Annotated in this window: 162 protein-coding genes; 61 read left to right on the top strand and 101 right to left on the bottom strand. The window is 52.2% G+C overall.

Annotated features, from left to right (window positions below; translation table 11 throughout):
• The first annotated feature begins 144 nt into the window (after positions 1 to 144).
• Positions 145 to 732 carry a helix-turn-helix domain-containing protein gene (locus ACQ4MZ_RS19890; RefSeq protein ID WP_430847706.1) on the top strand — a complete coding sequence of 196 codons (588 nt, stop codon included), beginning with the start codon at positions 145 to 147 and terminating at the stop codon, positions 730 to 732.
• Here the strand turns inward: ACQ4MZ_RS19890 and ACQ4MZ_RS19885 are convergent.
• The 4 genes from ACQ4MZ_RS19885 to ACQ4MZ_RS19870 all read right to left on the bottom strand — a co-directional run bounded on the left by ACQ4MZ_RS19885 (position 674) and on the right by ACQ4MZ_RS19870 (position 3,075).
• Positions 674 to 1,822 carry a monodechloroaminopyrrolnitrin synthase PrnB family protein gene (locus ACQ4MZ_RS19885; RefSeq protein ID WP_430847704.1) on the bottom strand — a complete coding sequence of 383 codons (1,149 nt, stop codon included), beginning with the start codon at positions 1,820 to 1,822 and terminating at the stop codon, positions 674 to 676. The two genes, ACQ4MZ_RS19890 and ACQ4MZ_RS19885, sit on opposite strands and share 59 nt — an antisense overlap.
• A gap of 306 nt (positions 1,823 to 2,128) precedes the next feature.
• Positions 2,129 to 2,491: a DUF1304 domain-containing protein gene (locus tag ACQ4MZ_RS19880; RefSeq protein ID WP_430847702.1), complete on the bottom strand. Its 363-nt coding sequence runs from the start codon at positions 2,489 to 2,491 to the stop codon at positions 2,129 to 2,131.
• 40 nt (positions 2,492 to 2,531) lie between these two features.
• Positions 2,532 to 2,852, bottom strand: a complete 321-nt coding sequence (locus ACQ4MZ_RS19875) for a type II toxin-antitoxin system PemK/MazF family toxin (RefSeq protein ID WP_430847700.1) — start codon at positions 2,850 to 2,852, stop codon at positions 2,532 to 2,534.
• Complete coding sequence (locus ACQ4MZ_RS19870) at positions 2,845 to 3,075, bottom strand: hypothetical protein (RefSeq protein ID WP_430847698.1); 231 nt, start codon at positions 3,073 to 3,075, stop codon at positions 2,845 to 2,847. The genes ACQ4MZ_RS19875 and ACQ4MZ_RS19870 overlap by 8 nt, the downstream gene beginning before the upstream one ends.
• Before the next feature lie 87 nt (positions 3,076 to 3,162).
• Here ACQ4MZ_RS19870 and bla point away from each other — a divergent pair, with 87 nt between their 5' ends.
• A complete protein-coding gene (bla, locus tag ACQ4MZ_RS19865) occupies positions 3,163 to 3,897 on the top strand; it encodes a subclass B1 metallo-beta-lactamase (protein ID WP_430847696.1) in 735 nt (244 codons plus the stop codon).
• Between the two features lie 221 nt (positions 3,898 to 4,118).
• On the opposite strand, the gene ACQ4MZ_RS19860 is transcribed toward bla, so the two are convergent.
• The 6 genes from ACQ4MZ_RS19860 to ACQ4MZ_RS19835 form a co-directional block, all read right to left on the bottom strand.
• On the bottom strand, positions 4,119 to 4,862 hold the full coding sequence (locus ACQ4MZ_RS19860; RefSeq protein WP_430847694.1) for a ThuA domain-containing protein: 744 nt from the start codon (positions 4,860 to 4,862) through the stop codon (positions 4,119 to 4,121).
• A gap of 271 nt (positions 4,863 to 5,133) precedes the next feature.
• Positions 5,134 to 8,583 (bottom strand): PVC-type heme-binding CxxCH protein, encoded by a 3,450-nt coding sequence (locus ACQ4MZ_RS19855; protein ID WP_430847692.1) that lies wholly within the window; start codon positions 8,581 to 8,583, stop codon positions 5,134 to 5,136.
• A 127-nt stretch (positions 8,584 to 8,710) separates the two neighbouring features.
• Positions 8,711 to 9,937: a GDSL-type esterase/lipase family protein gene (locus ACQ4MZ_RS19850; RefSeq protein ID WP_430847690.1), complete on the bottom strand. Its 1,227-nt coding sequence runs from the start codon at positions 9,935 to 9,937 to the stop codon at positions 8,711 to 8,713.
• Between the two features lie 93 nt (positions 9,938 to 10,030).
• Positions 10,031 to 11,302 carry an MFS transporter gene (locus tag ACQ4MZ_RS19845; RefSeq protein WP_430847688.1) on the bottom strand — a complete coding sequence of 424 codons (1,272 nt, stop codon included), beginning with the start codon at positions 11,300 to 11,302 and terminating at the stop codon, positions 10,031 to 10,033.
• 279 nt (positions 11,303 to 11,581) lie between these two features.
• Positions 11,582 to 13,447, bottom strand: a complete 1,866-nt coding sequence (locus ACQ4MZ_RS19840; RefSeq protein WP_430847686.1) for an ATP-binding protein — start codon at positions 13,445 to 13,447, stop codon at positions 11,582 to 11,584.
• Between the two features lie 19 nt (positions 13,448 to 13,466).
• Complete coding sequence (locus ACQ4MZ_RS19835; RefSeq protein ID WP_430847684.1) at positions 13,467 to 14,162, bottom strand: LytR/AlgR family response regulator transcription factor; 696 nt, start codon at positions 14,160 to 14,162, stop codon at positions 13,467 to 13,469.
• A 185-nt stretch (positions 14,163 to 14,347) separates the two neighbouring features.
• Between ACQ4MZ_RS19835 and ACQ4MZ_RS19830 the strand changes: the two genes are divergently transcribed.
• Complete coding sequence (locus ACQ4MZ_RS19830) at positions 14,348 to 14,884, top strand: hypothetical protein (RefSeq protein WP_430847682.1); 537 nt, start codon at positions 14,348 to 14,350, stop codon at positions 14,882 to 14,884.
• A 131-nt stretch (positions 14,885 to 15,015) separates the two neighbouring features.
• Here the strand turns inward: ACQ4MZ_RS19830 and ACQ4MZ_RS19825 are convergent, their stop codons facing one another.
• From ACQ4MZ_RS19825 to ACQ4MZ_RS19785, 9 genes are all read right to left on the bottom strand, one after another.
• Positions 15,016 to 16,710 (bottom strand): hypothetical protein, encoded by a 1,695-nt coding sequence (locus ACQ4MZ_RS19825; protein ID WP_430847680.1) that lies wholly within the window; start codon positions 16,708 to 16,710, stop codon positions 15,016 to 15,018.
• Positions 16,711 to 16,840: 130 nt separating this feature from the next.
• On the bottom strand, positions 16,841 to 18,202 hold the full coding sequence (locus ACQ4MZ_RS19820) for an enolase C-terminal domain-like protein (protein ID WP_430847678.1): 1,362 nt from the start codon (positions 18,200 to 18,202) through the stop codon (positions 16,841 to 16,843).
• Between the two features lie 129 nt (positions 18,203 to 18,331).
• On the bottom strand, positions 18,332 to 20,572 hold the full coding sequence (locus ACQ4MZ_RS19815; protein WP_430847676.1) for a PQQ-binding-like beta-propeller repeat protein: 2,241 nt from the start codon (positions 20,570 to 20,572) through the stop codon (positions 18,332 to 18,334).
• 417 nt (positions 20,573 to 20,989) lie between these two features.
• The gene (locus ACQ4MZ_RS19810; protein ID WP_430847674.1) at positions 20,990 to 22,714 is read right to left on the bottom strand and encodes a RagB/SusD family nutrient uptake outer membrane protein; all 1,725 of its coding nucleotides are present in this window, start codon (positions 22,712 to 22,714) and stop codon (positions 20,990 to 20,992) included.
• A 25-nt stretch (positions 22,715 to 22,739) separates the two neighbouring features.
• Positions 22,740 to 26,318 carry a TonB-dependent receptor gene (locus tag ACQ4MZ_RS19805; protein ID WP_430847672.1) on the bottom strand — a complete coding sequence of 1,193 codons (3,579 nt, stop codon included), beginning with the start codon at positions 26,316 to 26,318 and terminating at the stop codon, positions 22,740 to 22,742.
• Between the two features lie 175 nt (positions 26,319 to 26,493).
• Positions 26,494 to 27,780: a FecR family protein gene (locus ACQ4MZ_RS19800; protein ID WP_430847670.1), complete on the bottom strand. Its 1,287-nt coding sequence runs from the start codon at positions 27,778 to 27,780 to the stop codon at positions 26,494 to 26,496.
• A 98-nt stretch (positions 27,781 to 27,878) separates the two neighbouring features.
• Complete coding sequence (locus ACQ4MZ_RS19795; protein ID WP_430847668.1) at positions 27,879 to 28,472, bottom strand: RNA polymerase sigma factor; 594 nt, start codon at positions 28,470 to 28,472, stop codon at positions 27,879 to 27,881.
• A gap of 213 nt (positions 28,473 to 28,685) precedes the next feature.
• Positions 28,686 to 30,515: an alkaline phosphatase gene (locus ACQ4MZ_RS19790; protein WP_430847666.1), complete on the bottom strand. Its 1,830-nt coding sequence runs from the start codon at positions 30,513 to 30,515 to the stop codon at positions 28,686 to 28,688.
• A gap of 129 nt (positions 30,516 to 30,644) precedes the next feature.
• Entirely contained in the window at positions 30,645 to 31,550 is a 906-nt protein-coding gene (locus tag ACQ4MZ_RS19785) for a DUF6528 family protein (protein ID WP_430847664.1), read from the bottom strand.
• A 168-nt stretch (positions 31,551 to 31,718) separates the two neighbouring features.
• Here ACQ4MZ_RS19785 and ACQ4MZ_RS19780 point away from each other — a divergent pair, with 168 nt between their 5' ends.
• From ACQ4MZ_RS19780 to ACQ4MZ_RS19745, 8 genes are all read left to right on the top strand, one after another.
• Positions 31,719 to 32,702 (top strand): endonuclease/exonuclease/phosphatase family protein, encoded by a 984-nt coding sequence (locus ACQ4MZ_RS19780; RefSeq protein WP_430847662.1) that lies wholly within the window; start codon positions 31,719 to 31,721, stop codon positions 32,700 to 32,702.
• Positions 32,703 to 32,976: 274 nt separating this feature from the next.
• Complete coding sequence (locus tag ACQ4MZ_RS19775; protein WP_430847660.1) at positions 32,977 to 34,401, top strand: hypothetical protein; 1,425 nt, start codon at positions 32,977 to 32,979, stop codon at positions 34,399 to 34,401.
• 427 nt (positions 34,402 to 34,828) lie between these two features.
• Positions 34,829 to 35,809: an alpha/beta hydrolase gene (locus tag ACQ4MZ_RS19770; RefSeq protein ID WP_430847658.1), complete on the top strand. Its 981-nt coding sequence runs from the start codon at positions 34,829 to 34,831 to the stop codon at positions 35,807 to 35,809.
• A 206-nt stretch (positions 35,810 to 36,015) separates the two neighbouring features.
• The gene (locus ACQ4MZ_RS19765; protein WP_430847656.1) at positions 36,016 to 37,266 is read left to right on the top strand and encodes a hypothetical protein; all 1,251 of its coding nucleotides are present in this window, start codon (positions 36,016 to 36,018) and stop codon (positions 37,264 to 37,266) included.
• Between the two features lie 128 nt (positions 37,267 to 37,394).
• Positions 37,395 to 37,958: a Crp/Fnr family transcriptional regulator gene (locus ACQ4MZ_RS19760; protein ID WP_430847654.1), complete on the top strand. Its 564-nt coding sequence runs from the start codon at positions 37,395 to 37,397 to the stop codon at positions 37,956 to 37,958.
• Positions 37,959 to 38,062: 104 nt separating this feature from the next.
• Positions 38,063 to 39,094 (top strand): efflux RND transporter periplasmic adaptor subunit, encoded by a 1,032-nt coding sequence (locus ACQ4MZ_RS19755; RefSeq protein WP_430847652.1) that lies wholly within the window; start codon positions 38,063 to 38,065, stop codon positions 39,092 to 39,094.
• 8 nt (positions 39,095 to 39,102) lie between these two features.
• Positions 39,103 to 42,207 carry an efflux RND transporter permease subunit gene (locus tag ACQ4MZ_RS19750; RefSeq protein ID WP_430847650.1) on the top strand — a complete coding sequence of 1,035 codons (3,105 nt, stop codon included), beginning with the start codon at positions 39,103 to 39,105 and terminating at the stop codon, positions 42,205 to 42,207.
• Positions 42,197 to 43,534: a TolC family protein gene (locus tag ACQ4MZ_RS19745; protein WP_430847648.1), complete on the top strand. Its 1,338-nt coding sequence runs from the start codon at positions 42,197 to 42,199 to the stop codon at positions 43,532 to 43,534. The genes ACQ4MZ_RS19750 and ACQ4MZ_RS19745 overlap by 11 nt, the downstream gene beginning before the upstream one ends.
• 153 nt (positions 43,535 to 43,687) lie before the next feature.
• Here the strand turns inward: ACQ4MZ_RS19745 and ACQ4MZ_RS19740 are convergent, their stop codons facing one another.
• From ACQ4MZ_RS19740 to ACQ4MZ_RS19680, 13 genes are all read right to left on the bottom strand, one after another.
• On the bottom strand, positions 43,688 to 45,439 hold the full coding sequence (locus ACQ4MZ_RS19740) for a RagB/SusD family nutrient uptake outer membrane protein (protein WP_430847646.1): 1,752 nt from the start codon (positions 45,437 to 45,439) through the stop codon (positions 43,688 to 43,690).
• 21 nt (positions 45,440 to 45,460) lie between these two features.
• Positions 45,461 to 48,574 (bottom strand): SusC/RagA family TonB-linked outer membrane protein, encoded by a 3,114-nt coding sequence (locus ACQ4MZ_RS19735; protein WP_430847644.1) that lies wholly within the window; start codon positions 48,572 to 48,574, stop codon positions 45,461 to 45,463.
• Positions 48,575 to 49,139: 565 nt separating this feature from the next.
• Positions 49,140 to 50,186 carry an FAD:protein FMN transferase gene (locus ACQ4MZ_RS19730; protein ID WP_430847642.1) on the bottom strand — a complete coding sequence of 349 codons (1,047 nt, stop codon included), beginning with the start codon at positions 50,184 to 50,186 and terminating at the stop codon, positions 49,140 to 49,142.
• Positions 50,186 to 51,406 carry a Gfo/Idh/MocA family protein gene (locus ACQ4MZ_RS19725; protein WP_430847640.1) on the bottom strand — a complete coding sequence of 407 codons (1,221 nt, stop codon included), beginning with the start codon at positions 51,404 to 51,406 and terminating at the stop codon, positions 50,186 to 50,188. Before ACQ4MZ_RS19725 ends, ACQ4MZ_RS19730 begins: the two co-directional genes overlap by 1 nt.
• A 345-nt stretch (positions 51,407 to 51,751) precedes the next feature.
• Positions 51,752 to 53,071, bottom strand: coding sequence for a hypothetical protein (locus ACQ4MZ_RS19720; protein ID WP_430847638.1), 1,320 nt, complete (start codon positions 53,069 to 53,071; stop codon positions 51,752 to 51,754).
• Positions 53,058 to 53,642: an RNA polymerase sigma factor gene (locus ACQ4MZ_RS19715; RefSeq protein ID WP_430847636.1), complete on the bottom strand. Its 585-nt coding sequence runs from the start codon at positions 53,640 to 53,642 to the stop codon at positions 53,058 to 53,060. The genes ACQ4MZ_RS19720 and ACQ4MZ_RS19715 overlap by 14 nt, the downstream gene beginning before the upstream one ends.
• A gap of 70 nt (positions 53,643 to 53,712) precedes the next feature.
• Positions 53,713 to 54,645, bottom strand: a complete 933-nt coding sequence (locus tag ACQ4MZ_RS19710; protein ID WP_430847634.1) for a hypothetical protein — start codon at positions 54,643 to 54,645, stop codon at positions 53,713 to 53,715.
• A gap of 22 nt (positions 54,646 to 54,667) precedes the next feature.
• On the bottom strand, positions 54,668 to 55,345 hold the full coding sequence (locus ACQ4MZ_RS19705; protein WP_430847632.1) for a hypothetical protein: 678 nt from the start codon (positions 55,343 to 55,345) through the stop codon (positions 54,668 to 54,670).
• Between the two features lie 13 nt (positions 55,346 to 55,358).
• On the bottom strand, positions 55,359 to 56,027 hold the full coding sequence (locus tag ACQ4MZ_RS19700; RefSeq protein ID WP_430847630.1) for a hypothetical protein: 669 nt from the start codon (positions 56,025 to 56,027) through the stop codon (positions 55,359 to 55,361).
• Positions 56,028 to 56,199: 172 nt separating this feature from the next.
• Positions 56,200 to 57,117: a glycosylase gene (locus tag ACQ4MZ_RS19695; RefSeq protein WP_430847628.1), complete on the bottom strand. Its 918-nt coding sequence runs from the start codon at positions 57,115 to 57,117 to the stop codon at positions 56,200 to 56,202.
• Positions 57,118 to 57,216: 99 nt separating this feature from the next.
• A complete protein-coding gene (locus tag ACQ4MZ_RS19690) occupies positions 57,217 to 58,524 on the bottom strand; it encodes a fibronectin type III domain-containing protein (protein WP_430847626.1) in 1,308 nt (435 codons plus the stop codon).
• Between the two features lie 25 nt (positions 58,525 to 58,549).
• Positions 58,550 to 60,226, bottom strand: a complete 1,677-nt coding sequence (locus ACQ4MZ_RS19685; RefSeq protein ID WP_430847624.1) for a SusD/RagB family nutrient-binding outer membrane lipoprotein — start codon at positions 60,224 to 60,226, stop codon at positions 58,550 to 58,552.
• A gap of 12 nt (positions 60,227 to 60,238) precedes the next feature.
• Complete coding sequence (locus tag ACQ4MZ_RS19680) at positions 60,239 to 63,865, bottom strand: SusC/RagA family TonB-linked outer membrane protein (RefSeq protein WP_430847622.1); 3,627 nt, start codon at positions 63,863 to 63,865, stop codon at positions 60,239 to 60,241.
• A 22-nt stretch (positions 63,866 to 63,887) separates the two neighbouring features.
• Here ACQ4MZ_RS19680 and ACQ4MZ_RS19675 point away from each other — a divergent pair, with 22 nt between their 5' ends.
• Positions 63,888 to 64,028 carry a hypothetical protein gene (locus ACQ4MZ_RS19675; protein WP_430847620.1) on the top strand — a complete coding sequence of 47 codons (141 nt, stop codon included), beginning with the start codon at positions 63,888 to 63,890 and terminating at the stop codon, positions 64,026 to 64,028.
• A gap of 21 nt (positions 64,029 to 64,049) precedes the next feature.
• On the opposite strand, the gene ACQ4MZ_RS19670 is transcribed toward ACQ4MZ_RS19675, so the two are convergent.
• From ACQ4MZ_RS19670 to ACQ4MZ_RS19660, 3 genes are all read right to left on the bottom strand, one after another.
• Positions 64,050 to 65,111 (bottom strand): FecR family protein, encoded by a 1,062-nt coding sequence (locus tag ACQ4MZ_RS19670; protein ID WP_430847618.1) that lies wholly within the window; start codon positions 65,109 to 65,111, stop codon positions 64,050 to 64,052.
• A 47-nt stretch (positions 65,112 to 65,158) separates the two neighbouring features.
• Complete coding sequence (locus ACQ4MZ_RS19665; RefSeq protein ID WP_430847616.1) at positions 65,159 to 65,761, bottom strand: RNA polymerase sigma factor; 603 nt, start codon at positions 65,759 to 65,761, stop codon at positions 65,159 to 65,161.
• A 138-nt stretch (positions 65,762 to 65,899) separates the two neighbouring features.
• Positions 65,900 to 69,040 carry a heparinase II/III domain-containing protein gene (locus tag ACQ4MZ_RS19660; RefSeq protein ID WP_430847614.1) on the bottom strand — a complete coding sequence of 1,047 codons (3,141 nt, stop codon included), beginning with the start codon at positions 69,038 to 69,040 and terminating at the stop codon, positions 65,900 to 65,902.
• Between the two features lie 267 nt (positions 69,041 to 69,307).
• Between ACQ4MZ_RS19660 and ACQ4MZ_RS19655 the strand changes: the two genes are divergently transcribed.
• The 4 genes from ACQ4MZ_RS19655 to ACQ4MZ_RS19640 are packed head-to-tail and all read left to right on the top strand — an operon-like array spanning position 69,308 to position 74,578.
• Entirely contained in the window at positions 69,308 to 71,440 is a 2,133-nt protein-coding gene (locus tag ACQ4MZ_RS19655; RefSeq protein WP_430847612.1) for a PVC-type heme-binding CxxCH protein, read from the top strand.
• 30 nt (positions 71,441 to 71,470) lie between these two features.
• A complete protein-coding gene (locus ACQ4MZ_RS19650; RefSeq protein ID WP_430847610.1) occupies positions 71,471 to 71,821 on the top strand; it encodes a high-potential iron-sulfur protein in 351 nt (116 codons plus the stop codon).
• Positions 71,822 to 71,832: 11 nt separating this feature from the next.
• The gene (locus ACQ4MZ_RS19645; RefSeq protein WP_430847608.1) at positions 71,833 to 73,614 is read left to right on the top strand and encodes an amidohydrolase family protein; all 1,782 of its coding nucleotides are present in this window, start codon (positions 71,833 to 71,835) and stop codon (positions 73,612 to 73,614) included.
• A 10-nt stretch (positions 73,615 to 73,624) separates the two neighbouring features.
• On the top strand, positions 73,625 to 74,578 hold the full coding sequence (locus ACQ4MZ_RS19640; RefSeq protein ID WP_430847606.1) for an amidohydrolase family protein: 954 nt from the start codon (positions 73,625 to 73,627) through the stop codon (positions 74,576 to 74,578).
• 50 nt (positions 74,579 to 74,628) lie between these two features.
• Here the strand turns inward: ACQ4MZ_RS19640 and ACQ4MZ_RS19635 are convergent, their stop codons facing one another.
• Positions 74,629 to 76,092 carry a Gfo/Idh/MocA family protein gene (locus ACQ4MZ_RS19635; protein ID WP_430847604.1) on the bottom strand — a complete coding sequence of 488 codons (1,464 nt, stop codon included), beginning with the start codon at positions 76,090 to 76,092 and terminating at the stop codon, positions 74,629 to 74,631.
• Between the two features lie 204 nt (positions 76,093 to 76,296).
• On the opposite strand from ACQ4MZ_RS19635, the gene ACQ4MZ_RS19630 reads away from it, so the two are divergent.
• Positions 76,297 to 76,815: a hypothetical protein gene (locus ACQ4MZ_RS19630; protein WP_430847602.1), complete on the top strand. Its 519-nt coding sequence runs from the start codon at positions 76,297 to 76,299 to the stop codon at positions 76,813 to 76,815.
• Positions 76,816 to 76,824: 9 nt separating this feature from the next.
• Here ACQ4MZ_RS19630 and ACQ4MZ_RS19625 read toward each other — a convergent pair whose 3' ends face one another.
• The 3 genes from ACQ4MZ_RS19625 to ACQ4MZ_RS19615 form a co-directional block, all read right to left on the bottom strand.
• Complete coding sequence (locus tag ACQ4MZ_RS19625; RefSeq protein ID WP_430847600.1) at positions 76,825 to 77,196, bottom strand: hypothetical protein; 372 nt, start codon at positions 77,194 to 77,196, stop codon at positions 76,825 to 76,827.
• Positions 77,196 to 77,414 carry a hypothetical protein gene (locus tag ACQ4MZ_RS19620; protein WP_430847598.1) on the bottom strand — a complete coding sequence of 73 codons (219 nt, stop codon included), beginning with the start codon at positions 77,412 to 77,414 and terminating at the stop codon, positions 77,196 to 77,198. Before ACQ4MZ_RS19620 ends, ACQ4MZ_RS19625 begins: the two co-directional genes overlap by 1 nt.
• 88 nt (positions 77,415 to 77,502) lie before the next feature.
• Positions 77,503 to 78,369 carry a helix-turn-helix domain-containing protein gene (locus tag ACQ4MZ_RS19615; protein WP_430847596.1) on the bottom strand — a complete coding sequence of 289 codons (867 nt, stop codon included), beginning with the start codon at positions 78,367 to 78,369 and terminating at the stop codon, positions 77,503 to 77,505.
• A gap of 159 nt (positions 78,370 to 78,528) precedes the next feature.
• Here ACQ4MZ_RS19615 and ACQ4MZ_RS19610 point away from each other — a divergent pair, with 159 nt between their 5' ends.
• Positions 78,529 to 79,410, top strand: a complete 882-nt coding sequence (locus tag ACQ4MZ_RS19610) for a phytanoyl-CoA dioxygenase family protein (protein ID WP_430847594.1) — start codon at positions 78,529 to 78,531, stop codon at positions 79,408 to 79,410.
• 81 nt (positions 79,411 to 79,491) lie between these two features.
• Here ACQ4MZ_RS19610 and ACQ4MZ_RS19605 read toward each other — a convergent pair whose 3' ends face one another.
• Positions 79,492 to 81,060, bottom strand: a complete 1,569-nt coding sequence (locus ACQ4MZ_RS19605; protein ID WP_430847592.1) for a hypothetical protein — start codon at positions 81,058 to 81,060, stop codon at positions 79,492 to 79,494.
• A gap of 552 nt (positions 81,061 to 81,612) precedes the next feature.
• Here ACQ4MZ_RS19605 and ACQ4MZ_RS19600 point away from each other — a divergent pair.
• From ACQ4MZ_RS19600 to ACQ4MZ_RS19570, 7 genes are all read left to right on the top strand, one after another.
• On the top strand, positions 81,613 to 82,113 hold the full coding sequence (locus ACQ4MZ_RS19600; protein WP_430847590.1) for a hypothetical protein: 501 nt from the start codon (positions 81,613 to 81,615) through the stop codon (positions 82,111 to 82,113).
• Positions 82,076 to 82,630, top strand: a complete 555-nt coding sequence (locus ACQ4MZ_RS19595; protein ID WP_430847588.1) for a hypothetical protein — start codon at positions 82,076 to 82,078, stop codon at positions 82,628 to 82,630. Before ACQ4MZ_RS19600 ends, ACQ4MZ_RS19595 begins: the two co-directional genes overlap by 38 nt.
• Before the next feature lie 19 nt (positions 82,631 to 82,649).
• Positions 82,650 to 84,206 carry a carboxylesterase/lipase family protein gene (locus ACQ4MZ_RS19590; protein WP_430847586.1) on the top strand — a complete coding sequence of 519 codons (1,557 nt, stop codon included), beginning with the start codon at positions 82,650 to 82,652 and terminating at the stop codon, positions 84,204 to 84,206.
• Positions 84,207 to 84,263: 57 nt separating this feature from the next.
• On the top strand, positions 84,264 to 85,142 hold the full coding sequence (locus ACQ4MZ_RS19585) for a sugar phosphate isomerase/epimerase family protein (RefSeq protein ID WP_430847584.1): 879 nt from the start codon (positions 84,264 to 84,266) through the stop codon (positions 85,140 to 85,142).
• 252 nt (positions 85,143 to 85,394) lie between these two features.
• Positions 85,395 to 85,751, top strand: a complete 357-nt coding sequence (locus ACQ4MZ_RS19580; protein WP_430847582.1) for a winged helix-turn-helix transcriptional regulator — start codon at positions 85,395 to 85,397, stop codon at positions 85,749 to 85,751.
• Between the two features lie 159 nt (positions 85,752 to 85,910).
• Positions 85,911 to 86,435, top strand: a complete 525-nt coding sequence (locus tag ACQ4MZ_RS19575) for a hypothetical protein (protein ID WP_430847580.1) — start codon at positions 85,911 to 85,913, stop codon at positions 86,433 to 86,435.
• 4 nt (positions 86,436 to 86,439) lie between these two features.
• Complete coding sequence (locus tag ACQ4MZ_RS19570; RefSeq protein WP_430847578.1) at positions 86,440 to 86,586, top strand: hypothetical protein; 147 nt, start codon at positions 86,440 to 86,442, stop codon at positions 86,584 to 86,586.
• Here the strand turns inward: ACQ4MZ_RS19570 and ACQ4MZ_RS19565 are convergent.
• From ACQ4MZ_RS19565 to ACQ4MZ_RS19545, 5 genes are all read right to left on the bottom strand, one after another.
• Complete coding sequence (locus ACQ4MZ_RS19565; RefSeq protein WP_430847576.1) at positions 86,583 to 87,317, bottom strand: tRNA threonylcarbamoyladenosine dehydratase; 735 nt, start codon at positions 87,315 to 87,317, stop codon at positions 86,583 to 86,585. The genes ACQ4MZ_RS19570 and ACQ4MZ_RS19565 overlap by 4 nt on opposite strands.
• The gene (locus tag ACQ4MZ_RS19560) at positions 87,314 to 87,958 is read right to left on the bottom strand and encodes a TatD family hydrolase (protein ID WP_430847574.1); all 645 of its coding nucleotides are present in this window, start codon (positions 87,956 to 87,958) and stop codon (positions 87,314 to 87,316) included. The genes ACQ4MZ_RS19565 and ACQ4MZ_RS19560 overlap by 4 nt, the downstream gene beginning before the upstream one ends.
• 12 nt (positions 87,959 to 87,970) lie before the next feature.
• A complete protein-coding gene (locus ACQ4MZ_RS19555) occupies positions 87,971 to 88,375 on the bottom strand; it encodes a hypothetical protein (RefSeq protein WP_430847572.1) in 405 nt (134 codons plus the stop codon).
• A gap of 72 nt (positions 88,376 to 88,447) precedes the next feature.
• Complete coding sequence (locus tag ACQ4MZ_RS19550) at positions 88,448 to 89,152, bottom strand: LytR/AlgR family response regulator transcription factor (protein ID WP_430847570.1); 705 nt, start codon at positions 89,150 to 89,152, stop codon at positions 88,448 to 88,450.
• Complete coding sequence (locus ACQ4MZ_RS19545; protein WP_430847568.1) at positions 89,149 to 90,783, bottom strand: sensor histidine kinase; 1,635 nt, start codon at positions 90,781 to 90,783, stop codon at positions 89,149 to 89,151. Before ACQ4MZ_RS19545 ends, ACQ4MZ_RS19550 begins: the two co-directional genes overlap by 4 nt.
• Positions 90,784 to 90,839: 56 nt before the next feature.
• Here ACQ4MZ_RS19545 and ACQ4MZ_RS19540 point away from each other — a divergent pair, with 56 nt between their 5' ends.
• Both ACQ4MZ_RS19540 and ACQ4MZ_RS19535 read left to right on the top strand, forming a co-directional pair.
• On the top strand, positions 90,840 to 91,736 hold the full coding sequence (locus ACQ4MZ_RS19540; RefSeq protein ID WP_430847566.1) for an ABC transporter ATP-binding protein: 897 nt from the start codon (positions 90,840 to 90,842) through the stop codon (positions 91,734 to 91,736).
• 5 nt (positions 91,737 to 91,741) lie between these two features.
• Positions 91,742 to 95,254, top strand: a complete 3,513-nt coding sequence (locus ACQ4MZ_RS19535; RefSeq protein ID WP_430847564.1) for a M1 family aminopeptidase — start codon at positions 91,742 to 91,744, stop codon at positions 95,252 to 95,254.
• Positions 95,255 to 95,302: 48 nt separating this feature from the next.
• Here the strand turns inward: ACQ4MZ_RS19535 and ACQ4MZ_RS19530 are convergent, their stop codons facing one another.
• The 5 genes from ACQ4MZ_RS19530 to ACQ4MZ_RS19510 all read right to left on the bottom strand — a co-directional run bounded on the left by ACQ4MZ_RS19530 (position 95,303) and on the right by ACQ4MZ_RS19510 (position 104,370).
• Positions 95,303 to 96,376 carry an NAD(P)H-dependent flavin oxidoreductase gene (locus tag ACQ4MZ_RS19530; RefSeq protein WP_430847562.1) on the bottom strand — a complete coding sequence of 358 codons (1,074 nt, stop codon included), beginning with the start codon at positions 96,374 to 96,376 and terminating at the stop codon, positions 95,303 to 95,305.
• 91 nt (positions 96,377 to 96,467) lie between these two features.
• Positions 96,468 to 97,046: a Crp/Fnr family transcriptional regulator gene (locus ACQ4MZ_RS19525; RefSeq protein WP_430847560.1), complete on the bottom strand. Its 579-nt coding sequence runs from the start codon at positions 97,044 to 97,046 to the stop codon at positions 96,468 to 96,470.
• Between the two features lie 50 nt (positions 97,047 to 97,096).
• Entirely contained in the window at positions 97,097 to 99,574 is a 2,478-nt protein-coding gene (locus ACQ4MZ_RS19520; RefSeq protein ID WP_430847558.1) for a hypothetical protein, read from the bottom strand.
• A 42-nt stretch (positions 99,575 to 99,616) separates the two neighbouring features.
• A complete protein-coding gene (locus ACQ4MZ_RS19515) occupies positions 99,617 to 101,287 on the bottom strand; it encodes a RagB/SusD family nutrient uptake outer membrane protein (RefSeq protein WP_430847556.1) in 1,671 nt (556 codons plus the stop codon).
• A 23-nt stretch (positions 101,288 to 101,310) separates the two neighbouring features.
• Entirely contained in the window at positions 101,311 to 104,370 is a 3,060-nt protein-coding gene (locus ACQ4MZ_RS19510) for a SusC/RagA family TonB-linked outer membrane protein (RefSeq protein WP_430847554.1), read from the bottom strand.
• A 185-nt stretch (positions 104,371 to 104,555) separates the two neighbouring features.
• On the opposite strand from ACQ4MZ_RS19510, the gene ACQ4MZ_RS19505 reads away from it, so the two are divergent.
• Positions 104,556 to 105,890, top strand: a complete 1,335-nt coding sequence (locus ACQ4MZ_RS19505; protein ID WP_430847552.1) for a hypothetical protein — start codon at positions 104,556 to 104,558, stop codon at positions 105,888 to 105,890.
• An 8-nt stretch (positions 105,891 to 105,898) separates the two neighbouring features.
• Here the strand turns inward: ACQ4MZ_RS19505 and ACQ4MZ_RS19500 are convergent, their stop codons facing one another.
• Entirely contained in the window at positions 105,899 to 106,774 is an 876-nt protein-coding gene (locus tag ACQ4MZ_RS19500) for a DUF4349 domain-containing protein (RefSeq protein WP_430847550.1), read from the bottom strand.
• Between the two features lie 78 nt (positions 106,775 to 106,852).
• On the opposite strand from ACQ4MZ_RS19500, the gene ACQ4MZ_RS19495 reads away from it, so the two are divergent.
• The gene (locus ACQ4MZ_RS19495; RefSeq protein WP_430847548.1) at positions 106,853 to 106,990 is read left to right on the top strand and encodes a hypothetical protein; all 138 of its coding nucleotides are present in this window, start codon (positions 106,853 to 106,855) and stop codon (positions 106,988 to 106,990) included.
• Positions 106,991 to 107,327: 337 nt separating this feature from the next.
• Positions 107,328 to 108,392: a ribosome small subunit-dependent GTPase A gene (gene rsgA, locus ACQ4MZ_RS19490; RefSeq protein ID WP_430847546.1), complete on the top strand. Its 1,065-nt coding sequence runs from the start codon at positions 107,328 to 107,330 to the stop codon at positions 108,390 to 108,392.
• A gap of 135 nt (positions 108,393 to 108,527) precedes the next feature.
• Here the strand turns inward: rsgA and ACQ4MZ_RS19485 are convergent, their stop codons facing one another.
• The 5 genes from ACQ4MZ_RS19485 to ACQ4MZ_RS19465 form a co-directional block, all read right to left on the bottom strand.
• The gene (locus ACQ4MZ_RS19485; RefSeq protein ID WP_430847544.1) at positions 108,528 to 108,929 is read right to left on the bottom strand and encodes a DUF3995 domain-containing protein; all 402 of its coding nucleotides are present in this window, start codon (positions 108,927 to 108,929) and stop codon (positions 108,528 to 108,530) included.
• 142 nt (positions 108,930 to 109,071) lie between these two features.
• Entirely contained in the window at positions 109,072 to 110,856 is a 1,785-nt protein-coding gene (locus ACQ4MZ_RS19480) for a RagB/SusD family nutrient uptake outer membrane protein (protein ID WP_430847542.1), read from the bottom strand.
• Positions 110,857 to 110,875: 19 nt separating this feature from the next.
• Positions 110,876 to 114,358: a TonB-dependent receptor gene (locus ACQ4MZ_RS19475; protein ID WP_430847540.1), complete on the bottom strand. Its 3,483-nt coding sequence runs from the start codon at positions 114,356 to 114,358 to the stop codon at positions 110,876 to 110,878.
• Between the two features lie 454 nt (positions 114,359 to 114,812).
• Complete coding sequence (locus tag ACQ4MZ_RS19470; RefSeq protein ID WP_430847538.1) at positions 114,813 to 115,799, bottom strand: FecR family protein; 987 nt, start codon at positions 115,797 to 115,799, stop codon at positions 114,813 to 114,815.
• 103 nt (positions 115,800 to 115,902) lie between these two features.
• Positions 115,903 to 116,544 (bottom strand): RNA polymerase sigma factor, encoded by a 642-nt coding sequence (locus ACQ4MZ_RS19465; protein WP_430847536.1) that lies wholly within the window; start codon positions 116,542 to 116,544, stop codon positions 115,903 to 115,905.
• Between the two features lie 173 nt (positions 116,545 to 116,717).
• Between ACQ4MZ_RS19465 and ACQ4MZ_RS19460 the strand changes: the two genes are divergently transcribed.
• A complete protein-coding gene (locus ACQ4MZ_RS19460) occupies positions 116,718 to 117,239 on the top strand; it encodes a DinB family protein (RefSeq protein WP_430847534.1) in 522 nt (173 codons plus the stop codon).
• A 113-nt stretch (positions 117,240 to 117,352) separates the two neighbouring features.
• Here ACQ4MZ_RS19460 and ACQ4MZ_RS19455 read toward each other — a convergent pair whose 3' ends face one another.
• The 5 genes from ACQ4MZ_RS19455 to ACQ4MZ_RS19435 all read right to left on the bottom strand — a co-directional run bounded on the left by ACQ4MZ_RS19455 (position 117,353) and on the right by ACQ4MZ_RS19435 (position 124,530).
• Positions 117,353 to 118,219 (bottom strand): helix-turn-helix domain-containing protein, encoded by an 867-nt coding sequence (locus ACQ4MZ_RS19455; RefSeq protein WP_430847532.1) that lies wholly within the window; start codon positions 118,217 to 118,219, stop codon positions 117,353 to 117,355.
• A gap of 126 nt (positions 118,220 to 118,345) precedes the next feature.
• Positions 118,346 to 119,578 (bottom strand): DUF4374 domain-containing protein, encoded by a 1,233-nt coding sequence (locus tag ACQ4MZ_RS19450; protein WP_430847530.1) that lies wholly within the window; start codon positions 119,576 to 119,578, stop codon positions 118,346 to 118,348.
• A gap of 36 nt (positions 119,579 to 119,614) precedes the next feature.
• A complete protein-coding gene (locus ACQ4MZ_RS19445) occupies positions 119,615 to 121,990 on the bottom strand; it encodes a TonB-dependent receptor (RefSeq protein WP_430847528.1) in 2,376 nt (791 codons plus the stop codon).
• A 448-nt stretch (positions 121,991 to 122,438) separates the two neighbouring features.
• Positions 122,439 to 123,317 (bottom strand): sugar phosphate isomerase/epimerase family protein, encoded by an 879-nt coding sequence (locus ACQ4MZ_RS19440; RefSeq protein WP_430847526.1) that lies wholly within the window; start codon positions 123,315 to 123,317, stop codon positions 122,439 to 122,441.
• A 364-nt stretch (positions 123,318 to 123,681) separates the two neighbouring features.
• Positions 123,682 to 124,530 (bottom strand): sialate O-acetylesterase, encoded by an 849-nt coding sequence (locus tag ACQ4MZ_RS19435; RefSeq protein WP_430847524.1) that lies wholly within the window; start codon positions 124,528 to 124,530, stop codon positions 123,682 to 123,684.
• 41 nt (positions 124,531 to 124,571) lie between these two features.
• On the opposite strand from ACQ4MZ_RS19435, the gene ACQ4MZ_RS19430 reads away from it, so the two are divergent.
• The gene (locus ACQ4MZ_RS19430) at positions 124,572 to 124,712 is read left to right on the top strand and encodes a hypothetical protein (protein WP_430847522.1); all 141 of its coding nucleotides are present in this window, start codon (positions 124,572 to 124,574) and stop codon (positions 124,710 to 124,712) included.
• Positions 124,713 to 124,721: 9 nt separating this feature from the next.
• Here the strand turns inward: ACQ4MZ_RS19430 and ACQ4MZ_RS19425 are convergent, their stop codons facing one another.
• The 4 genes from ACQ4MZ_RS19425 to ACQ4MZ_RS19410 are packed head-to-tail and all read right to left on the bottom strand — an operon-like array spanning position 124,722 to position 131,577.
• Positions 124,722 to 126,221: a SusD/RagB family nutrient-binding outer membrane lipoprotein gene (locus ACQ4MZ_RS19425; RefSeq protein WP_430847520.1), complete on the bottom strand. Its 1,500-nt coding sequence runs from the start codon at positions 126,219 to 126,221 to the stop codon at positions 124,722 to 124,724.
• A 26-nt stretch (positions 126,222 to 126,247) separates the two neighbouring features.
• On the bottom strand, positions 126,248 to 129,883 hold the full coding sequence (locus ACQ4MZ_RS19420) for a SusC/RagA family TonB-linked outer membrane protein (protein WP_430847518.1): 3,636 nt from the start codon (positions 129,881 to 129,883) through the stop codon (positions 126,248 to 126,250).
• A gap of 26 nt (positions 129,884 to 129,909) precedes the next feature.
• Positions 129,910 to 130,923 carry a FecR family protein gene (locus ACQ4MZ_RS19415; RefSeq protein ID WP_430847516.1) on the bottom strand — a complete coding sequence of 338 codons (1,014 nt, stop codon included), beginning with the start codon at positions 130,921 to 130,923 and terminating at the stop codon, positions 129,910 to 129,912.
• A gap of 12 nt (positions 130,924 to 130,935) precedes the next feature.
• A complete protein-coding gene (locus tag ACQ4MZ_RS19410; RefSeq protein ID WP_430847514.1) occupies positions 130,936 to 131,577 on the bottom strand; it encodes an RNA polymerase sigma-70 factor in 642 nt (213 codons plus the stop codon).
• 113 nt (positions 131,578 to 131,690) lie between these two features.
• On the opposite strand from ACQ4MZ_RS19410, the gene ACQ4MZ_RS19405 reads away from it, so the two are divergent.
• Positions 131,691 to 132,143, top strand: a complete 453-nt coding sequence (locus ACQ4MZ_RS19405) for a hypothetical protein (protein WP_430847512.1) — start codon at positions 131,691 to 131,693, stop codon at positions 132,141 to 132,143.
• 86 nt (positions 132,144 to 132,229) lie between these two features.
• The gene (locus tag ACQ4MZ_RS19400) at positions 132,230 to 134,020 is read left to right on the top strand and encodes a hypothetical protein (RefSeq protein ID WP_430847510.1); all 1,791 of its coding nucleotides are present in this window, start codon (positions 132,230 to 132,232) and stop codon (positions 134,018 to 134,020) included.
• 6 nt (positions 134,021 to 134,026) lie between these two features.
• On the opposite strand, the gene ACQ4MZ_RS19395 is transcribed toward ACQ4MZ_RS19400, so the two are convergent.
• From ACQ4MZ_RS19395 to ACQ4MZ_RS19360, 8 genes are all read right to left on the bottom strand, one after another.
• Complete coding sequence (locus ACQ4MZ_RS19395) at positions 134,027 to 136,264, bottom strand: xanthine dehydrogenase family protein molybdopterin-binding subunit (RefSeq protein ID WP_430847508.1); 2,238 nt, start codon at positions 136,262 to 136,264, stop codon at positions 134,027 to 134,029.
• Positions 136,265 to 136,271: 7 nt separating this feature from the next.
• Complete coding sequence (locus ACQ4MZ_RS19390) at positions 136,272 to 137,279, bottom strand: FAD binding domain-containing protein (protein ID WP_430847506.1); 1,008 nt, start codon at positions 137,277 to 137,279, stop codon at positions 136,272 to 136,274.
• Positions 137,276 to 137,905 (bottom strand): (2Fe-2S)-binding protein, encoded by a 630-nt coding sequence (locus ACQ4MZ_RS19385; protein WP_430847504.1) that lies wholly within the window; start codon positions 137,903 to 137,905, stop codon positions 137,276 to 137,278. Before ACQ4MZ_RS19385 ends, ACQ4MZ_RS19390 begins: the two co-directional genes overlap by 4 nt.
• 358 nt (positions 137,906 to 138,263) lie before the next feature.
• Positions 138,264 to 140,630 (bottom strand): glycoside hydrolase family 95 protein, encoded by a 2,367-nt coding sequence (locus ACQ4MZ_RS19380; RefSeq protein ID WP_430847502.1) that lies wholly within the window; start codon positions 140,628 to 140,630, stop codon positions 138,264 to 138,266.
• Between the two features lie 80 nt (positions 140,631 to 140,710).
• A complete protein-coding gene (locus ACQ4MZ_RS19375) occupies positions 140,711 to 142,528 on the bottom strand; it encodes an alpha-1,3-galactosidase-related protein (protein WP_430847500.1) in 1,818 nt (605 codons plus the stop codon).
• Positions 142,529 to 142,998: 470 nt separating this feature from the next.
• On the bottom strand, positions 142,999 to 143,892 hold the full coding sequence (locus ACQ4MZ_RS19370; protein ID WP_430847498.1) for a metallophosphoesterase family protein: 894 nt from the start codon (positions 143,890 to 143,892) through the stop codon (positions 142,999 to 143,001).
• Positions 143,893 to 143,907: 15 nt separating this feature from the next.
• Positions 143,908 to 145,701 (bottom strand): RagB/SusD family nutrient uptake outer membrane protein, encoded by a 1,794-nt coding sequence (locus tag ACQ4MZ_RS19365; RefSeq protein ID WP_430847496.1) that lies wholly within the window; start codon positions 145,699 to 145,701, stop codon positions 143,908 to 143,910.
• 20 nt (positions 145,702 to 145,721) lie between these two features.
• A complete protein-coding gene (locus ACQ4MZ_RS19360; RefSeq protein ID WP_430847494.1) occupies positions 145,722 to 149,000 on the bottom strand; it encodes a SusC/RagA family TonB-linked outer membrane protein in 3,279 nt (1,092 codons plus the stop codon).
• A gap of 202 nt (positions 149,001 to 149,202) precedes the next feature.
• Between ACQ4MZ_RS19360 and ACQ4MZ_RS19355 the strand changes: the two genes are divergently transcribed.
• A complete protein-coding gene (locus tag ACQ4MZ_RS19355; protein WP_430847492.1) occupies positions 149,203 to 149,820 on the top strand; it encodes a TetR family transcriptional regulator in 618 nt (205 codons plus the stop codon).
• Here the strand turns inward: ACQ4MZ_RS19355 and ACQ4MZ_RS19350 are convergent.
• A complete protein-coding gene (locus ACQ4MZ_RS19350) occupies positions 149,803 to 150,066 on the bottom strand; it encodes a CBU_0592 family membrane protein (RefSeq protein WP_430847490.1) in 264 nt (87 codons plus the stop codon). The two genes, ACQ4MZ_RS19355 and ACQ4MZ_RS19350, sit on opposite strands and share 18 nt — an antisense overlap.
• Before the next feature lie 333 nt (positions 150,067 to 150,399).
• On the opposite strand from ACQ4MZ_RS19350, the gene ACQ4MZ_RS19345 reads away from it, so the two are divergent.
• The 6 genes from ACQ4MZ_RS19345 to ACQ4MZ_RS19320 all read left to right on the top strand — a co-directional run bounded on the left by ACQ4MZ_RS19345 (position 150,400) and on the right by ACQ4MZ_RS19320 (position 163,157).
• On the top strand, positions 150,400 to 152,730 hold the full coding sequence (locus ACQ4MZ_RS19345; RefSeq protein ID WP_430847488.1) for a DPP IV N-terminal domain-containing protein: 2,331 nt from the start codon (positions 150,400 to 150,402) through the stop codon (positions 152,728 to 152,730).
• Positions 152,731 to 152,938: 208 nt separating this feature from the next.
• Positions 152,939 to 156,484, top strand: coding sequence for a PVC-type heme-binding CxxCH protein (locus ACQ4MZ_RS19340; protein WP_430847486.1), 3,546 nt, complete (start codon positions 152,939 to 152,941; stop codon positions 156,482 to 156,484).
• A 38-nt stretch (positions 156,485 to 156,522) separates the two neighbouring features.
• Complete coding sequence (locus ACQ4MZ_RS19335) at positions 156,523 to 159,522, top strand: SusC/RagA family TonB-linked outer membrane protein (protein ID WP_430847484.1); 3,000 nt, start codon at positions 156,523 to 156,525, stop codon at positions 159,520 to 159,522.
• 20 nt (positions 159,523 to 159,542) lie between these two features.
• The gene (locus tag ACQ4MZ_RS19330; RefSeq protein ID WP_430847482.1) at positions 159,543 to 161,126 is read left to right on the top strand and encodes a RagB/SusD family nutrient uptake outer membrane protein; all 1,584 of its coding nucleotides are present in this window, start codon (positions 159,543 to 159,545) and stop codon (positions 161,124 to 161,126) included.
• Positions 161,127 to 161,293: 167 nt separating this feature from the next.
• Positions 161,294 to 162,616, top strand: coding sequence for an aminopeptidase P family protein (locus ACQ4MZ_RS19325; protein WP_430847480.1), 1,323 nt, complete (start codon positions 161,294 to 161,296; stop codon positions 162,614 to 162,616).
• A 52-nt stretch (positions 162,617 to 162,668) separates the two neighbouring features.
• Positions 162,669 to 163,157, top strand: coding sequence for a DUF6934 family protein (locus ACQ4MZ_RS19320; protein ID WP_430847478.1), 489 nt, complete (start codon positions 162,669 to 162,671; stop codon positions 163,155 to 163,157).
• Between the two features lie 246 nt (positions 163,158 to 163,403).
• On the opposite strand, the gene ACQ4MZ_RS19315 is transcribed toward ACQ4MZ_RS19320, so the two are convergent.
• From ACQ4MZ_RS19315 to ACQ4MZ_RS19280, 8 genes are all read right to left on the bottom strand, one after another.
• Complete coding sequence (locus tag ACQ4MZ_RS19315) at positions 163,404 to 165,197, bottom strand: DUF885 family protein (RefSeq protein ID WP_430847476.1); 1,794 nt, start codon at positions 165,195 to 165,197, stop codon at positions 163,404 to 163,406.
• Between the two features lie 265 nt (positions 165,198 to 165,462).
• Positions 165,463 to 166,203: an AraC family transcriptional regulator gene (locus ACQ4MZ_RS19310; RefSeq protein WP_430847474.1), complete on the bottom strand. Its 741-nt coding sequence runs from the start codon at positions 166,201 to 166,203 to the stop codon at positions 165,463 to 165,465.
• A gap of 233 nt (positions 166,204 to 166,436) precedes the next feature.
• Complete coding sequence (locus tag ACQ4MZ_RS19305; protein ID WP_430847472.1) at positions 166,437 to 167,210, bottom strand: LytR/AlgR family response regulator transcription factor; 774 nt, start codon at positions 167,208 to 167,210, stop codon at positions 166,437 to 166,439.
• A complete protein-coding gene (locus tag ACQ4MZ_RS19300; RefSeq protein WP_430847470.1) occupies positions 167,207 to 168,307 on the bottom strand; it encodes a sensor histidine kinase in 1,101 nt (366 codons plus the stop codon). The genes ACQ4MZ_RS19305 and ACQ4MZ_RS19300 overlap by 4 nt, the downstream gene beginning before the upstream one ends.
• A 143-nt stretch (positions 168,308 to 168,450) precedes the next feature.
• Entirely contained in the window at positions 168,451 to 168,870 is a 420-nt protein-coding gene (locus tag ACQ4MZ_RS19295) for an SRPBCC family protein (protein ID WP_430847468.1), read from the bottom strand.
• A 115-nt stretch (positions 168,871 to 168,985) separates the two neighbouring features.
• A complete protein-coding gene (locus ACQ4MZ_RS19290) occupies positions 168,986 to 170,026 on the bottom strand; it encodes an LLM class flavin-dependent oxidoreductase (RefSeq protein ID WP_430847466.1) in 1,041 nt (346 codons plus the stop codon).
• A 250-nt stretch (positions 170,027 to 170,276) separates the two neighbouring features.
• Entirely contained in the window at positions 170,277 to 172,970 is a 2,694-nt protein-coding gene (locus tag ACQ4MZ_RS19285) for an ABC transporter permease (protein WP_430847464.1), read from the bottom strand.
• Position 172,971: 1 nt separating this feature from the next.
• Positions 172,972 to 173,310, bottom strand: a complete 339-nt coding sequence (locus ACQ4MZ_RS19280) for a helix-turn-helix transcriptional regulator (RefSeq protein ID WP_430847462.1) — start codon at positions 173,308 to 173,310, stop codon at positions 172,972 to 172,974.
• Between the two features lie 214 nt (positions 173,311 to 173,524).
• On the opposite strand from ACQ4MZ_RS19280, the gene ACQ4MZ_RS19275 reads away from it, so the two are divergent.
• The 3 genes from ACQ4MZ_RS19275 (at position 173,525) to ACQ4MZ_RS19265 (ending at position 177,705) form a co-directional block, all read left to right on the top strand.
• Positions 173,525 to 174,595, top strand: coding sequence for a helix-turn-helix domain-containing protein (locus tag ACQ4MZ_RS19275; protein WP_430847460.1), 1,071 nt, complete (start codon positions 173,525 to 173,527; stop codon positions 174,593 to 174,595).
• A gap of 103 nt (positions 174,596 to 174,698) precedes the next feature.
• A complete protein-coding gene (locus ACQ4MZ_RS19270) occupies positions 174,699 to 177,086 on the top strand; it encodes a TonB-dependent receptor domain-containing protein (RefSeq protein ID WP_430847458.1) in 2,388 nt (795 codons plus the stop codon).
• Positions 177,087 to 177,342: 256 nt separating this feature from the next.
• Entirely contained in the window at positions 177,343 to 177,705 is a 363-nt protein-coding gene (locus ACQ4MZ_RS19265) for a YciI family protein (protein ID WP_430847456.1), read from the top strand.
• A gap of 12 nt (positions 177,706 to 177,717) precedes the next feature.
• Here the strand turns inward: ACQ4MZ_RS19265 and ACQ4MZ_RS19260 are convergent, their stop codons facing one another.
• The 5 genes from ACQ4MZ_RS19260 to ACQ4MZ_RS19240 form a co-directional block, all read right to left on the bottom strand.
• Positions 177,718 to 178,620 (bottom strand): sugar phosphate isomerase/epimerase family protein, encoded by a 903-nt coding sequence (locus ACQ4MZ_RS19260; protein WP_430847454.1) that lies wholly within the window; start codon positions 178,618 to 178,620, stop codon positions 177,718 to 177,720.
• 58 nt (positions 178,621 to 178,678) lie between these two features.
• Positions 178,679 to 181,207, bottom strand: coding sequence for a phosphocholine-specific phospholipase C (locus ACQ4MZ_RS19255; protein WP_430847452.1), 2,529 nt, complete (start codon positions 181,205 to 181,207; stop codon positions 178,679 to 178,681).
• A 156-nt stretch (positions 181,208 to 181,363) separates the two neighbouring features.
• Positions 181,364 to 183,829 carry a TonB-dependent receptor domain-containing protein gene (locus ACQ4MZ_RS19250; protein ID WP_430847450.1) on the bottom strand — a complete coding sequence of 822 codons (2,466 nt, stop codon included), beginning with the start codon at positions 183,827 to 183,829 and terminating at the stop codon, positions 181,364 to 181,366.
• Positions 183,830 to 183,921: 92 nt separating this feature from the next.
• Positions 183,922 to 184,737 carry a helix-turn-helix domain-containing protein gene (locus tag ACQ4MZ_RS19245; RefSeq protein ID WP_430847448.1) on the bottom strand — a complete coding sequence of 272 codons (816 nt, stop codon included), beginning with the start codon at positions 184,735 to 184,737 and terminating at the stop codon, positions 183,922 to 183,924.
• A gap of 130 nt (positions 184,738 to 184,867) precedes the next feature.
• The gene (locus ACQ4MZ_RS19240; RefSeq protein ID WP_430847446.1) at positions 184,868 to 185,401 is read right to left on the bottom strand and encodes a YceI family protein; all 534 of its coding nucleotides are present in this window, start codon (positions 185,399 to 185,401) and stop codon (positions 184,868 to 184,870) included.
• A gap of 606 nt (positions 185,402 to 186,007) precedes the next feature.
• Between ACQ4MZ_RS19240 and ACQ4MZ_RS19235 the strand changes: the two genes are divergently transcribed.
• Positions 186,008 to 190,174, top strand: coding sequence for a DUF6923 family protein (locus ACQ4MZ_RS19235; RefSeq protein ID WP_430847444.1), 4,167 nt, complete (start codon positions 186,008 to 186,010; stop codon positions 190,172 to 190,174).
• A gap of 53 nt (positions 190,175 to 190,227) precedes the next feature.
• On the opposite strand, the gene ACQ4MZ_RS19230 is transcribed toward ACQ4MZ_RS19235, so the two are convergent.
• The 6 genes from ACQ4MZ_RS19230 to ACQ4MZ_RS19205 all read right to left on the bottom strand — a co-directional run bounded on the left by ACQ4MZ_RS19230 (position 190,228) and on the right by ACQ4MZ_RS19205 (position 199,933).
• A complete protein-coding gene (locus ACQ4MZ_RS19230; protein WP_430847442.1) occupies positions 190,228 to 191,835 on the bottom strand; it encodes an FG-GAP repeat domain-containing protein in 1,608 nt (535 codons plus the stop codon).
• A gap of 91 nt (positions 191,836 to 191,926) precedes the next feature.
• Positions 191,927 to 193,705, bottom strand: coding sequence for a RagB/SusD family nutrient uptake outer membrane protein (locus tag ACQ4MZ_RS19225; RefSeq protein WP_430847440.1), 1,779 nt, complete (start codon positions 193,703 to 193,705; stop codon positions 191,927 to 191,929).
• Positions 193,706 to 193,731: 26 nt separating this feature from the next.
• Entirely contained in the window at positions 193,732 to 197,301 is a 3,570-nt protein-coding gene (locus tag ACQ4MZ_RS19220; RefSeq protein WP_430847438.1) for a TonB-dependent receptor, read from the bottom strand.
• A gap of 210 nt (positions 197,302 to 197,511) precedes the next feature.
• On the bottom strand, positions 197,512 to 198,612 hold the full coding sequence (locus ACQ4MZ_RS19215; RefSeq protein WP_430847436.1) for a FecR family protein: 1,101 nt from the start codon (positions 198,610 to 198,612) through the stop codon (positions 197,512 to 197,514).
• A gap of 85 nt (positions 198,613 to 198,697) precedes the next feature.
• Positions 198,698 to 199,291 (bottom strand): RNA polymerase sigma factor, encoded by a 594-nt coding sequence (locus ACQ4MZ_RS19210; RefSeq protein WP_430847434.1) that lies wholly within the window; start codon positions 199,289 to 199,291, stop codon positions 198,698 to 198,700.
• Positions 199,292 to 199,480: 189 nt separating this feature from the next.
• On the bottom strand, positions 199,481 to 199,933 hold the full coding sequence (locus ACQ4MZ_RS19205) for a response regulator (protein WP_430847432.1): 453 nt from the start codon (positions 199,931 to 199,933) through the stop codon (positions 199,481 to 199,483).
• Positions 199,934 to 200,206: 273 nt separating this feature from the next.
• Here ACQ4MZ_RS19205 and ACQ4MZ_RS19200 point away from each other — a divergent pair, with 273 nt between their 5' ends.
• The 5 genes from ACQ4MZ_RS19200 to ACQ4MZ_RS19180 all read left to right on the top strand — a co-directional run bounded on the left by ACQ4MZ_RS19200 (position 200,207) and on the right by ACQ4MZ_RS19180 (position 204,618).
• Entirely contained in the window at positions 200,207 to 200,794 is a 588-nt protein-coding gene (locus ACQ4MZ_RS19200; protein WP_430847430.1) for a hypothetical protein, read from the top strand.
• Positions 200,795 to 200,889: 95 nt separating this feature from the next.
• Positions 200,890 to 201,114 carry a hypothetical protein gene (locus ACQ4MZ_RS19195; RefSeq protein WP_430847428.1) on the top strand — a complete coding sequence of 75 codons (225 nt, stop codon included), beginning with the start codon at positions 200,890 to 200,892 and terminating at the stop codon, positions 201,112 to 201,114.
• 167 nt (positions 201,115 to 201,281) lie between these two features.
• Positions 201,282 to 203,687, top strand: a complete 2,406-nt coding sequence (locus ACQ4MZ_RS19190; protein WP_430847426.1) for a TonB-dependent receptor domain-containing protein — start codon at positions 201,282 to 201,284, stop codon at positions 203,685 to 203,687.
• Positions 203,688 to 203,833: 146 nt separating this feature from the next.
• Positions 203,834 to 204,166: an ArsR/SmtB family transcription factor gene (locus ACQ4MZ_RS19185; protein ID WP_430847424.1), complete on the top strand. Its 333-nt coding sequence runs from the start codon at positions 203,834 to 203,836 to the stop codon at positions 204,164 to 204,166.
• 20 nt (positions 204,167 to 204,186) lie between these two features.
• Entirely contained in the window at positions 204,187 to 204,618 is a 432-nt protein-coding gene (locus ACQ4MZ_RS19180; protein ID WP_430847422.1) for an SRPBCC family protein, read from the top strand.
• On the opposite strand, the gene ACQ4MZ_RS19175 is transcribed toward ACQ4MZ_RS19180, so the two are convergent.
• From ACQ4MZ_RS19175 to ACQ4MZ_RS19165, 3 genes are read right to left on the bottom strand one after another with little or no spacing between them, the layout of a single operon-like run.
• Positions 204,615 to 205,661: an SDR family oxidoreductase gene (locus tag ACQ4MZ_RS19175; RefSeq protein ID WP_430847420.1), complete on the bottom strand. Its 1,047-nt coding sequence runs from the start codon at positions 205,659 to 205,661 to the stop codon at positions 204,615 to 204,617. The two genes, ACQ4MZ_RS19180 and ACQ4MZ_RS19175, sit on opposite strands and share 4 nt — an antisense overlap.
• Before the next feature lie 4 nt (positions 205,662 to 205,665).
• Positions 205,666 to 205,959, bottom strand: a complete 294-nt coding sequence (locus tag ACQ4MZ_RS19170; RefSeq protein WP_430847418.1) for a putative quinol monooxygenase — start codon at positions 205,957 to 205,959, stop codon at positions 205,666 to 205,668.
• 3 nt (positions 205,960 to 205,962) lie between these two features.
• Entirely contained in the window at positions 205,963 to 206,586 is a 624-nt protein-coding gene (locus ACQ4MZ_RS19165; protein ID WP_430847415.1) for an NAD(P)H-dependent oxidoreductase, read from the bottom strand.
• A gap of 100 nt (positions 206,587 to 206,686) precedes the next feature.
• Between ACQ4MZ_RS19165 and ACQ4MZ_RS19160 the strand changes: the two genes are divergently transcribed.
• On the top strand, positions 206,687 to 207,613 hold the full coding sequence (locus tag ACQ4MZ_RS19160) for a LysR family transcriptional regulator (RefSeq protein ID WP_430847413.1): 927 nt from the start codon (positions 206,687 to 206,689) through the stop codon (positions 207,611 to 207,613).
• A gap of 68 nt (positions 207,614 to 207,681) precedes the next feature.
• Here the strand turns inward: ACQ4MZ_RS19160 and ACQ4MZ_RS19155 are convergent, their stop codons facing one another.
• Positions 207,682 to 208,134, bottom strand: a complete 453-nt coding sequence (locus tag ACQ4MZ_RS19155; RefSeq protein ID WP_430847411.1) for an organic hydroperoxide resistance protein — start codon at positions 208,132 to 208,134, stop codon at positions 207,682 to 207,684.
• A gap of 551 nt (positions 208,135 to 208,685) precedes the next feature.
• Here ACQ4MZ_RS19155 and ACQ4MZ_RS19150 point away from each other — a divergent pair.
• The 5 genes from ACQ4MZ_RS19150 to ACQ4MZ_RS19130 are packed head-to-tail and all read left to right on the top strand — an operon-like array spanning position 208,686 to position 212,700.
• Positions 208,686 to 209,630 (top strand): heme-binding domain-containing protein, encoded by a 945-nt coding sequence (locus ACQ4MZ_RS19150; protein WP_430847409.1) that lies wholly within the window; start codon positions 208,686 to 208,688, stop codon positions 209,628 to 209,630.
• A 31-nt stretch (positions 209,631 to 209,661) separates the two neighbouring features.
• Positions 209,662 to 210,432, top strand: coding sequence for a DUF1223 domain-containing protein (locus ACQ4MZ_RS19145; RefSeq protein WP_430847407.1), 771 nt, complete (start codon positions 209,662 to 209,664; stop codon positions 210,430 to 210,432).
• Between the two features lie 8 nt (positions 210,433 to 210,440).
• Entirely contained in the window at positions 210,441 to 210,914 is a 474-nt protein-coding gene (locus ACQ4MZ_RS19140; protein ID WP_430847405.1) for a hypothetical protein, read from the top strand.
• 18 nt (positions 210,915 to 210,932) lie between these two features.
• On the top strand, positions 210,933 to 211,952 hold the full coding sequence (locus ACQ4MZ_RS19135) for a sensor histidine kinase (RefSeq protein ID WP_430847403.1): 1,020 nt from the start codon (positions 210,933 to 210,935) through the stop codon (positions 211,950 to 211,952).
• The gene (locus ACQ4MZ_RS19130) at positions 211,933 to 212,700 is read left to right on the top strand and encodes a LytR/AlgR family response regulator transcription factor (protein WP_430847401.1); all 768 of its coding nucleotides are present in this window, start codon (positions 211,933 to 211,935) and stop codon (positions 212,698 to 212,700) included. Before ACQ4MZ_RS19135 ends, ACQ4MZ_RS19130 begins: the two co-directional genes overlap by 20 nt.
• A gap of 165 nt (positions 212,701 to 212,865) precedes the next feature.
• Here the strand turns inward: ACQ4MZ_RS19130 and ACQ4MZ_RS19125 are convergent, their stop codons facing one another.
• A complete protein-coding gene (locus ACQ4MZ_RS19125; protein ID WP_430847399.1) occupies positions 212,866 to 213,546 on the bottom strand; it encodes a metal-dependent hydrolase in 681 nt (226 codons plus the stop codon).
• Positions 213,547 to 213,805: 259 nt separating this feature from the next.
• On the opposite strand from ACQ4MZ_RS19125, the gene ACQ4MZ_RS19120 reads away from it, so the two are divergent.
• The 5 genes from ACQ4MZ_RS19120 to ACQ4MZ_RS19100 are packed head-to-tail and all read left to right on the top strand — an operon-like array spanning position 213,806 to position 218,903.
• Complete coding sequence (locus ACQ4MZ_RS19120; protein ID WP_430847397.1) at positions 213,806 to 214,372, top strand: hypothetical protein; 567 nt, start codon at positions 213,806 to 213,808, stop codon at positions 214,370 to 214,372.
• Positions 214,373 to 214,380: 8 nt separating this feature from the next.
• A complete protein-coding gene (locus ACQ4MZ_RS19115; RefSeq protein WP_430847395.1) occupies positions 214,381 to 215,163 on the top strand; it encodes a hypothetical protein in 783 nt (260 codons plus the stop codon).
• Positions 215,156 to 217,885, top strand: a complete 2,730-nt coding sequence (locus ACQ4MZ_RS19110) for a hypothetical protein (protein ID WP_430847393.1) — start codon at positions 215,156 to 215,158, stop codon at positions 217,883 to 217,885. The genes ACQ4MZ_RS19115 and ACQ4MZ_RS19110 overlap by 8 nt, the downstream gene beginning before the upstream one ends.
• A complete protein-coding gene (locus ACQ4MZ_RS19105) occupies positions 217,882 to 218,427 on the top strand; it encodes a hypothetical protein (RefSeq protein WP_430847391.1) in 546 nt (181 codons plus the stop codon). Before ACQ4MZ_RS19110 ends, ACQ4MZ_RS19105 begins: the two co-directional genes overlap by 4 nt.
• Entirely contained in the window at positions 218,427 to 218,903 is a 477-nt protein-coding gene (locus ACQ4MZ_RS19100; protein ID WP_430847389.1) for a hypothetical protein, read from the top strand. Before ACQ4MZ_RS19105 ends, ACQ4MZ_RS19100 begins: the two co-directional genes overlap by 1 nt.
• 24 nt (positions 218,904 to 218,927) lie before the next feature.
• Here the strand turns inward: ACQ4MZ_RS19100 and ACQ4MZ_RS19095 are convergent, their stop codons facing one another.
• The 3 genes from ACQ4MZ_RS19095 to ACQ4MZ_RS19085 form a co-directional block, all read right to left on the bottom strand.
• Positions 218,928 to 219,770, bottom strand: a complete 843-nt coding sequence (locus tag ACQ4MZ_RS19095) for an alpha/beta fold hydrolase (RefSeq protein WP_430847387.1) — start codon at positions 219,768 to 219,770, stop codon at positions 218,928 to 218,930.
• Positions 219,771 to 219,776: 6 nt separating this feature from the next.
• On the bottom strand, positions 219,777 to 220,310 hold the full coding sequence (locus ACQ4MZ_RS19090) for a DinB family protein (protein ID WP_430847385.1): 534 nt from the start codon (positions 220,308 to 220,310) through the stop codon (positions 219,777 to 219,779).
• A 62-nt stretch (positions 220,311 to 220,372) separates the two neighbouring features.
• A complete protein-coding gene (locus tag ACQ4MZ_RS19085) occupies positions 220,373 to 221,494 on the bottom strand; it encodes an alkene reductase (RefSeq protein ID WP_430847383.1) in 1,122 nt (373 codons plus the stop codon).
• Between the last annotated feature and the right edge of the window lie 7 nt (positions 221,495 to 221,501).

Genomic DNA, 221,501 nt, shown 5'->3' with positions numbered 1-221,501 from the left:
CGCGGTCAAGACAAAAAGAAGAAGAACTGGATAGCACTAGCAATGCGTTACTTTACAATTCTATCTGAGAATATATAAATGCCGTAAAAACGCCGCTATCAAATGCGTGGCCGCAACGTTAATTTTACCGGAAACAACTTCGAAATGAACAAACAAACTACATCCGGACAAATACGCACATTGCGAAAAAGCAAAGGTCTTTCACAGGAATCGCTGGCTGAAATGGCGGGCATTAATCTGCGCACGTTGCAACGGATCGAGGCCGGCGACACCATTCCGCGCGGCGAGACGTTGCGCCTCCTCGCGCAGGCGCTTGGGGTAGATGTCGAAATGTTCTCTGCTAATGCCCTTGCCGCTTCCGTCGGCATCCCGCCGGCACCGGTGGTTGATGATCCGGGCGTTTTGAAACTGCTGAATCTTTCGGCGCTGTCGCTTTGGGTAATGCCGTTTGGTAACGTGCTCCTGCCGCTTGCTTTTTGGATCTACAAACGAAACACCGTCGCCGGCGTCGCGGAATTCGGGAAGCGGGTTCTTCAATTCCAGATTACATGGACAGTACTTACTTACGGAATCGCATTTACCGCCATGTTCTCGGCATTTTTCGGCCACCTTGGCATGCCGCAGTTTGCCTTGTACTCCACGAGTGCGTTGTTGGTGGTTAATACCATTGTAATCATCCGGACGCATTTCCAGATAGGACGCAGGAAAGGCCGGATTTTAGGTTTGGCCTGACATATTCGCCCAGCCTCTCCATTTTCTGGTTAGATAATTTCAAAATATGTGAAAGAATACCCGGAGAATATCCACCGCTCCCATTATTTCTCAATTCATGAAAATCTGATATCAAAGGGCAACCTGGCTTGCTTTTCCCTGCAATAACATGGCTGTAAGCTTCCTCCGCAACCGTTTTATGAGGCATTCTGAAACTTTTCAGTTGCTGCATAATGGAATAAAGCCCCTTCATTGATTCGTAAACAACAGGATCGGAAGCAATTCCCCGGGTTATAATGGTATCGATGCTTTTGTCGATCAAATTGGGCTTATTTTCAAGTCGGTGATAGATCTCCCGCATCTCCCAATGGATATACGGCACGTAGGTTTTCTTGAATGTATTGTATTCTTCATCCATGCAATTACTACTCCAAAGCAAATGATCAAATACAAACATCGGCATCTCGACGGCACCCGGTCCCAGATATTCACGGTCGCCAATCATAATCGGATCGAAATACAAACGGAGCTCTTTTGAAAAATAAGACAGCGATACATGGCGGCGCGCGAACACAATTCCTTCAATCACTTTTTGAAAGTGAATAGTGATCCGGTCGCAAACAGCCTTAAAAGCCGCCGATTGAATGGGAATGCGGTGCAGCTCGACTAATAAATAAATGGCCTTCACCAACGGGTTCATCGCCATTGCGACGCTCTCTATCAAACATTGCTCGTCAAGCGTGCCTGTATAGGTCCGCCTTCTTGTTCCGCACGGGTTCCAAACCGTGTAATGCAGCAAAGTATCGCGCGGCGGCAGAAATGTTTTTTCAGAAAGCATTGTCAGGGTTATTTGCAGATTTGGAATAACAGAACACGGCTCGACACGGTGTCTTTTAAGCGAACCCAGCAGGAAGCCGACGTCACGCACTGCGGCATTTGCCTCGTAATAATCCCAACTCCGCACATCCGCTTCCGAAGGCATGATTTGGTTCGCCAGTTCAATCAATGCATTAGCATTATGATTTTTATTGAGTTGAGGAATAACAGGAAGTAGATCATCTGCATTCAGCGGATCAAGGCTGGCAATAAATTCATTTTCATCGATTTGCAAATTAATTTTCGCCGCAGCACAGTCAGATGGTCTCATGGATACAGTAGTTTGATTAAAAAACAGAACCAATTCCCAGGATATGCACCCTGTTGTTTGGCCACGTTAAAATCAAATCTGTACCATTTCAGAAAGTCTGCCTACCGGGAAAGAACCATCGGTTAACAGTAAATTAGCCAATGGCAAATGCGTGTCGGATTATCAAACCGGCGTCTGAAATTTCCCGGAAAACTTTGGGTACTTATTCTACATCATCCCTCCCGGAACGACACTGTATCGCTCCTTCCAGTCAGCTCCCGGCATTCCTATTTACAAATGCAGCACCACCAAGGCCACAATCGCCGGCAGCGCCTGCACGAAAAAAATCTTTTTACTGGCCGTCACCGCCCCGTAGATCCCGGCAACAATCACACAGGTCAGAAAGAAAACACCCACATATAAACGCCAGTGGTGGTCCTCAATCAGCAGCGACCAAATCAGCCCCGCAGCCAGGAAGCCGTTATAAAGGCCCTGGTTAGCAGCCAGCGTTTTGGTAGGTTTGAAAAGCTCGGGTGCGAGTGACCCCTTAAAGGTTTCCTTGCCTTTGGTTTCCCAGGCGAACATTTCGATGTAGAGAATGTAAAGGTGTTCCAGCGCGATTAAGGCGACCAGGATGGTAGCGAGTGTTTGCATGGCAGCTAATTTGGAAAAATGATCATTATTAGATTTTGCTTTAAGGAATTTGGAGCAAAATTTTCAGCTTGGAATTCATATCATTAAGCTCGTGAGCTGATAACCTACCCAAAAGCCCTTTTGCCAACCTTCGATCCAGGGTGGCTATTTTACCCGTCCTGACAAGCGATGCTGATTTTAAACCATTGGTGGGATTTGGAGCAAGCAAGACGTCGCTGGGCTCCGGCCAGCCGATTTGACTGGTTATAAAACAAGTAGTGATATCGATCCTGTCTGCCGCGAGAATAACCGCGGGCCGCAGTTTACTTCCTGACAAATCGGTAAATGGGAACGGAATGAGTACAATATCTCCCTTAACCATTGTACACTTCTTTCAAATCAGCAATAGTATAGAGATCCTCTTCGTCCCTCAGAAACTCGAATGCAGTACCTTTTTCAACCAATAACTGAATCCCTGCGGCGAGCTGTTGTTCTTCATGACGCTTACGGACAAACTCAGCGAAGTCCGATATTTCCTCTGCCTTGTCGACAGGAAGCTGGTTAATTGCCTCCAAAGTACGTTCGATGATCGCTTGTTTCGTCATGGTTTTACAGGTTATGTATCCAAATATAGCAATTTCCTTTATCTTGCCAGCCACTTTTCCCATTCACTTCTACTCACTGACCAAAGCATGAAAAAACACATTCTCGCTTGCCTGCTCCTATGCCTGTACACACTCGCGCATGCGCAAACACCCGACAAAAGCTTCAAAACCGACGACCTCATTATCCAGAAGGTCAGTGACCACGCATATACCCACCTCACCTACCTGCAAACGCAAACTTTCGGCAAAGTCCCCTGCAACGGCCTGATCGTATTCGATGCGGGCGAGGCCGTGATTTTCGATACGCCGGCGGACGATGCGACGTCGGAAAAGGTAATCCGCTGGGTCCAGGATAGTTTGAAATGCAAAGTAAAGGCCGTGATCGCGACCCATTTCCACGAGGATTGCGTGGGCGGGTTGAAGGCTTTTCACGAGCACGGAATCCCGTCCTATGCGACCAACAAGACGATTGCATTTGACAAAGAACACAATTTCCCTGTCCCTCAGAAAGGTTTCGACGACAAACTGAACCTGAAAGTGGGCAAAAAACCGGTCGTAGCCGCATTCTACGGTGAAGGACATACGCGCGACAATATCATCGGCTATTTCCCGAGCGAAAAGGTAATGTTCGGCGGTTGCCTGATCAAGGAAGTCGATGCGACGAAAGGTAACCTGGCAGACGCCAATGTTGATGCCTGGTCCGCGACGGTGACGAAAATCAAAGCGCAATATCCGGATGTGAAGGTCGTGATCCCTGGCCACGGCAAAATCGGCGATACCGCTCTGCTCGATTACACCATCAAACTATTTGCTCAAAAATAAACCGCAGCGCGGTTCCCTGTTTGTAGCAACCAAGTCGGTTCAACATAGTTTCAGCTCCGTAGGAGTTTCCTTGATCAATGCGGATCAGAAAGCTCCTACGGAGCTGAAATCGTTATTTGGAACTTCGATGCTATAAACAGGGGGCCGCTCTGCGGCCCAGGCGGTCGGTGATCGATGGTCGGCGGTCAAAACCGCCCCACGTCACCCTACCGCAAAACGCCCTATTTCACCCCTTTTCCCGTCGCAGCCCAGTAAATACCGCCGTAAAGGTGGTCGAGGAACGACTGATCGGAGTAAACCAGGCCGATGTGGCCCAGGCCGGTGTAGAATGCACGGCCGCCGTCGAAATTGTGGTACCATGCAATCGGGTGGTCGCCCATGCCGTTGCCCTGGCTGGTTTTAGGGTCGTAAGTTTTCTCGTCGAGCGTGATGAGCACTTTCAGGTCGTCGGCGTTGAGCGGCTTTTTGTATTCATACCACTCGTCGGTCCAGAGCATACGCTTAGGGAAGCGCTCCAGGCCTGGGAAATTGCTGTCTTTCACATCCAGGAAAGCGGTTTGCTGTGCCGGATGGGTTTTAAAATAGGCTCCTACCAGCTTGCCATACCAGGGCCAGTCGTATTCCGTATCCGCCGCCGCGTGGATGCCCACCCAACCTTTTCCGCTTTTGATGTACTTTTCGAGCGCCGCTTGCTGCGTATCGTTGAGGATATCGCCCGTTGTGTTCAGGAAGATCACTACCGAATAGTTAGCCAGGCTTTTGTCATTGAAAACATCGGCATTCTCCTGCCAGTCGACCGAAAAATTATGCCTTGATGCCAGGTTCCTGATCCCGGTCACCCCTTCGTGAATGGAAACATGGTGAAAACCCGCAGTTTTGGTAAAAAGCAACGCTTTAAACTGCTGCGCATGTGCTGTAACCGCGCTTCCGATCAGAAGAGACAGGGCCAGTATTTTTTTGAACATGATTGTAATTTGGGTAAAGATGGAAATAGTATTTAAAACAAAAGGGGCTTGAAATTTACTGATGCGGTCATGGCAGAGCTAGTCAATTCTGTAAAGACGCCTCTGATTTAATGCCAAAATCGGAGCTAACATTAAAATGAGTGCCTTTTTAATGTGAGCTCCAACCGCTCGTTATAAAAAAACCGAAGGATTACCGTGGTACTAAAGGTTGAGAAACGACGCAGCCGACCCCACAATGGAGCCGGCTGCATCTCAATTACATCCAAACAAACTACCGCCCCATTTTCAGCCGCGTCTGCGCGCCGCCGCTGACATCTTTCAGCTCCACTTTCAGGCCGCCTTTCACCACATTTCGGTCGAGCACGAGTGTGATGGGTTGAATGCCTTGCGAAAGATCGGCGGTGATGGTGCCGTCGGAAACTTTCAATGCCTTATTACCGTTGTAGGCGGTCACGCCGGGGCTGTTTACAGCAAATGTTACAGGTCCCTTGGTCAATGCTTCGATTTCGAAACGGACAATGCTGAACTGTTTGCCGGCGCTGTTTCGCATTTCGGCCAGCTCGTCGGTTGGGAGCTCGCCGGAGACTTTGCTATACGCGGGCGAAGTGATCACTTTTGCGCCTTTGCCAGCGATAACCGGGCCTCCGTCCATCGAGAATTTACTGGCCAAATCCTTGCTCAGCTCGATCGTCTCCCACCTGCGTACGTAGCGCGTCGCGGGCACCCGGAAGTCGCCTGGTTCGCCTAGTTTCGTCAGGAATGCCACGAGGTTTACGAACTGGTCGCGGTCGAGGCTGGCGGTGAGGCCGGGAGGCATGAGTGAGCCGGGGACTTTTTCCATCACCTGAACCTGACTTTTGGCAATGGAAACCTCCTTGCCCGTCACGTCACGGATCACAATATCGTTGGCGCCGTCGGAGGCCAGGTAGCCCATCAGCTCAGAGCCGTCTTTTTTCACGACGCGTTTCAAATCATAACCTTCTTTAATGGAAGCACTTGGATACAGGATCGATCGGATAATGGTTTCCGCCGGCGAACTGGTACCAAGGCTGCTCAAATCCGGGCCTATCAAGCCGCCTGCCCCACCAATCGCATGGCATGTGGTGCAGCTCGACTCTGCCTTGCGGAAAATCAGTTCTCCTTTGGCGGCGTCGCCTTTTTCACGGGCCAGCTTAGCGAGTCCCTCTATCGTTTTGTCGTCAAGGTCCTGCGGCATTTTAGGCGCCGGCAACGATCCACCCGATGCTTCCAGGGCCTTTTTCAATGCAGCAATTTCATCAATGCTCTGGCGCGTCCAGCCGGCGCGCTGTTGCACGAGCACCCGTCCCCGCTTGGCGAATGCCTCCGGAATTTTCTTCGCCGCAATGGCCTCGGCCAATGCAGCCGCACCGGAGTTCGAAGGAATGAATGCCAGGAAAAGCTCCGACACGTCGGCATCCGCAGGCAGCGAGCGCATGAGCTCCGCACTCACGCGTGCGCCCTCTTTTTCATCCAGTCCGGCCAGCTGTGCGGCTGCGATAATACGTACTTCCGGCGTATTTTTCGCGCCTGTCAGCTCGGTTACGAGCTGTAATGCTTTGGGTTTGTCAATGGCCCCCAATGCACCCAGCGCTGCTTTTTTGGTAGCCGGGTTACCACTCTGGATCAGTCCGGTCAGCCGGTCGTTCAACGAGGCTATTTTCCAGAGGCCGATCAGACGGATAGCGCTCAGGCTTACCGCTTCATCCTCATTCCCAATTAATGAACCAATGCGCTCTGTGTTTTTGTTCGGGATCACTTTGCGCTGGTTGCCCGCCTCTTCCAATGCAGCAAGTTGCGCGGCCGCATTCTTATTGTTGTTCTGCACAGCCAGGTCGAGCAAAATATTGAGGTCGGCGGGCTGGCCGAGACGCGCGATGGACGCAAGCACATCCTTCTGATAGTCGTCAGGGACCTGACCTTTTTGGTACAACGCAGTCAGCAAAGTCGCGGCATCGGCACTGGTAGCCGACTTCAATGCATAAGCCGTCTTTTTCGCGTCGCCCAGCAGGTTGGCATCCGTTTTTAATTTAGGCAGCCATACTGGTTCCAGTTCGCGCACGGTTTGCCACAATGCGAAATCCAGGAATTCGTCCATCTGCGCGTCGAGCACGGTTAATGCGGTTTTCGCGGCTTGCGGTGTTTTGGTTTTGCGCAATGCAATTACGGCTTCCAGGCGCACCTGCGGATGCTCATCTCCAACAGCTTTGGTCAGCAATGCCGGAGTATTCGAAACTTTGGGATACCAGAGCGCCAGCGCACGCAAAGCAGCAGCGCGCACATTGTGACTTTTGGCATTCAGCAAATTGAGCAGCACCGGCTCATTCACGGTTTCCAATGTTTGGTATAACCATAATGCTTCCAGCAAATTATCCTCATATTTTGCGTCATTTTTGTCCAAACCAGCTACCCATTTTTCCAAAGCAGGAAGCACTTCCTTTGCACCGCGGGCTTTCAGCACTTGTTTTGCTTGTAGGCGTGTCCAATCTTCTGGTAACTTCAATGATTCGAGCAATTCCGTTACGCTCGCTTTCCCGAGCTGAGGCTTTTTCACCAACGGGCGGTTCTTGGCTACAATGCGCCAGATACGGCCGTGCTGCTGATCGCGGCGGGGATCGTGGAAATCCACTTCACCGTGCTGAATAATGGGGTTATACCAGTCGGCGACATAAATAGCGCCATCCGGACCTACACTGATATCCACCGGACGGAAGGCCACATTGTCGGACCACATCAAGTCGTCGGTCTGTTTCGACACATAACCGCTCCCCTGCTCTTCCAGTTTGAAGCTGTTAATGCGGTTGGCACGGAAGTCGTTCGTGATCATGCGGCCTTGCCATGCGTCCGGCAAATGCCCGCCGGAAACCACATCCAGGCCGCTATGCTTCGGCTGGCCGGGGTTAAGACCGCGCAGAATGCGTGCAGCACCGGGTGCAGTTACAAAGGTCGCCCCCGGGAATGCATAGTTAATACCCTCACCACCAGCACCATCCGTCAGGAACGACTGCCCCCAGCGGTCGAACTGCAGGCCCCAGGGGTTCACGAGCCCGCGTGCGTATACGTCCATATCCAGGTTGCGCGTGTTAAGCTGCCAGACACCGCCGCCTTCGAGGCGTTTGATACCAAATGGAGTTTCCACGTGGCTGTAAATGTAGATCGACTGGTTGAAATACATTCTACCCTCCGGGCCCCAGCGGAAAGTGTGGATCAAATGGTGCGTATCGCCGGTTCCGAAACCGTTCAGGATACGGCGCTTCTTGTCGGCCTTGCCATCGCCGTCCGTATCCGCGAAATGCAGGATCTCCGTCGAGTTGGCCACGTAACAGCCCCCGTCACCGGGCAGGATACCGGTAGGCTGGATCAATCCTTCGGCAAAAATGGTCGATTTATCGGCCTTGCCGTCGCCGTCCGTGTCTTCCAGGACGAATATCTTATCGTTAGCCGATTCACCCGTTTTCAAATGCGGGTATACCGTGCTGCTCACCACCCAGAGGCGGCCTTCAGTATCCCAGTTCATCTGGATCGGCTTCGCGACCATCGGATCGGCAGCAAATAGCATTACCTCGAAGCCCTCGGCTACTTTAAAGGATTTCAGTTCCTTTTCAACGTCGGGATCCAGGTTAAAGGGGTGCAGCTCAGGCTCGGTTGAGGAGGTTAGCAGCATCATGGGAAGGAGCAATGCCCCGTAGAGTAATCTTTTCATATTTGGGCTGTCGGCCGTCGGCTATCAGCTTTCGGCTTGTTACAAATCTTGCGGTGCTCTGCACCTTGTTTGAATGTTCTTTTATTTGTGAGGTCCCGACTGCCGATAGCCGACAGCCGAAGTTCTCCTATTCCAGCTTCCGCAGCTCATACACCACTTCCTTCGGCTCGGCGTTGAGGATAATCTGCCCTTCGAGCCATTTGATGAGGATATTCTGCTCTTCGAGCCCTTTCACGTGCCGGCCCTGCTCATATTTGCGAAAACCGATGATATAGGTCTGATTCAATGGCCGGTACTGGAAAAAATGCAATTCATTTTTACGGATAATCATCTCGCGGATGCGCGCCGACTGTTCGAATTGCGGCCCCTGCCTGATCTCCACGCCCTTCTCCCATTCCTTCGCAGATGCGGTAACAACCTGCTCATTCCCGGCACTCAGGGTGTAATATCCCCTTTTCAACCCGACGATCCGCACCACATTGGCATCGTTACCTACCCAGCTGCTGGCTTGCGGAAACGGTAATGGCAAATATTTGTCGGCGAATACAAACCGCACGATCACATTGTTGTCCTTGCTGTCGGTCGAAATTTTGACATTCGAAGAATACGGGGCAGGCTTAGCGACCGTAATCGTCGAAGTCACCCGGTCATTAGGCACACCCAGTGCTTTTCCCAGCACATCAGCGAGGTAGTAGTAGCCGGTTTCGTTCAAATGGACGGTATTTTCGATGATATCGGCCTTCTTGCTCGTATTCAGGACCGGGTTGTAAATATCGATAAACTGCTTGCCGCGCTGGGAAGCCACATCTGCAATCGCTTTGGAATACAATTCGAGATCCGCATTCCGGGCATCAATATGCTGCGAAGTGTCCGCAGAGACGACCGGGATCGTCGAAAGCAGCACCGTCCGGGCGCCCAGCGACTCTATCTTGTCAATCAGTTTATTCAAACCATCCTTGAAATGCGCCACCCCTGCCTGGCCCTCCTGCGCCTCCACGCCCCCGTACGCGAGGAACACGATGCTTGGCGCGGCCTGGGTAATATCCTGCATTAAATGCTCGTATGGTGTCGGCGGGTTGGTGTAAGTGCTACGCGCCTCGCCCCAAACGTTATCGCCCGTCCAGCCCAGGTTGCGGAATGTAATGCCCTTGTCGGCAAAACGGGTGGTGAGGGCCAGTTCCAGGTAACCGTACTGAAATTCATTCTCAAAAATGGAGTTTCCCAGGAAAACGACGCGGTCGCCGTCTTTCAGCACATTCGGGCTTTTGTTCTGGGCGTGGGTGGGTCCGTAGATGAGGGTTAGTAAAAACAGAAAAACACAAACCGGAAGCCCCGGCAGTCTAAAATTGTTCATTTACCTTGGGTTAAGTGTTTGGCAGAGTACTTTAATAGCATACAAAGACCCAAAGCCATCGAACTTAACCGCCCGTTACACAAAATTCGAGCATCAGACCTCCTCCGGCACCGGCTGCATCGCCTTGGGAGCGGGAATCACAGCGATGGTAATAATGGTAGCCAACACCAGCGCAACCGCCATCAACGTATAGGAAGCATTGAAATTCCCCGTTTCGCTATTGAAATACCCTACCAGGTACGACCCTGCAAACGAACCCAATGCACCCAGGCTGTTGATCAACCCAATGGCTCCGCCGATCACATTCTTCGGCAATATCTCGGCGATGGCCGCAAAGAACGGTCCGTAAGGCGTGTACAAAGCCCCTCCGGCAACTACCAGCAGTGCATAGGCGATCCAGAAATGCCCGGTACCGATCCATACCGCCGCGTAAAGGCATACCGCGGCAACCAGCAGGAACGGCCAAACGAACACCTTACGGTTGCCTGTCCTATCCGAAAAATAGGACGCGGCGAGCATGCCTACCACGGCAAATACATAAGGTACCGCCGACAGCCAGCCCGTGGTCACCATATTCATATTCGGAGCCGCCTTGATAATTGAGGGTAGCCACATGACAAAACCGTAAACCCCGACGCTCCATAACAGGTATTGCAGGCACAGGAGGATCACTTTCCTGGATTTGAATGCCTCCGCATAGTTTTTGACCGGTTTGATACCCGCCTGCTCGGCTTTCAGTTTCTCCTCCACGGCCAATTTCTCTTCTTGCGTAAGCCAGTCCGCTTCCATGGGACGCTCGTCGATGAGTTTCCACCAGATAAACGCCCAGAGAATACCCGGCGCGCCCTGGATAATGAACATCCATCGCCATCCCAGCGAATCGATCAGGTAGCCCGAGAGCACCGACATCCACAATACCGTCACCGGGTTTCCCAATATCAGGAATGTATTGGCCCGGGAACGCTCTTCTTTGGTGAACCATTGACTCAAAAGGATCAGCATAGCGGGCATTACCGCACTCTCCACCACCCCGAGCATGAACCGGATCACGATCAGCGCCGTCGCGTTGTTGACCATTCCCGTAGCCGCGGCCAGTCCGCCCCAGAGGATCAGCGAAATGAATATAAGCTTCTTGGCCGTCCGCGTAGCCGCATAATGCGCGCCTGGGATCTGGAAGAAAAAATAGCCCAGAAAGAACAGCGAGCTCAGCAATGTCGAGGTATTCGGGTCGATATGGAGGTCGTCGGCCATACCGCCCGCCACGGCGAACCCAAAATTGGCGCGGTCGAGGTATGCGAGGCTGTATGTGACAAAAACGACAGGGATAATCCGGTACCAGCGTACCTGTGCGAGTTGCGGCTTCATGCAGGAGTTCAGGAATTGATATGCATTAAAACGCAGATCCCCGGTGGTTCTACCATCGGGGATCTGAAATGTTGGAGTTCGTTTGCCGAGGCATTGTTCGTCTGCTATTCGGCTGTTGTCACATGCCTGACGGCATTTGGCCAAAATCGCTCATTTCATTCTGCTACCCACATCACATGCCTCCGGCATTCTTTGTAAGTCTTTCAAGGATTAAATCGCATAGCGATGTAACATTGGTAGCTGATTGGGATATCCAACGTCCGGGATGCCGATGACCTCTCAATCCCTCTGAAACTGCCGGTAAAAGATGCCCGCCTCTTCCAACGCTTCTTTGCAAATGCTCAGTATTTGCTCCGCCGGCCCGGCGATATCCTCCTTCCCGGCGGGCCCGTTTTCCAGGAGATCAAGCGGCTCGTCGAGCAGCGCATTCAGACCCATAATTGAAATGGTCGTTTTGATTCCGTGGGCAATACGACGGATTTCTCCGCGGTCGCGCTTCCCTACTGCCGCTGATAACGCTTCCAGTTCCCGCGGCATCAGATGCAGGAACTGTTCGGTTACCAGCTTTTCGTAGGTAGCATCCCCATTGCTGATCTCCCGCATATAGTCAAGATCGATCACTTTGAATGCATTAGCGGGTATGCCTTTTCCCGAAAGGGGTAGCGTGTAAGCGGCCAACACCCTGTCCAGTTCACTCTCTCTGACCGGTTTGGCAATGTGGTCGTCCATCCCGAGGCGGATGCATTTTTCTTTTTCCCCTTCCATCGCATGGGCGGTCATAGCGATTACCGGGATAGCCAGTTTCAATTCCTCGCGTATGGCGCGCGTAGCCGCGTACCCATCCATGCCAGGCATTTGAATATCCATAAAAACAAGGTCGAAAGGCTCGCTACGAAGCATTTCGATCGCCTCCAGGCCATTGGCAGCGACACGCCCTGCGATCCCCCGTTCCTCCATGAAACGCATCATAAGTCCCTGGTTAATCATATGGTCTTCGGCGATCAGTACCCGCAAGCCCGGCCGTTGCGGATGGACGGCTTCCACAGGAGTGCCGGCAGGGAACACTTCGCGCTCCACGGCTACCTGATACGGAATGGTTACCTTTACGGACGTACCTACGCCCGGCTTGCTCGACAGCGCTATTTCCCCGTCCTGTAAATGCACGAGGTCACGCACGATAGACAAACCCAGGCCGGTGCCCCCGAACTGCCGCGTAGTGGAATCTTCCGCTTGCCGGAACCGTTCGAAAATCGTTTCGAGCCGTGCTTCTTCAATGCCGATTCCGGTATCCGTCACCTCGAACATGAGATTCACATGGTCATCATTGCCGCCGTTCATGGTAACGCGGAGGTTTATTTCACCTGTTTCCGTGAATTTGAATGCGTTGCTTACCAGGTTGACCAGAATCTGCGTCAGCCGGGTCGGGTCGCCCGTGATCGTTTCCGGGATAGCCGGATCGAACGACACAATGAGCGGCACGTGCTTTTCGGCCGAGCGGTGGTGGAACATCGTCCCCACCGAATGCACCAATGCCCCGGGATCAAACGGCGCGTGTTCGATCCGCATCATCCCCGACTCTATTTTGGACAAGTCGAGAATGTCGTTCACGATGGCCAGCAACGTTTCCCCGGATTGCTGCACGGTAGTGATATGCAAGCGTGTATCGGCGTCGAGTTTTTTCTTCTGGAGAAGATTGGTGTATCCCAAAATCGCATTCAGCGGCGTCCTGATCTCGTGGCTCATATTGGCCAGGAAGTTCTCTTTCACGAGCACGGCCTCTTTCAGCTTCTTTTCACTGGTATTGAGCTGGCGGATCAGCTCCGCCTGCTTCTTCATACGGCCGATAATGATGGCAAAAACCGCCGTAAGCAACGCCAGCACGCCGATCGTCAGGTACAAATTCCAGCGCAAGACCCGCTGCCCGCTCTGGTCGACCACGTTGATCTTCGCCGCCAACGCAGCACGACTGGTGCTATCCGCCTGATGCGACAGCCCGCTGCTCATCCGGTACTCATCGAGCAGGCTCTCATTTGCGCTGATCAGCTCTTCCAGATTACGCCGCGTCATATACTGCACCGCCACCAATGCCAGCACGGCGGCCACGAAACCTATGGTAATGTATAAGACGAGCGTGCGGACTCTCATGGGCTCAGCTTTTCAAAAATCACAAAACATTCAACCTGCGGTTCAGTGCCGCGCGGTAGGTGTCGGCTACGGGCACCATTTTCTTGTTGATAATAAGCGTGCCGCCTTCGATCGTGTCGATTTTGCCTACCTGGATGATGAACGACCGATGTACGCGCAGGAATTTCGAGTCGGGAAGTTTCGCTTCGACCTCTTTCAAAGAGGTATGCACGGAGTAAAATTTTTCGAGGGTGTATAGTTTGACATAATCTCCCATGGCCTCCGCGTACAATATATCGGCGATTTTCAGGCGACGGACGATGTTCGAATCCCTGATGAACAGGAAACTGTCGTCCTCTATCTTCATCTCCTGTTTTTTGCTCCTGAAAATCTCCTTGGCTTTTTCAATGGCCTGCAAGAAGCGGGCAGGCGTTACCGGTTTGGTGATATAATCGGCCACGTTGAGCTCGAATGCCTCGGCGGCATACTCTTTTTTAGAGGTCGTAAATATGATCACGGGATTTTTGCTACCCAGGCTCTTCACCAGTTCGATACCCGTCATCCCTTCCATTTCAATGTCGAGCAGCAAAAGGTCCACCTGTTCGTCCATGATCCTGCGATAGGCATCCATAGCATTGTCGCATTCTCCGATGAGCATCAGCTCTTTGTCGTGCTTCACAAGCTGCTTCAATGTGGTGCGGGCAATGATGTTGTCGTCGATCACCAGGCAATTCATAATTCACGATCCGGTTTGATGGGGAGAATGCGAAAACCAATGTAGCGAAAAGAAATCATAAAGACACTTCTGCCCCTTTCACCGACAGTTTCTGCCCTTCTAGCCACACACTATTTCCCGGGTAACCCGCACCAGGTAGTTTTGGATCATTCAAACGATCAGTCACCAAAAAACATAGCATCGCAATGAAAACTTTCATCACATCCGCTATCATCGCCGCACTGGCGATCACAGGAGCCCAAGCACAAACCCTTGCCAAAGACATCCGAAAAGAACATCGTGCAGAAAAACACGCCGAAGCACGCCAGGAAGTAAGTTCCCGCTCCAAAGACAGCTTTTACGCAGATTTCGGCCAGGTACCCGACGCCAAATGGGTAAGAGGCCCGCAATTTGATGAAGTTACTTTCACGAAAGACGGCCAGCGCCAAACCGCTTACTATGACAACCATTTTATGCTGGTGGGTACCACCACCGACAAAAAATTCTCCGACGTCCCTGCCAAAGCACAAAAAGAGATCCAGAAACAATTTAAAGGCTACGCAATCGGTGCAGTGGTAGAGTACAAAGACAACGAAAACAACGACACTAACATGCTCCTCTACGGCACCCAGTTCGACGACGCCGACCACTATTTTGTGACCGTTTCCAAGGGCAAAGAAGCCGATGTACTGATGGTCAAAACCGACGGGGAAATTTCGTTCTTCAGCACCCTTCGTAAATGATGGCGTGAAGCTCCGGCTTCACGCCCGCTATTCGCAGGCCTCCGGCCGGTCCGTATTGCAATATGATTGCAGTATTGACGGGCCGGAGGCCTGCGAATGGTGTGTGCAAAGCCAGAGCTTTGCACCAGCGGCTAGCGCCGCTTTTTTGCTTCAACCTGCTGCTGCACAAACGAAAGCAGCTCATTCAGATTAAACCGCGAAGTATTATTGGCTGCCGCATAACGCACATAAGGCAATGCCTCCTCCGGCCGGTCCATTCTCAGAAGTATGACAAAAAGCATCCGCGCGCGTTCGAAGCTGTTCTCCATCCTGAATGCTTTTGAAAGATAATTAACGGCCTGGCGATGCAGTCCCATTGCGATACTGAGCTTCCCCGCATTATCGAAATACACCGAATTCAACGGATCGTCGAGCACCAGCGCTTCCGCCACACGAAGCATCCCGGCGGTATCTTTGGCCGCCGCATAGTGCCGTTGCAGCCGGGCCATGGCATCGCGCCAGGATATTTGTTTGACCACCAATGCCCCCGCCAGCTTTTCTTCTTCCGTTTTTTCCCGCTTTTCTTCCGCAGACATCGGGATATTGAATGGCCAGCCTTCTTTCAGGATCATCATTTCGTATTCCCCTTTCAGATAATCCACAGGCGTAATCGGCATTTGTTTTTTCAATACCTCGAAGGGCATTTCTGCGGATGATGCGGGCAATAGTCCCGTTTGGCGAAGCGCTTGATAAAATGCTTCCGAAAGCAGCGCATATCCCTGCAAATTGGGATGTACATGTTCCAGCAAAGTTTCCTTGCCCAGGATCCCCGCCGCAGAGTGCTTTTCAAACAGGCCTCGCGTGTGTACGAGCGTCACGCCCTTGTGTGTGTGTGCGATGTCTTTGATGATGGTATTCAATGCCTCCGGCGCCCGGAAACGCAATGCGTCAAGCTCTTTCGCTATGATAAACTCCTTTTTAGCACTTGCATGCCTTCCTTGTTTATATAAATCACTGCCCGACTGATAATGAGCATCGGCCGAATTTCCCTGCTTGTCGGGAATGCTGATAAACGGTTTCAGATCTTTTTCATTGCTAACCAGATTACTGATCAGCAACGGTATGCCCCTCGCGCTGAATGCGTCCGCCAGCTCATTCATGTTGCCCCTAAACTGGTCGAGCCCGGCCTGATAATCCTCCGAACCCAATGCAATCTGCTGGTCGGCAGCCATTCGTTTCATCAGGTTTTCCCGCAAATCGAGTTCCTTGCCGGAAACCAATGCAATAGCCCCGTCGGTTAAGGAAGCCAGGAGTTGCGTAAGCCTCAAACCGCGCAGGTTCATCAGCAGGCGTGCCAGCGTACGGTTTTGCCCGATACCTTTGGTGGCAGCTACGCCCATGGCTCCGTAATATTCGTTATGGCCCGTGTAAACGAGCACAGCGTCCGGTTCATATTCGAGCACGGCTTTGCCGAAGTCAAGGACGGTGTACGAATTTACAGCGGTCAACGAGAGGTTAATGACCTCGAAATCACGTTCGGGATAAGTATGTAAAAGCCTGTATTGCAGCCAGCGGTGGAACGAGCCGTTGTTCATGTAGGGATAACCAATGGTGGTCGATTCGCCCAATACGAAAATGCGAAATACGCCCGGCGCTTTTTTCGCAGTGAAAGGCTCGGTGTTGCCGTAGGTGGCGTTTTGCTGGTTGGCAAAATAGCGTTTCGAAGCGTGCGGATTGAGTACCAGGTAGCCTTTCCGGGCCTGATCTTCCGTAAAAACCGCCAGATCGTGCCCGTAGCCAAACAACCGTAATGCCCCTTCCAGCACCAGCAGTACCAGAAAGGGCATTAACAACATGATCAATTTAAATAGAGACTCGCGTTTCATTCGCTGTTACATGCCTACGGCATTGGAATTCCCAATATCAACCGGATACTACCAGTATTACATGCCTGACGGCATTTGCGACCAACAACTGTTACGGCCGGATGCTCGTACCGTCAAATTTACGAACCTGCCAGTTGGATTTACTGGTAATCGGATACTTAGCGGCTTCTTTTTCGTCGATATCCACGCCCAGTCCCGGCGCCTCGTTCACCGACATGTATCCGTCCTTCATCGTCGGGCAGCCCTTGAACACTGCCTGCATCTTTTCGTTGAAGCTTACAGCCTCCTGAATGCCGAAGTTCCAGACGGCGAGATCGATATGTGCGTGCGCCGCGTGTCCCACAGGCGAAACGTCGCCCGGACCGTGCCACGCCGTTTTAACATTGAACCACTCCCCCAGCCGTGCTACTTTCATAGCCGGCGTAATGCCGCCGATCTGCGACACATGGCAACGGATATAATCGAACCATTGATTGGCCATGGGATCGCGGAACTCGTTTACGTTGTTGAATAGCTCACCCATGGCTATCGGTACCGTGGTACTTTGCCGCAACTGACGAAACCAGCCCATGTTTTCGGGCGAGAACGGGTCTTCGATAAAGAATGGCCGGTACGCTTCCAATGCCTTGATCATATTAATGGCATCCATCGGCTGCACACGCTCGTGGATGTCGTGCAGGAGCTCTATATCCTCGCCGCAGTGCTTGCGCACCGCTTCAAAAAGCTTCGGCACCGATTTCAAATAGGCCCTTTCATTCATGAAATTATCCGTAGCGCCGCCAAAACCCGCCGCTCTGAAATCCGGCTTTTGTTCGGTTGCGCCCACGGCACCATAACCGCCCTGCTGGATGCGGATATACTTGAAACCACGATCCATAATACGCTGGACATCATCGGCAACCGCTTCGGGTGTGTTGCCATTGGCGTGCGTGTAGCAAGGGATCGCGAACCGCACCTTACCACCCAGCAGCTGGTACACCGGCATGCCGGCGCGCTTGCCTTTAATATCCCAGAGAGCCTCGTCCAGCCCGCTCAAAGCATTGTTCAGCACCGGGCCGTTGCGCCAGTAGGAACTCACGTAGGTCGAATGCCACATGTCCTCGATATTGTCGACGTCCTTCCCGACACAGAATTCATTGAGGTAGGTGTCGATCGCCGTTACTACCGCAAAGGCGCGCTGGGTGAATGTTGCGCAGCCCAGCCCATATAGGCCGGGTTCGGTTGTTTCGACTTTCACGACGATAAGGTTGGAGCCCTGGGGGGCTGTCACAATCGCTTTCACACTCTTGATTTTCACCGGCGCCATGCCTTTCGCGTAGGCGGATTGCGTGTAATGCGCATGAGCGCGGTCGGCCGAACCGAGCAGTCCGAGCAGTCCGGCTGCCGACCCGGCTCCCAGCATTTTTAAAGCGTCGCGACGGTTCTGTTGAGTCTCAGAGATATGGTTGTGCATAAAGGTTGGGATTAGGAATGATTGAACTGTGATTCACTTGGTTAAGGGGTTAGGAATAGTCAGTGGGTCAGGAATAGTCAGGGGTAGTCGGTGAGTTGGAAATTGTCTGTATTACAGGAAATCGGCGGCTCATGGCAATGCAAATGCGATGTATTTGCCGCCGGGCTTGTGGCCGTTTTTGGCTCCGCCGGCGGCGATCACTACATATTGCCTGCCGTTCACCATGTAGGTGGCGGGGGTCGCAAAGCCGCCTGCGGGTAGTTGGTATTCCCAAACGGTTTTGCCGGTTTTACGATCGAATGCGCGGATCTTCTCGTCTTTGGTGCCTGCAATGAACACCAGCCCTCCCGCCGTCACGATCGGCCCGCCGTAGTTTTCGGTGCCGGTAATAGGAACGCCCTTTTTGGTGAGCTCAGGGAACTCACCCAGCGGTACTCGCCAGAGATATTCGCCGGTATTCAGGTCAATGGCGTTGAGCGTGCCCCAGGGTGGTTTGATGGCAGGGTAACCGTCCGGATCGAAGAAGCGCGTCCAGCCATTATTAATGTAAGGCGGGATGTAGGGGAATGCCGTTTTGGCCTCCTCAGGCGCTTCACTCGCGCTGTGGTTTTCGGATACGGGTGCCGTTTGTTCCGGATTGGTCAGGAATGCGACCAGCTCCTGCCGTTCCTTCTCGGATATATGCTGGAATGAAGGCATTCGGCCGCGTCCGCTTTTGATAATATTGCCAATTTCCTCTTTCGACATTCTGTTGCCAACCTGCACGAGGCTCGGATACTCCTGCCCGCTGCCCTGGCGGTCGGCACGGTGGCAGGCGGCGCAATTCCGCATGTACACCGCCTGACCGGGCGATGCCGCAGCTTGCCGGGCCGCATTACCACCCCGTCCATTGTAATCCATCATTTTCAGGTCCCATACCATTTCGTTAGCGTTTTGGTACAAAATACCCTCGGGATCGGCCGCATTACCGCCCCATTCAGCCCCGCCGCCGATGCCCAGGTACAGGCTTCCCTCCCTACTGGGCGGCATATACTTGTTGCCGGAGCGGGTGCTGTTGAATTTTTCCTTGACAAATGCGTGGGCTTCCGGCGTACGGTCGGTGATTTCGCTTTCTGTAAAATTCTGCCGGGAAAACGGTGCCGGTTTGGTCGGGAACGGCTGTGTGGGCCATGGATGCTCGCCGGGAAGATGGTAATCCGCCAACGCGGAACGTTCCTCCACCGGAAACAGCGGCTTGCCGGTGTCGCGGTCGAGCAGGAAAAGCAGACCGTCTTTGGTCGCCTGTGCCACGGCGTCGATCTTCCGGAGTTTGCCGTCCGGACTTTTGTGTTTGACGGTCAAAAGATTGGGCTGGCACGAAATATCCCGGTCCCAAAGGTCATGATGGACGGTCTGGTAGTACCAGTTCATTTTCCCGGTTTCTGCATTCAGCGAGATCACGCAGTTCGCATACAAGTTCTTCCCTTCGCGATCGGCACCATAAAAATCGACCGAAGGCGAGCCGGTACCAAAGTACACGGCGCCTCGTTTCTCGTCAAGCACCATGCCGGCCCAATTGTTGGCGCCGCCTATACGTTTCCAGGCATCTTTGGGCCAGGTGTCATGGCCGGGCTCTCCCGGTTCGGGTACAGTGTGGAAGGTCCATTTGAGCTTTCCCGTGCGCACGTCGAATGCGCGTATGTGCCCGGGCGCGGCGTCTCCGTATTCGGACACACGCGAGCCTATCACCAATATATCCTTGTAAATCACGCCCGGCGACGTCGCATCCACCGATAATTTATCGTTTTCACGTCCCGGCCGGCCGGTAACGCCCTGGCTCAGGTCGACTTTTCCACCATCGCCGAAGCTCTGCACGAGTTTTCCAGTGGCGGCATCGACGGCACAAAGATGGTTCCCAGCTGTGTAAAGGATTCTTTTATCCGCACCGTCTTCCCAAAACATAACACCCCTGCTAACGTGGAAACGTGGGGTGCCTCCTGTAAACGGGTCGAAACGCCAGAGTTCCTCGCCGGTGTCGGCCTTCAATGCAAACAGGCTCAGCTGCGGCGTGGTGCCGTACAAGATGCCGCGCACGATGATGGGCTGGCATTGGATTTCCATGGGCCTTCTCGGGGCTGCCGTACCGGTTGGCAATTTCGAGGCGTCGTATTCCCAGGCCACTTTCAGCTGGCTTACGTTTCCGAGATTAATTTGCGTCAAGGGGGAATAACGGTTCCCGGCCTTGTTGCCGCCATAGGCGATCCAGTCGGCATTTCGGTCGTCGGGTTGCAGGCTAACGAATGCGGCCAATGCTGTTAACGTTGCCAAAATCGGCAACATCCGCAAAAATCGCCCCGTCGGACTGACGCTTTTATGTTGGTTCGAATGCATGAAATGGAATATTGAATCTACAAATATTGCGGTGCTCTGCACCTTTGCGTATCTGGTACAGAGTGACGATGAACATTGAATCTACAAATATTGCGGTGCGCTGCACCTTTGCCTGTTTGCGTAGCGCGACGATAAATATTGAATCTACAAATATTGCGGTGCGCTGCACCTTTGCGTATCTGGTACAGAGCGACGATGAACATTCAATCTACAAATATTGCGGTGCGCTGAACCTTTGCGTGTTTGCGTAGCGCGACGATGGAACATTCAATCTACAAATATTGCGGTGCGCTGCACCTTTGCGTGTCTGGTACAGAGCGACGATGAACATTGAATCTACAAATATTGCGGTGCGCTGCACCGGTCTCGCAGAGGTGCAGCGCACCGTAAACTTGTAGATTGTTAATCAAAATAGCATCAATACCCCGGGTTTTGCCGCATGTTCACGTTTGCAGTGATTTCATTGATCGGGATCGGCTGGGCGTAATCCGTGGGATCCCACTGGATGGCGCCACCGCGAATGCGCTGGTAGTAGGCCGCTTCCTTGTCGCCGATCTGCCAGCGGCGGACGTCGAGCCACCAGTGGCCTTCCGCGAATAGCTCGGCCCAGCGTTCGTATTTGAGCGGGTCGTTTTTCAGGACGGCATCCGTCGCTTTCGTCTGGTCGGTGAGACTTTTGTAGTCCACAGCCGAAGGCGTATTCACCGGCAGGCCGTATGCCCTCCTTTTGACCTTATTGATGTATTCCAATGCGCCTGCATTATCTCCTGAATGTGAAAGCGTCTCCGCATACAGCAGGTACACATCGGCCAGCCGGAGCCACGGGAAGTTGGCGCCATTCGACATGTTGATCTCCGCTTCTGTACCACTCGGGTTCGTGAATTTACGGAAGCTCCATGCCTCCATATCCAGTTCGGTAATGTCGAGGTAATGCGAAATAGGGCGCTTTTTACCGTTCACGACCATCGAATCGACATAAGGCTGGTAACAAGCCACCCAAAGGCGCGGGTCCACGGTCTGCTTTTTCTTCGCTTCGAGCGAACGGGTAATGTAGGCGGGATCCACATTGGCGATATTCGCGCTCGTGGTGCCGGGTTTGAAATAATGCCCCTCATTAAATCCGAAACGGGCGATGTTTTTGGCATGCGGGAACACGTTCGACCACGCCGAAGCAGCCTGCCCGCCATTGTCGCTCACGTATGTAGGCGCGATCACCATCCCGATACTCGAACCCATCGACTGGTCGTCGCCACCGCGGGCGGTCATGTCCACATTCAGGTTCAGCTCAAAAAGGGATTCGGACGTAAATTCATTTTTTCCATTGAACATATCCTTGTACACGTCGAACGTCACAAGTGATTTGCCGCTGTTGGTCACCACATCGCCGAGGTAGGTTTTGGCATTGGCCCAGTCGGCCTGGTAGGCGTATACTTTGCCCAAAAAGCCTTTCACAGCCCAGCCCGACACCTTGTGTTTATCAGTAGCGCCAGTCCAGCTGGTACTTTTCAGCAGGGCTTCCGCCGCTTTGAGATCGTTGATAATGAAATCCCAGCCTTCCTTCACGGTTTTGCGCGGCACCTGGGTCGCTTCGAGGCCCGACGCTACCTCGGTAATGATGGGAACACCCATTTTCCCACCGTCGGTAGCCGCATTGAAGCCCTCTCCCCAGAACGACACCAGGTGAAAATAGTACCAGGCGCGCAGGAACAATGCCTGCCCTTTGATCAGGTCAATGGCGGCAGCGTCGTTAGGGGCCTTCTGGCGATAGGTTTCAATGGAAGTGAGCAATGTGTTGCTCCGCTGGACGCCGCGCCAGAGCTCGCGCCAGGTATCGTACAGGAAGCTGTCGTTGGGCTGCGAATTATTCTGGCCCATCTGGATCCACGTCGGAGTACCCTGCCAGCTCAGGTCGAGGGTGTGGTCCCATAGCCAGAGGTTTTTGCCCAGCATGGTGTGTCCGTAAAGACCGGTGGCGTGCTGGGTGGCGTATACGCCCGTCAGCAACTGTTCCAGATCGGTCACCGAATTGGGATATTTCGAAGGTGACAATGCGCCCGGGTTTTCGACATTAACGAAGTCGTCGCTGCACGAAAGCAGGCCCGTAAGCACGAAAAACAGGAGAAATTGGTGTAGTATTTTCATAGCCTTGCCAGCTGTTTAAATTCTGTTAGAAATTCAGATCGATACCCATGGAAACCAGCCTCGTACGCGGGTACGAGTAAATCGTGTCGAGCCCGCGGGCGGTGGTACCGTTGCGGCCGAGCACTTCCGGGTCGAGGCCCGAGTAGCCGGTAAACGTGAGCAGGTTCTGTGCCTGGAAATAAACCCGCAAACCACTCATTTTCCATTGCTTCACCAATGCAGAAGGCAATGTATAGCCCACTTGCAGGTTACGCAATTTCAGGAACGAGCCGTTTTCCACCACGAACGAGGAAATACGGGTATAGTTCGAGTTCGGGTCGCGCACATAGTTGCCAGAAGCGTCTTTTGTACCTACGCGGGGCTGGTCGGTGAGGCCATTGCCATTGAAAAACGAGGTTTTGAAAATGTCGTTGGTCGTATTGTAATCACCGACAAAGAATTGGGTGTAATACTTGTTTCCATTGAAAACATCTACCCCCTGAACTCCCTGGAACATGGCTTGCAAGTCGATGCCTTTCCAGCCGAGGTTCAGCGAGAAGCCGTAAGTGATCTTCGGCCAGGGGTTGCCGATGTAGGTTTTATCATCGATGGTAATGCGGCCGTCGCCATTCACGTCGCGGAATTTGAGATCGCCCGCGCCGGTACCTGCATTCTGGAAGAACACGCCGGTAGTGGGCTTACCCGCCGCGGCAGCTGCTTCCTGTGCGCTCTGATTCAATGCGGCTACTTCCGAATCGGTCTGGAACAGGCCTTCCACGATGTAACCGTAAAACTGGCTCAGTGGCTTGCCTGCCTGCGTGCGTGTAACGGTACTTTCGAGGTAATCGCCGGCCGCACCGTCGTTGATCGGATTGTTGTTGGTACCGCTCAGCTGTTTCACCAGGTTTTTGTTAAATGCCGCATTCGCGCTCACGGAATAGGTAAAATCTCTCACCTTGCCCCGGTAATCCACCGCCAGTTCAAGCCCTTTGTTGCTCATCTGGCCGATATTGGTGTACACACTCGATCCATAGAAACCCGCCGAAACCGGTACGGGCACCTGGTAGATCATGTCCTGGGTCTGGCGGCTGTACCAGTCGGCAGTGATATTCAATGCATTCTTGAACAAACCGAGGTCGATACCGATGTCGGTCTGGTTCACCTGCTCCCATTTGATATTCTGGTTAGGCAACTGGGCCGTTAAAGCATAACCTTTCGAGCGGTCTCCGTTGGGCAAACCGAGGATATTGGTCCCGCCGCTACCCCCGAACGATGCCTGATAGGTATATTGCTGAATGCTGCTCGTACTGCCCAGTTTGCCATAGCTCGCACGGACTTTCAGGTTCGAAACCTGTGCAAAATTATCTCGCACGAAAGCCTCTTCGCTCACTTTCCAACCCACCGAGAAGGATGGGAACACGCCCCATTTGTTGGCCGGACCGAAACGGTCGGAACCATCGCGGCGTACGTTGGCGGTGAAAAGGTATTTGTCGGCAAATGTATAATTGATCCGCCCGAACTGCGAAAGCAGCCGTGTTTGCGGGAACTCGCCGCCACTCGTCTTGTAAGTACTTGGGTTAGTGGTCATACCCAGGTTATAGGTAATCACCTGAAAACCCTGTGCTTCACCGTGCAGGTTGCTCAGATTGGACTGATAAGCCTCGTAACCCGCCATCGCCTTGATCTCGTGGCGCCCGAAGGCCTTCGCGTACGTGAGCACGAAATTGCCGGTAAAGTTCCGGGTATTGCTCTGGTCGCGGCTCAGGAATGCATTCACGTTTTTAAGCGTACCAAAATCGTAGGCTTCTGTAAACTTATAATTGTTCACCGCGTAAATCGACGCCCCGAATGTCGAACGGAAGTTCAAACCTTTGATGATTTCCCAATCGAGGTAAACATTTCCTTCCAATGCATACTGGTTGTTCTTTGCGTGGTTGATCAGCTCGTTCGCCACCAGGTTGGGTCCGGTGAAAAAAGTACCGGTTTTCGCCCAGCCGCCCACGGGGTTGGTCGGATCGTATACGGGGATCACAGGTGCCGAGCGGAATGGGAATGTGCTGGTTTGCACCGGGTTGTTGCGTGTGCTCCAGCCGTATAGCGTCTCTCCCACTTTCAACCGGTTGTTGATCTTGAAATCTGCATTCGAACGGATACCGTAGCGCTCAAACCAGTTGTCGATGATGGTACCGCCTTCGCGTTGGTAGTTGGCCGAAAGGTAATAGTTGGTCTTGGGCGTTGCGCCCGAGAGCGAGAGCGAATAGCTCTGGTCGCTGCCGTTCTGGTAAATCTGGTCGATCCAGTTGTTATCCGGCAGTGTATTAGGGTCGCCCCAGCCACTGGTATTCACACCGGAAGCGGCCTTGGCCTTGATATAATCCGGCGTATTCAGCATGGAATACAGGTTCACCGGCTTCCGCACACCATAATAGGCATTGAAGTTAATATTCATTTTATCGGACCCCGCCACACCGCGCTTCGTAGTGACGAGCACCACACCACCCGCCGCCTGTGCGCCGTAAATAGCAGCCGCACTCGCATCTTTCAGGATTTCAATGGATTCGACGTCCTGCAAATTGAAGTTGTTGCCGGCCGACATCCGGATCCCATCCACAATGTAAAGCGGTGCCATACCGCCGATGGAACCCACGCCGCGGATCACAATATCGGAACCGCCGCCCGGCGAACCATCCGGGCGCGTCACCTGCACACCAGCCGCGCGGCCCTGCAATGCCTCATTCACACTGCGTACCGGCAGGTTTTTGATCTCTTCCGACTTCACCGACGATACAGAGCCTGTCAGGTCCGAACGTTTTTGCGTACCATAACCTACCACGACCACCTCTTCCAACGCCTTGTTGTCAATTTTCAGGGTCACATCGACCTGGCTTCTACGGCCGACGATCACTTCCTGCGACATAAATCCCACAAAAGAGAACGTCAGTACCGCATCTGCATCGGTAATATCAATGCTAAACATGCCTTGCTCATTGGTTGAAGTACCCCGCTGGGTACCTTTCTGAATCACGTTCACGCCTGCGAGCGGCTCGCCTTTTTCGTCGGAGACTTTACCCGTGACGGTAATGTCGAAGATCGTTTGCAGGTTGACCTTCTTCCGCATCAGTTCCGTCATTTTTTCCTTTAAAACCGGATCCGAGGTGAAGGAAAACGGCTCTTTCAGGCCCGCCTGTTCTTTCGGTTTCCGCGCCGGCTCACGTTTTTTCTTTACGATGATTGTCTTGTCGACGATATTATAGGTTAATGGCTGCCCGGCAAAGCAGGCGTCCAGCACTTCTTTCAAAGGTGCGTTCGTCACATTGATATCGACCTTTTCGGCCTGATCCAGCATTTCAAGGTCACAAATGAAAAGAAAGCCCGTTTGTTTCCTGACGGTCCTGAGCACCTCCAGTAAAGTTGCGTCCTTCTTTTTGATTGATACCTGCTGGGCGAAAGTGTCTTCGGCCAGCACCTGCAACGTACCAATCAGGAATATTAACACGGTTAATTTCATCGTCAGGAGGACTTTGCCAAAGTCGGTTCGGCGTTTTGTGGCGTACAGCTCCCATCTAGAACGGATAAGTATATACGCTTCCCTTAGGACAGTTTTGCCCTTGTATACAAATTTCATAGTTTTGTATGCCTGGTTAAAGTGAATGTATCGTTGTCCAATGATAGCAGGACTGATCAGGTCGGTCCGGGTGCGGTCGCAACGCATCCGGTCTTTTTCCTCATCATCCTTTTCGATAAGCAGCTCAGGAAGAATTCAGGAGGCTCATGTCAGGGGAATTTTAAGTTGAAGGTATTCAATCTGTATTTTTCACGGTAATTTTTCTGTCGTCGATCCGGAATTGGATGCCGCCAGTCATTTCGAGCATTTTCAGCACTTCCGACACGTTATTTTTGCGCGAGATCGTTCCGGCAAATGACTTTCGCTCCACGTCTCCCTCGTATTTCACGTCCAGATCATACCAGCGCGAAATCTGCCGCATAATCTCCCGGATATTGCCATTGAACTCAAACCGTCCCTCCTTCCACGCCACAACGCTCTCGGTATCAACCGTTTTAACGGCAATATCACGCACCGGTTCATCCGTCGCTACCCGCGCCTGCTGGCCCGGCGTAAGTACTTTGGTCACTTTGTCTTTTTTCACACGCACGGAGCCTTCGAGCAAGGTAGTCTGCATGTCAGGCTCGTCGCCATAAGAACTGATATTGAAATGCGTACCTAAGACAGTGATTTCCATATCCTTACCACTCCGGTCTTTATCTGCGACACGCACGAGGAACGGCCTCGCCTTGTCGGGTTCTATTTCAAAATATACTTCGCCCGTCATTTCCACCTCCCGCCAGTTGCCTTTAAAAGCCGTAGGATATTTCAGGCTCGACCCGGCATTGAGCCAGGCCCGGGAGCCATCCGGCAGCACGATCTTATACTGCCCTCCAAGCGGCGTTTTTAGCACATTATAGGCCACAGCCCCGTCATTTACGCTGTTTTTACCATATATCACTTCCCCTTTCAATTTGTCGATGGTGGTTCCCGGCTGCACCAGCAGGTTTCGCTCGGTAATCGTATTCAGGTCGTAAGTCCGGCCGTCGGCCAGGGTAAGGCTCGCCCTGTTACCTCCTGCAGCCGCATCCTCCCCGTAAACGCTATGCATAACTGCCACCTGAGGCGCGGGTTTGGATTTATTGAACCAACGGTAGCTTCCGTACACGAGAAATAGCACCACCGAAGCCGCCGCGAGCCTGAATAGCCACATTGGGCGGCTCCGCATTTCATCGCTGCTACCGGGCTCATTCGCGTCGCGTTCCTGCTCGCCTCCGCCAAGCTCCGACTCGTTGACGCCAAGCTCCTGCTTGGTGCCCCGCATCCCGGTGGCCGAAAATATCGAACTCAGAATATCGTCCGCGGTTTCGTCAGATAATGCATGGTGTGCGCCATCGTTCCGGATAAACTGGTCGATTAGCCCGTTGATCTGCTCACGGTTATCGTCCGAAAGCAGCATGGCCATCAGTTCTTCCCGCTCGTCGTCGGTGATTTTTTTCTCACAATACCGCAAAAACAAGTCGTCCAGTCGTCGGTTTTGCATAGATAGTCAGGATTACGGGCGGCTTTTGCCGACCTTCACCCGTAAAGACTCCCGCCGGGCAGTTTCGGGGGACAATGCGACAAAAAAAAGTTAAAAAATTAATTTACCAGGAAAAACAGCAGCCAGGAAATAGAGATTTCGAGCTTCAATTTGCTGTACGCACGGATGTGGCGCAACGCGCGGGCGAGGTGGGTTTTGACGGTTTCGGAAGAAATACGAAGCTTTTTCGCGATTTCGTCGCGCTTCAATTCCTGCTCCTTGCTCATAAGGTAAACCTGCTTTTGCTGTGCAGGCAAAAGCTCCACCGCCTGGTGTACAATTTCCTCGATTTCGAGGTCGAGCAATCGATTGTAGGTGGTGTTTTCCCCCACAGGCAGTTCGAGTTGAAGATCGTCGACGAGCTGCTGCTGCCGTGCCATTCTTTTGAGGGCCGAGAAGACGTGGTTGCGGGTCATGATGAAGAGATAGTCCTCGAAACCCGCGATTTCGAGCAATGCTTCCCTTTTTACCCACAATTTCAAAAACACGTCCTGAACAACCTCTTCGGCCAGAAAGCTGGAATGGGTAAGCCGGAATGCGGCGGAATAGACCTTGTCGCGGTACCAGTGAAACAGCGTGGAAAATGCCTTTTCGTTGCCGGCTGCAATATCAGTCAGCAACTCCGTTTCATTATGTAACGCGTATATCTTCAATGGAATACATGGCAGATTTGCACAAATGTAAACACGAAAACGGATCAAATAGGAAAATATGGTTAATAAATGTTTTTAAAAAGGGAATCGCGCAAAGGTCAGCCTTCGTGCATACCATTCGCAGGCCTCCGGCCGGCCGGTACTGCAAGAGCGATATTTGCGTGCTGACCGGCCGGAGGCCTGCGAATAGCCGTGCAAAGCAGGAGCTTTGCACTAGCGCGTCAAAACCTTCTTCATCTTCTGATAAATCTCCGTGTTCTCATACACCCCTCTGAAATCCAGCGAATGCGGACCGTAGGCGAAAACGGGTACCATGATGCCGGTGTGGTCGCTGGTGCTGAACTGCCCGTCGACGTAACCGGTTTTCAGGTTCCCGTCCAGGAGTGTGAGGCCGCCGGTTTCGTGGTCGGCAGTGACGATCACGAGTGTTTCGCCATTGGAATCGGCAAAGCGGAGCGCCTCTCCTACCAGCTTGTCGAAATCCAGCATTTCGGTCACCACATAGGGTACGATGTTCGCGTGGCCGCCGTAATCGACCTGTGCACCTTCGGCCATCATGAAGAAGCCTTTCGGGTTCGATTGGAGCGATTGGAGTGCTTTTTGAAATGAATCTTTGAGAAAATCGCCACGCCCTTTCTGCATCGATACCACATGTTTGTCGTCCAGCAGCACAAAAGGCGTTTTCATACCGGCCAGGTCATTCCAGTTGTTGGATACCTGAAAACCGCGTGCTTTCAGCGAATCGGCCGTTTTCGTTTTCTCAAAATGGCTGTAACCACCGCCGATCAGGACATCCACAGGTTCTTTCAGATAGTCGGTCGCGATTTCGTCCATCTGGCTCCGCTCGGGGCGGTGCGCATAAAAGCAAGCCGGCGTGGCATCGGTAATGTCGCCCGCGGAGATCAACGCCGCCTTCCGGCCAGTGGCTTTCACCTGGCGAATAATGGACGGCACCGCTACAAGGTTCGAATCGACGCCGATAGCGCGGTTGCGGGTTTTATGGCCCGTCGCAAAAGCGGTAGCACCCGCAGCGGAATCGGTAATGTAATTATCCGAAGAAGCCGTTTTGGAAAAACCGATATTCAGGAACCGGCCGAGGTTGAGGTCCCCGCGGTTGGCAGTGAGGCCTGAGTATATCTGCGCCAGGCCCATCCCATCGCCAATGAGCAGGATGATGTTCTTCACCTTGCCAAGCGCGTCATTGTTTTTGTAAGTGGGTTGATAGGGCTTGTAAAACTCCGTGGACTGGTACTCGGCGTTCTGGCGGCCACTCAGAAAGGTACCCAGCTCGGCAACATGGTCGGTATTGATGTAATCCGCGCCGAGGTTCATCAGCACTTTCCAGGCATTGATATTGTCGGGACTGGCCCAGAAACGGAACGGTTTGCTCATTGCATGCGCATGGGCAATCGCGTCCACCAGTGCTTTGCGGTCTTTTTCTACGGGAATGCCTTTTCCGTTCCACTGCGAATACTTATGAAAATCCTGACTGATCATTCCAAGCCGGGCAGCCTGTGCGGCAGTATAGGTTACGCCCGGGCGGCCATCGAAGAAAATGTAAGCCGGATACTGCTCAAATTGCTCCGGCGCAGGCGTATTACCGCTCACGACCACTTTCACGGAGCCTTTCGGGGCCAGCAATGCCTCATGCGGCGCCAATGCTTTCACCAACGCCTGTAAAGTGGGCTGCGAAGAAGTTTTGAGGTCGACCAGCAGGGTCATTAACCGGCTTTTATCTTTATAAATGCTCCCTTGATTTTGAGTGATTCGTTTGACAATCTGCTGCAAATACAGTTTTTCAAAAGTGCGGTCGGCACTGATGTCCTTCGAATCGTGCGCGACGAAGAGAGTATCGTTGCGCAAATGCACGTCGGCTTCTACCGAGCCGAACTGATGCTGGTAGGCCAGTGAGAACGGCGCAACCTGCATGTAATCGTTGTGCGAATGCGCACGCGACAGCGGGTTATCATTGCTGTTTTGAGCAGAAACTGCCCAGGGCAACAGGGCAAAAAGGGGAATTGATAGTTGGGAAAAAGCTTTCATGAAATGGCGTCCCGGCGGTTTTGGATAGCTGAATGGTGCCGGGATTTAACCGCAAATATCCGCTGAAATGGCATTCGCCAAGCCGGGAATGCCATTTTCATAACAATTATTTAAAACCGGCCGGCCGCCTTACAGCCCGCTATCAAACCATCGCGCCTTATATACATGCATGTCCGGGAACGCAAAGCTGCGTGCGGGCTCGTGGAATTTCACATGGAATGTCCACCAGCTTTCTTCGGGAATGGTGTAAATATATTGCCCGGAGGCGTCGCGGCCCAGGCTTTTGACATTCTCCGCATCCGGGAACCCTTTGATTTTGGCAAACTTTTGCGTCGCCAGGCTGAACAGCCAGGTACCGTGGTGCTCGGTCACAAACAAATCGCCCGACGCATTCGCGGGCTGCAACTCGTGGCCGCCAATGCCGGGGATCGTCCATTTAGCCACCATTTTAAGGCTATTCCCGGAAACGATCTTGTACTCGCGCAACACGTCGTAGCCCAATGCAAAAAGGCTTTGCCGCTTTTCATTCCACACGACGCCGTGCGCCGAATAGAGGCTGTCGGTGTACAGTGGTTTGTCAGGTTGTTTCAGTGAAAAAAGCATGAGTTTGTTCCCTGCGGGTTGTACCGAAGCGGCAGCGGCAATAAGGTCGCCGGGTAGCAGTTCGATCGAATGCGCGTTGGGAACGCTGGCGTGGAAAAGTACCTTTTTGTCCTTCATATCCAGCAACGCAATGGCCCCGCTGGACGACGATACGAGCAACTGCTTCCCTCCGCGAACAGCCTTGCAGTCGTCCATCGTGTTAAATAGCTTCGTCCGGAAATGCTCCGGCAAATCCATTGCCTGGTGCGCGTCCCACGACCAAATAATTTCGGGAATGCTGTCTTTGGATCGGGTATAATCCACCAGCAGCACTTTACTATCGCCGCAAACGAGGAAGGACTTCCTGGGAAAAGACTGCGAAAAAGCAGGGCCGGCGATGGTGACCAAAAGACATGCAGCGCCAATAAGGATTCTGTTCAGCAAACGGGTCATGGAATAGATTATCACTGTTAAAAAATTGAACTACCGCGAAGTTAGCGTCGCAGCCAGCGAATTACCTTCAAAAAGCGCTATCCGCCTGAAAAATAATGTATTCTTAACAATTTGGAATTATCCTGACCACACGCTCCCCGTAGTTTTGGGCGTACCAACCGGCGCTATATGTGGGCTCATTTATTTTTTGACAAAAACAGGTTCCTGAAATCCGTCTCCTGGCTTTTTATTCTCTTCTTCCTGACAGAAGCCACTCCCGCCACCCGCGAAATGCCCGAACAGCCTGGTAGCTATCCGGCCCAATGGGCGTCGGATTCGGCCAACGCGGGCAGTTTCTCCGTCATTACCTACAACATCGCCGGGCTTCCCCAGCTCATTTGCAGCGCCGCCACGCCCCGAAAAGAAAGCATTTCCGCCATAGGCCGCCTGCTCAACCGTTTCGACATCGCGCATGTCCAGGAGGATTTCAATTACAATCAATATTTATACAATGGCGGCAATACCCATCGCTTCCGTACACCTACCAAAGGGGCGGTCATGACGGGTGATGGCCTCAATACCCTCTCCAACTTTCCGGTAAAACAACTCCGCCGCATTGCATGGACGGACTGCACCGGCGCAGATTGCCTTACGCCCAAAGGTTTCACCTATACACGCATTGAAATTGCCCCTAACCGCTTTATCGATTTCTACAACGTACACGCAAACGCGTACAACCATCCGCGTGCCGCGCTGGCGCGCCGCCGCAATATGGAACAACTATCGGCTTACATTCGCCAGCATTCGGCCAGCAACGCCGTGATCGTCATGGGTGACTTGAACGGCCGGTACAGTTTCGGACAGGATAATGTGGATTGGTTGTTGAAGGAGAATGCGCTTTCCGATCCATGGATCAGCCTGCATGGCAAAAATCAGCTGCCCGCCCGCAGTAATACCATCCCTTCGAACGACATCCTTAGTCTGACAGACTCCTCGGAAACAATCGACAAGATACTGTTTAGGAGCAGCGCATTCATTCAACTCAAACCATCAGCCTATGCGTTGGAGAAGGCGATGTTCACCAATGCAAAAGGTCTTCCCCTGTCGGACCATCACCCTGTTTCGGCCCGGTTTGAATGGAAAATCATGAATGACGTAATCGCCTACGACTGAACCAGCCATACGCGGCGCTGTCGAATGCAGGCCCCGCGAGTACGTTGGACATCGCCTCGGGCAAAGGCTCACGCTGTCGTGGATCGTAAAAAAGGTTGGGCGATTAATCGTTTGATAATTCATCGGACGCCGCTTGCTGGTTCTTCGCGCGGAAAAGTAGTTTAGCACTTTGAACCTATCTATGTTTAGCGCCATATCGATTTAAATCGACATGGCCGGGCGTGCTGTTCTCGTCAGGTTCGGTAACATTCTGATACTGCTAAACTTGGTTATCATGAAAACGCACATTACTATTTTGTCTGCGGTACTTTCTGCATTTACGTTTCTCGCTTGTTTCAATGTGGCAAGACAAGACATCCAGCCCCAGGAGCCGGAGTTTATGGCCAAACCGCTCGACTCCCTGAATCCGCTGATCGTAGCAGAAATAACAAGGCCGGTTAAAGCCGACCCATCTTTCAGTTGGGCACCCGAACCGGGTTCCGTCGACCTTGGAAGCCTTAAAACCACCTCCGGCAAAGAACCCGTACTGATGGTGATCGGCGAAGCCCGCGCTGCCGGTTACCGGGATGGCGGCTTGTATCGGCAAGGGCAGCTTACATCCTATCCCAACCTGCTTGCCCGGCAAATGGGCCTTGCTAACTTCGATCCAGGGCTTTTTGAGAAAGAAGAAGGCAATGGATCTGGATATTTCGTGCAGGATCCCGCCTCGACATTGCCTAACTGGTCGAAGGTTACCAACAATCTTGCATTTAGCGATCAAAAGACTATGCGAATGAAGCCATATGCTGGCGGAGTGGTGCATAATGTTTCCGTTCCGGGGAATGGTATTACTAAATATGTATTAAACCTGCATACACTTTATAATGAAGTTATTGATTTCCAAAAAAACAGCCCCACACCCATTTCCGCGCTTACTGCCAATTATTTGTGGACAACCGGAATGGTGCCCCTTGCACTGATTAACCGAATCGTTCCCGAGGAAAAACCGAATGTCTGGGCGCATTTAAATCAAATGGATCCGGACATCGGCATGATCGACCTTAACGCCGACCTTTTCACGATGGCATATATCGGCGGGGGACAGTCAGGGATTATGGGTTCCAGAGAAGTTTTACCCGAGCGGCAGGCTATCGAATATTTTCGAAAGAAGAATGCCCGGTACGTTCACATGACCGTCCCGGATGTGCTTGACTTTCCCTATTTCAAATGGTTTACACTAAAGCGACTCACTGAGCGGACAAAAAATCCGATCTATTCCAATTGGGGTTCCGGGAGCGTATTAGCGGATAACAGAACGGTATTTCTGCCGACTTTTAACGTCATCAATGTCCTCAACGGCAACCCTTTTGAAACGCTGGAAGAATATGACGTGATTCTACCGGCTGAAATCTCGAAGCCCGAATGGCACAACGACTCCGAAATTGCCGCCTATGCCCGCGAATTCGGCCACCCATTAGTCGATTTTTACAGCATTTACAAACAAATCGTCAACGGCACTTACATCACTGACGACGGTTTTCGCATCGATCCATCCTACCCCAACGGCAATTTCTTTTCGGCCGATGGCATTCACCCCACCGCAATCGGTCAGGCCGTGCTGGCGAATGAGGTGATTAAAGTACTGAATAAGAACTTCCAGGCTAAGATTCCGCTGATTAATATAGGGGTGTTTGCGTCGGAGATTGAAAAAGTTAAATGAGTGCTTTCACCATTAACACATTTGCAGAATGGAAAAACTTACACATCCGTGCCGGACTTTAACGGTAGCAGCTATACTTATTTTATCATTGGCATGTGAACAAGTGCATGCATACACATTACCGTGTTAGATCAGTCGGGGAATTCCGTTCAAAACGTCATGGATGGACTTCACAAGGTCGGCAAATTCGAATACAGAATAAAAACCGACCTGCGCCCAGGCACCTACTTTTGTCAATTGCAGGCAGAGATGATCGGCATCACGCACCGTTTCTTTGTTGCAGAGTAAAAAACTTTTCCCCAAAGTCCCACTTTTCTTAACCTAGGTTAATGTTTCCGGTTTCCCGCTGGTCTAGTTTTGTCATATCAAATCAAGCACAACAAGACAAAACGAAATAAGTACTCAATCTCAAAAACCTTTTAAGATCATGGAAACTCTGAATATCATCGACCCAGCCAACGACCCTGCCATTTTTGAAGATGTAAGAACTTTTCTCAATGCCCTGAACTCGGGAGGCGGCACCCCGCTGGAACAGCTCTCGCCCGCAGATGCACGAAATGTGCTCACAGGCGCTCAAAATTCCGTTGAAGTGGATTTGTCGGGCATCGAAACCAGTGAAAAAACCATTACACAAGACGGTCTTACCGTTAAATTGGATATCGTAAAACCTGCCGGTACAACCGAAAAACTGCCGGTATTCATCTTCATTCACGGCGGTGGTTGGGTATTGGGCGACTTCCCTACCCACAAACGCATTGTCCGCGACCTCGTGGTTTACTCCGGTGCTGCGGCCGTATTTGTGAACTATACCCCATCGCCCGAAGCGAAATATCCGGTGGCGATCAACGAAATATACGCGGCAACCAAATGGGTAGCCGAACATGGCGACGAAATCAACGTCGACGGCAGCAGGCTGGTAGTGGCCGGTAACAGCGTAGGCGGCGACATGGCTGCCGTTACCGCCCTGAAAGCCAAAGACAATAATGGCCCCGAAATCAAATTGCAGGTGCTCCTCTGGCCGGTAACCGACGCCAACTTCGAGACCGTTTCCTACAACCAGTTTGCCGAAGGCCGCTTCCTGACCAAAAACATGATGAAATGGTTCTGGGATAACTACACTACTGACCCCGAAGATAGAAAACACCGCTACGCTTCCCCATTGCAAGCTACTACCGAACAGTTGCAGGGCCTGCCTCCTGCCCTCGTGCAGACCGCCGAAAACGATGTCCTCCGCGACGAAGGCGAAGCATATGCCCGCAAATTGGAGGCGGCCGGTGTCAAAACCACGTTGGCAAGATATCAGGGCCTGATCCACGATTACGGTTTGCTGAACCCGCTGGCCAATGTACCAGCCGTTCAGGGAGCGCTCCTTCAAGCCGGTGCCGCTATCCGCGAGGCATTGAAGTAATTTAGAACATACTACTACGCGAAAACGGGTTATGCGAGAGTGTAACCCGTTTTTTATATTTTATCATTTTTAGTAATCAGATTATCAATTAATTATAAATATCTTATAAAAAATAAAACAATAGAATGAAATATATCGGTCATTTCCGGTGTCTAGATTTTGAGTAAGCGGCTAAATTGCCGCACTTAAATCCTTTCAGTGATTCTATGACGCAAAGACAAATTGGGGCAATTGCCGTATTTTCAGGTTATCTGCTCCTCGCCATTACAGTATACCGATGGCAATTATTCACACACTTCGTTTGGACCATCCTGCTGTTCAAAACACTGGTTCCCATTGCATTTGTGCTCTTCTGCTGGTCGGTTACCCGCTTGATGAAACTACCGTTCTGGACGGCACTGCTGATTCCCGCGCTTGTGGAAACAGCCTCCTGGTTTTATATCCAACACACGATTGAAGTCAATCAGCATACCGACCGGCATGAGGTGGGTGTGCTCGAAAAATGGATCAATTACCGCGACGTGATCCAGTTCAACCGACATTTTGCCAGCTACTCGCCCGATCTCGGCTATGTGCTCCGGCCCAACAGCGAAGGCGTACATTCGAGCCTGGAATACAGCAATACCTTCAAAATCAACAGCTTCGGCCTACGTGATGACGAAAAGTCGCTCGATAACCCGGAGCTGGTGTTCCTGGGCGATTCCTTTACTATGGGATGGGGCGTGGACGAAAACCACACCTACGCCGATCTTACGGGCCGGAAACTAGGCGTGAAAACCCTCAATGCCGGGATTTCGTCGTACGGTACCTACCGCGAAATGCTGCTTTTCTCTAAAATCAAGCGGGATTCCGTCAGGCTGGTCGTGCTGCAATACTGCGATAACGACTTTGAAGAAAATGAAGCCCGCAACGAGCCCCGCAATGAACCGCAGCAGCTCACTGCCCGGTCGTTTGCCAACACTGCGACTTTCAACCGCATCAATGAAACCTATTACCCGATGCGCTATACCTACTTTTTTGTCAGGGAAAAGGATTTGCTCAAACGGATCTGGACGAGCCCGGTGCAAGTGTTCCGCGAGATCGGGGGTGCATTGTCCTCGTGGGTAAAAGGCAGACAGCTCGACGTCGTAACGCCGCCGGATATCAAAACACCTGCCGAAACGAAGCCCCAGGCGGAGTATTTTTTCAAGTCGCTCGTCAAAATCCGGAAGTTTTACAAGGGCAATATCGTGGTCATGCATCTCGACGGTCGCTACACCCGCCCCGAAATGATCCGCGCGTTTGAAGCGCAGGCACGGCAAACCGGTGACGGGCATTTGTTCTTCCTGCATACGGACGAGCTCCTCAAAGCACAGGATTATTACCCCGTGGACGGGCATATTAAAGCATCCGGGCATGCAAAGATTTCGGAAGCATTGGTCAAAATGATCGGTGAAAAAGGATTACTCATGCCCTGATATCTCCGCCCACAGTCCGAAAATGCCGGTAACTTCTGTTGTTTTGCAAAGGCGTACTGCGGGTATTTCGCCGGAAATAGCTATGTTAGAACCATCGCTTGAAGTACCCCGGTCATTGCATTCCCATTATGGAGCTGATTCGCTATCTGAAACAACACATCCTATTATCCCCCGAAATGGAAGCCCAGGTACAGGAGGCTTTCAGGCAGGAAGAATTAACTAAAGGCCACCGGCTGTTATCGCCGGACAACTTTTCGCAAAAGGTATTCTATATTGAGAAAGGTGTGGTGCGGACCTATTATGTTAAAGATGGCAAGGATATTACCCATTCATTTATTCTCGAAGGCGCTTTCTTTGTGTCCATTGAAAGTGCCTTTTTCAATAGCCCCTCACCTTATGGCGCCGAAGTTTTAGAGCAGGCCACCATCCGGACCATTCCCTACCCCGATCTCGAGAAGGTGATCGACGGTCACCAGGCATTGCAGAAACTGAGCCGTTTGGTCATGATCAATGCCGTGAAAACGTTTTCGGACAAGCTGTATTCGATCCAGTTCCAATCGGCACAGGAGCGGTACAATTCCATGCTCGAAAAATTCCCCGATATCATGCTCCGCGTACCGCTGGGGCATATCGCCTCTTACCTGGGCATCACACAGGAGACACTAAGCCGGATCAGAGCTGGAAAAGTCTGACATTTTTTCAATATTAGGTTACTTTTTGATTTAGATCAAAAGCATTGCCATCAATCGGGGCCAATTTTGCACCAGGATATTAAACCTAACGGTCGTCCATTCTTATGAAAAGCAATCCTATCTATCTCATTCTCTCGATGGCTGCGCTCGCGGGCTGCAACAAACCCGCCGATCAGGCGAAATCCATTGAAAAACCGCTGCCGGTTATAACCCGGCAGGCGCAGAACATCTCAGCCAACAATCAGATCTCCGTCAGCGGCAACATCGAGGGTAACAAAACGGTACGCCTCGGTTTTATGGTAGGCGGTAAGATCAACTACATCGCCGCCGCAGAAGGCCAGCTCGTGAAGCAAGGCCAGCTGCTATCGAGCCTCGACCCCGGTAATTACAGCATTGCCAAGGAGATAGCCGACGTGCAAGTAGCTCAGATACAGGACGAATACGACCGCCTGAAAGTGATGCACGACCGCCGCAGCCTCAGCGAAAGCGATTTTGCCAAAGTCGGCTTCGGCTTGCAGCAGGCCCGCGCGCAGGAGAAGCTCCACGCGAAAAATTTATCGGATACGAAGCTCTTTGCCCCGATCGGCGGCGTCATGCTGAAAAAAATGGCGGAAGTGGGTGAGATCGTCGGTGTAGGTACCCCGCTTTTTGTCGTATCGGACATCCGCACGGTGAAGGTGAATGCGTATATTCCAGAAAGTGAATTGCACAATATCAAACTCGGACAGGAGGCAAAAGTGCTGGTCTCGTCGCTTAGCGAGACATTTACAGGTAAAGTAATCGAGGTAGGTTCCGCCGCCGACGCGGCCTCCCGGGCCTTTACCATCAAAATAGCCCTGCAAAATCCCAAACTATTAATCCGCCCCGGCATGATCGCCGAGGTGACGTTGGCCTCCAACCAATCCAAAAAAGCGCTGGTATTGCCTACCGAGGCTGTTTTGCGCGACCTCGACAACCAGAGCTACGTTTTCGTGGCCGACCCCGACCGCAAAATCGCTTTGAAAAGAAAAGTGAGCCTCGGGCAACTTACCGACAACCAGATCGAGATTACGTCCGGCATCACCGAAACCGACCGCGTGGTAACCGGCGGGCAGCACAAGCTCACCGACGGCACCGCCATTTCCATCACCCAATAAGCTGCGTTATGAACTTTGTCAAATCATCCCTGAAATATCCGCAGGTGACACTGTCGGTATTGCTGCTGGTGTTTGCGGTAGGCGTTTATTCGCTGCTGAACATGCCCCGGCGTGAAGATCCGAAGATCACCGTACGGCAAGGCCTGGTGCTTGCCTATTTCCCCGGCGCCAACTCCGCGCAAGTGGAAGACCAGGTTACCAAGAAACTCGAACAATACCTTTTCCAATTCGAAGAAATCCGCAAGGATAAAACCTACTCGACGTCACAGGACGGCATGGTGGTGGTGAATGTGGAATTGGGGGAAAATGTCAAAAATCCGGATGTCTTTTGGAGCAAGCTTCGCCACCAGTTGCTGGTGGCCAAGCAGGTAGATTTCCCCAAAGGCGTGCGCGGCCCGATCGTGAACTCCGATTTCGGCGACACCGAAGCATTGGTGATCGGCATCGAAAGCGACAAGGCCACTTATGCGCAGTTGAAAGAATATACCCAGAAACTGGAAGATGTTCTCCGGACGGTCAAATCGGTGTCCAAAATCAAGCGCATCGGCGAACAGAAGGAACAGATCACGGTCACTTCCAGCTCCGAGAAACTTTCTCAATATAATGTCAAACTGTCGTCCGTGGTGCAGGTTTTGCAATCGCAGAACGTGATTAGTCCGACAGGAGATATCAAAACCGCCACGAGCCAGACGCCACTGTACACATCGGGGTATTACAATACCGAAAATGAGATCGCCAACCAGATCGTAGGCGCCTCGAAAACCGGGGAACTGATCCGTCTAGGAGATATCGCGCAGGTGAACCGCGAATACGCGGAGCCCACCAGCAAGACCACCGTGAACGGCCGCAATGCAATGATGCTTGCCATCCAGATGCAGGAAGGGAACAACATTGTGAAGTTTGGGGAAGAAGTGAATGCCAAACTGGCTGACGTGGAGAAGCTGCTGCCGTCGGACGTGACCTTGACGACGATCGTAAACCAGCCGAAGCTCGTAGATGAAAACATTACGCACTTCATCCGCGAATTTTTCCTGGCCATTTTCTCGGTCGTGATTGTCGTGATCCTGCTCCTGCCGATCCGCATTGCCGCGGTTGCCGCGATGGCCATTCCGATGACGATCGCCGTCACATTTGCATTGCTGAATGCATTCGGCATCGAACTGCACCAGGTATCGCTCGCAGCGCTGATCGTCGTGCTTGGGATGGTGGTGGATGACGCCATTGTCATCGCCGACAACTATGTGGAACTTCTCGACGAAGGTATCGACCGCTGGACAGCCGCCTGGCGCAGCGCCACCGACCTGGTAATCCCAGTCCTGGCCGCCACGGTAACCATTATTGCCTCGTTCATGCCGATGGTTATCCTGACCGGCTCCGTAGGCGAGTTCATCCATGCATTGCCCATTACGGTGGCCATTGCATTGGCAGCCTCGTTCATTGTGGCCATGATCCTGACCCCCCTGCTTTGCTATACCTTCATCAAAAAAGGTCTCCACGACCACAGCGCGGAGGAATCCGACAAAAAGAAACGCATTACCCTGCTCGACCGCATGCAGAACGGCTACAACGCCGCCCTCGAATGGTGCGTGAGACATTCGGCGCTGACGATTGGTGTCAGTTTGCTCACTGTCGTACTGTCGCTTTTTGTATATCAAGGCATTAAGCAGAAATTTTTCCCGGCCGCTGAAAGGAACCAGTTTGTGATCGAACTGTGGATGCCGACCGGCACCAAACTCGACCAGACCAGCCAGGCGATCCTGAAAGCGGAAAAACTTGTCAAAGGCGACCCGCGCGTGACCTCCTACGCTACGTTCACGGGCACGAGCGCACCGAGATTTTACTACAACTTTTCCCCCGAAGTGCCGGTTACCAACTATGCGCAAATTCTGATCAACACCACCGACGAGAAGACGGCAGAGGCATTTGCCCACGAACTCGAAGGCAAAGTAGCCGCGTTGATCCCCGAAGGTTCTCCGCAGGTGAAGCTGATGCAGCAAGGCTCGCCTTATAAGTCGCCTGTGGAAGTGCGCATTGTGGGCGATGACGTTGCCCGTCTCAAAGCGATTGGTTTGCAGGTACAGGAAATTCTCAAAAATGCGAAAGGCAGCGCGATGGTCCGCCCCGATTTTCGCGAGGATTATTACGGGATCAGCATTCAGCTTAAAGATGAGGCCAACAAGCTCGGCTTTACCACCGGCAGCATTTCGCAAATGGTGTACACCGGTTTCAATGGCGCCCCCATTTCAACCATGTACGAAGGCAACAACCCGCTCGACATTGTTTTCCGCCTCGACGAGCGTAACCGCCAGTCGTCCGATAACCTGGAAAATATATACCTGGCCTCGCCCGTAACAGACGCCAACGTGCCGCTACGCCAGATCGCCGACTTGAAACCGCAATGGCAAACCGGCAAGATCATGCACCGCAACGGCGTGCGGACGCTCACCATCCTGAGCGAAACCGAAGACGACGTTCTGCCGGCCGAGCTCGTTAAAGAGGTGAAAGACAAAATCGCGGACATTCCACTGCCCGCAGGCTACCGGATCGAGTACGGCGGCGAGCAGTTCAACAAGAATGAGACATTCAGCCAGATGATCGTGGTGCTGGTAATCAGCCTGGTACTCATTTTCTTCATCCTGTTGTTCCAGTTCCGCAGCCTCAAAGAAGCCGCGCTGGTAATGCTCACGATCCCGCTCAGCTTGTTCGGAGCGCTGATGGGCCTCTATATCACGCATAACAACTTCGGATTCACGGCATTTGTGGGCCTGATCAGTCTCTCGGGAATTGTGGTACGGAACGCGATCATCCTGGTGGACCATACCAACGAGCTGCTCGGTCACGGCATGGACATCCGCACGGCAGCCATCGAATCGGGCAAGCGCCGTTTGCGTCCGATATTCCTCACAGCGATGGCCGCAGCGATCGGCGTGCTGCCGATGATCTTGTCAGGATCGCCGATGTGGAGCCCGCTCGCGAGCGTGATCGCCGTCGGGGTGATCTGGTCGATGGTCATGGCGCTGCTCACAGTGCCAGTGCTGTACATCGCGATGATCAAACCGCATGATAAAAAAGACCTGATGGTAACCCCTGTTGCTGAACACCATGAAAACTAAGCTGATATTCCCGATACTCACACTCTGCGCAGTTGCCCTGGACCCCGTGTACGCACAGCAGGCGCAGCCGCTCACGCTCGAACAGGCCGTAGAGATGGCATTGCAGAACAACCATTTACTGAATGTGCGCAAGTTGCAGGTAGCTGAAAAAGAGGCCAAAGTAGCCGAGGATGCGATTAAGCGCTATCCGGTCGCTTCGGTGAGTTCCTCCTACCAGTACAATGCCAATCTCGGCCAATTGGTGATCGAGCAGGGCTCCTTCGGCACGCTGCCCCTCGGCGGCACTACGGTTGCATTGCCGAATGAGGAAAAGACCTTTCCTTTGGGTAAACACCACAATTTCAATGCAGGCGTAACGCTCTATCAGCCGATCACCCAGCTTGGCAAGATCAAAACGGGCATTGAAGTGGCGAAAACCGATGCCGAACTGGCACGCCACGAGCAATCGAAGGCGTCGTTACAGATCAGGCAGGCGATCGAGAAGCTGTATTATGGTTTGCTGATCACCCAAAAGCAGCAGGAAGAGGCGAATGCGAAAATCAAGCTGGCGCAAATGCGGCTGTATGATGTGGAAAGCGCATTGCTTTCGGGCAAAACCATTGATGTGAACAAAGCCGGCCTACAAGCGAACATCGCCGACGAGGAACAGAATCTCCTGAAACTCCGCATTCAAACCGAAGATTACACAGCCGATTTGAAACAACTGACAGGCATTGATGCAGATAGTGTGACGCTCGCACCGGTAACCAACATGACCATTGCATCCGGTACCCTCGACACCTACCTGACGAACGCAGCCACGTCCAACAATGATATCAAAATCGCCAACCTGACGGAGATCAAAACCCAGAAGGCCATCCGCGCAGCCGAGCAGAGTAACCTGCCCGACATCGGCCTGGTAGCAGGCTACTCCTACCAGACCGGCAACCTGCTTTTCCCGAACAACAACCCGTTCGTAGGTGCGCAATTCAAATGGAATATCCAGGACCTGGTCGCTAACAAGCAGGTGATCCGCCAGCGGCATTTCCTGAGCCAGCAAGCGCGTGAAAACCTGCTCAATACCCAAAATCAGGTCAAAAACGATGTTTCGAAGACCCACCGGAAGCTCACACAAGCCACTGCGCTGATCGCCGTGGCCGAAAAAGCAGTAAAATACCGCACCGAAGAGCTCAAAGTGCAGACCGACAGGCAAGCATCCGGCTTGAACCTGGAAGCGGATATCCTCAACACGCGCTCCCTATTGGCCAAAGCGGAGGCCGATTTGCTGGCAGCACAGCTGAATTACCGGCTGGCGCACTCGGATTTGCAGCGATTGGCCGGGGAGTGATTGGGCTTAATAATTGAGACCGAGGTAGAATTAAGGGGGTAGAAGGTCACACTTCGTGTCACCCTGAGCGTAGTTGAAGGGCATTTGCGTGATGCAGATACCCCTTCGACCTGCGCTCAGGGTGACAGCTTAGTAACCATATACAACTTCGTTTTACTCAATTTTCGTCAGCGGCGGCACATTCCGGTTCGCACCGTCATAACCAACATTCTGGTTGATCACACCCTTTGTATTGGCCGTAATCACCAGTGACGGGATCGGCCATAGCACATGGAATGGCGCCATGTTCGCGGTATTACCCAGCAGCTGTATCTTTTTCTCATAGGTATTGTTGTACCGCATTACCCGGTCGAAATAGTAGTTCTTTTCGCTGAAATTGGTCAGGCTGTAACCATTGATCCCCGCTTTGGCCATGATGTACGATATGCGGACGAGCTCCGAATGGCGCGGTTCCTCTGCGAAAAGCTCCCTTGCGCGCTCATGCAGGATAAAGTCGATGGATACCTCGCCTGCTGTAATGGGCAGTGCTTTGGCACGTTCGCGCACCTTGTTAATGTCGTCGGCGGCCAGTGCGGGCTGGTTTTTCCAGAAATAGGCCTCGGCACGGAGCAGGTAGGTTTCGGCCAGGCGAAAAATATACCAGTCGCCGTTGCCGCCCATCGGCGTCGCTTTCGGGTCATCCTGGGGATTGTACATAATGTAATGCGGCATCGCGTACACGTGCTTGAACGTATCTACCTGCGCGGCGAGGAATTGGGTATTAACGGGTTTGCCGAAATCGACCGACGCCGGGTTATTGTATTTCAGTTCATGAATATCCACCCAATTGATATCCGCTCGCCGCAAATCGGGCGTGTTGCGCCAGGTACTGCCTTTGTATGCCCAGATATCATATTGGTAATAGCCCGTCAGCCTGATGTTGGCATTGCCGCGGCCCAGTGAATCGTACATAGGCCCGCTGGCTACCATGCCCGGCTTCCCCTGGCTGTCGAGTACCTGCGGCTGGAACCACTGACAATTGTAGAGCCGCATGGTATAAAGGCCCACGGAGCGCGCGGCCGGCGGCGCCTCGTAACGGTCGATGGACGCCAGAATGGTCTCTGTATTCTGGGCAATGCTGAAATTCTTGGCACGGTGCAGGTCCCAGATGAGGTTGCGATAACCCTTCGTAGCATCGATCCCGAAACGCTGTGTCATCAAGGCGTATGGACCGTTAATCACCTTGTTAGCTGCTTCAATAGCCTTGTCGTATTCCAGATTGGCGAGGTAGATCTTCGTCAGCAAATGATTTGCAGCCCCTTTGGTGATCACGCCCGGTTTAGCGGTGACCGGCAGCCATTCGGCGGCAAACTCAACGTCCGTCTTGATCTTTTCCAGGATCGTCCAGCGGCTATGGGTCTGAAAATCGAGCTTCGCCTCCGCTATTTCAGCCCCCAGAAACGGCACATCGCCGTAGGAATTTACGAGCCGGTAATACCAGTAAGCCCTGTGCCAAAGCGCCTCCGCCAAAATGGCATTTCGCTCCTGATCCGACTGCCATTTAATGTCGTCGATCCTGCTGATGAGTACGTTACAGTTTTTAATAGAAGAATAAATGACCGTAAACATCGTCAGGAAGCGATAGTACTGGTCGGTATTGGGTGTAAGATTGTAAAAATCAAGCTGCGACCACGGCGATGCCAGATCGGAAGCGGCAAATTCCATCGTCAGGTTCGGCATGGCGCCGGTAGTTTCGTTTTTGAGGTCCTTGCGCATGGTAATCAGCAATGCCTCCATCCCGGCCTTATCGACGAACACTTTCTCCGGGCTGAAAAACGACAGCGGCTCCGGTTTCAGCCAGTCCTTGTCGCAAGCCGACTGGCTTAGCAGCAAAACAAATAATATGAGGTATCGAAAGACTTTCATAATGCTCAGGTTAATGGCTGTTTACAATGAGAGATTAAGCCCGACGGTGAAATTTTTGGGCATCGGGACGTTGGTACCGTCACTGTCCCAGGCCTCTGGGTCCCAGCCCGGCCATTTCGTGAAAGTAAGCAGGTTACGCGCCGAAGCAAATACACGTACGCTATTCACTTTCAGTTTTTTAGAAAGATCGGTCGGCAACGAATAGCCTATATTGACATCCTGCAAGCGCAGGAACGACAACTTCTTATACACCTTGATTCCCCCGCCGAAAACGTTGGTATTGGTGTTCAGCCGCGCATATTCGTTCGTAGGGTTGTCGGGTGTCCAGTATGGGAAATCGTTGGTGTTCCTGCGATCATAGGTGTCAGAGCCGCCGGTCCGCAAACCTTCGGCAAACGGCGCGATATGGCCCAGCTCGCTCCGGAGAAATAGGCTGGCGGTGAAGTTTTTCCAGAATGTAAACTCATTTCGAAGACCGATCCGGAAGCGAGGCTGACGGTAGCCGATAAACCGCTTGTCCAGCAGCGCTTCATATTTACCATTGCCATCCACATCCTCCGCTTTGAAATCGCCGGGCTGTAATTTGTAGACCGCCGCCGCATCCTTTTCCGCCGTTTGCCAGATGCCCGTCACGTTATAGTTCCACACGCGGTCGATCGCCTGCCCGGGGAACCACTCATTGGAATAGTCGGGAAGCTCCCTGGTAACGGTTTTGCCATCCACGGTCTCCTCTTTGTAATCTCCGAATAACCGTTTGATTTTGTTTCGGTTAAATGAAAATACAAGCCCGCTGCGCCACGAGAAATTAGCCTGCTCGGTATTGATGGTATTGATAGTCATTTCAAAACCTTTATTGCCCAGCAGTCCCAGGTTGGTGGTAATGTCTTTGAAACCGGTGATTTCCGGTAGAAGGCGCTTCATCAACAGGTCGGTGGTGGTCATGTCGTAGTATTCCATGCTCAGGTCGATGCGGTTTTTGAGCAGGCTCAGGTCCATACCTATATTAATGGACTTCGTTTTCTCCCACACGAGGTTCGGGTTCGCGAGCGAGGTGTTGTAAACACCCACCTGCACATTGGTACCATCGTAATACATGGCCGAAAGCAGTTGCGCCAGCGCCGAATACGCCCCGATATCACGGTTACCGTTCACGCCCCACGACAAGCGGAGCTTCATCTGGCTCACGAAGTCAATGTGGAAGAACTTCTCCTCGGAGATCTTCCAGGCCACCGCGGCTGCCGGGAAAACCGCCCTCGGCTGCCTGGTACCGAATGCCGAGAAGCCATCCCGACGGACCGACGCCGTGATCAGGTATTTATCAAACAAAGTGTAGTTGAGCCGCGCCATAGCCGCGTCGCCGGTGATTTGGGTATCGTTGGTCTCCATAGCCGGGTTGGTACCATACTGCATCCCGTGAAAACCGAGGTTCTGATTGGGAACGAAGCCCTGGTTTGCCATTTTGGAATACCATCCCCGGTTGCGCTCAGCGCTGTAAAGCAACGTCACATCGAACTGGTGAACGCTGAACTGCTTGTTCCAATGCAGCAGGTTGTCGAGAATGTACTCGTATGTGGATGCGTCCGCGCGCGTGCTGTACCCGCCCGAACGCGTGGAGCCGCCGTCAAGCGTGTTGGACGACCAGAAATTATAGTCCTTCGAAGCTTCGTACCTGGGTTGAAAGGATATTTTGTAGTCAAATCCAAAAGGCAGCTTGATCTTGCCATAAAGCGAAGCAAATAGTGTGTTCACCTTTTTCATTCTGTCCTGACCGTAATAGTTGATCAGCGGATTGGCGACCGCGAAGCTGTTGGGATACCACATCGTGTTGCCGTTCTCGTCGAACATCGAGCCATAGGGGCTCATGATGAACATCTGCCCCAGGTTGGCGGGAACAGAGCTCTCGTCGCGGTCGGCAAACTGGCTGTTTACCCCCACATTGAGCCAGTCGGTTACCTTGAAATCCACATTGAGGCGCGAGCGGATCGTCGAAAATTTGTCGCCCCGCAATATCCCTTCGTTGTTCTGATAGCCCAGCGACCAGTAGTAGGTCACATTCTGAGAGCCGCCCCCGATGCTCACGTCATAGTTCTGCCGCAACCCGGTACGAATCACCTCTTTATACCAATCCACCGTTTTACCGGCCAGGTAATTTTCGGTTTCGATCGGGAAAAAGCGCAGGCGGCTAAGCCATTCTTGGGTGTTATCGGCTTGCGGATTGTTACTCGCATTACGCCATTGTTCGAGCGAAACGCCTGCCGGTAGCGTACCCGGATTGTCGTAATAAAATGACGGGCGGTCCGGATTGGTAGCACGCAGCAGGTCCCGGCGGAAGGTAAGGTAGCCGTCCTTATCGAAAGGCTTGAAATCGTTCGCCGTTTGCGCGGTACCCACATTGGCCGAGACATTGATCACCGGCTTGCCGGTGGCCCCCTTTCTGGTCGTGATCAGGATCACACCGCCCGCGGCCCGTGCACCGAAAACGGCTGCTGAGCTCGCATCTTTGAGGATATCCATGGTTTCGATGTCGGCCGGGTTAATGTCGGCAATGCTGCCGTTGAAGATCACGCCGTCCATCACCACCATCGGGCTCGAATTGGCCGTCAGCGACTTCGGCCCTCGGATCTGTAACGAGCTCCCTCCGGCCGCGGAAGTAGCCTGGTTGGCATTGAAACCCGCCACGGTGCCCGTCAGCATGTCGGTAAGCTGGGTCATCGGCTGGTTCTTGAATGTCTTCGAATCGATGCGGATCACCGCGCCGGTGAGGTCGCTTTTCTTCATCGTCCCATAGCCCACTACTACCAACTCGTCGAGCGCATTGGTACTCGGTTGCAGGGTAATTTCAATCGCCGACTGGTTCCCGACAGCCACTTCTTTCGTCTCATAACCTACATAGCTGAATGTCAGCACATCCGACGGAGCGGCTTGTACGGCGTAATGGCCCTCGGCATCAGTGGTGGTACCCCGCTGCGTGCCTTTCACCACGACGGTCACGCCAGGCAGGCCTTGTTTGCTCAAACTATCGGTAATCACGCCGGTAACATCCCTCAGACTTTGCCCGTGGAGCCATAACGGGCTGAGGCATGCAAAAAGAACAAGAATACGGGCCCATCGATGGGTGGGTAGTTTTACATGCATAAGATTATGGTTAGGAAATGAAAAATGAATTTTCAGAGGCGGCAAGCCAGGACCGGACATAGCAACGCTTACCTCGCAATGCGGCTGCAAAGTCTTTTATGATGCGTTTTACACATCCGGCAGTATTTAATTTTGGCTTATAACAATGTTACAAGGAATTTGGTAGGTATCCACGCGATCCGCCGGAAATAGTACCGATAACGTTCTCGAAAAGAGAGGAATGGGTGACCGCCGACGACCGACCGCCGTGGGCTATGGGGCTATGAGCCTGCGGTCGACCATAGACGATACAAGACCATTGTCCATGGTTGGGCCGCAGGCCCTCCCGCCGATCGCGTACCTGCACACGTCATACCCGGCTAGGCCTCGGAGGGGCACCCTGTTTATAGCCAGCCGATACAATACGGTGTGGGCTCCGGAGGAGCCTCCTGAATAAACCCGACGGCGCAAAACAGGATACCCCATCCGGGGTAAAACGTCTGGTGTAACATATTGCTATAAACAGGTTGCCCCTCCGGGGCGGCGTTGAGCAAGTAGCTGGCGGTCGGCGGCGGGCAACAATAGTCTATGGTCGGCCATCGTCGGCGGTGGTCAGCACCACATATCGCTCAAACCCCGCGGACGCCGTATCAGCAACAGTCCCGTCAGGCTTCCGGTAAATCAGATACGCCTCCATTTCCGGATGACGGCTTAGTATTTCAAACGCCCCGTCGATGCCTGCGGCGAGCAGTGCGTTGTCGAAGCCGTCGGCGATGACCGCTTCGGGCGCCACTACGGTTGCACTGATGATTTCACGCTGCACAGGGTAGCCCGTTTGGGGATCTATAATGTGTGAAAGCCGCACGCCCCCCGATTCCCTGAACTTGCGGTAATTGCCCGAGGTGGTTACGGCGCCATCGCCGATGCTGATTATTTCGCGGATCGCGGGCACGTCGAATGCATGGGCCGAAGGGGTTTCGATGCCGATCTTCATCGGCTCGTTACCAGGTAGTTTGCGGCCTTTAGTACGGATTTCCCCTCCTATTTCAACCACATAATTGCCTATTCCGCGCGCTTCCAGGAAGCTTGCCACAACATCCACCGAATACCCTTGTGCGATACCGTTCACGTCTATCCGGGTGCAGGAGTTTGTTTTTAAAAGCCTGCCGCCGTTGATCTTCAATTTATCCGAACCTACACACGGCAGCAGTTGCCGGATGGCAGCACTGTCGGGCATGGCATCGGCGGCTTTCGCGCCAAATCCCCACGCACGCACGAGCGGGTACACGGTGATATCGAAAATCCCGGCGGTTTCGCGGTAAATCTGCATTGATTTTTCGACTACCCGTGCCAAGTGGCCGTCCATTTCAACTCCCTCGGCCGACGCATTGAAACGGCTGATCAGCGAACCCGGCTCGTAAATGGAAAGCGACGCGTCGAGGCTTTTGAAGATGCTATCCACCTGCGTTTGACTTACCCGTTCCCGGTCGGTAAAATAGGTAATCGCATAGGTGGTGCCCTGCGCCTGCCCGGTGATCCGGTAGGTACGCGGAATCTTCGCGGGGCGTAATGCGCTCGTCGCAAAGCACATTACTACCGCCAACAGCCCTACCAATTGCCGCCGCGATTTCATCAGGCCGAATATTCAGGTTTCCAATATTGTACTTTTTCGGTATCCGCCGCTGCGTTGCCCATGTGGATCGCAATGGAGCCGTCGCGACCGGTCTCGACGTTGGAAATAGGTTCCTTTTTGTTTCTGACGCATGCGGCAAAGTCTTTCAATGCAAACACGGTAGGTTCCAGGTCCGCTTCACCCGGCTTGCCGAACTTCACTTCCACGCCTTTGCCCTGGGTGGTAACCGCGATGGTCGCACCGGTAACGCCATCCACAACGCCTCTGGCATTGTTGGTGATTTCAGGATAAATGAATGCCTTGTCGCGGAGGATCTCGACCGTGGCCTTGTCTCCCAGAATCCGGATGCTGTAACCATTATATGCGTTCGACAGCACCGAAGTCACGCTGGCTTTCACGCCGTTGGGATAGTCGTAAACCGTGCGTATGTTGTCATAAGTATCCCTGCCGTCTTTCCAGTAGTTAATGCCCCCCAGCCCGACCACCTTCATCGGGCGGCTGTCGGTGAGGTAATTCACAACGTCGATCTCATGCGCGCAAAGCTCCGAGAGCGGGCCACCGCAATATTCGCGGTACATACGCCAGTTGATCGCACGTTCCATTTTCGGGTCTTTCACCGGGAAGCGCCAGTTTGAGTTGCGGTTGTACTGGCATTCGAAATGCGTGATTTTCCCTAGCCAGTTTTCCTTTATGATCTCTTTGACCCGGTGGTAAAGACCATAGTACCGGTACTGGTAACCGATTTGGAACACAAGCCCCGAAGCTTTCACCTTTTTCACGAGGTCAATCGCCTGCGGGATGTCGTACGTCATCGATTTTTCGAGGTAAATGTGCTTTCCTGCCTGCAATGCGGCCACGGCCATCGGGTAATGCAGGTAAAGCGGCGTGGCGATCACCACGGCGTCGATGGATTTGTCGTCGAGCAGCTTTCGGTAATCGGTATAGCCTATGGCACTTTTAGCAGCGAGGCTCAGTCCTTTTTGCAGGTTTTCGGGGATGATATCGCAGCAGGCTGCCAGCTCATAATCGGGCATTTCTCGGATAAGCGTAGCCAAGCCGGCGCCGCGCGAACCGGTACCGATGATACCGAGGCGGATCTTGCCGGCCGGGCGCAGTGGATTTCCGAATGTCGGTGAAAATGCGGCAGAAAGCCCCGCCCCTGCCATAGCGGCAAGGCCGGTTGCAATGAAATCTCTTCTTGTTGTTCCTGGTTGGGTCATGGGTTGGGTCAGGTTTAGTCAGATGTGGTCAAGGGTGGTCAGGCATTGTCAGGTGTAGTCAGGTGTGGTTAGGCGTTGGCAGGTGTGGTTAGGCGTTGGCAGGTGTGGTCAAGTGTTGTCAGGTTTAGTCAGGTATTGGCAGGTGTGGTCAGCGGTGGTCTGGCGTTGTGTGTGGCTCAGGTGTGGGCGTGGCTAAGTTGATTTTTGTAATTACAAATACCGTTCGGGCACGTGCCCGTAAATGTAGGTATTTTTTAATCAGATGGGAATGAAATGGTTGTAGAAAATTTTTATACATAAAAAAATCCCGGTAGTGTGGTTACCGGGACTTAACCTGTGAGCAGATCAGGGCCGCACGAAGCGGAGCCCTGCCGATATCCCCACGCGGTACGGCTGATAGTAGAACGGGTTTTGAGTTCCTTTCACCTTCACCGGACTGAACTCGGCGTAAGGACCAATGCTGAATGCTGTATGGCGGCTGGCCGCAAATTGTTTCCCCAATCCCAGGCTGACCCATCCGAGGCTTTGGCTGCTTTTCAAATCATGCGAATATTCCGCTCCGAAAGCGGCGTAAAACCGGCTCACCGTCGAATGTCCCCAGCGCAGCTGCTTCGTAACGCCAATGCCGAGCATCGAGAATTTCCGGTTCTCCTCCACCCTGTCACCCTGGCGCACGGTTTGATACTGCCCTTTATCGTCGGGTTTGACGAGGTAGTTGTTGTTGGCGATTTCGTAGGAATACGTTTGCCGGAAACCGCTGTAATGGAGCTGCAACTGAATCCCGTTCCGTTCTACCCCACCACTTATTTTGTAGCCCATTGACCGCGCCGTGAATAATGTCGGGAAGCTGAAATTCTGAAAATCCTGTGCTGCCGACGATGGCACCGTTAATATCTGATAGGAATGCAACGCCGACGCATTGAAAAGCCATGCCATCCTCGTCGGGTTGGTGACGATCACCTTCGCAGGCTTGATTGCAGGCGCTACCACACCGCGCAAATGCAACGGAATTTGCATTTCCTTCAACGACATCGATGCCAATTCTTCCAGCGGTAATGCAGCTGTCGCCGAATCCACCGGTGCAGGCGCTTCTTCGGCTAGTGTCGCATTGATATGATCTGCCTCCTGCGCTGTCACAGCCACAGGGCCTGTTTTCACCGGCGGTAAACCTTCATTCCAGCTTACAGTGGCGCCCGAGGCGTCGCCTGCCTGCCCACGATGCACCTCCGATGCCGGTTGGTTACCAGGGTCTTTCACAAAAACACTTTTAACCAGTTTCTCCGACCGCGAAACAGGTATTTTCCAGATCGTTTTGCGGGAGAGCGATCGGGCCGAATGCACCGGCGCTTTCGAAACGGAAAGCGTTTCTTTGGTCGGTTCTGCATAGCCGGAAGTGGCTGGTTCGGCCTCGCTGCCGGCGTGTACAACCGCTCTTTCCGAAACCGACGTTTTGCTTTCGCCCGCGAACCGGCTAACGAGTATCCCGGACACGGAAAGCAGTACGAGCGCGCCGGTAAACCACCAATATCTTCCCCTGCGCGCGGGCTTCACGCGTGCACGTATACGTTCGAGCGCGTTGGCGTTGGGCTGTTCTTCATAGTCATCAAACTTGCGTTTGAGGACGTCGCGCAACGCTTCGTTCAGTTTGTCCTCAGAAGTTTTCATGATGCACTATTCCTTTTAGTTCCAATTTTTTCATTAGCAGGTTACGTCCTCTCATGAACTGCGACCGGGCCGTGGCATCCGACATGGATAACATTTCACCAATTTCGGTGTGTGTATAGCCGTCTATCAGGTGCAGGTTGATCACCGTCCTGTATTTATCGGGTAACTCGTTGATCATTTCTACCAGGTCGCGGACGTTCATCTGATCGATGATGCGCACGTAATCGTCCGATTCTACCTGCCATTCCACGCCGTCCAGCGAGCTTTGGAGCTCCTGCCGCCTGGTGGTGCGGTTGTAATAGTTGATTGCCGTTCGGATCACCGTTACTTTCACCCAGCCGTCCACGGCCTCGGGCTCCTTCAAATCGCCGATATTGTTAAAAATCTTTACAAATGCGTCCTGAAATATGTCGTCGGCCTCGGCTACGGTCCGCGCATAGCGGCGGCAAATACCAGTCATTTTGGCCTTGTATCGCTCGTAAAATACGGTCTGCGCCCTCGGGTCCTGCTGCTGGCAGGCTTTCACGAGGCTTGTTACGCTGTCGTACTTTTTAGAGAGAAAGAATTTCATCAGGGGAACGTTGGGTTCAGGAATAAAACTTAGACCTGTAAGTAACTTAAACTTAATTAATTCCTATTTTTTAATATAATAACACAGTGTATTTTTTATTGAGCACATTGAAATCCTTGTCAAAATAGAGTTCGCACTTGGAAACACTTCCGACAGTCACAACGATGTAGTAACTATCCAGTCCGTTGATGTAACTTTTCAGCTTCTTTTCATATTGATAACCCGCGAGTTCGGGAGCACTATCGAGGTATTGTTTAATTTCAGCCGGCACAATTTCCAGGTTCGAAAATGTCACGGGCACGCCTGGCTGCGTGAAAAGGTTGCTCATCCATCTCAATTTGCCTTTATCGTCGAAAAGAAGGGATAATTGGTCGTACATGCCGCCCTCGTTCAGTTTGCCGGACACATAGTAGCGTCTGGAACCATCGAGCCTCACCCAGGTGTAACCGACTACGAAAGTCGCTTTGGGAAATGTTTTGATGGTATCCCTCACGAATGCAGGCAGATCGGCGATCTCATAGGTGGCGATCCGGTACAACGACGGGTCGAACGTAGCCGAGCTGACGCCGTTAGGATATACGCCCCCCCATTCCAGCGAGTAATTTTCATTCTTATAGTTGTATAGCAGCTTGTTATTGCTGGTCGTGGCGAAATAGCCCTGGGTATATTCCGATAATGTCCCGTCCCCAAAAGCAGTTTTTTGCAGGGTTGTTTGCAGGACGGAAGGGACGCCATCCGGCATAACCTTAAACGTCTCCCACATTTTCCCGTAGTCAACGAGGGAGACAAACCGGTCAGCCTCCGATTTCAGCTTCACTTCCCAGATTTTATCTTCCAGGATCGGCTTGAAAACCAGATCCTCGCCTTTCGGGAATTTCGCCTTTACCACATTCACAACCTTCACCGGAATTTCCGTTGCGGGATCCACCGGGCGCAGGTCTTTCAGGTCATTGCAACCTGTGAGCGCGAGTGCCGCGATGAATATGAGTGCCAGGGATTTCATAATTTAATTACTATCAATCAATTCAAGGGTACACAAAATACTTCGCACTCGCCTGTTGGCCGGGTTCGCGATAGTATTGATACATTGGTTTCATCGTAATTTTATAAGTGACTTTGCCCAGCGTGGGATCGTCGTCTTCGTAAATGAACTTCATACTCGGCTTAACGACCGCCTTTTTCGCCTGCTCGGCCGACATTTTCACGTTAAAGCTCGCGGGATCGAGATATCCTTTTTTACCCGGGACGATCATCGGGAAATAGCTCGTTTTCGCACGCGTCTCCACGTTCAGCGTACCTGTCTCCTCGTTCCAGGTCAAGTTCATTTCGGTCGGAAGAAAAATACGGATATTCAAATTGAATGTCAGCGCATTGCCCGGAATCTCGGTATTTGGAAATTGACTCGCACCGCCATGAAACATAATGGATCCGACTCCTTTTGAGATGTAAAAGTTCAGGATCGCAGCCTTTGCATAGAGCGGCAGCAGCGTATCCACCTTGTACATATCTACCGAATCCTTCCCGGCAAACCGCCATGCATCGGTAATGTAAAAAGAGCGTCCGGCGAGCCAGGTCGAAACCGTATCACGATCCAGGCGAACAGGTTCCGGTTTGGGATCCGGCTGGTCCTTATCCTCCTTTCCGCATCCGGACATGCCCGCGCCGGCAATACACAAAAATGCAAATAACAGCAGCTTTTTCATAACAAGTCCCATTTCAGAACACGGCGAAGTTGGCATCCCATTGCTGGTTGGGCTCGCGGTAGTATTCGTACATGGGTTTGAGTGTGATCTTGTATTTCACTTTCCCCAGTTTCGGGTCGTCGTCTTCGTAAATAAAAATCGCCTGCGATTTGACCTGGGCCGCTTTGACCATTTCGATCGTCCGATGATTTACAAACGACGATGTTTCGAGGTACGCCTTTTTGCCGAGAACAATCATGGGAAAATAGTCGGTCATCCTGTCACTCTCGATTCTAAGAGTACCTTTCTCCTCTTCCCAATAGCAACGCAGGCCGGTGGGCCGGTCGACCCTTATTCCGAGGTTAAATGTCTTCACGTCACCCGGGATTTCAGTATTCGGGAACTGGCTGCCGCTCCAAAAATTAATATATCCTTCGTCAAAATGGAACGAGAAAAAAACGATGTTCCGGTATCTGGCATAATTGGTGTCCAGTTTCAACAGATCCACCGAGTCTTTCCCGATGAACCGGTAAGCCTCTGCGAGGTATTGCGGCCGACCCTGGAGTGCAAATTTCACAGCCTCGCGTTCCAGTTTGATGGGTTCGGGCTCTGGTTCAGGGGTAGGTTTGGGACTATCCTTGGAACACCCGAGGTGCCATACGGCAAGCATTACGAGGCAACTGGCGAAGAGAAATCTTTTCATGACGGTGTCTTATTGATGGGCGGGACTTTGTTTGCGCTTCCATGATCAGAGACACGGACGTGTGTTTCAAGCGTGGCGGTCTTCCGGGATTTTTTTCTGTTTCAAACAAAAAAGCATTGCAGCCGGGTACGAGACCGCGGGTCGCAATGCTTTAAAATCATGGAGAGACATTCTATTTTTCGGGGAAGTAAACCCGTACCTCAGGGTGCATGGTATAAAACCGCCATTGCTTGCCGTCGAAAACCGGGAAACCGCTGGAAGAATTGTTACCGGCAATGGGGTTTCCTTCGTATTTGCTCCAATGGACGAGGTCTTTCGAAACGGCCACGTTCATCGTCCACTCTCGCCAGTCTTTGAACGCCGACGCGTGATAGTAGGCATAGTATAGGCCTTTGTATTGAATGACTTTGTTGAACGCGACCGCAAACGCATCGTACTTTTCCGGCCCTGCATTCAGTACCGGCTCGTCCTGTACGTTCGTCCAGGTTTCAAGGTCTTTGCTTATGGCAAGCCACACAGCGGCGTCGTTGCGTTCGTAAAAGAGATACCAGGTGCCGTTTTCTTTCCAGACAGTCGGTGTCCCGTAAGGTCCTTTGCTGATGGGCGATCCGTTTTTGAGACGGATGTCGATTGCGCCCTGATCTTTCCAATGAATGCGATCGGTAGATGTCAGCAAATGGGCGATATCGTCCTTACTTTCAGCGAACATATAGTAGGTGTTCCCTTCCTTCAACACGCACATATCTTCCACCCACAGGGACGTATGAATCGGGTTTTTCGGGTGGCGGGTCCATTTCAAACCGTCGTCGGAAGTTGCCAGGCCGAGGTATTTCATATCGTTGCCGGTCGCTTTGGTATAGCCGGTATACCACATGTAGTATTTGTTACCCTCGCGCAAGATGTATCCACGCTCACGGATATTCTCGTCCCAGGTTTGTGAGTCACCGGTCCCTTTGAACAAAGGATTGCCCGCATATGCCTTGAATTTGACGATTTCGGCAGGAAATTCGTCGGAAACCGGCAGTCGTAACGCTGCTAGCAATGAGGTAGCCAGTAGAGCGGAGGAAACAAAAAGGGTGATGCGTTTCATGGGTGGTCAGGCATGGTTAGGGGACGGTCAGAAAATAGTCAAGTGTGGTCAGGAAATAGTCAGGGATGGTCAGAAGTGGTCAAGTGTGGTCAGGTATTGTCAGCGTCGTTCGGCCACGCCGGATGGTATGCGTTCTACAATGTGGTTAATCTTTCCCTTTTGTTTAATTAAATCAAATGCGTCGTACAGCTCGCCCGTTGCCGTGTAGGTATCGAATGATAGCTTGCCGCCTTCGACGTTCACAACATGGAAAAGCTGGGTATAAATGGCCGAGCGGTCCATCCAGGCAGCGCGGTCGACATTTGAATCCGTCATTTTCGGTCCGCTGACAGATACCACATACATCGTTCCCGACTGCGCCCCTTTTTCGGTCATCGGGATATGGGCCATTCCGCGTGCATAAGTGTGATCGTGGCCTTGCAGTACGAGGTCGACTTTGTATTTGTCGAACAACGGTTTGAAAGTCTCGCGCATACGCTTGTTATCGCGGGTGGTTTTAGGCGAAAAAATCGGGTGATGGAAGGTAATGACCGTCCATTTATTCGGATTGCTTTTGAGAATACCTTCCAGCCACTTTTTCTGCACCTCTGTCCATTTCTCCGAAACATCCACCTGATCCGAGTTTAACGAAATGAACCTTACTCCCTGAACGTCGGCATAGTAGCAGGTTTCTTCCAGGCCTTTCGGGCCGTTTTCGGGCAATGTAAACTGCGGCCGCCAGAATACCGAAGTGGTGTTAATGCCCTCGGGCGTATCGAAATGATCGTGGTTGCCGGGGGTGGGAAACGCCGGGATCATGGAATGGATGAAACCGCCGCCACGAAACCAGTCGCCCCATTCGACGTCACGGTTGGCTTTGTTGATCAGGTCGCCCGCGTAGATGGCCAGGCGCGCGTCGGGCGCTTTCGCGTAGGCCTCACGCGCCACGCGCGACCATAGCGAAGAAATATTCACCTGAACATCACCATAATAGACAAAGGAAAGCTTCTGCTCACGAGTGCCTGCGGTGGTGAAATGGATCCACTCGCTCCACCCCTGCTCCCCGCCAACCCGGTACGCATATTTGGTACCGGGTTGCAGGTTTTCGAAAACAATGGAATGGTAATGGGCCGTGGGTGTGTCCTCCCAGACCAGCTTTTCCGTCCGGGCTGTGAGCCTTTTCGCCTTCGACACAAACCGCGGGTCGGCTTCGGCAACGGCGATTTCGGCGAAACTTTCCGAAACGGCACCGGAGGTTCGCCAGTTGGCTGCCATCGAAGTCGATGGGTCGGCCGTCACATTGAGCACAATGCGGTCGGGTGACGCCGTGGGCAAATAGGTGTCTCCATTTTGCGCGGCCACTGCCAGCGCCCACAGGGCCAAAATGCCCGTTGCAACGATTTTTGAAATGCTGTTTTTTAAATACATACTAAAACCGGCCGGAGCCGAACGATTACCAGGGCGCCGAAGTACCTTTCAGCAGCCACATTTTTGAATATTGATGGTCTTTACTCTGACCCGTCGGCACGAAGCGGCTCGGTTCCAGCTTGTCCACCGCCGCATTATAATTCACCAGATATTTGACATCCGCGTTGGCGATCGGGTACACAAACCGCACCGGAATAGCCGCACCGAACTGTGCCGCCGGACCAGTTTTAAGCACCGGAAAGCCCGTTCTCCGCCAATTGAACCATGGCTCGACACTCAGCCAGCCGGCAATCCATTTCTGTTCCGAAATCCTTTCGAGCTTGTCGGAAGCCGACGCAAGGTTTACCGCATCCTGCGCATAATACCGATCGAAACTGAATCCGCTGGCTACCTGCGCATTGTATTTATCCAGCGATGCCTTGATCGCACTTTTATAATGGTCCTCTGCCGTGCCTGAAACACCCCAGTTGCCATCCAGCGCAGCTTCGGCCAGCATAAACTCGACCTCGGGATAGGTAATGAGGTTCATTTTCACGTAAGCTTCGTTGTTGGTGCGGTAGCGGTTGTGCAGGAACGAAATGTACGGGCTACGCTCCGGATTGTAGGCAGTACCGTCGTCCCCCTTGTTATAACCTGTCGCGTCCACGATCGCCAGGCCGACGGGCAATCCCACATAAAGTGAAGTATCCACATTAACGCCCGCTTTGGCCGGCATGTACTTCACCGTGAATGTTTCGCCAAATGCATTGGTTACGGTTTTATCGGTTGCGGTCGTGGTTTTGGCGTCCCATTTGTTCAGCACAGGCTGGAACCAGCGGTCGCGGCGGGGATCGCCGAGGGCTGTGAGCTTATCTACAAATGGTTTGGATGGTTTGATATAATACAATGGATTGCTCGCATTGAGCAAACCGCCCACGGCTGAGTTGTCTTTGGTAGTACCAATGAAAGCGATGGATGCATCGTCGGCATTGGCGGTAAATGTGGCGCTTGCCGCATCCTTAAATTCCGCTGTAATGTCGATACCGGCAGCGGCCGCTTCCGCTTTTTTGGCTGATAGACGCAGCGCATAACGCATCCGCAATGCATTGGCGAACTTTTTCCAGTTGGCCGCCTTCCCGCCATACAGCACGTCCGATCCGGCACTCACCACGTCGGCAGTACCCAGGCTTCCCAGCAAGGTAGAAGCGGTCTTGAGATCGGTGAGAATGCCTTTGTACACGTCGGGCTGGCTGTCGTATTTGGGGTAATATTGCTCGCTGGCGGCTTGCAGCGCTTCCGAATACGGAATGTCGCCAAAAAGGTCCGTCATTAAACCAAATACGAACGATTTCATGGTTAGGGCTATCGCCTGGAAGAAACGATTGTTGTCGCGCAACGCGGCCTGGTACATCAAATCGTTGTTTTTCAAAATATTATAGTACTCCGACCAGCTTGCTGCCGACCAGCCATACTGGTTGACCTTCATAGCGCCTTCATTGGTCCCCATCTGAATGTACTGCATTGCACCCGAAAGGTCCGAACCTTCCGCACCGAGTGCATAATAGGCCTTGGCCGAATGCGTCAGCACATAGCTCATAATGTAGTTCGCCGACACTTCTTCCGGGCTGTTGGGGTTCTGGTTGACTTCGCTCAAATCCTCGCAGCTCATCAGGAGAAGCCCTATTACCGCCGCCAGGCTATATATCACTTTGGAAATTTTCATGATCACAATCGTTTAGAAATCTACATTCAACTTCAAACCCACCGAGCCCGTCCACGGCATTACATTATAGTACTCGACACCCTGCATCCAGGCGGAACCGCTTTGGCGGAATGCACGCTCGGGGTCGATGCTCACGCCCGCGGCTGTCCATTCGAACAGGTTATTACCCACAATGGAGACCGATGCATTCTGCAATTTCAGTTTGTCGGTCAGGCCTTTGGGCAAATGGTAGGTAATAGCGACCTCCCGCAGCTTCACATAGGTGGCGCTGTACATATTTTCGCTCGGGAAAGGGCGCGTCGAATAGCGGTAAGCGTTGAAAGGGTCGAGCCAGACGGTGTTGGGGCCACCGAGGTTTTCAATATAGGTAGTGTTGCCTTCCGCGTCTTTGGCAGTTCGTACGCCCACGTTAAAGCTGGCATCCTGCACGCGGATGTCCTTCTTAGCACCCGTCCATGCATCAAAACCGCCGTATTCGGCATTGCGCCCTCCAACCCATTTACCCAGAAATGCTTGCGGGTTCGCTTTGATCTGCTGATCGATCGGCGTGTTCTTGTCGTAGGGAACGCCGGAAAGCGACTCTTCCAGCTGGCCATTGTTGCCGAGGAACATCATGGTATTGGAATAGAACGAGCCGCCCTGGCGCCAGTCGATGTTGGCGAAAAGGCTGAAATTCTTGTAGCGGAAGGTCTGCTGAACGCCCATCAGGAAGTCGTGGTTGTAGTTGCCGATCTTCTGGATATGGTTAATATCGGTGTCGGTCTGGTACAAACCGCCGCTGGTGAGGATCGGGTAACCGTAGTAGGGCGAGTTCCGGTCGGTCACTTTCAGCATGGGCTGCTGGTAAATATCGCCCACATCGCCACCTACGTACGTGCGCACCTCCGCGCCGCTGTATGAGTTGAACGAAAAGTAGGTAATCCCCTCAGCCAGACGCTTGATGCGCGTGCGGTTCCGTGTGAACGACACAGTCACATCCCAGGTGAAGTTGCGGCCTTCCACAGGCGTGGCATTGATACCCAGCTCAAATCCCCGGCTCTGTACGAGCCCGGCGTTGATCAGCTTGCTGCTCGAACCCGATTCGATAGGAATACCGATCGTGAGCACCTGATTTTTGTTATTCCGAACATAGTACGTACCCTCGACGCCCAGCCTGTTTTTGAGGAATTTCAAATCCAGGCCTATCTCGTTGGCGCTCGATATTTCCGGTTTCAGGTTGTTGTTTTTCAAAATATCGTTCTGGTACATGCGCTTGGTCGGGCCCCAGTCGGTATCGGCGAGGTATGTCTGGCGGAGGCTGTAAGGCGCCACATCGTTACCTACCTGTGCTGATCCCGCGCGGAACTTGGCGAGTGAAATCCAGGAGGGCAATGTGAAAACGTCCGACAAGATCACACTCAATGACGCGGAAGGATAGAAATACGACCGGTTATCCTTCGGCAGCGTACTCGACCAGTCATTTCGGGCCGTCAGATCCAGGAATGCGTAGTTTTTAAAACCAATGGAAGCCGACGAATACACGCCATAAAGCAGCTTGTGGGTCCACTGGCTATTATAAGTGATCGTCCCCGGAGCTCCGTTGGCGATGGTGTACAAGCCCGGCGAAACGAGTTCAGTAGTGGCATTATTGATAAAATTCGATCGCTGTTCAAGTCGGTTGGCGCCTGCCAGGATATTCAGGCTCCATGTTTCGTTGAAATTCTTCTTCCAGCTCGCGATGAAATCGAGGTTGGTCTCTTTGTGATCATTCATCTCGACCTCATACCCCCCTTTTACCGCCTCATAATTGCTGTAAGCTTTTTTGGCCTCCAATTTCTCCTCGTACGCATCGCGCGAGAAGCGTCCCATGAGGGAGAACTCGCTGGTGATGTCATAATCGAGTTGCAGCTTGCTGACGGTGCGGTTGCGTTTAAAACCCGTCGGGTTTTCGTAGGCAATGAAATACGGGTTGTTCTGTTTGGTTTTATACACCCGCTGCTGCATCCCCTCCTGCCCCGGCATCCAGTAATCCTTTAAATCGAGGATATTCACCTGAGCACCCATTTCATAAATGCTCCGTACCGGCGAATTGCGGCTGGCATCAATGAGCGGACGGTTGTCGGACCCTGATTCAGATACATTGAAATTAGCCTGGGCACGCAGTTTATCGGTGATATTGTAGGTGGTATTCAATGCCAGAGTGAGCCTCGAAAGATCGGTATTAGGCACGATGCCTTTGTTTTTCATATTACCTACCGACAGCCGGAAGTTGCCCTTGTCATAGTTGCCGTTTACCGACACATTATTCGTATTGGTAATACCTGTCTGGAAAAAATCCTTGAAACGGTTGGGATATGAAACCAGCGGCACCTTCTGCCCGTTGCTGTTCCATTGCACCCATTGCTCTCCGGCATCCAGGCGTGGCCCCCAGCTCTCATTCTCCTGCTCTTCCAGAATATGCGCGCCACTCTTGCCCGAGCCAAACTTGTTCTGCACCGGCACATAACGCAGCGGCACTTCGAGTACCATCGCCGTATTCAGCGACACACCCAGGCCCTTTTTCCCTCCCCGGCCCGATTTCGTCGTGATCAGGATCACCCCGTTACCCGCCCGCGAGCCGTACAATGCAGCCGCGCTAGGGCCTTTCAACACCGAAACATTAGCAATATCATTCGGGTTAATGTCCGAAATCGCGTTCCCCATGTCGGCACCGGCGAAGCTGTTGTCCAGCTTGTTGGCCACTGGCACACCGTCGATCACAAACAGCGGCTGGTTATCGTTGTTCAGCGAGTTGGCGCCTCGGATGATCACATTCACCGTCGAACCGGCAGTTCCGTCCATCTGCGAGATCTGCACACCGGCAACCTTGCCCGAAAGTGCATTCAGGACGTTGTTCTGAGGGGTTTGGGTCAGCGCCTCGGCCTGCACATTTCCTACCGAATAGCCGAGCGACCGCTTGTCGCGGGTAATGCCCATCGCAGTCACTACGGCCTCTTTCAGCGTTTCCACGCTTTCCTGCAAACTTACATTCAGCACCGACTGATTACCCACTTCCACGCTCTGGCTGTTGAAACCAATGTAGGAAAAGATCAGCACGGCCCCCTGACCGGTGACGTCGATGGAGAAGTTGCCGGCAACATCGGTCGAGGTACCTGTTTGCGTGCCCTTGACGAGGATATTCACCCCTGGAAGCGGCGCGCCGTCTTTCGAGGAAGTCACTTTCCCCGTGACCGTCCGCATGGGCGCAGCGCGAAGCTCCGGCAGCATTTCCCCGCTCATCGACGAATCTCCGCTGCTTTTTACGGGGGTCAGCACAATCTGCTTGCCCATTACCTTGTATTTCAGCCGCATCGGATCGAGAATTTCGCCCAAAACCTTGGCCAGTTTTTCCTCCTTCACCTCAAAGGAGTACTTGCGGCTTTCGGTAATCAGCTCGGGCCGGTAGGTAAATCGTACCTGGGCCTGTTTCTCGATGGCCGACAGGATCTGCACCACGCTCTGGTTCTGCACGCTGAGGCTGATACGGTGGCTCAGCAGGTCCTGCGCGCCGACCTTTCCCGCTATCGAAACGGTTGCAATACTCACGGCTATACAGAGCTGCATGAAGGAAAAGCGCATCAGTCGGTGGAGTATTTGATAGTTAAATAGCTTTTTTTTCATTACGTTTAAACCGGTTCTTGTTTTGAAAAGAGACAATAACACTCCTTGCATCCCGAGAGGGTCGGATGTTCACAGTACATTCGGTAAGGAGCCTGAGCCGGTAACGCTGGAACCGTTGCCGGCTTTTTTGTGGGTAATGGACGGCTATTTGGTCATAGAGTAATGGGGTTAGGATTTAGGATGGTCAATTACAATGCGGATCTGAAATGCGGATCTTCGCGCCGCTCACCTGGTAGTCGGCCTCGATGGCTTCGCAAATCACCCCTAGTATTTCAAAAAGCGATTCTTCCTGCACCGACGAGGTGAGCCTGCAAGCGGCCACGGCCTCTTTGTCATACACGATTTCTATTCCGTAGGCTTTGCTAAGTGCGTCGAAAATGGTGCTCACCGGCGCATTGTTAAATGTAAACCTCGCCAACTCGACCTGCGGGATCACGGGCTGCGGCGCTTTCACGAGCCCCATACTCAGCCGCTCTTCTTTTCGGAAAAAAGACACCTGTTGGTTCGGGGCGAGCACCACCGATTGCGTCTTGCGCGGCGCGTGTGCTGCCACAGACACGCTACCCGTGCGCACCTGTACGGAAGCGACGTTTTCCTTCTCGAATGACCGCACGGTGAAGCTCGTTCCCAGCACGCGGGTGGTCAACTCGCCTGCGTACACAAAAAATGGTTGGGAAGGATTTCTCTTTACATCAAAAAATGCCTCGCCCGAAAGGTATACTTCCCGCTTGCTGCCGCCCATGGTTTCGGGAAAACTAATGCGGCTGCCCTGTGCGAGTGTAACGTGGCTGCCGTCGGGCAATTGAACAACCCTTTCTTTCCCGGTTTCATTGATTTCCTCGTGTACATTTTCCAACTGTCGGGTACGTTGCGCGTACAGCGTTTCCGGTTCGCGGTACCAATGGCGGATTCCCCAGGTTGTCAGTAACACCACCATCGCAGCAGCGGCATAGCGCAGCCAACCCAGCCGGATTACCGGTGCCGAAACGGGTGCGTCTTCCATTTGCCCGCTTATTTGTGCCCAAATCAAGCCCGCCTCTTGCTCATCGTAGGCAGGGCGCGAAAGTTCGGCAAGGTTCAGGGCGATTTGCCTCGCTTGCGCGATGACTTCCTTCTGATGGGGATATAATACAGCTATCTGCTTCCAGAATGTATCTCCCGCCGCATCGGGCGATTTGGCCCATTGAATGAAGGCATCGTCCTGAATAAAATCGGCTGCCGTGTAGGACTGGTATTTCTCTGTCATGGTAAAAACCTTTCTAACCCCTAAATCGGGTGAATGCAGGTTTGTACTCAGCGACCAGGAAAATTTTGTAGAGTGGAAAGGAAAACAAGCAAACCGCCTGCTGTTTCGAAGAAAAGTCGTAGCTGGGTAATGGCCCGGTGAAGCAGGTTCCGAACCGATTGGTTGTTCATTTGCATCATTTCGGCAATTTCATCGAGTGAAAAACCATGCAGATATCGCAATTGAACCGCCTCACGCTGCCGTGGCGAAAGGCGGTTAACGGCCTCAGCCAATTTCTCATAACTGTCGGAAGGACCGTCATGCCCGAAAATAACCGCCTCGAATGCATTACTTTCCTCGGCTAAATCTACCATCCCAATGTCGGCATGCAGGCGTTCGGGATGCTTTTCGAGGTTGCGGATAATGCGGTTGCGGAGCGAGCGGAAGAGGTAGAACTTGATGGAATCGGTCATGGCCAGATTGCCGCGACGGACCCAAATGTGCAGAAATAGGTCCTGCACACTATCCCGGATCAGCTGCCGGTCAGAGGTGACGCGATAACCGTAGCTCAGAAGTTCATCGATGTATTTTTGGTAAATGGAGGCAAATGCGTCCCTGTCGCCATTTCGGAAGGCGCTCCACAAGAGCATATCGGCATTTGCTTCTTTCAATGGAGATCGGTGGTTTGGGAACACTACCTCGATATACTGATTTTTTTACTTGAAATACTACCAAAAAATCAACAATATCATGATATACTGCTCATAATACGGAATGATCCGTAACCCCGCTCCGTGCTTAACAAAATCTTAACGCTCCCAATCGAACCGGGCTTTGATCTGCAACCGGTCGCCCACGCCGACATTGGAAATCCAGATATCCGCGCCGTCTGCCGGAACCGGGCCCGTTTTACCCACCGGTTTCAATGCATTACCGGAAACTGTTCCGAGTATGCCGATGGGTTCGAACCGGTCGTTCAGCAGAGTCGCTCCCACGTACAGGGGCGCGAAGGGTAAATTGGTATTGGTCAGCAGCGAATCAGCCGAATTCCGTACGGTATGCACTTTCCCGATCAGCAAGTCGTCTGTCGTTTCGAGGGTCAGCGTGTCCCCCGCGATACTGGCCGTTTGAATGGGATGCTCGGTCTGGCGAAGCGCATTCGTAAAATGCGCTACCCTGCCGGGTTCAATATTTCCATGCGTACTGCCTTCCAATGCAATGGATATCCGGCGGTCCTTCACGTCCACAGCTGTTACAATGCCGGTAATCGCATGCGTGCGGAATGTCCTTCCTCCGACTTTCAGGTAACTGCCATCAGAGAAAAACACCCGTTCCGGTGCACCGCCCGGGTCAAAACGGACCACCGCTACATGCGCATCGGTTTCGATCCCCGCAATCGTTTTGATCTTGTTGGTCGTATCGCTGATCACCACGTCCGTCGCATTCTGCCGCTTCACTTCCACGGCCGCCCCATGCCTTACAGGTAGTTTACGCAATGCCTTAATCAGAGGCTGATTTCCTGCAAACGGCTCCATCACGCCAATGAAAGTACTTTTCAAAGGCTCATCACCAACCGACTTGCGCCTTGTAATGACGTATTTCAAGAGGTAGTTCTTCGCCCTCGGCTTATTCCAGGCATCGGCCACCCGGATTTCCTGGCCGGATTGCGGTAGAATATGGATTTTAAGCTTCGCATTTTTGTCCGAAATGTGGCTATATGTCAATGCCGTTCTATCTCCATTCAATTTTTGAACATTGAAAAGATATTGGTAACCAGACCCTTTATAATTCCAATAGCTGCCCTGATATCCCCTGGCCCCCATTTTGGCATCATCATAAACATCTCCGAATTCGACCTCCCCGCCTGCAAGCGTGCCCGGTTGTTTTTCGCCCCACTTCCCATCGGCCATGAGCGGGCCTGGCGGGCCGTGCAATGCATAATCGTGCTGTCGGCCACCCGCTACCCTGAAAAAATCCACCACATAGCTCTGTGCCGAATCCACATCGACCATGACCATATTCCGGCGGTAAGTCGTCGTCTGCGGATAGGTAGCAGAGGAAGCGTCCATCGACCGCGCAAACCTCCCATCCGCGAAATCGTGCAGCTTACCGGGCACGTTGCGGGACTGCCTTTGCGCGTCCACCACCACGGTGTTATGCGCCACCGTGTTGAACGACCAGGTGTATACTTCCTTCACATACTCATTCATCGCATCGGGATAGCCCAGGTCAGGCATCATTTTCTGCCCGTTTGCGAAGAGCTCGAAATTCAGGAAATCCCAATGGTAATGCGTGCCTTTGAAACCGTAATTGAACGTCAGCGCCACCGCATCGGCCCGGTTATTGAGCATTCCCATACCATAACCCGCCAGCAAATGAGACGGACGCGCAGGCAACGCTCGTCCAGCTGGCAACGACCGCACCTCCGGCAGCGCTTTGCGGAAAAGCGATTCGAAGGTCGAGAACGATTGCGGGCCGACTTTGCCGACGGCCGCCAGCCAGGTGAGGTAACGCGGGTCGCGGTAGGCACCGTAACCCACCTGGTAAACATCGGAGTCCTGCCCGACCAATGTCCCCAGTACCGAGCCGCTATCACCGATACCTGGGGTGATTTTGCCGGTTGCCGCCATTTCGAGCGGACTGTTGATCAGCGCCCGCAACCGCGGCTCGGCAAAAAGGTCGGTACCACCGGTGCGGAGCATATCCGCAAATCGGGTGATCTTCTGGACCGTCAGCAAGTTATAGTCCGGCGATTCGAGCGGTTGGCCGTCGCGGAATATCATATTATACAATGCATACCGCAGCCCCGATTGCACGCGGCTCTCGCCCGGCTCCTCCACCAGCATTCGCAGGTACTTTTCGGTACCCATATTTTGCCTTGCCAGCAGAATATACAGCAGGGCGATCTGGTGCATGCCGTAATTACCCTGGATTTTGCGCTGCATATAGGCATCCACGGCATCTTCCAGCACATTGGCCTCGATGAAAGCACGTATTTGGGCACCGGTTTTTCCCGTCGCCTTTTGCAATTCGGTGTCACCGTCGATGCTGTCCCAAACCGCGTCGTAAGCCTCTGCGGCATTCTGAATCAGGCTCGCTTCCCAGATCAGGTTCAGGATTTTCCCGTTATAAGTATGGCCTTTCATCTTTTCCATCAGCCCGTAGCGCGACTGGTTGGCATGGTCCATCGACGGGTACACTTCCCCGAGCCGGTACAGCATCACCGCTGCCTTATGTGCATAGCGCTTGTCGCCCGTGAGCAGGTACGCATGTGCGAGATCCGCAAACGCCGGCTCGATATGCCCTTTCCACATCCACTGGTTGGCATAGGCCACAAACCAGTACCGCTCGCCATCCGGCGCAATCCAGCCCCAGCCGTCGTCGGCGTAAGTACGGTCGAGGCCTGTTTTGTCCCTGAAACCGCTGCGGTAGTAAGCCAGGTAATCATTTGAAGGAAACACCTGTCCGTCGATCGGCGATTTCACCTGCAACGGATGGTCAGGATCGACGATCCAGGGGTAAAAGCCGCCCACCTTGAAAACCGTATCGCCGTGCACCGGGCTTCCTTTCGGGTTGAGATCGAACGCGCGCGGGACGCGGGCATCAGGCATAAGCGCGATAATGGCGGAATCGGCACGGGCCAGCCATGGATCGGCGGCTTTCAGTATCTTATCGCGCACCTGTTGCGCCTCTTTATAATGCAGCACATTCATGCGCGCCTTCATAATGTCCGCTTCCCGGTAAATCATCCGGGCGGTTTTGAGTGGAAAATGGGGCGTCCGTTCGGCAACGGATACAAACGGCGGGATTACCAGACCATCGCCGGGCGGGTTCACCGTGCCTTGCCCCAGCAGTTGCAAAGGCGCTACGAACATCGCGATGCCGATGCTCCTTCGCACCTTCCATCCAGCGACGATTCGCTTTGCTTTTTGTTGACAGAAAATCTTCACTGAAAGAAGGCTTATCTTTTGTTTAAATGAATTAGCAAGTATTTCAAATCATCGGTGACGAGGCAACGCCTATTCTGTCAATTCGGGTCAAAATTGTAATAATTTTTTTGTAAACTAAAATATTTAATTTTTGTAAACTTTTTTATTGCAAAATATTCTTTTCCTAAACTGTTATTTGATAGATTTGTTTGTCGCCGAATCACTTTCTATCTTGATGAACTTTCGGGCACGTACACGAACCCTGTTTTTCCTAACCTTTACCATGCAATGACGCAGCTGAAAACACTGGCAGTATCCGCGCTGACACTGCTTTCCTTTCATACCATAGCCCAGAAACGGTACGCCGACGCACTCTCGCCTGCCGAGTCGGCCAAAACATTCCAGCTCCGTGAGGAATTCGGCATTGAGCCCTTCGCTACGGAACCTGACGTGTTATCGCCGGTCGACCTCGTCTTCGACGCATCGGGCAATGCATTCGTGGTGGAAATGGGCGATTACCCCTATGATGCCCAGCCGGGGCGTTTCAAAGGGCGCATTCGCCTGCTGAAAGATACCAATGGCGACGGCAAAATCGATCAGTCCTACGTTTTTGCCGACGGCCTGCCCAGCGCTACCAGTGTTTTACCTTACAAAGACGGCCTGATCGTTTGCGCCGCACCTGATATTCTGCTCCTGCGCGATACCAACGGCGATTTCAAGGCCGATACCCGCGAGGTGCTGTTCACCGGATTTTTTGCTAAAAATTCGGAAGCGCAAATCACCAGCATGCGGTATGGCGTCGACAACTGGATCTACGCCAACAACAGCGGGCAAGCGGGAATGATCACCTCCCCACTCCGACCCGACATGCCGCCGCTGAACGTCGCGGGGGGCAATTTCAGGTTCAGGCTGGATAAAAAACTGTTCGAAGTCGAGTCAGGCAACGGGCAGTTTGGGCTGGCGATGGACGAATGGGGCCACCGCTTTTATACGCAAAATACATTACACATACAGCAATCGCCGATCGCGTGGCGCTACCTGCATCGGCACAATTACCTGCCGTCATTCCGCAGCGACGTCAATATATCAGACCATGAGCTGGAAATGTTCCAGAAATCGGCCACGCCCTACTGGCGCCAGCAGCGCTCGGACCGTCGACAAGCGAAATACGATTCCCTGAAAACCGGGTTTACCGAATATGCCCGCGACCATTTCACGGGCGCGTCCGGCGGTACATTCTATGGCGGGGATGGCTTTCCGAAAGCATTCCAGGGCTCTGTTTTTACGGGTGAAGTCGCGGGGAACCTCATTCATCGTGATATCATTATCCCTGTAAACGGCTCGCCTGCATTTACGGCCAGTCGCGATGCGCACGAAAAAGATCGCGAGTTCCTGGCCTCCACCGACCCATGGTTCCGCCCGGCGAATCTTACCTCCGGGCCTGACGGCTATCTTTACGTCGTCGATATGTACCGCCAGCACATCGAAACGCCTGTTTCGATTCCCGAAGACCTCAAAAAAGATATGGATTTCGCCAATGGTGAGCAGTACGGCCGCATTTGGCGCATTTTCCCGAAAGATGGGGAAAAGCGCCCGGTTGTCCTACCCGATTTGCGGACTAAAACGCCCGCGGAACTCGTGGCCCTGCTCGAACATCCTAACCAATGGTGGCGGCTGAATGCGCAACGGATTTTGGTTGAAAAACAGGACAAATCGGTTATCACTCCATTGGAACAGATGGCGGCCAGCCACGCCGATCCCAGAACCCGCCTCCACGCCATTTATACCCTGGAAGCGCTCGACGGGCTGAATGAAGGAATCGTTAAAAAGGCATTAAGCGATGCGCACGCGGGCGTGCGCGAGCATGCAGTAATCCTGGCCGAAAAGTACCCGTCATTTTTGCCCGAAGTGATCCGGCTGATAGAAGATCCTGCACCGCAGGTTGCGTACCAGGCCGCATTAAGCACAGGGCAATTCAGCGGTAAAGATGCGCTGGGCGCTTTGGCAGGAGTAGCGGAGAAACAGTCGGAGAATGCGTCGTGGCGGCTGGCCGTGCTCAGTTCCGACGGCGGCTCATCGCCGGAAATGGCCCAGCTACTGGCCAGTCGCGGTAATTTTTTCAATGCTGCCGCACCTGGAAGACTCAAACTAATCGAAGATTTCGGCTATATAACCGGCGCCCGAAACGGTAAGAACGATATGGCTTCGCTCCTGGAATTGCTGAATTCTCCCGCCGTTTCCTCCGACCCGCAATGGGCAGTGGCCGCGCTGACGGGACTTTCGAAGGGCGTTAAAAAGTCAACCAATAAAAACGAAGCAGAAAAGCAGGTTGCCAAACATTTACAAAAATTGGAAAACCATAGCTCAGATGCCGTACGCAAGCAAGCCTCTATACTCAAAAAAGCATTGAATATCAATTGAATAACACCTACCCCATTTCACCAGAACAATATGAACCCGCTTGCCAACCGCAGATTTTTCCTCCGCCAATGCCTTACCTGGGGCGCCACCGGCGGTACCGCATGGCTCCTGGCATGCGCCGGAGCGAAAAAACAGCCCGTCGCCAAAGCCACGACCACGGCAGCCGATCCATGCAGCGACCTCACCGGCGTAGATCCTACCGACGTGCAGAAGCGCAAATCTTTGGGCTACACGAACAAATCGCCTCTACCCGACAGCCAGTGCTACAATTGCAAATTATGGGTTCCGGCAAAAGAAGGTAAAGAATGCGGCGGCTGTCTGCTTTTTACAGGGCCGGTAAATCCCCAAGGACATTGTACTTACTGGGCCCCACAGGTTTAAACCGCTCTAATATGCCGCAACAGTCATTCACTCGCCGTGATTTTTTGAAAACCAATACCATTTTGGGAATTGGGGCAACGGCTTTGCCGGGGTTTGTTACCGGTGGTCAGGAGGTGGTCAAGGGTGGTCAGGAAATGATCAGGGGTAGTCATGAAGTTGTCAAGGATAGGCTGCTCTATTTTGACGGTTTTACCCGCATTGGGCCGCGGAAGTACAAACATCCTGCTGAAAAATGGAAGCTGGACGATCTGCTGGACGACATGGATCAATGCTCGATCTCGGCGGCGTTGGTGGCTTACACGCAATCGGTTAATTACGACCTGATGTATTCCAACCTGGAACTGAACCGGATGCTCAAACCCTACCCCCACCTGTTCCCGATCTGGAATGTAATGCCGCACCAGACAGGCGAGTTTCCGGAGCCTGGCCAGCTGGGCAAATTGATGGCGGAACATAACGTCAGGGCAGTAAGCATTCATCCCAAAACCAATGCGTGGGACTGGAAAGCGCGGCATTGCACGCCTTTGTTTGCGCATTTGAGTAAAACAAAAACACTGACCATTACTACTGCCAGCGAACTGGGCACCTGGGAGGACGTGGAGGAATTCCTGATCCGCCACCCCTATTTGCCGCTCCTGCTTACCGGCGCCGTCTGGAACGAGCAGCGGTATGTGCTTCCGCTCGTGCAGCAATACAAGAACCTGCATATCAGTTTCGACAATTTCCAAATCAACGAAGGCCTGGAATATCTGTACCGCACAGGCTGCGTCGACCAGCTGATTTTTGCCTCAAACAGCCCCACCATGTCGGCTGGCGCCCACCGGACTTATATCGACTACGCGGCCATTCCCGAGGCTGACCGGGCTAAAATAGCAGGGGGCAACCTTATGCGGCTATTAAAAATCAGTTCTAAACCTGCATTACGCGAAAACAAGAACGAGGATATCCTTATGCAGGCCGTACGTGCTGGCTCGCCCCTGCCCGTACCCGTGATAGACATGCACATGCATATGCTCCACGAGGGGTTAAATGGTGGCGGCTGGACCTACCGCATGGAAAACGGCGGACCGAAAGGCATTTTCGCCATGGCCAAACGGCTGGGTTACCAGGGCGGCGGCATTATGAGCTGGAATGGCGTGGTAAGCCAGAATGCGATTGCCGGGAACCCGTGTACTTCCGAAGCGCTGGACGTCGCACCGAAGGGTTACTGGGGCCTCGCGACCTTCGATCCAAGCCATTACAGCCAGGAAGAATTACGTAAAATGATTGCGCAGGTGTATGCCGACAAGCGGTTCATAGGCATGAAACCTTACCAGTTTTATGGCTTCGAATACCACAACCCGGTATACGATGTGTGGTGGGAATATGGTAATCAAAACAAGTTCTATGGCTTGATCCACAATTCCCGCTCTGACCTGCTGGAAGTAGAAACGCTCGCCAGGAAATACCCCGATGTCCGCTGGGTGATCGCTCACGCGGGCGGCAGCTACAAAATGGCCGACATGGCGATTGCAGTCATGAAAAAATACCCGAACGTATTCGCCGAAATCACCCTGACACCGGTTCCGCTAGGGGTAATAGAATACCTGGTAGCAGGAGCAGGGGAAAACCGCATTCTGTACGGCTCCGACCTGCCTATGCGTGACCCGCGCCAGCAGCTGGGGTGGCTGGTATTTTCGACATTATCGCTGGAAATCAAAAAGAAAATACTCGCTGAAAACGCCATGCAAGTCATTAAACCGTGCCTGGACAGGCTGCCGGAACATAACCGGCCTTCGCTGGCATCCAAATAGAACCTGAACCATGTGTAGCACGAACCATTTATCGAGAAGGGAGTTTCTGGCCGGTACCGGGGCATTACTACTTGGAAACGCCATGGGCGTACAAGCCGAAACCTCCGTTCAGGAACCGATCATCGACATTCACCAGCATGTCCATTACGCCGCGCGACCCGACGACGTGCTCATCGCGCACCAGCGTGCCATGGGCATTACGCATACGATCCTGCTGCCCGCGGGCACACCTGCGTTCGGGACTTCCACCCATCAGGGAAAAACCAATGGCTTGCAGGCACAGTGCGCAGGTAATGAAGCGTGTTACGGCATTGCTCAAAAGCACCCCGGTGAGTTTGTATTCGGCTCGAATGAAGTCCCCGATTTGCCCGATGCCGTACAGGAAATTGAAAAATACCTGAAACTGGGCGGACGTGTGATTGGCGAATTGAAATTCGGCGTGGATTGCGATTCGAAGGAAATGCAGCGCATTTACCAGCTTGCCGAAGCGTACCAGGTGCCGGTACTGATGCATTGGCAGTTCCAGATGTTCAACTACAATTTCGAGCGTTTCCCTAAAATGCTCGAAAAGTACCCGAAAGTGAATTTCATAGGCCACGCGCAAACCTGGTGGGCCAATATCGACAAAGGCCATACAGACCAAAGCATTTTGTATCCCCAAACCAAAGTCACACCCGGCGGCCTCACCGATCGGCTATTGAGCGACTTTCCCAACATGTACGGCGACATGTCCGCCGGCTCCGGGCTCCTTTCCATGACCCGCGATGAAGACCATGCCCGTGAATTCCTGACGCGTCATCAGGACAAACTGCTTTATGGCAGCGATTGCGACGATCATATCGGCTCCGGCGAAAAATGCCAGGGAGCGCAAACCATCGCCGAAATACGGAAACTGGCCGCATCGAAGACTATCGAGCGGAAAATCCTTTACGGCAATGCCAAAAAGCTGTTCAGAATAACATAAAAAAGCCCATCTGCGAAAACAGAAGGGCTTTTTTATCATTTTATATTACATTAAACACCCAGGCTCCATCCTTCGCGATAGGTCCGTTTCACCCACTGGTTCACCTCGTCAAAGTTAGTTACCTTCATGTTTTTATAATCCCAAAGCATTTTGAGGTTCGCTCCCGGATAGTCGTAACCGTTACCGGTTGCACGCGGTTTTGGCATATCCGCGCCGCGGATCGCGAGATTCGCCATCAGGATCGCCTCTGTCAACGGGCCCGCTTTTTCGAACGGCGAACTGAGTTCCATGTTGCCATAACCGGCGATACAGCCTTCTACCCATTGTGCATAGTGGCCTTCCGCCGACCCCGGTACCCGGGCAAATTTCTGTTTCACCTTCACTTCTTCCATACGTGAAAGCGGTAACAGGCGTGGATTGGCGGCATACTCGCTGGCCATCATCTTGCCTTTGGTACCTACGAACAGGATCCCGCTGTTACCGTCACCAAACAGTTCGTTCGGGCCAAGCTCCTCCGGACGTTCGGGCTTGATTCCGCCGTCCATCCAGTGCATAGTGACTTGCCCTTTCGTTTTAGGTGTTTTCGGGAAAGTCAGGGTTGCATGGCTAGACGGAGGGCAGCTGTCCGGGAAAATACCGCGTTTGCCAAATGCTGTAAACACGCTTCCTACACTCGCCTGCATATCCACCGCGTATTTCAGGTCGAGAATACGGAACGGCGCTTCCATGAGGTGGCAACCGAGGTCACCCAACGCGCCTGTGCCGTAGTCCCACCATCCGCGCCAGCTTCCCGGGATCAGGTTGTCGACGTAGTCCTTGTAAGGTGCGGTACCAAGCCACAGATTCCAGTCGAGCTCTTTCGGCACCGCCGGCTTGTCGGTGGGCCAGGGTATACCTTGCGGCCAGATCGGGCGGTTAGTCCAGATATAGACGGTATGCACATTGCCAATAATGCCGGCGTCGTGCCATTCGTGCAACTGGCGGACACCGTCGCCGGACGAGCCCTGGTTACCCATTTGCGTTACTACTTTATATTTGGCGGCTGCCTCGGTGAGCATACGCGCCTCGTAAATATCGTGGGTCATTGGTTTCTGTACATACACGTGCTTACCCAGCTGCATGGCCGCCATCGCTACGACCGCGTGCGTGTGGTCGGGCGTGGAAACGGAGACCGCATCGAAATTTTTGGATTCTTTTTCAAACATTTCCCGCCAGTCTTTATAATACTTGGCTTGTGGGAAATTTTTAACGGAGGTGGCTGCACGTCTGTCGTCCACATCGCACAGGTAGCCGATATTGGCCTTACCGCTTTTGAAGAAATTGGCAATGTCGGACGTACCTTTTCCGCCGACACCTACTCCTGCCACAGTCAGCTTGTCGCTGGGGGCCACGTATCCCTTGCCCAGCACGTGGCGTGGGACGATCATCAGACCTGCGGCGGTACCCGCGGCCGCTTTAATGAAATCCCTCCGCGAAGAAGAAGGCTGCTCTTGAACGGTATTCTTTTTTTCCATGTACGTGATTTTTTGATTTAGGAAATGGATATACAGATTACAGGTACTTCACCTCAATTTACTACTCGCCTAAGTACTTTTTTTCAAGTATTTACTCTGAATATTCTAATAACGGCTATTGATCCCCCACCCGCTGAATAGGAATGCAGCAAAAAAATCACCGTTTTTTCCTAACTTTTAACCAACTTCAGACACCTCCATCCTATGAAAACACATTTCCGCTTCCGCACCGCGCACCTCCATCTGCTGCTGGCAGGCTGCATATTGCTGGGGTTCGCTTTCAATACCCGCTCCGACGTCGGGAAAGGCAAATTGATTTACAAAACCGGCAATAAAGTTTTTGATATGAATATTAAATCGGCCTATTTCATTACCGGCCCCGACGGCTTCGACAGCGGCAAGAAAATTCGCCGTCTGATATTGACGACCAACACATTGGATGACAAAATCAAATCGTGCGGCGCCATGAATTGTGTGGATCAATACATTGAAGGCTTGCAGGTCGATCTCGATGCCTCGCCACGGCTGCTTTACTGGGTCAGCCTGAACAACCAACTGGTGCAATATTCGGGCACTGCCCAGAATGAGTTTCTCACATTAACCGCCGATACACCCGATCACCTGGCCGGCACATTGAAATTCGACCAATCAGCCTCCGGCGGCCCGGCAGTCGATGTTACGTTTGATGCGAAGCTGATGAAGACGTTTGTGAAAGCACGGTAGCCGCAGCGATCAATCGAGGCTTTCGAGTCTTTTCAGTGCAAGCGTATCACGATAGCGCTTCATGAGAAGTTGGATTTCTGCGAGTCTTTCAGAACTTGTCTGGGGGCTCTCGAATTCGATTTCCAGCTCCCTGAGAAATTTATTGACCTTCCACTCCGTAATTGTCAATGATATCCATTGTATGCCTGTGCGCAAAACCAGGCTTTTGATGATGATAAAACTGTGGTAAGCGAAATATGCCATTAGTCCAACAAGTACCAGCAGTATCTCTTTCGGTCGTCCATTGGGAAGTTCAGAAATAACTGCGCTGAGCGTCGTGGTAATCGCTGCAATAGCCTTGCTTTTCGGATAAGTTACCTGAGGCCTGACCCGCCTCGCCATTATTTAAGAACGTCAAGAATTTCCTGGGCAAGACCATCCCGGTGATGCTGCCCCAAGGTGACCGACTTCCCGGTTTTAGGATTGGTAAGAACAATATCGCCATAAAACAGATTATAGACGAAGCGGACCAATTTGTACAAAAAGCGGCACAATTGGAAGAATACCCAGGCTCCGGAGGCGGCAAGAATGAGGCTGGAAAGAAAATCTGCTATTTCCATAATTCAGTGTGAGTTTTAGTAATCAATAATCGAAAATAGGTCTTCTTTTCCGGTCAAAAAAATTTTTAATACATAATCGTATCACCGATTATCCTGCGGCTTCTGTAGTGCGGAATTGCTTACGGTAGGCAGCGGGAGTCATACCTCCGAACTTGCGGAACTGCCTGAAAAAGAAGGGCGGACTCTCGTAACCGCAGGCAAAACTGATCTCGGCCACCTGCATATCGGTTTCGATAAGCATTTTGGAAGCCATATTAATGCGGTATTCATTCAAAAAAGTAAATAGCGGCTTTTGCATGGTCCGGCTGAAAAACCGCGAAAACGATTCCTCGCTCATATGCACGAGCCCTGAAAGCGTGGCCAGTGTAATGCGTTCCGAATAATGTTCCCGGATATAATTGTAAACGGTATTAATGCGCTGATTGTCGTCGTAATTGAGCGGATAGGCGAAACCCTGTTCACAAAGTAAATGGATGTTTTTCACAGCTGCCAGCAGTTCGAGCACTTCCAGGAACTTCATCAGCCGGGAAAATGGCTGCATTTCCAGCATTTCCGCAAGCATAGGTTTCACCCTGGCCGACACTCCCTGGTCAAAACGGATACCTTGTCCGGCCAGTTGCAGCAGCCGCTTCACCGACTTGAATTCCTCCACATCCAGCCAGCCATTCCCCATAAAATCACCCGGCCACTGCACCACGATGGAGCTCGCTGTTCCCACGCTATCCGGCGTGTTTTGCCAGCAATGCGGCAAGTTCGGGCCCAGTAATACCAGGTCGCCTGCTTCGAAACTCTCCATGCTGTTGCCTACATAGCGTATTCCCTCACTTTTAAGAATGACCGTCAACTCGTATTCCGGGTGATAGTGCCACGGAGCGTCAAACTCTGCCACCTCATACCCGAATACCCGGAACGAGGAATCGGGCAGCGGCTGGAATGCTTCGAATTGCGCTTTCATCGCATGGAATAAGTTTTTATACCCTATTTAGCAATCATTACAAATCAACACGGCAATATTAATACAAAATAAGTTAGTTATTGATCAAAATCAGCAATGCACTTAAAAGATGACATCCGTCATATTTGTAACACTAAAACTAATACCGAACACGAAATCATGGAAGTAGCAACACGGGACCTTTCCACCTGTCATGAATTGATATCCGATCTGTTCAAGCAGCCCACCAGCCGGGAAGAATGGGAACAATACCGCCTGACCGACGAGCAAGTGGCATTTTTTCACGAAAACGGCTATCTCTCCAACATCAAGCTGCTGGAAGACTGGCAGGTGGATACGCTGAATGAAGAGCTGCTCGCCGCTACCGACCCATCCAACCCCAATCACCATTTATTTTACGAATTCCATTCCAACGAATCGGCTGATCCCAATGCGGTTCTTTTGCACGCCCTCGGCGCATGGCGTGTGACTGAAGGCTTTCATGACGTGCTCTGGAATCCGGCTTTCGTAATGGCTGCCAGCCAGTTACTGGGCGATAAGGCCGTTCGGTTCTGGCACGACCAGCTCTTTTGCAAACCGGCAAGGCACGGCGGCGTGGTGGCATGGCACCAGGACTATTCCTACTGGACGCGCTCGGTACCGATGCAGCACCTGACCTGCTGGACGGGCCTTGACGACTCGCTGATCGAGAACGGATGCCTTTATTATGTACCCAAAAGCCACCGCTGGGGCCTGCTCGACAAGCCCGAACTCGCTGGTGATATGGAGGGGCTGATGCAATACCTGACCGACGAGCAGAAAAAAGAGTTCAAGCCCATTCCCATCGAAATGAAGCGTGGCTACGGCACATTCCATCACCCTCTAACGGTTCATGGATCCTATGAAAACCACTCGGAACGCTCACGGCGGGCATTTGTACTCAATGTCTTTGCCGACGGCACAATGTCCGACACCAATTCCACGCTGCTCGAAGGCGTCCCCGTCATCCCGAAAGGAGAAAAATTAAAAGGGCAGTTTTTCCCCCTGCTTTTCGACGCATAACGCTACTATTCCTAAATCCGCATGCATTAACACACGCTCAAAAGGCCGCCCAATTTTGAAATGGGTGGCCTTTTTTAATGCTTATCGCTTCGCCAGATAACGAAAGAAAAAGCTTTCGGGATCGCCTAGCTGCTGCCAGACAATATAGTTGGCACCAAAGTCTCGGATTTCAGGTGGGGTTTCAAATGAAATACGATAGTTGCTAGCACTATAAATCAGTTCTTCCAGTGGCGTTAATGCGCAGCTTGTGAAAATAAAAACGGGAATTAATACACGCTTCCCTTTATTTTCGACCAGCCAGATAACCTGTTTTATTACGAATATGGACAATACGAATAGCGGCGGGATAGAAAGCTTGATACTCCAATCATTCCACCTCCCAAGAATGAAGACAGGAATGGTGAACAACAATACGAATGAGATGACAAAGATCTCATCTCTCCATATATTGATATTTGCAAAAACAAATATGGAAGACAATATCAAAAATTCGGCAGTCAGGAAAAGACAATATTGCAACCAATAGCCCTCCAAAACATGCGGGGCATAAATCATCCCAAAAGAAAAATCATTGGAAACAATAAATGTGGATAACAAAAAAAATAAAAAACAAGCCAACATATTTACGTAATTCCATCGCAGCCATTCTCCCCTATGATGTTTCAATATCACCAGAATAAATGGCCCGATACCTGTCAGGCAAAGTGGCGACCATAGCAACATCGATACACATGCAACGGGAAAAATGCGCATCAAAGCCGGGTTGATTTGTCGATGATTCAATATAATTCCGATTATCAGCCATGTAGGCAAGCAATGCTGCGGAGCCCAGAACAAATTGCGGGTGTGCGAAAAATAATGCAGCGGACTAAGCCACATTTCAGACCTGTCCGTTGTGAAGCCTAATAATCCGTTGAAAACATAATCCATTCCACCGAACAGGGAAATTCCGGTGAAGACGAAAAAGGTAACCGCGTACCCGCGCTGCCGCATATGCATACGCACGAGCATGAGTGCAAGCGACGCGCCCAGCCAAGAATAGGCGAAAAGAGCCAAATTAGCAGCTTTCCAACCCAGCAATTTACCTACAATCGCGGCGGGTAGGTAATAGGCAAAGTAGTATACATAGGCCTTTTCCGAGATTTCCCCGAACTCCTCGCCAAAATACCCCTTCTTGAAATACAATGGCCAGGAACCACTTACGAGATGCCATAGCATAGAACTTCGTATGCCCGAATCAAAATTACGGTAACCAATACCACCAATGCTGGAAAAAGACAGCCAGATGAATCCCAGCAAACAGATCAGTGCGAAATGTCCGCGCCAGGTACGCCATTCTGACGCCATTTGCCTCATCCATATTTTGAAGCGAATTAAAAAATTGACCTTACGCAATTCACTGTACATTCCGTACCCCACCAATCCAATGAGAACGGTCGATATTTCGAACCGAATAAATCCAGCTATAAATATCATTATCGGAAAAAGCAGGTAGCAAAATGAAGCCAAAACCAACAAATCAATTAAAAATGACCGCGGATATAAATAACCCGATTGACTTACGGGAGATGTCTCCTGCTTTAAATTTTCGAACTCGATGGCTTTAACGAAAGGCAGCCTCTCTGCATTGAACAATGAGAAGGTTTTCATATAACTTCGGAATCAAAAGACATAAAATTCCTATCCGGATCGCAACAGCAATCGAACCGGCAGGTTGATTCATTAATAAACACTAGCAATGGGTTATCCGAACGAGATAATCGGGTACTTGACAATAACGATCATTATTATACGAACAGCGCTTTTCGTATTGAGACAACTATTTTTTCAGCTCATAAAAAAGGACACCCAATTCGAGTGTCCGCGTTGCGAAAATCTATTTTTTATTTGCAAATAATATTTCAAATCTCCGTGGCCATAGCCGGATCGCTAATGCCATGCTTCCCCTTTCAATCCTGCCTGCAAGGCAGTACAACGATTATCCCCAAAGCCCATTTCCTGGAATTCTACAGTTCCAGGCGCAATGCATTTAACCAGCTGCTTTTTACCATGGTGTTCCATTTCACATTCCGTTAATCTGCAATAACCGACCGTTAAAGAATTGGTATCCCTGCCAGCGTTACCAAACGCACGGACCGCCGTCTAAATGAGGATCAAAAAGTGGTAAATGTTTACCAAATCCGTAAACTTTTTTGTATCTTCATGGGGTATTATTTAGAGGACACACTGACCGGCGAGCGGCTGCCGGCGACGATTAGCAGGCTTTCGACAAAAGAGATCGCGCTGCTCGACAGTAGTAGCAGATTCGATTTTGAATGGAAGCGGCAACTTCAATTTGAGATATACGGCCTTCGGCTGGAGCACCGGGAAGAAGTTATCGGGCTGGTTTCATTGGAATGCCAGCCGAAAAACCTTGCTATTGAAATCAAGCTGATCGCGAATGCGAGAGAGCACCTCGGGGCCGGGAAACGGTATGATAGGATAGCAGGCAGCTTAATTGCGTTTGCCTGCCAAAAGTCTTTCGAATTGAAGTTTGATGGCTTTGTTTATCTCAAACCTAAAACCTCAATCATACGCCATTACCGCCAAAAATATGGTTTTAGTGATTCGGGCAATAATCTTTTTTCAGATACCAACAATTCCAAACACATAATCAGGAAATATTATGATGCAGCTAACGAAGAAAGAACAGAAGACCATTAAGAGGCTGTTTGAGGAGTATACGGTACAAGAAATTGCAGATGCGTTCATGATTCCGCGAGCACCTCTTTCCCGCGAAGAGGAAGAAAAAGAGATGCAAGAATTCCGCGCGATGCGCCAACGGGAAATTGCCAACCGTACGTCCGAGCAATGGATAGAAGTCAGAACACTCACCATTAAATATCAGATGCTGGCGTATATTGAGGGGGACAGATTGGAAGCACATTGGAACTTCCAGTACTTCCTCAACGAATACATCCGAGCGCAAAACAAAAAAGACAAAGAATTCGCGGCAGATGTGGATGTAAAACCCTATGTGCTCAGCCAATACCTTAATGGCCATCGCACACCGCCGAAAGAATTTCTGATCCGGCTGGAACTGCATTCCAATGGGTTGATACCCGCATCGTGGTGGCTTAGGTCGCTTCAAAAATCAAAGGAAATAGAACTAATGCAGGACACCGCTATTCGTGAGCAGGAAAGTAAGCATGTCAAGAATAAAATCGAACTTGCCCTTTAAACGATCATCCTTACTTCGCATGAACTTACACGCATTTTCCATTCGCTTCCTCCTGCTGGTTGCGGTTTTCACATGCCTTCAATTCGCCTCGCTGGCTGCCGACACGCTCCGGGTCGAAGGTGGGAGAATTTCCGGTACCACGAGTTACGACGGCGGGATCAGTATTTATAAAGGTATTCCGTTTGCGGCACCGCCGGTGGGAAATCTGCGATGGAAAGCGCCGCAACCCGTAAAAAAGTGGAACGGCGTGCTCGCCTGCGACAAATTCGGGCCCAGCCCGATGCAGAGCCACCCGGTACCTTTCAGCATGTGGAGTGCGGAATTTCTGATTCCGAAAACGCCGATCAGCGAAGATTGTCTTTACCTCAACGTATGGACTGAAAAAAAGGGGAAAGTCGGCGCGAAGAAACCGGTAATCGTCTGGATTTACGGCGGCGGCTTTGTGAGCGGCGGCGCAGGATGCCCCATTTACGATGGTGAAGCGACAGCCCGAAAAGGCGTAGTTTTTGTCAGCATCAATTATCGTGTGGGCGCGTTTGGCTTTTTCGCGCATCCTGAACTGACGAAAGAATCCGGTAAGAACGCTTCTGGAAACTATGGCTTGATGGACCAGATTGCCGCTTTGAAATGGGTAAAAAAGAACATCGCGCAATTTGGCGGCGATCCCGACAACGTTACGATTGCGGGCCAATCGGCAGGATCCATGAGTGTTAACTGCCTCGTGGCGAGCCCACAGGCGAAAGGACTATTTAACAAGGCAATCGCCGAAAGCGGTGCCGCTTTCGGCAGAAATTACCCTTCACTAAAACAAGCAGAAGATGCGGGCGTGAAGGCAGGCGAGAAGCTGAATGCCCCTTCACTCACTGCATTGCGTAAAGTGCCCGCAGAAGAAATTTTGGAAAACATCACCGCCTACCGAGGCCCGATTACAGACGGCCTGGTGCTGCCGGAATCCGTTTCCGCTATTTACAAGGCGGGAAAACAAAACCCTGTCACGCTGCTTACCGGCTGGAACCAGAACGAGAATGCCGTCGCTAAACCCAAGAATGCCGCTGATTTTCAAACACAATACAACCAGCAGTACGGCCCGATGGCACAAACGTTCTTTCACTATTACCCCGCGCAAACCGATGCCGAAGCCGCGCACTCGCAGAACGAACTGGCCCGCGACATGAGTTACGGGATCCAAAACTACTCGTGGGCACAAGCACAGGCGCAGCAGAACAAAGGCGTTTATCTCTACCGGTTCACACGCAAGCTGCCCGCGACGGGTATTTACGCGCAGTATGGCGCATTCCACACGGGCGAGGTCGCGTATGCGTATGACAACCTCCGTTTCATCGACCGTACATTACGCCCGTTGGATGCCACGGACGATCAGATTGCCAACGTGATGTCAGCATATTGGGTGAATTTTATCAAGACGGGCAATCCCAACGGCACCGGATTGCCGCCATGGCCTGCATTTAATTCGAATGCACCACAAATGCTATTGCTTGGCGAGGAAATCAAGGCAGCGCCGCTAACCGAACAGCCGGCATTGGATTTCCTCATCGAGCAGGCCGCCAAACGGTAGAATTGACAGGAAGCCGGCTTAAAGCGATTGTAACCAGTCAACTCAAACCGGCTTTCCATGCTTATCGACAGAAAGACTTTCCTCCAAAACCTCTCTATGGCTGCCAGCGCAGCGTTTCTCTCCGATTTCACACAGGCCAGCCCGCTTTTTGGCAAGAAACCTGAAATGCGTCTCGGCTTTGTAACGTATCTCTGGGGAAAGGACTGGGATGTGCCTACGTTGATCAAAAACCTCTCGGATACGCACATTACTGGTGTGGAGCTGCGCGTAGACCACGCGCACAAGGTTATGCCTGATCTTGGCCCGGAGCAGCGGAAAGAAGTGAAAAAGCAATTCGCCGACAGCCCCGTCAAAATCGTCGGGCTCGGTACCAATCAGCAATATGATTACCCCGACCAGGATAAGCTGAAAGTCTCGATCGAACGTACCAAAGAATTCATCCACCTGAGCGCGGATGTGGGCGGCACGGGCGTGAAAGTGAAGCCGAATGCATTGCACAAGGAAGTCCCTACGGAAAAAACTTTGGAACAGATCGGCCTTGCATTACGCGGGTTGGCAGGCTACGCGGCCGATTTTGGCCAACAACTGCGGCTGGAAGTCCATGGCGAGGAAACACAGGAACTTCCGAACATCCGCAAGATCATGGATTATGCCGATCACCGCAACGCCAAAATTTGCTGGAACTGCAACAAACAGGACCTGAACGGGCAGGGCTTTCAGTCCAATTTCGATCTGGTCAAAAAGTATTTCGGCGATACCTGTCACGTTCGGGAGCTCGATCGTACCGACTATCCCTACCCCGAACTGATCGACAATCTTGCCAAAATGGATTACAAAGGCTGGGTACTGCTCGAATGCCACACCAACCCCGACGACAAAATCGCCGCGCTGAAACGGCAGCGCCAGGTTTTTGATGCCATGACGACCAAATATTAATTACCAGCGAACTACTTTAGGAATCCCAACTCTTTGCACACTTTCGCCATATTCTTCTGCCCGCACACGGGATTTTCGAGGGATTCGAGGATTGAATGAGTGAATGAGCCGCCGTGGAACGGGGAATGAGTGAATAGTCAAGTATTGGCAGATATATGGGCGACGCTGCAAATGCCCTTACTGCGTCATGTTGACAAGCGACTATTATCTGTGTAAATTGTGAGTAGCTCCTATATAAATGAGTCTAACACTATGAGAAAACTTACTTCGACGAATTACTACAATCAGACGTTCCTGGAAGAGAAATGCACATTGAACGAACTGATCAACCTGCTTAGCAAACGGTGGCTGACCGAAGTGATGTTCAGTATTGAGGAAGGCAACAACCGGTTTTCGACGCTGAAAGAAGACCTTAAACACATTAGCGACAACATCTTAGCCGATCGCCTGAAACTGCTTGAACAACACAAGCTGATCATCCGCAACGACAATTTCCGCGAAGTACCGAGCCGCGTCGAATATACGCTGTCCGAAACCGGTTCCAAGCTCAGCGAGCTCCTCGACGGCCTCTGCCACTTCTCCGAGACCGAAATGGAATTCCCCGATTAACACTACCCTAAAGGCCGTCTGCCCGGTCCTTAACAATTGTTAACAATCACTTCGGAAATTGTGAGTGACGGGATATAGCCTTCTCCCCGTTTGATCATCCATTGATGCTGGCTGTACATCGGATTCGATCTACGCTTACGTTGTTGGATAAATTCGGCAATGCATTCCAGCCAACAACACCGCATTGCCTGCAATTCGCTCCATTTTACCGGCTCCGTTAAGCATTCCCTCACCAACGAGGTGTTAGGGACATGTATTAATTGTGCTGAAAGTACTAAACGTTCGCAAATCAGGGCCGCTGACTGGCTTTTTGACTGGCATTCGGAACTATGTCGCAAGGACAGGCAAGTGCTCAAAATTGAGCTTTTGCAGGAACCTTTGACGATCCAGGGCCTTGTCAGCCTTGCCGATAAAGGAGACCATATTTATATGCATTTAGTTGAAAGTGTAAGTTGGAACAAAGGGAAAAACAAGCTATATTGTGGTGTAGCGGGCAACCTGTTTGCAACCGCCTGCAAGTTGTCTTTTGATCTTCGGTATGATGGAATTATCTCCTTCGTTCCCAAAACACAACTCATTGAGCATTATCAGAATACCTTGGGCGCTAAACTTTTCGGGCCTAACCGCATGTTTATTGACACAAGGGAGGCGTCAATTTTAATCCAGCAATTTTTAAGCCAATGATCTTATGATAGATTTAACAAAAATAGACGAAAAGGACCTTGTGGTGAGCGACAGAAAACTGACTGAACAGGAAGAAAAGGAATTCAGCGCCTTCCTGAAATCAAGGAAACCATCTTCCGAAAAAGACGCTGCCGTAAAAACCGCGCACTAATAGCTCGCACCAATCAAATCCCGCAGCACCACCGATGCGCAGGTCGCACCGAACGTCGCGGGCAAATAGGACATCGTGCCGTAAGCGGATTTTTTGTAGTTGCTGCCGTCGGTAAGGATGAGCGACTCACGGATTTGTTCTTCGGTCGAGAATACGGCTTTGATACCTTTGTAAATCCCTGCCTTTTTGAGGTTTTTCCTCACCTGCTGCGCGAAAGGGCAATTATATGTCTTCGAAATATCGACCACTTTCAGCTGCGTCGGGTCTATTTTCCCGCCCGCGCCCATGGAGCTGACGATGCGCATATTGCGCTTATACGCCTGCGTGAGGAACGTCAGTTTGGGAGTGACACTGTCGATGGCATCGACAATGTAGTCGTAACGCGTTACGTCGAGGATTTGCTCCACAGCATCTGGCGTTACGAAGCTTTTCACGACATTCAGGGTCAGCTCGGGATTGATCGCTTTGAGTCGCCCGGCCATGATATCGGCTTTGCTCTGGCCGTGATTCGTAGCCAATGCGGGTAACTGCCGGTTGCGGTTGGTCGGGTCTACCACATCGCCATCCACGATCGTCATCGTCCCTACCCCGCCGCGGCAAATGAACTCCGCCGCAAATGAGCCTACTCCGCCCAACCCGATCACCAGCACATGCGCCTGACTGAGCTTCACCAGGTTTTCCCTCCCAATCAGTAACTCCGTCCTGGAAAGCCAGGAAAAATCCTCCATCATTGTTTAAATACTTTGCCGAAATTCGTTTCGAGCTGCAAAGCAATCTCTTTTTCGGGAATATTCCGCAACCGTGAGGCGGTTTTGTAGATTTCGCGGATATCGCCGCCGGTGTCGTCGGTTTCGAGAAACAACTGATCCGTCGGGACTGCTCTGAATGCCTCCATAATAGCTGCATTGGGATGCAGCAGCGCCTTCCCGAATGACAGAAAGTAGCCTGCATCGATCACTGGCTGTATCACCGAAAGACGGTTGTTGACCCCATGAAAAACGACTGGCACTACGGCGTTCTTTAAAAATTGCAGGCACTCCCGGAACGCCTTCACGCAATGGACCACCAGCGGTTTCCGCAATTCTCCGGCCAGCGCGATCTGCCGTTCGAATGCGATGCACTGCATATCCCAGTCCGTGGCGGTGAGCTTGTCGAGGCCGCATTCCCCGATCGCAAGCACTTCCGGCCGTGCAGCATACCTGCGCAGCAGATTCAAATCATCGGATAGCGTTTCCAACCGAATGTACCAGGGATGGAGCCCGGCACTTATATACCGGCCGCCCACAGCACCCGCAAACCCATTATGCCGGTTTTCGATGGCCAGTATGCCCGGGTCGCCGGGCGAGTTGTGAGTATGGACATCCAGGAACATCGACAGGGCGCTTCATTCAAACGGATTCACTGCGTACATCAGGCTCCTGGCCGATATTTCATGGGAATCGATGTGTGACTTACCTTTATAGTTGCGTACCCGCAGGTTATCTTTTCCCTGATAAACGAAAGAAAGCGTCGCAACCGGCTGGCCGATATTGAACATTTTGGAGCCTTTTTCGGTATAAGCCTCAGCCAGCTCTTTTAATAAAGCGGCATCGGGAAATTCAAGACATTTCAGGGTAAAACCGTCAATATCGCCATCCCAATTCAGATACAGTAAATGGCGTTGTTCGGGGGCTATTTCAAAGTAAAAGTTGAACCGTCGCTGCCCGTCGAAAGCCTCCGAAAGTTGTAACTCCTTCGATTCGGGGTAATAGGTTTTGATTTCTTCGCGTAAGTAATCGAGTGAATTCATCTTGGTGCGTGGGTGGTGTCTTTCAATTCGTGTATAAACAAATATATCCAGCCAGCGGCAGAATTTCAAGGATCAGCCCGGAAACAGTTTGATCACGTGCTTAAACGTTTTACCAAGCGGCAATACCTTTCCGTTCAACAGCCGGATCATATTGCCCTCGATATAATGTACGAATTTTTTGTTCAATATGAAAGACTTGTGGATCCTGATGAACGCGTCGGCCGGCAGCTGTTTTTCGAAACTGCCCAGGGTCCGCTGCGTGAGCAGGAACTGGTCCCGGCCCCATATTTTCACGTAATTACCCAGGCTTTCAAGATAATATACGTCGTCGAGCTGCATTTGAACCAGCTTTTTGTCGGATTTGATATACAATGGCTCCGCTTCGTGCGGCGCAGGGGCGGTTACCGCCTGCTTTCGCAAGGTATACTGCTCCAATGCCCGGTTGGCGGCTCTCAGGAACCGGTCGAAGCGAAAAGGTTTGAGCAGATAATCGACCACCTCCAACTCGAAACTTTCCAGCGCGTGCTCCTCATAAGCAGAGGTGATGACGACCAGCGGACGCTGATTGAGCGTGCGCAGAAAGTCGAGACCGCTGAGCTTCGGCATACGGATATCAAGGAAAATAAGGTCGACCGCATGGTGATTGAGAAATGCAAATGCCTCGGTGCCCAGGTAGCATTGCCCCGCCTTTTCGAGGAAAGGGATATCTTCGATGTACCTCAGGATCACATCGTGGGCCAAGGGCTCATCGTCGACAATCAGGCAGCGTAATTTCATAACAGGTCGATTTCCAGGCTGGCGGAAAACACTCCTTTCTCTGCCCGGGTGGTTAACCGGTGCTTTCCGGGGTATAGTAATGCCAGCCTTTTCCGTAAATTAGTCAATCCAATGCCCGTTTGCGCGTCCGGTGCCGGTTCGTATGAATTTTCACAGACAAAACGTACAGTATGCTGGTCGGATTTGAGGCGAATATGCAGGAATGCAGGATTTTCTGCATTCTCGACGCCGTGCTTGAATGCATTCTCGACGAAAACAATCAATAGCAGCGGGGCGATCAAGGCCGTGCCATTCTCTATTTCTTGTTCAAATTGGAGATCCAGGCTTCTTTTTAACCGGATTTTTTGCAACTGAATATAATCGTTCAGGTATTTGACCTCCTCCTCCACACGCACAAACGGCTCCCTGGCTTTATAAATCACATAGCGCATCAGCTCCGAAAGCTGTAAAATGCTTTCGGGCGTCTGCTCGGAGCGTTGCAAGCTCAATGCATAAAGGTTATTAAGTGTATTGAAGAAAAAATGCGGGTTCAATTGCTGCTTCAAAAGGTCAAGCTCGGCCATGGATTTCTCGTGTTGCAGGGCTGTAATGAGGCTATTCTGCCTCGCCCACTGGATCGCCAGTAACACCGGTAAACTAATAACCAGTATCAGCATCGCGCCGAACGCATTTTCAGTCACAAAAGGATTGGCGGAAAACACGCCGCCCAGCACTTTACTGAAAGGCAAACTGGCCAGTAACTGCCCCCACAGCGGGTAAAACACGCCGATCAACGCAGCTGAACAAAGGATGTAATGCAAAATACCCCGTTCTTTCAGAACCACAGGCACAAGCCAGCAACTGTTGACATAAAAGAAAAAATAGCCCGCAAGATACATTACCAGTAGTTGCAGGGAATAACTGACAAACGTGGTAAAATAGGCCGCTATTTTCGGAAAGTGTATCTCAAAACCAATAAGCAGCTGCTTTCCGGAATCGTACAAGGGATTGTCAAGGCTCGATACCGCCATCGCACCAAGCAATAATGCAAGCCCCGTGATGCTGATCAGCACCGCCTTTTCCAAGCTTAGCCTGCGTACCCATTTCACCTCGCGTAACCGGCCGCTGTACTGGCTTTCCGCCACGAGCACGCATTCCAGCACTGCAATGCAAAGCCCGCCGGTAAACACTACCGGCCATAAAAGCTGCCCAGGGCTTAACTGTGCGCCCGAAATCCCCAGTAATATGGGTAAATACCCTAGAAAGCACCCCAGCCAAATCCGACGATTGCGCCCCGCAAAACGGCCCTCCCTACTCCCCTCACGCACCCACGTGGCCGTGAGCATAGGCGCCCACAGCGCCGTTAAAACCAGTAGCGATTGAAAATATGCCACCCAATAATCGTCCCGCCCGATCGTAAATCCGATCGAAACCCAGCAGAACAGTCCCACGTAAAGCCACGTATCTTTCCGACGGGCCAATGCGTCCGTTACATTTTGCATTACCACCATCCCGCAAATAAACCGCAAATCGCGGCGGCTTTCAAAAATTAATGACGACCGTCGCGATTTTGGTGATATTGGTAAAAAACGCTCAAAAACAGGCTCGCAGACGCCTTCGTCACCGTTGTATTTACCTTCCTCATTATTCATTGAATACCAGGCCAACTGCATCCCATCTTTGAAGCAGAAACTTCAAAACCCATGTCATGCAAAGATTGAAAATCCAGGGACTCTCCAAAACCTACCCCAACGGCATCCGTGCCCTCGACCAGGTGTCACTCCAAATACCGAACGGGATGTTCGGGTTACTCGGTCCTAATGGTGCCGGTAAGTCGACCTTTATGCGCATCCTCGCTACGCTTACCCAGCCCGACAGCGGGCTGATCACCTTCGACGGGCAGGATATCATCCGTGAAACCGATTGGCTAAGAAGCAGGCTTGGCTACCTGCCGCAGGATTTCGGTGTATATCCGGGCGTTTCTGCCGAAAGCCTCCTTGACCACCTGGCCGTATTGAAGGGCCTGATCCACAAACCGGAACGCCAGGAACAAGTGGCCGCACTATTGCAACGAACAAACCTCTACCAGCACCGCAAGCGGGCTGTAAGTACATTCTCCGGCGGAATGCGCCAGCGTTTCGGTATTGCACAGGCTTTATTGGGGAGTCCGCAGCTGGTGATCGTCGATGAGCCTACGGCGGGCCTGGATCCTTCGGAACGCAACCGGTTCCACGACCTGCTGAGTGAAATCGGGGAGCATATCGTGGTGATTCTCTCGACGCACATTGTCGCCGACGTGCACGATCTCTGTCCGCAAATGGCCGTACTGGCCTTCGGCCGTGTGGTCCTCGAAGGCAAACCCGAAGTCCTGACACATTCGCTGAAAGGCCGGCTCTGGCGCAAAATCGTCACAGCTGCGGAGCTCGCCGAAATGCAAGCCGTTATCGACATAATCTCCACGCGCAGAGTCGCCGGGCGCATTCAGGTACACGTGCTTGCGGACGCATGCCCCGGTACGGCGTTCGAGGCATTCGACCCAGGGCTCGAAGAGGTGTATTTTGCCACGCTCCCGGGCGTCGGCCGGAAGGAGGTGCAGCCATGCTAGCTGCCATGTTTCGCTTCGAAATGGGTTATCATTTCCGGCAGATCAGCTTTCGCATTGCCGCATTGCTATTCCTGATACTCGGCGTCCTGATGCCTTTCGGCAACTACGGAGGGGACGAAATACACCGGAATGCCCCGCATGTAATCAATTTCATCATGTGCCTGCTTTCCTTGTTCGCAATCTTCGTGAGCACACTCGCCGGCGCGGCTGTGGTGCTGCGCGATGCTCAATATCGCATGGAGCCGCTTATTTTCACGACGAGCATCGGTCGCATGTCCTATTTCTTTGTCCGGCTGCTTGGGTTGCTAGCCGCCGTATTCCTGGTTATGTGCCTCGCGGCACTGGGTATGGCAATGGTAACCTTCCTCGCCCCGCCCGGGCAGCTGGGGCCCTTCCATTTTTCCTATTACCTGGCGCCGCTACTGCTGTTCGGTCTTCCGGGCGTGGTATTTTGCAGCAGCATCATTTTTGCAACCGCCCTGCTTACGCGCGACGTCCGATGGGTGTACACAGCCGGGGTTTTAATATTTATCGTCTATTTCACGGCTTCTATTCTGGGCAATTCGCCGGTGATGGCCGGCTCCATACCGGCTCCGGGCGGTCCTGGCTGGCTATCGGTACTGATAGATCCTTTCGGCTTTACGGCATTTTTTGGAGAAACAATGAACTGGCCCGTTTCGCGGCGCAACCAGGAGCTGTTCCCGATCACCCCGAGTTTCACCGCCAACCGTTTACTCTGGACCACGATTTCCCTCGTCTTGCTGGCACTGTCTTATAACCAATTCAAATTCAGAATTTTATCGGAAAAGAACACGACCCCATCCAGTAAACAAGTCGCACAAACGGCACCTGCATTGGCCTACCGGACCATCCGTGCCCTTGCCAGCGGACAACACTACCACTGGCAGGCGTTTTGGCGGATACTCACGCTCGAAACAAAAACGCTATTCGGCAGCCCGGTCGTAACGACGCTTATCTTCGCATTATGGGTGTTTTTCAATGCGGTAGAGCTGTTCGAAAACCTCTCCAATGGGCCATACGGGGTACGAAGTTACGCCACCAGCGGTATCCTCGCCGAGCAGCTTGTGGCTGTACGACCGGCATTACTGCTGATCCTGTTTTATGCTTCTGAATTGATTCAAAGGGAAAAAACAACGGGAATCCAGCCGCTGATCTTCTCCACGCCGGTCTCCGTTATAGTTTTTGCCATCGCCAAATCTCTCGCGCTGGTCGGCTGGATTTTCGTGCTGATCACCGTTCATATCGGTATCGGTGTGGCTGTCCAATGGTTTTCAGGATTCGAATATTTTGAATGGGCCACCTATTTCCCGCTGTATTATTATGCCGGCCTTCCGCTGGTCCTTTACGCCATCCTGATCCTATTCATCCAAGCTCTCGTTCCTAACAAATACCTGGGAATGCTTATCAGTGGCCTCATTACCGGCATTTTCATCTTCGGCGGGAAACTCGGCCTCGAAAGCCACCTCGCACGTTTCGCCACAGCCCCACGCCTGCGCTATTCGGACTTTGACGGGTTCGGCCACAGTGGGTTGTCCTTTCACTGGTACATGCTCTACTGGGCGCTGGTCGCGCTGGCGCTCGCGGGCGTGGGTACGCGTACGTGGCCGGGGTATGCGCGCGGAAGCATACGTACGGAAATTACGTCGGTCCGGCCAGCCGTGATATTTGCGTCCGTCTGTGCATTGCTCGCTGTCGGAACGGGGATTTATATTCAATTTAAAACCGGCCTTTCGGCCAATAACCGCACGGGAACGGCTAATGCGGAATGGCAGGCACAATATGAACGAAAATACAAGCCGCTTGAAACCCTTCCTCAGCCGGTAGTTACGGATGTTAACCTGCAAACCGACCTTTTTCCAGCTGACCACTACTACACCGTAAAAGGTTCTATACGGGTTAAAAACAAATCAGGGCAACCGATTACTGAGCTGCATATCGGAATCGACCCGGAAATTGAACTGGTTGAACTGGTGCCCGAACACGCTTCGCAAGTATCGAAGGACGAGATCTTCGGGCAACATGGGTACCGTCCCGAAACCCCGCTCGCGCCCGGTGCGGAGATGACGATCCGCTTCTCGATCCGCGCCGACCGGTCGGCACTTAAAACCTTCAACAGCGAGCATTCGGTTGCGGCCAATGGCACTTACATTGAATTGGAAAAATACCTGCCGCATTTCGGTTACCGAACGGCTTACGAAATCGAAGATGCGGAAGAGCGGCGGCAAAATGGCCTGCCTGTCCGCAGAGACGTTCCGTCGTCCGATCATGAGTATCATTTCATTCATTTTCAAAACATTATTTCCACCGAAGCCGGGCAGCAAGCCGTCACAGCAGGCACATTGGTGAAAAACTGGGAGCGCGCTGGCCGGAGCTATTTTCAATACCAATCCAAAGAACCGATCCCTTACATGTTTGCATTGAGCTCTGCCTGCTATGCCATGAAAACGGAAAAGTACAAAGGCACGACCTTCCGGATCTACCACCATCCCGGGCACCCGCAGAATGTCACAGCCATGATGCTCGCCATGAAAGACGCTGTAGATTACGGTAATGCGAATTTCGGTACCTACCCGCGCCACGAGCTCACGCTCGCCGAAATCCCGCATTACCCCGGTTCGGCGACGGCCTACCCTGGCCTCATTTTCAGCCAGGAGCGGAACAATTTCAGGAGCAATCTGAGCGATACTACCGGTTTCAATTTCACCTATGCTACTACCGCGCACGAAACGGCGCATCAATGGTGGGCGGAGCGTGTGGCTGCTCCGGCGGGACCGGGTTATGCCTTGCTGACCGAGTCGTTGGCCAAGTACACAGAAGCCATGGTCACCGAAAAACGGTTCGGCAAAATGTACCTGAGGCCTTATCACGTAAAGGATTTTCAGCTCTATTTCGCCTACCGCAGCGCTATCGCCGGAAAGGAAATGCCGCTTTGGCAAACCACGGGTCAGCCTTTTGTACATTACCAGAAAGGCGGATTGGCGCTGTTTCGTCTCAAAGAAGTTTTAGGAGAAACACATTTGAACCGCGCATTGCGGGAGCTGGTGGCATATCATGGCTACCCGCTACGAAAACCGGATCCGGCCACCCTGGTCAATCTTTTGACGCGCGCGACACATGCCTCGCAGGCAAGGTTGATCGACGAGCTTTTCAAGAAGGTAATCGTGTATGACAATGACATTAAAATACTGTCAAACAAAGCATTACCTCACAACCAACAGCAGCTTACATTGGAAATCAATATCCGTAAAACCGACGAAACATCGGGCAAGCCAGTGCCGCTGAAACCTGACGATGCGATTGATATTGTCGTGTTCGATCAGCATATAATGCCAAATATCAAGCCGCCAAAGCCTATTTACGCACAGCAGCATTATTTTTCAAAAAAACGCTCGGTCATCCAAATTGTGGTACCGGGCCGGTCGGTAGCTGTCGTGCTCGACCCGTTGTCTTATATGCTCGACATTAGTGACCATAACAACGTAGCAACACTAAAATGAGGTCTGACTGAGTGTTGCGGACCTCACGGAATATGCCCCGGGCATTGATTATTTCAAATACCCGGGCACTTCTTCGACAATCGTTTCAAACAGCTTTTTCGCGCTGGTATGCTTCAATACCGGCGCTATCTGCCCTCCCCAGAACATAATCAGGTCATATTGCTGCTTTTCGGTAGCAGCCTTGCGGAGCGGCACGATAAACTGGTTTTGTAGCGGGAACGGCAGCAGTTCGTCGTTACGCCCCGCGATGGATTCGGTATAGCGGCTGCGGATACCGCGGCCCAAACGGCCTGTCGAGACCTTCGTCAGCGTGGTGTAACGCGCGGCGTCCGAATGCAGAAGATCCCGGTGATATTCGCTTGCACCGGACTCGTCCGTGGCAAGGAATGCAGTACCGATTTGCACGCCTTCCGCTCCGAGGGTAAATGCGGCTGCCACACCACGGGCATCGGCAATGCCGCCAGCGGCCACCACCGGCGTTTTCACTTTCTCACGGATCTGCTGCACGAGTACGAATGTGCCCGTGAGCGATGCCTCGGGAGATTCCAGGAACGACGGCCGGTGACCGCCCGCTTCGAAACCTGAGGCGATAATCACATCCACCCCGGCATTGTCCAATGCAATCGCTTCATCGAGCGTGGTGGCATTACCGATGAGTTTAATGCCCTTTTTACGAAATTCTTCCAGGATAGTCGGGGAAGGCAGGCCGAAAATAAAGCTGAAAACCGGAGGTTTGGCGGTCAGCAGTGCATCGACCTGGTTCTCGAAACGGGATGGGTAAGCTCGGGGTTTTGTCGGCAACGGGGCTCCCACTTCATCAAAAAAAGGCTTTACGAGCGCGGCGGCTTTTGCAAATTGTTCTTCCGAAACCTCCCCGGCAGGAAAGTCGCTGTCGGAAACCCAGAGATTGATGTTATAAGGTTTGTTGGTAGCTTGTTTCAGCTCCTTATCCAGCGTTATAATTTCGTCGGGTGTGAGCATATAAGCGCCATACCCGCCCATTCCGCCGAGATTGGAGACCGTCGAAACGAGTTTTACGGAAGATAGATTGCCCCCGAACGGGCCTTGTAGTATCGGATAGTCGATTCCCAGCACGCGGGAAACATTGGTTTGATTCCACATAATCCAGGTTGGCGGGCAGTAAGTGAAACCCGCTGCACAAATTAAGCAGAGAAAACGATCGGTCTGATGTGACTTACATCACAATTTTATGTTAACGCGCAGAATGGTAAAGCCGGCTCAAAGTCTCGCGCGACACGCCCAGGTAGGCGGCGATCAGGTGCTTCGGCACGAGCTGGAACAACGTGGGGTATTGCACCAGGAGGTCTTCATACCGCTTTCTGGTATCGTTGGTCATCAACGAAAGAAGCCTTCTTTGCGACGCTGCATAGCCGCGGTTGGTACGCCAGCGAAAAAAATGCCCGACCGCTTCTATTTCATGGCAAACCCTTTCGCGATCGTCTGCGGATATGGATAAAACCTCGGCATTGGCCACGCAATCCACGATCACGGCGGCCGGATGCCGGTTGTACAATGCGTCATAATCCGACGCCCACCAGGTAGGCATGGCGAATTGCAGGATGGTCATCCGCAGTTCGTCGTTCATGAAGTAGGTTTTAAGGCAGCCGCTCAATACGAAATATTCGCGCGTCACTGTGTCCCCCTCGTGAATCAGCGTTTGGCCTTTTTTGAATGATTCGTGTTTGAAGCAAGCGTAAAATCCGTCGAACTGCGCATCGGTCAGTTCGACGGATCTGGTAATATGTTCTTTCAGGATTTGCCGGGCGTCCATGGCGGGTTTGTTTCAATCCTGAAATATAAATGTTTGCCCGAAATTATGGCTTACTCATAATCCAACCAGGTCGTGGCCCTGCAAGCCTTATCCGTTGTGAACCGTACCCAGCGGGCAGAGAAGTTTTGCGGGAATGTAAATGAAACAGTCTGCCCGGGCTTCACTGTGAACGTTTTATAAGCCATCCACGGTCCGTTACCTACCGGATCGGCCTCGAGTGTAAAAGTCACAGCTTCCTCTGCATTATGGGATAGTTTCAGGCTTTTCTGATCATAAAAACCAATCAGATAAGGGTCGGAATGCTCGCCTGCCTGTACCTGCGTGTCTTTCCAGGGACCGCCGTGGCCCGTAGGTTTACCGAGTTTCCAAAGGTCGTCGATAGCCCCGGCCCATACGGCCGCCTTCTTGTCCCCTGAAACGATGATATGCTCGCTGTTCCGCATCGACTTCGGATCGACGCCCGTCATGACCAGCAAACCGCGGTAGGATGCATAGTCATGAATGCGAAGATTGTGCGAAGAAACGGGGCGGATTTTGGCATAGCCATCCGCATTCTCGGCGGGCAGCTCGTAGAATGTGCCATGGCAGTTGAAGAGATCCCGCTCGGTAGCTACTTCACGGCAAATGCGCAAGGAAGCTTCATTGGTGAGGCCAGCGAAAGCCTCATTACCCAGCGGCAATCGCCAGCGGCGGCCTTTATCGTCGACTACGAGCACCGACGAAACTTCCACGGTTACGACCTGTTTAGGAATAGCAAATTTGGTTTTGATAAATGAATGCATGGAGGCGTCCTCCCGTCGGCTGAGTTTCATATCGCGATCAAGTTCGTAATAACCGACCTCGTCCGGTTTTGCACCGCTGAAATCCATCGCAGCCATACCCAGTACCCGCCGGTTTTCCCCCAGGCCATACAGCAGCCCGCCATGACTGGCGACCGAATTGGCATTGCTAAGCCCTTTGAAAATCGCATCCGGCGTGCCTGCACGACGGTCAGCGGTTGTGTAGGTAAAATGAACCGTTGCCCGGGTAGCGTTGTCGGGCCGCACACGTACCCATTCCCCCGATTCGGCATTGCTAAAATCCGCATTGAGGGCCGCATTGGGGCCTAATTTGATTGTTTTCAATACCGACCATTCCCCATTTCCTTTTTTATCCACTTCAAATACAAACCCCGTTTCACGCTCGCCCTCGTTGCGTATCCATACCGCGCGGCGCTCCCATCCCGCAAACAGGAAGGGCTCCGAGGTTTGTCCGGCTCTCACTGGCTCGTTCAGCCAAACCGAACCTTCCGCCGAATTAGGGCCAAGCTGGTCGGGCAGGTTAAGGGGTGTAAACCAAAGATTGGAATTGGATTGTCCGGGACCTTCTATTCCCCCCTTGGCTTTGCGTTTGTTCAAAAACTCGCGCTGGGCCGAATCGTCGCAGCCAAAAACGAGACGCTCGTTCCAGCGGGTAAAATCGCCGATTACTTTCAGGTAAGCCGTGCGCGGACGGATGCCGGCGCTGTTCTGTGAATTGAATTGCCCCGGAAACTTCCAGAACATCCCATGCATAGTCATCAGGTAATCGGGCTGCTGCGCGGTGCCTACGTCGCGGATGCGCGGCCACTCGGTATTCCAGCCATGCGCGCCGTCGTAGGCGTGGCTGGCCTTGGGCAGGCGGTAGAAGCTCCATTTGCCGTGGTCGCGCACACCCACCAGCACCGATTTGTGGTCCCAGCCGGTAGCCCATATCGGGTCGGTGGCTGGGTTCTGATTGCCCCCGATGCCCCCTGGCCCCGTAACCTCCACAAACTGGTTGCGACGGACTACTTTCCAGTTCTTCCCGTCCCATTCCGACAGCGAGCCCGATTCGATATCGAATTGTATTTCGGCTTTTCGCCCCGGTTCACCGTTGTTGGAATACACCGCCACGCCCTGGCCTGAGTAAAAACCCTTCCCGTGCGTCCCCGGAAGCAGCCCTTTGATTTGGTAGGTTGCCTTATCGGTTTCCTTGTCACGGTCGATATTGCCGTCCTCATAGAGCATCTTAGGCGCCAGCGTTTTTACATCCACTTCATAAAAACCCTCCTCCATAGTTCCGTAAAGGATCTTCCCGGCCGGGTCGGTCAAGTGTCGCGCATTGCCGGTATGGCGGCCCGGCATCGCTTTATATGGAATCGTGCGCACTTCGCCTTGGCTGTTGATGGCATAAGGTCCGATAAAAAGCTGGTTGCTTTCCTTGTGGATCATGCGGTTGGCCGGCGTGCCGCCGATACTTTCGGGGCGCACCGTCTGTTTCAGGTCGGTGCTGATCTCGTACAGCTTATCGGACGAGCCGAAGGGCAGGTGCGGACCGTAGGTAATCGCCCACAGCTTCCCGGCCCAGGGTACAACGGCCCCTGTGCCGCATTCCCCCTCATTGTTGTACATGGCCAAATGCGGGTAAATACCGCTGTATGAAGGCTGCTTCGGCATTTGCGCCGCCACCGGTTGGGCGATACTCATCACAGAACCGGCCACAAGCGCGCACACACGATTTCTTTTCATCGAAAGACTCATAGATTTGATAATCAACTGGAAAATATAGAATTAATATCCGGCATTCTGTGTGATATTCGGGTTCACACGCCGCTCTACGGCCGGGATCGGCCAGAGGTACTGCCGCGATTTGTCGAAACTGCGCTGGGAAAGCATCTTCACATCCGTACCAAAGCCCGAATAATCGGCCAGGCCGTCGTCATCGAGCGGGGTAACGCCGGGGAAGGGCCATTTGGCGCGATTCTGCGCTGCCGGGTCGGGCAAGCCTACCACGGGCGTCGATAACGCCTTTTCGGCCAGCTTCCAGCGGATCAGGTCCATATAGCGCAATCCTTCCCGCGGAAACTCCACGCGGCGTTCACGGCGCAATACCTTACGCAATGCGGTGGCATTGGTAGTGGTAATCGCAGGATAGGCAGTGGTTTGTTCCACACCGACCCCGTAAGCCCTTGCCCTGATCAGGTTAACAGCGTTCAAAACGCTTTCATCGATCTCCCCGAGCTCGATTTTGGCCTCTGCGTACGTGAGGAGCATTTCGGCATAGCGGATTACGATGGCATCGTTGTCTTCTACGAGCCGGTCCGGCCAGGTCTGGTCGATGCCTTTTTTCCAAAGCAGGCCCGTAAAGCTCGCAAATGCGGCCACGGCACGGGTATCTTTGTTGGTCACCCGGCGGTTCTCTTTCGAACTGAACACCGTTAGGGAATCCGGATGCGGCATGTAATTATAGCCGAGCCACTGAGTGTTGAACTCCACAATGGTGGCCGTCAGCCGCGGATCACGGTTCTTGAAGGGCGCCTTCGGGTCGTACAAAACCGATTCGTCAATCGGCTTTCCGTCCGTGCATTCGTAGGCGTCCATCATGTCGCGCGTGGGCAGCTGTGCGCCGTACCCGCCCGCATTACGCGAGATATTGTCCTGCACATAACCGGCACCATTGAAAACCTGCTGCTTTTCATCACGAGGCACGCTGATAATCATTTCCTTACTGGTCTCCCCTGATTTCAAAAAGAGCTGCGAATAGCTGCCGTGCAATGCATAAACACCCAGGTCCATCACCGCTTTCGAGGCGTCGCGGGCGAGCTGCCAATTACCCGTATACAAAGCCGTACGTGCCTTGATCGCCAGCGCGGCGCCTTTCGTCAGTCTTTTTGTTTCGGATGCGCCATAGGACACAGGCAGATTCGCGATGGCGAAATCGAGCTCGTTGAAAACGAATTGCAGGATTTCCGCCTGGTTCTTGCGGGCAATTCTGTAGGAATCTTCCAACGCAACCGGCTCGGTCAGCAGCGGCACGTCGCCGAAATGGGTTACCAGCCGGGAATACTGGTAGGCGCGTATCAAACGCATTTCCGCTTCCAGACGCAGCATTACGGCGGCCGGTGTATTCGCGGCGGCCCGCTCTTTGTTGGCGATAAACGAATTGACGCGGGCAATGGCTTTGTAGGAGTTGAGCCAGAACGTCTGCACGCCGGCGTCGTCGGCATTCATTGTGCCGCCGATCACAGCATTGGTCAGTTGCCCGCGGTGCCATTCGTTGTCGCTGAACAGCTCATTATCATTGCCCCAGAATGCGAGGCGGTACAAGTCGTTGACTGCAAGTTCCAGCTCGGTCTGGTTTGAATAGAATGTGCCCGTGGAAGCTTCCGAAAGCGGATTGAGGTCCAGGGTATGGCAGTTCGTCGCCCCGGCGAGGAGCACCAGGAATAGGGTCTTTTTCATGTCTTATCAATCGAATAAGGTTACTAAAACCGGATGGTGGCGCCCGCCATGAAAGTAGCGACGATCGGGTACGAATAGCTGCCCGATTCCGGATCGAGGTATTTGGGAAATTTGCTGAGCGAGAATACGTCGTTAGCCGAAAGGTAAAGACGCAGCGATTGCACGCCGGTCTTTTTCAGCACGTTCTGTTTCAGGGTGTAGCCCATTGTGATGTTTTTCAGGCGGAAATAGGCGCCGCTCAGCAGCCAGTAGTCGGAAAGCGCATAGTTGGCCGCATTGGACGTCCTCGAAAGCCTTGGGTAAGTCGCTTTGAGGTTCTGATCCGGCGTATTGTTGTTGCTCCAAAACTTGCCTGCCATTTCGGCCGGTATATTGCCAAATGCCTCCGCGAATGGTTGTGTAACCTCTGAACTCAGCCGCGACAGCTTTTTGGCAACGCCCTGAAATGTAATCCCCATATCAAAACCTTCGTAATCGGCGCGCAGGTTACCGCCATACAGGTACCGCGGCAATGCGCCCCCGAGCAGCACTTTGTCATCGGTTGTGATCTTTCCGTCCTGGTTCACATCCACATACCGCACATCCCCCGGCTTGGTAGTCACATTCAGCACCGGCGCTCCTTTGATTTCGTCCACCGTTTGAAATAACCCATTTGAAATATAGCCAAACCATTCGTTGTACTGGCTCCCATTGCGGACGATCTGGTCGCCCCGGAACTCGGTACCTTTCAAATCCCCCACGGTCGATTTCGCGTCCGACAGGTTCGCCGAAAACGAGCAATTGAGCTTGTTAATGCGGTCGCGCCAGCCCAGTTCGAGCTCCCAGCCCCTCACGTTCAGCGTACCGGCATTCTGGTTGGGTTTGTCATAGCCCATGTACAGCGGGATATCGAGCGGCAAGAGGATATTGGTCGTCGTCTTTTTGTAATAATCGGCTGCCAATGTGAGGCGGTCGTTCAGGAACGAGGCATCCAGACCAATGTCCGCTGTCCGGCTGGTTTCCCAACTGATGTTTTGAACCGCATACACCTGCTGTGCACCACCCGTGAGCGGCACTACCCCGCCATTTTGGTAAAATAATGCCGTAGAAAAGTCGATCGTGGCCATGTAGGGGTAATATGCGGGGTTACCATCCTTGTCGAGCAGCCGCTCGTTACCGGCTTCTCCCCAAGAGCCGCGGAGTTTCAGGAACGACAGCCAGCGCGTGCTTTTGAGGAACTGCTCTTCCGAAACCGTCCAGCCAGCGGAAACCGAAGGATAAATGGCTTTCCGGTATTGGGATGCAAACCGCGACGAGAGGTCCGAGCGGAGATTTCCCTGGATGAAATATTTGCTTTTGAAATTGTACTGCAACCGGCCGAAGAACGAATGTAAGCCCGATTCGTTGGCGCTGCCGCTGTTATCGCGCAGCTCTGTCGAACCCGAGTTGAGGTAGGGAAAGCCTGTCAGTGCAAATCCGCTGCGCGACGCCCCCAGCGATTCGAGCGAACGATAGTTTTCCTCAAAACCCGCCAGAATATCAATCGAATGAGCATTATTAAACTCCCTCGCATAGTTCGCAAGCACCTGCCCGTTAATCGTCACGCCCTCCGACCGGCCTTCGTTCAGTACCGTTCGCGCCTGGTTCACCACCGTGCCCACGGTGCCATCCGGATTGGTAAAGCGGATCTGCCTCGAAAAGTACTTGGTTTTATCAAAATCGAACACAGGTGCTACCAGTGCTGTGAATGTGAGGCCATTCACGGGCTTGAAATTGAACTGCATCCGGCCGCCCAACTGGTTATACAATTGCCTCGTGAAACCGCCCTCACGGAGCTGGGCAAGCGGGTTGCGGCCGTCCTTACCAACGGCAAGTTTGCCGTTTTGATATACGTCGTCGTAAATGGGCGGCATAATGCGCGCTTCGTAAATCGGGTTGTAAGTGCTGCCGGGAAGCTCGTTGCCATTGCCCTTGTTGGTGGTCCTTTTGTAGAAAACATCCAGGTTCACGCTGATCTTGTCGTTCACCTGCATGTCGTTATTTACCCGGAACAGGTAGCGGTCATACGAACGGTTATCATAGAACGCACCCGAGCTTGCATATCCCAGCGATGCTTTTGTTTTGATTTTTCCGGTGCCCATGGTGAAAACGAGGTCGTGGCGCTGACGCGGCGCGCTCTTGCGCGTGAGGATAGCCTTTTGCCAGTCGGTATTCGGAAAGCGGTCGGGGTTTACGCGGTTGCTGTCGAGGTAGGATGCAATGTAGGCATCGGCAAATGGTCCGGCGGAAGCACCATCATTCACGGCCTGCTCATTGAAATACCGCATGTAATCCTGCACCCCCGCATATTCGGGTGTGGCCGTGGCACGCTGCACGCCATATTCGTAGGTGTATTCAAGGCTCCCCTGCCCGCTTTTGGCCCGTTTTGTTGTGACCAGAATCACCCCGGCCGCCCCGCGCGAGCCGTAGATCGCCGCCGACGCCGCGTCTTTCAGCACGGTAATGTTCTCGACATCGCCCGGATTCACGTTGTCAATGCTTGCCACGGGTACGCCATCGACGATGACCAGCGGGCTGTTCGTGCCGATGGTGGTGATCCCCCGAATGAGAATACTCGAACCGGAGCCCGGCGCACCGCTGCTGCGTGTGACCGAAACGCCCGCTACGCTACCTTGTAGGGCGTCCGACACCTGTATGGTCTGTCTTCCGCCCACGTCGCGCGCGCCGATCGAGGAAATGGCGCCGGTAAGGTCTTTCTTTTTCTGAGTGCCGTAGCCTACCACCACCACTTCCGACAATGCATTGTCACTTTGTTTGAGGGTCACATTCAATTTTGTCCGCGAGCCGGGCGTAATGTCCTGACTTTGGTAACCTACAAATGAAAATGTGAGGGTGACGGCCTCGCCATCGGGTAATGCAAGCGTATAGTCACCATTGGTATCTGTAACCGTTCCGCGCTGGGTACCTTTGATCACAATGCTCACGCCGGGCAGGTCTTTTGCACCTTCGTCCGTCACTTTGCCCGTAAGCTGCCGTACTTGCGCCAGCAGCGGTCCCATCGAGGCAAGCAACAAGGCGCAGCCGAGTAGAATTTTTTGTCGCATATTTTTTTTCAATATTTAGGGTTTCAAGCTGTCCCGGGGCCCTGGGATTGCACAGATCAAAAATTTGAGTGAGCAAATATAAAATTGGACAATACGAGGATTCTCAAATGCGCTTAGCCAGTTCGCTATCCAAAATTATGGACAACCTAAAAAACTGACATACAGAAGTTTATTGTATGAGTATTATGGAGAATGGACAAGACAAGGCGAGCTCTTTAGACCTCCTCGATCACTGTTGTCAACTCGTGGCGGATACCTATGGCAAGCCCGACAGTTCGGAGTGGACGAACAGCGATTTTATCAGGCTTTGCAGCATCCTTTATAAAAAAACGCACGTGCAGATCAGCCCGAATACCCTCAAAAGGATTTTCGGAAAAATAAAAACGGATGCCCGGTACTACCCGCAGAAAGCCACGCGTGATGCATTGGCGCAATATGTAGGCTTTGCCGATTGGGACCAGTTTACCCTCGCGCAGTCGCGGCAGCAGGTTGCACCGCTGCGCCGGCGGCCCGAGGCCGACCCTGTGAGTATCCGGCCGGCGGAGGTTCCAACACAGCAGCCAAAAGCCCGGAAATCGCCGGTCAGGAAGCTCTTCATGGCTACGTTTGGATTGATCGTCATCGGCATTGCAGCCTGGCGGGGATTTCTTTTATGGCAAAACGATAAGCCCGAGGTAACGCTGTTTTGTAAAAATCCGGAGGGGGACAATCCGCATTCGGCCGTTTTTGTAGTGCGAAATTTCAGGAACGTGGGCGAGCTCGCCGAAGATTATACCATCGAATTCGGAGACGGTGAAAAAGTACGCCTGAATGGCAAAGACAGCGTCTATTCAAACTATTATGAGGTGCCCGGACACTATCTGGCCATCTTGAAGCGGGCTGGTATCCCGCAGGACACCGTGGCTGTTTTCCTGCACACCAATGGCTGGACCGCCACCGCGAGTATGATGTACGATACCACGCGTGTCTACCCGATCGAAGCGCCGGGCCTTTTCGCCGATGGTTATAACAGCATCAGCGCCGCTCAAATAGCCCGGGCCGGTGTTGACACCAACCGGACGTTCTTTGTCAATTTCATCAATACCCACCTCACGGGCATCAATGGCGACAACTTCGAACTCCTGATCGACGTCAAAGCTTCTCCCCCGCGACCGGGTGTGCGCTGCTCACAGGTTCGCGTGACGGTGTTCGGGGATTCGTCCAATCACATGGTGGATGTCATGAAACCGGGCTGTGCGCATTGGAGTAAACTGCAATTTTCGGAACTGCACAAAGACGGTCGCACCGAGGGCCCCAACTTCCTCGGCGCCGACCTCACCACCGGCGGTACCATCTCCATGAAGGTCGTCAACCGCCGGGCGGCATTGCTGATCAACGGCAGGGAGGCTTACAAAAACACCTACAAAAAACCGTTGCGGCACATTTACGGGCTGGATATCATGTTTGCGGGTGTCGGGACCATACAGTCCGTGCAGTTGAAAGACCTGAAAACGGGCAAACAGTTCGCCGGGAATTTTTAGCAACGCTGTTACGAGGGCAATTCCGCTGCTTCCTTTTCGAGTAACGCTTTCCTTCTCTTTCTCCACCAGTTAAACCCTGCTATTACGCCGATAGCCAGCAGCGCAAACGGCCAGACCGCAACCAGTACCACGGCAAATGCACGGATGTTCCCGACGCCTTGCCTGAATGCATCAGCCAGCTCAGTGAGGAATGGATTGGATGTGTCAATCGGTTTGTAGAAAACAATATGCAATGTGGAATATTTGATATCGCCTTTCAGCTGCCGGAATTGCGCTTCCGTAGCTTCAATGTCCGTGCGGATTTCGCCGAGTTCTCTTTCGATTTCCAGTATTTCCTTCACAGTATTGGCTTTAACCAGCAATGCACGGTAACGGTTTTCGATATCTTTTTTCGTTTTAAGCCTCGATTCCGTATCCACATATTGAGCCGTTACATCCTCATTTGAAATGGATTTTTCCCGGAAATCGGTCACTCCCTTCGTCGCCGAAGCCAGAAATGTTTCGAAACTGGCCGCCGGCACGTGCACTACGATCGTATAGCTGACAGCTTTGCCGCTGCGATTTTCTTCATCCCGGCTCACATATGCCTTATTTGCCCGCACAGATTCCATAATCGTCTTATGCGTGGCATCCGCATCGTCCGTTTCAAATTCAATGCGGCCGGTCTTGATGAATTTCTTCTCCATAACAGTTCCGCTTGCGGCCCCCGACGTTTCCCGATCTTCCTCCACTGGCATTGCATCGACCAATTCAACCGTTTTGTTTTGATCCTGGGGTGGCGGCGAGGCCTCTACCATGTAAGCAACCGAATTGTCCTCTTCTTTTGGTCCGCTGCATCCTGCGAGCGTCAAAAGCATGATCGAAATTGAAAAAAGTCGTTTCATGGTTATTTTTATATTTAATTTTCTTCAATATAAATTTGTGAGTAGTAAAATGCAATAGCGCCTCTATAAATATTTTATATGAAAAAAGACTACGATCAAACCGATGAGCAGCCGGTGCGGAGCGATGAACGCCAGGTCATCATCACCAGCCTGATTCTCTTTATTGTGTCCACAATCCTTCGCTACCTCGGCCCCGACGGAACCTCCTGTTTATAGCAACCGCCTGGTTGATAGGCGTAAAGGCTCCGTAGCTGCCGCCTTGCATGGTGAGGTGGCACCTACGGAGCCTTCCGTTGTTTTGCAATCTTACGTGCTATAAAAGGGGGCCGCGTTGCGGCCGGGCGGACGTTACAAAATAATGCGCTACCTTTGTGCCCAATATGTCAAGGTCTGAAACTACATATCGCCCATCTGCTGACATTGCAGTCTGACGCCGGTCTTCTGAATTAACTTCTTTTCAGGACCTGCGATTCCCTACTGCTTTGATCTAAATTTTCTCCCTGCTATGCGCGCGGCCAGGCGATGTGCTGCCCATAGCTCAGACTTTACAATCATGACATCTCTAAATCAATACGGGTGGAATACCCATTTTGAACAACATTTTCATTCTTACCAGGCACAAGGACTCGAAGCGGGCCGCGTTGCGGCCATCGAAGGTTTCCGCCACAAGCTCATAACAGCCAATGGCACGGCAGAGGCTATGCTTTCGGGTACGCTCCTGAACGGCGCCGACAACTGGGATTTACCCAAAGTGGGCGACTGGGTCGCATTTAAATCCTATGACAATGAGGGAATTATCATTTCCGTGCTACCGCGCCTCAACGAACTGAGCCGAAAACTACCCGGCCGAACCAGCGAGAAGCAGGTGATCGCAACGAATATCGACACCGCATTCATCGTGCAGGGCCTCGACCGCGACTTCAACCCGATGCGTTTGCAGCGCTACATCGTGCAGATTATGCAATGCAACATCCGGCCGGTGGTGCTTCTGAACAAGCAGGATCTCGTCGCCGACCCGGAAAGTTACCGGCAGGAAGTGATCGCATTGGGCTATGATTGCCCGGTGCTGTTGCTCAGCGCAACCGGCCAGGAAGGGCTTCAACAATGGGCCGGCGAACATTTGCTGCCTGGCCGGACGTATGTGCTTATCGGCTCGTCCGGCGTGGGAAAAAGTACGCTGGTCAATGCATTACTGGGTTACCATTTGCAGGAAGAGAGCGCCGTGAGCAGCTTCAACCAAAAAGGCAGGCACACGACGGTTTCGAGAAACCTCGTGTTGTTGCCATCGGGTGCAATGCTGATCGACTCGCCGGGCATGCGGGAATTTGGCGTTACGCTGGAAGCCGACGACCAGGGGATGCATTATCATCCGCTGCTTGCCGCGTTTTCCGCTGAATGCCGGTTCCACGATTGCACGCATGAGCACGAGCCCGGGTGTGCGGTCGTTACGGCCGTGCGCGAGGGCGCGCTCCCGCGGGAGGTGTACGAGAGCTATCTGAAAATCAGTCGGGAGCAAGCGCATTATCAAACCGATTCGATTGAGCGCAAGCGCGTTGAACGGCAGTTTGGAAAGATAGCCAGGCAGGTGGCGCAATACCGTAAACAGCGGAAATATTGAGGTAAAGAAAAAGAGGAACTCGCCGCCCCTCTCTTTGCTCAAACTACAATGAAATCATATCCGGAGACCGGACCTTGTTAAAAGGCCCGGTTCTTCGGTTCTCTAATGCCTTTTCTGAAACCACCGAGTGAACGGTCATCCAATGAAGTACGTCAGCAGGCTCGTGAGTACCAGGTACAGGCAAAGAGGAATAAAGATGCGATTATCATTGCGGGCGAATGTTGTGTCCCGAACGCTTTTGGTAACGCCAATATACCTGAAATCGCCCACGACCCTGACGAGGAAGATCAACCCAACAGCCAGAAGGCCGTATCTGAATCCCGGCTGACTTCTGTCGTTATACAGATTAACTGCGTTCAATGCACTGAAAAACAGTAATCCGGCAGCTACAACCAGCGTCATACCCGCCCTGGGGACGAAGACTTTACTTCCGCCTGCCGTTTGCGGAAGTACCTGGGTAGCGGCCCATTTCCCGCCAGCGGCCCAATACACGTGCAGCAGGGAAAGTGAAAGGAAAATGATTGTATTTAAAGCCAACAGGAGATTAATAAAGCTGTTATGCATCGGAGCAATGAGATGTTCACATCAAAAGTAGGGTCAGATTTCAAGCATTTTAACTTTATAAAGCAAAAAAATGCCCTGACAGCGATTAAAATGCTATCAGGGCTGAACTATGGGTCTAATAACCAGGATTTTGAATAATCTTTTTATTCTGATCCACAACTGGTTGCGGCACCGGGTTCATGTACATTTTCCTGGTAAAAACGTGCGGGTGATTTAAACCCACAACTTCATACACCCATTTGCCTTTGTTATCATTTGGCGAGGTGTTGGTGATTTTCATGCCGTGGAAGTCCTTGTTCATAACGTCCTCGGCAATGACCCAGCGCACGATGTCGTAAAACCGCTTGGCTTCGAAGCATAACTCCACCCTGCGCTCCCGGCGAATGGCTTCACGCATGGTTTCTTTGGTAAGACCGGCCGGAAGTTCAGGCAAGTTGGAGCGTTTGCGGATCGCATTGATGGCCGAGTATACCGACGCATCCGGGCCAACAGCTTCGTTCTGAGCCTCTGCATAATTCAGCAATACCTCCGCGTAACGGTAATACACATAGTTCTGCCCGCTGGCGGCACCCCCGCGCGGCTTCAATGGATTGATCTTCTTTTTAAAATAATAACCCGTATTGCCTACGTCATCGGTACCGAAGTCGATCTGGTTTTTCGATGGCCTTACCTTGTCGATGCGGGTGTAAATGGTATCGACCTTGGCCATCCAGTCCTGCTTGTAAGGCGCGCCGTCGTAAACGATGAAATCGTAGAAGCGTTTTTCCCGGTTTACGTAAGGATTTTGCGGATCGTAACCGGAAGTCGGATCAGAGATCGGCTTGCCGTTGGCCATCGCAAATTGGTCGACGAGCTCCTGCGTCGGGCAGTAGTTGCCCCAGGTGTAGTACACACCATCGATCCACACGGGGCCGCCATATTGCTCGTAGTTGGAACCCATGATCACCGCTACTACCTGACGGTCCCAGATCACTTCGGAGTTATACTCATTTTTCTCCCACCAGAATGCATTGATATCCGGGAACAACGCATACGTGCCGCCGTATGTATCGATGAACTGTTTGTTCGTAGCCGCAGCCGTTGCCCAGCGTTTCGGGTCGAAATTACCGAAGCCTACGAGCTTGTTCGGGTCAGCGCCGGCGGCAGGCGTAACCGCATTGAATGCCGGGCTCGCCGCGTACAGTTCCAGCCAGCCTTTGAGCGCCAGCGCTGCGCCGAGGGTCGCGCGGCCGGCATCCGCATCGCCGTTGTTGTATTTAACGGGCAATGCTTTATTGGCCACAATTTCACCCAGCTCTTTGGTAATAAAATTGAATGTCTCCTCAAATGTAGCGCGCGAGCGGTAAAGCTCGGCCTCCCCCATCGTATTGCGATCGAGTACTTCCGTGATGATCGGCAGGCCGCCGAGGTGCATAAACATTTCGCTGTAATAATAGGCCCGCAAGAACCGCACTTCGTCGATGCGTTTTTTTCGGTAAGCCTCCGAGAAGTTGGCCGGGTTCTCAGTTACTTTCTGAATAAACAGGTTGCATTTGCGGATTTTCAGAAACCCGGCTGCCCATGAAGCATAGTCGGTGGCGTTGCCATTGGCATGGTCCATCGGCGTGCCGTTGTTCACTGCCGGGTCCACAATACCCTGCCGCCAGGAGTAGGATTTCCAGTAGAAGCCCGCGTCGTTGTCGTCGGTGAAGTTATCGAGGTTGTCAGGCGAATTCCATTTATTGGAAAGCGCGGCGTAAATGTCGTTCAGAAACAGGTCGGCATTGCCTTCCGAGGCCCATTGCATGTCGTCGGTCAGGCGGCTTTTGATTTCGTTTTCGAGAAAGTCCTCGTTACACGATGTGGTGAAAAAACTCACGCCGAGCATTGCAAATAATAGGGTATGTCTTATGCTTTTCATTGGTTCAAGGTTTTCGAGATCAGAATGTCACATTAAGCCCAAACACGTACACTTTCTGGTTCGGATAAGCCGTTTCGCGGTCGGTGTAGCCTACTTCCGGGTCCATAAATTTCAACTTGCTGAATGTTAACAGGTTTTGTCCCGATGCGTACACGCGCACATGCTGGATGCCGATAGCGCGCGTGAGGCTTTTGGGCAGCGTGTAGCCGATGATCGCGTTCTTGAGGCGCAAATGGGCCGTGCTCGTCATCCAGAAATCAGATAGCTGCGTATTGTTCGCGTATGGTGCTTGTGTCGCGCGTGGGTAGCGGGCGTCCTGCGTCTGCGGCGTCCAGCGGTTGTCGTAATACTCGTAGCTCGAATTGCTATTGTTGTTATTGAATGGAATGGTCTGGAACTGACGGATGTCGAGGCTTGCGAGCGACGAACCCTGGAAGAAGAGGTTCAGGTCGAAGCCTTTCCAGTCGGCAGTAGCATTCAATCCATAGGTAAGCAGCGGATACACGGGCTTCCCGATCACCACCTCGTCGTTGGAATCGATTTTGCCGTCCGGTACGCCCTGCGGGCCGCTCACATCGACATAGCGAATGTCGCCCGGCCGCAATGCGCCGAACTGCGTTACATTATAGCCGTCGGCCACATTGATCAGGCCATCGTCATTCTTATCATCGTCGGTGGTGAACAATCCGTCGGTTTTATAGCCGAACTGCGTTCCCAGCGCTCGCCCGGTGCGGCTGCGGTTGGGATTATTGCGTGTGGCAGCCGTTTCGAAGACTTTGATCATTTTGTTTTTGGCATAACTCACATTACCGTTGACGCCCAGGCGAAGGTCGTTTTGGAAGCGATAATTGGTACCGAGGCTCAACTCCACCCCGTTGTTTTCCATGATACCGCCGTTTTCATCGGCCAGTGCAAGGCCGTATTCCACCGGCACGCTCACGGCTGGCGGAAGTAGCATTCCGGTACGTTTTTCGTGAAAGTAATCGGCCTCGATCGTCAGCAAACCGCGCCATAGCGATGCTTCCAGACCAATATCGGTTTTGGTGGAAATCTCCCAGGTAATGTTCTTGTTGGCCTCGTTCGGCACTACCGCGCCCTGCACCATTGAGCCGGGGCCGAATGCATAGGCGTTGCCGTTCAGATTATAGCCGGTAAGGTATTGAAACGCCGTACCCGCCAGGTTTCCCGATTTACCCCACGACCCGCGTACTTTCAGGTTATCGATCCAGTTGAAGCCGTTTTTAAGAAAATTCTCCTCGGAAATCACCCAACCTGCCGAAAATGCCGGGAAATATCCCCATCGCTTGCCCGGCGCGAAGTAGTAGTGACCGTCGTACCGTCCCGACGCTTCGAGCAGGTACTTGCCCGCGTACGCATAGCCCACGCGGTACACGTAGCCGATCTGGCTGCCGGTCGAGGAAGTACCGCCGTTATCGAAATCATTTTTATTGGAACTACCCATATTCAGCTCGTCGACGTCCACGGCAAAGTTGTTCCGGCGTGCCGAAAACAGCTCGTAGGTATTGTTGCGGGCCTCCGCCACGACCAAACCGGTGAAATCGTGTTTCCCGAAAGTGTTGTGGTAATTGAGGTAACCCTGGTAAGTAAATGTCTGCGTTTTGATAAACTGCTGCGCCAGCCAGGAGAACGCCGCCGCCCCCCCTTCCGCGGTGGAAATCTCGCGTTTGTAGGTGTAAGGAGTTGTTGTCAGGTCCTGGGTGTAATAATAAAATGGCTTGTGGTAACCCTTCTTGGTGCGCTGAACCGGGTCATAGCTGAATGTACCTTTAACACTCAGCCCTTTGATGAACGGCAGCTTTTGCTCAATGGCGATGGTCGTCAGCAAAGTGTTATTGGAATTTTTAGTATAACCTGCATTCAAAACCCCTACCGGCGAGTTCCCTGCAAATTCTCCCCATAAACCATTACTGTAATAAAGAGCGCGTATCGGAATGTATTTGAATCCATTACGAAACAAATTCCCCGCCGAGACCGCCGTATCCACTGACGATACCCGCTCTACCGAACCGATCAGCGAAAGCGAAACCGTGGTGGTTTTTGTCGCTTCGGCGGTCAGGTTCATATTGTAGCTGTAACGCATGTACTTCACAGGATCGAACATCCCATTCTGTTTTAGAAAACCGAAACCCGTCTGGTACTTGATGCGCTCCGAGCCGCCGCTCAGCTGCAAGGTGTAATTCTGCATCGGCGCATTCATATTCACGAGGTCTTTCGTGTTGCTGATGGGGTATTTGTCGGGGTCTTCCCGGTTCAGGTTCACGTAATTTTCGACCAGATCCGTCGCGAAAGGCAGCTGCGTGCCGGTCGGGTTCTCGTTCAGATAGGCTTCGTTTTTGAGCCGCATATAATCCTGTGCACTGAGCAGTTTGGGATAATAGGTCGGCGTCTGCGAACCGTAGTAAGCGCCAAATGATAACGTTGGCGCGCCTGAGGCGCCTTTTTTAGTGGTGATAAGCAATACCCCGTTCGCACCGCCCAATCCATATGGCGCCACCGCCGCCGCGTCTTTCAGTACGGTCACCGTTTCAATGGAGCTGGGGTCGATCTGGTTGATATTGTCGCGAATAACGCCATCTACCACCACAAGCGGCTTGTTATTCCCGGTGGTACCAATGCCGCGAATGTGAATTTCAGGCGAATCGGAGCCCGGCTGCCCGCCATTCGGGCGCATACTTACCCCCGCCACGCGACCGGCAATCGAGCCGGAAACGTTCGGCACCGGGTTCTCCGCGATCTCGCTGCCCTTTACGGCGGCAATTGAACCGGTTAGCGTTGACTTTTTCTGGGTACCGTAGCCGACAACGACAATTTCATCCAATGCTTTGGTATCGAGCTGCAATGCAACGGCGAGGTCGGTACGGTTACCTACGATCACTTCCTGCGAAAGATAGCCCACGAACGAGAAGATCAGCGTCGCATTGTCGTCCGGCACTTCGAGCTGGAACTTGCCTGAAACATCGGTAGTGGTGCCGCGCTGGGTACCTTTCAGGATAATGCTCACACCAGGCAGCGGCTCATTGGTTTCGGGCGAAGTTACTGTGCCTTTGATTGTGCGATCGGCGGCAGCGACTAAATTTCCGGTTGAGCTAACCGCAGGTATTTCACTGGTTTTCTTCGGTGCACGTGAGAGCAAAATCTGGTTGTTGCGCACCCGGTAATTGATATCCAGCGGCAGCAACAGCCGATCGAGCACGGCGAAGAGCTTTTCCTGCCGGGCGTCAATACTCACGGTTTTTTGGAGGTTCACCAAACCGCTGCTATATGCGAACTTCACCTTCGTACCCCGTTCGAGCCGGGTGAGGGCCTCGTTGAGCGTGACATTTTTCAGGTCCAATGTCACATCACGGTTCAGCAGTTCCTGGGCCGGCGAATGGTTCGCCACAGCCACCACCGAGCAAATGCTGATCAATAGTAACTGATAAAAAGTCAGGCGCATGATATGGAGTAGCAATCTATGCCATGGATGAAAAGGTTTTTTCATAATTTTACGGTTGACCGGGTTAAAATTCAGACAATAGTTATCCTGACAAGCCTGCCTTCGGGCGAGCCTGTGAACCGCACGTTCCGGGATGTTTTAGCCGGGCATTTCCATCAGGGGTGTCGTAACCACTCCTGATTTTTTTGTGGCTAAAAGCTGCTGATGAGGGGTAGTTATGTTTTCATGTTGGTTGTTAGGGGTTGATTAATTGTTGGTCATCGTTACAAATCTTGCGGTGCGCTGCACCTACAAATCTTGCGGTGCGCTGCACCTACAAATCTTGCGGTGCTCTGCACCTACAAATGTTAGGGTGCTCTGCACCTCTACAAATGTTAGGGTGCTTTGCACCTGTCACGCCAAGGTGCAGAGCACCGGAATACTTGTGGATTCATGTTTTAATCATTTTTCAACGGTGCAGCGCACCGACATAATGGTCGATGCCTTACGACGAAAACATTTATTTACACCCTTGTCCTTTCAGGGTAATGTTATCGCCGTCGATCCGGTAGGTGCTGCCGAGGAGGGTGTCAATCATGTCGAGAATTTCGGGTAAACGTTGATCGGTAAAATCCACTTTCAGGCGGCAATCGGCCAGACCGTCGTCTTCGAAACCGATTTTTACGTGAAATGTCTGCATTAAGCGCTCGGCGACTTCCGCCATCGGCGTTTCATTAAATACCAGCGATGCCGATTGCCAGAGTTCCTTATCCGTCGTTTTTTCCTCCACTTTCTGTACCTCCAAATGCATTGATTTCTGCTCGAAAACCACCTGCTGCTCCGGTTTCAGCACCACGCGACCTTTCATTTGCACATCGCTCACCTCGACACGGCCCGTCGCTACCGATACCTTCACTGTGGCCTCGCCCGGAATCGCCCGCACGTTGAAGCTGGTACCAAGCACCTTCGTTTGTAGATCACCGGTATGGATCACGAATGGCCGCGACGGGTCGCGCTTCACCTCGAAAAAGCCTTCGCCCGAAAACAGCACGTCCCGCTTGTGAAATGAATGCAGTATCCGTAATTCAGCATTCGGATGCAGCCATACCACCGAACTATCGGGCAACTGATAGGGTACAATCTTGTGCTTCACGTTTTTGAATGTGACCCAGCCATTAGTGGCGCCCACACTTTGCTCAACTACGTGGTCAGGCTTTTGATATAAAAAATAAAGAATACCCAAGCCCACGACCAACACCGCCGCAATGCGCCCGATGTAATGCCACAGGCCATACACCGGCGTTGCAGGCTCGTCGCTTTTGCGCAATTCGGAGAGGTATGCTTTGATCCGATTGTACAGCCGATCCTGATCGGCGTCCGTAAAGGGCTCATCGGCCGGTTCGTCAAGCTGTTGGTACCATTCGTTCACCAGGTGGCGCTCTTCGTCCGAGCATTCGTTCGCCAGGTACTTCTTAAGGGTTTCAGGAGATAACGGGGGCCTTTTCATTAGGTGTAATTTTCACACTTATTAATCAACTAATAGTACAGTCATGGAAAAGCGGGAACAACCCTTACTCCAATAGGAATTTTTTTTCAAAAAATTGGATGCGTCAAATGATTGGCAGCATGAGCACTGCCAGCGCGATGTAGTCTTTCATTTCCACGCGCAGGATTTTCAGTGCCTTGCTGATGTGTGCCTCCACCGTTTTCTCCGAAATATCCATCTGGCCGGCTATTTCTTTGAGGCTGTACCCCTTGCGGCTGAGTGTGAACACCACGCGGCATTTCTCTGGCAGTTTGAGCAGCGACTGCTCGTAGAATTCGTTAAGGGTATTGAAATCGAGGTTTTCGGCCGTCACATTGTCTGGCACGAAATCGCCGTCTTCCAGCGCCAGCACCTGCTTGCGCTGCTCCTGATGGTAGTAATTGATAATGCAATGGCGCAGCGTGCCGTTCAGGTATGCCTGGATGTTTTTTTGTATATCAAACTTATGCCGTCCGAGCCAGAACTTCACGAAAGTTTCCTGCACCAGGTCCTCTGCGATCGCCTTCACGCCGGTCTTCCTGATAGCCGTATGCACCAGCAGCCGCACATGCCTGCGATACAACTCCCTGAATGCCAGCTCCTCATCCTGCTCGCACACGAGTGTCATCAAGGCCTGTTCGGAATAGCTGCTGTATGGATGGTTCACGGGCAACGCGGGAATAATCAGTAAAAAACTCAGGAAAATACTCGATAAAGCGGAAGGCATTTACAATTTAATGATATAAATCATAATAATTGTCCATTCGACAAGAAGGCGATGTTCTGCCTTTTTTGTCACCTGTTCTTTATTGCCTACTTTTATTCGTTTCCATCCATTCGGCCCCCTTTCGATTATCCACGGGCTGAATAAAATCCTCACCATCAACCACCAGCTTACCCATGAACACCATCGAGCTCCTCATTCACCAGAACGCCGACGCCTATGACTGGACCAACAAGCTTATCGAAAACATTCCCTTCGAAAAATGGGAGATCATCCCTGATACGATAGAATCAAGCATCGGCTGGCAGGTCGGACATTTGATTATCAGCCATTATTTCCACTCCATCATGGTCATTCGCGGGCATCAGATGGACGTCCTGCGGCAACTGCCCGTCAAAGATTACAGCGATTACTTCACCGTCGCCCAGGCGGAGCAGTCCGTCGGCAGATTCACGCCCGAAAAGTTGCTCGCCGATTTGAAAGTTATGCAGCAAAAATCCCTCGAAATCCTTGCAACTGTGACAATGGATGAGCTTGAAAACCCATTGGAACCAACTCCAACCCCGCACCCCATCGCCACTAACAAATTTGAAGCCATCGACTGGAATGTAAAGCACACCATGTACCACTGTGGGCAGATCGGGATTTTGCGGAGGATTGTGAGCGAGCGGTTTAATTTTGGGTTAAGGGTTGGGTGAGACGGTATTATGGTTTCTGATATAGACATTTCCCAAAAACATGCATAGAAAAGCGCCGCTTTCTATACATATCTCGAAAACATATACAGAAACCCACCACTTCCTAGACATATTCACTTTCCCCCATACAATGCCGCCATCTTCCTCCTGAAATCCTCCGGCGCGTACCCCGTTTGTTTCCCGAAAAACCTCGTAAAATAGGCGGGTTCGGAAAAACCGAGCTCATAGCTGATTTCTTTAATCGGTTTGCGTACATAACCGATTTCGCGCTTGGCTTCGAGGATGAGGCGTTCGTTGATCATCTGGCTGATGGTTTTACCGAAGGAGCTGCGGGTCAGCTCGTTGAGGCGCTTGGCGCTGAGCGATAACTCGTTGGCATAAAATTCGGCTTTGCGCTGTTTTCGGTAATTGGTTTCGATGGATTCCAGCAGCATTTGCAGGCGCGGGTCTCGCAACACGGGGTCGCCTGCTTCTTTTTGGAAATCAATACAATGCAGGAACCAGCTCCGGAGATAGGCTTCGAGGATAGCAGGGCGCCTCGCGTCGTCATATTCGGCGCGGATGAGGTCAAGTAAGGCGTTCAGAATGGGTAGACGGCACTCGGGGATGGTTACGGAAAAGTTGGTAGAATATTTGAATAGCTTAAAAATATCGTTGCCAATGAGCCGCTCGAAAAAATCTTTGGAAATAGCCATCAGAAAGCCGCATTTGCCGCGCCGATCCATGCTGTGGACCTGGTCGGGCAGCAGTAGGAAGAGCTGATTGCGGGCGATGGGATACCTGTTGAAATCAATGCAATGCACCTGCCCGGGTTCAAGGTTGGTGAACCACAGCAGTTCATAAAAGTCGTGGCGATGGACGCCGTTGAAGAAATGCGCGTCGCCATCTTCGATTGTAGCCATCGCAAAAAAGGCATCGCCGAGGTCGTGCACGGGAAATTCCGCGCACGACCCGATCGTCTGGCCAGCTATGTAATCCATATTATTTCCCACTTCTTGTTGCGCCTCCCGGTCTCCAATATCGGCAGCGGACGCAGATCCTGCAAAAACACAAATCCCCGCCGGCCATGTGGTGCAACGGGGTTTGTAGTAGTTCTAAAACCCAAACTATTTGACCTTAACAATGGCGGTAATAGCCCCGCCCTCGACTTTGAGGCCTTGCCTGGCGGTAGCAGTGGCGATATCCACAGCGTACACCCAGCTGCCGGCTTCGGTGTTGATCCCCACAAAGACGCTCTTTTTGTCGTCGCTGACGGTGTTGTTGTTGTAAGAGGCCGACGACGATGCGAAAGTCTCCGGGGCACCGTTTACCCAAGCAAATGTCTGATTGTAAGCATCCGCAATAGCGAGTTTCTTGTTTCCGGATGCCTTGCCCAAATCTCCATACATATAAAGCAGGAACTTGCCGCCGCCCAGGTAGGTCTGGTTAGCAATTTTATAACCACCCGATTTTTCCTGCACATTGAAGAAATAACTCTGGTCGAACTCGGTAGTGCCTTTTTTAATGCGGATAAATGCCGATGGCTTGGTGGAAGTAGCCACGCCGCTGTTGGTGGCCGACGCAGGGGAAAATGCATACACATCGCCGTTTTCGTCTACCGAAAGGCCGTTATTGAAATAAGAACCGATGAAACTGGTACGGTTATCCTTGATCACCTTGTCGAGCGTCATGGCCGGGTAAGAGAACACGGCAATCCAGCTGCTGTCGGGATTGGCCGTACCGAAAACATCCGGTGCGGCACCTTTAATGCTCATATAGGGCGCGAAAATCTTGTCGCCCACCTGCGTAGCCCACGTGAAGTGCGCACGCTCGCCATTACCCGCGAGCTTCACGATATTGACCTGGCCCTCACCCACGATTTTGGATTGATCTGCATTAATGCGGAACCACGACGCGCTTTCATTGCCGCTTCTCGGAACCTTGATCGTCAGGATATCGTCGCCTGCCGGGGCAAAAACCTGAACAGTTTCACTCTGAAAATCAGAAGTTTTCACCAAACCACCTTTTTCATCCAATGCATAGGTAGTAACGGCTCCCGGATTTCCCTGGCCATACAACAAACTGAAAAACTTGCCCTTATGCGTCAGGTAGTAGCGGTAAGACCCATCCTGCTCGATGCCCTGTCCTACCGTGCTGATAGTCCCCTGTGAAAGGTCGCCGGTGGTAAGCAGGTAATCGGCAACACCTTGTGAGCCGATCGGCGCCGATGCCACCACGTAGCGCGACTGTGTTCCGGCGCCTGGCCCGGGTGCAGGGTCGGTCGTCTCGTCATCGCTGCACGCACCCAGCGCCACGCCCATACCCACTGCGAAAAACCACTTCAAATATGACTTTTTCATTTTCTGATTTTAATTGGATTATTGAATTGTTAAAGATTATTTACTAATGAAATAGCGCAGCTTGGCATAAAAACCGCGACTTGGCTTCTGCAAGCTGAAATTGTCGTACAGCTTCGCATCGAGCAGGTTTTTGCATTCCAGCGAGATGTTATACCGGCCATCGGCCATGGCATACACCACGTTTACATCGTGGCTCAGCTGCTGTGGAATATCCAGCTTGTCGCTGCCGAGGCTCGGCCAGTAGAGGTAATAGGCATGCACATAGAGCAGGTTATAGCCGAGCGTAAGCGTGTTGCCTTTCTTACCGAGGTCTTTGAAGAAAACCGCAGCATCCGCGTTGCCGAACAGGAACGGCATGTTGGGGATGCGGTCGCGGTAGAGCGGACTCTCAGTCGTATAGCCCTCCTCGAAACGCGTATTGTTTCGCAGGTTTTGATAGGTGAGATTGGCTCCCGCCGTGAAAAGCTGGCCGTACGAATAACGCAGCTCTCCGTCGATGCCGAAGTTGGTCACATCGGCCAGGTTATCCATTACCTGCTTAGTCTGATTGGCATTCAGGCGCGGACGGATAAAGCCCTGGGCGTCGCGGTAAAGCACGTTGGCGTCCACACTGAACCGGTGCACGCGGTTGATCGCGCCGTTGTAGCTGAAACCGAGATTGTAGTTGTAGCTCGTCTCAGGGTCCAAATTGATATTGCCTTCCAGGTTCAGGAGGTCGCCGAAGAGCTCGTCAGTTTCGGGCAATCGGTAACTTTTTTCAAATGAACCTTTCAGCTGGAAATTTTGGAATAGGAAATAGGTGGAAGCGATGCCATAACCCAGCTTTTCAAAGCCGTTTTTCTGGACTAGAAAGGCCTCGTCGCCCCAGTTGCCGGTCGGGTTGTAGGAGACGGAGAATTTGTTGTTCTGCGAGAAATGTTTGAGAAACAAAGAAGTGTTCCAACGCTCGTTATAGTCGAATTTATAGCCCAAACCGAGCACATTCTTCCGGTTCACGCGCGGCTGTTCGTACTTGGCCGATTCAGGAAAGAGCTCGTCCTCCCCTTTCCGGTTGAATGTGTTGAATACATTATTAATCGTCACCGAATGGCGGGGATCGATCTGATAGGTCACATTCGCCGTGGCCAGGCCGTTATTGTTCCGGAATTTGTATAGCGACCGTTCCCGTTCGCTGCCATTTCCTTCGTATTGTTTGAACTGCTGAAACCAGTTGTAGCGGCGATACACCGTATCCACATTCTGTTCCTGGCCGAGATTGTAGTTGGCAGAGATATTGACATTCAACCCTTTGACAAACAAATCCTTCTTCTGGTATTTCAAACTTGGCATGACGATGTTGCCCTTGCGGTGCCACTGCCCGAAAACGCTCACCATCCGCGCACCCGTCTGGATTTCGGCTTTGTTTTTACCCAATGTAATCCCCAACAAAAGCCGGTCCGCGAACTTCTTGCCCACCACGCCCACATTCGCGATCATGGTTTCATTATGATAGGTATCGTGGAACCTGCGCAGGCGCTGATTGCGGAAGTACTCGCCGGTATTTACGTCGGCTACATCGACGGTGATCCAATAATTGTTGTCCGAATAATTCTGAAATGCATTCAGCTGTGCGGTAAAGCCATTTTTGGCCGTAAAACCCGCATTGACCGTCGTGCGATGCGTATTGAATGAGCCGTAGGAATAGGAAGCGTCGAGGTAACTGTTCTGACGGGTGTTCGTCACGATATTCACGGCGCCGCCGAGGGCATCCGAACCCAGCCAGATCGGCACCACGCCTTTGTAAACCTCCACGCGCTCTGCGAGGTTAATAGGGATGTTATTCAGTTGAAATGAGGAACCGAAATTATCCATCGGCACGCCGTCGAGGAAGAACTTTACCTGGCGGCCCGTGAAGCCATTCAGCGAGAAGTTCATGTTCGAGCCCACGCCCCCGCTCTCGCGTACACGAACGCCCGATACGCGATCGAGTGCATGGGAAAGGTCGAGGGTGGAATTTTGAAGCTTTTTGGCATCGATGGCCGTCACATTATAAGCCTGCCGGTTGATCTCTTTTGTCTCCGTCCGCCCGATCACCGAGACGGATTCCAGTTCGCGCGTTTCGGAAACCAGTTTGGCATTGTGTTTGAAACGCTCGCCGGCCGTAAGCGTAATGTCTTTCGCTTGCGTTTGATATCCCATAAACGACACCAGCAGCTTGTAGGAACCGGGACGGACGTGTTCGATGGTGTACTTCCCTTCGGCGGTAGTAAAAGTCCCATGCGAAGTCCCTTTCAAGCTCACTGAGGCCCCTGGGAGCGTTTCCCCATCTTCCGACCTGATCTGCCCGTGGAGGGTAACATCCGCTTGCTGGGCAAAGGCGACGAACGACAAGGCACAAAGCAGCCCTGTATGCAGAATTTTGCTAACTTGCATTGCTTTAAATGTTACAACGTTTTAAGTATTGCGCTCCGGCGCAGCCAAACGGGTGGGCACTATTTTATTAATAAATAGACTTATTCTAAATAACACCGCAAAAGTAGTTACCGGGCGACAGTTACGCTTATACAATCTGCCGGTTTAGCTGGACAATCTGAACATTTGCGGTTTTTGCATACAACGTCGCCTCGATCAAAAGCGTAGCGGCTTCCCGGAGTTCCTCCAAATTGAGCGACGCAAAACTGATTCAAATAGAATAAAAATGGGTTTCCGACGATCACCGAATCGCGCGGTTTCAATAGCCGCGGCGCGGCCAGGTAGGAAAAGAATCCCTTGTAGATTTCTGGTTGCCGTTCACGCAACCAAGTCGGCTGATGAATGCAAATTTATGGCAGCCGCACTAATTGTTTGGAAACGAGTGCGGCTGCCATTTGTAGTATTTCAGTCAGTATTTTAAACTTTTCAAATAAGCGATCGACTGCGGCACCTGCGTCGCATAGCTCGGGCTTTCGTCCTCAATATAGTAGTGCTTCAATCCTGCTTTCCGCGCCGCTCCGAGCACCGCGGGAATGTCGATTTGGCCGGTACCCAGTGCCACATCGTTCTCCACAGGCGTTCCGCCCGACATATTGCCTACTATGCCCTTTTTCAAATCCTTCATATGCATGAGTTTGAAGCGGTCGGGGTATTTGTTAATCAACGCCGCCGGATCCTGACCGGGGAAGAACGTCCAGAGCATATCGAGCTCGAAGCTGACGTATTTTGGATCCGTGTTCTGGATAATATAATCCATGAGCGTCCCCTCGCCGTGCTTCTCGAACTCGTAACCGTGATTGTGATAGCAGAATGTGAGGCCAAACTCTTCTTTCAGCTGTTTACCAATTTTATTGAAGTCAGCCACTGTCCTTTCGGCCATTTCAAGTGTAAAAGGCCCTTTGTGTGGCACCCAGGCCACACGCACATAACTCGCGCCCAAAGCTTTGGCATTATTACCTACTTCCTGCGTCTTATTCAGCGCATCGTCGTAGCTCACCCCAAACGACGAGCATTTGATCCCACGCTCATCGAGCAGCTTGCGGAGTTCCGGGGCAGTTTTACCGAAAAGACTCGAAAACTCCATGTCGGTAATTTTCAGCGCTTTGATCGTATCCAGCGTAGCCGCGGTATTCTTGGAAAGGCTCGTCCTGAACGTATACGAAACCATTCCAGGCTGATCAGGAAAGAGCGGCTTTCCTTTTTGGGCAGAAGCCGAGTATCCGCAGGCCAGTGCCGCGAGGAGCGCCCCGTGGAGCGCCCCGTGGAACGCAAAATGTTTGATTTTCATAAAAACGGTGGTCAGATTTATGAGGCTCTGAATTAATAAAAATTGCATATTTATAAATTCCCTACGGTGATATCTACAAATATTACGGTGCTCTGCACCTTTTCGTTAAGGCGCAGAGCGCCGTAATACTTGTAGAAAATAGCCGAAAATTGAACGTAACCAGAGGTGCAGCGCACCGCAAGAATTGTAGGTGCAGCGCACCGTAAGAATTGTAGGTGCAGCGCACCGCAAGATTTGTAGGTGCAGCGCACCGCAAGAATTGTAGGTGCAGCGCACCGTAAGAATTGTAGGTGCAGCGCACCGCAAGATTTGTAGGTGCAGCGCACCGCAAGATTTGTTTTTACGGACCGGTCCCGGGGTTCTGTCATTCATCTTTTTTCAAAAACGCTTCCGCATACCGCCGGCCCAGTTCCCGCGCGGATGCGGTATCGAAATGCGTGTCGTCGCCCTTGTGTACCAGGCCCGAAGCCGACACCAGGTAAACCAGCTTGTTGCCCTTTGTGTAATCGGCGATAATCTGATTGATAACCGCCGCATCCGGATTCCTGGCTACATAAAAATCTCCCAGCGTTCCTACTACAACCGGCACGTTTTCGGTATGGGTATCCCGGCGCAAACGTTCGAAAAAATCGGCCAGTTTAACAGCGTACACACCCTTTTTCTCCGGTGAGCTGTCCGATTCTCCCTGGTGCCAGATAATGCCTTTGACCGTCCCGCGCTTCTGTGCCTCCTTCACACGGGCGAGCATTTCGTCGTAGGCGTAAATGCCCGTCTGCTCGTGTTTGGCACCGGGCTGCCAGTCGTCGATACCGCTGCCGCCTACTGCGCAGGGAATGAGACCGATCGGGCGCTCGGGATATTTTTTAAGAATTTCCTGCGCGAAAGTCAGGCCGGGGCCTACGCCCGCTACTGCCGGTTTGTCCTCATGGAGTGGATCAGCCGCTATTTTCCATTCATTTTGACGGTTAATAGCCCATATTTTGGGAGAATTGGGCTGCGAGGCCGCATCTGTCAACCCTCTTCCCGCCATATTGGATTGCCCGATCAGCAGGTAAAGGTCCATTTGATCAGGAGCAGTTTGCGCGAATGCACTGGTGCCCCCCGCCAATAGGGCCAGCAATATTTTCAAGGTTTTAAAATTCACCACTACAATGTTTTCAGGAAATTCAATATTGGTAATACCCAAAAGCAAAATACCCGAGAGATTTAACATCCCGGGCATCCGGCATTGGGCCCTGGAGGGACCACCTGTTTATGGCAAATCATCGGAAGCACGGCCATTTCACCCCGGCGGGGATGTCCTGCACCATGGCAAAGGAGGCTCCTACGGAGCCGCAACCCCGCCGGAACAATACCTTCTACAAACAGAATGCCTCGCTGAGGCATTCGTTCTAATGAATCATTTTAACGTTTGTCCCACCATACTTTCGACACATACGAATCACCCTTTGATAACCGGCTCACGGCCTGCTCATAATTCGCTTTATTCAGGAGCGCCTCGCGGGATGAATAGATGGTCCTCCGTGGAATAGTACCGCCGGTAGAGCCCGGGAACGGGCCTGGTTTCAGCACCGGGTAACCCATTCTCCGCCACTCGATAAATGCTTCATAGGAACGACCGAACAGCTGTATCCATTTCTGGGTACCTATTTTTTCGAGTTTCTGCTCTTTGGAAAGGCCGGTCCAGGATAGTTCCTTTTCAAATGCGGCCGGCACTGCCGTTACATTATAGGGAGCCTGCGCCAATGCCGCTTTTACACCATCCTGATAGTATTTCTCTGCTTCCGCTGCCGTTCCACCCCAGCCTTCGAGCGCTGCCTCGGCTTTGTAGAACGACACGTCGGCAAACGACATCACCATGCACGGAATCGCCGGGCTATACTCCCGGTTGAAGAACGTGAGCGTTGAAACGGTGCTGTAATCGTCTTTGATGATGGTTTTCAGGATTTCATCTGTCAACGCTACGCCAATGCCCTTGTACGCAGGCGTGCCCGCCTTCACGGAGTTGACGCTCGGCTGTGCAATGCGCGGCAGGCGCGGATCGGCGCTGGCTACGAGCTGGGTAACAAACGCGTCGGCGAGGTATTTCAGGTCGGGGCTCCCGGCAAGGAACTGGTTCAATACCGGATGCACATTCGCATTGGTGGCATTGTTGTAGGTCGGGACGGTAGCGTCGTCAGCCGCACTTTCCAGCAGCGGCTGGCCCATGGCTTCGGTTACGGTTTTTTGTGCCAATGCGGGATCAGCATAGCGAATGCGCATTCCAAGCCGCAGTTTGAGCGAATTGGCATACTTCTTCCATTTATTAATATCTCCCTTGTAATAAAAATCAGCGCTACCATAGCTTGCATCGCCAGGCGTAAGCTGCCCGATGGCTGCATTCAGGTCATTGATCAGCGATTTGTAAATCGATTCCTGCGTATCAAACACAGGTTTGGTATTCACGTCGGCAGGGCCTAACGCAGTGCCGGAGTACGGAACATCACCAAAAAGGTCGGTAAGCCGTTGCCACACCGAAATCTCGACAATGCGGGCGATCGCCAGTTTGCTGCGGCCGCTTGGGTCGTTTTCCTTTCCTTTCAAAACTTCATTACGGACCTGGCTGATATTCCGGATCAACGTGTAATGCGCGTCCCAGGTATTATTGTCGCTTTGCTCGATATAACGCGAGCTCGATACCAGCACACCTCCCGCCCAATGCTGGATCCACGACCCATACTGGCTGTTGGGCACCTCATAGCCTTCCGCAAACGCGGCGTCCTTCTGCACTTTCGAAAGCAGCAGCCCCGGGTCGACCGTCGTTACGGATGTGGGCGGCGTATTGATTTCCTCAAAATCGCCGGTACAAGCCTGTGTCAGGCATATCGCACCAGTGAGCAGGATTGATGGGATTATATTTTTCATTTCTCAAAAATTTCCGGTTTGAACAATTACAACTCCACATTCAGGCTGAACCCGAAATAACGCAACAATGGCAGAGCGGTGGATTCAAGTCCCAACGACGAGTTATTGACATTGAAAGAAGAAGCCTCAGGCGCGAAACCTTCCGTTTTGCGTTGCAGGTAGAACAGGTTGCGGCCATAGATACCTGCCCGAATGCTTTTGAACGGCGTGCGGCTGATGAGCGTGTTGGGCAACTGGTAGTTCAATGTGAGCTCGCGGAACATAATGTAGCTCGCATCGTTGAGCATTTCTTCGGGGATCACATTGTCCTTATCCGGCGCTACCACGTTCCAATAATCCTGCGCCCGTACCTGCTTGGTATTTGCCTGGCCCGTGCCTACCCATGTTCCATTATCGGATTTGGAAGCCACCACACCGTCGGCTACATAAGTACCGTCACGGCCCGGCAAGGTCTTTTTGATCGTTCCGTAAACCAGCTCTTCGCGCAAGCTCTGCGAGTAGATCTTGCCGCCCTGGCTGATATCGAACAATCCCGACAGGCTTATACCCTTGTAGCGGAATGTGTTGTTGAAACCGCCGATCCAGTCCGGCAATGCATTGCCGAGCTCATAAAGGATTTTGGAGTTGGATTTCAGGGGCAAACCGGTCGTAGGGTCGATGAGGCGGTTGCCTTGCTCGTCGCGGAGCCACTGGAAACCGTTCCCGATGAGCGTACCGAATGGCTTGCCCGGCTCGGCCACCACGTTCACGCCGCGGTCGGTGCCGAGCACGTAGGTATCCACACCTTCGGCCAGCGCCACCACCTGGTTACGGTTTCTGGAAAAATTGAATGTCGCGTCCCAGCTGAACCCATCTGCCGTTTTAATAGGTGTTCCGTTCAAGGTCAGTTCCACGCCACGGTTACGGATTTCGCCGGCATTGATCCTCCTTGAAGCAAATGTACTGGACGGCGGCAGCGGCACGTCCAGGATCTGGTTTTTGGTAGATGCATTATAGTATGCGAATGCCAGTCCTGCACGATTTTTGAAAAAGCGCGCTTCCACACCGAACTCGATGGAAGTCGTGAGCTCATTTTTCAAATTGGGATCGGGAATGGTCGACGAGAACGAAGCCAGCGGCACACCGCCATGCGCAACCTGGTCGAGCGAATAGGTACCGGTCAGCTGGTACGGCGAGCCCGAGCTACCCGCCTGCGCCACGGAGGCGCGGAGTTTCAGGAAGCTCAATGTATTGCTCCGGATATTGAATGCATCGGTCACGACGAAACTCGCACTCACCGCCGGGTAAAAGAAGGAGTTGTTCGCAGGCGACAGCGTCGACGACCAGTCGTTACGTGCCGAGAAATCAAGGAAGAGGTATTCCTTATACCCTACTTGTCCCGACAAATAAACCGAGTTGATCGACGATTCCGTGAGTCCGAACACGTAAGAGTTGATCAGCGTGTTATTGATCGCATACAAGCCGGGTACAATGAACTCGGTACCGGTATTACCCGTCGTGCGGGAATAGAATTTCTGATGATTGGCACCGAGGTTCAGGCCGAGTGAAACGTCTTTTGTCAGTTGCGGGGTTAATGAGAGTAAAATGTCGCTGTTGTCCTCCCGCACGCGGGTAACCTGCTCCGAAATATCGCCATTGCGGTTGGCGCTTTGGTAAGTGCCTTTTTCGCGGTAACGCAGGCGCTGATCCGTGTAGAAATCGGTTCCGGTTTTGGCCGTCAGGCGGATCCAGTCGTTGAACTGGTAACTCAGGCGGATCAAACCGAGCAGCCGCTGGCGGTCATCGGAGTTACGGGTATGATCGACGGTCCAATATGGGTTTGCCGTTGATGAATTGGTCGCATAGGTCTTTTCCATTCCCACGAACGGCACCGTACCATAGCCAAGCTGCTTCGCCACGTCCTCAGCCGTCCAGGCCGAATGGGCCAGAATGCTCATCGGCATACTGCGCGGCTGGCTGATGAACAGATAGGCCGGGTTATCGCTCGCATCCGAAACCGTGGGACGGTTTGCCCCTTTCTGGCCGATGTAGTTCGCTTTCACATCCAGTTCCAACTTGGGCGTGATCTTCGCCACGGTCCGGAGGTTCACGTTATTGCGTTTCAATGTATTGCCCGGCGTGTACCCGTCGATGTCGGTGCGTCCGTAAGAAAGCCGGTAATTGATATTGTCGTTACCACCTTCGAGGCTAAGGTTATTGACCAGTTGCTTTTCCTTTCTGAAAAAGGTTTGAAAGGTGTTGGGCTGAGGAGTAAAACTGAGCACATTGCCCCACTGGTCTTCATATTGCTGGCCATCCATGCGCGCACCCCAGCTTGAACGTGTGAACCGGTCGCGGCCGCCGCTGGTTTTCGGCATCCCCTGGATATTGCCGGCCTGCGCCGCTGCCCAGGTGTATATTTTGCCATCGGTACCACGGAAATGCGTAAACGTGCCATCCAGCCCCTGGCCGTATTCATCCTGAAAATCGGGCAGTACCAATGCGTCACCTACCGAATAGTCGACGCCGTATTTAATGCCAATCCCCTTTCTCGACTTACCTGATTTGGTGGTAATCAGCACCACCCCATTACTTCCCCGCTGGCCGTACAATGCCGCGGCATTAGGCCCTTTCAGCACGGAAATCGACTCCACATCTTCCGGGTTAATATTTGAAATACCATCCCCATAATCGATCCCTCCTGTTGAAGAGGGCGAATTGGGATTGCTGTTGTCCATCGGAATACCGTCGATCACGTAAAGCGGCTGGCTATTGCCGACAAGCGAATTGGAGCCGCGGATCACCACCCGCGACGAGCCTCCCGCTCCATTAGCCGAGCGCGTCACCTGCACACCCGCCATTTTACCGGCCAATGTGGTAGCAAGATTGGCTTCCTTGGCGGTACTGACCGCCTCCCCGCCTATTTCCTGCACCGAATAACCCAGCGCACGCTTATCACGCTTGATACCCAATGCGGTAACCACTACTTCCGACAGGTTCTGCGTGTCTTCGGCCAGGGTAATGTTAATCTCGGACTGCGCGCCCACCACCACTTCCTTTCGTACATAACCCACAAAGGAGAATACCAGTACTGCCGAGGGCTCGTCCACCGCGATTTCATATTTCCCCGCAACGTCTGTCGCTGTACCTCGTGTAGTGCCTTTTACGAGCACGCTTACGCCGATCAGCGGTTCTCCTTTCGCGTCCACCACCGTACCGCGCACAGCGGATTCCACTGCCTTCGCCCGCGTCAAGGGCGAAAGGGATGCGAGTGGACTGTCCTGCGGCAATGCCGAACTTTCCCGATTAGGCGCAGCATTGTTCTCCTTTTTGCGGCGGTCTTTCGCAGCCAGCAGCACATACGTATTTTCCTTGATTTTCTTGTATTTCAAACCCGTGGAGGCCAGCAATGTATCCAGGTTCTGTTCCAGCGTTCGGGACGGGTTGACAGCAGCGGAGGAAACCTTCAAATCGTCGAGCAGTTTTTCTTCGAAGAGAATATCGGCGCCGTAGCTCTCTTTCAGTTTCAGCAATGCGTCACGCAGACGTACGGGCTGCGTTTGCCGCGTTTCGGTCTGCAAAGGGCGAGCCGATGCCAGCAACTGCCCGAATCCCGGCGGAGGGCACAAACTGAGCATGGCGTAAAGGCCAAATGCCTTTGCCAGGGGTACATGTGGGTTCATGGTAGCGTTTGGGTTAGTTAAAAGATCTAATTGGTGTCAGTTGAATCGGGAACAAGGCGCACCTGGTCATTACCGACCAGCACACGCATATCAAGCATTTCGGACAGCACCGACAGCAGTTCATCAGCCTGCCGGGCTTTGAACGTGCCGGTAACCTGTCGGGCGGCCAATGCAGGATCAGACACTACGATTTTCAGGCCGAATACTGCATTCAGCTCGCGGCTGGCATCAGCAAGGGTGGTATGATCAAAATGGAAATGATGTTCCTGCCAAACCGCCGGGTCTTTCAGTTCAGTGACGGTCAGCGGTTGAATGGCGATCTTGCCATCCGTAGCGACGGAGGCCTTTTCACCGGGCTTCATATCGAGCGGTACGGCCATTTCAGGAGAAGAAATCTGTACTTTACCCTTGCTCAAAACCACCTGCGTGCCTCTCTTACGGGTATATACGAAAAACTCGGTACCAAGCACGGTTACCTTTCCCTGGTCGGGCGTGTGAACGGTGAACGGCTGGTGATCGACCTGGTGCGTTACCACAAAACCGGCCTCGCCAGTGAGGTAAACATCCCTCCCGATACGCCCGAAGCCCCATCGAAGGAGTTTCAGATCGGAGTTGGCCAGAAGCGATACACGACTTCCGTCGCTCAGCTGAACGGTCCGGCTTTGGGCGTAGCCCGTGCGGTAATGCCTGTAAAGGATCGCATCGCGGTAATAATACCCGCTTGCTCCTGCCATCAATAGAATAGCGGCTGCTATACGTAACCAGTTCCGCCATGGCAAGGATGGTGAACCGGTGACCCCTGCATGTGGATTGCCTTCATTGGCGGACGGCTCTGTCAGCAAGGCCTGTACATTTTTAAAAGCCTCCCCTACATCCGGCAAAAATTGCGGGTGGCTGTTTTCCCATTCCTGTAACCATTCGAAATAGCGCTCGGTATTTCCCGGTTCGCCCAGCCATTCTTCGATAAGCTGCTTTTGCAGCACCGTGGCCTGGCCCGAGAAATAGGTGAAGAGCATTTCTTTGGACAATGGTGTGTTCATGCTTTTAGTTTGTCAGTTCTGTTTCAATGATCGGCGCAATACGCTGAGCGCCTTTGATATGTGCCATTCCACGCCTTTTACCGTTACTCCGAGCTTCTCCGCGATTTCCTGGTAAGATTTCCCTTCAAACCTGCTCAGGACGAACGCCTTCTGGCATTGAGGGGGTAAGGCCTGGATCGCCCGTTCGACTTGCATATACAGCTCGTCCATTTCCATGATGTGGTCCGGCGCGAGCATATCAGAGTGAAAATCGTCGTCGAGCTCCTCCCGCCTGATTTTGTTGAATTCCCAACGGAGATAGGTAAAGCACCTGTTGCGCACCGCCGTGAAGAGATAGGCCCGGAAGGTCGTCGCGATGCAGGTATGCAGCTCTTTTTTCCAGAAATTGAGAAAAATTTCCGTTACCAGGTCCTCGGCGATTTCCTTGTTGTACACAAACCTTGCGGCATGGCTGCAAAGCGGCTGATAATAGGTCCTGAATAGCAGTTCGTACCCTTTGGCCGCATCCAGTCCGAATGTTTTCCGGATAAAAAATTCCCTGTCAGGCAGCGCATTATCCGGCGCACCCGCCTCCGGCGTGCCCGGTCTCGGGTCAATCGGTCTTTCCGGGTTTTTCTCTTCGTCCGGTAAATGTTCGGAAGGTTGGGGTGTCACGGTTCGGGGCTGGGTTTAGGGCTACACCCACAGGACAAAATTTGGAAAGGCTACCCTAGTTCTTCAATAAAAAACTTTCATTTTTTAATTTGCACCCATAAAAATACGATACAATGCGCAATAGCTTCATCCAGACCAAACCCCACCTCGTACTCCTCCTTGCCTGCCCGATCATTGCCGTCATCGCCTGGATGCGGCGGAGTTATGCAGTCGACGTGCAATTGTACGACACCTTCTATGTGCTTCGGATCGACCTCATAGCGGAATTCCTGATCACGATTATCCTGATTACCAGCCTCCTGTATTGGCTCACGCAAAACCGCACCGGCCTCCCGCAACTGACGGCCGCGCATGTGCTCGCAACGATCGGCATTGCGCTTTACATCACGAGCACAACAGGTTACCCGCCCAACAACGCCATGGATACCTGGGCAACGTTTTCGCCCCAACAATACCAGGAATGGGAAGATATGCGGGTGCGCTTTATGGGCGCGGTAATTGCGTTCGGCGCTTTTCAGCTATTACTGGTAGCGAACCTGATCGTGAAGTGGATAAAAACCGCCTGATAATCCAGGCGCGCCCAAGGATGGTTTGTTGGCAATAGAGAGGCAAATGCAGATAGTTTGGCGGCTTGCATCAAAGCCACCAGTCCATGAACCTCTTCATTTTTCTTGCATTGTCGGCCTTCGTCGGCGGTGTTTCCCTGCTCGGCGCTTACCTGCAAGTCGCCGGGCGATCCAAATCACCGGGGTCGGTTCACTCCATTTCCGGGCCTTTCGCATTTGGCAAAATCCTCTTTTTCCTCGCGTGGGCAACGCCTGTTGTGTTATTCTTCGGGGTATGGGGCGTTACCACGGTCAATATTCCTTACCAGGACGATATCGACGCGATCCTGGAATCTACTTCTGCGATAGCGGAGGGAACTGGGTCGCTCCGGGAATTCTGGTCGGCATTATCCAAGCAGGACGATGAGCGTCGGATTGTAGTTGTCAGGCTAGTAGCCTGCGTGATGTACTGGGCAACCGGATCCATCGATTTTCGCTTTCTCGCATTCACTGGAATTTGTTCCTATCTTGTTTTTCTCAGATTGATCTTCACTTGGTTCCGTTATCAGCGAGGACTTTCGCTAGCCCTGTTCGTGCCGGTTCCATATGTGCTTTTTTCTAATTTCAACTACGAAGCATTGTATTGGTCAATCATACCGCTGCAACAAATCGCGGTATATGTTTGGGGATTTGCGAGCATTTGGTTGGTCAGCCAAAACACCCGGCGGAGCCTGGCCCTGGGGGCGGGCCTGGGAATTTTAGCCCTGTATTCCGATGTCTCAGGCATATTTGTCGGACCGGTTGCCGCGCTCATATTAGTGGCCCGTCGGGAATGGCTCGCCGCTACTTTCTGGATATTACTATTCGGTTTTATCACTACATTTTACTTTTGGGGACTGACAGTACCCGATTTTCGTCCAACCACCGCTCAAAATTTGTCGTCATGGCGTGAAATGTTACTGATGGCGGTGGCAATGCCGGGCATGATTGCCGACGTGATGGTAGACAAGAGTGACTCTACAAGGTTAGCTTTGTCCGCCGTTGCCGGAGTCGCCAGTCTTTCACTTGTAGGAGTCAGCGCATTTTTACTCTGCAAAAAACTGATGAGAACGCCACTTGCGATTACGCCAAGCCAATGGTGGCTGGCAGGCTGCATGCTCTTCTTGCTGGTAACCTTCTTTGCCCTGGCTTTCGGGCGCGCTGCCTTCGGTGCTCAAACTATTTTGCTAAGCAGATATAAACACATTTTCACGTTTTGGGCGACCTTCAACTATCTCCTACTGCTTCAACAACCCACTGTTCGACAAGCCCTTAGCCGACGCATGACAATTTTGCAAATCAGCGCCGTGATCTACTTTGGAGGTAGCTACTTTCTGACATGGGCCGATATGATGTATTTCCGGAAAACCATTCAGATAGACGCTTATGGTTGGACAAAAAACAGGGAATTCCCCTCGGCACCAATTTATATCACTGTTAAAAAGGCCGTCGATTCAATTTTTGAAAGCGCATTGAAAAACCGGATTTACAAATTCCCCGATCTCCCCTTTGAAGATTTGCGTCAGGCTGAAATACGGGGATCATCAGACATCGCCGTGCGAACCGCCGATTTCATTCAGGTAGGAACTGAGGTACCAGCATTACAATGTTCACCAGACGACGGCATTTACCTGATCATCCATTCCGGTGACGAGATACATATGTTACCTATGCGCCTGCGCAGGAACTCATTTCTCTGCTTCCTGCGCACCGGCCGCTATTATGCCGGTTACTGCGAGTCTATGGGGATGCTGATGCAATATTTGTCCAAAAATAAAAAGTATAAACTTACACTCGGGGTAATTAGCGGCTCGAACCGCTATTTGCTGACCACCGGAAAGGAGGTTAGTACCAGCTGAAATTCCTCAGATCAACTTGTCCGGCGTAATAGGCAGCTCCCGTATGCGCTTACCGGTGGCATGGAAAACCGCATTCGCAATAGCCCCGGCAACTCCCACAATAGCAATCTCTCCAAGGCCTTTCGAACCAATGGGATTGGCCTGCATATCCGGTTTGTCGATGTAATATACTTCGATAGGCGGCACATCGGCATGAACGGGGATATGGTAGCTCGCAAAATCGGTGGTCACATACCGGCCGAAGCGGTGGTCCATCTCCGAATGCTCCATCAGCGCCATACCGATGCCGCCTACAACGCCGCCGATCGACTGGCTCCGGGCGGTTTTGTAGTTGATGATCGCGCCCACGTCCGCGCACGTGACCACGCGCGTAACGCGCACCTCGCCCGTGAGCGGGTTCACCTCCACCTCTACAAAATGACATCCAAAGGAATACATCGAATACTGGTCGCGCTCCGCGCCCGATTTCGATTCCTCCATCACTTCCAGTTCGTTCAAATGATGGTGTTTTAATATATCGGCATAACTCACACCCTCTTTATCATCGGCAGAACCGAATATCCGACCATTCCTGACCACCAGCTGACCTCTTGACTTAAGCCCCCCTGGCATCTCCCCCGCCAAAGCGATCAATTTGCTTTTCAACGCCTCACAAGCGACATGCACCGCCGAGCCTACACTGGGAATCGTGGACGAGCCATTCTGCCCCGGAGCGTCAGGCAGGGCCGAATGACCCAGGTCGAAACGTACTTTATTAGCATTTACTCCTAAAACCTTCGCAGCGATGCGCGTCATAGCCGTGCCGGTACCCGGGCCGATATCCATCGTCGCGCTTTGCACGATCACCGAACCGTCGGCCTGCATCACGGCCCGGGCCTTGGCAGGATGGCGGTGAAAGCCATACAGGCTCGATGCCATACCGTAACCGAGCAGCATACCGTTGCGTTTCACCGACCTTGGCTCTGGTAGCCGGTTTTTCCAGCCTATTTTCTCTGCACCCAGCTCATAACATTCCCTGAGCGACTTCGCCGACCATGGCAGGTGTCGTTCAGGATCGGATTCGGCATAATTTTTAAGCCGGAATTCCAGCGGATCTGTTTTTAATGCATAAGCCAGCTCATCCATCGCCGATTCCAATGCAAACATCCCCGTGGCATCGCCGGGTCCGCGCATCCACGTGGGTGTATTCACGTCGAGCGGAAGCAGGCGGTAGCGCGTAGCCACATGCGGGCACGCATACAGCGCACGCGACGCGAGGACTGTGCGCTCCAAATGCTCTTCGTACATCGATGTCTGCCCCGTCCCCTCGTGTACAATACCTGCCAGACGGCCGTCTTTCCCGGCGCCGATACTGATTTTCTGTTTGGTATAAGGCCTGTAACCCACCGATGTAAACATCTGCTCCCGTCCCAATACCAGTTTTACAGGCCGTTTCAATTGTTTCGCGGCCATTACCGCCGCCATTGTGTGCGGCCACACCCGAATACCCGACCCGAAAGCCCCGCCAATGTAGGTAGCCACCACCTGTACATTCTCCCTCGGCAGCTTGAATGCCTGCGCGAGTTGCCCCTGTGCGGATTTCACGCCCTGGTTTTTGTCATAAACCGTGAGCTTGTCATCGGCCTCCCATACCGCGATAATCGCATGCGGTTCGAGCGGCTGGTGGTGCTGGGTAGGAATGGTGTATTCGGCTTCGAGCCGGATCTCGGCATTACGCAAATCCGCTGCATCGCCGCGCTCATAGTCCCCGAAAGGCGAGTTTTTGGATCGCTGCACATTCAGCGGGATCCCGGAGTGCGCGATATTCTTTTCAAAATGCGTTTGATGGACCTCCCGCTGGTACGTCATCCGCACAAGCGAAGCCGCGTGCATCGCCTGTTCGCGCGTACCCGCGACCACCATCGCCACGGGCTGCCCGTCGAAATAGATCAGGGAATCGTAAAACACGCGGAATGCTGTACCCGGCGGTACGCGCTCCGGCGATTGCTTTTTGGGGGGCCAGCCTGGTATTGTCATAGCATTGAGATGGCTGAGCACCATAAGCACACCCGGCACCGCTTCCGCCTCGCGTGAATCGATGGCCGTAATGCTGCCTTTGGCAATAGTACTCGTCACCAACACCGCATGTACAAGTTCCGGAATTGCATATTCTGCCGAATAAGTGGCTGTACCCGTCACTTTTGCTGCGCCGTCGACGCGGCTGAGCGAGGTATCCGACGGATTATCCAACGATTGTCTGTTCATAGCCCGATCAGGAAATGCCCGTTGCAGCCTTCAAAGCCGCTACGATCGCGTTGGAGGTTAGTTTAATTTTAAATGCATTCTGAGCGGTGGCTTTTGCACTTTGCATTTCATGCTCGGCAACTTCCCTGAAAAGCTTTTCCGAAGGCACCTGCCCTCGCAGCATAAGGTCGATAGCCCAGTACCGCCATGGCTTGTGCGCTACGCCGCCGAGGGCCATCCGGGCGTCCCAAATACGTCCGCCATCCATTTGCAAGGCAGCCGCCACCGACACCAATGCAAAAGCATAGGACGCGCGGTCGCATATTTTCAGGTAATGGCTATGTTGGGCAAATGCATTGTCCGCCACCTCGATGGCTGTCACCAGTTCACCGGGTTGCAGGGTGGTATCCAATTCCGGTTGCAGCGTGGAAAGCCGGTGAAAATCCTTTAACGGTACCCTTCGTTCGCCGCTTGCGCCGTCGATCACCACCTCGGTGTCCAGGGCAGCGAGTGCCACGCACATATCACTGGGATGCACGGCAATGCACAAAGATTTTTCATTTCCTCCAAACCCGTTTCCTGCAAAAAAGATAGCATGTGTGCGGTTAACGCCCGCTTCGGCGCCACAGCCCGAGCCTGGTTCACGCTTGTTGCAAGGCAATGCCAGATCGTAAAAATAGCTGCAACGCGTACGCTGCAATAAGTTACCGCCCACCGTCGCCATATTGCGCAGCTGTCCCGACGCTCCCGCGAGCAATGCCTGCGCGAGCAACGGCTGGCGGCTCAGTACACTTTTATGTTTTGCCACATCGCTATTCAGGGCCAATGCGCCAATGCGGAGGCGATCGTAGCGGTGTTCTATTTTCTTCAATGGAAGATGGTTGATATCGATCAGCTTCGACGGCGACGCAATGCCGCGTTTCATGAGCTCGACCAGATTGGTACCACCGGCGATGTACTGCGCTTCGGGGTAATCGGCCGCCATACTGATGGCTTCCGCAACGGTTTTGGGGCGGAGGTATTGGAATGGCTTCATACTTTCGCCCCCTCCTTTTTCACCTCGAGAATGGCGTCCACGATATTCGGGTAGGCCCCGCAGCGGCACAGGTTGCCGCTCATGTACTCCCGCACCTCCGTGGCCGAGCCTGCATGCCCCTCGCGTATACACGCTACGCCCGACATCACCTGCCCCGGCGTGCAATACCCGCATTGGAAGCCGTCATGTTTGATAAACGCCTCCTGCAACGGATGCAGTTTCTCCCCGTCCGAGAGCCCTTCAATAGTTGTGACTTTCGAGCCATGCTGCATTACCGCGAATGTCAGGCAGGATAATGTCCTCCGCCCGTCGACATGCACGGTACAAGCCCCGCATTGCCCGAAATCACAGCCTTTTTTGGTACCGGTGAGCCTCAGATTTTCGCGGAGCAAATCGAGCAATGTCATACGCGGATCGATGGTGATGCGCCTGCGTTTTCCGTTGACGGTGAGTGATACCTTCACCTTCACTGCATTACCCACCGGCCCGTCGTCGGGTGCCACTGCCGCGTACAGAAAGTCCGCCGGCGCCATGGAAAGGCCCGCGAACAACATGGATTGTTTCAGAAAAAAGCGGCGGTCTTCGTCAGGCACGTCGGGCGGAATAGCGTCGTGGTCGATGTCCATGGTTGTTCAGTTCGTGAATATGTATTGAAAAGGGAGGTTGGCGTGGGATTTACCGGTTCTGGCGGGGTGGGAATGTTCGACGTAGTCAGGTCTAGTCAGGAATGGTCAGGAAGAGTCAGGGATAGTCAGGAATGGTCGGGAGTGGGAAGTGTTGTCACGATCGTCCGTAAGTGAATGCCGTCAGGCAGGTAATATTGGTAGAAAATGGCCGCCCCCCGGATTGTAAAAATGCCGTGAGGCATGTAACAGCTGAGCATTGTTGTTACATGCCTCACGGCATTTCCTTTTGTCCTTTAATGCAGCGAGGCTACCGATATTGCATCGCTACGCGATTTTTGCCCGGCATTTGATTGCTACATTATTTAAAATCGCCTGCATTCCACGTCTTCACCTTTCCTGCGGCGAGCTCTGCATTGATCGTCTTATTCCCATATTTCAAAACACGTTTCTGCGCATTGGGCGAAAGCAGCGTTACGGATTTTAATTTACCATTCTCCCAAACTTCGTCGACTGTTACATTTCCGCGTGCTTTCAGACCTTTGACAGACCCCGTAGTCCATTCGTCGGGTAATGCGGGGAGGAGTTCGATCACGCCGGTTTGCGATTGGAGGAGCATTTCGGCTACGCCAGCGGTAGAACCCATGTTACCGTCGAGCTGGAATGGCGGGTGGGCGCAAAGCAGGTTGGCATAGGAACCGCCGCCGTCGGCCATATTGGTCCCCTGGTCGGCTACGGGCCGGAGTACGCTTTTGAACAGCTTGTGCGCACGGTTACCGTCTTGCAAGCGCGCCCAAAAGTTCACTTTCCAGGCCAGCGACCAGCCTGTCCCATCGTCGCCACGGGCATTGAGGCTCACCCGTGCGGCTTCCGCTTCGGCCGGCGTTTGGGTAATGGAGATCTGCTTGCCGGGGTGCAGGGCATAGAGGTGCGAAACGTGACGGTGGTGGCTGGTGGAGTCGTCGACATCCTCGCGCCATTCCTGCAACTGTTTCCAGCGGCCGATCTGCAAAGGCAATATCTTGTCGCGGGTAGCGCGGGCCTTTTGCGCGAAATCGGCGTCGATGCCCAGCAAGGCTGCCGCTTCGGCGGTGTTGTTCAGTACGTCCCAGGCCATTTCGTGGTCCATGGTAGCGCCGGTAGAAATTCCGCCATGTTCGGGCGAATACGATGGTGAGGACACAAGGTGGCCTTTACCGTCGCTGCTCAGATAATCCATCCAGAACTCCGAAGCCTCTTTCATGACCGGATAGGCCGTATTTTTCAGGAATACCTTGTCATTCGTAAATGCATAATGCTCCCACAAATGCTGGCAAAGCCATGCCGCGCCGCCGGGGAAGAAGCCCCACGGGAAATCCCAGCCCGGCGAAGTATAACCGTAGGCATTCAACATTGTATTGACGATCCATCCTTTGGCATTGAAAAACTCTTTTGCTGCCAGACGTCCCGGCTCGACGATCGACTGTGTGAAATCCATCAGCGGCAAATGGCATTCCGAAAGGTTGGTCGCCTCGGCGGGCCAGTAAAGCATTTGTACGTTGATATTCGTATGGTAATCATTCGCCCAGGGCGGGTTGGTACTGTCATTCCATTTGCCCTGTAAGCTCATGGGCATGGTACCCGGGCGGGTCGATGAAATCATCAGGTAGCGGCCGTATTGAAAGTACAGCTCTTCCAGGCCGGTATCGGGCTGGCCGGCCGAATAGGCCTTCTGGCGCTGGTCGGTAGGAAGTGCCGGTGCGGTGGCATTGCCCAGCGTCAATGATACGCGGTCGAACAGGCCGTGGTAATCCTTTTGCTGCTCGGCGAGTAATGCGGCGTAGTTTTTACCGGTTAGCTTCGCCATGGTTGCGGCATTGGCCTTCTTGTAGTCATTCCCCTTGTAATCAGGGAATTTCATCACATAATCCGTAGCCACGGTGTGGACCAGGACAATGGATTTGGCACCGGTAACCGTCAGCACGCCATTGCTGAAAGCCGTTTTGCCATCGGTATCGATACGGTAAACGGTTTCGAACTCCTGGTGGTTGTCTTTCAAATGCCCGCCGAAGGTATAGTGGTTTTTAACAAACTGCTCATAATCTTTGGCATGAGGTGTTTCAAAACGGATGGAATAGGTTTCAGGCGTTGAAGAGGTGAACTTGTACACTATCGCCTTCGAGGGATAGTTGCCGAAATAAGTCCTTTCAAAATGGGTACCGCCTGCGTCATAGCTCACCTTACCCAATGCATCGGAGATATTCAGCTCGCGGCGGTAATGCTGCACCGCGCCTTTGGCAGGTAACTTAATGAACAGGTTGCCTACCGTTTGCTGCGCACCAAAATCGGAAGACGGCGTATTCTCCTTTTTTTCATGAATAACGCCCGTCAGCTCCTTGTTGGCCAGTGCATGGGCCTCTTTCATTTTCCCTGCGGCGAGCAACTCGCGTACCTGCGGTAAATGTTTATAAGCCTCTTTTTTTAAACCAAAATTATACGCTGCATTGGCTCCCTTACCACCTGCCCACAAGCTGCCTTCTGAAAACTGGATGCGCTCCTCGTCCGTTCCTCCAAAAAACATGGCGCCCACGTAGCCATTACCGATCGGCAATGCCTGGGTCATCCATTCTTTGGCAGGCTGGTCGTACCAGAGCGACAATGGTGCGGGTTGGGGTTTGGGATCAGGTTGCGCTTGCAGCGGGCTGAATGCGGTAACAGAACAGATGAGTAGTCCGAGAAGTGTTTTCATCACTGGGGTTTTGGCAAATAATGGTAAAATTAGATGCCGTTTTTGAATTTAAAAATGGGCTTTCCGACAATCGCCGACCACTATTCAATCGTCAGCTTGGGCGAGCCGGCAACCTTTATGTTGCTTTTCGGCATGTTTTCCAGCTTGATATTCCTGCCCAGCACCTCTCCTTCCAGTTTTAAACCCGAGACCTCCACATCGGAACAACCATTGAACCAGAACATATTATGGTTATCAGACTGCGGATTGAGCTCCACCGTGCGGACGATCCGGTTGTTGCCGAAAACCAACCCGCGGGTACTTTTGGCGAACAGCACGGGATAATCAAATGTATGAAAAGTATTACCCTCAATCCGGATGTTGAAATGAACCGGCTTTTTGACGTCGGCAACTTTGTTGGAAGGGTTAATGGCAATTACCGCATTACCCGGCCCTCCCTGGTAGGCGCAGTCTATAAACTCATTGTTGCGAATGGTAACATCCCGCACCGGGCCCGATTCGTACCAGCCCTCCGCGTCCGCCTCGATCAGCACGGCGCTCATGCCGGTACGAAAAAAGGTATTGTTTTCGATCACAGCCTTGCGCGGCGTCGTAAGCAGCACGCCACGGGTGTTGGTGCGGGTAAAATAGTTGCCCCGAATGAGTACTTCCGGTGTCCAGGTCATATTTTCGACACAATCGTGGTCTTCCAGTGCCGCCGGAACAGGTTTTTCGAAGGTTAGCAGAATTTCGCGGTCGTTCAAACGGCTAACCGCTTTGACAATCCCATTTGCAAACCGCTCCATGGAAGCCGAATGCACGAAAGCCACCGTATCTGTGGGAAAGAACGCATTGAAACCGTAGCTCTGCCCATGCATAAACCTCACTTTGAGCGAATTTGCATCTGGCCGACCGATAATGCGCAGATTGGTCCCGTGCATGTTGATCGGGTCGTCATGCGCACCGGAGAAGCGGCAATCTTCGATAGTAACTTTACCGCGACACCCCGAAAAATGCATAAAATCGGCGGATGAAGCGACAATGCGGCCTGTTTCGGGCCGTGGCGCGCAGGTAACGCGGCGCATGGTCACGTTTTCGGAATACTGGCTCACAATGCCCAAGCCGTGCATGAAATGCATGCCCACATCTTCAAGTGTTACGTTTTTACACTCGCGGATGTGCATCCCCACCTGGTCGCGGATGATGTCGCGGACGGTGAGAATATTGCCCGGTTTGGGCGTTACAGTGGTTTTGAAATGGACCCGCCCCGGAGCGATTTCCGTAGCTTGTGCGTTGGCATAAGGCTTCCAATCGCTGTAACGCATGGTTTTCAGGGTAGTATCAAACTCCACGGCATGGAAATGCGTCGTTTTCCATCCTTCTCCAAACCATTCAAGCCTGCCGTCACGGATCGCATAACGGGCGTCACGCTGGATATCCAGCACTACCCCGTCATCTGACGTTTTCACGTATCGCATTTCGGACATCGTCGGCCTTTCAAAATCGACGTGGATGTTTTGCAGCTTTACGTTTTCGCAATGTTCCAGCACGATCGTCGTCATCTTTCCGTGAAAGACAAACAGCGCCCCATTGCCGTCGATTGTCAGGTTCTTTGCATTGCGAAAAAGCATCCCGATCGTCCGGATTTTGAGTGAGTCCTCTTTTTCGGTGGAGGTGTTGGAAATAAAATACTTCTCGCGGAGAGCGCCGTCGGGCCAGAAATCGTACCGGCCTTTCGGGAACGTCAGGATCGTTTTCCCGGTGCGGATTACCTCGTCGATGACCTGCTGAATGCGGGCAGTGACGTTTTCGTAAGTATCGGGATGAACGCCCGCGTCAGCCACGGAAACGGTTTGGGCGTTGGAACGGTATTGCAGTAGTAATGCGCAGAACAGCGTGGCGTAGAAACGGTAAGGCATGGGCATCAGGTCGGATAGGGTCAGGTGGTGGTCAGGTATGGTAAGTCGGGCTGCAAATTAGGTCAAAATTGAGATTGTTTGTGCAAAAAGAAGGGGGGTTGGTTTTTTGACAGGTCTGGTCAGGTGTGGTTTTCTGTCAGGTATTGTCAAGTGTAGTCAGGTATAGTCGGGGTTGGTCAAAAAAAATGTTCGGAATTATCGAGCGCAATGGACAGGATAATGTACTGACTTAAAATAGCCGCCGGAATCCTGTAGCGATGTAATGTTGGCAGCAATCGATTCGAATGGTGTATTTCGAAAATGCCGTCAGGCATGTGACAACAGCGCATTGTTGTTACATGCCTGACGGCATTTTTGGCGAACCGGATTCATCGTGCCTTCTACCAATATCACATGCCTAACGGCATTTACTATTGGTGAAAACAACACTTGGCTACACCTGGCCATACCTGACCACACCTGACTATCAACTAGTAATTATGTGGATAATAGGTATTTGTCACCTTCCCATCCGCAAACAATTCGAGCATCGCATATCCTGGCGGCGTTTCCTGATAATAGTTGGGTCCGGCGGATTCCGCATCGCCTTTTTCCCACCAGAAACCGCTCATGGCGCCGTTGCAGCAGTACTGAACGCCGTTGTACTCGGTATGGTCCTGCAAATGCTGGTGCCCGCTGAGGCAAATACGCACCTTATCGCGGTGTTTATAGAACAGGTTTTTGAGTTTTTTATAATCCGAATGCCCTCCCCCGCCCGCGAGCATAGGCGTAGCGCCCAGAATCGGGTAATGCGACATCAGGAGCACAAATGTGCCCGGCGCCAGTTTGGCAAGGTCGGCTTCCAGCCATTGATATTGCTCGTCGCCCAGCGACACGTGCTCATTGTTGCCGTCGAGGATCACGAAATGCCAGTTCTTTTGGGTAAAACTGTAATAACGACCTGGCGTTTTGAGCCGCTTCACTACATAATTTTTGCCATACATTTCATCTTCTTTGGAAGGCGCCGCCCACCAGGGATCATGGTTCCCGATGCAGCTATGGATTTCGTAGCCTTTCAGTGTGGCCATGCATTCGTCCCAAAGCCTCCAATAACCCAGCATGGTTTCACGGGTAACATCCTTGTAATCTGCGGCATGAATGGAGTCGCCGCCATTCAGAAAGAAATCGGGTTTGTGCTTCAAAACATCGGCGAGGCACTTTTTGAAACGGTTGGGCGCGTCGTCGCCCCCTCGGATGTGCACATCGGTAATGTGAGCGATTTTCAGTACCGGCTTATCTGCAACAAGCCCGGCGTGGGTAGCCGGGCCAGTTACCGAAGCAGCCGTGAGCAATCCGGTGTTGCGGATCCAGGAACGTCTGTTCATTGTATTGATTTTAAATTAATTCCAACCAAAAACCTGCTTCAACTTGGGATTCAGTAACATTTCCTTCTGAGGAACAGGCCGGTAATAGTATTTCGGGTCTTCGAATTTACGGACAGCCGTTTCGGTCACCATCGTGCCGCCGGCATTGCCGTTTTTGAGATATACGGTCACGTCCTCGCCGATAGCTCCCGCGCGGTAATAGATCAGCGCCACCCCGAGGCTGTTCTTTTCCTTTGCCTTTTCGTCGGGGATTGTTTTCGACTTGTCGATCAGGATAATATCCTCCACGCCGTCGCCTGTCAGGTCGTATTTACCCAAACCCGGAAAATATGCTCCTTCGGGAATAGCGGTCAGCAACTTGCCCGCCTGCCAACGCATGATGTCGTCGAAACGCTGGTTTTCGAATGCAAACTCTACCCTTCTTTCACGACGGATCTCAAAAATAACACCGCGGTTGGCGCCGGTTACGTTCGGGTATTTCTGCGCCATCACCGGATCCGGGCTACCGTTGGCGGCTGCCAGTTTCAAATCGGGCATTCCTACACGGGCACGAATCAGGTTCACCGATTTATCAAGATCATCCTGGGTAAGTGTTCCCAATTCCGCTTTCGCTTCGGCATAGGTCAAAAGTACCTCGGCATAGCGGTACACCGGCACATCCACGCTGTTCAGAATTACATTATCGGTGGAATTGATATAGCCTTTCAATTGGTGATAACCGGTAAAATTCTTGTTCAGGCGCAAAATGTAAGGGGCCGTTTCAGCTGCGCGTACCCAGCCCGGGTACACGAGCGTCTGCGCGAGACGTGGATCGCGGTTCTGAAACTCCTTCACAAACCCAAACTGCTGGTAACCCTGCACGTCGGTGAAACGGGTCCCGTCTTTCATCAGGTAGGTCTGCACGAGGTCACGCGACGGGGCCTGCTCGTAGTCGCCGAACACCGTGCTGTTGATATTCTGGCTGCGCTCCTTCGTTTGATCGAACGCATTCGCCAGGATCACTTCCTTGTTTGAGCTCAGATCCTGGCTATTGAACAGCGCCGCATAATCCGCATTCGGCTTGCCGGTGCTGTAAATCGCAAACTTGTTCGACGCCATAATCTCGGCCGAAATCGCAGCTGCCGTTTCCAGGAATTTGTTGGCGGTGGCCTGGAGGCTCAACTCGGGGTGGTATTTCCGATACGTACCTTCATACAATGCTGTGCGGGCATACTGCGCCATCACCGCCCATTTGCCCGGCGTTCCGGCAGTCACCGACTCCCTTACATTCGCCGCTGCGAAAGCAAGGTCGGCCATCACACTGTCCATGACAACCGCACGCGGGTCCTGCGTTTTGTAAAGTTCCTCGTCACCGGGGTTCACCGTTTTCGAAAACCAGGGAACATCCGAGTACCGACCTACCTTTTCCAGATAGAACTGCGCACGATAATAGCGGGCAATTCCGGCATAATGCGCTTTCACGTCGGGCGTAGCAATGGCCTTGTTATAATTGTCCAGGAAATAATTGATATTCCGCAAACGGCCCCAGTCCCAGCCGCCGGTGATGGTTTGCGAGCTTGGAGAGCCCGTCATGATCACCTTCATCTCCACTGCGCCGGTCGTGGCAGCATTGTCGGTGCTCTGGTCGTTGAGATAAATGCCATACATGTCGGGCATGCTCAGCAGGCCATTGACGTACAATGCGAGATCGCCTTCGTTGGCAAAGAACACCTCCGGCGAAATGGAGGTCTGCGGCAGTTTTTCGAGGAAATCGTCGTTGCAGGCGCTCGCACCGGTCAACAACGCCAGTAATAATATATGCTTTTTCATTTCAGGCTGATGGATTAAAATCAAAACTCGACATTGACACCAAATGCAAACTTCCGCTGGAACGGATACGAAAAGCCGTTCGAAGTATTGAAAGTGCTGCTGTTACTGATTACCTCCGGATCGAAATACTTTTTGAGTTGCGAGAATTCAAAAAGGTTTTCCCCGCTTGCGAAGATGCGCACCCGGCTGATATTGTGCTTTTGCAGCAACGAAGTAGGCAGCGAATAGCCGATCGTGATGTTCTTGATCCGAAGGTAAGCCGCGCTCAACAGGTATTTCGTCTGCGCTATATCGAGGCCCGAGCCGTAGTTGTTATCCGCGAGCCACGATTGCAGCACAGGGAAATCGGCATTGGTATTCGCATCGGCAAGTCCTGCCGCAATGTAGGACTTCGAATGCTTGGCGCGTTGCTGGTCCGAATCCGCCTGGCCTCGGTAGTAATCGAGGTTCCAGGGATAAACGTTGGCATAAGGCTGCTGGTAAGGGCCCCAGTAGAGGTAATGCCGCGGATAGTAATCGCCTTTCAGCACGCCTTGCAGTACGGCCGAAAAGTCGAAACCGTTCCAGTCGGCGTTTAGGTTGAAACCAATGCGATAACGCGGGGTCGTATTTCCGATCACCGAAAGATCTTTCGGGTCCTTTTTGGTCAATCCTTGCGTAATGCGGCCATCGCCGTCGAGGTCTTTGTATTTCGGCCATCCCGGCACCACGGACAATGCCCCCCAGGGAACGATATCGCTTTCATCGAGCTTCGCGATTTCGTCGGTATTCTGGAAAAGGCCATCATTGGTAAGCCCCCAGATCTCGCCCAGATTCTGTCCTTTACGGAATTTTGAAAACAGCTCCTGGTCGTTTTTGAAACGGGTAATCTGTGAACGCGAGTCGGACAAGATCAATTTGGCGCTGAGCGAAAGCGTTTTACCGCTCACCTGATAAGTATCGTTGTAGTTCAAGGTCAATTCGAGGCCTTTTGTACGCAAATCGGCCACGTTTTGGGCCGGCACCTTCGTACCGAGTACGCCCGGAAGTTCCTCCCCGTCGGTGAGCATCCCCTTGGTATCGCGGATGTAATAGTCGATGCCGAATGTCAAACGGTCTCTCAACACCCCGAGATCAGCTCCGAAGTTCAGCGTCGATACACGCTCCCAGGTATAGTTGGACGGGTCTACGCGCAGGATCGGCGAGCTGGTAATCACGGTTTGCTTGTTACCACCGATCAGGTAATTGGACAGCCCTGCCGGCAACGCCTGGCGGAAGCTGTAATAGCCCACGTTCTGGTTACCCAGATCGCCATACGAAGCACGGAATTTAAGTGTAGGAAAAAGAGGCAATGCGTCCTTCACGAACGATTCGGAGCTGGCGATCCACGCCGCCGATACGGATGGAAAGAATCCCCAGCGGTTGCTTGCCGGGAAGCGCGACGAGCCGTCATAGCGCCCGTTCGCTTCAATAATGTAGCGGTCGCGCAGCGTATAGTTGATCCGACCAAAGAAACTGCGGGTGGCGTAGCTCGTATCCGCACCAAATGCCTGGGCAGTTCCGCTGGTAAGGCTGATGTAGGGCAATGAAGGGGAAATCAGGCCTACTTTCTGTGCTTTGGTGGTGGTATAGCTGTAACTCTCCTGGTTATAACCCGCGAGCAGGTTGATCCGGTGAACGCCCAGCGTTTTGGTATAATTGGCAAACAAATCCATCACATTATTGGCCAGGGTAGCATTGGTCTCATACACTCCACCGGTCCCGCCTTCGGTACGAATGTCGTTCGGACCAAAACCAATGCGGTAATTGCGCTGATCCTGCTTGGTATTCCACTGCTCCCGTTTGAAGCTCGCCGAACCGGTTATCACGAGGTCGCCGCTCAATGCGGTGGCGATGCCGCGGAAAATGTTCTGGAAGCCGAACATATCCTGCTTCTTGTTGCCTCCGTCGGTCAGTCTGGCGGCCAGGCGTCCTGCGCCGGTGTTCGCCCAGGTTCCGTCGGGGTTCACGGCCACCTGTGTTGGTTGCAACGTATAGATGTCGTTGATGTTGGCCGTCGGCACCGCGCGTTCTGTGCGGTAAACCGATAGGTTATTATCCAGTTTCAGCCATTTGAGAGGAGCGAAATCCAAACGGGCTCGGGAAGAGTAGCGTCTCCAATAGTCGTCCGTAAGCTTGTTTAAGCCGCCCTCATGGTTATAATCCGCCGAAATGTAATAGCCTACGGTGCGTTCGTTGGCCGTCTTGGCGCTGCCGGTAAACCCGACGCTGTGGTTCTGGGAAAAGCTCCTTTTGGTAAAAAAGTAATCGTACCAGTTGTTGCTGCCCATATAGGCCCATTTGGTCGGATCGGATGGGTCTATACGTGTGTCGGGTGTGGACGGATTATCCGAGCGCTCTTTAGCCCAGGCGTAATATTCGTCGGAATAGTTGACGTAGTCCCAGGGCGTGTTGTCGGTAGACGTTTCGAGCACCCGCGAAAAAATGTAAGGGTCGGTGACCGGCTTGGGAAGCACCGTCGGCTGGCCCCAGGAAAAGAAGTTATTATAGGTAATGGACTGCCTGCCTCTCCCACCCTGCTTGGTGGTGATCAGCACCACACCGAATGCCGCCCGGGCGCCGTAAATTGCCGCCGAGGCTGCATCGCGCAATACCGAAAAGCTCGCAATATCGGAAGGGTTCAGGCGAAGGAGGTCTGTGCTGTTCGCAGCCGCAATACCGTCGATCACGAACAAGGGCTCACCACCATTGATGGACGTAAAACCCCGGATGTTGAAGTTCGGTACGGTTCCGGGCGTACCGCTCTGGTAAGTAATGTTCAGGCCCGGACTCACTCCTTGCAAGCCCTGCATCACATTGGCTACCGGCCTGGCTTCGAACTGCTTACCGGAAATCTGGTCCACAGCACCGGTGATATTCACCTTTTTCTCGACACCGTAGCCGATCACGACCACTTCTTCGAGATTGCCATGATCGGCCTGTAACGTTACAAAAATCTCGCTACGGCCTTTCACGAGCTCTTCCTGTGTTTTATACCCAATGTAGGAAAACACGAGAATGTCGCTCCCCGACACGCCTTCGAGGTAATACTGGCCGTTCTGATCGGTGATGGTCCCTCTCTGGGAGCCTTTGATCACCACATTCACACCCGGCAGGAGGTCCTTGCCGTCGGTAACGCTTCCGGTGACTTTCACTTTGCCGCCGGCATTGAGGGTCGTCTGTGCGAGCGCTGGTGCGATGACGCCGAGCGCAAAAATCGTAACCATTCGCAGGCTTCGCAGCAGCCTTGCGTAGTAAGGTCTGGGTACACTTTTCATCATAAGTAAAAGTTAAAGGTTGGCCACTTTTGGGGCATTTTTGGAATGCAAATGTCCTGATCAAAAGTTACGTCAATATTAAAAAATAGTTATCTGATTGTGATCATAAATTGAATGAATGTTCAATTAATTTTTAAACGAATAACAAACTTCCGGTTTCCGTAAAAAGCCGTATATTGCCGATACGTTACACCCCGAACCGCCAATGGGAAGAAAAAGCCTCAAAGAAGCCCGTAAAAAGGAAATCATTAAAGTGTTTTACAGCCTGGCCAAGAAGAACGGCCTGGAAAATACGTCCATCGCCAAAATCGCGGCGAAGATGGAGATTAACCCCAGCCTCATTATCCATTACTTCCAGACGCGTGAAGACCTCGTGTACGGGCTGGTCGATTATATTCTCGACAAATACAAACTCATCTATAAGGTAAGCGCCGCCCATTCGAAGGATTCGCGGAAAGCCCTGCTCGAAATCATCGGCAATATTTTCTCTAAAAAATGGAATGCGCTCTTCGACGACGGCCTGTTCTACGGCTGCTATGCCATGGCCTTTCACGACGCGAAGGTGCGGGACCTTTATAAAAAGCTGTTGGATTCGCTCCGGGCGATGCTGATCGGGCACATTGAGCAATGCCGCCTGGATGGTGTGCTGGATGTGGAAGATGTCGAAACGGTGGCGGACAATATCTTCGTGCTCATCGACGGCGCCTATTTCTACCTCAGCCTGGTGTCTGATAAGGAAGAATACGAGCAGCGCCTGAGTAAATACCGGCAGCAGGCATTATCCATCCTGCATTTGAAGGAACTGTCAGACGTTGCGGGATGACCGCCCCGCGAGCCGACGGGCTACGGCCCCTATCCCGATCATCAGCCAGATCACATTGACGGCGACGTTCGGCTTATCGCCGTATTCGAGGGAATACACGATGAGGGTCGCGGCGCCGGTCATATTCAGGATGTGAAACGGGTAGCCGTTCGGTTTCAGGACGCCGATCGTGAGCAGCAGGTACGCCAGTACATAGGCGACCACGCCCAGCCAGCCCAGTGTTTCCAATATCAGTGCGGTATTCATAGCTCTTTTTTAACTCCACAATATTAACGGCGTGCGCACTCCCGGCCAAATCACCCGCCCGGCACCTAACAAGCCATTATTCGTCGTTTTGAAGGATTAGCCAAATAAAATCACCCAAATTCACAGATTTGCGGAATTTCGGGAGTAAATAAGTTAATATCGGTAAAAAAGCCGCTAATTCACATCAAGTTTTTGGTTTTCCGACCTGCTAATTTTACAAATAGATAATTTTCAAAAAGCACCCTCCGACACATCGTTTGTCGGTCTGATAGACCAATCGGCTGCCTGGCAGCCGACAAGAATTGTATTGCCTTTATATTCATTCGAGCAGCTATGAAAACCCCTAACCCAAGCCTTTACAAGAGATTTTACATACACACCATCAGTGCACTATGCCTGGCAGCGCCATTGATGGCACAGAAATCACTGCCGGCGTACCAGCCCAATCCTGCCGAACTTTCAGCGTCCTATAAAAGGATGGCCCTGATGGATTCGCTCACGAAAGGCAGCGTGCTGAAAGCGCAGGTACAGCCCAACTGGCTCGCTGACGGGCAGTCGTTCTGGTACAGGAATGTATTAAGGGATAGTTTGACTGAATACCTGGTCGTAAAACCGGGAGAAAACAAGAGGACAACCGCCTTCGATCAGGCGAAAGTAGCCGCTGCACTTTCCAAAGCCTGTGATTCCACGTTCTCGGCCACTAAGCTATGGGTCAGCGACATTCATTTCGAGCCCGAAAAACACAGCATAATCCTGCAAAGCAGGGGAAAATGGTTTGCTTACGACACCGAAACCGCCACGGCACAGAGAATCGCCAAACCGGAGTTACCGAAACCCAAGGATATCGGCTGGACAAGGCAGCTTAGCCGCTGGGCGCGTTTCCGGGCTGATAGTGTCTCTCCCGACAGGCAAACGACGGCGTTTGTCCGCAACGGCAATATTTATTTGAGTAAAAAGGAAGACAAGAATGGCGAACAACTGACCTACGACGGCAATCCGCTGAAACCGTACGGTGAACTCAGCTGGTCGCCCGACGGCCGGTACCTGGTTTGCTACCGGGTTGACCATCGTGACGAACGGCAGGTGAGCATTATATTCTCCTCCCTGCCCAACACCACCCGCGGCGAAGTAAAAACGCGGGGTTACGCGCAGCCCGGCGACGAGTTTACGAGCTACGAAATGCGCGTGATTGATGTGCAAAGCGGCAAATGCGTGAAGGTACAGTCGGAAGTGATCGACTTTTTCAATGCGCCCGTGATACGCTGGCGCAAGGGCGACGCGACGCATTTTACGTACGAAAAAGTCGACCGCGGCCACCAGCGTTTCCGGGTGATCGAAGTCGAAGCGACCAGTGGCGCCACGAAGCACATCATCGACGAAAAGACCGAGACTTTTATTTACCAGAACATGATTTACACGCATTACCTGCCTGAAAATCATGAAATCATCTGGGTTTCGGAAAAAGACGGCTGGCGGCACATTTACCTCGTCGACGAACATACCGGCGAAATCAAAAACCAGGTTACCAAGGGCGAATGGGTCGTGCGCGACATCGATAGCGTCGATACGCAGAAGCGCGAAGTATGGTTCAGAGCCAGCGGCATGAATGCCAACGAAGATCCTTATCACATTCATTACTACCGCATTAAATTCGATGGTACCGGCCTTGTGAAACTGACCGACCACGCGAAAGCCACGCACCAACTCACGTTTTCGCCCGACCGGACTTACTACGTTGACACCTATTCGACCATGACCACCGCGCCCGTTTCGGAACTCCGCAAAACCGCTGACGCGTCACTCGTGATGAAGCTTGAAACGGCCGACATTTCGCAATATCTCGCATTAGGCTTCAAATTGCCGGAGATCTTCAAAGCCAAAGGCCGCGACGGCAAAACCGACATCTGGGGCATCGTGTACCGCCCGAGCCACTTCGATCCGAAGAAGAAATATCCGATTATCGAAAACATTTACGCCGGCCCGCAAGACTCATTTGTTCCCAAGGCATTCCGCCATTATGGTGAAATGCAAAGCATGGCCGAGCTGGGCTTCATCGTGGTGCAAATGGATGGTATGGGCACCTACAACCGCTCCAAGGCGTTCCACGACGTGTGCTGGAAAAACCTGGCTGATGCCGGCTTCCCCGACCGCATTGCTTGGATGAAAGCCCTGGCCGAAAAATATCCCCAGGCGGACTCGACCCGCGTGGGCGTGTACGGGACCTCCGCCGGCGGGCAAAACTCGCTGGGCGCATTACTCTTCCACCCGGGCTTTTACGACGCGGCCGTTTCGGCATGCGGCTGCCACGACAACCGCGTCGATAAGCAATGGTGGAACGAGCAATGGATGGGTTATCCGGTAGGCAAGCATTACGACGAGCAGTCGAATGTGACCAATGCAGCCAAATTGCAGGGCGATTTGCTGCTGATCGTCGGTGAAGTGGATACCAACGTGCCGCCCGAAAGCACCTATCGCGTAGCCGACGCGTTGATCAAAGCCAACAAGGAATTTGACCTTCTCGTAATTCCCGGCATGGGCCACAGCGACGGCGGTCCATACGGACGCCGCAAAAAGAGGGACTTTTTTGTACAAAAACTATTAGGTATAAATCCTCCGAACAGAAACAGGCAAATCGCTTCTCAGCCAGCAGCTCTGGGGCGGTAGGAAGGGGCTGTAAGCGATAGGCTGTAAGCTATAAGCTATAAGCCATAGGCGATAAGCTCTAAGCTTTTAGTTTGAAAGTTCGATTCGCAAAGGCAGTGAACTGCCTTAATGGGCATTCCTGGCCAAAGAGCAAAAAACGACGCGTTAAAAAACCAAGAAATAACAGACTTATAGCATACAGCTTAAAGCCTAAAGCATATAGCCTCCCATGAAACAAACGTTACTTTTCCTTATCTCCGTCATTCTCCTGCACGGCTGCGCGCAGAAGCGAGGCCCCGCGCAACGTCCGACCGCCTCTACTGAAACTGACACCGGCCGCCGCGGCGACGGCCGCCGTATCGAGCTGCTGTTCCTTGGCCACGACAGCCGACACCATTTCTCGGAAAAGTACTTTCCAATGCTATCGTTACCGTTGTTTCAGAAGGGCATTAACCTCACTTATACTTCCGACCCGAACGCATTGAACGCAGAAAATCTCGCGCGGTACGACGGCGCGGTGATTTATGCCAACCACAATACCATTACAACGGCGCAGGAAAATGCGTTGAAAACCTTCGTGGAGGGTGGTAAAGCGCTTATTCCGCTCCACGCGGCCTCTTTCTGCTTCCAGAATTCGGATTGGTATATCAAAGCGGTGGGCGGCCAGTTCAGCTCACACAAGTATGGCACATTCACTGCGCAGGTAGTGAAAGCAGATCATCCGGTAATGCAGGGCTGGAAGACGTTTGAAACCTGGGACGAAACTTATGTGCATTCGAAACTGAACCCGGACATCATCGTGTTGCAGGAACGCGTCGAAGGCGGCCGCCACGAACCGTGGACCTGGGTGCGCACACAGGGCAAAGGGCGCGTATTCTACACTGCCTACGGGCACGACGAACGCACCTGGAAGCAACCTGCATTTCAGGAACTGGTTGCCAATGGCATTATGTGGGCCGTGAGCGATGAAGCGAAGGCGCGGCTAGCGAAATTCAATTTACCCAAACCCACTTACACCGACGCCAACGTCCCCAATTACGAAAAACGCGACCCTGCGCCGAAGTTTCAGCAGCCCCTATCCCCCGCCGAATCGCAGAAACTGACGCAGGTCCCGGTGGATTTTGAACTGAAACTCTTCGCTTCCGAGCCGGACATTGTGAAACCCATTGCCATGGCCTGGGACGAGCGCGGACGCTTGTTTGTAGCCGAAACACGAGACTACCCCAACGAAGTACGCGACCAGGACGGCGTAGGCAAAGACTGCATCAAGATTTGCGAAGACACCGACGGCGACGGCAAAGCCGACAAATTCACCATTTTTGCCGATAATCTGAATATTCCGACCAGTTTGGTATTTGCGAACGGCGGCCTTATCGTGGCGCAGGCACCACATTTCATTTTCCTGAAAGATACCAATGGCGACGACAAGGCCGATATCCGCGAGAACATCATTTCCGGCTGGGGCAAAAGCGATACGCACGCCGGGCCTTCGAACCTTAAATATGGGTTGGACAACAAAATCTGGGGTGTGTTGGGCTATGCAGGATTCCGCGGCACGAACTCAGGTAAGCAGCTGAGTTTCAGTCAGGGCATTTACCGCTTCGACAACGATGGCAAAAACCTGGAATACATCGGCCGTACTTCCAACAACACCTGGGGCTTGGGTTTTTCGGAGGAATTTGAAGTGTTTATTTCAACAGCGAACGGGAATTACAGCGGGCATTTTGCCATGCCGCTTGAATACGTAAAGCGTTCGGTAGCAGACGGCTCGGGCAATACGGTTTACAAACTCGATTCACATTATGAAATGAACTACCTCACGCCCGCGCTCCGGCAGGTGGATTTCCATGGCGGGTTCACGGCTGCTGCGGGGCATAACCTTTATACGGCGCGTAGTTTTCCGAAATCGTACTGGAATGCCACCGCGTTCGTCTGCGAACCGACCGGCCGGCTGCTTTACCAGGCTTTGCTGAAACCGAAAGGTGCAGGCTACAAGGAAAAAAATGGTTTCAACCTGCTCGCCAGTGCCGACGAATGGTTCTCGCCCGTACATGCGGAAGTAGGCCCGGACGGGGCCGTGTGGGTGGCCGATTGGTACAGTTTCATCATCCAGCATAACCCTACCCCGCGCGGTTTCGAGAATGGAAAAGGGAATGCGTATATTAATCCGCTACGCGACAATCAGCATGGACGTATATATAGGATCGTTTGGAAAAATGCGAAGCAAACTCCCTATCCGAAACTCGATAAAAACGACGCGGCAAGTCTGGTGGCCGGTTTGAAAAACGACAATATGTTCTGGCGTACCACGGCACAGCGGCTGATCGTCGAATCGAAGAATACCGCGGTGATCCCGGAGCTGATCAAAATGGTAAACGACCCATCTGTGGATGAAATCGGATTAAATAGCCCTGCGGTACATGCATTATGGACACTCGATGCCCTCGGTGCTTTCACCGGCCCAAATGAAGAAGCCTATCACACACTCGTACGCGCTATGCGCCATCCGGCAGCCGGCGTTCGCAAGACGGCCGTGAAGCTGCTCCCTCGTAACGACAAGACGCTTTCCGCCTTGAAATGGACCAACTCGCTGAACGATCCGGATCTGAAAGTGAGGTTGGCTACCATCCACGCATTGACCGACTTGCCCGCTTCGGAGGAAATCGACCGGATGCTGTACCTGGCAGGCCAGGATTCGCAGAACGCGGCAGATGAGTACCTGGCACAGGCGATCTTTTCGGGGGTGATCAAGCATGAAAATGGCTTCAAAGCAGCGGCAGCGAAGCTCAAAGACTCCACATTAACGGCGCGTATCGAACGTGGATTGATCGAGGAGACTTATATGTTGAATCTATGGTCGCCCCCAATCTACCCGCCGGATGTTTCCCATAAAGAAATCAGGATCAAAGCCATTGTCACCAAAGCACAGGAGGACCTTTCGGGTGTGGTAGTGTCTCAGGGGAACCGGCAGAACGGGTATAGCCTGTATATGCAGGACGGCAAAATGCACTGGCTGGTGCGTCAAAACGGCCAATCGTACCAGGTTACTTCCACGAGAAAACTACCTGATGAGCGCTTCAATGCCTACGCCACCCTCTCGGAAGGCGGAAAAATGACGCTCGCGATCGAAGACGAAACGCCGGTAACCGGTAATGCCGCCGGTCTTTTCCACCAGCCGTTCATCCCCGACGACATCCGCCTCGGCCGCGATTTGCGCGACGGAAACCAGGTAGGCGCGTATGCCGACAATGCAAGGCTGCACGGCTGGCTGGACATCAAGAGTACGCTGCACCTCCATAACCAGGCCTTTCAAGGCCTGGCCCCCCGGACGCCATTACCCTCAGGTACAGCCTCAGTACCCACGACAGCGACCGCTGAAGTCCTGAAAGGCAAAGGCACACCCACCACTATCAAACTGAAAGTGATCGAGCATGAAATGAAGTTCGACCAAAAAAACTTCACCGTAAAACCCGGCCAAAAGGTGACCATACAGTTTACAAACCCGGATTTCATGCAGCATAACCTACTCATTATCAAACCCGGGACATTGGAAAAAGTAGGCAATGCGGCCGACTTGCTGGCGCGGGAAGCGAATGCTATTGCGCTCAACTATGTACCCAAAATGCCCGAAGTACTGCATGCTACAGAACTCGTAAGCCCCGAAGGCAATGCGACGCTGGTGTTCATCGCGCCCGACAAGCCCGGCGACTACCCGTTCCTATGCACAGTACCCGGCCATTGGCGGATCATGAACGGCATTATGAAAGTCCAATGAGTACCCTCAAATAAGTTTAACCATCTAACTCCAATTGTATGAAAAGACCATTATCCCGCCTGATCCGGGAACTGCACCGCTTTTGCCTCCTCGCGGCGGCGGTCGCCTGTTTCCTGACCCAAAACGCCCTGGCGCTCGCCGCCGACCGACAGATTTCCGGCAAAGTGGTGTCCGCAGAAGACAAAAACCCCCTGCCCGGCGTGACCATCATCGTAAAAGGAAAAAATACCGTGGGTACCGCCACCGACATGGATGGAAAGTTCAAGCTGGAAGTGCCAGAGGGCTCGACGCTGATCCTGAGCTACATTGGTTACGTGAGCCAGGAACTGTCCGTAGGCAACCAGAGTGAGTTCACTGTAGAACTGGCACCCGACCAGAAACAATTGCAGGAAGTGGTGGTGATCGGGTATGGTACGCAGAAAAAAGGGGACATTACCAGCTCTGTCGCGAGCATCAAACGGGAAGATTTTGTCCAGGGAACCGTGCGCGACGCGGCACAGCTGGTGCAGGGCAAAGTGGCCGGTTTGCGCATTACGACCCCTAGCGGCTCTCCTACTTCCAACACGCAGATCAATTTGCGGGGTATCAACTCGATTGAAGGAACGGCCAACCCGCTGATCCTGATCGATGGTATTCCCGGCGGGTTGAACACCGTGGCACCGGAAGATATCGAATCGGTGGACGTGTTAAAAGACGGTTCAGCGGCGGCGATTTATGGTACACGTGCTACCGGCGGGGTAATCCTCATCACGACGCGCAAAAACCGCGGCGCTTCGCGGTCGACGATCGAGTATTCCAATTATGTCAATATCCAGACCATCGCACGCCGTCCGGAACTGCTCACGGGCGACGATTACCGTCAGAAAATCAAGGAAGGAATCGCTTACACCGATTACGGCGGCAATACCGACTGGCTTTCGGAAATCATGCAAAAACCGGTTAGTCATAACCATAACCTCACGTTCTTTGGAGGAAACAGTACCACCAATCTTACCGGCTCGATCAACTACCGCAACTGGGAGGGTATATTCCTGAGATCGGGACAAAACCGGTTCACGGGTCGCGCGGACCTGAATCATGCGATGTTCAACAACAAATTGAAAACCAATTTACAGATCATCAACCGCATCACCCGCTCCAACGGCGCGGTGAGCCCGGCCAACGACGACGCGGCCTACGGCTACGCCTACCGCCAGGCCATTATCCGCAACCCTACCGACCGCGTGCGGACCGACGACGGTAAATGGCAGGAGCGCGACGGTTATTTCTATGAAAATCCCGTTTCGCTGCTCAATGAATCGAATTACGAAAGTTCGTTCAAGGAAATGCGTATGGCCGGTAGCCTCGACTATGCACCGATCGACGACCTGAACTTCAAGTTACTCGTATCGAACGTTCAGAACAGCAACCTCGAAGGCGGTTCCACCACATTCAATCACACCGCCACGCGCCTGAGCAATCAGAATGCGACCGCGTTCCGCAGCACCTACGCCAACAACGAGAACCTGCTTGAATTCACCGGAAATTATTCCAAAGCCATCGGCAAGCACCGTTTCTCGGTACTCGGCGGGTACAGCTGGCAGGACGCTACCTACGAGGCATTCTCGGCCAATAACTGGGATTTCCCGACCGACGCCTACGACTGGAACAACCTCGGTGCGGGCGGCGCATTGCAAAAAGGCCAGGCCGGCATGGGTAGTACCAAAAACAAATGGCAGCTCGCAGGTTTCTTCGGCCGCTTGACTTACAGCCTGAGCGACAAATATCTATTCATGGCCAGCGTGCGCCGCGAGGGCTCTTCGCGCTTCGGGGTGAACAACCGTTGGGGTACATTCCCGGCGGCGTCCATAGGGTGGCGCATCAGCAAGGAAAACTTCATGGGCAGCCTCGGCGCGGCTTCCGATATCAAACTTCGCGCGGGTATAGGCGTAACGGGTACGATCGCGAACAATCCGTATATGTCTCAAATCAGCTACAACTTCGACCGCGAAGAAGGGGCATTTATCGGCGGCAAATGGGTACCGGGCTTCGTTCCGGCACGTAACTTCAACCCCGACCTTCGCTGGGAGAAAAAAGAGGAATACAATGCCGGGGTGGATTTCGGGTTTATGAAAAACCGCATTAACGGATCGATCGATTTTTACAGCCGTAAGGTGAAAGATCTGCTCTACAATTTCCCGGTTCCGGTTCCGCCTTATCTGACGGGCAGCATGTTTATCAATGCCGGGGTAATGCAAAACAAGGGAGTCGAGGTATTGTTGAATATCGTTCCTATCCAGACGGGTGATTTCCAATGGAATACAGGATTCACCTATTCCACCAACCGCAACAAGCTCGTGAGCCTTTCGAACGAGCAGTTCCAGGCTGCGAACGATTTCTTCGACGCGGGTTACACGGGCGAGCCTATCCAGGTGAGCACACACCGCGTGAAAGTAGGTGAGCCGATCGGCCGCTTCTTCGTTTGGAAAAGCGTAGGTGTGGACGATAAGGGCGCATGGCTCATTGAAAACAAGGATGGCGAGGTGATCCCTATTGCCGACGCTACACCGGAAGACCGTCAGTATTATGGGAATGGTATTCCAAAACACATTGTGGGCTGGAACAACAACATCCGCTACAAGCAGTTCGACCTGGCTGTGAATATGCGCGGCGCCTTTGGTTTTGACATTCTCAATTTCCAGAGCATGTTCTATAACAACCCTCGTAATAAGGCCTACAATATGCTTAAAACCGCCTACGATCCGATCGACGGCAAGGTGCTCAATACCGACCTCGTATATGTGTCGCATTACATCGAAAAAGGTGATTACTGGAAAATCGACAATGTGACGCTGGGCTACACCCTGCCTGCCAACACGATCAAAGGCATTAAAAACGCACGCATTTTCGTGTCGGGCCTCAACCTGGCAACTATTACCGGCTACACGGGCATCGACCCCGAGGGCGTGATTTTCACTGGCTTCTCACCCGGTAACGACTACCGCGACAAATACCCTACCACCCGGACATTTACAGCCGGACTGAGCGTAACATTCTGATCCACAAACATTTTGAATTTATGAAAAACAAAAATATAAGATACGCGATCCTGGCTGCATTGCTAGCCGGGGTCCCGCTTTACTCCTGCACCGACCTCGACGAGCAAGTGTACTCCGAAGTCCTCGGGAGCAGTTACCAGCCCACCGAAAAGGACCTTCCGGCCATTGTGGCGCCCGTTTACTCGTCGCTACGCTCGCTAATGCTCGGCTGGCAGGGCTATTTTGATTTGCAGGAAGAGGCCGCCGACGCGATCATCACGCCCGTGCGCCCCAATGGCTGGGACGATGGCGGCACCTACCGCCGTATGCACCAGCACACGTGGACGGCCCTGCAATGGCAGCCCGAAAATGCCTGGCGCCAGGCATTTGCCAGCATTACCACGGTGAACCGCGTGCTGTCTCAGATCGCGGACGGTGATTTGCCGCTAACCAACGGCAAGGATGCGACCATCGCAGAGCTCCGTGCGGTGCGTGCCTTCGCCTATTACCTTTTGCTGGATAACCATGGTAACGTGCCTATTGTAACCGACTTCAAGGACGTTACCCTTCCCAAACAGAGCCAGCGTAAAGAGGTTTATGATTTTGTGGTAAAAGAACTGACGGAATCGCTTCCGAATCTGAGCGAAAACGCCGGCACCACTTACGGCCAGATGAACAAATGGGGTGCGAAAACGCTTCTGGCCAAAATTTACCTTAATGCGCAGGTATACACAGGCACACCCGAATGGGCGAAGGCGATCCAGGAAGCCGATGACGTGATCAAAAGCGGCAAATATGTGCTGGATGCCAATTATTCCGATGTTTTCACCTGGACGAACTTCAATTCCAAGGAAATCATATTTGCCATTCCTTACGATGAAATTTACGGGACCGGCAACCAGATCCACATGAAAACCCTCGATCCCCTGAGCCGATCGGTGTACCCGATGAACGCCGGTCCGTGGGGAGGGAACTGTGCCGTTCCCCAGTTTATCGACACCTACGACGCCGCCGACACCCGCCTGGCCGACACCTGGATCATGGGTCCGCAGAAAAGTGCCGCAACCGGTGCCGTCGTGATCACTTACAACAAGGCGGTGCCGGGAATGGACAAGACCTCGTCGTCGGACGGGTTCCGCATTGGTAAATACAAAATCAAACCCAATGCCACGGGCAGCCTTGACAACGACTTCCCGTTCCTGCGGTATGCGGATGTGCTGATGATTAAAGCCGAGGCATTGCTGCGCACCGGCAAGGCTGCCGAAGCAGCCGAACTGGTTACGCAGGTGCGCCAACGTGCGTTCAAAGCCTCACCGGAAAAGGCTAAGGTAACGGCGGCCGATCTGACGAAAGGCAGTCGTTACAATTACGGCTACCAGGCGACGGACGGCACCATTACCGAGCGTCAGGGAGGCGACGATATTCAGTTTGGCCGGTTCCTGGATGAGCTGGGCTGGGAATTCGCCGCGGAAGCACACCGCCGTCAGGATATGATCCGATTCGGGGTGTATGAGACCAAGAAATGGTTCAACCACCGCCCGCAGTCGGCCCAGCGCGCGCTCTTCCCAATCCCGCAGAATGAAATCGACAAAAACCCTAATCTGAAACAGAACCCGGGTTACTGAACCATTTATAAATTTGGGTTAGGTAGTTCCTATTTGCTCGCCGGACGGAGTATATTTGTTTCGGTGAGCAAATTTTTTATTGTATTTCAAAATTCCGTTATCCCATGTTTTCACAATCAACATACTTAAACCGGAGAAAAACACTTCAATCCAAACTAGGCAAAGGCTTGATACTGCTTCTCGGCAATGAGGAAAGCGGCATGAACTACCGCGATAACGTATATCCATTCCGTCAGGACAGCACATTCCTCTATTACTTCGGCATCGACCAGGCGTCACTGACCGCCGTGATCGACCTCGACAACGGCAGTGAAATCATTTTCGGCGATGAGCTCACCATCGACGACATCGTATGGACCGGCCCGAAGGAAGCCCTGGCCGAAAAAGCGGCCAAAGTGGGTGTCAGCCAAGTAAAACCAGCGGCAGCTGTGGGCAGCTTCCTGAAAGACGCATTGTCGCGCGGGCAAAGCATTCACTTCCTGCCTCCGTACCGCGGCGAGCATTATCTGAAATTGCAGGAATGGCTGCACATCGATCCATCCGAGGCAGCGCAAAAGGCTTCTGTGAGCCTCATTAGGGCTGTGGTTTCGATGCGTTCTTACAAAACGGAAGAGGAAGTTGCTGAGCTTGAAAAAGCCGTAAACACCTCTATCGACATGCATTTGTCCTTCATGCGCGACACCCGCCCGGGCATGACCGAAAAGGAAATCGCTGGCAAGCTTCAAAGCATGGCCATCGCACGGGGCGGTGACATCTCCTACCCCGTCATCCTGACGGTCAACGGCGAAATCCTGCACACCCACGCCCGCGACCTCGCGATCCGCGACGGCCAAATGGCGTTATGCGACGCAGGGGCCGAAACCGCCACGCATTACTGCGGCGATCTCACGCGGACCATTCCGGTGGGCAAGGCATTTACAAGCATTCAGAAAGAGATGTATGAGATAGTCCTCAACGCGCAGGAATCGGCCATTGCCGCCTGTAAACCAGGGGTTTTGTTCAAAGACATTCACAAACTCGCTTCCACCAAACTCGTCGAAGGCATGAAGCAAATGGGCGTCGTAAAAGGTGACGTGGCAGAAGCCATCGAGCACGACGTGCATACCCTGTTCTTCCAATGCGGCCTCGGCCACATGATGGGCCTCGACGTCCACGACATGGAAAACCTGGGCGAGCAATACGTAGGCTACACCGACGACCTGAAAAAAGGCACCACTTTCGGTTGGAAATCGCTCCGTCTGGGCCGTGCGCTGGAACCCGGCTTTGTCGTCACCGTCGAGCCCGGCCTTTATCTCATTCCCACCCTCATCGACCGCTGGAAAGCCGAGAATAAACTCGCCCAATTCATTAACTACGAAAAGCTGGAATTGTTCCGCGATTTCACGGGCATTCGAATTGAGGACAACCTCTTGATAACCGAAAATGGCAACAGGGTACTCGGGAAAGAGCTGGTGAAAAGTGTAAGGGATGTGGAGGCGTTGAGGGGATGAAAAAATAGATTGGATTACGTTCATTTGTGTTCCATTTTATCCCTTCATCTGAATGAACTTAGACTGCTACCCTTGCTTCGCAAACGAATCACATTTGGTGTATGAATTTATGAGTTGCGGAAACAAGGGAGCAGTTAAAAAGATAGTTGAGTATGCATGGACCGGGTTGGGAGATGTATACAACCTCGCTTTTGGCGACTTTGACGAAGCTCTTAACGATATTAATGACCTGGTCGTAACCAATAACGGAGATCGCCTGAAAGTACTTAGTACAGTTGCATGGACTGTTAGGGAATTTATGTTCTGGTATCCGGATGCACTCGTGTTCGCAATAGGAAGTACCGATTCAAGGAACAGATTATATAGAATTGGCATAGTCAGTAATTTAGCCGAAATCCAGAAAGAATTTGTTATTTTTGGTAAACCCGAATGTAGCGGCTGGGAAGAATTCGTTATCGGAAAGAGTTATATAAGTTTTTTAGTTGGAAGAAAAGAAAACAGAGAAGCAATATGGAATCAACTTCAAAACCTAGATCTGTGAAACCAGGTGAAATGCCTGTTAAAGACATGAGTTATCTCGAAGGAAGAGTCCTTTTTCCTGAAAAGCTAAAAAAGGCGCGGGAAGTATTAGAACCTCTCTTTTCTAGGACAAAAGAGGCCCATTGAGCCTCTTTTTTACTTACCGCCAAGTACCGCCTTTCCAAAAAGCAAACCACTCACGTCGCCAGCATACAAAGCCAGCGGGTTTGCCTCTTTGAAATACATGATATAGGAGTGATTAAAGAGGTTATTTAAACTGATAAAACTTCCACTGGGTTTTGAAATCGGGTTTCAGCGACTGATTGGTCAATGTGGCACGCACCATTTCGATCGGCATGTTATTTTCCTTCATCACGGCGTCGTGAAACTGTTTGAATGTCATTTTACCGCTGTCGACAAGCTCCTTTTTCAGACTGAATAGCTGCAAGCCGCCGATGAGGTAAGCTACCTGATACAATGGGCTATAATTCCCTTCGAATGACCGCCTTACCTCCCCTTCCGCATTCGCGCGCTCGTGGCCGACGCGGTCGACCAGGAAATCGATGCATTCCTGGGGTGTCCATTTGCCCAGGTGGTAATTCAGCGAGAAGATGATACGTGCGCAGCGGTGCATACGCCAGAAAAGCATTCCGATACGCTCCTCGGGCGTTTTGGCAAAACCTTTATCATACAAAAGCAACTCCCAATACAATGCCCAGCCCTCCGTCCAGAACGGCGTGCGGAAATCGCTGCGGTAGAACTTGTAACGACTGTTCATATAATATTGCAAATGGTGGCCGGGGACGAGTTCGTGATGTACGGTGGAACGCGAGAAATACGGGTTGTTGCCGCGCATACTCATCAGCTTGTCGTCATGCGCCATTGTATTGGTAGGATAAGAAATGATAATATCCCGGCCACCCAGGAAAAACGGGTTCACCAATTGCCTTTCCGGCGTCATCATTTGCATCCCCCAGGTTTCGTCGGCTATCTCAGGATAGTCTATGAGGTTGTTTTTGAGGATAAATTCCTTCGCATCATTATAAAGTTTCAGGATCAGTTCGGGTTGGGTGCCGGCCGGAACATAGCTGTTTTTCACTTTCTCCTGCGCCTTCTTCCACTCATTTCCGAAACCCATTTCCGCGGATGCTTTCAGCAGTTCCTTGTCACACCACGCGAATTCCTTATTAGCGAGTTCAATCAGTTCATCGGGTGTGTATACGATCATTTCAGTTCCCAACTGGCGAATCAACTCTTCCCGGCCAATGGGAACGCCTTTGATGCCGCTGGCGTCCTCTTTCTGCGTCGTATTGAGTTTCCCCTTGCTGCGGATGAGTTTCGAATAGGCCAGCAATGTGCTATCCAGCGTTTTATAGGGCTTCGGCACCCACCAGGTAAACAACGGATCATAACCATTATAAAACTCAAATGTACTCTTCAACCGCGCTTGCAGGCCGGTTATTGCCTCCACACCCATGCGCGACAGCGGCATATCGATCGATTCCAGCTTTTTGAACGATTCCTCGGCCTGCTTTACTTCTTTCTGCCAATCGTTCAATTTCGCTGCCACTGCCTGCCCATCCACGGTAGCGCCACGCCGGCGGCCCTTTTCCAGTTCATAAATACCCGCGGCGAAGGGAATGTACTTTTCAATTTGCCCGTACTCCTTTTCCTCCTGGCTCAATGTCAGCAAATGGTCGTCGATATTGCGTTTCAGCAGCAGGTAATCCACCTTCCCGTAAATGCTCATCGCGTTGAAATCCACCTTGGCAAGCTTGCCCAGATAATCGTTATCCACCTCCCGCAGCCGTTTACGTTGCTCCGGCGATTCGAGAGCGGGACCATTACCGCGTTGGCCCCGCCCCTCCGCGGGCATAGGACCGTAAAAGTAATTCACCGCACGAATGTCCTGCGCATACTGGATCACCAGACCCGCTACCTCGCTGGTTTGTTCATATAGGTTAAATTTAGATTTGGTGGACTGTGCTGCTGCCGCAAATGCAGCGGACCAGCAAAATAGAAAAACCGCCCAACGCGAGCGCATTACGTAGTTATGCATCATAGGATTCAGGATATTAAGATTGGATTTTACCAAAATTAGCCCAAAATCCCCGCGAAAACGTACCCGGTTTTAATCATTTATTGACGGATTTTAGCAAGGTAGCCTTCTGTGGTGCGTTAACCCGCTCCGGCGCTTTCGACACGTGCAATATGCCCTCACAGGCTGCGTAATGCGGTCATCCCCGGCCATTGATGCATTGAAGTCTGTGGTCGGGGCAGATGTCGCCGGAAGCGGAAAGGATTTTACAAAAGAGGATTGACGGCTGTCAGTGGTCGGCCGTCACGACTGACTTACTGTTCAAAAGCTCGGCACGATACCGTGAAATAATAGCTTTCAACGTCTCGCCAGTCCCTTTGATCACCAGTTTGTTGAGGTTATACTGCGACATTTTCATCGCTGCGGCCACTTCCTGAATGGTGAGATATTCATTGCCTTCCAGCATTCTTCGTACCTCGTTGAGCACCCGGTCGGTTTCCTCGCTGTATTGAGCAACGGTCTCCGGCCTGTGCATATCCGGCAAATTGCGTTTCACAAGGTTGACCAGCAATGCGGCCGAATTTGCCACGAGCTCGCGGCTGCTGTCCTGCAAATGCCCGAGTTCCCTTTCGATCAGTCGGACAAGATGCGTAACTGCCAGCCGGTCGGTTTCATTGCGGAGCTCTTTCTGGCGCAGGAAACTGGGCACTGAAAACAGGTCGCGCACAGCGCGGAACATGCCTGTGAAGCTGTTGAAAGGATCCGCCGCCCCGGCGATACGGAACGGATCGAAGAAGATAGTAAGTAAATTGGTCCTGTAAAAGGACTTGAAATGGATTGGGTGGCCGGGGGAAAGGAGAAAGATCGCCTGCTCTTCGTAGTGCCACGAATCATCGTCGCAGGACAAAACGCCCTCCCCTTCCGTGACAAATGCAATACCAAACAAACCGCCAAAGCGGGATGACTGTTCGAGCTCGCGGGCTTCGCAGCTTACCAGGTTCAGGGTTTGATCGATATTGAGTTCTTTCATCACGTTGAAGAAGGGTTTAGGAATAGTCACCTCATCCCGTGTGCGCCTTCCCGGCGTCCACGAAACACAGGGTTTAGGTTTATGGTCAACTTACTGTTGGTTTTCGCAAAAACACAGTCAGTAAGCAAAGATGTTTACCAATGCCCAAACCGAAAAATCAAAGGTGCCCAATGCCGGATTTCAGGAGCCGAATGCCCGCTTTGGAAGGAAGAAAGGAAACCCGGTTACAACGGTTACTTACCAAGCCATTGCTTGAAATCGGCCATGCGATCGCCGCTGACGAAGACCTCCTGCGCAGTGGCGGGAGTCAGTTCGAGCTTCAACCTGCCGGCCGAAACGGTGTAGATGGAGCGGATGCTGTTCAATGCGATGATGAGCGAGCGGTTGATGCGGAAAAACTCTTTGGGGTCGAGCATTTGCGCCAGTTTATCGAGGCTATAATCCATCGCGAGGTGCTGCCCGTCGTACGTGCGGAGGAACGTGGCCTTTTGCTCAATGGTAAAATAGGCGATCTCGCTCGTACGAATGCTGAAAAGTTTCGGACCCGCCGAGGCAAGGAAACGCTCCTTATAACCCTCCTCGTTACCCGATTGGTACATAGCCATCAAAGCAGCAAAGTCCGGCGCGGGAGTGGCCGCGGATTTGGCGTGTAACATTACGAACTTGTCGATCGCCGCCGTGAGTTCAGCCTTATCGACCGGTTTCAGCAAATAGTCTATCCCATTGGCTTTGAATGCTTTGAGTGTATACTCGGAATACGCGGTGGTGAAAATGATGGGGATCGTCAGTTTCAGTTCCTCGATGATCTTGAATGCCAGATCGTCTTCCAGATGCAAATCCATGAAAATCAAATCAGGGCGCGTATTCGCGGCGTCGCTCAGCCATTGGATACTCTCTTTCACGGACGAGAGTTTGGCCATCACGTTGATTTTGGGATCATATTTGCCCACGAGACTTTCCAGGCGGTTGGCACTCAGCGATTCATCCTCTATAATAAGCACATTCATGAAAGCAGCGGCACTTTAACGGTAAAACAGCCGTCGGTCTTATCGACCATCACGGGCTTGTCGATCAGCAATTTATAGCGGTTCACAATATTCTGAAGGCCGAGCCGTGTGGAAGATTCCGGCAGCTCGCGCACCTGCAACGGATTGCGGATCACCAGGTAATCGCCTTCTACACCGATGGTAATCAGCAGCGGATTGCTGGCCGACATCCGGTTATGCTTCACCGCATTTTCCACGAGCAGCTGTAATGTGAGCGGCACGATCGAGTATTTGTCTTTCTCCTGGCAGGAAATGCGGATATCCAGACTGAGCTTGTTCTCAAACCGGATCATCAGCAGGAACATATAAGTTTCCAGAAATTCAACCTCCGTCGCAAGTTTAATCGAATCGTAAACCGACTTTTCCAGAATATACCGGTATGCCTTGGACAACTGATTGATGAATTTGACAGAAAGCTCCTGGTTGGTTTCCACCAGCGTCGTGAGCACGCTAAAATTATTGAAAAGGAAATGCGGGCTCACCTGATTCTTCAATGCATTGAAATGGGCTGTCGCGTTTTCCTTCTGCAAGCGTTCCTCGTTGACCACCACCCTTTGCAGGCGCTCGTACACGCGCTTGTTGGCCGCGAGATAATATTCCGCCATCAGCGCCAGCACCGTAATGCTCGTATTGGCCCGCTGTTTCAACACGGGGGTTTTGTTGAGGGTAATAGGCAGTACATCGAAGCTCCTTTTATCAAAAACCGCCTCCATCCAGTGCCAGAGATAGCGGTACCAATGGTTGAACACCATAGCCAGGCCAATCGCCACCACAAGCATGATTGCCTGGTTCAATACACGAAAACGATCGGGAAAATCTTCTCCCAGAAAGCGGGAAGTAATGTACTGGAGCCATTCGATTACATTGATCCAGAGAATAAAAAAGGCAATGCTGAACAGCACCTCCATCGTCCACAGCGGCAAGCGATGCCAGAAGGTAGGCATATCGATCTGCAAGACGTTCATATAGATGCGTATTGGCACATATATGACCGCGAAGCCCAGACCAAGTTCCCATTTTTGGCGGTTGGTAAGACGGGATGTTATTCGGGATTGCATTTACTTTTAAATTCTGGACATCAAAATTAATAAAGTAGCATTAACTGTGATCTACTATTTTTCTGATGAGTCGGGTGAAGCAAAAAGCGGGCGGCCCGATCCTACCGACCGGGCCGCCCGCCTATACCTTCGTTAATGACCATTTATTGCTCCGCATACTTCTTGAAATTATCGAGAATCGCCTGCCAGCCAGCCTGCTGAAACTCGACCGGATGCGTATTCTCCGGATCGAATGTCTCGGTTACTTTGGTACCATTGCCGTCCTGTTCGAATAAAACAGTCACTTTACGGCCGTCTCCCAGCGTGTAAGCCAGGTAGCGGTTTTCCTCTACTTCGGTGTAAATCCCTCCGAAATCGAAACTGAAACTGCCGTCCTTCGCAGCCATAGTGGTTTTGATGCTGCCGCCTACGCGCACGTCGTTCTCGGAAAAAGGGGCATGCCAGTCGTCGGATGCGAAACACCATTGGGTAATGTGCTCCGGCGCATTCCACTTATTCCAGACATCCGCTACCGGTGCATTGATATTCGCTTGTACAGTTACAGGTTGTGTTGTCGCTTCCATTTCTTTGTGTTTTTTAGTGATGATTGATGTTACAAAGTTGCCGGGTTTCCGGGAAACGGAGCGATGCCTGTTGCGACAAAAAGCGGGTGCGTTTGCGGCACCCGCTTCAAAAACGTCATTGATTCACCGTCAGAGCCTTTTTTACTGCCGGCGCGACGTGCGTTCCGAGCAGTTCGATCGACTTCATCAAATCCTTATGCGCAGGCGCACCTACGTCCGTATGCATGAGAAAGCGCGTAAGGCCGAACATCTCCTGATGGTAGAGGATCTTATCCACCACTTCATTCGGCTCGCCTACGAACAATGCGCCGCTGCGGCTTTGTCCGCCTTCGAACTGCGCACGTGTATAAGGTGCCCACCCGCGGCTGCGGCCGACGCGGTCCATTTGAGCCGCATACGAAGGGAAGTACAAATCGCTCAGCGCTTTTCCGTCCTGTCCCACCAGCCCGTGCGAATGCGTAGCCAGCTGCATTTTGGCAGGATCGTGCCCTGCTTCCAGGTATTCGGTTTTATATAATTCAAAAAACGGCTTGAACTGCGACGGCATGCCTCCTATGATGGCGATGATCAATGGCAAACCGAGCCTCGCAGCACGCACTACCGATTGCGGCGTACCGCCTACGGCCACCCATATTTCCAGGTTGTTGTTCACGGCACGAGGCAAAACCTCCTGCCTGTCGAGCGTTGCGCGGAACTTGCCTTTCCAGGTGATCACGTCGTTTTCATTGATTTCTTTCAGCAATTGCAGCTTTTCGGTGAACAGGCCATTGTAGTCATTCAAATCATACCCGAAAAGCGGGAACGACTCGATGAAACTACCCCGGCCTACCGTAATCTCCGCACGACCGCCCGAAATGAGGTCTACGGTTGAGAAGTTCTGGTAAACCCGCACCGGATCCGCGGAGCTCAATACGGTTACCGAGCTGGTAAGTTTAATATTCTTGGTTACAGAAGCTGCTGCCGCCAGAATGATTTCCGGCGCCGAGACGGCAAAATCCGGCCGGTGGTGCTCGCCTATACCGAACACATCCAACCCAACCTCATCGGCCAGCTTGATTTCCTCCAACATATCCTGCAAACGCTCCTGCGGCGACTGAAAAGAACGGGTCTCATTGTTAAATGCCAGATCCCCGAACATGCTGATTCCTATTTCCATTTCCTGTTTGATTTTCGTCTTTGTCTGGATGGCATTCCAAACCATCCAATAGTCAAACCAGTATCATGGTGTATAGATTCCGGCGCAGCACCTTTAACACAGTATCCAAAAGTATAGCGATGTGGGCCCTCCGACCGACAACGGACCACCGGCCATAGAACATGTTTCGACGAAGGCAAATGACTATACCTGACAATGCCTGACACTCACCCTACTGATTCAACTGATCAGCGGTCAGCCTCAAAGCCGCCTATTCGCTCCGCAAACTCCTCACAGGATTCACCATCGCCGCCCTGACCGACTGGAAGCTGACGGTAAAAACGGCAATCAACACCGCAATCACGCCTGCCAGGAAGAACATCCACCATTCGATATCGATCTGGTAAGCGAACCCTTGCAGCCATAGCTTCATAATGTACCAGGCTACCGGCGAGGCCAATATAATGGCCATTACGACCAGTTTCAGAAAGTCTTTGGAAAGCATCCCCACAATCCCCGCTACGGAAGCGCCCAGTACTTTCCGGACGCCGATCTCCTTCGTACGCTGCTCGGCGGTGAATGCCGCGAGACCAAATAATCCAAGGCATGAAATGAATATCGCCAGAAAGGCAAAATAACCGGCCAGTTTGCCTACAATCTGCTCGCTCTGGTATTGTCGCGCATATTCCTGGTCAGCAAATGCATAGGTGAACGGCACATTGGGGTTGAGCTTCTTGCATATCCGCTCGATCACAGCCAATGTTTCGGGTGTTTTACCCGCCTGAATGCGGACGATGACGCTGCCTTGCGGCTCGCGTGCGCCCAGGTAGGCAATGAGCGGGCGGATGGCCGCGTGTAATGACACGAAGTGAAAATCTTTCAAAACGCCCACAATTCGCACTTTCGATTTGCCCCACTTGATCTCCCGGCCCACCGGATTTTTAAGGCCCATTGCTTTCACCGCCGTTTCGTTCACGAGCACACCCGACGAGTCGGTAGGGAAATCCTTCGAGAAATCGCGGCCGTCGGCCATTTTAAGTTTCATTGTTTTGGTAAAATCATAACCTACACCCACCGGCGTGAACCTCACCGGGGCGCCAGGGTCGCTGCCGGGCCAGGTGATGCCGTCGGTACCGTTTCCATTGGATGCTGGATTGGCGGTCATATGTGAGACCTGTTTTACTCCCGCTACCTGCGTCAGTTGTTCTTTCAGCAGTTCAAATTTTTTGAAAAGCTCGCCATCGATGGGGAAATAGATAAGGTTTTCACGATCGAATCCCAGGTTTTTGCTTTGTACAAATCCCACTTGCCTGTAAATGACAATCATTCCGACGATCAGTACCATCGACAGCCCGAACTGAAACACTACCAGTCCCTGCCGCACCCACACGGAGCTTGAATCGAATTTCAGGGCACCTTTAAGAATGCGTACCGGATTAAGCGACGACAAGAACAATGCAGGATAGCTTCCCGCCAGCAGGCCCGTAACAGCGAGCAAGCCCGCGATCACCAGCCAAAAGAGCGGCTCCGAAAACGGCAATACCATTTGCTTGCCCGTGAGATTGTTGAATGCCGGCATCAACAAGGCCACCAGAACCACCGACAGGATCGCCGATAGCGTCGCTATCAACAACGCTTCCCCCATAAACTGTCCCGCGAGCATCGAGCGCATGGCGCCAACGACTTTTCTTACACCCACCTCTTTGGCACGGCGCGACGAGCGTGCCGTAGCCAGATTCATAAAGTTGATGCAGGCGATCAGCAGAATGAACACGGCCACGAAGCTGAACAACCGCACATATTCGATACGCCCGCCGTCCATTTTGGCTTCTTTGATATTGCTGTTGAGATAATATTCATGAAAAGGCTGCATGGCGAGCTGGGTCTTGTAGGGCTTGCCTCCGTCGCGGTCAGTTTTATCGAGCAGATGGAGCATTTTCGCTTCCACCTTGGCGGGATCGGCGTCGTTCCGCAATTTGAAAAACGTGAGCGGATCAGTGTTGCCCCAGTGCGTGGCCCAGCTATTGTCGTCGACGTAGGCATCCCAGGTCATAAGGCAATCGAATTGCAGCGAGCTGTTGGGCCCGATATTCTCGAAAACCGCAGACACGGTCATTTCTTTGCGATTATCGTAGCGGATGGCCTTTCCGATAGCCGCTTCCGGACTTCCAAAAAACGATTCAGCCATACTACGCGAAATGGCGATATTGCTCTTATCACGCAATGCCCCCTCGGTGGTACCCTGCAGCAGCTTAAAACTGAACATCTTAAAAAAATCCCCACTCGCCCAGTTAGTCGCCTCCTTGTGTATTTTATTCCCGGCGGAAAAGGTCTGTTGGATGGTCCAGGAATACGGTGTACTCATTTCAATCTCGGGCACCGACTTTTTGAGCTCGTCGGCAAGCGGCCCCGGCGTCCAGATCACGCCCTGCACCTTCCCGCTGAAATACTCCCGCATATAAATGCGGTACAACTGGTCCTTGTTTGCATGAAAGGCATCCACCGCCCGTTCGTCGCGGATCCAGAGCATGATCATGAGGCTGCAAGCCATCCCAAGCGCAAGGCCCAGGACGTTAATGGCTGAAAATGTTTTGCTTTTGAGTAAGTTGCGGAATGCGATTTTGAAATAATTCCGGATCATGGCTGCGCTGAATGAATAGGTTTCGGAATAGTCGTTTGAGCGTTTCGGGCGTGCGAATGGTCGCATAAGGCGAATGACCGAGAGGGCATATTTCCGGTCTGCCGCCGGTTTGCCCAGCCTTTCGAGCCAGTAGGCGTACATTTCGAGCATATCGCCCTGTAATTCTTCGCGGGTATCGGGGTGCGACCAGCTCGCAAGCAGGCGCCTCGCCCACTGCGGCGGCCCATCGGGGCCCGGCCCAGCGGTGCCCGGCCCAGCGGTGCCCGGCCCAGCGGTGCCCGGCCCAGCGAGGCGCCGCCCGGCAGAGTGCGGTTTCGGATCCATATCAACGGGCCATTAACTGAAGTGTATCCGGCGACATCGCGTTCCACAACGCTTCTCTCGCCTCTTTCGTTTCGCGCAATGCTTTTCGGCCGAATGCGGTCACGCGGAAAAAGCGTTTGCGTCTACCACCGCGCTCGGCAGTTGCCCCGCCCATTTCGGACGAAAGGAATCCTTTTTCTTCCAATCGCTGCAGGGTGGTGTGCACGGTACTGAACCCGACGGCCCGGCCCGCCTTGTGGTCGAGCTCCTGTGCGACGGTCACGGCATAGGCTTCTTCGCCCAGCACCGCGACCGTCAGCAGGACGACCTCTTCCAATTCCCCCAAAAATGTTCTTTTCATGGCTGAATGCATTTATTCCGATAATGTCGGACAAATGCCGTGCCAAATTTAAAAAAGCAGGCCTGAGCCATTCAAAAACGGGTTTCGACCGATTGAAGCAGTCCGAGGAATGTCCGATTCCGAACATCTGTTTAATCAAAGCGGACAAGTCGCAAATAGCGCTTGAAAACCGGTTGCCAAACAGTTACATTTGGGATACAATCGTTTCCGATTTATGAATACAGGCAAGGAGGTTCTGTTTTTTTTCAGCGCGCTGGGTGCTTTCAATGGCATTCTGCTGGGAATATTCCTGTTGTTTTTCACCCAAAAGAAATACCTCGCCAACAACTTTCTCGGTGCATTGCTGTTGGCATTGAGCATCCGGATTACCAAATCGATATTTCTGTATTTCGATGGAAGTTTGCCCAAAATATATGTGCAGATCGGCCTTTCGGCTTGTTTTTTCATCGGTCCGTTCCTGTATTACTTCGTGCGGTCCGCGGTGACGCCACGTGAAAAATTAGCCAGAAGCTGGGTATGGACGCTCGTGGCGCTGGCAGCCCTTACCCTCATTGTGGATATCGCGCTTCCTTATGAGGAGCATCAGTTTGTATGGCGAAAAGTCATACCGCAAGTCATTTACCTGCAATGGTTCGCCTTCATTGTAGCCTCCGGTGTGCACATGCGGGGCCTGCTCCGAAAGCTTTTCAGTCGTAACCAACCCATGAAACCGGCAGAAACGTGGGTCTCGATGATTTTTATGGGGAATGTGGTGGTATTCTTCTTCTATTTCTCTTCTTTGATCAATGCGCCATTTGCACCCTATATCAGCGGCTCCATCGCTTTCTCGCTGGTCCTCTACCTGATGATCACGCTCGTGATTTACAAAAAGAAAACCGACGAACTGTTCTTGCTTTTACCCGACAAGCCGGTTGTGAAAAAACTCAATGAAACCGACGCTGAAATATGGCTGGGCAAACTGGAAAAAGTGATGGCCGAAAAAAGCATCTACAAAAACCCTGACCTGAAACTCCACGACCTTTCGCGGGAAATACAGGTTTCGGGGCACCAGCTCTCGGCTTTGCTGAACGACCGCCTGGGCAAGAATTTCACGACGTATATCAATGAGTGGCGCATCGCCGAAGCCTGCAAAATGATCGCCACCGAGCAGCACCTCACGCTCGAAGCGATCGGTTATGAGGTGGGTTTCAATTCCAAATCGACTTTTTTTGCTGCATTCAAGAAGGTGAAGGGCGTGACCCCATCCTCCTACCAATCAATTATTGACCAGCCAATTACCGATTAACAACAGTACGAATTTATAAATCCGTACTCCTGATTCGCCTTTTACATACTTCCGGAAACGACCGGCTTTGGATTTTTGCCCTAAACCATCCATTGTACCAGCCATGAAGCTTTCCGGCATCATTTTCTCCATTCTTTTTTTAACTACTCAAATAGCCATTGCGCAAAGCCGGTATTCGGTGTCGGGGAACGTGGTCGATGCCAACCGGCAGCGGGTCGCCGTATATGCCCGCCTGCTGGCCCTGCCCGATTCCGCATTGCTACAAGGCGCACCATTCGAAGACGGCCGCATTACCTTCGGCGACATCGACCGAGAAACGGTTGCACTCCGCCTAAGCAGTATCGGCCTTTCCGACACGCTCATTGTTATCCGTCGAAATAACCGCACACAAATTGACTTTGGCACCATCCTCCTGCGCGAGCATGTGCAGGCACTCGCGGATGTGACCGTGCGCGGGCATGCGCCGCTCGTGAGGCAGGGCGCCAATGGCACTATGGAAATACCGATCACAGGCAGCATCCTGGCTGGCAGCACATCGACTACCGAACTGCTTGGAAGATCGCCGGGCATTATCTTTACCGAGGGCCGGGCGGGTGTGGCCGGGCGCGGCGAGGCATTGATTTTCCTGAACGGACGGGCCATTACCTATGAACAGATGGCCGCCATACCCGTAAGCCGCATTGCCCGCGTGGAGGTGATTCCCAACCCGTCGGCCAGGTATGATGCCGAAGGCAAGGCGGTGATCAATATCATTACAAAGCAGAACGTGGACGGCGGTATGACAGGCTCGGTAACGCAGCAATATGCTTATACCCAATTCGCAGGCAGCGAACTCAATACCCTCGCAGACCTCCAGTACATGCGCAACAAGCTGGCATTGCAAGCCAATTATGCCCTCCAAACCGGTAACAGCCGCGAGGTACTGCACACCACCCGCACCCGCCCCTCGCCTACCGAATACCTCCATTCCGACCTCACCACCGACTGGCAACGTAAATTGCGTAACTACTCCAATTTCGGCGCAGGTGCACAATGGAACCTGAGCACCAACAGCTACATCTCATTAAGTTACAAAGGGAATCTCAACAGCCTTGGCGGCAGCCAGAATAGCAGCAATGCGCTCACAGACATGAAGGGCAGCAGCTTCTACCAGAGCCGCGTCGCGAAGGACGAAAAACGCTGGAACCATGCCGTTACCCTCAATTTCCAGCATACGCTGGACACCCTCGGCTCGGCATTGTTTATAGGTACGCAATATGCCCGCTTTAAAACCGACCAGCACGACCGCATCGCGGAAAACAGCGTCACCGGCGACAGTACCGGTCTGCGCAACCTGCTCAACGATGTGCTCGTCCGCATACGCATTTCCAGCACCCAGCTCGACTATACGAAAGCATTCCGCCATGGCGGCAAACTCGAAACCGGAGCAAAGTTCAGCTATGCAGATAACGGCTCGGGCACCGATTTCATGGTTTCCACCGAAGACGGGCCATTCCTGCCTAATCCCGGCCTGAGCAGCAACTTCCGGTACGACGAAAAAGTACCTGCCGCATACCTTAACTATCAGGGCAGCCTGCGAAATGATATACGCTTCGGGGCTGGTGTGCGCGGTGAGTACACCCACTATTCGCTCAATACGACCGCACGTGGCGGGCAGGTGATTGGGGATAGGTATTTCAATGTTTTCCCGAATCTTTTTATCAGCAAAAACTTCCCCAATGGCGTCCAAAGCCGCATATCCTATGTTTCCAAAATCACCCGGCCGCGCTACCAGGCGCTAAACCCGTTTGTGATTTACCAGGATCCTTTCACGACCATCGAGGGCAACCCCAATTTGCAGCCCGAAAAGGTCCATACCTTCGAAACCGGCCTGCAATACAAGCAAATCGACGTCCGCGCAGGTTACACCTACACCAAAGACCGGCTCAGCGGCGCTGCATTACGCGGCAGTTCGCCCAACAGTTATATTTTAAAAGGAATTAACCTCGCGCGGGAGCATTCCCTCTTCATTACCGCCTCAGCGACATTCAACATCGCCTGGTGGAGCACTACCAACACGGTAACAGTAAGCCGCAACAAACTGATCGATACCGAATATGGGTTCGCAACCGTCAAACCCAGGCCGCAGCTTTATGCCTACACCAGCAATACTTTTGATGTAAACCATATTTTTAAGATCCAACTTATGGCCTGGTACCTGAGCGAAAGATCGCAGGGGCTTTATAGCGATTTCAGCCGGTCGACGGTAACGCTGGGTATAGAGAAAGATTTTTTGAAAAATGCATTGAAGGTCAGGCTCACGGCGAACGATATTTTTCACCAAAGCCACGTACATGGCAAATACAGCGTCGGTGCCACCCACATTTACTATCACCGCACATATTCTACCGCATTCTTCGGCCTAGGCGCGGTGTACCGGTTCGGGAGGTCGGGAAAAATTACGTTTAACAGCAAATCCACCGGAGAGACCGAGCAAAACCGGGCCCGCTAAAATGGGGCGCGAAGGTCAACGGCCTGGCGCGAAGGTGGACCTTCGCGCCCACTATTCGCAGGCCTCGGGCCGGTCGATACTGCAAAGCGATATTGTGATACTGACCGGCCGGAGGCCTGCGAATAGTGGGTGCAAATCATGAGATTTGCACCAGCGCGGCCTGCACGATTATTAAATAGTAATTAAAAAGGCATTCTGTATACATTCAGGTCGGAGTGAGTTGCTACTTTTGAAAAATTCTTCAACCTGAAAAACCATGAAAAACTACATTGTCATTTTCCGCGAGCCCGACGGTCGGCGTCCCGACGGTCGGCGGCCCGACGCTCGGCAGGATTCACATACAGAGGCTGAAATTGCGGCGCATCGGGAAAACTGGTCGAAATGGTTTGCCGAATGGGGTGCCAAAGGCAAGCTCGCAGGCGGCAGTGGGCTGACGCTCAACGGCCGCATTATCAAAAACGGGCAACCCAGCGAAGGCATTCACTACGTGGGTACGGAAATCGTAGGCGGCTTTCTATTACTCAAAGCCGAAGACCTTGATGAAGCCACGGCCATCGCGGCCAGCTGCCCGATCTACGAGTTCGACGGTTACGCCGAAGTCCGCGAAATGCAACAATAGCCTCCTTCCTCCCTATTTATAAGTTTTCAACGCCCGAACATCGCCCTGCTCTTTCAATATTTTCTTCAAGCCATCGACATTCATCATCAGTCCGATCTCGGCGTCGGGTGCGGTTTCTTCATTGATAATACCGATCGGTCCGCGATAGCTGCTCTCGCGGATGATGCGGATCATTTCCGCTTCGGCGTCACCCTCTCCCACCGGAACTACCTTCACAGGATTCCCCTTTTTTAAGCCCATTAAATTCACGGCCATTAAATACGGCAGTATTTTAGGGAAGAACCCGGGGAAGCGCTCGATATCCTCCTCAGCGTGGTGCAGGTTATAGACAATCCCGATATTAGGTCTTTTGAGATAATCCATTACTTCCAGCTGATTTTCCGGCATTCCGTACCAGCCGCCGTGGTTGTAAAGCCCTACCGTACAGCCAATTTCCGCAGCTTTATCTGCAATGTAGCCCACTGGTCTGGCCACCGCCTCTATCTTCTGCTGCCGGGTCATTTTGTCCATGTCTTTGATCCCGCCGATCATACACCAGATCTCGGTTCTGACCTTGTGCCGTTTCAGCAGATCGAGGATAATGGGCAGGTTCTTGTCGTTTTCAGGGTTCGGGCCTGAATACAGCCAGAATGCCTGTAACTTGATGTGATGCTTTTTCAACGCTTCCAGTTCAGCGTCGAATTCGGGAATGTGCTTCTCGCGCCAGTCGTAGGCGAGCATGGTGAAACCCAGCTTATTCAGCATTTCGGCCCGCTGCTCGGGGTTGCGTTCTTTGGAATCGAACGGCACAATGCACCAGGCTATGAGGTTCTGCCGGGCGTAAATATTGTTGGTGCGTTTCTTTTTTTGGGCTGAAACGGTCTGGATCGACAGCAGCGTGAGTAACGTGCAGATTACAATCAGTCTTTGAAGCATCGCCGGGTTGGAGTTTTATTGGATAAGACCCAACCCGGCGATTTCTTTATGTTTTCAATCAGATTTTGCTTGCAGCATTAGCCATGAACGGATCGCTGATGCTTTCTTTACCCGTTTCTACACGCCCGGCAAAGCGCATAACACCCTTCTTGGCGCCGCTATGCACGTTGAAATCGTACCATTGATGGCTTTTCGAAGCCGGAACGAGTATTTTAACTGTCCCGTCGGCGGGCAGGCTTGCTCCTATTTCTTTTTTCTGATATGCATTGTCGGTGACTTTCAGCGCCTGCGGTTTCTTTCCTTTATTCACCGCCACCAGTTCCACATCTCCGGTCGGTTTGCCGTTTTTGTCCAAAACATAACCACAGGACACCGCTACCTCAGGCTCCTGCGCATTGCCCGCGAACTCACGGAAAAAGCCGTTGGGACCGTAGACCCGCAAGTGGTATCGGCCGTTTTCAAAACCAGCCAGCTTGAAATTTTCAGTCAGCGTATCGCCGGCCTTCACCGCATAATTCCATACCCGCAGCACCTCACCTTCATAGGGATTCATTGCGTAAATGATGAACGGTGCTCCGGCTGATTTTGAACCGAAAACCTTGTTTCCAGCGTGCATTGTTATTTCAAATGCAGCCTGATCCGCGGAAAGCGCCCCATTTACATACAATTCGTAAGGAAGCGCTACCGACGGCCTGGTACCCGGTTCCTGTTTAGGCAAAAAGGTTGATCCAACCGGATTCGCATTGATTTTCCCGATTTCTGCAGCACTCAGCGCCTTGAAATTCGCCGGTACGGCTTTGAACTGCGCTTTGTGAATCGTCGTCAGGATTTCATCGCGGTTTACCGGCTTCGGCTTTTTATACGACGACGTGTCGAAAGGCTGGAAAACCGTGCTCAAATTGCCGCAAATCGTCCGGCGCCATTCGGTGATATTCGTTTCCCGAACCGGCTTTTTAGACTTATGACTTGTAAATTCTTCCAGAAACTGGATGATCGAAGTATGATCGAAAACCTGCGAACACACCTTCCCGCCCCGCGACCACGGCGATGCCACCACAAGCGGCACCCGAAAACCCAGACCTATCGCCCCACCCCTTGCGTTCGCCTTGGGCACCTGCGTTTCGTCCTGTTCCAAAGGCACGTACTCGGCCTTGACGTCGATGCCCGGGGACACTTTCCCGGAGTTGGATTTGGTCGGATCCGGAATCGAAAATGGCGGAATGTGGTCATAGTAGCCATCATTTTCGTCGTAGCAAAGTATGAAGATCGTCTTCTTCCATACCTCGGGATTTTTGGTAAGGATATCGAGCGTCTCGGAAATGTACCATGCGCCATACCACGGCGCAGATGGGTGATCGGAGAAGTTTTGAGGCGCGGCGAGGTATGAAACCATTGGCAGTTTGCCTTCGTTCACGTCTTTCCGGAACTGGTAGAAAATGTCGCTTTTCGGAAGATCGATCTTCTTGCCCAGGTCGCCGTCTTTGTACGAGATCGACGACAGTTTCAGATAGTCCGGGTCGTTGCGATTCGTCACAAATGCATTGCGGTGCAGCTCCTGCTGAAACACCGACAGCTTTTTAAAATTCTCCTCGCTAAACTCTGTGAGATCGGCTTCGAGACGTGCGAGCAATGCATGGCGCTGCTCCCAGGACTTGGTCAGTTTGTCCTTTTCAGCACCCGTCGCACCGTCCAGTTTCTCCTTTAATGCGGGCAGGTCTTTTTTGATTTTAGCTACCTCCAAAGTCGCGTAGTGGATAAAATCTTTCGAATATTTCACCCCATACTGCTCATAGCGCTCCAACGGGTTACACCCAAAATTGCTCAGCCATGAGCCAACGCCGGGATGGAACTGCACCACCGCGCCTACTTCATTCTGGTAAAACTTCCAGCTGTTACCCGCCTCTTGCATGCGTTCGGGGAAGGTTTTCCATTTCACCGGCTTATTAATCGAAAAGTAGCTGTTCCGTACTACCGCCAGCGAATCCATTTCGGGCTTTTCGCGGATCGTTCCCGACCAGAGGTAGTAGCGGTTCGGATGTGTGGGTGTCATCGACGAGCAGAAATTCTGGTCGCAGATCGTAAACGCATCGGCCAGGGCGTAGTAAAACGGAATGTCCTCCCGCTCGTAATAACCGAGCGTCAGCGGCATTTCGGCATATTCTTTATGCCCGGAACGTTTAGACGTGAGCCATTTGTCGTACTTCCCGCCATTGTAAGCATCCACCTGGGACTCGCGCGAGTGCGGCAGGTCGTGCATCCAGGTCGCTTTGGTGTTTTTAATATCGAGGCGGAACGGCGCGTAGGTATCACCTTTGAGGTCGGTTTGGAGCCACACTTTGTTCTTGTTCGGCAAGTCGATCGCTCTCGGATCGTTGAAGCCGCGCACGCCCTGCAACTTGCCATAACTGTGGTCGAACGAGCGGTTTTCCTGCATCAGGATCACCACATGCTCCGCATCCAGATAGGTCGTATTCGGATTGGGCGCAATGGCCATCGCCCGCTGCACCGACTCCGGGAACAAACTCGCCGCGCCAGCACCGCCGGCCAGCATCGCCGCCTTTTTAATAAAATCTCTTCTTGAATCCATGGGTTTAGTTTGGGTGGTTACTAAAAGCAACAAGTAATTGGAGCGGCAAAATTACTGATGCGGGCACCACCGGAATTACGGGAAGAAGCCTGGCGGGCAGTCTGACATTCACAAGCTTTCAAGATATCAAAGACGACGGTATTATCCATCTGGACGTCAGAACTCCCGGTCGCCAAACTCGCTGGCCGGGAGTTTTGCTTTTCGGGTGAGTTGATTGAGGTTATAGCTCAGATTAATGAGAAAAATATCTGTTTCCTGAATGTAATTGGTAGTGGTAAAAAAGTCCTTGCCCCAGGTGGATATGCGCTGCTGGTTGGCTCCCACGATGCCGAGATCCATATTTTGCCACTGCAATGTCGCCGCCAGCTTTCCTTTGAGGAAACTCTTCTTCACCGATAATGCCGGGTTCACGAAGCGGGAGTCTTCCCCTTGCGCCGTCACTCGTTTCGACAAGTAGCTGATCGCCCATTGCACCTGCAAAGAAGGAGCTATTTTGAATGTGGTATTCGCATTCAGGGAATATACTACGCTCGATGTGTTCACCACCACTGTATTCACTCCGGCCGCATTCTTGAAAAGCCCGCCTTCGATCGCATACCGGTACACGTTCGCGCCGGCGTAGAGTTGCCACCATTTGGTAAGGTTGGCATTTCCACCGATTTCTACGCCCCAGGAAGTGGCCAGGCCGGCATTGGTGTAAATCCGGTTGATAATCGTATCGTTATACACGCTGTTGACCCGGTTGACTACGTTTTTGATCCGCTGGTTATATAATGTTGCAAAAGCACTTCCCTTTTCGAACTCTTTCACGACGCCCACTTCGGCCATGCCGATAAATTCGGGCAAAATGTCGGGGTCACCCGATTCGAGGGTTTCGGAGTGCTCGCGTTCCGGAAATGGGTTCAACTCGTTGTTCGTCGTGCGTTGTACGCGGCGTGTGTAGCCTGCCTTCCCACGCCAGCCTTTCGAAAACTGGTATTGCAACTGAGCCGAAGGGAAGAAATTGGAAAGGTCGAGATTACGTGTTTCCGTGCCCTCAGCTGTAAATTGTCGTGTCGCGTATTCATAACGCAAACCGCCCGAATAGTCCAGCTTACCCGATTTCCCGCTGTATTGCCCATACATCGAGTGAATGTGGTTCACGAGGCGCGTACGGCTCGAAAATTGCGGCACCAGCACGAATTCCCCCGTTTCCAGGTTTTGATCCAGGTATTGAAATACGCCTTTCTGTACCTGGTTCCGGTATTGATAACCGGTTTCCAGCTTCCCTTTACCGATCGGCACGACGTAATCGGCCTGTAAACGGTAGGCATTTAATGGATTTTCGCTCGGGTTGCGGGTGCTTTGCAATGTGTGCGTGCGGCCGGGTTCGGCGAGGTTGATATTGGTTGTAAGCCCATCCAGATCGGCGGATTCGATCAGGCCCGAGAGCGTTAGTTCCGATTTGTTGCCGAACCGGTGAAGGTAGTCGAGGTTAGCCGAGGTAACATCGGCTGTTTTCTCCGCGACATTGGAATTGAAATAGGTAATCCGCCCCACATTCTGCCCTGTTTCCATATTTGTTTTGGTATTGTTGTAAACCAAATCCGCCCTGCGCGACTGGAAACGGTACCCCTTGTAAAAACCTGCTGAAATCACATTCGAGGGATCGGCGGTGTAGCTTACCGATGCGCGCGCCGTGTAGTTATACCGTTTAAAACTCCGTTCTCCTTCGGATGGGAAGGAAGTAAAAACCTTACCGATCGTCGTGTTGACGTCTCCAACTCTCCGGCCGGTAAGATCGTTCCGCAGGTAATTGCCGCTCAAATTCACCTCCCATTTACCAGCCCTGATGCCCCAGGCAGCGTCTGCACCGAAGCGTTGCGGATTTTTCAGGTTATTGTAGGTATGGACAGAGGGTAAGCCACCCTGCACATTCACAACCAGGCTCTGGCTGTTCTTCGCGACTGTTTTGGTAGTAATATTAATGATCCCCGATTTCCCATCCGGGTCATAGCGCGCCGAAGGGCTGGTAATAATTTCGACGTTTTCGATGTTGTTGGCCGGAATCTGGTTGAGCACAACAGCCGGGTCGGTTTGCACGGGCTTGCCATTCACGAGTACCAGGAAACCCGTCGAGCCCCGCAATGCGATATCGCCTTCGCTGTTGACCGTCACCGATGGCGTATTTTTGAGGACGTCGACGGCAGTTCCTCCCTGACTGCCCAGAAATGCACCTGCACGGTAAACTTGCCTGTCGATCTTGTTTTCAACCGCACTCCGGTTACCCGTCACTTCCACAGCATCGAGCACACGGCCGTCAGCCTGCATGGCAACGGGCGGCAATACCACGTTACCCGCATTCGCAGGCACTGGCGTCCGCAACTTCCGGTATCCCATGTATTGTGATTCGAGGTAATAGGCAGCGACGCCTTGTTTTTCAAAGAGAAAAGCGCCCTTATCGTCAGCCAGGACTCCGCTTACCAGCGTCGAGTCGGCTGACCGGAACAATGCGACGGAGGCATAAGGCAGCCCCTGGCCGGTCTGTTGATCGGTAATTTTGCCAGTAATGGTCATCTGGCCTTGTGCCAGGGCTGCGGTCAATGCGCCAAAAAGTAAGGCAAGCGTAAAAAGAAATTTCATAAGGGTTAGTTCCGCCTGTTCATGGTGATGCGGCAAAAATAACTCTACAAAACCAGTAGACTTTTGTACTTTCAGTCCTAAAACTGGTATATCTAGGAAATCCCCTTCCGGTAAACACTCGGCAAAACGCCGGTCTGTCTTTTGAAAAACTTATTGAAATGTGACGGATCCGTAAAACCAAGCTCATAGGCGATTTCGCCCAGGTTCGCCGGTGAATACAGCAGCAGGCGTTTGCTTTCTGCCGTCAGCTTCTCGTTGATCACTGCCCCGGCCGTCTTATCGAGGAACTTGCGGCAATTGGCATTCAATGTTTTGGGCGTCACATTCAGCTCGCCGGAATACCAGGCCACCTCGTGCATGGTTTTATAATGTTCCGCTACCAATTCAAAGAACGATTTGAGCAGAGGGGGCTCGGGCAGGCTGCGATCCATATGCGCCTCGCGTTTGAGCAAATTAAACAGCAGTAACAGATAAGTCTGTACAATAGCCTCGTAATTTGATTGCCGCGCGACATATTCATTTTCAATGCTCTCAAAAATCCCCTGGAAAGTTGCTCCCGCGTTTCCAAGACGGTAACCGCTGCTGAATGTCAGGGGGAATGTTTGGAACAGCGTGTCATAAAGCGGGTGCCCCAGCAGAAAATCTTTTTGCACCATAATCACAAATCCTTTGGGGATGGCCGTGAGTTCCCAGTTATGAATCTGTCCCGGCATGACGAGGTACAGGCTGTTTCCGCTTACGGGAAAACGGTGGTGGTCGATCTGATGCATACCCTCGCCTTGTGTGAGATAAATGATTTCGAGATATTCTTTATGACCGTGCGGATGGGTGGTTTTGATCACCTCTTTCATCCTTTTAATCCGAAACAACTCATGGTCGTTCAACTTATTCTTTATCTCGATTTGCATATAAAAAGGGTGCGGGAATATTCTAGCGATTTAATAGGGTAGCAAATTAAATTAAAAAGCATGTACAGGAAAAGAGGGCGCCCTGAAACAGGACACCCTCTCGCACGTCAGCCACTCTAAATAATGGCTGTTATGCCTGTTTTGCCAGCTGGATATTGGCCAGTATCTTGATATTCTCTCCCAATGCAAGGCCGCCGGTTTCGGTAAGCGAGTTGAATGTCACACCGAATTCCTTGCGGTCGATCGTGCCGCTTACTTCGAAGCCCACTTTGGTGTTTCCCCAAGGGTCGCGCTCGGTACCGCCGTATTCGGCTACGAGTTCCACTTCTTTGGTTACACCTTTGATCGTAAGGTCACCAACGAGTTTGTACAAATCGCCCTTATCTTTTTTAAGAGAGGTAGAAACAAAGCTGAACTCAGGGTATTTCTCCGCTTCGAAGAAGTCGGCGTTGCGCAGGTGCTCGTCACGGCCCGGTTGACCGGTGTCCACGCTATTTACGTCAATGGTAAAATTAACGTTGGCGTTTTCGAAACTGTCGCCGTCCGTCAATACCGACCCGCTGAAATTGCGGAAGAAACCGGTTACGGTCGAGATGACCAGGTGTTTCACTTTAAACTGAACTTCTGAATGCGCTACATCTACATTCCAGGTTGTCTTTGACATGATTTCATTGTGTTTGATGGTATGAATACTTCACACCTGGCCCTCACAGGAAGCCCTAATGATCGCCTGCCGTCAGGGCCGGGCGGCAATACAAAATTAGCCCTCAGGCGCACGCGAGATCGACCGCTTACCACAAGGTTACCACTATACTCTTATATAGCGATTGTCCCAAACGGTTCACCATAATGCCTGTTTCAAGAGTGCTCAAACACATCAAATGAGAGTATTCCATTCGTCGATTGCCTTTTCCACCAATTCCTTCTACACTTTCGGCGCATCTTCTTACTAAAAAGACTCCACAGAACAAACCCCTATTTGTAGAACCATCTCTACAAATTTAGGCGTATCTCATTAACATTTAATTCGATATTTGTCTGTGAGTTACATCCGGGCTCCATGTTTCCCTCTTCACCAAGCCAACACATTTTAACCCCGGGACATTTGCCGCCTCAGGCGAGGGCGGTCGGGCCTTGTCTGCAAAGCTCGACCTTCACAGCCCAATTTATGCAGCCTCGGTTGCGCGGTCCGACCCTGCGCAATCCGACCAGCGCGGCGACGATACGATGAATTTTCAATTCCTAATTTTTTCACCTAATCAAACGCTTTATGAACAAAAATCTATTGATCAGAGCACTTTTCCTGCTGATGGGGGTGCTATGCTATGGAGCGGCCATGGCGGTCAACATTACCGGGACCGTCTGGATCGATGCCGACAATGACGGCATCGTCGACGCCGGAGAAACCGGAACCGATTTTGGCGGTACGATGTACGTCAATGTGGTCAACAATACTACCGGTGCAATTATCGCCTCCACCCAGGTAGGCCCTGCAGGTGGTTATTCGTTTACCGGCCTGCCCAATAACCTCACTGGTCACAAGCTCGTACTCACCAACACAGCGACCAACATCAACGGTAACCGCATTCCCGGTACTTATTATGTAGCCGAAGATGTAGTAGGCCCGAGCAACACGGCCAACCAGGCCAATGCCCCGCTCTTGGGCGAAATCGCGCTTACCAACCAGGCTACCAACATGGCAAACCAGAATTTCAGAATGGGACAGCAGGGCCAGTTCGGCTGTCTTGATGGTATTGCCTATCAGGTTGCGGTGCCCGCCGGGCAAACAGTTTCGTCACTGTACAGCTACAATGTCAGCTCGGGCGTACGCACCCAGATCGGCGCGGCCACCGCTTACAGTATCAACTCATTGATATACAGCACCGCCGCTAACAATATGCTGTGGGGTACTGTTAATAACTCCGACATTGTCCGCATTGGTCCGGGAGCGGGAACGGTGGTATTCAACATCGCGAACCTGCCGGCATCCGCTTTCAATGTGGGTGTGGAGCTTCCGAATGCGTATATGCTTGTTTACAGCACTAACGCCACGCAATATTATGTGATCGACGTCGATCCTTCCCGCGCGACTTACCTGGAATTGGTCGATCCGACCAATGGGTACGCATTGAAAACAGGCCCTAACTACGGCACAACCGTCAGCGCACCTTTAAATATCTCCGACATTGCCTATCTGGCTTCGACAGGCCTGGCCTACGGCATCACGCCAGACGGTGTTATCCAGACGCTCAACCCCGCAACCGGCGCCGTAACGACGAACCCAGCGGCCGTTACAGGATTGCCCGCGGCTCCATACGGCGGGATGTTCAGCGACATAACCGGCAAATTATATGCATTCAATAACACTACGGGCGGGTTTTACCGGATCGACCCTGCTGCCAACACGGCGTCCTTCATTTCCGGCAGCACCCCTTCGGGCGGTAACGATGCAGCGAGCTGTCCTAATGCATTCGTGGAGTGTGACAACAATGTCCAGACCGCCGCTCAGGACACGACCATTTGCGCAGGAACCACAACCTCGTTTTCAGTAGCCCCAACAGGTAACGGCCCTTTCACCTACCAATGGCAACTTAGCACCGACGGTGGCAACAGTTGGTCGAATATGCAAACCACTCCGTTCACCGGGGCCAATGGCAGCTATTCCGGCGGCGGCAACGACACCCTGACCGTCACACCCTCTACCACCGGCTGGAACAACTACCGGTTCCGTTGCCAAATCACGGGTAACCTTTGTACCGCACCTTCTTCTGCTGTAAGATTGCAGATCTACGCGGTACCCGGCGCTCCTATCCTTCGTGCCGGTACCGAAGCACCGATTTGCCCGGCAACCACCTATGACCTGAACCGTTTGGTACTGGACACCCCGCCGGCAGGCAGTACTCTGCGTTTCTACGCTTCCAATACCCCTTCGCCAGCCACATTGGTCGCCGATCCTACGCAGGCGCCCGCAGGCACCTATTATGCCCGCTTTGAAAACGACGGCTGTACAGGACCTGTAAGCCAGCCCATTACGATTACGGGTTGTATTCCTCCATTTACCTGTGAAGACGGCGTCGCCTATCAGGTCTCTGCTGCTGCGGGTGAACCGGTCTCGACACTATATGCCTACAACGTGATCAGCGGCACCAGGACACAGATCGCACCACTTTCAAGCACAGTCAATTCATTGATTTACAGCGAAGTAGACAACACACTCTGGGCTACCAAAAACGGCACCAACTCAATCGTCCGCATTGGAGCCGATGGTACATTGCTGGAATATCCGATCGCCAACCTCCCCAGCAGCTTCAATGTGGGCACCGGACTTCCGGGAGGCTATATGCTCGTATACAGCAGCAACCAGCCGCGCTATTATGTGATCGATATCAACCCGGCGCGCTCCACCTACCTGCGCCTGGTAGATCCAGCCAACAGCTACGCGCTACAAACCGGTCCTACGTACGGTAAGGCGTTGAGCGCAGCCATCAACGTGGCCGACCTTGTGTATGAACCTGTAACGGGGCTGGTTTATGGTGTGGAAACAACCAGTGCGCGACTCGTGACGCTCAACCACGTGACCGGCGCGACGACCGTCGGCTCGGTAGTAGCCGGCCTGCCTACAAACACCACTTTCGGGGCCGTATTTGCCGATCCCAGCGGAAAACTGTATGCGTTCGCGAACGATCCCGGCACATTCCACCGTATTAACCCTACCGCGGCCACTTCGACGCTCCTTTCGACCAGCATTACTTCCAATAGCAACGACGGAGCCAGTTGCCCGAATTCAATTCTGGAAAACCTGCCTTTCGATTGCGCAGATGGTATCACCTATCAGGTGGCGGCCGCTGCTGGTGAACCTGTTTCTACACTCTACGCATACAATGTGAATACCGGTGCGCGCAATGAAATCTCGCCGCTGCCTATGACCGTCAACTCGTTGATTTACAACTCAGCCGACAATATGCTATGGGCAACCAAAAACGGTACGAACAGCATTGTGCAGATCGATCGCGAAGGTGGTACTGTGGAATATCCGATCGCAAATCTGCCGGCATCCGGGGGTTTCAATGTCGGCGTGGAGTTGCCTAACGGCTACATGATGATCTACCAGACCAGCACACCGAGCTTCTATGTGATCGATGTCGATCCGAACCGCCCTTCGACCTACTTGAAACTGGTTGATCCGACCAACGGTTTCGCGCTTCAAACCGGGCCAACCTACGGGGTAGCATTAAGCGCACCGTTCGGCGGGGCCGATTTTGCCTACCTGCCTTCGACGCAATTGATCTACGGATTCACTACCGACGCCCGCATTTCTACCATTAACCCGCTTACCGGCGCGGTTACCGTTGGCGCTGCACCTGTATCGGGCCTTCCCGGCAATAGCAGCTTCGGAGCTGTTTTCGCGGATGCAACAGGCAAACTGTATGCGTTCCATAACGAATCCGGCCGTTTTTATAAAATAGACCCGGTTGCCAATTCCGCCAGCTATATGTCAACTTCTATCCCGTCCAACAGCAACGACGGCGCGAACTGTGTGACGGCAACGCTTTGCGATATCGAGCTTACCAAGCCAAATCCGGAAACCCAGATTGTGTGCGAGGGCACTACTGCTACCTTCGCGGTAAAAGCCACCGGCACCGGTACACTCACCTACCAATGGCAGGTAAGCACCGATGGCGGCAACACCTGGACAAACCTGGCCCCTGGTGGTGCAACCGACGCGAACGGAACCTATTCGGGTGCCAATTCGGATACATTGCGGCTTTCGCCGGCCAACACCGTATGGAGCGGCAACCGCTACCGTGTGATTGTGGATAGCGATAGTGATTTGTGTACGCTCACATCCGGCTCGGCTTTACTGACAGTCCGGACAGAACAAGAGTGCGGATTACCGGTAAAACTGGTTTCCTTCTCGGTTTCCAAAGAAGCCGGCAACACGGCGCTCCTCAACTGGAACACCACCGAAGAAGTCAACAGCGACCGTTTCGAAATCGAACGCAGCTCCGATTCGAAAACCTGGACTACTATTGGTACCAAAGCCTCGCACGGCGAAAGCAGCGTATTGCGTAAATACGATTTCGTAGATCAGGCACCGGCGGCAGGGCTGAACTACTATCGCCTCAAAATGGTCGACCGCGCCGCGGACGGTCAGGATGCCCCATTTGCATACAGCCGCATTCTGAGTGTGGAATTTGACGGTAATGCGATGCTTGCCGCCTATCCTAACCCAGCCAGCGACCGATTGAAATTCAAGGATTTTGCAAAAGTGAAATCAGTTGTCCTGCACAATGCAGCAGGCATAAAAGTAATCGACCGCAAGGCCGTCACGCCGGAAGGACTCGACGTAAGCAAATTGGCTCCGGGCATTTACACCGTGAAGCTCACTTTGGCCGACGGGAGCCAACGGGTGCAGAAGGTAATCATAGTTAGATAAATAGTACTTGGTAAGAGAAAAGCACAGGCCGGTTGGTCTGTGCTTTTTTGTGTTCAACGCCTTGCTCCGGGCGTAATGTCGTTTTGCAACACTATAAATGGTAAATAGACATTCCAGTCCGCCTTCACCTCGTCCTGGTTCAGGAACCCTCGCGAGTAGTTGCCCAGCACAACGTCCGGATCACCGTCTCCATCCCAATCTTTTACATCCATACAAATCCAGCGGCCATATTGAGCAATGGGAGGCGAAAATGGCTGGAATTGCAAAGCTGATTTCACGGACCCATTTTGGAAATACAGGAATTTCTCTCCCGGGTTATGAATGAGATCGGCGAAAAACGCGATGGAAGCAATATCTAGGTCGCCGTCGCCATCGAAATCTGCAGCCATTGCCTTCGTAGCGCCATTAGCAGGGTAAAACCATTTTTGCTTAAACTTAAAATCTCCCTTATTCAGGAAAATATAAATGCCATGGTAAGGTTTCAGGATGCGGGAATAATCGCTGTTGTCACCCGATGTGTAGAGAATATCGGGCAGGCCATCAGCGTTAAAATCGGCGAGCTGGAAGCTGGATGAACCATAGACCGGCGGGAAACGCAGCAGTTCCTTTTCGGTAAATCCGCCTTTTTGATCATTCGTAAAAAGCCAGATGCCCTCCTGTGCGTGCGCGAACAAGGCAATGATATCCGGCCAGCCATCGGCATTGAAATCGCCGGAGACCGACTGCGTTGCACCCGCCACTTCCCGAACGGCTGCTTTTTCAAACTTTCCGCCCTGCATTTGCCGGAACACATATAGCCCGCCCTGGTTATGCCCGAATGCGGACACCACGTAATCCGTTTTCCCATCCCGGTTGAAATCCGCCGCCGAGGTTTGCAGCGGCCTGCGCAAGCCGGTAATAAAAGGTACCGGCTCCAATCCGGACGTTTCAAACCGATAAAGCGCTCCACGGGTTACGTCGTAGGCACGCATTTCCCCCACTGCCGTCAATACCGGATGCCGTCCGCTGAACAGCATATGCATGGCGGGGGAAGTCAGGGGAGTTTTTATTTTTTCACTAAAATCATGATTCCAGTGCACCAGTGCAGGCATTTCGGAACTGCTCGTATAAATCGCCTGGCTAGCGCTGTCGATCGCAACCATCGTGGTAGTGGCGATGCGGGATGTGTCGTTGGCAGGCTTTTTAAGGGTGAAACCCGCCCATTCCGCGCGTACAGGTGAGGGCGTATACCCAGCCGGGTGCGGCCCAGCCGGGTGCGGCCCAGCCGGGTGCGGCCCAGCCGGGTGCGGCCCAGCCGGGTGCGGCCCAGCCAGATGCGTAGGTGCGAGGGAATCGTAGTAGGCGACGATCTTCATCCAGTCCGTAATGGGCATGGCTGAATTTTCAGTGGCAAAATACTGGTTCCGCTGCCACACCTCGATCCCGAAGTACTGCGCCATCACCGGCAACACCCGGTTCTTCCAGGTATCCTTATCGAGCAATGCGGGATCGACCGGCAAATGGCAGGTACTGCAATGCTTTTGGGCCGCATCCCGCCCCTCAGCCATTTCACCCGTCAGCCCGGCATCGCCCAACCCGCCGGATGTGCCGCAGGCTTGTATGCACACTGCCGCAATAAAAACTCCGGCCGGTAATGCCGGAAGCCACTTAGATAATTTCATAAGTCCGATCAATAATCCTCCTATTATAAACAAAAAGGGGCAGTTCAGAACTGCCCCTCTGGCGAAGATCGCCGCGTCTGGTATTAGCTTGTTATTGATAACCGGGATTCTGCTTCAGTGACGATACCCCATTTTTTGTACTCAGGTCGATCTGACGCTGCGGGATCGGGAAGTACTCGTTCACGTTTTTCAGGAACTTGCCCCCTCTCACGTCAGGCGTAACCTTGCCTTCAAATGCGATATAGGCGTTCAAAGTCTGCTCGGCAATGCCCCAGCGCGAAAGGTCGAAGAAGCGGTGGCCTTCCATCGCCAGTTCCAGCTTGCGCTCGAAATAGATGGCGGCCAATGCACCGTCTTTCCCTTTTGCGGCAAAAGCGCCGGCAGGGTATTGTGCAATTTTGTAGTTCGCAGCGGGTGTCTTGGTGAATCCGCCCATTGGCTTCGCCGGATCGGCGTAGGTATACACCCAGCTCTCTGGCTTCGCTGCACGTGCACGCACGCGGTTTACATACTCCTGTGCCTTCGCGAGGTTATTCAGCTGCGCTTCCGCCTCCGCAGCCATTAGCAATACGTCGGCAAAACGGATTACTTGGATGTTGATCGCTGTACCCGGCGCCCATGAATGCTGATCCGAATATTTGTCCTGCGTAGCCTGCCAGTAAATATTCTTTTTAGGCGAATAAGGGCCTGCATAGCTCTGGTCGCGGATCCACGACTGCCCAGGGTGGTTCCCCCAGTCGAGAAAAGGAATACCGCGGCGACCTACTGTCCAGTCTATGCGCGGGTCGAGTGCCGTAGTACCATCCGGTGTGAATGCCGCGTCGGATTTGATGCCCATATCGTTTTTCAACGTAGTCGCATTATAGTTGTCCACTTTGGGCAAACCATTGGCGTCGGTCTGGAATGAGTTCGCAAGATCAAGGCTCGGCTGGTAGAAACCGCAGCAACGGAACGGCGAGTTGTACGGGAAATTCAGCATCCCGCCCGTGTTGGCATTGTCGATGGTGTTGGTACCGTCGTTGGCTGCCATCTGAATCGCAAAAACCGACTCGGCGAGGTTCTTTTGCGCCGCGTCGAAATTGTCCTGGTATTTAGGCAACAGGTCGTATTTCAAACCATTGCTGGTACCCCCCTGCGCTATTACTTGATCGAAAATCGTCTTCGCTTCGGTAAATTTTTTCTCGTACAGAAAAGTCTTTGCCAGGTAAGCGGCAGCCGCCCATTTGTTCGCACGGCCCACCTCTGCCTGCGTGGCAGGAAGGTTGTCCATTGCAAATTTGAAATCATCTTCGATGTTCGGCCAAATGTCTATATCATTCTTTACCGCTGCCGGGTCCGGCGTCTTTTCGTCAACCCAGGGCACCATATTGAACATTTTCTTCAGTTCCGAATAGTAATGTCCGCGCAGGAAGCGGGCCTGTGCCGTGTAGTCCATTTTCTCCGCATCGGTAATACCCGATGTTACCAGCGGGATGAATTTCAGCACGGTATTAGCGCGGTTGATCCCCTCATAGGCAGCCCGCCACTTGCTATTGAAGAACCCGTTGCTGGGCCCGGCGCTGTAAATCATAATGGAGTTGATACCTGGCTGGTCGGCACCGTCACTTCCCTTTTTGGCGTCTCCGCCGGCGATACTGCCGTAAATCCAGTTGTCGGCGGCGGCGTCCCATGCGCTGGCAGCCCCTACCCCGTTACCATCCAATGCGGCATAAGCACCTATTAGCAAGCTTTGCACACCCGCTTTGGTACTCAGCTGAGCATCGCTTAAGGAGCCCAACGCAGGTTTGTCGAGAAAACTCTCTTTGCAGGAATACGAAATCAGACCGAAAATCGCGACCAGTGCTATTTTTGAAAATCTAAATGTCTTCATCTCTTTCTGTTTTTATATACAGTGAATTAGAATGTCAGGTTTAAACCAACCAGGAACTGACGCGTGTTCGGGTAAACGCCCTCATCCAAACCAAATGCCGTGGAACCAGACACCTGGCTTTGTCCAACTTCCGGATCCGGACCTGAATATTTGGTGATTGTGAACAGGTTGGCAGTTTGCACATACACACGCAGGCGATCGATTTTCAAGGCCTGGGTCAGGTGTTTCGGCAAGGTGTAGCCAATCTGAGCGTTTTTCGCGCGCAGGTAAGAACCATTCTCCACATAGTAAGAGTTAGGCACGTTGGTGGTACTGAATGACCCTGTATTCTCCTGGATTGGCGCAGTAGCGTTCATATGGTCTGGTCTCCATGAATCGTACAACGCCGTGTTGCTTTTCGCCCCCTGGAAGTTGGTGTAGAAGTCGTGCCACCATTTCAGGTTGTTCCAGATCTGGTTGCCTTGCACGCCGTAAAGGAAGATACCAAAATCGAAATTTTTGTAGGTAGCACCGATATTCAAACCATAGCTGAATTTAGGGCTTGGATTACCAAGGAAAGTACGGTCATCGGCTGTAATAATGCCGTCGCCATTTACATCCTGGTAGCGGAAACGTCCGACTTTCACCTCGTTCTGATAAACCGCCGCCGGGTTACCGCTCTTTTCAGCCGCCTGCGCATTTGCTGCGTCGATTTCCGCCTGGCTGTTCCAGAAACCAACGATGTTGTAGCCAAAGAACTGGCCGATCGAATGGTTTACGGCATTGCGGACGATAGTGCTACCGTTGAAACGGCGACCTTCCTGGTCGAAATAAGTCACGCCGTCAGTGATTTTCACGATCTTGTTATTATAAGTCGTGAGTGTAACGGTCGCATTCAGTTTCAGGTCCTTAGCAACGGTTTTTTCGCCATAGATCGACAGATCGATACCCTTGTTCTTCATCTTACCAATGTTCACAGCAGGTGCAGTACCTTGCCCCACGGTACCCGCAAGCTCAGGTGAGAACAAAAGGTCGTCGATATTTTTCTGATAGTAGTCGATCGTGAAATCGATCGCTCCGTTGAACAACGACGCATCGATACCGATGTTGGAGTTGATGTTACCCTCCCATTTCGCGTTCGGGTTACCTACGCGGGTACGCTGGAAACCAAGTACCGTGCTGTTGCCCGTTCCTTTAATATCGTAGAATGCAAAGCTTCTGTTCTGTCCGTAAGTAGTAAATGCATTGGCAGGGTCCACATTGAACTGGTTACCCATGATCCCCCATCCACCGCGGATTTTGAGGTCGGTAAGCCAGGTAGCGCTTCTCATGAATGCTTCCTCTTTCAATCGCCACCCCGCACTCACAGCCGGGAACCAGCCATATTGCGATGTGAAACGCGATGAACCATCCCGGCGCAATGTACCGCTCAGGAGATATTTGTCTTTGAAATTATAGTCGATACGACCGATATAGGAGAACAGTGCATCCGAAGAGCGGTTCGAGAAGTTGGTAGGTGTTCCTGAACCGGTAGAAAGGCTGGTATAATTGGGGTCAAAAGAGAAATAGCTCTGGGTTGAACCGCCCACTTCGCGGTAGGTGCTGTTATAAGCCTCCGTACCCAAAAGCACTTTCACATTGTGCTTGTTATTGAACGAATGCTCGTAAGTAACGGTATTGGTCCAGGTCCAGTTATAGCCGGAGTTCACGCGCTCCGAGTAGGAGTTGGTGGTTACGTTCTCGGAGTTCTCCCATTCAGGATAAGAAAATGTATTCTCTGCATAGGTAAACTGGCCTCCACCGAAGCTGGTACGGAAGTTGAAATCTTTGAGAAAATCTACTTCCGCGAACATGTTTCCGAACAAGTTATTGGTAATACCGCGGTTATTGCGTGCGCGGTCACGGATCGCGACCGGGTTTTTGGCGTTACCTAAACCGCTACCAAATGAACCGGCATAGTTACCCTGAATATCGTACACCGGAATGATCGGCTGCATACGATAAGCCATACCAATACCGCCGCCTTCTTCGAGGATACCCGTACGCGGGTTGTTCACAAGCGTGAGCGCGATGTTCTCACCTACCCGGATATGCTTCGTTACATTATACTGGCTGTTGGCGCGGATCGTATAGCGTTTCAGATAGGTGTTCATCAGGTTACCCTGCTGGTTGAAGTGATTAAAGGAGAACAGGTAGTTACCCTGCTCGCCGCCACCGCTCACCGAAAGGTTGTGGCTCTGGATTGGTGCATTCTTGAACACTTCGTGGAACCAGTCGGTACCTGCCTTGTTGGCCTTCACAATCCGGTAGAACGAGTCCATATCCGCTTTATCGGTGTAATTGGGATTCACATAGTACTTCGAAAGATCTACACTGCCTTCTTTGGCACCGGTTGGCACGATGTAGTCGGGCAGAACGGGCGTTTCGCCGCTGCCGTACTGCGGATCGTTGATCGCCGCGCCCGAGTTTTTGAGTGCAAGGAATTTCAGATCGGCCATGCCCTGAGGCGAAAGGATGTCATATACATTGCCTTTCGGAACGGTTTGTGTTCCATAGAACATGTCATAGCTCACTTTCACTTTGCCCTGCCCCCGTTTGGTGGTGATAATCACGACACCGTTAGACGCCCGTGAACCATAAATGGAAGCAGAACCGGCGTCTTTCAATACCTGCATCGAGGCGACGTCGTTCGGGTTGAGGTTATTGATGTCCTGCGTAGGCACACCGTCCACCACAAACAACGGCGTGTTGTTTCCGAATGAGTTGATACCACGGATACGGATCTGAGGCGCCTGGCCCGGCTGTCCAGAAGTAAGGACGGTCACACCCGAGGCACGTCCCTGGAGCTGGTTGCTGAGGTTGGAGTTGGGCTGTTCGGTCAATTCCGCCACTTTCACGATCGAAACGGCACCTGTCAGGTCCTTGCGGCTCGCAGTTCCATAACCTACCACCACCACTTCGTTCAACAATTTTTCGTCCTGGGTCAGCGTCACGTCGACCGTGCTCTGGCCAGCGGCCACATCCACATCTTTCGAAGCAAACCCTACGAAGCTGAATGTGAGCGTCACGTTGCCATCCGGCGCATCAATTTTAAATACCCCCTGTGCATCCGTGCCGGTACCGCGGGCGGTACCTTTCACGACCACGGAAACACCCGGCAGGAATGCACCATCTTTATCGGTAACAGTACCAGAAATAGTCCTGTCCACGGTTTCTGATTTGTAGCTTTGCGGGTTGAGTCGCTCGATCGGCAGTTTCACTCTTTTCAGGATGATTTGCTTGCCTGAAACCTCAAAATCAATGTCAAGCGGCGCCAGGATGGTTTTCAATGCCGTGCCGAGCTGCTCCTGCTTCACATTCACGCTTACCTTGCGCTCCGCTTTGATCAGATTGGAACTGTAAAGAAATTTTATTTTAACCTGGTCTTCAATTGCTGACAACACTTTACGGACGTCCTGATTCTGCATCTGGATCGTAACGCGGTTATTCAGAACCTCCTGCGCTTCGGTAACACCTGCCACGGCCACGGTCGTCAGGAGTGCAGCAATGATGAGTTGCATACAACTGAATCTCATAAGGATCTGCCAATAAGCATAGTTAGGATACAATTTTTTCATAACTTTACTAAGTTTTGTAACATGGAAAAATGGGCAAAACGAGTCCTCCATCCGCTGGTAACGGATGTAATCGAATTGGGGATGAACTCAGGTTGGTGATGGTGCAACATCATCAACCTTTCTTTTTGGGAAGTTTGGTTAAATCATAGAAGCAGTCTGGGTTTAGGGTGGTTAGTTAGATTTGTAAGCATTTTGTAATCCTTTTGAATATCAGTTACATCCTCTGCCTGTGACGATCATCTTCCCGTCTATCACTTCGAAACTCGCCTCGATGCCTTTGCAAATCAAGTCCATCTTTTCATACAGGCTTTCGGTCGTGAACGAGGCCGTCAGCAGGCATTCCCCGAACAAACGGTGGTCATATACGATATCGATCCCGTAGGTTTCTTCGATATTGTTCAGCAGCTCCGAAACCGGCATGTCCTGGAATTTCAGCAACGGCGCTGGTAACACCGCCGACACCAGTATCTCCGGTTCATCGACCAATCCTTTGTGGATCTGGGTTTGCTCGCGTGAAAAAAGTACTTTCTGGTTCGGCGTAATGATCGTCCCCGCAAGCTCGGGACTGGTGATCCCTTCACATACCTCCGTATCGGTGCGCGGAAAAACAGAAACTTTACCGGTTTTCACACACACTTCCACTTGCTTCGCATCCTCGAATGCCTTTACCGTAAAACTGGTACCCAAAACTTTGGTAACCAGCTCATTCGAATACACCACAAACGGGCGGTGGCGGTTTTTGGTCACCGTAAAGAATGCTTGCCCTGACAGGTACACTTCCCGCAATGCGATCTGGGTAAAGTCCTTATGATAACTTACACTGCTTTTCGGCTGCAAAAGGATCGTACTGCTGTCCGGCAATGTGAGCAGGATCGGCGAGGTGGTTGTGTTGGTCTGCTCCACCAGCGGCGCCTCCACGGCCGATACCAATTCTTCATAGCTCACATGGCTATCGTGGCGGTTGGGCTGCCTCGCCCAGCCAATTACGAGCAACACTACCGCAGCGGCCGAAAGCGACGCACCCAAACGGAGCCATAGCCCGCGCATGGGCCGGCGGCTTGCCGAATCTTTCCGGTTATGGATTTCATCGAGCATAGCGGCAACCTGTCCGTCGGTCGGGAAATCCGCTTCCATTTCCGAGCGAATGCCCAGTAATACCGACCTGGCACTGGCAATGGCCTCGGCTTTTTCAGGGTGTGTGAGTAAAAAGTTATTCCAAAAATCACAGGTCTCCTGAGACGGGGCCAGTACCCAGGATTTGAAATATTGATCTTCCAGAAAATCAGTTACTTCGTAATGATAGTAACCCATCAGTATGATTATTTGATGAAAAATTTGACATGGTGCTCATTCGTAAAGAGCAACCGGAACGGCGGTTTAACTCACTTTTCGTGAATTATTTTAGAAAAAACAGAAATAATCCCGAGGTAAGGATCGAAATAGTAAGCTGACGAAGCTTGGAAACAGCACGTTGGACGAGGTTTCTCACCGATTGCTCGTTGATGGTAAGTATCTGGGAAATTTGGGAATAGCTGAAATCCTGGTAGAAGCGCAGCATCATGACTTCATACTGCCGCCCGGGAAGACTTTTCAGCCACGTGTCGAGTTCGTCCTTTTGTTTCTGGGTCTGCTCCGATTCGATGATTTCACTTTCTTTCGGAAGGGAAACCGGGTGAAATTCTTCGTCGATCAGGTCCCACGGCTCATTAAAACGCCCGTTGCAGTTCCGGTGAATACGACGTCTGAGTGAACGGAAAAGATAAAAACGGGGAGATTCGGCGTCGGCCAGGCGGGAGCGGCTTTGCCAGAGGTCGATAAACAGATCCTGGACCAGGTCTTCTACGACGGCTTCGTCCGTGATTAGTTTCTTCCCGTAACTATAAAGTACCCTCACATACCGTTGATACAACAAAGTGAATGCCTCCTCGTCTCCCTGCCGGAAGCGTTGCCAGAGCATTCTATCATCAGTATCGGTAAAGGGGGAAGCCAAATAGTCCGGTTTTTTGCTTTTATCAAAAATACTAAAAAATGTTCAAATAGAACAATTTCACCAAACATTCCCTTCGAATATTCGCATTTTCATGTCCTATATTGATCTATTTGCAGCAATGTAAATTGTTGGCTACATAGCAATTAGGCCGATTTCCGACCGCGAATTCCGCCTTGCATTATCGGAGGATCAGGAAGCTATACGGCTGTCGATCAATTGAGAGAAGTCTCGCCGCATCTCCTCGATATCCGGACTTTTCTTCATAAAACCGGAGGCCCCCAGTTCCATGCATTTCGTCACGATTTCCTTTTGGTCGGAGGTCGAATACATATATATCGGAATCTTTACCAGCCTGGGGTTCCGCTTTAACTCTACGAGCAATTCCATCCCGTTCATCTTGGGCATATTGATATCAATAAAGATCAGATGGGGCTGATAGCTTTCCCCGCCAAGTTTTTCCAGCGCCTGGATGCCGTCGCATGCAAATTCGCATTCAACGTCCGCGCCTGTATCCTGCATGGTCAGTAGGAAGATCTCCTGATCGTCGACATCGTCGTCCACCAGTAGAATCGAAATGTTTTCGGGTATCATCAGTTTACAGATAAATGCTAATGGCTGGCCAAACCAAGTAAAACGGTGCATTGGCTAAGCTTCCGGTTACGTGTAAGCTGCAAAATTCATTCCACGACTGTCGCACCGCAAGCAGACCCCTGATTGAGATAAAATAGAGAAAAGTGTGTTCCGTCTTGCCTGGGAATTGTCGTGATAGGGAAAATTTTGGACGGTCTCTTATCGCCAAGTGCAGCATAATTCAATTAATTTGTAGAATTTCTTCAAAATAGCCAATCCAAAAAGTAGAAGTAATTAAGTTTTCAGTATACTTGCGGCTACAACATTTTAGCCAACACTATTTCAATGAAGAAAAATCTCCTCCATTTGTGGCTGTTCATGCTCATGGCAGCCGTGTCCTTCTCGTGTAGCGACGACGATGACAAAGCCCCTGAGACCATTAAATTAGAAGACTCCTGGAAAGAAGGATGGTCTTCCCAAAAAGTACTCGACATCGCCAAAGGCCAGCGGCCCGATCCGTCGGTTTACCTCGACCAGAAATACATCGATTTCCATCTGGCGCAATTCACCAATGGAGCCACCTACCTGGTCACCAAATCATCATTGGATAAATACGGTCGCGACACCCTTGGCTACCCCGACAATACGCAGTTTGTGATGACAAGAGCCGAAATGGACGCCATGCTCACCAAAACCGGCAAGGATATCAGCAAGATCGAAACAGAACTCGGTATACCGGCCGGCAGCTGGAAAGGTCAGGAAATGGTGCGAATATCGATCCCCGACCCGAAGGCATTGAACGTACGCGTTCCATCGGGCAACGAAATGGGCGCCAACAGCTTGTGGCTACCGGGCGGACACCTGCCAACGGGATATTCCGAAGCGGTTATCAACAAGATCCCGAAAGGAAAATACACTGAAACACCACTATAATAACACCACTATAACCATGAAAACAAGGCAGCACGTTGGGCGACGTGCTGTCCTTTCTTTAACGTATATTTGGCCCCGCATAACGCTTTTTTTACATGAAAGAATTAGCCAAGGAAGCCTGGAATTACACTTTTTCCGAACAACATCCAGGAGATTACATCCTCTCCGTAGTGTGCGGAGGGGCTGGTTTGTACGACTTTGTCATTCGCCTGAACACCGCGCAGATCGCTGCCTACGAACGCGAAGGCATTCCTTACATTTCCAGACTGGCAGAAGAGGTACGATACGACCAAACGCCATTCAATGCCCAAAAGCTCTGATCGCAAAACACCTTTTTTACAACTGATTAACAGACTCTTAAAGGCCCATCCGGGCCTTTTTATTTTTCCTGTGCAACGTTTAGGAAACTCGGTCGTCATTGCATTGCATTCGCCCCGGCAGTTGTAGGTCCGGCAACGCAGATCGAACAGTCGTTAATTAGCCATGTATGAAAACACCCCTACTCACCCTGGCCATTCTGGCCCTCACCCTGAATTTCGTTTCCGCGCAGCATGTGCGTATTTCGGGCCTCCTGATGGATTCCACGGCTAGTAAACCGGTAGAGTTTGCCACGGTAGCATTGCTGAAAGACGGCAAGATCACCGAAGGCGTCACGGCTGATGCCAAAGGCCGGTTTACATTCGCCAAAGTAACGCCGGGCGTCTACATCGTGCAGGCTTCACTGCTTGGCTATACGACCAAAACTCTCGGTCCGGTACACGCCGACAAGGAGGATGTCGAGCTGGGCATTATCAAACTGGCCTCCGCGGCACAAAACCTGAAAGAAGTAACGGTCAGTGAGCAGAAGGCTCTGTTCGAAGAGCGATCCGACAGGATGGTCTACAATGCCGAAAAGGACATTAGCATTAAAGGCGGCGATGCCACCGATGTTTTGAAGAAAATCCCGTCCATTGCGGTGGACATTGAAGGCAATGTACAGCTGCGCGGCAGCGGCAATATCAAGGTACTGATCAACAACAAGCCTTCCAATGTAGTTGCACGCAGTGTTTCCGAGGCATTGAAGCAAATCCCGGCCGATATTATCAAGCAGGTGGAGGTAATCACCTCGCCCTCTGCCAAATACGACGCAGAAGGGACCGCGGGCATTATCAATATTATCACCAAAAAGAATACACTCAAAGGCACCAACGGCTCCATCAGCCCTAATTTCGGCCAATGGAACAACTGGCCTAATGCAAGCATCAGTCACCGGAACAAAGGCCTGACGCTCTCTGCGAACGGCGGTTTCAGTAACTGGAAAAACAAGCGGTACATGCAGCAGCTGCGCACTTTTAACAATGCCGATACCATTACCAACCAGGACCAGCTGCAATGGATCCGTGGCCGCGGCAAGAACTTTTACGGATCCTTCAATGCCGACTGGGACATCGACTCGCTCAATCGTGTCGGCACCGGTATCAACTATTATAATGGTATCAACACCAATTATTTCGATATCACTTTCGACGAGACCAGCCTGGGCGTTTCCCGACAGTATTTTCAGCGCGATATGCGCCGGACCTACGACTGGCAGGGCGCCACAGTCAACTTCGACTATACCCGTTTGTTCAAAAAACCGAAAAAGGAACTCACCCTGCTGATGATGTATTCCTTCGAAGGCGAGGATAGCGACTACGACTCCGATCTCCGAAACCGCAGCAATGCCGTGTACTACCGCGAAAAGAGCTATAACATCAGTAATAACAAGGAAGGGACGATCCAGCTGGATTTAACCAATCCGCTCGACAGCGTCAGCACCCTGGAAACGGGCACCAAAACGATTTTTCGCAAAATACTGAGTGATTATCGCATATCCAGCGCCATCGACGGCTCCAAGGATTTCCACGACATGCCGGAACAGGCTAATGTGTTCGACTATGGCCAGCAGGTCACCTCCGCCTATCTGGTTTACAACCGCACGCCCAGGAACAAATGGGGCATTAACCTCGGTGCGCGTTACGAGCACACATTCATCCAAGCCAATTTCCTGAACGGCACGGCTTCTTTTTCCAACAATTACGGCAACCTCATCCCGAGCGTGAGCCTGTCACGGAGCCTCAAAAAGAACCAGCAGGTGCGTGTGAGCTACACCCAGCGCATTCAGCGTCCGCAATTTTTTTACCTCAATCCCTATGTGAACCAGGCCGATTCTAAAAACCAGTACGGGGGTAACCCGTATCTGAAACCCGAGCTGACGCACTCGGTGGAAGCGAATTACAGCGTATCGATCAAGCAGACGAGCATTAATGCGTCATTTTTCCTGCGTCAGACCAATAATGCGATCGAGAGTATTAGTACCGTCGACAGTTCGGGCGTTCTGAAACAGATTTTCCAGAATGTCGCTCAGAATTCCGCTTATGGCCTCAACCTGAGCGCCAATACTAAAATCATGAAGCAATGGTCGGTCAACGGCTCGCTCAACCTCTTCTATAATGTACTGGAAAGCGCCGAGCTAAAAACCAGGAACGCCGACTGGATGTACCGCATCAATCTGAACTCGACCATTGATTTCGGCAAAGGCATTAAAGCGCAGCTTTTCGGGTTTTACAATTCACCGCGCGTGAACCTTCAGGGCAGCTACGGCGGCTTCGGCTTCTATAATATTGTATTACAAAAAGAAGTGCTGAAAAAGAAAGGGACGATCGGGTTTGGCTATGACAATCCGTTCAATCAGAGAATACGTTGGAAAAACGACTTCGTCGGCCCAAATTTCGTGCAAACGCAGGACGTAGCGATGTACCGTCGCGGCTGGCGCCTCAACCTCAAATATGAATTCGGACAGATTTCAGGCAATCAACGTCAGAAAAAACGGATCAGCAATGATGATAAGAAAGCTGGCGAGGGGAATAATTAAGGTTCAGCAGCATTACTAAATCGGACGGAATGGGGTGAAGCCCGGGTTTTGTAAAAAAATCCGGGTATTTTTTTGGAAACCGTACGGTTTCATTTATATTTGGAAACCATACGGTTTCCATTTTTATTTTTTACTTAATACCTATTATGAACCAGACGCGGCGCGATGTTTTTCAGGCTATTTCAGACCCCACCCGCCGGGAGATCATCGGTTTGCTGGCCCGGCGGTCGCTCAATCTGAACAAAGTCGCCGACCATTTTACCATGAGCAGGCCGGCTGTCGCGAAGCATATCCGCATCCTGACCGAATGCGGACTCGTGGTGGTGCAAACCCGCGGCCGCGAAACCTTCTGCCAAGCCGACCTGAAAGGTCTCAAACAGGTTTCTGAGTGGGCCAATACCTATCAGGAGTTCTGGAACGACAAGCTGGACGCGCTCGAACGCTTCCTGGATGAGAACCCTTCCGATGAAAATCTCTAAACTTTAACCTCATAACAACGATGGCTTTTGAACCTTTTGTTTTAGAAAGAGTCCTGAATGCCCCGCCTGCGCGCGTGTGGCGAGCCCTGACCGATGCAGGCCAGATGAAAAAGTGGTATTTCGATATTCCGGATTTCAAGGCGGAGCCCGGTTTCGAGTTTGAGTTCACTGCCGGGAGCGAGGAGAGGCAATACCGCCATCTCTGCAAGGTCACGGAGGCGGATCCCCAGCGGAAACTCGCCTATTCATGGCGCTACGCCGACTACCCCGGCGATTCCGAGGTGAGCTTCGAGCTCATTCCCGAAGGCGATAAGACCCGCCTGCGCCTTACACATAAGGGCTTACACACCTTCCCGAAAGACCACGCCGATTTCGGATTGCAGAGCTTTTCTGCCGGCTGGACGCACATTATCGGTAAAAGCCTGGCCGAATTTGTGGAGCAGGAAGGTTAAGGAATCACTTTTTCCTCGCGCAATTGATCGAATATGCGGTAGAACATCTGTTCGGTATCCGCATATTCGTGAAAACCGAGCCGCCTGGCCTTCGACCCGTCTGCGAGAAAATCGTAGTCCCAGGAGAATACAAAATCCCCGAATGGCCAGGCGGACAATGCTTCATATCCGAACTGCAATCCGTGTCGCTCGCGGAGCGCTTCCCACACGGGCGCCTTGTCGCGCATAACCTCCGCGAGCGGGAGTTGTACGGGCGGGGCGGTTTCGAGTCCGAAGTACCGGCCGATCTTCGGCCACATTTCCTCCCAGCGAAACAAATCTCCGTTATTAATGTTAAATGCCTGATTGGCTGCGGCCGGCGTAGTCGCAGCCCACACGGTGGCTTTGGCAAGCAAGTCCGCGTCGGTCAGTTCGATAAGCGGATGATAGGCGCCGGGTTTGCCCGGAAACCGGAACGGAACATTCAACTCCTTAGAAATCGACGCGTAAACCGCGATCAGTGACACCAGATTGAGCGGGTTACCTGGGGCAAAGCCGCCCACCACCGACGGCCGGATCGCCGACCAGCTCCATGCCTTCCCTTGCTGCACGGCGCTTATGTACCGCTGCTGCTCAGTCATGAACTCGGGAAGCATTATCGGCGGGTCATCTTCCCGTGCGGGCGTCCTGAACGGGCCCAGGTGCGCACCGTACACTTTATAACCTTGCATAAAACTGATATGTTCGAGTTTAGGAGATACCCTTTCGATGGTTTCCACGACATTCCGGAACATGGACATATTAGGCGGTACCAATTCGGCCCAGGTAGGTTTGTCCTGGTAGGCCGTGTAAAAAACGTGCGTCACATGATCCAGCGTCGCGAACTGGATGGCTACATCCGCTTCGTCGAGCAAATCGACCGCGATGGTCTCGACATTGCCCGGCAGCGGCTTTCTCGACGTGCCGATCACCTTCCAGCCGGACAGCGATTGCAAGTAGGCCGTCAGGTTCTTTCCGATAACACCGCTCGCCCCGACTACCAATGCAGTTTTCAGATTTTCCATGGGATCAGGCGCGGTCAAGGGGTTGTGTCAGATAGATTTGCGGATTCGTTTCCAGCTTTTCCAGCAATGCCCCAAATGCCTGGATGTAAGGCTGCGCATTATGGGCATCCAATCCTTCACGACTTTCCCATATTTCCTGGAATACAAATACATTCGGATTGTTTTCGTCCTGATACAGATCGTATTGCAGACAAGCCGGTTCCTTCCGGGATTCGGTTACCATGTTCAGGAGCGCTGCGCGGACCTCGTCGCGGTGCGCTGTTTGGCTTTCAATGACGGCGGTAAGATAGATTGCCATGGGTTAAGCTGCGGTTTCGATTTCCAGATTGCTGAACACACCGGCCAAATGCGCCAGGTATTGATTTTTGTAATCCTCGATGCGCTCCGGTGTTGCATTCTTTTCGAGGTCGTGGAAATGCATGCTCCGCAGCGGCTCCATCCCTGTAAATGCATTCATGCGGTGGAAACCGAACATCACCCCCTGGTCTACCGAATGCTCACGGAAGAACTCGCCGGGTAGTGTAAATGCGGTTTCGGGTGCATTCCAGGTAGTGGTAAGCATGTATTTCCGGCCGTGCAGCATGCCGCCTGTGCCATAATTGATATCCGGATTCTCGTTTTTGCGGCCATCGCTGCGGTAAATGCCCTTGCGATGCCCGGCTGTGAACACGGTGTCGATGTATTCTTTCAATTTATAAGGCATCGAAAACCACCATACCGGCGTGTGGTACACGACCACATCCGCCCATACGAATTTCTTCACTTCTTCGTCCGGATCGTAGGGCTGGTTAATGTCCGTTACTTGTAGCTCAAAGCCGTTTTCTGGTGTAAAATAGGACTGGTCCAACCCTGTCAGCGTGTGGTTGAACTTCCCTCCCGAATGCGCGAAATGCTGGCCGCCGTTAATGACAAATATCTTTTTCATTGCGTTGTTTTGATTTTGATGTTACAAATTTCCGGCAGCCAAATGCATTATCAAAATAACTTAAATTGTATATTTGTATTATAAAAATTATAGATAGATTATGGTACTCAATCTGGAATGGCTCCGTACTTTCAAAGCGATCTATGAGACGGGGACGCTCTCGGCAGCGGCCCAGGAGCTTTTTATATCACAACCGGGCGTAAGTCTGCATTTAAACTCCCTGGAAGCCTACACGGGGCACAAACTTTTCGACCGGTCGCCGCGCAAAATGGTGCCTACCGAAAAGGGGAAGGTGTTGTATAACTTCGTACTAGACCCGCTCCGGAAGTTGGAAGCCGTGGAGCAGCATTTTCACAAAAGCTCCAAATCCGAGCGGCCGACGATCAGCGTCGGGATGTGCTTCGAAACCTTCCAGTACACGCTGGAAGAGCATATTGCCTCACTGCCGTTCAACCTCATTATCAAATTCGGGGAATATCCTCAAATGCAGCAGGACCTCGACAATGGTCTGCTCGACCTGATCGTAACGCCGCAGCAGGGCCAGCAGCAGAATTTGCAATACAAACCATTTTCAAAAGAAAGGATCGTGCTCATAGCTGGCGGCCAGACAGACATCGACCCACTGATCGATTTGTTCGCGCAGCCCAATAAATCGGAAGCCGCCAACTGGCTCAAACAGCAGATCTGGTACAGCACCGCGGCCGATATGGAGCATTTGAAGAATTTCTGGCTCAAAAACTTCGACCAGCACCCGGATTTCCGCCCCAATTACATCGTACCTAACATTTGCTCCATCATCCGCTGCCTCAGCGACGGCGAAGGCTTCTCGATCGTCCCGCATTTCCTGTGTGTGGAAGCCATCGAAGCCGGGCAGATCCAGCTCGTATGGGAAGGCCATACGCCCCTGGAAAACACATTGTATTTTGGTACAAGGAAAAAGACCATTTATCAGAAGGAAATCGAGCAATTGCAGGACTTGTTTGTAAGTAAATGGAAAGCCCCGGAAGCAGTGGGCACGCCGGCTTAGGCTCGACGAAACCAAAAATCCCCGCCGGACTTGTCCGACGGGGAGCTGATGAAGTGCTGCACTAACCTTTAAATAAGCGCATTAATGGTAACGTTGATATTCCCCCGCGTTGCTTTAGAGTAAGGACAAGTCTGGTGCGCCGATTCAATCAAAGTGCGGGCGGTTTCCTCGTCGAGGCCCGGCAGGCTCACATTCAAGCGTGCTTGGAGGAAATACTCGGTTTTGGCAAGGCCCAGATCTACCTCGGCATCTACCGCCGTTCCTTCCGGCAATGTGATCTTTTTCTTCGCGGCGGCGATTCCCATCGCCCCGATAAAACATGCCGACCAACCGGCTGCAAAAAGTTGTTCCGGGTTGGTACCGGCCCCGTGAGAGCCTGGCGACGACAACTGAATGTCAAGATTCCCATCCGAACTGCGGGAAGCGCCGTCCCGGCCGCCCGAGGTGTGGGTTTTGCCTGTATAAAGTACTTTATCAATGATGGTAGTACCTGCTGCCTGGGTGATTTCTATTGTTTCCATGATTTTTGACCGGATCGCCGGTGCGGTTGTTTCTAAATTGATTTTGTAGTCTGATAATAGTTGGTAACTCAACTCGAAAACGCCATTTCAGCTGCGATTTCTGATACAAATAGACTACAACCCCTTCGCAACGGACAGTGCAAAACACCCCAACCGGGCGCATTGATGGCCGAAGTGGACATTCCGCGGCGTCATCTCGCCAACGCCCTCCTCTTTTTTGTCAGGTATGGTCAAGGGGAGTCAAGTATTGTCAAGAGTAGTCAGGTATTGTCAAGTGTAGGCGAAATGGCGCGAAGGCCTACCTTCGTGACTAAATATTCGCAGGCCTCCGGCCGGTCGGTACCGCAAAATGTAAAAGCTTTACTGACCGGCCGGAGGCCTGCGAATAGTATGCACAAATCATGAGATTTGCGCCCGCGCTTCCAGCGCTGAACGACCACACCTGACCGCCGCCGCCCCTGTCCATTTCACCCCCGAATCTGTCCAACTCACCCCGATTCCAATTCCGCACGGCAGTCTCCCATTCTAATTTTGGAAAAAAACAAACCGCTATGAACGCCCTTAAAAACCACAGATACCGCAACGTCGCCGCACTCCTTGCGGGCTTGTTATTCACAGGTTTTGTTGTATTGCAGGTCAACAGCCCGAAAGTTGAAAACCCGCCGGTAACGTCGGAATTTCACGGACCGGAGGAAGTAACCCGCATTCTGAAACGCTCCTGCTATGATTGCCACTCCAACGAAAGCAACCTGCGCTGGTACGATAAAATCGCGCCGTTTTCCTACAAAGTTGCCGCAGATGTGAAGGAAGCCCGCAAACGGTTCAATTTTTCGGAATGGGACAGTATTCCAAAAGCCGATCAGGAAGGCAAGCTCTGGTACATTGTCAATATGATCGACGCCGGCCGGATGCCCTTGCCCGAATACACCGCCGCGCACCCATCGGCCAAAGTGACGCCCGCCGAGCTCACGATCCTGAAAAACTATGTCACCGGCATTTCCCGCAAGCATTATGCCGCCGGCGATACTGCTGCGATCGTTGAAAAGCCCCAGGTATCGCATACGCCAACGTCTATCAACGGCATCGCATATTTTGACGATTACAAAAACTGGAAAGTCATTAGTACTACCGGCCGCCCTGATAACGGCACTTCCCGCATTATTTATGGAAACGACGTAGCCGTAAAAGCGCTGGAACAAGACCAGATCCGTCCCTGGCCCGATGGCGCGGTGATTGTAAAAGTCGTATGGAACAGCCAGGCGCCCGACGCCGACGGCAATGTAAAACCCGGTAATTTCAACAACATCCAGATCATGGTCCGCGATGCCAAAAAGTTCGCCGCCACCGAGGGCTGGGGATTCGCAAGGTTCAACGGCCTCGATTTGAAGCCTTATGGCAAGACAGCAGCTTTCGCGACGAATTGCATCAACTGCCATCAGCTGGCAAAGGGGACCGGGTTCGTGTTCGATATTCCGACACGGGCGGTTGGAAAGTAACAACAGTGGACTCATTTAATTATTCAAAATCATGAAAACCATCATCACCTCGCTTCTTCTTTCACTTGGCCTTTCATTATCCGTTATGGCTTTTGATTTAAATACAAATTCCAAAACCACCGACAACACGGCCAACAAGGGCTTTGCCGTCGTAGAACTCTTCACCTCCGAGGGCTGTTCGAGCTGCCCGCCGGCCGACAAGCTCCTTGCGAAAATCCAGGAAGAGAATGCGGGCAAGCCGGTTTACATCCTCGCATTCCACGTCGATTACTGGAACCACCAGGGTTGGAGGGATGTGTTCAGCGAGAAAGACTTTACGAAGCGGCAATACCAATATGCTAATTGGCTCAACCTCGAAACGGTTTACACGCCGCAGGTAGTCGTGAACGGCAAACATGAGCTAATCGGCTCACAGGAGGAAACGCTCAGACGAGCCCTGAATACCGAAATGAACTCATCTGCCCCGGCGCAGCTGAATGCGGAAGCACAAGTCGAAGCCGGAAAGCTGAAACTCACATACCAGGCATCAAATGCCGCCCGAGGCACCGTATTGCAGGTCGCGTTGGTGCAAAAAGTAGCGCATACGATGGTGAAACGGGGCGAGAATGCGGGCAGATTATTGCCTCACGTACAGATCGTCCGTCGCATTCAAAGCTTTCCGGCGGCGGCCGGCGGTAATGTGGCCTTGAACCTCCCCGAAGGCTTCAACCCGACCGAATGGGAAGTAATTACTTTCCTGCAAAACACGCAAACGGGCGCCATTATCGCCGCTAACCGTCCTGGTTTCAAACAAAATAGCTAAGCACCCCCATGAAAAGCCTCATTCTGATACTCATTTCCGTAGCTGCATTGACACTGACCGGCTGCCAGGAGCAACGCAAGCTCGTCCCTGCTCCCGAAACCATCTTCGACGACCATGGCCTGCACGTGATCACCTCCTTCCATAACGACCGCACCCGCACGATTTCGGTGCTGTATGGCAACGACGATGCCCTCGCACACGCTGGTAAGGAGCGCAACGCACATACGCCCGGCGCGGCGGCGCCCGGCGAAGTCTTCAAGCTTGTGACGTGGGATCTGAAAGAAAATCCGCTCTGGTTTGGCAGTGATATCAATGGCGGATTGCAGTCGGTGGAGACGGTAGTCGTTTCCGCCGGCGAATCGGGACCTGTTGTCGACTACACGTTCGAAAATCCGGTTCAGAAAAACGGCAAAAGTGCCGTTTCAAGCGATGCAGAGCGGATTAGTTTTATATTTGCCCAACGGGCCTCTGTTTTCCCGTAAACCGGTTCACGAACAATCATGGTACAAAAGACATTCAGGGTTTCGGCGGTAATCGTCTGGCTGAGTTCCGTGTCGCTGGGCATACTCACCACCGTTCCCAAAATAGCCGAGAAGCATCCCAATGCTTTCGAGGCAATTACCAGCGCGTTGATCACCACCTCGTTCACGTTGTTCGTGTGGTATTTCAATATCTACTCGCTGCCCAAATTCACGAGGGGGCATTCATCCTCGGGCTTTTCGTACCCGCTGCTGTTCCGGAGCATTGCCATTGGCATAGTGCTTATGTTCCTGATGGTAGGTTCACAGAAACTGGCGATCCCGTCGCTGGACTTCGGCCCGGTGGTGCTGATGTTCGAAGTGCGTGGGATTATGATCAACCTGATCTTCTATATGCTGTTGCATTTGCTTTACCAGACCCATCGCAACCAGCAAGTGATCCTCGAACTCGAACGCAGCAAAGCCGATAACCTCGGTGCCCAGTATGAACTGCTGAAACAACAGGTCAACCCGCATTTCCTCTTCAACAGCCTCAGCACCCTGAAATCCATGGTGGAACTGGAAGACAGGAACAGTGTCGATTTCATACTGAAATTATCTGATTTCTACCGATTTACCCTCGAAAACAGAAAACTCGACCTGATCAGCCTTTCGGAAGAAATCGAAATACTCGACGCATATATGTACTTGCTGAAAGCCCGGTTCGAAGAAGGCATCGAGCTCGAATACCGTATCCCGGAGGACGTTTACCGGACATGGATACCCCCATTTACCCTGCAACTGCTCGTCGAGAACTGCATCAAGCACAATGTCGTTTCGCTCGACAAGCCGCTCCACATTACGATATATGAAGAGAATGGCCTGCTGATCGTCGAGAATCCGCTGCAATTGAAGAAAAACCCCGAGCATTCCACGGAAGTAGGGCTCGACAATATCAACCGGCGGTATTTCCACCTGCTGAACCAAAAAGTACAAATCGAAAACGACCAGGAATATTTCAGGGTCAAACTGCCGCTTATTCATGAAAATCGTAATCATTGAAGACGAAATCAAAACGGCCCGCTCGCTGGCGCAGCTAATCACCACCCTCCGGCCGGAAGCCGAAGTCGTGGCCACGATCCAGAGCGTGGAGCGGGCTGTTTCCTATCTCACCGAAATGCCCCAACCCGACCTGATATTCATGGATATCCAGCTTTCGGATGGTCTTTGTTTCGAAATCTTCGAATCGGTAAAAGTGGTACCGCCGGTGATTTTCTGCACGGCATACGACCATTATGCGATCGAGGCATTCAAGGCCAATGGGATCGATTATCTGCTCAAACCCTTTAAAAAAGAGCATATTGAAGGAGCACTCAATAAATTAAACCAGTTAAAAAGCTATTTCTCCACCGAAAAACCGCTGGTACCGGAGCTGGAATTGCTTTTGAAAAGACTCGGCGAGCCCGAAGGGAAGAAAAGCTTCCTCGTGTTCAGGCAAAACAAATACATTACAATCAAAACCGAGACGATCGCCTTCTTTTACATTCACAATGAAACCACCTGGCTGCGTACATTCGACAACCAGGATTACACCATCACGCAACCGCTGGAGGAAGTGCAGGGTATGGTGTCGCCGTCACAATTTTACAGGCTCAACCGCCAGTACCTGGTCAATTTCGATGCGGTGAAAGAGGTAGAGCATTATTTTTCGCGGAAACTTTTTATCAAACTTACCATTCCGACGCCCGAAAAGCTGCTGATAGGGAAAGAAAAAGTCAGCCATTTCCTCAGCTGGCTCGAAAACCGCTAGCTGAGCAGAAAAAAGAAAAATCCATTGAACATATGGCCAATGGATTTTCAACTACATAACTCAATAGCAATAACCGCACTTGATGCAATTGTTATTGTGGTCGAAATATATCGTTAAGAAGCAGGCGGTGTAATTAAAAATGAATTAAAAATGCACCCGGCCCACTCAGATCGTGATGGTCTCCCCTATTCCCGGTAAGTGCAGCGTCAGGCCCGCATCCGCAAACGCGCTGATCGCCGCAGCCTTATCAACTTTGATAAAACCGAAGGTATCGTAATGTACGCCCAGCACCTGGGTCACGCCGAGCAATCTGGCCGCCTCGATGGCGTCTTCGATTCCCATCGTAAGCACATCCCCTATCGGCAATGCCGCAAAATCCAGTTTCGTCCATTTCGGAATGAGTGACATATCGAGCGTCAGCGCGGTATCACCGCTGTAATAAAAGTTCCCATCTTCGGTCTTGAATGCAAAGCCCTCTGCCACACCGGCATAGCTACCATCCTGGAAACTGCTCGAATGCACGGCTGCCGTACCTTTCGCAGTTCCGAAATCGAACGTCCATTTGCCGCCCGGATTCAGCGGGTGTACATTCTTCACGCCCTGCGCACCAAAATGCGTGTAGAGCTCCCAGCTACCCACTACCATCGCATCGTTGTTATTGGCAATCTTCACCACATCGTGCGAGTGATCGAAATGTCCATGCGAAACAAAAATATAATCCACCCGAATGTCGTCAGGATTAATGCCTTTCGCCAGTTCGTTGCCCGAAATATAGGGATCGAACAAGATCGTTTTGCTTCCCGCAATTACGGAAAAACAGGAGTGGCCATAATAGGTTACTTTCATCGTTTCAGTTTTTAATGTAATAATACTGCTGTCCCCGGAGCTGTCAAAATGATGCCGGCACAAAAAAAGTATGTGAAAGATAAGACATGCTTAATCGTCCATTCCTATCAAATCGGGCACATGTAACCGAAGGTATTCTAATACAGCGATTTGCGGGGAAAAATTTTCCCGCTTTTATTGGAAATTTGTAAAAGTACTTCTACATTCGTGAGCATTTTACCGTGCGGATTAAAATTCACTATCTAATTCTTTCATGATTATGAAAAAACGTTTTTCCCTTCTCTCGTTCATGTTTGTGGTGATGTTGACTGGCCTCTCGGGCCGCGCAGTGGCGCAGGACACACAAACCGACAACCATCAGATTTCCGTGGTTGTACCTGTCGTAGCTTTGCTTGACCTTGAAACTGCCGCAACCAGAAATTTCACAGCCAGCTTTACCAAACCGACTAATGATGAAGCTGGCGAAAAGATCCTGGCACCTGCTGCCAACAGCACCATATGGCTGAACTACACGTCGATCCAGGCGGGAACTACCACCAAGAAAGTAAACGTAAAAGCCAGTGCATTGGTCGACGGGGTGGATATTCACCTAGTGGCCGCCGCCGCTGCCGGTGGTGCGGGGACATTGGGCACGCCAACCGCCGGTTTTAACCTTTCGACAACGGACCAGACGCTCATTTCCGACATCGGAAGCGCATATACGGCTTCTGGAGCGACCAGCGGGCACCAGCTTACCTATACTTTTGTAGCTGCCGATGCCAACTACGCGAACCTGCGCTCGGGCTCGACGAACGTTACAGTGACCTACACGCTCGCTGATAACTAGGATTCTGAATGAAATGGATTGCCTTACTCAGCATGATGCTACTGATGCCCGGATACACGCGGGCATCAGTAGTGATCTTGAATGGATTGACACACAACCACAGCATTCCGACACCCGCTACAAAGGTCCAGGGGGCCATCAAGGTCAAAAATGACGGCGGGAAAGACTCCCGTATATTGATATACCGGCAGGACCTCGTTTCGCAATGCGACCAGCAGGCCGCTTACCCGGAAATCGGCAGCCACGGCAGGTCACTCGGGACAGGACTGAAAACGAATGTCGACGAGCGGGTGATAGCCACCAAAGAAGAGTACGACGTGCGCTACACGATCGAGGCCGATCCGAACCGCCAGCCGGGCACTTACTGGGAGGTGATTATGGTGGAAGTAGCCGATCCTGTGCGGGAGGAAACGCACAGCGGTGTTCAGGTCAATTCAAAAGTACGTTATGCCGTTCAGGTGATCGTTGACATCGGGCCGGTGGAAGGGCCGCCCCTGTCCTATGAAAAGGTCATCTACGAAAAGGTTTCTTCCGACCATTCGGTTCTGAAAGTCGTACTGAAGAACAACGGGGCGTACGGCGCACGTACGAATGTCATCCTTGAAGTTTACGACGGCAACGGTAACAAACTCAAAACCACGCAGCCCAACACCCGGATGCTTTACCCGGGCAATTGCAACACCTTTGAGATACCCATTACCGACGTGCCGAAAGGCAGGTACGACTGCGTGATCATCGCCGACACCCAAAAAGACCTGTTCGGTTCGAACATTTCTTTACAGATTGAATAATCCTCCTCTCTCATTGTACCGGCTTATCGCCATATTGTTTTTACTGGCAGGACTGCGTGGTAACGGGCAAACGCCTGTGACTGTCGGTCTGGCCAATGTGCCGGACAAGGTTGTTCCGGGTGGGCATATTACTTTGTTTTTTGATGTTAAATCTACCTCACCCCTGCCTGATTCGCTGCGGGAAGAAATACAGCTGCCGGAAAAATGGCGGCTTCTTTCCCAGCGACGTCCGGTAAGGACCGCCAGTGATCTGCACGTACGTTATTTTTATGTGATCGGGACACCCGCAGGATCCGCTTCCGGCGATTACCTGGTGAAGTTCCTGGTGCATGCAAATGGGCAGGAAATCGTCACTCAAGTACCGCTCACCATTGACCAAATCCGTAACGTGGAGCTCTTCGTGGTGACGCAACCCGAATTTGTCCGCGAAGGAGACACACTCCGGCTTACTTACATGGTTCGTAACGCCGGCAACAATGCCGAAAAATTCCATTTGAAATCCGAACGCGGCAAGATCGAGCAAGCAGCAGACAGCCTTACCCTCGAACCCGGAGCCAGTACCCACGTGACCGTCACGCAAATCATTCCGGTTACCGACAACAATGCATGGCAAGCGTCGTCGAACCTTTCGGTGATGATGACCGGCATCGCAGAACCGGTGTATTCCGTCACAACCATACCCGTTTTTTCCTCCAAAGTCAGAAAGATCGACCGCTACTTCCGCTTCCCGGTGGAAGTAGGCGGTGGATATTTGTCGTATCGCTACGGAGGCAGGCAGGTTACCGCATACCAGTATCAGGCCTCCGGCAAGGGGTTTATCGACCAGAAAGAGCGCCATTATATCGACTTCATCGTCCGCGGTCCCAACCAGTTTGTGTTCCCCGCAGTGGGCACCTACGACCAGTATTCCCTCGACTACGCCTGGCGCAAGCGTCTGTTCGTCTCCGCGGGCGATTATGTTTTGCAGCTTAACAACCTGATGGAATTCGGCCGTTTCGGGCGCGGGCTGCGTTTGGAACAACACTTTAAAAAATCAGCCTACACGGTATTTTACCAGAAAGCCCGGTTTTTCATGAACCAGAAAGATTCGTTCGGAGGCAAGTTTTTATACAAATTCAGCGAGTCGGCCAATGTCGGGGTGCACTATGCTTCTAAAAATGTTTTTTTTCATGACAGGCGTTTCTGGTCGCACATGGCGGGCCTGGCCACGAACGTACACAAGAAGGAATTCAGCCTGGAAAGCGAAGTGAGCCTTGGCCAGGCGATCGGCAAAACCGATTACGGGGCATTTTTGCGCCTCCAGTTAGCCAAAAAGTGGGTCAGCGTTACGAGCAATGTCATCTACGCGGGCAAGGATTTCTATGGTTTTTACAATAACAGCCGGCTGTTCAACAACAACATCGGTTTCAATATTACCCGCAAACTGACCATCGGAGCCAGTAACAATTTTTCCGACGTAAACCCTGGCCTCGACGCCAACCTGTACAGCGTTTCACCGAAAGACCGCAGCTATATCGGCTACATTTCCTTTCAACCCGACCAGCGCAACCGCTTTTTTCTGTTCTATTCCAAAGCCGAACGCAAGGACCGGCAGCAGCCCGCAGCATTCCATTACTCCGAGAATTTCAGCAATTTCTCCTACAACCTCACCTCGCCGAAGTTCACCCTCTTTTACCAGGGGCGTTATGGTTACTCCAAAAACCACCTCGCGCCCGACGGCAATGGCCGGAACGAGTCGTTTTCAAATCAGGTGCAGCCAGTCGTCCGGTTTTTTCCGTGGATTTGGGTCGGTGGATACTTCGAGCACCAGCATACGAGTAAATTTTCGACTTCCGGCGCGGTCGAAAACTTGTTCTTTTACGGGGGTAATGCGCGGATCAATATCAAGACAAATCTGTATGCGAGCTTCCTCTACAGGAACAATTATGCCCCCGATGAGCTGTACGTGCGAAGGAGTTTTGTGGACGTTTCAGCCGTACTGGATTTGAAAAGACATGTTTTCTCATTCTCCGGCGGCCGCTCCTACATTCCCAACCCAGGCAATAACGACCAGAACACGCTGTTTTTCAATATTAAATATGCATTGCGGCTGAACGTTCCGCTCGGACGGAAAAAGAATATCGGCACCGTAAAGGGCCAGCTCACCGGTTTCGGCTACCGCAAGCAGGGCAATCTCATACAGCTCGGCAGCCACAAGTTTATGACGGACAGCACCGGCACGTTCATATTCAATGGTGTAGCTCCCGACCAATATTACCTTAGCATTACCCAAAACGAATCGGCCAGCGAAGGCGTCGTGCCCGCAGTACGCATGCCTATGCTGGTAAATGTGCGCCCCGATAGCCTTAGCGTAGTAGAAATTCCCCTGACACGCACCGGCAGCATCGCAGGCAGGATCGAATTTTTAAAGGCCAAACAAAATGGTCTGTCGTCGGTACTGACTGAAAAGCCGACGGTGCTGGTCAAGCTCCATGGCGAAAACGGCAGTTACCTCACCGAACTGAACGACAAAGGCGAATTTTCGTTCCGGGAAATACGGCCGGGAACCTGGGAAATATCGGTATTCATCCCCGGTAGTCAGGACCGCTTCGTCGTTGAGGACGGTAACCGCCAGCTCACGGTAGAAACTGACAAGACCCTCGACGTCACGTTCCGGATCAGACCGAACGAGAAACGGATCCATTTTTCGGAAAGAAATTTTGAAGTATCTGTCAAAAAATGAAGTACATCATGCTCATATATGGTGTTTTGTCCGGCCTGGCCTCGTACGCGCAGGTCGTCGCGAACGTGGATGTGAGCATTTCCATGCCGTCTGTGGCCCTGGTAGATATCCTGCCGTCGGGTTCCAACAGCGTTACCCTGCAGATGACTGCCCCGACCGAAGCAGGTAACACCGTCGGCAGCGGCTCTTCCAATAATGCCAACTGGCTCATATTCACCTCGGCCGTCACCAGCGGAGGTTCGCGGAGTATTAAGGGCGATGTGGTGGGAACATTGCCCGCGGGCATCCGGCTGCGCCTGGACGTGTCCGCGTACGTGGGCCCCGGATTGGGTTTCACGGGAGGAAACAGCTACGTTACTGCTAATAAATACCTGACCAATACCCCGGTTAGTTTCATCGATAATATCAAGGGCGCCTACACCGGCATTACCTATGGGAGCAATGGTTTCCAGCTGACTTATTCGCTCGAAATACAGAACTATGCCAATATCCGCAGCGGCACATCGAACGTGACGGTGCGTTACACCATGGTTGACAACTGATGAAATACGTGATTGCCTTCTTCATGGCGGGCTTTGCAGCTCTCACCGTTTCCGCGCAAACGATTTCGATCAATAGCGGAACGACGTGGTCTATTCCGTCGCTGTCGTCGACGATCATGAAAGCCGGGAAAAATTATGAGCATATCGAAACCAGCAGCGCCTCGCAGACCCTCCTGAAAGTAAATGCGGTCCTCGCATGGTCTATCACCGCGCATCTCAGTGCAACTTCCAACTGGGACTCGTCTCTTAAACTATCGGTCCAGCGGACCGGCAACGGCACGGGCATTGCCATCCTCACGGGCGGCACCACCTACATACAACTCACCAGCACTCCGCAGGCCTTTTTCAGCGGCCTCCTCAACCTGACCGCCAACCGCGATAATATTCCCATTCAATACAAAATTGAAGGACTCTCTGTGATGCTGCCGGTAAAAACCTACACGACGACCGTGACTTACACGATTTCGGGGTTGTGAGGATCGTCGGGTATAATGGAGGCGCTACTCAAACATCCGCTCTTCCCGTATCGCCCGAAACGGCTTTTCAAAAAACGCCATCGTAATGCGATTGAAATCTGAGGCGTAATGCACCAGTGTCGAATGCCCCGAATTAGGCAGGATCCAGAGATAGGACTTCGGAATGGCCCTTGCGATCTGCACCGTGTGTTCGGGGATGATCACATCATGGTCGCCTCCGATAATGAGCGACGGGCAGCGTACTTTGTGCAATTGTTCAAGTGTAATATTCGGCTGGACGGCCATCAGGTGCATGAGCTTTCGCTGATTGCGTTTGACAGGGTCGACCATTTGTTTAGCCAGATCGCTATCCCATTCCAGGATCTTTTTATACAGCCACGGGTCCAATGCCGTGGAGTCCGGCCAGAGATTTGCACCGGTCGCGGCCAGTTTCCGCACTTTCTCCGGATGACGTAAAGCCAGCAACAATGCATTGATTCCGCCGTCGCTCCACCCTACTACATTGCAGGAGTCGATTTTGAGATGTTGTAGCAATGCATGCAGATCGTCGGCCATCATTTCGTAAGACAATGAGTCGCCCTTATCCTCCGATCTGCCCTGCGCCCGGCTGTCGACCAAAATCACTTTATAGGACTTCGCAAATGCATGGAGCTGATGCTTGAAATCGCGCATCGAGCCTCCGTTGCCATGGATAAACAGAACTGGCTTGCCGGAGCCGTACATTTCATAGTACAGTTTCACACCCCGCAAGTCGGCAAAGTGGCCTGCTTGCGGATTGTGGCCTAGTAGCGCCGTGTCCGGCCTAGTCTGCGCATACGCATTTGCGCAAGCCAGCCAGCAGCAGAGGATCAGGAAGTTCAGTTTCATTTCAAATCAGGTTTGAGGCTCGTACTTGCCAAATGTACGTTCCAAAAACGATTCTATTCTCGCTTTCTGCCGCAAATGATGCCTGAAATGCATTTCTGAAAATTGAAACCATTCCTCCGCACACAGATAATGCAGGCCCGGATGTTTCGCCTTACCGTGAAACAGGCTTTGTGCGATCAACAGGTCGGTTTCCGCGACAATCGTTTTCAGTTGCAACAGCCGGTCGATCAGCGATTGCTTGCTGGCGGGTTGCCTGACAAATGCATTGGAAGGCGGCCCTTCGAGGATCGCATCGGGAAAGGCATTATTGCGCAGCATGGCCTTCGCTTCCGATGTACAGTCTTCCATCGCGTGGTCGTTCGACGCCAGGCAGACTTTAATCTGGCTGAAATAAAACTCCGTCTCGTCCAGGATGTGCATATAAACCTGGCCCAGCGACCACGCGCCCGGCCCCGGCTGGGCCAGCAGTCTGGCAATATCGTAGGGTTCCAGCGATCGGAGCCAGATATCGATGGTGTGGTGATAGTCCTTAACTCTCATGTTTTAAGATGTGCTGATGATCTTACAAACCTAACCCAATCGCCGGTAAAAATTCGCGGGGTTTAACGACAATCAGCGGTGGTATTTGCGCCAAATGTGTGGCCGTACACGGGATAATCGGTATAACCTTCGTCACCGCCCTGGTAATAGGTCTCCGGGTCACCCGTTGCAAGGGGCAGATCGAAGCGGAAACGCTCCGTCAGGTCGGGATTGGCAATATATGGCTTGCCGAATGCGATCAGATCGGCGAGCCCGGCCTGCAACGCGGCTTCCGCCGTTTCCGCGGTATAGCCTCCCGCGAGCATGACCAACCCATTGTAGCGCCGACGCAGGTCCCGGATGTAAGTTCCCGGGATTTTACCATGGCCTACCGGTCCCTGATCGGACAAATGGATATACAAAATACCCATTTCCTGCAATGCATCCACAATATACCGCTGCGTTTCCGCTTCCTCGGCGTAGTCGGGCAGGTCGTTGAGCTTTACAAATGGCGACAAGCGTATTCCGGTCCGCTCCTTCCCGATCGCCGCCGCGGTACCCTCGACAATTTCGAGCAGGAAACGGCTGCGGGCGGCGATGCTTCCGCCGTATGCGTCGGTACGCCGGTTGGTATGCGGGTGCAGGAATTGCTCCGGTAAGAACCCGTGTGCACCGTGTATTTCGACCCCATCGAAGCCTGCCTCGATCGCATTGACCGCCCCTTGAATATGCTCGTCGATGAGCCTTCGGACGTCGGCACCGGTAGCCGCTATCGGCTCACTATTAGGCAAATGCATATCCCCTGCCGTGCGTATCAATCCTTCGGCTGTCACGGCGGACGGTGCAATCAATGGCATTTGCCCTTCATTATTGAGGTAATGTCCGATGCGCCCCGCGTGCACGAGCTGCATAAAAATCCGCCCTCCGCGTGCATGCACTTCATTGGCCACGCGCTTCCAGCCTTCGATCTGCGCCTCGTTGTATATTCCGGGGGTACCCATGTAACCGATACCATTTGGCGCTACGGCGGTATTGTCCGTAATGATGAGGCCCGCGCCCGCGCGCTGCCCGAAATACACTGGGGCTGAGGGGGCCGGAATGCCATCCAATGCCCTCCTGCGGTTCATGGGGGCCATTACGACACGGTTACGCAATTCGAGCGTACCGGTTATGAGTGGTGTCAATAGTTTTTTCTCCGTATTCATGATTGCT

The sequence above is a fragment of the Dyadobacter sp. BHUBP1 genome (assembly GCF_050587785.1).
In the GTDB taxonomy this organism is placed as follows: domain Bacteria; phylum Bacteroidota; class Bacteroidia; order Cytophagales; family Spirosomataceae; genus Dyadobacter.
The sequence above is the reverse complement of the archived record's forward strand: the minus strand, read 5'-3'. Positions and strand labels throughout refer to the sequence as shown.

Bases quoted from the DNA above. Each gene is read 5' to 3' on its own strand.
- ACQ4MZ_RS19420 (WP_430847518.1), bottom strand. From the start codon at position 129,883: ATGAACCCACATGTACCCCTGGCAAAGGCATTTGGCCTTTACGCCATG.
- ACQ4MZ_RS19300 (WP_430847470.1), bottom strand. From the start codon at position 168,307: ATGCAATCCCGAATAACATCCCGTCTTACCAACCGCCAAAAATGGGAA.
- ACQ4MZ_RS19455 (WP_430847532.1), bottom strand. From the start codon at position 118,219: ATGGATTACATAGCTGGCCAGACGATCGGGTCGTGCGCGGAATTTCCC.
- ACQ4MZ_RS19425 (WP_430847520.1), bottom strand. From the start codon at position 126,221: ATGAAAAATATAATCCCATCAATCCTGCTCACTGGTGCGATATGCCTG.
- ACQ4MZ_RS19350 (WP_430847490.1), bottom strand. From the start codon at position 150,066: ATGAATACCGCACTGATATTGGAAACACTGGGCTGGCTGGGCGTGGTC.
- rsgA (WP_430847546.1), top strand. From the start codon at position 107,328: ATGACATCTCTAAATCAATACGGGTGGAATACCCATTTTGAACAACAT.
- ACQ4MZ_RS19625 (WP_430847600.1), bottom strand. From the start codon at position 77,196: ATGGCGAGGCGGGTCAGGCCTCAGGTAACTTATCCGAAAAGCAAGGCT.
- ACQ4MZ_RS19755 (WP_430847652.1), top strand. From the start codon at position 38,063: ATGAAAAGCAATCCTATCTATCTCATTCTCTCGATGGCTGCGCTCGCG.
- ACQ4MZ_RS19615 (WP_430847596.1), bottom strand. From the start codon at position 78,369: ATGAAAGCGCAATTCGAAGCATTCCAGCCGCTGCCCGATTCCTCGTTC.
- bla (WP_430847696.1), top strand. From the start codon at position 3,163: ATGAAAAAACACATTCTCGCTTGCCTGCTCCTATGCCTGTACACACTC.
- ACQ4MZ_RS19155 (WP_430847411.1), bottom strand. From the start codon at position 208,134: ATGGAAACAATAGAAATCACCCAGGCAGCAGGTACTACCATCATTGAT.
- ACQ4MZ_RS19725 (WP_430847640.1), bottom strand. From the start codon at position 51,406: ATGACCCAACCAGGAACAACAAGAAGAGATTTCATTGCAACCGGCCTT.
- ACQ4MZ_RS19560 (WP_430847574.1), bottom strand. From the start codon at position 87,958: ATGTTCCTGGATGTCCATACTCACAACTCGCCCGGCGACCCGGGCATA.
- ACQ4MZ_RS19260 (WP_430847454.1), bottom strand. From the start codon at position 178,620: ATGCTTCAAAGACTGATTGTAATCTGCACGTTACTCACGCTGCTGTCG.
- ACQ4MZ_RS19255 (WP_430847452.1), bottom strand. From the start codon at position 181,207: ATGGATTCAAGAAGAGATTTTATTAAAAAGGCGGCGATGCTGGCCGGC.
- ACQ4MZ_RS19145 (WP_430847407.1), top strand. From the start codon at position 209,662: ATGAAAACCATCATCACCTCGCTTCTTCTTTCACTTGGCCTTTCATTA.
- ACQ4MZ_RS19600 (WP_430847590.1), top strand. From the start codon at position 81,613: ATGGGGTATTATTTAGAGGACACACTGACCGGCGAGCGGCTGCCGGCG.
- ACQ4MZ_RS19890 (WP_430847706.1), top strand. From the start codon at position 145: ATGAACAAACAAACTACATCCGGACAAATACGCACATTGCGAAAAAGC.
- ACQ4MZ_RS19670 (WP_430847618.1), bottom strand. From the start codon at position 65,111: ATGACAGAGAAATACCAGTCCTACACGGCAGCCGATTTTATTCAGGAC.
- ACQ4MZ_RS19435 (WP_430847524.1), bottom strand. From the start codon at position 124,530: ATGTTAAATCTCTCGGGTATTTTGCTTTTGGGTATTACCAATATTGAA.
- ACQ4MZ_RS19860 (WP_430847694.1), bottom strand. From the start codon at position 4,862: ATGTTCAAAAAAATACTGGCCCTGTCTCTTCTGATCGGAAGCGCGGTT.
- ACQ4MZ_RS19650 (WP_430847610.1), top strand. From the start codon at position 71,471: ATGAACCCGCTTGCCAACCGCAGATTTTTCCTCCGCCAATGCCTTACC.
- ACQ4MZ_RS19245 (WP_430847448.1), bottom strand. From the start codon at position 184,737: ATGCAAATCGAGATAAAGAATAAGTTGAACGACCATGAGTTGTTTCGG.
- ACQ4MZ_RS19715 (WP_430847636.1), bottom strand. From the start codon at position 53,642: ATGAAATTCTTTCTCTCTAAAAAGTACGACAGCGTAACAAGCCTCGTG.
- ACQ4MZ_RS19415 (WP_430847516.1), bottom strand. From the start codon at position 130,923: ATGAACACACCATTGTCCAAAGAAATGCTCTTCACCTATTTCTCGGGC.
- ACQ4MZ_RS19450 (WP_430847530.1), bottom strand. From the start codon at position 119,578: ATGAAAAAGTCATATTTGAAGTGGTTTTTCGCAGTGGGTATGGGCGTG.
- ACQ4MZ_RS19575 (WP_430847580.1), top strand. From the start codon at position 85,911: ATGCATTCCAGCCAACAACACCGCATTGCCTGCAATTCGCTCCATTTT.
- ACQ4MZ_RS19115 (WP_430847395.1), top strand. From the start codon at position 214,381: ATGAAATGGATTGCCTTACTCAGCATGATGCTACTGATGCCCGGATAC.
- ACQ4MZ_RS19790 (WP_430847666.1), bottom strand. From the start codon at position 30,515: ATGAAAGCTTTTTCCCAACTATCAATTCCCCTTTTTGCCCTGTTGCCC.
- ACQ4MZ_RS19685 (WP_430847624.1), bottom strand. From the start codon at position 60,226: ATGAAAATTTCCAAAGTGATATATAGCCTGGCGGCGGTAATAGGGCTT.
- ACQ4MZ_RS19750 (WP_430847650.1), top strand. From the start codon at position 39,103: ATGAACTTTGTCAAATCATCCCTGAAATATCCGCAGGTGACACTGTCG.
- ACQ4MZ_RS19170 (WP_430847418.1), bottom strand. From the start codon at position 205,959: ATGGCAATCTATCTTACCGCCGTCATTGAAAGCCAAACAGCGCACCGC.
- ACQ4MZ_RS19240 (WP_430847446.1), bottom strand. From the start codon at position 185,401: ATGTCAAAGACAACCTGGAATGTAGATGTAGCGCATTCAGAAGTTCAG.
- ACQ4MZ_RS19775 (WP_430847660.1), top strand. From the start codon at position 32,977: ATGAAAACGCACATTACTATTTTGTCTGCGGTACTTTCTGCATTTACG.
- ACQ4MZ_RS19815 (WP_430847676.1), bottom strand. From the start codon at position 20,572: ATGCATTCGAACCAACATAAAAGCGTCAGTCCGACGGGGCGATTTTTG.
- ACQ4MZ_RS19265 (WP_430847456.1), top strand. From the start codon at position 177,343: ATGAAAAACTACATTGTCATTTTCCGCGAGCCCGACGGTCGGCGTCCC.
- ACQ4MZ_RS19825 (WP_430847680.1), bottom strand. From the start codon at position 16,710: ATGCCCTTTCTGGTACTGCTGGTGCTGGAAGGGGCATTACGGTTGTTT.
- ACQ4MZ_RS19785 (WP_430847664.1), bottom strand. From the start codon at position 31,550: ATGACCCGTTTGCTGAACAGAATCCTTATTGGCGCTGCATGTCTTTTG.
- ACQ4MZ_RS19175 (WP_430847420.1), bottom strand. From the start codon at position 205,661: ATGGAAAATCTGAAAACTGCATTGGTAGTCGGGGCGAGCGGTGTTATC.
- ACQ4MZ_RS19390 (WP_430847506.1), bottom strand. From the start codon at position 137,279: ATGAAGCCATTCCAATACCTCCGCCCCAAAACCGTTGCGGAAGCCATC.
- ACQ4MZ_RS19760 (WP_430847654.1), top strand. From the start codon at position 37,395: ATGGAGCTGATTCGCTATCTGAAACAACACATCCTATTATCCCCCGAA.
- ACQ4MZ_RS19835 (WP_430847684.1), bottom strand. From the start codon at position 14,162: ATGAATTGCCTGGTGATCGACGACAACATCATTGCCCGCACCACATTG.
- ACQ4MZ_RS19540 (WP_430847566.1), top strand. From the start codon at position 90,840: ATGCAAAGATTGAAAATCCAGGGACTCTCCAAAACCTACCCCAACGGC.
- ACQ4MZ_RS19605 (WP_430847592.1), bottom strand. From the start codon at position 81,060: ATGAAAACCTTCTCATTGTTCAATGCAGAGAGGCTGCCTTTCGTTAAA.
- ACQ4MZ_RS19385 (WP_430847504.1), bottom strand. From the start codon at position 137,905: ATGGACATCGACCACGACGCTATTCCGCCCGACGTGCCTGACGAAGAC.
- ACQ4MZ_RS19535 (WP_430847564.1), top strand. From the start codon at position 91,742: ATGTTTCGCTTCGAAATGGGTTATCATTTCCGGCAGATCAGCTTTCGC.
- ACQ4MZ_RS19275 (WP_430847460.1), top strand. From the start codon at position 173,525: ATGAATACAGGCAAGGAGGTTCTGTTTTTTTTCAGCGCGCTGGGTGCT.
- ACQ4MZ_RS19740 (WP_430847646.1), bottom strand. From the start codon at position 45,439: ATGAAAGTCTTTCGATACCTCATATTATTTGTTTTGCTGCTAAGCCAG.
- ACQ4MZ_RS19160 (WP_430847413.1), top strand. From the start codon at position 206,687: ATGGTACTCAATCTGGAATGGCTCCGTACTTTCAAAGCGATCTATGAG.
- ACQ4MZ_RS19100 (WP_430847389.1), top strand. From the start codon at position 218,427: ATGAAATACGTGATTGCCTTCTTCATGGCGGGCTTTGCAGCTCTCACC.
- ACQ4MZ_RS19695 (WP_430847628.1), bottom strand. From the start codon at position 57,117: ATGAAACGCATCACCCTTTTTGTTTCCTCCGCTCTACTGGCTACCTCA.
- ACQ4MZ_RS19720 (WP_430847638.1), bottom strand. From the start codon at position 53,071: ATGAAAACTTCTGAGGACAAACTGAACGAAGCGTTGCGCGACGTCCTC.
- ACQ4MZ_RS19840 (WP_430847686.1), bottom strand. From the start codon at position 13,447: ATGAGAGTCCGCACGCTCGTCTTATACATTACCATAGGTTTCGTGGCC.
- ACQ4MZ_RS19820 (WP_430847678.1), bottom strand. From the start codon at position 18,202: ATGCACAACCATATCTCTGAGACTCAACAGAACCGTCGCGACGCTTTA.
- ACQ4MZ_RS19505 (WP_430847552.1), top strand. From the start codon at position 104,556: ATGGAGAATGGACAAGACAAGGCGAGCTCTTTAGACCTCCTCGATCAC.
- ACQ4MZ_RS19315 (WP_430847476.1), bottom strand. From the start codon at position 165,197: ATGATGCATAACTACGTAATGCGCTCGCGTTGGGCGGTTTTTCTATTT.
- ACQ4MZ_RS19105 (WP_430847391.1), top strand. From the start codon at position 217,882: ATGAAGTACATCATGCTCATATATGGTGTTTTGTCCGGCCTGGCCTCG.
- ACQ4MZ_RS19120 (WP_430847397.1), top strand. From the start codon at position 213,806: ATGAAAAAACGTTTTTCCCTTCTCTCGTTCATGTTTGTGGTGATGTTG.
- ACQ4MZ_RS19780 (WP_430847662.1), top strand. From the start codon at position 31,719: ATGTGGGCTCATTTATTTTTTGACAAAAACAGGTTCCTGAAATCCGTC.
- ACQ4MZ_RS19590 (WP_430847586.1), top strand. From the start codon at position 82,650: ATGAACTTACACGCATTTTCCATTCGCTTCCTCCTGCTGGTTGCGGTT.
- ACQ4MZ_RS19440 (WP_430847526.1), bottom strand. From the start codon at position 123,317: ATGAAAATCAAACATTTTGCGTTCCACGGGGCGCTCCACGGGGCGCTC.
- ACQ4MZ_RS19555 (WP_430847572.1), bottom strand. From the start codon at position 88,375: ATGAATTCACTCGATTACTTACGCGAAGAAATCAAAACCTATTACCCC.
- ACQ4MZ_RS19165 (WP_430847415.1), bottom strand. From the start codon at position 206,586: ATGAAAAAGATATTTGTCATTAACGGCGGCCAGCATTTCGCGCATTCG.
- ACQ4MZ_RS19460 (WP_430847534.1), top strand. From the start codon at position 116,718: ATGAACACCATCGAGCTCCTCATTCACCAGAACGCCGACGCCTATGAC.
- ACQ4MZ_RS19620 (WP_430847598.1), bottom strand. From the start codon at position 77,414: ATGGAAATAGCAGATTTTCTTTCCAGCCTCATTCTTGCCGCCTCCGGA.
- ACQ4MZ_RS19510 (WP_430847554.1), bottom strand. From the start codon at position 104,370: ATGCGACAAAAAATTCTACTCGGCTGCGCCTTGTTGCTTGCCTCGATG.
- ACQ4MZ_RS19810 (WP_430847674.1), bottom strand. From the start codon at position 22,714: ATGAAAATACTACACCAATTTCTCCTGTTTTTCGTGCTTACGGGCCTG.
- ACQ4MZ_RS19195 (WP_430847428.1), top strand. From the start codon at position 200,890: ATGAAAGAATTAGCCAAGGAAGCCTGGAATTACACTTTTTCCGAACAA.
- ACQ4MZ_RS19735 (WP_430847644.1), bottom strand. From the start codon at position 48,574: ATGCATGTAAAACTACCCACCCATCGATGGGCCCGTATTCTTGTTCTT.
- ACQ4MZ_RS19370 (WP_430847498.1), bottom strand. From the start codon at position 143,892: ATGAACAGACGTTCCTGGATCCGCAACACCGGATTGCTCACGGCTGCT.
- ACQ4MZ_RS19580 (WP_430847582.1), top strand. From the start codon at position 85,395: ATGAGAAAACTTACTTCGACGAATTACTACAATCAGACGTTCCTGGAA.
- ACQ4MZ_RS19305 (WP_430847472.1), bottom strand. From the start codon at position 167,210: ATGAATGTGCTTATTATAGAGGATGAATCGCTGAGTGCCAACCGCCTG.
- ACQ4MZ_RS19585 (WP_430847584.1), top strand. From the start codon at position 84,264: ATGCTTATCGACAGAAAGACTTTCCTCCAAAACCTCTCTATGGCTGCC.
- ACQ4MZ_RS19475 (WP_430847540.1), bottom strand. From the start codon at position 114,358: ATGAAAAAACCTTTTCATCCATGGCATAGATTGCTACTCCATATCATG.
- ACQ4MZ_RS19765 (WP_430847656.1), top strand. From the start codon at position 36,016: ATGACGCAAAGACAAATTGGGGCAATTGCCGTATTTTCAGGTTATCTG.
- ACQ4MZ_RS19190 (WP_430847426.1), top strand. From the start codon at position 201,282: ATGAAAACACCCCTACTCACCCTGGCCATTCTGGCCCTCACCCTGAAT.
- ACQ4MZ_RS19290 (WP_430847466.1), bottom strand. From the start codon at position 170,026: ATGGAAATAGGAATCAGCATGTTCGGGGATCTGGCATTTAACAATGAG.
- ACQ4MZ_RS19400 (WP_430847510.1), top strand. From the start codon at position 132,230: ATGAACCTCTTCATTTTTCTTGCATTGTCGGCCTTCGTCGGCGGTGTT.
- ACQ4MZ_RS19710 (WP_430847634.1), bottom strand. From the start codon at position 54,645: ATGAAATCCCTGGCACTCATATTCATCGCGGCACTCGCGCTCACAGGT.
- ACQ4MZ_RS19830 (WP_430847682.1), top strand. From the start codon at position 14,348: ATGAAAACTTTCATCACATCCGCTATCATCGCCGCACTGGCGATCACA.
- ACQ4MZ_RS19800 (WP_430847670.1), bottom strand. From the start codon at position 27,780: ATGCAAAACCGACGACTGGACGACTTGTTTTTGCGGTATTGTGAGAAA.
- ACQ4MZ_RS19565 (WP_430847576.1), bottom strand. From the start codon at position 87,317: ATGATGGAGGATTTTTCCTGGCTTTCCAGGACGGAGTTACTGATTGGG.
- ACQ4MZ_RS19805 (WP_430847672.1), bottom strand. From the start codon at position 26,318: ATGAAATTTGTATACAAGGGCAAAACTGTCCTAAGGGAAGCGTATATA.
- ACQ4MZ_RS19200 (WP_430847430.1), top strand. From the start codon at position 200,207: ATGAAGAAAAATCTCCTCCATTTGTGGCTGTTCATGCTCATGGCAGCC.
- ACQ4MZ_RS19395 (WP_430847508.1), bottom strand. From the start codon at position 136,264: ATGAACAGACAATCGTTGGATAATCCGTCGGATACCTCGCTCAGCCGC.
- ACQ4MZ_RS19130 (WP_430847401.1), top strand. From the start codon at position 211,933: ATGAAAATCGTAATCATTGAAGACGAAATCAAAACGGCCCGCTCGCTG.
- ACQ4MZ_RS19310 (WP_430847474.1), bottom strand. From the start codon at position 166,203: ATGAAAGAACTCAATATCGATCAAACCCTGAACCTGGTAAGCTGCGAA.
- ACQ4MZ_RS19430 (WP_430847522.1), top strand. From the start codon at position 124,572: ATGGCAAATCATCGGAAGCACGGCCATTTCACCCCGGCGGGGATGTCC.
- ACQ4MZ_RS19525 (WP_430847560.1), bottom strand. From the start codon at position 97,046: ATGGACGCCCGGCAAATCCTGAAAGAACATATTACCAGATCCGTCGAA.
- ACQ4MZ_RS19250 (WP_430847450.1), bottom strand. From the start codon at position 183,829: ATGAAATTTCTTTTTACGCTTGCCTTACTTTTTGGCGCATTGACCGCA.
- ACQ4MZ_RS19745 (WP_430847648.1), top strand. From the start codon at position 42,197: ATGAAAACTAAGCTGATATTCCCGATACTCACACTCTGCGCAGTTGCC.
- ACQ4MZ_RS19635 (WP_430847604.1), bottom strand. From the start codon at position 76,092: ATGGAAAAAAAGAATACCGTTCAAGAGCAGCCTTCTTCTTCGCGGAGG.
- ACQ4MZ_RS19515 (WP_430847556.1), bottom strand. From the start codon at position 101,287: ATGAAAAAGACCCTATTCCTGGTGCTCCTCGCCGGGGCGACGAACTGC.
- ACQ4MZ_RS19380 (WP_430847502.1), bottom strand. From the start codon at position 140,630: ATGAAAACACTTCTCGGACTACTCATCTGTTCTGTTACCGCATTCAGC.
- ACQ4MZ_RS19880 (WP_430847702.1), bottom strand. From the start codon at position 2,491: ATGCAAACACTCGCTACCATCCTGGTCGCCTTAATCGCGCTGGAACAC.
- ACQ4MZ_RS19465 (WP_430847536.1), bottom strand. From the start codon at position 116,544: ATGCCTTCCGCTTTATCGAGTATTTTCCTGAGTTTTTTACTGATTATT.
- ACQ4MZ_RS19330 (WP_430847482.1), top strand. From the start codon at position 159,543: ATGAAAAACAAAAATATAAGATACGCGATCCTGGCTGCATTGCTAGCC.
- ACQ4MZ_RS19345 (WP_430847488.1), top strand. From the start codon at position 150,400: ATGAAAACCCCTAACCCAAGCCTTTACAAGAGATTTTACATACACACC.
- ACQ4MZ_RS19205 (WP_430847432.1), bottom strand. From the start codon at position 199,933: ATGCACCGTTTTACTTGGTTTGGCCAGCCATTAGCATTTATCTGTAAA.
- ACQ4MZ_RS19335 (WP_430847484.1), top strand. From the start codon at position 156,523: ATGAAAAGACCATTATCCCGCCTGATCCGGGAACTGCACCGCTTTTGC.
- ACQ4MZ_RS19185 (WP_430847424.1), top strand. From the start codon at position 203,834: ATGAACCAGACGCGGCGCGATGTTTTTCAGGCTATTTCAGACCCCACC.
- ACQ4MZ_RS19235 (WP_430847444.1), top strand. From the start codon at position 186,008: ATGAACAAAAATCTATTGATCAGAGCACTTTTCCTGCTGATGGGGGTG.
- ACQ4MZ_RS19135 (WP_430847403.1), top strand. From the start codon at position 210,933: ATGGTACAAAAGACATTCAGGGTTTCGGCGGTAATCGTCTGGCTGAGT.
- ACQ4MZ_RS19850 (WP_430847690.1), bottom strand. From the start codon at position 9,937: ATGAACAATTTTAGACTGCCGGGGCTTCCGGTTTGTGTTTTTCTGTTT.
- ACQ4MZ_RS19500 (WP_430847550.1), bottom strand. From the start codon at position 106,774: ATGAAACGACTTTTTTCAATTTCGATCATGCTTTTGACGCTCGCAGGA.
- ACQ4MZ_RS19230 (WP_430847442.1), bottom strand. From the start codon at position 191,835: ATGAAATTATCTAAGTGGCTTCCGGCATTACCGGCCGGAGTTTTTATT.
- ACQ4MZ_RS19855 (WP_430847692.1), bottom strand. From the start codon at position 8,583: ATGAAAAGATTACTCTACGGGGCATTGCTCCTTCCCATGATGCTGCTA.
- ACQ4MZ_RS19270 (WP_430847458.1), top strand. From the start codon at position 174,699: ATGAAGCTTTCCGGCATCATTTTCTCCATTCTTTTTTTAACTACTCAA.
- ACQ4MZ_RS19405 (WP_430847512.1), top strand. From the start codon at position 131,691: ATGCGCAATAGCTTCATCCAGACCAAACCCCACCTCGTACTCCTCCTT.
- ACQ4MZ_RS19320 (WP_430847478.1), top strand. From the start codon at position 162,669: ATGAACTTAGACTGCTACCCTTGCTTCGCAAACGAATCACATTTGGTG.
- ACQ4MZ_RS19655 (WP_430847612.1), top strand. From the start codon at position 69,308: ATGACGCAGCTGAAAACACTGGCAGTATCCGCGCTGACACTGCTTTCC.
- ACQ4MZ_RS19090 (WP_430847385.1), bottom strand. From the start codon at position 220,310: ATGAGAGTTAAGGACTATCACCACACCATCGATATCTGGCTCCGATCG.
- ACQ4MZ_RS19700 (WP_430847630.1), bottom strand. From the start codon at position 56,027: ATGAAAAGATTTCTCTTCGCCAGTTGCCTCGTAATGCTTGCCGTATGG.
- ACQ4MZ_RS19495 (WP_430847548.1), top strand. From the start codon at position 106,853: ATGAAAAAAGACTACGATCAAACCGATGAGCAGCCGGTGCGGAGCGAT.
- ACQ4MZ_RS19375 (WP_430847500.1), bottom strand. From the start codon at position 142,528: ATGCCTTACCGTTTCTACGCCACGCTGTTCTGCGCATTACTACTGCAA.
- ACQ4MZ_RS19125 (WP_430847399.1), bottom strand. From the start codon at position 213,546: ATGAAAGTAACCTATTATGGCCACTCCTGTTTTTCCGTAATTGCGGGA.
- ACQ4MZ_RS19645 (WP_430847608.1), top strand. From the start codon at position 71,833: ATGCCGCAACAGTCATTCACTCGCCGTGATTTTTTGAAAACCAATACC.
- ACQ4MZ_RS19095 (WP_430847387.1), bottom strand. From the start codon at position 219,770: ATGAAACTGAACTTCCTGATCCTCTGCTGCTGGCTGGCTTGCGCAAAT.
- ACQ4MZ_RS19150 (WP_430847409.1), top strand. From the start codon at position 208,686: ATGAACGCCCTTAAAAACCACAGATACCGCAACGTCGCCGCACTCCTT.
- ACQ4MZ_RS19140 (WP_430847405.1), top strand. From the start codon at position 210,441: ATGAAAAGCCTCATTCTGATACTCATTTCCGTAGCTGCATTGACACTG.
- ACQ4MZ_RS19875 (WP_430847700.1), bottom strand. From the start codon at position 2,852: ATGGTTAAGGGAGATATTGTACTCATTCCGTTCCCATTTACCGATTTG.
- ACQ4MZ_RS19220 (WP_430847438.1), bottom strand. From the start codon at position 197,301: ATGAAAAAATTGTATCCTAACTATGCTTATTGGCAGATCCTTATGAGA.
- ACQ4MZ_RS19360 (WP_430847494.1), bottom strand. From the start codon at position 149,000: ATGATGAAAAGTGTACCCAGACCTTACTACGCAAGGCTGCTGCGAAGC.
- ACQ4MZ_RS19340 (WP_430847486.1), top strand. From the start codon at position 152,939: ATGAAACAAACGTTACTTTTCCTTATCTCCGTCATTCTCCTGCACGGC.
- ACQ4MZ_RS19610 (WP_430847594.1), top strand. From the start codon at position 78,529: ATGGAAGTAGCAACACGGGACCTTTCCACCTGTCATGAATTGATATCC.
- ACQ4MZ_RS19530 (WP_430847562.1), bottom strand. From the start codon at position 96,376: ATGTGGAATCAAACCAATGTTTCCCGCGTGCTGGGAATCGACTATCCG.
- ACQ4MZ_RS19520 (WP_430847558.1), bottom strand. From the start codon at position 99,574: ATGAAAAGAAATCGTGTGTGCGCGCTTGTGGCCGGTTCTGTGATGAGT.
- ACQ4MZ_RS19640 (WP_430847606.1), top strand. From the start codon at position 73,625: ATGTGTAGCACGAACCATTTATCGAGAAGGGAGTTTCTGGCCGGTACC.
- ACQ4MZ_RS19445 (WP_430847528.1), bottom strand. From the start codon at position 121,990: ATGCAAGTTAGCAAAATTCTGCATACAGGGCTGCTTTGTGCCTTGTCG.
- ACQ4MZ_RS19470 (WP_430847538.1), bottom strand. From the start codon at position 115,799: ATGAAAAGGCCCCCGTTATCTCCTGAAACCCTTAAGAAGTACCTGGCG.
- ACQ4MZ_RS19285 (WP_430847464.1), bottom strand. From the start codon at position 172,970: ATGGATCCGAAACCGCACTCTGCCGGGCGGCGCCTCGCTGGGCCGGGC.
- ACQ4MZ_RS19085 (WP_430847383.1), bottom strand. From the start codon at position 221,494: ATGAATACGGAGAAAAAACTATTGACACCACTCATAACCGGTACGCTC.
- ACQ4MZ_RS19215 (WP_430847436.1), bottom strand. From the start codon at position 198,612: ATGGGTTACTATCATTACGAAGTAACTGATTTTCTGGAAGATCAATAT.
- ACQ4MZ_RS19550 (WP_430847570.1), bottom strand. From the start codon at position 89,152: ATGAAATTACGCTGCCTGATTGTCGACGATGAGCCCTTGGCCCACGAT.
- ACQ4MZ_RS19595 (WP_430847588.1), top strand. From the start codon at position 82,076: ATGATGCAGCTAACGAAGAAAGAACAGAAGACCATTAAGAGGCTGTTT.
- ACQ4MZ_RS19690 (WP_430847626.1), bottom strand. From the start codon at position 58,524: ATGTATTTAAAAAACAGCATTTCAAAAATCGTTGCAACGGGCATTTTG.
- ACQ4MZ_RS19630 (WP_430847602.1), top strand. From the start codon at position 76,297: ATGAAAACACATTTCCGCTTCCGCACCGCGCACCTCCATCTGCTGCTG.
- ACQ4MZ_RS19225 (WP_430847440.1), bottom strand. From the start codon at position 193,705: ATGAAGACATTTAGATTTTCAAAAATAGCACTGGTCGCGATTTTCGGT.
- ACQ4MZ_RS19680 (WP_430847622.1), bottom strand. From the start codon at position 63,865: ATGAAAAAAAAGCTATTTAACTATCAAATACTCCACCGACTGATGCGC.
- ACQ4MZ_RS19845 (WP_430847688.1), bottom strand. From the start codon at position 11,302: ATGAAGCCGCAACTCGCACAGGTACGCTGGTACCGGATTATCCCTGTC.
- ACQ4MZ_RS19705 (WP_430847632.1), bottom strand. From the start codon at position 55,345: ATGAAAAAGCTGCTGTTATTTGCATTTTTGTGTATTGCCGGCGCGGGC.
- ACQ4MZ_RS19570 (WP_430847578.1), top strand. From the start codon at position 86,440: ATGATAGATTTAACAAAAATAGACGAAAAGGACCTTGTGGTGAGCGAC.
- ACQ4MZ_RS19295 (WP_430847468.1), bottom strand. From the start codon at position 168,870: ATGGAAGCGACAACACAACCTGTAACTGTACAAGCGAATATCAATGCA.
- ACQ4MZ_RS19770 (WP_430847658.1), top strand. From the start codon at position 34,829: ATGGAAACTCTGAATATCATCGACCCAGCCAACGACCCTGCCATTTTT.
- ACQ4MZ_RS19280 (WP_430847462.1), bottom strand. From the start codon at position 173,310: ATGAAAAGAACATTTTTGGGGGAATTGGAAGAGGTCGTCCTGCTGACG.
- ACQ4MZ_RS19355 (WP_430847492.1), top strand. From the start codon at position 149,203: ATGGGAAGAAAAAGCCTCAAAGAAGCCCGTAAAAAGGAAATCATTAAA.
- ACQ4MZ_RS19180 (WP_430847422.1), top strand. From the start codon at position 204,187: ATGGCTTTTGAACCTTTTGTTTTAGAAAGAGTCCTGAATGCCCCGCCT.
- ACQ4MZ_RS19365 (WP_430847496.1), bottom strand. From the start codon at position 145,701: ATGAAAAAGCATATATTATTACTGGCGTTGTTGACCGGTGCGAGCGCC.
- ACQ4MZ_RS19545 (WP_430847568.1), bottom strand. From the start codon at position 90,783: ATGAATAATGAGGAAGGTAAATACAACGGTGACGAAGGCGTCTGCGAG.
- ACQ4MZ_RS19870 (WP_430847698.1), bottom strand. From the start codon at position 3,075: ATGACGAAACAAGCGATCATCGAACGTACTTTGGAGGCAATTAACCAG.
- ACQ4MZ_RS19480 (WP_430847542.1), bottom strand. From the start codon at position 110,856: ATGAAAAGCATAAGACATACCCTATTATTTGCAATGCTCGGCGTGAGT.
- ACQ4MZ_RS19730 (WP_430847642.1), bottom strand. From the start codon at position 50,186: ATGAAATCGCGGCGGCAATTGGTAGGGCTGTTGGCGGTAGTAATGTGC.